Below are 230686 nucleotides of genomic sequence, written 5' to 3'. Positions count from 1 at the left end.
TTTACGGTTTGAGTAACTTGCAAATGAGTAAAGCGACAGCGAGTTATCAAACTCATAACCTAGGTTATAAAAAAGCGCGAAGTCTTCGATATCGGCTTTACCAAAACGGTGGTTATAGCGGTCAAAGTCAAATTCACGCGAATCTAAATCGCCATTCTCATCACGGCTATATTGCTCACGTGCATCAAAGCCAGAGCGATTTGTTGGCTCGTTATTACGTGACTCAATCGACACGTTAATAAAGCCATTATCGCCTAGTGCGAAACCTGCATTAGCACTTGCTGTGCGCGTAATGCCGTCGTTTACTTCACGGTCGCTGCCAGTTTCAAAGCTTAAGTTGCCTTCGCTATCTGTTGAAGTGTTTAGTAGCTGAGGAGAGCCTGCCATTTGTGTGTCGTATTCACCGTATGTGTAGCTCACACTACCGCCTTCATCGGCATCTTTTAATACAATATTGATCACACCGGCAATCGCGTCAGAACCGTATTGAGCTGCAGCGCCATCACGCAGAATTTCAACACGTTTAATCGCAGAAGTCGGAATATTATTTAAATCTACGGCCGTTGAACCACGGCCAACCGTACCATTTAAGTTTAATAATGCACCGGCATGGCGGCGTTTACCATTAATCAGCACTAATGTGTGATCAGGAGCAAGGCCACGTAAAACAGCTGGTTTTGCGTGGTCAGTACCATCAGCAATGGTGGCACTTGGGTAGTTAAAGCTTGGTAACTGTGATGCTAATACTTGGCTCATATCAAGCTGACCTGTGCTTGATAAATCGCGGCTTGTTAATAAATCGACAGGCACGGTACTTTCAGAAATACTACGAAGGCTTCGGCGAGTACCAGTAACAGAAATAACTTCAACATCTTGAGCGGCGTTGTCAGTTGTTTGCTCAGCAGCGATTGCAGTCACTGATGTAGCGAGTGTACTTGCAATTGCGAGTTGCAAAGGTACTTTTTTAAAAAATGTCATTGTTGATCCCTTCTGACGTTGATTTCGCTTCGCAGTTTATCAATAAAAAAGGAACAAACAAATAACATAAAAGTATACTATATGATTATCTAAACAAGCTATTTAGCTCACTGTGTTTACATTATATTAACTTGGTTAAGCGCTAATGCTTATTTTATTTCTACCCTCTGTTTTTGCTCGGTATAAAGCAGTATCTGCTGCACAAATTAATGCCTCTGAAGTACGATATTGATTATTAAACTCACAGGCAATTCCTTGGCTTACACTTATTCTAAAATCACTTGGTAAACCTATATCAGTAAATGGCATGTTATTTACTTTTATTTGAATATGTTTAGCAATGGCAGCGGCCGTGTCTTTTTGACAGCGGGGTAATATAATGGCAAATTCTTCACCACCATAACGCGCTGCTAAACAATCACGAGAAGGGAGTGATTCTGCGATTATAGTTGCTACTTTTTGTAAGCATTTATCGCCTTTTACATGACCGAATCGGTCATTGAATAATTTAAAGTAATCAATGTCGATTAATATAGTGCTAATAGCTTGATTAGTTTGTACGCTTTCTTGCCAATGCTCTTTTAATGATTCTTCAAGGGTTAATCTATTTGCGAGGCCGGTTAAATGGTCAGTGGTGGCCTGTTTAATTAAGCGGTTATACTGTTCTTTGTGTGATGATAAATCATGTAATACACAAATAAATAAATTTTCTGCAACGGCAATGTTTTTTGGCAGGCTCGATATACATAAATCCGCCTCAAGGGTTTTACTGTCGGCACGGTTTATTTTAACTTCGTTTGGCCCAAGACTTATCGGCGAGTCTTTATGGTCTAACCAACTGAGTAGGGTATACATGTATTTATCACGGTCGGTGTCGTGTAGGTAATGTAAAATGTTTTGCCCGATTAACGCTTCTTGGTTGTCACCTAAAAGCTGTGCCGCCATCGGGTTTGCAAATTCAAACGTGCCTTGGCCATTAATGATAAACACTCCCTCAGGAATGTTCTGAAACATTTGGGCAATCAGCGCAAGTTGCTCTGAATTGATAGACTGCGGTAGTGCGTTTTTCGCTTCTGATTTATTAGTGCTTGGTTGTTCATTTTTATTAGTAGACACGTTCGTTTCCTTTTTGCCGATGCAAACGATTTTGGTGTCTATAAAGTTACTTAAAAAAGTGCAAATTAACCTTCTGGTAATCTTCTGATTTTAAGTTGTTGTTTTTGAACTTAAAAAGACTCCTTGGTGGAGCCTTGTGTTGGTGTTATTTCTAGATTTTATACTTCTTCTTTATTTTCAAACTGTGGATCTTCGCTTTGATATTCCTCACCATTGCAGCTAACCGTGAAGATCATACATGCTGTACCGCTGTTTTCATCGGTATCTGAAATATTGATTACCGTACCAGCGTTTGTAACCTCGTAACTGAAATCTTTAGCACAGTCACCCTCATGATTACTAAAAGTAGCGGCAGAAAATAAGAACCCTCTTTTTTGAGTTTCTTCATTTAGGGTGTAAATCCCAAGACTATTTCTTTCTGTAACAACCCCACCTCCAGATACTTGCTGACCATCTTGGAAGTATGTAAATACGGCTTTTTTGTTGCTATCTAATTCAATATTCACTGTGAAATTGTATACTTTACCTTCACTCATGTTTTTTCCTTTACTTTATAGTTGAAAATTAATTATTCCCAGTTCTCTTACCGGAACAATGGTCGCTTCTATTTCGTGTGATTTATTTAGGCAGGTATATGCCTGAATTAATGGGTAAGTAAATTTTATACTTTTAGTTTTTTTACTTATTTTATTTAGAGTGGTTGCTGCGTCTTCACATAAAGAATTTTTTTCTTGTTGTGATTTAGCTAAACGAGCTTTAATTAACAAGATTCTTGTATGAAGTCGTGCATTGTCTATATCCAGTGCGCTGGATAACATGTTATTTTCATCCAGGCTTTTTAAAAGATCTAAAGCCCTTTTAATATTATTTCTATTAATGAAATATTCTATCAAGCTAATTTTTGTACCAATAACTTGTCTATTCGATGACTTGTTGGTACCTAAAAACTCTATTATTTCACTAACTCTATTATCTATATTTGGGTTATCAGAGAGAGAGAGTTGATAAGCTAGAAACTGATAGTATGTTCTTTCAATAGTTTTATTTTGAACATCTTGCAATCTCGCTTTGTTAATTGTTTCTGTTGCTTGCTTTGCTTTTTCGTAAGATTTTGATTTATCAGGGAAGTAACTTAATAAGTAGCTTTGCTGGATATGTTTATATGCTAACGATGTTAATACACTAGCATCGGCCGGATACTTAGTTAACATTTTATTTGTTTCATTTTCTGCATGTTCAAAAATCTTGAGAGCTTCATTGAAATGCCCTAAGTTTTCTTCAGTACTTGCAATCCAACTGATGGTATCTGTCTTATCGCGTAATAGATTTTTGTTATTAGGTTTTAGCTCAAGGGCTTGGTTTTTAAGTTTTAAAGATTCAGTAAAGTTCTGTTTTGCGAGAGCGTAGTCAAATTGCTTTAAGTACAATGAACCTAACGAGTTATAAGAATAAGATAACTCCATAATTGAGTTAAAATCGTTGGGTGCTAATGTGTACATTTGTTTGCTGTGCTCTTGGTAGCGTTTTATCCAAGGTTCGGCGCCTGTATAGTCACTGTTATCAAAGTTTAATTGCCCAAGCCAGAAAGCATTAGCCCCTGCAAGCATTAAAACATCAAGGTTGTTGGGTTGAATTTTTAGTAATGATTCTAGGCGCGTTCGTGCATTATCAAAGGCGGTGAAGGCCTCGTCGGTTTTGCCGCGAGAGTAGGCGACTTCGCCCATGGCCTCTAAGGTTTGAGCGTATTGAAAACGGTTATTAAACTCGGCTTGTTTATCGCTAAAGTCAAACAACGAGGCTGCTTCTTCGTCTTGATTGGTAAAATACTCAAGGGCTTTGTTGCTAATACCATCCAGTAAATCCATGCGCTTAACGCTTCTGAGTTTATCGGCAAATTCACCGACCATAAAACCCAATAAACTTTCGGCCTCTTGGCGTTTTTGTTTTGCTATTTGTTCGGCGTGATAGCTGCGCACGCTCATAAATGTGGCAATAAAGGTTAAGCACACAAGTGCAGCCGCCGTTATTTGTAACATGCGTTTTTTACGTTTCGCTTTATTGTTAGAAGCTTTAATTAACGCTTGTTCGTCACTCGATAAGCTAAACATAGGGTTACTCACAAGGCTTTGTGCTTCTTGCAGCGGTTTGCCTTGCGCTAATAAAAAGTCGCTGTGTTTATGTTCTAGCAGCCATCGCTCGGTGGCAAGTTGCACACGGCTTTGAATTGCTAAGCTTTGTTGATGCTCTTGCACCCAATCTATGGCGCGTTGCCAATGGCGCAGCAGCGCTTCGTGGGCAAGGCTAAAGCAGGCTTGCTCATTTTTAAGGTGCGACACAAACAAACGGCTGTCGACCATGGCCTGAACAAGCTTGGTCGCAGCAGGGCTGGTTAATTCGCTCCAATGTGCTGCACGGCTGGTGAGCGTTTCGCCATCTGGGTTTAAGGTGATCAGTTTAGAAAGGACTGCGGCAAGTTCAGTTTGTTGGTCTTTGGGTAATTGGCAAAATACCTGTTCGGCTTTTTGGCCGATGGCTCCTTCGATGGTGCCAAGCGCTTGGTATTCAGAAAACAATAATTCGTTGTCTGGGCTGCGCTGCAAGTAAAGCTGCTGCAAGGTGTATTGCAGCATCGGCAATGCATCAGGGTTATTGGCAGTATCGTTACAAAGTTGTTCATCAAGCGGTGTGTGATGCTCTGGGTGATGTTGCCAACTTAAGCCTGCTGCAAGTGCTGGCAAACGGATCATTTGCTTAAGCTCAGAGCGAGTTGGCGCTAATAAATCAAAGTGTGCGCCATTGGCTTTACCTGCCATTAAACTTGGTTGACTCACTACTTGCGGGTAAAAGTCATTACGACAGGCACTAAAAATGATCATGCAGCCACTTGTTGCTAAGCGCTCAATAAGAGCTAAAAGCTGGTTGCGCTCGTCATCGCTAAATAACGGCGATGACAATAGCACTTCGAGCCTGTCGATAAATAAAAATAAATAGGGCGTAGTGCACTCTTTATTTAGCGCTGCAAGTGCTGCTTTACAGCGGGAAATAACCTGTTCTGGGTCTTTTAATAACAATTCAGCCAACGCATCGGCGCTTATATCGCTAAGTACAGGTGCGTCGTTTATTTCTAAATCGAGCAAGGTTGAGGCTAAATCAAGCAGTAAGCGCTCTTTGCTGACATCGGCAAAGTCGAGTTGGCAGTAACTGTGTACTCTAATGCCATCGTAGCCATTACTCGACATTAAAGCGGGCAATACACCTGCGTTAACTAACGACGATTTACCCGAACCACTGGCTCCCAAAATTAAGCAAAATGCGCGACCAAACTCAATTTGAGCCGATACCCGCTGTAGCAAAGTGGCAATTTGTTTGTTACGACCAAAAAATACATCGGCTTGCTCTGGTGAAAATGCACTTAAGCCAACAAAGGGCGAGTCACCTTGCCAACTGGTTTGGCTGGCTTTTTGTTCTTCGTTGAGTGGAAAGTTGATTTCGGCAATTACTCGATAACCGCGTTTACGAATGGTTTCTATGTAATGCGGATCGCTTGCTTTATCGTCAAAGGCTTTACGTAATTGGGTGATCACTTTATGTAGGGGGTTGTCACCCAGCGCTACATTTGGCCAGCAATGGCTGATAATTTCTTCACTTGTTAGTAGCTCACCTTGTTTTTCGCATAGCAGCAGTAATACATCCATCGCTTTAGGTTCAAGATGCTTTGTTTGCTCACCGCGCCTGATTGAATTAGTGGCCGGAGTAACTTGCCATTCGCCAACGAAAAACAGTGCCGTATTCATAGTGTTATCTTCATTGTTATTGTTAGAAACGCAGTCCGATTGGACCGATTTTTTATAAGACTACGCGATACTTTGATTAATACAATATTATGAGATTAACAGCAAGCGCCTTGCCTTTTCTGACATTAAAAAATCATATTGATGTCGTGTATATAAAACTTTTTGTAAAGTTTGTTTGACTTTTTGTGTTGCTAGGTTAATCTTTAGTCAAGTTTACTTTACTTTTAAGGTGAGAATAATGAATCAAACAGGATTAACCTTTAAACAACGTAATAAGCAGAACACACTAAACCTCGCTAAATGGACATCAGCATGGGTGATTACTTTAGCAATTGCCTCATTTGGGCCGCATTTTTTATGGCAAGAGCAGGCTGTTTTTAGTGTTGTGGCAATCTTACTTAATGTAGTAGTTGGCATTATGATGATTTTATCGAACAAACGACAACTTCAAGGAATGGATGAGCTGCAGCAGCGTATGCACCTTAATGCAATGGCGATTACCTTGGGTGCAAGCTTAGTATTTGGTTTAGCTTATTCGGTGGTGCAATCAAGCGGTTTAATAAGCTTTAAAGAAGATATATCGCACCTCGTACTCTTTATGGGCTTAACCTATTTAGTGAGTCTTTTAATGATGAATAAGCAGTTAAACGACGAGGGCGAAGAATGAAAAACCGCTTGAAAGTGCTCCGTGCAGAGCACAACTACACCCAAGCGAAACTCGCAGAGCTTTTGGATGTGTCTAGGCAAACTATTAATGCGATTGAAAAAGGTAAATTTGACCCAAGTTTGCCATTAGCATTTAAAGCCGCGCGTTTATTCAACCTGAGTATCGAAGAGATATTTCAGGATGAGTAAGTCTGATAGCCTTCAGCCTTCAGCGATCAGACTGACAGCTGAGAGCTTAAGGCTTATAGCTTTGTCTTTTCATCTGCATCGCACTTAACGACCACATTAAAAAGCCACCTAAGAATAGTGCCGCCGAAACATAGCCTGTTTGACTAGGGAGTGCACCTTCGGCAATAGCCATGCCGCCAAGCCAAGGGCCAATCGCATTGGCTGTATTAAATGCACACTGCACCAGCGCACCAATCATGGCATGCCCTTGTGGTGACACATCCATTAATAGCGATTGGATCACGGTACCTAAACCAACACTAAAACCAATAAAGAAAATCACTGCGTATAACAGCCAAATATTATGACTTGCGCTTACATAACTGGCTGCAAATACTACAGCACCAATTAGCGCAGCCCCTGTGGTTTTCAGCGGTGAGTGGTCGGCGGCTTTACCTAATACATAGTTACCCAAAGTACAGCCAATACCAAACATGATCATAGCAATAGAGATAGTGTAAGCAGGGGTATGGGTGACTTCTAAAATAGTGTCGGCAATGTAAGTGTAAACACAAAATACGCCACCAAAACCAATAATGATGATACCCAGAATGGTCCATACGAGCTTGTTCTTTAATACACTTAACTCATCGAGAATCGATGTTGGCGCGGTATTTTTTACGTTAGGTACGTATTTCACAATCAATACCAAGGCAACTAATGCAAGTACAGCGGTACCTGCCAAACAATAACGCCAGCTAAAGTTTTGCCCCACTAGGGTAACCATGGGCACACCAACAATAGTGGCAATGGTTAAACCCATAAATACCTTTGACATAAAGCTTGCGCGTTTATCGGCAGGGGCAATGTCGGCTGCCAATAAAATAGCAGCGGCAAAGTAGGCACCGTGTGGTAAACCACTTAAAAATCGAAATAAAATAAGTTGCTCAAGCGAGTTTGCAAAAGCACTTAAGCCATTGAATAAAAACATCATACTGACAAACATCAACAGTGCATTGCGCTTACGCATGTTGGCGGTTGTGATCATAAATAGCGGTGCACCGACGACTACGCCTATCGCGTAAGCACTAATGGCATAACCACTTTGCGCTGGCGTAGACGAAAATGTTTCGCTGATCAGGGGCAACATTGGCATCATAGAAAATTCTGATAGGCCTAAAATGAATGTGCCTAAAGCCAATACTATCAGAATGGTAAACGTGCTTGCGTTGCCTTGGGAGTTGGCTACGTTAGTCATGTAATTCCTTTAAAATAAATTTAAAAACAAAATAGATTTTTGATAATTGAAAGTGCCAGCAACAAATACTTTGTTCTGGAGTAGAGATGTGTGCCCAGCACTATTGTAATACAAATTAATGGAGTTGATACAGTACTTTTTGGAACGTTCTATATTTGTTTGCTATAAGAAAATAACCTGAACTTCTTAAGTCTTTGCTGTTCAAAATAAATACAGAGAAAAAGCCAACTATACTTGGTTAATTAAATTGGTTTGAAGGAGAGTGTAATGAAAAAGATATTTGCTTGTATCGACGGTTCATGCATGACCGATGCGGTGACAGAAGCGGCTATTTGGATTTCTAAGCGCTCCAGCCATCCAATTAATTTTCTGCATGCATTAGAGCCACCTTTGCCGCAGGGCAGTGATGATTTAACCGCAATTATTGGTTTAGGTTCGCAAACCTCATTGTTAGAGCAATTGGCAAAACTTGAGCAAGAACGCAACAAAGTGGCGTCGCAGCATGGTCAATTATTGCTAGATGAAGCAATGAAAAAAGCCGAGCATGCAGGCCTAACCGAGATTGAGCAACAGCAGCTTTCAATGAGTCTTGTTGATGCTTTACTTGAACATGAAGACAATGCCCGTGTGATGATTATTGGCCGCTCTGGTAAAGGCCATTACGATGATTTTAAAGTACTGGGCTCGCATATTGAAACGCTGATCCGTCAGGTGCATACCCCGGTTGCGATTGTGCCGCCGCAATTTCATGAGCCTACAAATTTTATGCTGGCTTATGATGGCAGCGAAAGTACCGACAAAGCGATTACACAAATTATCAATGGCGGGATTTTATCCGGCTTAGATTGCCACTTGGTGATGGTTGATAAACAAGACGGTCACTGCCAAGACAAACTTGATACTGCCTCAGCAAGGCTGGCTGAAAACGGCTTTAATGTGAGAGCGCGCATGCTCGATGGCGATGTTTACCAAGCGCTGTGGCGATATAAAAGTGACCACGCTGTTGACTTAATGGTGATGGGCGCATTTGGTCACTCTAAATGGCGGCAGTTCTTTTTAGGCAGCACGACCTTAAAAATGCTTGAAGATAGCCGTATTCCTTTAGTGGTGCTGCGCTAAGTTATTCACCTGTGAGAGGGTGCGACAATATGTCACGTGTTCAGACTAATTAATGAGTTTTATAATCGGCGTCATTAATTATTTGCTTTGATTTTAAAAGAGTTATGAACACGCAATCTTCTCGCCCTGGTTTTTTATTTTCTAAAATTGCTGCAGCACTTAGCTGTGTTTTAAGTATTTCGGCCTTTGCTGATGATTCTATTGAAGTGATAGAAGTACAAGGTCATGCACAAAATAACCATCAGTTAGTTGGCTCAGCAGACGCGTTACTGAAAGATTTAGGTGTTGATTTTTCAGCGGCCGGAGGGGTGTCTAACTTGCCGGTGATGAACGGCATGATGGGCGATAGAGTTAAAGTATTAGTCGATGGTGCTGATGTCACAGCAGCGTGTGCTAATCAAATGAACCCGCCACTCTCTTATGTGTCGGCAAACCAAATTGCCTCTTACAGTGTCGTTGCTGGTGTATCACCGGTAAGCAGTGGCGGTGATAATATTGCCGGCGTTATTAGGGTAAATACGATTGCTCCTGAATTTAGTGATTCAGACTCAGTGAACTGGCACGCAGGCTATGTGACAGCAGCATACAAAAGCGTTAACGACAGCCAAGCATACGCGCTAGGTGCTAGCCTTGCGAGCAAACAGTTTAGCTTGTCTTACCAAGGCAGCTTTGAAGATTCGAACAGCTATGATGATGGGCATGGTGAGCGTGTACTTGATACCTTATATCGAGTGCAAAATCATGCCTTAACGGGCGCTGTTCGTGATGAGAAACAACAGCTTGTAGTTAAACTGACGCATCAAAAAATTCCTTACCAAGGCTTTCCAAATCAATACATGGATATGACCGATAACACCAGCTATGGTTTTGTTGCTCAGTATCAACGTGAGCTTGAAAATGGTGATTTGCAGGTGCAAGTTAATGCGCATGATGTAAAACACGAAATGGGTTTTTTCAGTAATGAGAAAACCGGCATGATGCCAATGAATACCGATGCACAAGATTACAGTTATCAAGTTCATTGGCGCACTGATTTATCAAAACAGTCATCATTAATGCTAGGGCAAGAATATTACGGTTATCGAATTGATGATTGGTGGCCGGCGGTTGCAGGGTCAATGATGATGGGCCCAAATGAGTACGTTAACATTAACGATGGCAAACGTGACCGCCTTGCGGCATTTGCTGAGTACCAAAACCAAGTAAACCAAGCATGGTGGGTGTCGGCAGGTGTTCGAGTTGAGCAAGTCACCACAGATGCTGGCGAAGTGCAGGCTTATAACGAAGGTGGCATGAGCGGTATGGCTAATATGGGCTCAATGATGGATATGTCAAAAACCGACGCCCAAGCTGCGATGGAATTTAACCAATTAGACCGTAAACGTGACGACACTTTAGTTGATATCAGCTTGCTTGCTCGCTATCAATTATCGAATAACGATGAGCTGCAATTTGGTTTAGCTCGTAAAAACCGCGCACCTAATTTATATGAGCGTTACAGCTGGGGTGTAGGTACGATGGCAACCACCATGATTGGTTGGTTTGGCGATGGTAATGGTTACATTGGTAACCCAGATTTAGAAGCCGAAACAGCTCACACATTGAGCTCTAGCTACACCAAATTAGCCAAAGACGATAGCTGGCAAGTAACCGCAAATGTTTGGTACACGCAAGTAAGTGATTATATTGATGCTGAAGTGACTAAGAGCTTTAATCGCACCGATATGGCGCATACTAAGCGTAATATTCTTACATTCACCAACCTAGATGCGACACTTTACGGTGCAAAACTGGCAGGCTTAATTGAACTTTACAACACTAAGCAAGCAGGAAAGTGGCAATTAAAAGGCTCACTAACCAGTACTCATGGCGAACGTGATGATAGCAATGAAGACTTATATCAAATTATGCCACTGCACACTGAGTTGAGCCTAGAGCACGAATACAAAGGCTGGCAAAACGCACTGAGCTGGCAATGGGTTGATAGTAAAACTCATGTTGATGAGCGCCGTATAGAAAACCAAACCGACAGCTATCAGTTACTGGCTATATCAAGTCAGAAAACGTGGCAAAATTTAACCTTTAAGTTAGCAATTACCAACTTACTTGATGAATACTACCAACAGCCGCTTGGCGGTGTAAGCATTGCTAATTATAAGCAAGACATGAGCAATGGTTTTGAACAACTTGCCGGACAGGGCCGCTCGTATAATGCCAGTATGAGTTATAGGTTTTAGAGAAAGCTATCAGCTTTCAGCTGTCAGTTTGAAGCTGAACGGTGTTGCTTACAGGCCTTTACCAAAGGCCTAGCTCGTAGGAGGTACTTTAGTGCCGAAAATATCTTCACAAAGAAAATGACGAGCTGTCAGCTTTCAGATTAAAACCAGAGTTTCTAGTTACGAGAGTAAAGCTAGCGAGTCAGGTCACGTGCTTGATACAAATGTGAAATAAGCTGTCGTAGGCGTGAAATTTATTTCGCGCGAGGGTGCTTGTATTGAGTGGTGGTTGAGACGCGCCAAGCAAGCGTGACGCCTACGGTGTAGGAGGCGTTTTAACGCCGAACAGCTTTATTTTATTCACGGCTAAAGCCGCTCCCACGTTTTTTGATGTAGGCGTGAAATTTATTTCGCGCGTTATCTTTTTATATTGCGCGATGTAAAGTCGCGCCTACAATCTTTGCCTCGAAACTCGAAACTCGAAACTCGAAACTCGAAACTCGAAACTCGAAACTCGAAACTTGCAACTCGCAATCATTTTATCGGCAAATATATATCCGTTTGCAGGTCACATTCATCAACTTCATGGATGAGGTTGAGGTAATGAAAGAAGCAAGGGAAGTCTCTGACTTCTTCGCCGCTTTGCACCAGCCATTCACGGTATAAGTAGTAAACTGTATCGCTAATGGTGTCATGAGAGCCATTATGACGAACAACGGCGCAGCGTCCTGCTGGAATTTCACCATTTCGCACACCTTGCGGGTTTTCAGTAATCGGTGAGGTGATACTGCCTGCGAAGTCAAAACGAAACGCATCGTCTTCAGTGGTGGCCGGATCGCTATACGGGATCCCATATGTGTTACTGGTTTTAACAGGTGAGAAGCCTGATTCTTTGCGCCACTCAATAAATTGTGCAGCGGTATTCATCAGGGTATTAGCAGCGCCTTGGTGGGTTAATAAAGCCACCGGCTGTGCTTTAAAATCAACAATGTTTACATTCATAGGGCAAACCTTTTTGTCAGGTAATGAAAATTCAAACTGTGTGTGCCAATTAGGCCAGTTTGGTTTGCTTCTGAATTCGCTTGGCGACTGCGTAAAGGTGCGCTTAAAAGCACGACTAAATGCTTCTGGGCTATCAAATTGCGCTTCTAATGCAACATCAATAATTTTAAGTTGATGCTCAAATGCAAGTCGAAATGAGGCACGCTTTAAGCGCGCAAGCTGCGCATATTTGGTAACGCTTAGGCCAACTCCAGCGACAAATAAACGATGAAAATGATACTTCGAACAACATGCCACCTCACTGAGTGTCTCCAGTGATAAAGGTTCATCAAGATGCTGGCTAATGTAGTCACAGACCAGCTCAATGCGTTGTTGTTGCTTCGTTTTCATGGTTACTCGTTAATGCTTTTCAGAAGTGGGGCCAGTTTGCCATGGCCCCTAAGTCGTTACCTGATTGAAATTGCGCATTTTGCTTAACATTCACGAATTGTAGCAGCTGCTTTTAAGTCAGAGAAAGTGTTCGAAGTTTCTAGAAAAAATCAGTTTGGGATAGTTAAGTAAATACTTTTTGTTTTCCTCTAAAGCGCAGCGCCTCTTATCCTCTTTGTGAAAATAAATATCTTTGACGTAGGCGTGAAATTTATTACGCGCGTAAATACCTTCACAAAGAGAAGAGAATTACGAGCCGTCAGCTTTCAGCTGTCAGTTTGAAGCTGAACGGTGCTGTTTGCAGGCCTTTACCAAAGGCCTAGCTCGTAGGAGGTACTTTAGTGCCGAAAATAGATTCACAAAGAGAACTGAATGAGAAGACAATGAGGAAGTAATAACATAACTTTGTTGTTTTCCTCTAAAGCGCAGCGCCTCATATCCTCTTTGTGCAAATAAATGTCTTTGATGAAGCGTGAAGTTAATTAGCGTATTGCGCGACATAAAATCGCGCTTTAAATTTGACCGCTGACCGCTGACCGCTGACCGCTGACCGCTGACCGCTAGGTATTTTAACTTTCCTGCTCAGCTTCTTGCTGTGCTAATTTTTCGCGTTCTGCCTTTGAGATGTAGGCCGGTTTATTGCTTTTATGCAATTTTGCATTGGCGCGCTTATCTTTTTGCTTAAGTTTAGTGAAGATCTTTTTTCTGCGGTTCATGAGTCTAACAAACGAATTAATAGGGTGAGTGGCTATTGTACCTTGTTGGTATTTTTAAGCGATCTATTTTGCTTGAATTAGAGATGTTATGTCGGCGTTATAAGCGTTACAATCAAGGCGACTTTCTAAAAACCTTCTTAAACTCTGGAGCTTATCTTGAAACATTCATTACTTGCTGCATTTTTATTAAGTGCTTTCTCTAGTCAGGCAGCTGTGTCTGAGCAAAGTGAAAAGCTGGCTAACTACGCGGTAGAGCAATATCAACAAGCGCAAATTCATACCTTAGAGAATTTAGTTTCGTACCCAACGGTAAATAAAGAAGGTCTAGCGACTCCAGATAATCCAGATTTCATTGGCTTTAAGTCGTTCTTAAAAATGAAAGCGGCGCAGTTTGGTTTTGATTATCAAGATTTAGGCTACACAGTGTTAATTGGCATGGGTAACCAAGCTGACAAAGTAACCATAGTAACCCATGGTGATGTGCAACCAGCAGACGCCAGTAAATGGCAGCAAAGTCCATTTAAAATGGATAAAACCTCTGAGCCAGGAAAGCTAATTGCACGTGGTACAGAAGATGATAAAGGTGCAATTGCGACTGCACTGCATGCGATGAAGGCGATTAAAGATAACGGTATTACATTAAATAACCGTATTGAATTAATGGTTTACCTTGCAGAAGAGTCTGACTGGGCACCACTCGAAGAGTTCATGAAAACCTATCAGCAACCAAAATACGCTGTCACTATTGATGCTTCATACCCTGTGGTTGTTGCAGAAAAAGGCTGGAGCTTAATTGCGCCGACTTTCTCAGCGACCTCTGCACAAACAGGCTTATATGTTAGTGACTTAAAAGGCGGTGCCTTTGTTAGCCAAATCCCTGAAGATGCCAGCGTGTTAGTACATAACGCTGATGCGGCAACTGTGGCTAAATTGCACGATAATGTCGCTCAGCTTAAAAACGTCAAAGTGGCGATGACAGAGCAAGACAATGGCTTGTTAGTCCAAGTGAAGGGGATTTCAGCGCATTCATCTGAGCCAGAAGCGGGTGAAAATGCTATTGCGCACCTTGCAGAAATCTTTAAAGGTATTGATCTTGAGAACAATAGCGATGGTCAAGCAATTGAGTTTATCAATCAGCTAATTGGTCTTGATTTATACGGCGCGCAATTCGGTGAAATTGGTTACAAGCATGACTTTATGGGCCCGATGACGGTTTCGCCAACCTTATTAAGCCGCGACGGTAACGACATTAAACTGTCGATTAATATGCGTCGTCCGGTAGGTAAACAAGAAGCTGTGCTTAAGCAGCAAATTAATGAAGCGCTTAGCGCTTGGCAAACCACTAATAATGTCACCTTAAAAGACACTAAAGTGGTAATTGGTACGCCAATGCTGTTAGATGGTGCGCCTCATGCAGAAGCATTACTCGATATCTTTAAGCACTTTACCGGCGATAAAGACGCGGGCTTTGTGTCAATTGGTGGTGGCACAAATGCTAAGTTATTTGATAATGCGGTGTCATTTGGTCCATCAATGCCAGGTAAAAAGTACACAGGTCACTCAGAGCATGAGTTTATTACTGAAGAGCAGTTAGCACTGAACTTAAAAATGTACACTGCAATGATGATGAAACTAGGTAATATGTAATTCTATAAACTGAAAACGCCACTTTATAGTGGCGTTTTTGTTTAAAGCTGTTGGCTCATATCAGTTTAAAACTGGGCAACAAACTTAAGGTTATAAAGTTCAGCAGAGCCGCTTTCAGTGTAATTCGCGGTTAAATAGTATTTATCATTAATAAAGTACTTGCCTTGTAAAACGAGTTCAGAATCATCCAAACCTGCGCCTATGGCATAGTGATCGCCGAAGTAGTAGCTGATCATGGCACTGCTTGCTGAATCATAAAGGCTGTCTTGGTGGCCAACATCGACGGTAATGTAATGGCTGCCGCTTAAATGATTAAAGTATCTGGCAGAGATATTCCAAACGTCGAGTTCATCATCTGTTTCTGCGCTAAAACCAAGGTAATCCTTATCGTTTATTTGGAGGTTATACTGCGCTTTTAAGCGGAAATAATCATCACCATATTCACGTACATCCCTATTTACAGAGACTTTTAAGGCATCGGCAAATAAATAGCCTACTCCTAAGGTATAGTCATCAGTATCATCAACATCGTAAATTTCACCTGTAACAAACCAGTTTTTATAAAATCCTTCACCAAACATACCGAGATAATCAGTGTAATCGCTATTAAAGTAATTCACTCGAATGTTTGAATCTGTATCTAGGTAGCCATAATCATCAAGTACCCCAGAGCTTTGCTGCTCCTCAAAGTAGTAATGGCTCACTAATTGGTAAGCATTAAAACTATATCTGTGATTCTCTATGTGCGTATAGTCGATACTATTGAACCATTGTTTACTCACCTGTTGTTCTGTTGCGATAGAGCAGTTTGAATAAGCAAGTGTTGCCAGAGCAATAGGGGCTAGTTGTTTAAACATACATATCCTTGTTGTATTTGGTTTTGTTTCATAAAGATAATACAACAAGCAGCTACTTACCTTGTAATAAAGTGTTGTGGGTCTGTTAGTTTGTGAAAAGGCCAAGCAGCGCTTGGCCTATAAAGCTTAATTAAGCGTTGTGGTGAGTGATATTTCGGCATTCATCAGTTTAGAAATAGGGCAGCCTTGCTTAGTTTGCTCACAAAGTTGCTCAAATTTTTCGCCCGAAATTTCTTTTATCTTTGCACTAACATCAAGTGCAATGTGGCTCACTTCGAAGCCGTCATCAACTTCATCAAGGCTCACTGTTGCTTTGGTGGTTATGTCGTCAGCGACAAAGCCTGCTTCAGTTAGTGCCAGCGATAGCGCCATGCTAAAACAGCTACTGTGTGCCGCTGCAACCAGCTCTTCGGGGTTAGTGCCCGGTTTATCTTCAAAGCGAGTGTTAAAGCCAAATGGTTGGCTATCAAGCGCGCCACTTTGACTAGAAATATAGCCTTTGCCAGATTTAATATCACCCGACCAACTCGTATGTGCAGATTTTTTAATCGTCATCGTCATCTCCTTTGTAAATTTTTTCGACAACCGTGAAAGGCTTTCAGGGTTTTGTGCCGAAAACTGTGAGTTAACGATATAAGTGCAACTTAAACGCCAATCTGTATGAAAAAGCTTAATAGTTGCTGAATTTTGTTGTATATATAAATGAAACTTGAATAGGTGAAGTCAATTCAGTGATAATGATTTACCTATTTAAGGGTCTTGATTGGCGCTAAATAATTATAAAAATGGAATGCAGTAATATGGAATTTTTGAACCTCGCTTTTAGTTTTCCTTCGGTTATTTTATCCGCTCTACTTTTTGTTGTAGTTATATTTTGGGCTATCACACTGCTCGGATTCGCAGATATTGATATGTTTGAGTCCGATGTCGATAGTGATGTATCACAAGCAAGTTCAGGAAGCATTTGGCATACATTAGGATTTGGTGATGCACCACTTACTGTATCGGCAAGTGTGTTGGTGATGACCAGCTGGTTAATTACCATTTATGCACACAAGTTTTTTGCAAGTGTACTTGGCAATGGCATTGTTTTTTATGTGCTTGGCGGTTTGTTGTTACTTATTAGCCTTTTGGTCGCTATCCCTATTTCTGCCCTTTTATTACGCCCATTAAGACGCTTTTTTGCGAGTAAAAGTGCATCACAAAGTTCAGATCTACTCGGCTTAGAATGTGTTGTTGCCACAGGTAAAGTGACTGACTCATTTGGTCAAGCGCGCGTTAAGTACCAAGGTACAGAGCAATTGATTGAAGTTCGTGCAGAAAATAATGAGCAATTCTCTTCTGGTGACACTGCCGTGTTGCTTGAGCACATCAAAGATAAACACTGTTACATCATTACCGCAAAGCCTTGGTGATCCTAGGCTTTAAGAAGTAATACAAAATAAAATCGATAATCACGTTAGGACATAACATGGAATATTTAGATAACTTAATACCAATATTGGTTTTTGTGGGGATAGCAATCGTCGTTATTTTCGCAATTCTATTAATCATCGGTAAGTTCTACCGAAAAGTAGAGCAAGGTCAAGCGCTTATTATCAATAAAATGAAGAACGAGCCCGATGTAACTACAACCGGTGGCATCGTTTTTCCAGTCATCCATAAAATGGAAGTAATGGACATTTCGACTAAGCGTATGGTTCTTGAGCGTAAAGATAAAGGCGGCTTAATCTGTAAAGATAACATACGTGCTGATATCGCGATTACGTTTTATATTCGTGTAAATGAAAACAAAGAAGATATTTTACGTGTAGCTAAGCAAGTGGGGTGTGCAAGGGCATCTGAGCATGAAACATTGCAAGAGTTATTTGAAGCGAAATTTTCAGAAGCGCTTAAAACAGTGGGCAAACGAATGGATTTCGTTGAGCTTTTCACTCACCGAAATGAGTTTCGCGATAATATCAAAGAAGTCATTGGCCAAGATTTATCAGGGTATACCCTTGAAGATGTGGCTATCGACTACTTAGAACAAACCTCAATAGAAAAGCTTGATCCTCAAAACATTCTCGATGCAGAAGGTATTCGCCGTATCACTGAGATGACTGCAATACAAAATGTTTCGACCAACCAATTGAAATGTGATGAACGTGCAAAAATTGAAGTTCAGAATCAAGAAGCAACTGAAAAATCATTAGAGATTGAACGTCAACGTGAAGATGCTGTTGCTCGTCAAAGACGCGAAATTGAAACAGTTAAAGCTCGCGAAGAGTCAGAAGCTGAAAAAGTTCGTCAAGAAGAACGCTTAAAAGCAGAACAAGCACGTTTACTAACCGATGAAGCAATTGGTATCAGTGAACAAAACAAACAGCGTGAGCTTGATATTGCAGAGCAAAATCGTCTTCGTGTGCTTGCTATTGAAGAAGAAAAAGTTTCACGAGCTCGTGAAATCGAGGTTATTGAGCGCGAACGAGAAACTGAAATCTTACGGATCAACAAAGAAAAAGCACTGGAAGTTGAGCGCAAAGAAATTGCCGATGTTATTCGTGACCGTGTGATTGTTGAAAAGTCAGTTGCTGAAGAAGAAGAGCGTATTAAAGACGTTAAAGTGCTTGCCGATGCGGAACGTTCAAAAGAAGCCATCATAATTCGTGCGAAAGCAGAAGCCGAAGAAGCCTTGGTGAAAGATATTGAAGCAGCAAAAGCGCAGGAGCAAGCGGCTGAGTTTAAAGCAAAAGAGCTAGAAACAATGGCCAATGCAGAGCTTCGTATTGCGAATCAACAAGCCGAGTCGAAGAAAATTCTCGCTCAAGCCCAGCAAGTTGAAGCTGCTGCGAAAGGGCTTGCTGAAGCTGATGTTATAAAAGCAAAAGCTGAAGCGAATGCACTGCAAGGTGAGGCAGACGCTAAAGTTCTTCGTCAAAAACTTGAAGCTGAAGCACAGGGTAACCGTGAAGTTGGCTTAGCACAGGCACAGGTTCAAAGTGCAATGGCTGAGGCTAATGAGAAGCAAGGTGAAGTTGAAGCAATTAACCTTGAACGTAAGATGCAAGCAGAAGCGAAAGGTCTTGAAGAGAAACTACAAGCACTTAATTCGATGAATCAAGATGCACGTGATTATGAGAGCTTCACATTACAGCTAAATCAACAAAAAGAATTAGTGTTAGCAAAACTATCAGCAAGCAAAGACATCGCAGAGCACCAAGCTCATGTAATGGCTAAAGCGTTAGGTGATGCTGATATTAATATCATGGGTGGTGATGGACAGTTCTTTAATCAGTTCATGAGTGCGATAAGTTTAGGTAAATCAATCGATGGTATCGTTGATGAAAGCAAAACGGTACAAACCATCTTTAAAGATCATTTAAATGGTGACCGCAATTTAATTGAAGATTTAAAAGGGGTGTTAGCGGGTGCAAATGGTTCGGCAGAAACACTAAAGAACTACAACATGAGTAAATTGCTTAAACAATTGAGCAATACAACAGCTGCTGAAAAAAGTCAGCTATTAAGCATGTTAGGTAATTTAGGCACCAAAGCAGAACTCGAGTCTAAAGACTAGCCCATTTTAGCCGTAGCATGCATTTGCTGCGGCTAACTTATTTTAAATATCAGGACTGATTGCATGACGGATCAAACACAACAAGCATTAGAGCAGGGCTCGTACGATTTAATTAAACGCCGTTTAAATAATTTTGGTAGTAGCTTAAAAACACAAGTCGATAACGTTAATAAACAACGAATTGTGGAGTTTGGTAGCACCGAGTTGCAAGTTAAAGGACGGGTTAGAGTTCGTACCGAACAAAACTGTACACCACGCGATATTGCGATTGTTGGCGATAAAGTCATTTTTGCTTACAACGTTTCACTTGGTCTGAAAAAAGAAACGTCTATCAGTGATGTCTTCAGTGTTCATAAGTTAATTGAGCAAGATGAACATTATGAAGTTGAACCTTATCCTGAGCAAACTCGCTTTTTAACGGATAAGCGATTTATTCGCGATTTTGAGGAACTCTATACTTATTACAAGCAAACAAGTCTTCAGCATCTTTACCAGCAGAATGGTAAGTTGTTTGCACTATTCCAAATTGGTGACAAGTTAACGGATGTAAGAGTATTTCGCTGGGAAATTCACCCAGATAACACAATTAATTACATCGATAACCGCGGCGAACGAGATATACAAAATGCCCATGACTACGATTTTGAATGGTTAAAAACAGACCGAAGTCATCACGTTGAAGGACGACACGCCCACGTTAATATCAATGATCAAGTATTCGTAGAAACGCTAGGTGGCACATTAACCATCAAAGTTGAAAACAGTACGGATACGGGAGAAGGCATCTACTTTGAGCCCGTTGATGATAAAAATCAGTCACTCGCTGATAGTGATATTGAATACGCGCAAGTCGGTGAGCTAATTTTATTAAAGATACTTCCGTATCGTGAAAAGCAATGGCGATACTTTATTTTTAACACGCGCACTCAGCAAGTGATAAGACAAGATGCAATTGGTAGTGCCTGCGTTAGTTTACCTGAAGATCATGGCATTATCTTTCCTGGCGGTTATTACTTACAGTCAGGCCAAGCTCGTTCATTTGAAGAGCAAATTAAGGACTTAGATTTTCATCGTCAAGTTAAAGCGCCCAATGGTGAAGACGTTTTATATGTGTTTTATGAACCAAGCGAAGGGCGCTATGCGCTATTTGCCTATAACATTATTGAGAAAAACCTACAAAATCCAATCTACTGTCACGGCTATGGTATCTATGGTAACGGTTTAACACTAACTTTTAAGGCTGATAAAGACGAAGCCGAACGTGTTCATCCAATTCAAATTTGGCAAAGTCCTTTTGTTTCATCGGAATTTGCAGCAAATGCACCGCCTGCAACCAGCTTATTCGGCAAAATAGGTAACCCAGAATTAGTTCGAGGTATTTCTGATTTATACAGTGTCTGTAAGTCTATAAACGAGCAGAATCCTAATGTTTATCATTATGAGGATCTTATTGCATTAAGCCGCAATATCTTCGACCGCTACCATTGGTTGAATGAAACTGATTTTGCAGACATTGCTACTTCTTTACATTCAATTTTTGAAACGGCTGAACAAGTTTTAGACGAATTTGAAAAGGTGACTGAAATTCAAAATAAGGCCAAGCAAGCCTTAGTTGAAATTAATTCGCAATTTACAGAAGTAAGCCGTGAAATTAGGCCCGATAGTTTCAAGTTAGCACCTGAATTTGTCCAAGGTATTGATGCGCTTAAGGTTCTAAAGGGACAAATAATCAGCCTTGAAGATGTTAAATACATTGATGTTGAGGCGTTGTCTCAGCTACAGCAGCAAACGGATGAAAAGCTAGAACAGCTAAGCCAAGCAACTGCTGAATTTTTACAAAAAGATACGGCTCTTGAGCCTTACCATAAAACACTGGCTGAACTTGAAGCGTTAAGTAATAAAAGTGAGAGTGTTACAGAGTTAAAATCGTATGTTGAGCAATTAGATACTCAAAGTAGCGAACTTGATTTACTTAACCACACCATGCTTGATCTTGATATCGCTGATAGTCGCGTTCGTACACAAATACTTGAAGATATCAGTGCGGTATATGCGCTAGTTAACCGTGCAAAAGCAAGTATTGAAATTCGCCAGAAGAGTTTGGGCAGTGTGGAAGCTAAAGCGGAGTTTGCGGCTCGATTTAAATTGTTCTCACAAAGCATAACGAATGCCCTAAACAATGCGAAAACGCCAGATGCGTGTGATGAACAGCTTTCTCGTTTGCTTATCCAGCTTGAAGAATTGGAATCACAATTTAGTGACTTTGATGAGTACCTTGCGGAAATTATTGCTAAGCGAGACGATGTCTACGAAAGCTTTGAGGCCCACAAGCAAAGCCTTATTGATGCAAGACAGCGACGGGCACTAAATTTAGCCAATGCGGCTGAGCGGATTTTACAAGGTGTGAATCGCCGTGCGCTGAGCTTTTCTGAGTTAGATAAACTGAATACTTATTTTGCATCAGATCCTATGATCAGCAAACTAAGAGCGTTGTGTAATGAGCTTAAAGACATTGGTGATGAAGTTCGTGCTGATGATATTCAAGCAAAACTTAAAGCGAGTAAAGATCAAGGGATACGTGCACTGCGCGATAAACAAGATATTTACAGTGACGGTGGTAGCACAGTAAGTATTGGTAAGCATGCATTTAGTGTTAATAAACAACAGTTAGATTTAACCTTGTTGCCCCGTGATGAGCAGCTGATGTTGCACTTAACTGGGACTGACTATTTTGAACCAATTAGTGATGAGCAATCACTTAACGTTTTAGCTAAAACACAGCACCTGTGGCAGCAAACGCTCGTATCTGAAAGTGATCTTGTCTATCGAGGTGAATACCTTGCTGCGCAAATGATTCTAGCCTGTGAAAACGCTGAACATCCATTGAGTTTTGATGAGCTTCAACAAGCTGAACAAAATGGCTCTTTACTTAAACTGATACAAAAGTTTGCTGAGCCTCGTTATCAAGAAGGTTATGAAAAAGGTATTCATGACCACGACGCGCATGCAATTATTAAATCACTTTTGCAGCAAAAAACATCCCTCGATTTACTTATCTATCCGGCTAGCTGTCGGGTGATGGCGCAACTATTTTGTGCGCAGTTATCAACACAGGATGTAAATACTTTTTACCATCAAGCAAGTAATGCAATGCTGATGGAGAAGCATTTTAATGCGGGACATTTTGCTGAAACCTTGATGATGCAAATAAGCCAACTTATCGATGCATTTAGTCAACAAATGTTAGGCTTTTGCCAACAATTAACGGATTTCTCATGTGAACTAAGTGCTGAGTATTTAGTTAAGCAATTAGGGCAACAACAAAGCGCAGAGCAGCTTCAATTTGTACTAACGCAGCAAGCTTTAAACTTAGCTAAACAGTTTGCAAGTGATGCAAAAGCGAAGGGGTACTTTGCCGATTTAAATCAAGCATCTGAGAATGTTAGTAATCTAAATGACCGTGCGCAGTTATTTTTTAGCTGGATAAGTGCTTACTGCCAACATCAACCGAGTATGCCATTGGCTGTGCAGTTAGAAGCCGCTAACTATTTACACTTAAGTGATAATACGCCAATCAAGCACAGGGTTTTGGATATTCAGGTTAATACAGCTGTTACGGATTTAATGGGACAACATAAGCGTGTTGTTGAGCAAGCAATGGACGTTAATTATGCGGAGTTTTATGCACGAACTCGGCACTATATAACCAGCCAAGTTCCAGCATTTGAACAGTATCACCAGTTGAGAAATACTATTTTAAATCAGCAAAAAGAGCGTCTTCAGCTAGACGAGTTTAAAGCTCGTCCATTAAGCTCATTTGTTCGAAATCAACTGATCAATAAAGTGTACTTTCCAATTATTGGCGATAATTTAGCAAAGCAAATTGGCTCTGCTGGTAAAGATAAGCGCAGTGATTTAATGGGGATGCTATTACTCATTTCGCCGCCAGGATATGGTAAAACAACCCTGATTGAATATGTTGCGAACCGTCTTGGCTTGACGTTTGTAAAAGTGAATTGCCCATCAATTGGGCACGATCAAGTATCGCTCGATCCTGCCCAAGCTATAAATGCAACCGCTGAAAAAGAAATAGCAAAAATCAATCAAAGCTTTGAAATGGGTAATAACGTCATGCTTTATCTTGATGATATTCAGCATACAAACCCTGAGTTTTTACAAAAGTTTATTTCGTTATGTGATGGTTCACGCCGAATTGATGGTGTTTGGAATGGTAAAAGTAAAACCTATGATTTAAGAGGTAAGAAGTTTGCTGTTGTGATGGCAGGTAACCCATATACAGAATCAGGTGAAAGCTTCAAAATTCCAGATATGTTAGCTAACCGTGCTGATATTTATAACTTAGGCGACACGCTAGCAGGTTGCGAGCAAGAGTTTGCCATGAGTTTTATTGAGAATGCGTTAACATCGAATGCCGTTCTTGCTCCGTTAGCAAATCGTAATATGGACGATTTGTATAAGTTGGTTCGTATCTGCCAAGGTGAAGACATAGCTTTAAATGAACTTGAGTACGGCTATTCACAAGCTGAAGCGAATGAAATAAAGGCCGTATTAACTCGCTTGATGACCGTTCGCGACACCGTATTGAAAGTGAATGCTCAGTACATCGCTTCGGCTGCACAAGACAATAACTACCGTACAGAACCGCCATTTAAACTACAGGGTAGTTATCGGAACATGAATAAAATGGCTGAAAAAGTCGTTGCAGCCATGAATGAAGAAGAGCTTGAGAATCTGATCCGAGATCATTACCGTGGTGAAGCTCAGACCTTAAGTAAGGGCTCTGAGGAGAACCTGCTTAAATTAGGAGAATTACGAGGTACATTAACTGAGCAGGAGCAGACTCGTTTTACTCAAATCAAAACAGATTTTTGTCGTCTGAATAAGTTAGATGGCGCTGGTAGTCCGGCCATGATGGCTGTCGAGCAAATGGGATTCTTAAACGAGTCTTTAGAGACCATTGCGAGCAAGTTAAGTAAGACTAATTTGAGTCATGATTATAGTGAATTACTAAGTAGCCTAGGTATCAATTTAAAAGAATTAGATACCAAACCAGCTCTACATTCATTGCAAAGTACGATTCAACAGGGCTTTGTGCAAGCGCCATATCAAGATAGTTTTGAGCAGTTAAACCAGCTGTTAGCAACAAGCAATACGACTGAGCAGCTTAATGAATTAATTGCGATATTAAAAAACCACAATTATCAACAGCCTTTAGCCGTTTTGGCTGAACAATTCGGCCAGCTTGATAACCGTAAAGAACTACAAGAGCTAATTGAAACGCTGAAGCAAACCCAGTGTCAATCACAGCTAGGAGAGTTAACGTCAGCAGTCAAAGACACCGATAATCGGGCTGTATTAAATGCAATTTTACAGCAGCTAGCCAAGCTTGATAGCCGCAATGAGTTAACGGAGTTAACCGAGGTGGTAAAACAATCAAACCCGCAGAGTCAGCTTGCTGATTTGGCTGAGCAGCTTACTAAAGCGATTAATGGAAATAACACTAAGCAAAGTTTTGCTGGGTTACAAGATGCCTTGAATTTGCATACTCAACAAGTAAGCCATCAAGACCAGTTAGCTCATATCGCGCAACTTTTAGAAGTTCATTCACCTAAAGTCGCAATTGAAGAGTTAAAAATGAGTCTATTGGCAGCGTCACAGCAACAACTTCAGCATTTCACAGCGCAATTGGAAAAGCTCATTACTGATAATCAGCAAGATGATTCGCTGCATGCAATTTTAGCTGCACTCAAAGCGTCTGCAGATAACTGCTCTCAATCGGAGTTATTAGGGCAGTTGTCTGAACAATTAGCCGCATCAAATAATCGCGATTTACTTTCGTTAATAGTCGAACAAAATAAAGTGCAGGCTGAATTTAATTCAGACTATGCTGCACGTCTTGAGGCTTTGTTGAATGAACTTAAAAATCAACCAGCCCGCGTTATTGAAAAAGAAACGGTTACAAGTTCATTGCCTAGACAAACTTTGTTGTAATAACTTCGCTTCACGCTTGCAACGCTCTGAGCAGTATTTAACATGCTGCCAGTCGCGTTGCCACTTCTTACGCCACATAAATGGCCTGTCGCAAACAGGGCAGGTTTTACTAGGTAAATTAAGCTTTTTATGAGCCATGGTGTTGCTTTTTAAGGCTTGTAACATGCTGGTGCAGCACGACCTTGGCACCTTGCTTTACATCATCACGTTCTCGAAATGACCATAATCGCTCACGTGCTTGCTTGGCTGCATGTTCAATATCGACCATGGGCTCAGGGTAGTCTTCGCCGAGTTTAAAGTTATTAAATAAGGCCTCCATTGGCGGCTGTTGCCATGGCTGGTGGAGATCTTCTATAGGTAAATTTTTAAGTTCAGGGCACCATGTTTTAATAAACATGCCATCTGCGTCTTTGTCTTCAGATTGCTTGATTGGGTTGTATAAGCGAATCGTGTTGGTTCCTGTGACCGATGCTTGCATTTGAATTTGTGGGTAATGAATTCCCGGTTCAAAATCTAAAAAATAACGCGATAAAATTAAACTAACAGGATGCCAATGAATGTTCATATGATGGGTCATAAAGCTGACTAACATAGCGCGCATTCGAAAATTAATGTAACCCGTTGCTGCGAGGCAGCGCATACACGCATCAATTAAAGGAATACCTGTTTGACCTTGTTCAAAGCGTTTTAAGTGCTCTGCAACGAGTTCATCATCGCGATAAGGATAGTGTAGGTAGCCAGCATTTTGCGGTGCAAACTCCATGCTGCACTGAGTTTCGAACTTTTGCATAAAATGACAATGCCAGTGAAGCCTAGATTCAAAAGCATGTAATGAACGACGCCAGCTTAAAGGCTGCTTAGCTAAATAGTATTTTAGGGTTTGATAAACCTGCCTAAGGCTCAGGTTACCAAAGGCTAAGTAAGGCGAAAGCCTAGAGCATGAATCTCTACTTTTTGATGGGCTTGAAATGCCACTTTGGTAGTTCATTGCTCGTTCTTCTACAAAGCTCTGTAGGCAAGCTCTGGCTGCATGAGGGCCACCATATTGAAACTGCGGGTCGTGCTCTAGAAAATCATCAACACAGGTCGCTGCTTGGTAATTATTAGGCAAAATTGCATTAAATGCTTGCCAATTTGGCGTTACAAGACGTTGGTTCATCATGCCATGCCAATAAGTTTGCCAGTCAAAGTGTTTAGGTCGCGCGCGCTTAACGCCCCCAAGTGGTGTTTCATACCATGGAATCGCTTTGTTGTTTAGCCAACTCTTCACCAACCTGTCTCGCTCAAAGGTATTGTATAGACCTATTTCTTGATGACTATAAACCCCTGCAATATCAAAATCTTCACTAAGGGTTTCTAACAAGGTAATCATTTCTTGATTATAAATGGCGATTTCAGCGTTGTATTTTTCAAGTTGTTGGTTGATGTCTTTAAGTGACTGAGCAACAAAACGCCAGTGCCTTAAGCTGTAATGGGGATCTTCGAGTAATAGTGGCTCAAAGTTATAAATCAGTATGCAGGGCAGGTCTGATGCAATCGCATTGGCAAGTGGTTGATGATCAGAGAGTCTTAGGTCACGTTTGAACCAAACAAGATTCACTTTTTGCTTTTTTGAGCCTGCCATAATCGTCGTGTTGGAAAATTGTTTTGCTCTTCATACGTAACAAGTCACAACTTCGATTAATTGCTAACGTAATCCACAAAGTTTCCACATTTGTTGCATATTGCCCACACACTTTTGGATGGTATTCAGATTATGCTTACGGTCAATTGAATGACATAAGAGGTTCGCTATGAAGCATTTATCTGCACTTTCTGTTTTAGCTATTTCGTTGTTAGCCACAGCGCCCGCTTGCTTTGCTCGCGACCATCAAGGCGGTCCACCTCCACGACCTGACTTTACGACGATTGATATTGATGGCAATGGGGTGATTGATTTTACTGAGTTTAGTGAACAGCCTATGCCTGAAGATATGCTGCAAACCATTTTTAATGACATGGATGCTGATCAAAATGGTGAAGTAACTGAAGACGAGTTCAACAACCATAAACCACCAAAACGTAAGGAAAATCAACGATGATCAACAGTGTTTCATCGGGTGCGAATTTTCAGCCCATGCAACGACCTCAAGCAGAGCCGTTAACCAGTGAACAAACAGAGTTAATGAATGAAACCTTAGCTCAGTTTGATCCTGAAAACTTAACTGCAGAAGATGCACAATCTATTATGCAAACATTTATGGACGCAGGTATTCAACCGGGTCAAGAGATGGAAGCAATTATGGCTGAAGCTGGCTTTGATGCCGCTGAAGTCGGTGAATTAGGTCGCCCTGAAGGTGAACGCCCGCCTGGTCCACCACCGCCGCCGCCAAGTGGTAACTCACTCGAGCAGGTTGATACTGAAGAAGTTGTCAGTTATTTAGATGAGTTGTTAGCGCAATATTCTGATCAACTGGGAGAAGAAGATAAAGAAGCGATTCTAGCCTCTGTGCAAGAAAAGTTTGGTTTATCTGAAGGTGATTCGCTGTTATCGGTCACAGCGTAAATCACAAAGCGGTCATGATGACCGCTTTTTTATATCTAGCTTTATTAATCACTTATTAAAGCGACGCGGTAAAAGCCTTTATTTTGTTTTGTGCTGCTTCTAAGCTTTGCTCTGCACCCGGCATCGCAAGGCCTTCTGCATAGATAAAGTTAACGTCAGTCATACCCACAAAACCAAGTACATCTTTTAAGTATTTAGTTTGTGTATCCATCTCTGTGCCTTGATACATACCGCCACGTGCAGCAAGTACCACTACTTTTTTGTCTGTAATTAAACCTACTGGGCCTTGCTCAGTGTATTTAAACGTAATACCAGCACGAGCAATACGATCAATCCAAGCTTTAAATGTTGATGGAATACCAAAGTTGTACATTGGCATGCCAATAACAATCAGGTCGTTATCGTTAAGTTCAGCAATTAAATCGTCAGAAATTGCAGCAAGTGCTTTTTGCTCATCGCTGCGCTCGTTTGCATCAGTCATCCAAGCAGCCATTTCTGTCTGCGTTAAGTGAGCAATCGCATTGTCGCTTAAATCGCGAGTTGTTACTGAAATTTGTTGGTTGTTAGCAAGCTGCTCAACAAAATGTTGGCTAAGTTTGCTTGAATTACCTTGTTCACCATTTAAAGATGAATTTAACACAAGTACTTTTTTCATCATGTCACCTAAGAAAACTGAAGTTATGCAGCCATTATAATTAGCAAAAAATAAATTAATAATGCTATTAATCGAGTGTTATGTTCGCTTTAAACGAATGAATGGTGTGCCTAAATTTGTGAACTGGTCTTTTTTTATAATTTAATGTTATTATTGCCGGTACAATAAAAATAGAAATGGACTTTATTATGAAGTACTTACTGCTTACACTTTTGGCAGTGCTCAGCTTAATGCCCCGTGCTGCTGAAAACACCCAACTCCCTGTAGAATCTTTCGCCTCTTTACGGGCTTTTAGCCAAGTAAAATTTTCGCCAAATGGTAAAAATTTATCGTTTATTCGAAATGTAAATGGTGAGTTAGTTTTAATGGTTTATAACCGTGAAACTAAACAAGCTGATTCTATTATCCGTTCAGATAACCACACTATTTTCTTCGATTGGTATGAATGGGCAAATGATGAAGTGCTACTTTTAGGTGCGCGCTATATTCAACGTCAATTTGGCGGTCCTAAATATTCATCGACTCGCATGTATGCCTACAATATTAATGATAAAGGCAAGGCGAAACTAGCCAATGAACCAAACTATAACCGTGATGAACGCCAACCTCAATTTGGCGATCAGGTCATCAGTTTTTTACCTAATGATAAAGATAAAATCTTAGTGCAAGGTGACTTTGATGTTGCCAATGCGCCTGGTGTGTATGAACTTGATTTAAATACACTTCGTAAAAAGAAAGTGCAGCGTTCACGTAACAAAGTCATTGCTTGGAAAGCAGACCGCCAAGGTAATGTACGAATTGCTCTTAAAATGGATGAAGATGAATTTGAATATATTCTTTACGATGAAGATAGAGATAATCGTAAAACGTTATTTAAATATAAAGCATTTAGCCCTGATGTCGTGACAATTTTAGGCTTTGATAAAGACCCTAATATTCTTTATTTCAAAGCACTTAAAGATGGCTATGATGCGCTTTATAAAATGGACCTAGCAACCATGAAAAAAGAGTTAGTGTTCAGCGATGACAACTATGATTTTGACGGCTCTATTTTTTATTCGCCACTTACCGGTGAGGTAGCTGGTTTTACTCATTCGCATCTAGAAGATGGCATTCGTTATTGGAACGATGACTTGAATAAATTATACACTGCATTACGTGGTGTATTACCAGCAGATAAGTTTGATATTGATATTATTGATACCAGTAAAGATCAGCGTCAATATGTGGTTTATTTGACAAGCGACGACAGCACAGGAACTTACCTGCTTGGGAATCGTGATACTAACGAGTTAACCGTATTTGCATCGGCATTCCCGGATATTGATGACACAGTTTATACTGGTAAAAAGAAAATCAGTTATAAAGCCCGTGATGGCTTAACTATTGAAGGGTATTTAACTTTACCTGTGGGTTACAAAGAAGGGGATAAATTACCCACTATTGTGTTCCCGCATGGTGGCCCTATGGCTCGTGATTATGCTGGTTTTGACTATTGGACAGCATTACTTGCCTACAATGGTTATGCAGTACTGCAACCAAACTTCCGTGGTTCGAGTGGCTATGGTCATGAATTTGAGATGGCCGCAGTTCAAGGTTTTGGTAAAGAAATGCAAGATGACTTGCAAGATGCTGCTAATTGGCTTGTTAAGGAAGGTATCGCTAATGGAGATAAAATCTGTATTGGCGGGGCAAGTTATGGTGGTTATGCTGCATTAATGGCGGTGGTTAAACACCCAGAAACATTCAAATGTGCAGCAAGCTTTGCTGGCGTTACTGATCTTGAGCGTATTGTTAGTAAGGCGCGACATTTCACTAATAAAGAAATTGTGCGTAAGCAATTTGGTACTGATAGCGATAAACTAGAAAAGGTGTCGCCTGTTAATTTTGCGAAGCAAATCAATCGCCCTGTGCTATTGGTTCATGGCTCAGATGATAACGTGGTGCCTGTTTATCATAGCCGTGAAATGGATGATGAACTCAAAGACGAAGGCAAAGATGTTACTTACATTGAGCTTGAGGATGGTGATCACTACTTATCGCATCAGCCATATAGAATTAAAACATTGAAAGCGTTTTTAGAGTTCTTCGATAAGAACCTGAAAAACTAGCAAAGAAAAGGCGACCTAGGTCGCCTTTTTTAATACTTGATTCTGCGTTAATTTTATTTATAGGCTAATTCAGCATCAATATTGCGCATTAAGTTGGTAACCCAGTTGATATATTGACGGTGGATTTTTTTGCCATTGTAATCAAGGTTTATCGAATCTTTGTAATCAATCGAGTATTCTTGTTCGTTAAACGTAATATCAACGCGTAATTGATGTTTACGAATATCAAGTTTACCTAAGATTTGACCTTCGGCGTTTGAACGACACGTCCAACCTAGTTTCATACATGCTTTTAAAATATTGGTTTTGATACTTTCAAGGTCATGTTTACCAGATGCCATTTGCGGTACAGGGTTTGCGTCAAAGTTACGAATAGGCACACTGGTGCTACAAGCAGAAAGTGTAAGTAGCGTAAGAAGTGCAAGAGCTGCCTTTTTCATAGTAAGTCCTTTTTTGGAAATAAAATCAGCAAGATTATGCGCTTTTTTTAAGGTAGGGTCTAGGTATCAGGTAAAAACCAAGCACTTATTGCACCGACTAAGCCTAAGATACTGTAGAAAAAAATTAATTCTGCCGTTGTTAAAAAACTATTCAATAAGCCAACACTACCTAGCAGTAATAAAATAACCCCGATCACCGTATTACTGACAGAGACGTAGTCAGTGCGCTTGTTTCCTTCAGCCATATCAACAAGGTAGGTTTTACGACCAAGGCGAACCCCTTGATGAGCTACGGTGAGTAAAAAATAACAGAGCGGTAATAGCCAAAACTCATTGAGCGTTTGTGGGCTAAGATAAGCTACTAAATAAACGGCGAAACCGTTGAGGGTGACGAGCATTGCAGCAAACACTAATACTTTGCGGCTCGATAAGTCACTTAATCGACCCCAGATAGGCGCAGAGACTAAGCTGGCAAGCCCAGAAAGCGCCATAAACGTAGCAAGTAGTGAAAAGTCGAAAGCCTGTTCACTGGCAAGAACGATATAAAACGGTGCGCTTAAAGCAGAGCATAACAACAATGCTCGAGTGACAATAAAATGAGCAAATTGCTTATCTTGGTAAAGCAGTTTTAATTTTGATAAAGCATGTAAAAAGCCGTTTTCAGCGCCTTCGGTTGCGCCTTTGTATTCTTGAATGCGGCTATAACTGAGTGCTGCAAACAGCCACATTAAAGCGGCCAGCATTAATGCAACATACACCCCATTTTCATAGCCAAGGCTTTGTAAATACCATAAACCAAGACCAAAAGTGAGCGTTGCAAATCCGGCAAAACTCGCAGCAAGACCGCTAATGCTACCACGCTGCTGTTTTGGAATAACCTTGCCTAATACATCTTTTGCAGCGATGGAATTAAAGCCACGGGCTAGGCTAAAGACAATTAAAATAGCGATGATAGCAAACCCAGCAGTTGCACCTTGGAGTGTTAAAGCACAAATCAGCATACCAACAATACATAAAGCCTGCACAATTGCGCCAATCACCCAAACCCACTTTCTGACTGGGAGCTTGCGAATAGCAGTGGCGATGGCCAGTTGTGGCAGCATTGAGCCTGACTCACGAATAGGCACAAGCCAAGCAATAAAGCTACTTGGTACATTAATGCTTTGTAATAGCCAAGGTAGGGTCACTTTAGGGTTTAACAAGGCATCTGCAAATTTACTGAATAGCTGACTTACTAATAGAGTAATAAAATTGCCGGGTACCACTTTACAAGCGGCTTCATCAATTGCTTTACAGGCACGGGCGTCTTCGGTGTTACTAAGGCGTTGGTAGATGTCTTCTTTACTGAGCTTTTTCATAGGGTTCAGAGGTTATGAAAAAGGGCAATTAAGCCCTTAAAAATCTTCCTTAGAGTGGCGCTCCGCTAACTGCTCAGCTTCATCACCCCATGTTTTGTTAACTCTGCGACCTCGTTTTACTGCAGGGCGGCGCTCAATTTGTTTTGCCCAGCGCATCACATGACTATATGACTCAACATCTAAGAACTCAGCTGCATCATATAAATTGCCAAGTACTAAGCTGCCATACCACGGCCAGATTGCGATATCGGCGATTGAATATTCGCTGCCAGCCATGTAGTCATGGTCGCTTAAATGACGGTTTAGTACGTCTAACTGGCGTTTTACTTCCATGGTGAAGCGGTCAATTGGGTACTGCATTTTAAATGGTGCATAACTATAAAAGTGACCGAAGCCTCCGCCTAAGTAGGGGGCAGAGCCCATTTGCCAAAATAGCCAATTACGACATTCTGTTTTACTGGCGTGATCGCTTGGGATCAGCGCATCAAATTTCTCAGCCAAGTATTGTAAAATTGCACCTGACTCAAACACGCGAGTAACGGGCGTTGTACTGTGATCCATTAAGGCTGGGATTTTTGAATTAGGATTAACACTTACAAACCCTGAAGAGAACTGGTCACCATCGCCAATTTTAATTAAAAATGCATCGTAGTCAGCTTCATCAATACCAAGCTCTAATAGTTCTTCGAGCATGATAGTCACTTTTTGGCCGTTTGGTGTCGCAAGCGAGTAGAGTTGAAGATCGTGTTTACCAACGGGCAAGTCTTGCTCGTGGGTTGCACCTGAGACCGGGCGATTTGTCTTCGCCCATTCACCACCGTTTTCTGCATCCCATTGCCACACTTTAGGTGGTGTATAACTGTCGGTATTACTCATTGAAACTCCTAAATTGTGCTTTAATGAATGTCATTACGAAACTACCATCCTAGTTGATCAGATAAAGCAAGGGAAGTACAGTTATTAATTATGAATAACAAGGAGGATGACATGAAAAAGCATGGTTTAGCCATTGGCCTTGAGCGCACTGGCACGACTTTTTATCTCACAATTAAAGTAGTCGGAAAGCTTACCCACGAGGATTATAAAACTCTTACCCCTCTTATAGATAATGCAGTAGCGGCAGTTCCGAGTGCAAAAATAAGAGCCTATGTTGATATTACTGAGTTAGAAGGCTGGGAGTTACAAGCCGCATGGGATGATTTTAAGCTAGGCCTTAAACACAACAAAGAGTTTTGCCGTATAGCAGTAGTTGGTAACAAACACTGGCAACAAGTGGCAAGCAAAGTGGGTAACTGGTTTATCAGTGGCGAAGTGAAATACTTTGAAGACCCGATTATTGCCACTGAGTGGTTGCACGAATAAGGAATTAAGTGATAGAAAACAGCCAATTAAAGGTGGCGACATTTAATTTATATAATTATTTAGCGCCACCTGACGCATTTTATGATTTTCAGCGCATTTATAGCGCTGAGCAATGGGCCAAAAAGCAGCGCTGGTTGGCCGATTATCTTAAAAATCAGCAGCCAGACATTATTGGCTTTCAAGAAGTGTTCAGTATCAATGAACTGAAACAACAAGTTAACGCAGAGGGTTACCTCTATTTTGCAGTCGTTGATGAGCCAACGGTGATTGATGACTTTATTTATCGCGATCCGGTTGTGGCCATTGCCTCACGCTATAAAATTGTTGATGTCAGTCAGGTTGAGGCAGAGCAAGATGATATTTTAGCGATGGGCTTGAGCGATAATTTTAACTTTAGCCGCAGTATTATTCGCGCGACACTTGAAGTACCTCACTTAGGACACGTCGATTGCTATGTAGTGCACTTTAAATCAAAACGTAGCATGCTCTATCACCAAGATGATGAAAGCCACAGCGAACAGCAAAACTTAGTTATGCAGTTAAAATCGCAAGCCCTTGGGCGCTGGGCATCAAGCATACAACGTGGCAGTGAAGCAGCACTGTTACTCGTTGAATTTATTAAACGCAGAGCGCATAGCAATAACCCTGTGATTGTGATGGGGGACTTTAATAATGAGTTACACGATGGCGTTCTTAACCATTTAATCGCTGATCATCTTCGCTTTAGCGGTCATAGGAAAAATAGCTTATCTCGTTCAGAGTTCAAACTACAAGATAGTTGGCAACTCTATCAGCGCCATGTTGTCACCGAGAACGACAGAGAAGCCACCCACTATTTTGGTAGTAGCAGCTCAGTATTTGATTATATTTTGTTATCCCGTGAGTTTGATGCCGGGTTTCAGGGTAGCTTTTTTGAGGTGGTTGATTATCACACCTATGATCAGCACTTGATCAACCCCCAGTTTGCCTATGATGATCAAAGTACCGACCATGGCGTTGTGATGGTGACAATGAAGTTAAGGAGTTGAAACTGACCACTTTCTGCTGCTAGTGTTGAACTATAAGCTATAAGGGAGCAAGCTTTGATGGTTAAACTCAAATGGAAGTTAGTAGCGGGTATTCTAGGTGGAGTAGTCCTACTTTTATTCGTAATAAAGTACACATCTGTTATTGTTCAAATGAAAGGTAACATTACTACGTCTTTATTTTACGTATTATTTTTACTTACAGTAGTAGCACTATTATTGTTATTTAGGTTTTTTATGAGCCTATATAAACAATTGAAATACAGCTCTAAACGTGGGAGTTAACTTATTAATTTTTTATCCAGCCGATACTTAAAATATATCGGCTGCCAGACGTTACCCGCGTTACCTGATGTTCGCAGATATCAGGACGGAATAATTTGATTCGTGAGTTTTCATAGAGTGGGGCAGTGCAGATAAACTTCCCACCTGCACGCGCTTTTTTGAGTACAATATTAAGCCTGAAATGTTTACCACTAGCGACTTTATCGGTGTGAGCCGCTATTTCACTGCCCTCAGGAAAACGCAAAATATACATATCAAATTTAATTGGCCAGCGGGCTGTGCAAATTAGCATTTTATCGTAGCCTGACAGTTGCCTGCCTTTTTCAAAACGAAAGAGCTTCTTAAATAGTGTAGGTGTGGTCATTATTATTTAAAAGCTGTCAGTTTAAAGCTTAGGGCTCTTTTGCTTATCACGCTTTGCCATAATATAGCCGATTAGTGCGCCGCTAATTGCGCCGAATAAATGGCTTTCGAATGAAATATGAATGCGCTGCGGGAAGACACCCCAAATCAGGCCGCTGTATAACACAACAACCGCAATACTGATTAAAATGGCTTTGAATGAGCGGTGCATAATGCCGTAGCTAATTAAATAGCCCCATAAACCGTAGATAACACCACTGAGCCCTACATGAATATTGCTGCGGCCAAATAGCCATACTAGTAATCCACCAATGAGCGCAGTGCCTGCAAACACCAGCCAAAAGCGTTTTACGCTAAATTGGCAAACTAGCCAGCTGAGAATAGCAAATGGCACTAGGTTACTAAAAAGGTGTGCCCAGCCACCATGTAAAAATGGCGCAAAAAACACCCCTGATAAACCAGACATTTGCCTTGGCAAAATACCTAAACCGTTTAAGTTTATGCCGGGTAGGGTATTAATTATTTGCAGTACCAAGCACATCAGCATAATGCCTAAAATTGCGAATCGCTTACTACTGATAGGAGGAATTTTGACAGCTTTTTTTTCAGTCATGATGAGAAGCTCTTAAATCAATGTGACCGAATGAGTATAACTTATTAAAAGTGAAGGTAAACACCTTGATATGCAAGGTGTTTACTAAAGGTCTAGGTCATGTTGACCTAGTTTAACCTAATTTGGTTAATAGTTTTTTCGCAGCAAGTTCAGAACTTGCAGGGTTTTGCCCTGTGATTAGTAGGCCATCTTCAATCGCAAGCTCGCCCCAATCATCGGTTTTTTGATAATGACCACCTTGTTTGATTAGCTCATCTTCAACAAGTAATGGCACGACATTGGTAAGTTGTACGGCATCTTCTTCTGAGTTACTAAAGCCGGTTACTTTTTTATCAAATACCACAGACTTACCAGCTGCATTTTTCGCATTCAGTAATACGGCACTGGCGTGACATACTGCACCCACTGGTTTCTCTGAGTTAAGAAATTGCTCTATCAAGCTAATTGAATCTTGGTTATCAACTAAGTCCCATAACGGACCATGGCCGCCAGGGTAAAATACCGCATCAAAATCATCGGCTTTAACTTCAGCCAGAGGTTTAGTATTAGCCATTAAAGTTTTTGCTGCGCTGTCTTGCTCAAAACGTTTTGTGGCATCGGTTGCTGCATCAGGGGCTGCACTATTTGGATCAACCGGAGGTTGGCCACCTTTAACAGAAGCTAACGTTACCTCTGCACCAGCATCAATAAAGGCGTAGTAGGGCGCCGCAAATTCTTCGACCCAAAAGCCTGTTTTATGGCCGGTATCGCCAAGTTCATCGTGTGAAGTGAGTACCATTAAAATTTTCTTAGCTGACATAGTGAATCCCTTTTTGTGTATTAAACATCGTTGATAACACTATAGGGGTGAAAACCGAGTTAAACAACGCAGATAAATTTGACTTCATTGGTTTAATAATTGATACAATTATTCAGGTTAGATTAGGAGTTTGTATGAAAGTATCGTTTGAGCAATTAAAAAGTATGGTGGTGTTTGCCCACATTGTGCAGCAAGGCAGCTTAACTAAAGCGGCTCAACAACTTGGTTTATCAAGGGCTGTAGTTAGTTATCACTTAAAGAAATTAGAACAGCAATTAAAGCTCACGTTACTTAACCGCTCAACGCGTACCATGACCCTTACCGAAGCTGGTATGGCTTATTATGAACGTTGTCAGGCTATCACCGAGCACGCTGAAGCTGCTAATTTACACCTTGAGAACTTAAAGAGTGAACCGGTTGGGGTTATTAAATTGAGTTGTCCGGTGAATGTAGGCTTGCAACTTGTGGTGCCGGCACTTGCTCAGTTTAAGCGTTTGTATCCGAAAATTGATATTGATTTACAGCTTAGTGATGATGTGGTTGATATCATCAAAGAAGGCTACGACTTAGCGATTAGAGGCGTGGCCCTTGAAAGCTCAAACTTACAAGCGACTAAACTTGCAAGTATGGCGACTTGCTTATGTGGTTCAGTCGATTACTTTACAAAATACCCTATACCTAAGAGCATCGCCGATTTAGCGGAGCATACATGGGTGGTGTATCAACTAAGTAGTGCTGTTGTCACGCTCGAAAAAGACAAACGCCGCTTTGAGGTGGCAGTTAGTGGTGGCATAAGTACTAATAATGCTGCTGCTCGAACTGCCTTTGTTGAAGCTGGGCATGGTTTAGCGAAAATCCCTGTTTATGATGCACTACCCAGGATCAAAGCGGGATTGTTACGCACAATATTAGATGATTACAAAACTGCCGATATTGAACTTTATGGCGTATTCCCGCCAGGGGCGGCGGGAAGTAAAAAACTGCGGGTTTTACTTGATTACTTGAAGGATTATTTTACTAATCAAGTAGCCACTATGACGATTTAAACAAGCGTGCGATTAAATAAAGCAACGGCTTGTTGGTACATGCTGATGGCAAGCACTGGGTCATATCGGTCGCCTTCGTCGCGCATAAACGCATGTTGGGCGTTCACTTCTTGCCACTGGTAATTAATGCCTGTTGCCACCGCTTGTTGGTAAATTTTAAGGCGGCCTTCCTTTGGTACATGGGGGTCTTGTTTACCCCAAACAAAGTGGATCTCACCTTTAATATCTGCCATGCGCTCAAATGAGTTATTACCCGCTTGCGCTGGTAAGGTATCGCTGTGTATATCTGTCGCGTATAAACAAAAAGCGGCTTTGATACTTGGGTTTAATGCAGCACGGTATGCAAGGTGACCACCAATACATACGCCCATGGCACCGACATTTCCTGTGCAGTAATCTTGCTGACGTGCAAATGCAATTAAAGCGTCAGTGTCTGAGTCATGGCTCTCAAGCGGTTTTGCCCATTTGTCGGCATTGCCTTTGTCTTTTCCAGCATCATCATAAGCAAGTACCGTCCCAATAGGATTTAACTCATGAAAAACTTCTGGCACTAACACAACAAAACCATGACCAGCAAGTATTGCCGCAGAGCGTGCAATAGGGGCTGTTTCTTGGAAAATTTCAGAATAGAAAATAACACACGGGTATTTACCTTCTTCTACAGGGCGATAAATACTGGTGCGCATTGTGCCTGTGTTGGTCGCTATGTCGTGGCTATGGTGCTGAATAATCATGTTAATCCTTGTAAAAAACGGTTTAGCTAATAATACCTCAGCCCCACCTTTTGGACGAGTCAAAGCCCTTGAAATTTATTGATGCTCAGCTATTTTATTGAGGCAGGGTACTGCATACAGCTTGCGTAATAGGTAAGAGTAGCAGGCCAGTCAGAGAAAATAGCCATCACACCCACTTGCTTAGCAAGGACGTCTACCACATTCATCATTTGCCCATCTTGTTTAATCACGCTGGCAATCGACTGGTAATAATAACCACCGCCCTTAGTTAATGGACCAGAGCGCTCTAAACTCCAAGTAATGATGTTCAGCCCTGCTTGTTTAGCTTTAATAGCATAAAGCGATGGCACGATTTTACCTGACTCATCAAGGCTTAAAAGCATCCATATTGGCGGTGCGATAATGCGTACTCCATCGTCATACAGAGCCTGCATTGATGGCTGCCAGGTGGTGTCATCCATGGCATCAAAGTCTGCTTGCTCATCTCGGCCATCAAGATAAATACTGTTGCTTGCAAATTCAGGGTGATTGTTCAGCCAATACTTCACATCTTCAAGATTAAATGATTGCGGATACACATCATCGCTATTCACACCTAAATCCCGATACTCATCAAGCATTTTTTGCGCATAATCTTGCTGGCTAAAACCGTTAAATGGCATGCTAACTTCTGGGCTTTTTAGCTCGGGTGTCATTTTTACACCCAGTGATTTGAATAACTTAATGCTTTGCTGGTGGGTCATAACAGTGCCACTGTTTGCGTATAAATCAGTGCGCCAGCTTGGTGTGCCTTGCATATACTCTGCGACGGTTTTGGCGTTTGGGTTGGCGCCATCCATTTTAGCTTTTAGGGTTAAAAACTCAGCTTGGGTGATATCGCTGGTGCAGCATTTAGCCTGAGCTGGTTGACCGTCTTTGGCCGGGGTAAAAGGTTGGCTGCATTTTGCAGCCAACTCAGGAATCGCTAAAATGTTGGTAGTGGTGTGTAAATCGCACTGTGAATGGCGACACACGAGTTGTTTGTCTTTAGTAAAGGCAACGTCACATTCAAGTACGCCAGCGCCCATTCTTACAGCAGCCAAATATGACTCTTTGCTGTGCTCAGGAAACTGCATAGGGGCACCGCGATGACCAATTACAAAATCAGTTTTATAGAAAGGGCCATTACCGCATGCCGCAAGTTGCTGCTTTAAAGGCCCATCAGTCATCTTGTCGATTAAATAGTAAGGCCTAGCACCCACTTGCACTGCCTGCTCCTTGGGCAGACTCTTACAGCCTTGAATAACGAAAACTAAACAACATAAAACCAGTGCGCGCATAACAGCATTCCTCTAATCTAATAGAGTTTAGCCTATCATTGCTCCATGGCAGTTTTATTAAGTTTCTGATTTATAATAAGTGCTAATAAGATAATCGCTGCGCCGATGGCAAGCTTGATGATATCGGCATCACGATTCCATATCACAATGTTAACGATGATCCCGGCTGGGATCAGGAGGTTATTCATGACAGCCAAGGCACCTACATTGACGATGGTCGCGCCCTTATTCCAAGCAAAATAACCAAGCCCTGAAGCAATTGTGCCTAAGTAAATTAGCACGCCCCATTGTGTTGTTGTGGTGGGTAGCTTACTGGTATCACCAAATAAACCGTAACAAATCAGTGCGACTATTAAAGCACCAATAAAGAACCAAGCAAACACCCGAGAGTGGGGGAGTTGCTCATCTTGCATTAAACGTTTGTAGGTGACTTGCCCAGTGGCAAAGCAAATATTAGCAGCCTGCACCATTAACATACCAATGAGATAGTTTTCATCGACGCCTTCATAGCGAATAGCAACGGCGCCTAAAATAGCCAGTAATGCGGCGAATAAAAACTTGGCATTAAAACGCTTTTCAAGCAAATCGTTTAACAAAGTGATGTAAAGTGGCGTCATTACCGTGAATAGCAGTACCTCGGGCACGCTAAGGTACAAAAACGAATGGTAATAGAAGCTGTACATCACACCAAGTTGTACTGCGCCTATCGCCATGAGCTTTAGTGCTAAGGCTTTAGGGGTTTTACGCCAGTGTAAAAAGGGCAAAAACACGCAAGTTGCCAAGCCAATGCGCATTAACACACTAAACCATGCATCCACTTGGCCTGCTAAATAAACACCAATAAGACTAAACGAAAAGGCCCAAAGCAGGGTTACAGCAAATAAGTAGGTCATGTTATTCGAGTTATGTGCAAAAAATGGCAGTGTATATGAGATGGCTGAAAATTAAAATTGCCCATGACGGATAATACGCGGTCATGGGCAATGGGGGGGTTAGGGTTGGCTGGCAACAAAGGCTTTTGCTTGTTGCTTTAATCGCTCAAGTGCGTTGCTATCGTAAAACGTGCTGTGCGAGACAACACCCTTTAGTGTTTGTGTGTTACGAATATCAATAAGCGGGTTTTTTGAAAGCAAAATGAGATCGGCTACTTTGCCTTCACTAAGTGCACCGTATTGCTGTTGTTTATTTAAAAATTTAGGTCCCGCGAGTGTTGCAGCTTGCAGCGTTTGCAGTGGTGTTAGGCCATATTCAGTAAAAATACTCAGTTCTTGGTGTAAAGAAAGCCCCGGATAAATATACGAATTTAAAAAACCTGCATCTGTGCCTGCAATAATGCTCACACCTGCTTGTTGGGCGATAGGGAGTAACTGTGCGGTTTTAATAAAACGCTCTTTGCGCTGTTTGATTTGTGCAGGGGTGTCTTTGTTCGCTCTATCAACTCGCCATTGATACGTCGCTTTTAAACCCTTACCTAAATAATCTAAATAGGCATCGTCTTGATGATTGTCTTCATCAATGTAAGCCGTTATTTTGCCACCGATCAAGGTTGGCACCACGGCGGTGTCGTTGTTAGCAAGAACCGTAAACTTCTCAATGGCTGTTGGTTCATCAAACTGCGCGGTGATAATGGGCAGCGCAGTGCGATAGCTCAGCTCTTTTGAGGCAACCTTTGCGGAAATATCCGCTTCGTTTTTAGCCGCAGCTTTAAGCATATAGGTCATATGCTCAATAGCATCAAGCCCCGCCTTGGAGACATCAGTCACAGACAATGAAAATGGAATATGACCCGAAATTTGGTAACCCCGTTTTTTAACCTCTTTTACTGCCTTTAGATAAAGCTCAGGCGTTAAAGCGCTGTCGGTAATTTTGATAAAATCAACGTCCATGCTGTCTAACAGATCCATTGCAGCATGCATTTCTTCAGTCGTTTCTACTTCTAAATCACCAGGCCAAATAGACCCTTTACCTTCTAATTTCGGGCCTGAGGTGAAAATAGTTGGGCCCACTAACTGACCTTGTTTTACTTGTTCTCGCCAGCTAAGTACAGATTCACTTAAATCAGCCGCAGCATCACGAACGGTCGTTACGCCGTAAGCTAAATATAGTGGCAAGAGCTGTTTATTCTCTTCAATAAGTTCATCACCACCGCCAAAATGAACATGCATATCCCATAGACCAGGCATTACATACTGACCTTTTGCATCAATCAATGTTGAGCTTTGATAGTGGTTACTTAAAGGTTTATCGCTACGTTTGATGATAATTCCATCGCGAATGGCAAGAGATTGCTTTGCTGCGATAGCCCCAGTTTGCATATCAATAATTTGGGCGTTTTCTATCACGATGTCAGCGCGCTGATCTGGGGGTGATGAACATGCAGCTAAAGCTGAGCAAAGTCCTAAAAGTAAAGCGTTTTTCATGTGTGAACTCGTGTTTTTCTTTGAGATTAGCAAAAACGAGTTAACTGACAATGGCTTTGAGGTGAATAGGAATAAAAGTGGGGTGAAAATTTAATTGATACTTAAAAAGTATGAGGGTTACCCCTCATACTCTAAACAACAGTGTGATTATTCAACTAAACCACGACGCTTTAATAGTGCGTCTGTTGTTGGTTTTTGACCACGGAACTCAATGTAACTTTGCATTAAGTCGCGGCTGTTACCTTTTGATAAAATCTCTTTGCGGAAATTATCACCGTTTTCACGTGTTAAACCACCTTCTTCAGTCATATGTGCAAACGCATCTGCTGCGAAAACTTCAGTCCAAAGGTAAGCGTAATAACCCGCTGAGTAACCACCGGCAAAGGTATGGCTGAAGTAGCAAGACTTATAACGCGGTGGTACTGGGTAATATGCAATACCATGCTTGTCTAATGCATCATGTTCAAACTTTTGTACGTCAGTGATATCAGCATCAACACCAAATGAATGCCATTCCATATCAAGCAGTGCCGCCGCTAAGTACTCAGTTGTATCGAAGCCTTGGTTGAACTTTTGTGACTCAAGTACTTTCGCAAGTAACGCTTTTGGAATTGGTTCACCTGTTTTGTAGTGCTTGGCGTAGTTTGCAAGTACTGTCGGTTCAATATTCCAGTCTTCGTTTGCTTGTGAAGGAAATTCAACAAAGTCACGAGCAGTGGCTGTACCTGCTAAGCTTGGGTATTTAACATCAGAGAATAAACCGTGCGCAGCATGACCAAATTCATGGAACATCGTTGTTACTTCAGAGAAAGTCATGAGTGTTGGTTGACCTTCAGCTGGCTTAGGAATGTTCTGTGCATTGTAGATCACAGGCATCGTGTCTTTTAGACCGCTTTGGCTAACATAGGCACTCATCCACGCACCACCACGTTTACCTTCACGTGCATAAGGGTCCATGTAGAATAGGCCGATAGCGCTACCGTCTTCGTTAAATACTTCAAATACCATGACATCTTCGTGATAAACCGGTAGGTCTTTACGCTCTTTAAACGTAATACCGTAAAGTTTATTCATCGCAAAGAATAGGCCGTCGTGGATCACTGATTGCATTTCAAAGTAAGGCTTAACTAAAGCAGGGTCTAAGTCGTACTTTTCTTGACGAACTTTTTCAGCGTAAAACGCCCAGTCCCAAGGTTGAAGCGCAAATGTTTTACCTGATTTTTTGATTACTTGTTGAATTTGCTCTGCTTCTGCTTCTGCTTTAGCAACCGCTTTCGGCGCTAAGTCATCAAGAATACCGTAAACGTTATCAGTTGTTTGCGCCATACGTGTCGTCATTACATATGAAGCCCAATCTTTGTAGCCAAGTAATGCTGCTTTTTCTGCACGTAACTTGGTTTCTTTGATGATGATAGGGCCGTTTGTTGCTTGTGCACGCGTTGCCGATGTCGTCCAAATTTTTTCACGTAACTTGCGGTTTTCAAGGCTTTGTAAGATAGGTTGGCGAGTCGTGTTCACGAGAGTGATCATGTAACCTTCTTTACCTGCTTTTTCAGCAGCTGCCGCAAGGCTTGCGATTTCGCCTTCAGATAAACCCGCTAGCTCGCTTTTATCTTTAACTAAAATCACATCTTCTTTGAATGACTTTAAGATGTTTTGTGAAAACATCGTTGAAAGCTTGGCAAGCTCTGCGTTGATTTCACGCATTTTTGCTTTTTCAGCTTCAGTTAGTTTTGCACCCGCATTAACAAACTTTTTGTAGTAATAATCAACAAGGCGTTGATCTTCAGCATTTAATGACGCTTTGTTGTCGTAAATGCTTTGTACGCGAGCAAATAATGCTTTGTTTAAGTAAATATCATCTGTGTGAGCAGACATAACGGGTGCCATTTTTGCGGCGATACGTTGGTACTCACTGTCAGAGATTAAACCCGATAAATTAAAAAATGCTGCAGAAGTACGGTCTAGTAACTCACCCGATAATTCCATTGCAACAAGGGTATTTTCGAATGTTGCTGGTTCTGGGTTGTTTGCAATCTTTGCAATTTCAGCTTTTTGCTGAGCGATCCCTGCTTCAAACGCTGGCTCGTAGTCTTTGGTCGAAATTTTATCAAACTCAGGAGCCATATATTGTAAAGGGCTTGGCTTGAAAAGAACGTTTTCAACATTGGCTGTTTGTGTTTCAGCGGCAGTTTCAACTTGAGTTTGAGTGTCGGCTTGTTGCGAACTACAAGCAGATAATAAAAGCACACTAGCAATTGTAGTTGCTACTAAGGTCTTACGCATGAGAGCTCCAAAAAAGTGGATAAATCTTTTTTAACTTACCAAATTTTTGGCTAGAAACAATCAAGTTTGTCGTCTGAATGGGGAATTTTAACGCAAATAAAGCTGTTGAGGGATAAAAGTGTGTAAAAAGCCATCAATTGTGTATCAATGGCTTGCTTAGTAATAAAGTGGCGCACACAGCCAATTTAAATCCTGCTGGTAATAAATCACCATAGGTTAGTTATAACCCAATACAAATTTTTTCTCTGAGCCAAAGTTTTCTGGCATGGCGTTACCAAACTCTTTGTTAATTAAAGTCAGTGAGTGCTCTTGCTCAGCAAGTAAATTTAGGATTCGGTTACGATACTCTAAGCTTGATTCAAATAAGTTAAGATCAACCAAAGGTTGTAAAGTTGCAAGTTTTTGTGTGAGTGTCATTTGTGACATTGTGTTCTCCTCGTGCTATTCAAAGCCTGTGAAACCTCAAGCTCTCTCTATGTATATAGCAGTTATGGTCTAAAACAGTTAATAATTAGCGCATATTGCGCATAAAGAACTTAGTATTTACCAAGTTTTCACCTATTATGCCGTGCTAAACTTAGTCACAACTGAATCAAACTCATTTTTTACTAGGAATGTTAATTTATGACCCTTGCTGATCTGCAATCTGCATTATCGTTTGTATTGTTCACCTATAACGATGTGCAAATTACCGTACTTAAAGTAATTCAAGTGCCTTTGGTGCTGTTTTTAATGTGGTTTGTGGTCACCTGGATTGGTCGATTAATAAAAAAAGCATTACTGGCAAAAAACCTAGGCCCTGATACGGTTCATCTATTCACGCGTATTTACCTTGTTGTGACCATCGCTGTGCTTGTGTTTACTTCGCTTGAGGTACTCAACATTCCGCTAACAGCGTTTGCATTTGTCTCAGGTGCCATTGCAATCGGTGTTGGTTTTGGTGCGCAAAACATTATCAATAACTTTATTAGTGGTTGGATACTAATGTGGGAGCGTCCAATTCGAATTGGTGACTTTTTAGAAGTAGGTACAGCTAAAGGGGTGGTTGAGACAATTAATACCCGTTCAACGCGTATCCGTCGTAACGATGGTGTGCATATGCTGGTACCAAATAGCCAATTATTAGAAAATACCGTCACTAACTGGACCTTAATTGACCGTAATGCCCGCTCGTTTGTAAATGTTGGTGTTGCGTATGGCTCAGACGTTGTGCTTGTTGAGAAGCTGATGAAGCAAATTCTAGATGAGCATCCTGCTATTTTAAAAACACCTGCATCATCTGTGTTATTTGATGACTTTGCTGATAGCTCTTTAACTTTTAGCGCTATTTTCTGGGTGTGTGCTGAATCAGAAGCACCGCTTCGTCAAGTACGCAGTGAGCTGCGCTTTAGCATTTATAAGGTATTTGCCGAAAATAACATTACTATTGCATTCCCGCAGCGCGATATTCATATCGATGGTGAGATAGCTTTAACAAGGCGTAACAGCCAAAAATAAAAAAAGCGGCATTAGCCGCTTTTTTATGCTTGTTCATTGAGCTTTTTCAGCTTTAAGGCAAGCAACACCATCATTATGCCAAATACGATGGCATAGGTTGCAACCAGCCACAGTAGGGTAATGATACCCGCGCCAGGGTTAAATATCAGATAACCACCAAAAATAATCGATATAATACCGCTGCCAATCAATAGCCACTCATTCGTGATTTCTTTTCGTAGTTTACTGGCAATAACAATCTCAATAACCCCAATAGCAATGGCCCATGCGGCTATAAAGTAAAGCATTAATATGGCCGTTACATTTGGGGCGAATAGCGTTACAAAGGCTACGGCAATCGAGATTAAACCACCCACTAATAGCATCCACCAAAGTGGATTTTCGTTTTTTGAAGCAATAGCTAACCAAGTTCTAATGGCACCATCGACAAAAAAGTAAGCGGCAAATATAAACATCAGAATCGCTAATGAGGCTTCAGGGGCGAACCAACCACACAAGCCAAAAATGATGGCGATGGCACCGTGGATCATTAATGATGACCAATGGGGGATCAGTGAACTTGAGATTTGCATAATAGTATCCTTTGCTTAAGTCTCTCTATAACTAACATTTCAGCGCTTACTTGCAAAGATTTTTAATTATTTTTTGTACAGTTACACAAACCATGCTCTAATTTAATTAGATGATTTTTTCAGCGTTAAAAAGTTTTTGCGGACAAGGAATTAAGTGTGAACAGTGGTACGACTAAGTTTTCATTGCAATTTAGCACGTTAGTAGTGTGTTTTTTACTGTTGTTTAATGCGCCTTTATGGGCAACAACCACCCCAGAAGTGACCGTTAAATCCTTAATTGATAAAGACAACAAGGAAGAGCAAGCCGAACAAAAGCCGGCCAAGCAAGAGCCTGAAGCGAATACACCTGCTACAACGGAAAAGGTGCAGGAGCCTCTTGAAGATGACTTACCCTATGATGCCTTTGATCGAACTACGCCTCGCAGCTCCATGCAAGGCTACTTAAAAGCAACCCGCGCTCGCGATTTTGAACGTGCTAGCCAATATCTTGATTACCGTAACTTACCGAAAGAAGTTGAGGCGCTTGGCAAAATTCAGCTTGCAGAAAACTTATCGGTGGTGCTGGATCGTACCTTATGGGTTGATGTTGATAGCTTGAGTAACAAGCCTAAAGGTAAACAAAAAGAAAGCGTACCTAGTTATCGTGATCTGGTTGGAGAAATCAGTACATCACAAGGCAAGGTGCAAATTTTATTGCAAATAGTGCCGGATGATAAAACAGGTAATCGGATCTGGAAGATATCGAATGCAACGGTGAGTCAAATTCCTCTGCTCACTAAAGAGTATGGCTATAACCGAGTCGGTGAGTGGTTGTACGATAATCTGCCTGATATTGAGTTTTTAGGTGTGATGCTTTGGCAGTGGATATATTTTGCCTTCTCTTTTGTGTTGTTTTTGGCAATCGCGATTATTATTACCCGTTTAATTACGTTTATTCTTGCACACTTAAAAGTACCTGTAGAAAAAGATGTCATTGGTTTCATTAATGGCCCGATCAGCCTGTTGCTTGCAGTACTTATGGCGCGCTCACTGAACGACCAATCTAATGTCACCATAGCAGTGATGGCGCTATTTCATGGTGCAACTGTATTATTAATTGCATGGGGTTGGATTTGTTTAAGGGCTGTCGATCTCGCCAAGCACAGGTTAAGTCAGCGTTTTATCAAGCAAGACAAGCCACAAGCGGTATTCTTATTACGACCAATTAGTAATGTAGCTAAAACACTGATTGTTATTTCGTTGTTATTTATGTGGTTTGAAAACTTAGGGTTTAATGCCACTACATTATTAGCGGGGTTAGGGATTGGTGGCCTTGCTATCGCCCTTGCTGCGCAAAAAACAGTTGAGAATATCATTGCTGCAATCACACTTTATATTTCTGCACCGGTGAAAATAGGCAGCTTATGTAAGTTTGGCAGCCACCTGGGCACCGTTGAAGAAATAGGCTTAAGGGCTACGCGAATTCGAACCCTTGATCGCTCGGTTATCTATGTGGCGAATGCAAAGTTTGTAGATATGCAGCTTGAGAACGTCTCTGAAAGAGAGCGTATTTCTTATCGACCAAAATTGATGCTCAACGCCAATACCAAACAACAAAACTTAATCTCGTTTATGCAAGCTGTAAGAGAGCTTTTGGAGCAACATAAACATATTGCCTTTGAACCATGTCGTGTTCGCTTTAAAGGCTTCACACCTTGGGCTTTACAAGTGGATGTACTAAGCTACGTAGAGACCGTCGACTTTGCTTTTTATATGGAAGTAATTGAAGAGTTAAATTTAGCAATCTTAGGCTTATTGAATGAGCACGAATGTGAATTAGCTAATCCAGAATTCGCACGTGTGACTGATTAGTTGCTAAAAAAGGGGTAAATGAAAGGGACTCTCATTTGTACATAATGTCTACACATTGTTGCATGTGGATGAACAGGACATATGTCCGCTCAAGTGAAAAATAATTGCATAAAATCTTCTAAATGCGGCGATGTTGCCGCTAATTGTTGTAAAAAATTTGTATATTTCTAATTTTTAATGCAGTAAAAGTGTCATAAAGTGTTATAATCGTCAGCGTTCGTTCAGCCTCTTTATCTCGTTTTGCACTCTCGAACTAGAGGTCCGCGCAGCTTATTACAAGGCGCGAAAAATTGGCCGAGCCCGTCAAATGAATTGACGCAACATCATCACCGTTGAATAAGAGTGCATAAAAAAGGTTAAAACCCGACATGAAAGCAATGAAAAGATCTACGTTAGCAACACTTATCAATGCAACGTTGTTCTCTGCCGTAGCAGGTACTTCATTTTCAACTCTTGCTGCAGACGAAGCGCCAGCAGCAAAAAGCAACCAACTAGAAGTTATTCAAATCACCGCTCGTAAACGTGTAGAAAACGCACAGGAAGTACCTGTAGCTGTATCTGCATTACAAGGTGACAGCTTAGATGCTTACAGCTCAGCTGGTATGGATATTCGTTTCATGAACGCGAAAATCCCTAGCTTATCAATCGAATCTTCGTTTGGTCGTTCTTTCCCACGCTTTTATGTTCGTGGTCTAGGTAACACTGACTTTGACCTAAATGCTTCTCAACCAGTTTCGCTAGTTGTAGACGAAGTTGTTCAAGAGAACGCAATCTTAAAAGGTTTCCCTGTATTTGACGTTGCACGTGTAGAAGTTCTACGTGGTCCACAAGGTACTTTATTCGGTCGTAACACACCAGCTGGCCTTGTTAAATTTGATACAGTAAAACCATCACAAGAATTTGAAGGCTATGGTTCAGTATCTTACGGTAGCCGTGGCGCAGTTGATTTTGAAGGTGCTGTTGGCGGTGGCTTAACAGACCGTTTATCAACGCGTGTTTCTGTACTTTGGCAAGAAAAAGACGATTACATCGATAACCGTGCTCCTGGTTTTGAACAAGATGACGTATTAGGTGGTTACACTGAAAAAGCGGCACGTGTTCAGTTCTTATATGAAGGTGACGATTTCACAGGTCTTTTCAACTATCACGTACGTGATATGGACGGTACGCCAATCGCATTCCGTGGTAACGCTATCAAAGCAGGCACAAACGATTTAGCTGATAACTATGAGCACGATGTGGTTTACCACGATGCTGCTTCTCGTGCGACACAGCAAGTTGAATCTCAAGGCGCAAGCTTAAAGCTTGAGTGGGATATCAACGATTTAACTCTTACCTCAATCTCTGCATGGGAAAGTGCTGAAATCTATTCTCGCGCTGACATTGACGGTGGTTACGGTGCAAGCTACTTACCAGATATGGGCCCAGGTTTTATCCCGTTCTACTCTGAAAGTGCTGACGGTATTCCAGATCAAGACCAATACACGCAAGAACTTCGTTTATCTAGCAACTATGCTGGCGACGTTAACTTCCAAGTAGGTGTTTTCTACTTTGACGAAGCGCTAACAATCGAAAACTTCAGCTACGACACTTATGGTTCAACGCCAGGTGAGTTAAACGGCTATGTTATCCAGCAACAAGATACTAAAGCGTGGGCGGTATTCGGTTCATTAGATTACACAATCACTGATGATCTAAAAATCACTGCGGGTCTTCGTTACTCAGATGATGAGAAAGAGTTCTCAGCAGACCGTACTTTAAGCCCAATTGGTGGTAGTGCGTTATACCTTACAGAAAACCCAAGTGACGACCACGTTAGCTGGGATTTATCTGCTAACTACAAGATCAACGATGACGTAAACTGGTACGCACGTGTTGCTAACAGCTTCCGTGCACCAAGTATTCAAGGTCGTATCTTATTCGGTGACGAAGTAACTGTTGCTGAGTCTGAAACTGTGACGTCATTCGAAACAGGTATCAAATCAGACGTACTTGACGGCCAAGGTCGTGTAAATGCAACTGTGTTCTACTACACAATGGATGACCAACAATTAACAGCTGTAGGTGGTGGTGCAAACTTCAACCGTTTAGTTAATGCTGATAAGACAACTGGTTACGGTTTTGAGTTAGACACTGAGTGGGTATTAACTGACAACCTAAACGCTACATTTAACTTAAGCTACAACAACACTGAGCTTAAAGATAAAGACTTAGCCGTTGACGTATGTGCACAGTGTACTGTTACAAACTCATTAAACAGCGCAGGTCAAGCTGTTCTTGATGGTAACAGCCTACCGCACGCACCTGAGTGGATCTCAAACTTAACTTTACGTTATAGCCGCGAAGTTGCTGACGGTGAATTCTTCACTTACGCTGACGTGTCTTATCGTAGCGAAATCAACTACTTCTTATATGAGTCAGTTGAGTTTGAAGGCAAGCCATTAACTGAAGTTGGTCTACGTGCAGGTTATGCTTGGGCAGAAGGCGACTACGAATATGAAGTGTCAGCATTCGTACGTAACATGTTCGACGAGCAGCAATCAATCGGTGCTATCGACTTCAATAACAACACAGCTATGGTGAACGAAGAGCGTTACATCGGTGCTGAGTTCAAAGTAAGCTTCTTCTAAGCTGAAAGATAAGTACTATTAAAACCCGCTGTATAGCGGGTTTTTTCGTTTATAATCGCGTTGGTAACTGCTAAAGTGGCAGGATTAATTTAAGAGAAAGAGAATAGCTATGGCTGGATTTTGGAACTACCGTGTAATTTTTTGTGAAGCAACAAAAGATGAAGCAGCACAATATCAAATTCACGAAGTTGAATATAACTTAAATGGTAAAGTGACTAATTGGTCAGAAACCGGTGCTGCACCATTTGGTAATACAGTCGAAGAACTTGAAGCAGATGCAGATCGTTTAAAAACAGCGTTTTCTAAGCCGATTTTAAAAGTGGTAAGAAAGCAACGTGGCTACGAGCTGGTTGATGTTGAAACCGGCGAAGAAGCATTTGCTGAGCCACCTGCGGGTTTAACAGAATAATCATAATTAAAGGTGCCTTTGGCACCTTTTTACTTTGAAGGAATGAGGATGACTTTAAAAGCAGTATTGTTTGATATGGATGGCACCTTGGTGGATTCTGAAAGTGTGCATTTTAATATTTGGAATGATTTATTAGCCCCTTTTGGCGTGCAATATGATGAAGCCACGTTTTGCCAACGCTTTTCTGGTAGACCCACCCTTGAAGCCGCTAAAGAGGTCGTTACAAATTATGGGCTTACTATCAGCCCAGAGCAGTTAACGGATGAAAAGTACGCTGCGTTTGGGCGTTTTGTTAGCAGTAATTTACCCACTTACATGCCTCACGCAAAAGCAGTGCTAGAGCAAGTAAAAGCCAGTGGTTTAAAAATGGCATTAGTAACAGGCAGTGCAAAAGATGAAGCCTATCCTATTTTAAAGGGCTATGGCATTTTTGATTGGTTTGATTGTGTCGTTACCAAAGATGATGTTAACAATCCCAAACCTGCTGGCGATCCATACCAATTAGCGCTTGATACATTAAATATCATGGCCAATGAAGCCGTCGCAGTCGAAGATACTTTCACCGGCGTCACTGCTGCGAGTAATGCTGGAGTTGCTGTGTATGCGGTGCCGAATCATTTCACGTTAGAGCATGATTTTAGTAAAGCCGCGGGTGTGTTTGCTGATTTGAGCGAGTTTTTCAAATGGCTACAAACTAAACTATAATTAAGTGGCAATTCTAAGCAGCTATTATTAAGTAGCTATTTTTAACTAGTAATAGCCAACTAATACTCACACATTTGCAAGGAAGCAATGATGGTTATACTCACTCGCGCGCTGCTGTGCGCAATCACGTTATTTATCGGCATTTCAGCCGAAGCACAACAAGCTCCTTCAGTCCTCTTAGCGAACGTTTATGGAGCCGAAAAGGTTAATGTAAGCGATTATTTAGTTAGTGAAAAATATGATGGTGTTCGGGCCATTTGGACGGGGAGTCAATTAGTAACCCGGAACGGTAACCCAATTTATGCTCCCAAGTGGTTTACTGCGCCGCTGCCAGATGTTTGGCTTGATGGAGAGCTTTGGACTAAGCGTCAAGACTTTGCCAACCTAAGCGGTATCGTTCGCAAAGTCACACCTGTAGAGTCTGAATGGCAAACCGTCAGTTATATGATATTTGATATGCCGGATGCGACAACGCCATTTAGTCAGCGCTTTGAAAATTACGCACGGTTAGTCAGTCAGCTGAACAGCGAGCATATTAAAGCTGTTGAGCAAAAGCACTTTAACGAGAACACGCAACTGAGCTTATTTATGGATGAGCTAATCGCACAAGGTGCTGAGGGTGTGATGCTGCATCTAGCCAGTGCTAAGCATAGTGCAGGGCGCAGTGATGCTCTTTTAAAATTAAAGCCCTACCTTGATGCCGAAGCGGTTGTGGTAGGTTACATCGCAGGAAAAGGAAAGTACAAAAATATGCTTGGTGCACTCAAAGTTCGAAACAGTGACGGGCTAGAATTTAAAATTGGTTCGGGATTTACCGATCAGCAAAGAACATCACCTCCCGCAATTGGAAGTACCATTACCTATAAATATCATGGTTTTACTAAAAATGGTTTGCCACGCTTTGCAAGCTTTTTACATGAAAGGCCATAGTGTCATTCAAAAATGGCTGCGACTGTGGTAAATTTCGCGGCCTTTTTATTGATGTATAGGTGTTAGAATGTTTGCAGGCTTTGATTACGGTAGCTCAAATTGTGCAATTGGTGTAATGGATAATGAGCAACAAGTGTCTTTAGTGCCCCTTGAGCAAGGCAAACAATATTTACCATCAACACTCTATACTCATCACAGTGCTTTAGTGGTTGATTTTGTAGCAAAACACCTTGCTGGCAGCCCATTTGAGCAGGATTTTAAAACTGAGCGTCAAGCGCTTTTAAATACCATCCCTCGCATTAAATCCGATTTAGATATTCAAGCTGGTGATGACACCTTATTTATTGGGCGAGAAGCGATCAGTGAATACGTGCAATTTCCTGAAGAAGGTTACTTTGTAAAATCACCTAAATCATTTTTTGGCGCCGTGGGCTTAAAGCAAGGACAAATTAACTTCTTTGAAGACATTGCTACGGCGATGATCTTAAAAATAAAACAACGCGCCGAGCAATCACTGCAAGAGTCATTAACCGAAACGGTCATTGGGCGACCGGTAAACTTTCAATCAGTTGGTGGTGAAGAGTCTAATCAACAAGCGCTCGGCATATTAGAGCGAGCGGCAAAACGTGCAGGCTTTAAAGAGGTCTCATTTTTGTATGAGCCATTAGCTGCGGGAATTGATTATGAAACCTCATTACAGCAAGACCAAAAAGTGTTAGTTGTCGATATTGGCGGGGGTACTAGCGATTGCTCATTTGTACAAATGGGGCCGAGCTTCCGTGCAAATCAGTGCCGTGACAATGACTTTTTAGCCCACAGTGGTAAGCGTGTGGGGGGGAATGATTTAGATATTGCGCTGAGCTTTCATGGTTTAATGCCATTGCTTGGTTTAGGCACAGAGTTTAAATCGGGTCTTCCGCTTCCGAATCAACCGTTTTGGCAAGCGTGTAAAATCAATGATGTGAACCTACAAAGCCAGTTTTATAGTGATGCTCATCATCGAGAGTTATTGACCCAGCTGCGTGAAGTTAAAGAGCCAGGACTATTTAAACGCTTAATTCAATTGCAGCAAAATAAGCAAGGTCACCAATTAGTGCAGCAAGGTGAAGCGGCAAAAATTGCATTGTCGTCAGCGAATGAATTTACTACTGATTTGCATTTCTTAGATTCAGAACTAACACAGTGTTTAACGTTGAAAGATTTAGCCTTAGCTGTTGATGACTCGATAAGCCAGATAGTGGGCTTAGCGAAACAAGCGATCAAAGAGGCAGGCACAACGCCTGATGTCATTTACTTAACGGGTGGTAGTGCGCAATCACCGCTTATCAAGGCTGCGTTACAGGCCCATTTAGGTGACATTACTATGCTGAACGGGGACCACTTTGGAAGTGTAACTGCTGGCTTAACTAAGTGGGCGCATAAGCTTTATAGCTAATCGCCCCCACTTTGAGATATCGACTTTAAGAATTAAAGAGTCACTTGGCGCGTTGCGAGATATTTTTCATAATCTGGTAACGTGCGGCACAGCTCAGTTTCCATCATAGGTGAGCTTAATAGCATATCAGCACTGACTTCATTACAAGCAACAGGAATATTCCAAACCGCAGCTAAACGTAGTAATGCCTTTACATCAGGGTCGTGTGGCTGCGATGCAAGTGGATCCCAGAAAAACACTAACATGTGCACTTCATGTTCAGCAATTTTAGCACCGAGTTGCTGATCGCCACCCATAGGGCCGCTTAGCAGCTTAATCACTTCAAGCCCTGTAGTACGCTCGATTAAATGACCGGTTGTACCCGTACCATACAGCGTGTGCTTGCTTAAAATAGCTTGATGCTTTTCACACCACGCCTGAAGAGCTGCTTTTTTGCCATCATGGGCTACGAGGGCAATATTCTTTTTGGCTGGTAAGGCTTGTTGTTTTTGTTCCATAAGTGCTCTTATATCAATAGGTTAATTGCTAATGCAATAAACACCAGTCCCGTGATCCGATCAATCCAAATTTGGGTTTGTGGGTGATCACGAAAATAACTGGCTATCTTATCGCCGAAATAAATATACGTGCAGTCGATTGGAAAAGCAAAAAGCGGGTAAAGTAAGCCAAAAAAAGCGAGTTGAAAGGTCGTTGAAGACAAGCTCGGATCGACGAACTGCGGAATAAATGCAATAAAGAATAGCGCGACTTTTGGATTAAGTACCTCGGTCATCATTGCTTGAAACATCACATTTTGCTTTTTACTGGTACTTACATGAGGCTTTTCATCACAGTCAGGTTCAGGCTGTGTGAAGGTGTCTTTTAAGGTCATTATGCCTAAATAGCACAGGTACGCTGCACCTAAATACTGAACTGTGGTATACGCGACTGTAGATGCTTTTAAAATAGCAGTTAAACCCACCACCGCAAAAAAAGTATGGACCACACCACCTAGGGCAAAACCGAATGCACTTTGCATTCCTGCTTTACGGCCATTGGCAAAGGTTTGTGCCATTAAAAATGCATTTGAAGGGCCGGGAGCCACGGCAATTAAAAAACTGGCGCCTAAAAACGACAGTAACGATTCTGGATTGATCATCGGCACAAAGATAAAAAGCTAGGTAATTGATTTTAACAAGCTTCTAGAAAAAGAAAAAGCGGGCAATCAATGCCCGCTGATTTGGGTTGGGGAAAGTATTAGAATGTCACTGAGCTGTTGTTTGAACAAACAGTTGTGCTTTGTGCTTCACATACTTGGTAAGTGTAAGTGCCGCCACCTTTCGTTGTAATAGTGTCAGTATAGCTGTTAGTGTTTGCCACTGAGCCTACTTTGCTACCATTACGGTACACATCAACAGTGCTTGTAGCAGCACCACTCCAGCTTAAATCAACATACGCAGTGCCTTTTGATTTATAACCTGAAGTAGAAAGGCTAATGTCATCGCTACCCGGTGTTGTGCCGCCGCCATTATCGCCACCACCTGCACAGCCATTGGCTGTTAGGTATGCATCTGCATCAGCTGCTTTAACAATACCGTGACCGAAGTAAACATCGTGACCAGAAGCACCTTGGTCTTGTGCTGTCGCTTTTAACGCATCACGAATTTCTGTACCTGTACACTCAGGATGGTTTGACCAAACTAGCGCTGCGATACCTGAAACAGCAGGCGTTGCCATTGATGTACCGCTCATGAAACCATAATCACTGGTACCAATTGCGATATCAATTGTTGTACTTGAAAGTAGAGCTGAGCGGTCTTCAAGTGCCGCACCGACAGCAGGAATTGTTGTATCGTTAGTATCGCCTAATGTAGCGTATAGCATACCTGCTTCGTTATTGATGATAACAGCGCCGATACCGCCTGAGTTCTCGCAGTTATTTACTTTGTCGTAGAACGAGATATTACCACGGTCAATCATACAAATTTTGCCCGCTGCGCCAGAGTCAACACTTTCAGCAGTACCCATGTAATACGCCGTGCCTGATGCATTACCCGCGTTTTCCATTGATGAAGTAGCAAAACCTGCGCCATCAGCTGCTAAGCTAGCCGACGTTGCCATACCTGCTGGGTAAGTCGAAAGTGTATCAACACCGCCTGCTGTTACTTCAACACAGATAGTTTCATCGGTAGTTACACGTTTACCACGACCCGTTGTACAGCTAGGGAATTGCGAAAAATCTGCAATTTGGTTGTTCGCATCATTTGCACCAACCATCATGACTGAAGAATAACCTGCAGGGTATGAGCGCACGCTGTTACCATCGTTACCCGCTGCAGCAACCACTAAACCGCCGGCGTTAGTAAAATTAGCAAACGCGTTAGATTCGGTGCTATTTGAACCACCGCCACCAAGGCTCATGCTGATAATATTTGCACCAGCTTGAGAACATAAGTCCGCTGCGTGTGCTAAATCTGAAGAATAACCCCAGCCTTCAGCATTAAATACTTTGATGATGTGCATTGCTACACCCGGTGCCATACCAACCACACCAACATTGTTGTCTGCCGCAGCAATTGTACCTGCTACGTGAGTACCGTGTGGGCCACCATTATCGTACCAGTTGCCAGTGCCACTGTCGTTATCACCTGTGATATTACCCCAAACGAAATCAGGGTTTGTTGCATCTAGACCTGAGTCAATTACACAGACTTTCATGCCAGCGTTCGCATCGAAGGTAACTTGATCAGCTTGTGATTGATAAACTGCATACGGCGTTAATTGTTGCTGCATTGCATTACCGGCGTCATCGTTATACAGCGCCATGGGTACACGCTTTTGATCTTCTTCAATTAGTTTAATATGAGGGTTGTTCAGTAAGCCTTTTACACTTGCAAGATCATGACCTGTAAATTGCGCTGCAATAAAGCCATTACCATCAACTTTAATATCACCACCGAGCTTTTTAGCGAGTGCTTTAACTACGCCTTTATTGTTGTTGTCTACTTGGATGATGTAACGATCGTTTGCTGCATTTGCAGTTCCTGCAGCACATAGTCCACTGATGATAAGTGCTAATGCTAATTTATTCTTTTTCATAATTCGTATCCCAAACATGTTGTTGAGTTAACTAAATGTTAACGTGAGTAAACAATAGTTTAATGGCGCTATAGGTACAAGCAAAATAATCCACAAAACTGGAACAAATTATTCTAGAAAGATACTTTTTATAACGGTAGGAAATAACAGGATGTCTAAACGGGTAAATAGAGTATAACGATTCTCATTTACCCGTCATGACGAAAAGTATGATAAAACTTTTTTATGACAAGTGCTTATGCTTGAACAATAAGTAGGTAAATGGAATGAGCATTAAAAAGTGCACGCCAATTAATACCGGGGTAGTCAAATTTAAGAATTGCGTTATAAACACTAATAAGCTTGCACCACTCATTTGCATCAAACCAATAAGTGCGGAAGCGGTGCCTGCTTGTTTAGGAAATAAACTTAATGCACGGCCTGCTGATGAGCCAAGTGTCAGTGCAAAACCAAACGCAGCAATAAACATCGGAAACATCAACGCAAGCGCAGTACGTTGTTGGCTAAAGGCCAACATTAAGGCACCTGCGATTACAAGTAACAAGAGTCCTGCTTTTAACGCGCGTTTTGGTTGGCGCTTGATGTACAGTGGCATAATAAAGCTAGCAACAATGCTCAATACTGCATTACAGGTAAACCAGAAAGTAAAGTCGGTCACACTGCCACCTAATTCAGTAATAAGCCAGCCTGGTGCTAGCGTAACGAAGACTAAAATAGCCGACATAGTTACCAAGCAAATTAAGCTATGGAATAAAAACAATGGCGTGCTGATGATTGGCATAAAACGGCGTAGGTCAAGAATATGACCACTATAGACGCTATCGGCAGGGCGGGTTTCTTTGTACATTAACAAGGTTATGAATAAACCGATAAGTGCAAATGCTGCCATGAATAAAAAGTTCATGCGCCAACCAAACTGCACTGTGAGCCAAGCACCTAAAATTGGCGCTAGGGCAGGGATAAAGCAGACGATACCATTGAGATAAGTAATGATTTGACCGCTTCGTTCACTACCAAATCGATCTCTTACAATCGCAAACGCCACGACAAACGTGGCACAGGCGCCCAAACCTTGCAGTGCTCTTGCCATCATCAGGCTTGCAAAATCAGGTGCTAAATACGCCCCAAAAGCCGCTGAACCATAAATTGTCACACCGGTAATTGCCACAGGCTTACGACCAAACTTATCTGCTAATGGCCCTGCAATGAGCTGTCCAAGCCCAACGGTAAGCATAAAAATAGCGACGGTTTGCTGAATTTGCTTTTCTGAAGCGTTAAATTGTTCTGCAATGGTCGGAAATGCGGGTAAGTAAATATCAATTGCTAACGGGCTAAAAATAACCAGAAGGCCAAGAATAAATAGTAAGCTGAGGTTTTTGTGCTGGCGTGACTGCATTCGCTCTCCTTTAAAACGGTATTTTATGTGCCCCTAAAGGAAAAGAAAAGCGTTCACTTGGCTAAAAGTGTAATACATACGTAATCATTAAAACTGCTTACAAAAACTTTCCATTTCGCTATCTGGTCTGATGTGTTAGTTTTTTATCTCACATCATAAAAATAATGGATAAACGTCGTGAGCTCACCATCATCATTATTAAAAATTTGGACGAAATGTCAGTCACTGCCAAAGGGTAACTGGTTGTTTAGTAAAGCCGTGTGTTTTAAAGCCCCTTACTTTGGGTCAATAAAGCCATTGATCACACATTTAACTGCTGGGCATTGCAGTGCAACCGTTAAAAATCGCCGAGCAATCCATAATCATATAGGGACTATTCATGCAATTGCACAGTGTAATGTTGCTGAGTTATGTGCAGGTTTAATGGTTGATGCCACTGTGCCGGCAAAAACGCACCGTTGGATCCCAAAAGGCATGACCGTGAGTTATTTAGCGAAAATTGACACAGATATGCGTGCTGTTGCAGAAATAGAAGTGCCGAGTGAGTGGTTAGAAAAGCAGGACTTGCTAGTACCCGTGAAGGTTTATAATAGCCGCGATGAACTCGTTTTCACCGCGGATATCACAATGTATGTAACCGCTAAAAAACGTTAAGACTTATCAGCGGCTTGTTTGTTAACAAACGACAAGTCGTTGTCGTCATCAGCCAATAATGAAGAACTTGTTTGTTCTTCAGGCTTGATTGGCGCCACATTATCTTCTTCGTGACGATGTTTTAAACTACCTTCAATGATTGCGCCGGCTTCGATGCTCAGTGTGTCATGAAAAACATCACCATGAACTTGTGCTGTGCTTTCAATCGTCACTTTGTTGGCAATCAGTGAACCGATAATTTTACCTTTGACGATAACACTATCAGCCTCAATGACACCTTCAATCATGCCAGTGTGACCAATCACTAAATGTTTAACACGTAAATCGCCTTCGATGCGTCCATCAAGCTGAACTTCACCTTGGCTGCTGAGGCCGCCAGTTAAACGAACGTCTTCAGAAATAATAGAAGGAGTGTGGTTGGTTCTTTTTAAAGATGAGCCAGACGAGCTAGCTGCTGATTGTTTTTTTTTACCGAACACGAGAAAGCGCCTTTGTTATTTTAACCGGGTTGACATGTTTGCCATTCACTAAAACTTCGTAATGTAGGTGAGTGCTGGTACTACGGCCAGTACTACCCATTAAACCAATGACATCGTCTTTAGTCACTGTTTGGCCTTTTTTAACCTTAATTTTATTAAGGTGACCAAAGCGAGTAACGAAGCCATTTTTGTGTTGTAGTTCGATAAAGTTGCCATAGCCGCCATTACGACCAGCACGTAAAACGGTGCCATCAGCGGGAGCAAAAATCTCGGTTTTATGCCAACCTGCTAAATCAACGCCTTTGTGAAAAGCACGGCGGCCATTCATAGGATCTTTTCGAAGACCATAACTACTTGAAATGTAGTAATCGGCAGCAGGAAGTGTTTGTGGTAATTCGCTGAGTAAGTTTTCAAGGTTATTTAATGCCAGCAATTTGTCGGCAATCGCTAAAAACTCAGCGGGAATTTTTGATTCGTCAAATAAATCTAATGGACCACCTTGTGCCGTTTCGCTACCGTCTAAAACAGAACCGTCAGCAAGGCTACTATCAAGGCCTGCACCTTCTAACATGGCAACAATTTCTTGGTGACGAAGCTTAATTTGCTCATCTAATACAATAAAACTGCTGTTATAAGCAGCATCAAGACGCGCTAAGCGCTCAGAAATACTCTCTAAGCGTTTTACTTGTTTAGGTTGCTGTTCATCTTCTAAAGGCGCGTGAAACTCTTCAGCGTGCTCCTGAACAGGCAAAAGTAATGGCTCTGCGTCGGTTGGCAGTGCAGGTTTGTTCATTGATTCTGGAAGCGATTCAATCATGCTTTGCAATAGCGCTTGTTTTTGTTCAAGGACTGCCAATTGCTCTAGCTGTTTTTCATAAACAGCTTGTTGCTGATAATGCTGTTTTTGCCATTCTTGTTGTTTTGTTAGCTGAGTTTGTTCGATGCTAGTGATCTTGTCAGCTTGAGAAATGATTTGCAGTGTTGAAATACTTAACCAAACAAGAGCGGTTAAAATGACTAGTAAGGTCGTTAATTGCACCCAAGGAGCTAATACTAAGTGTTTTACCTCGCCATTTTGACGGATCAACAGCTGACGAGCTGGAAAAAACGTGCGATAAAAAGACTTAAGTTTAACTAACATGGCGTACAAAATTTGACTAATAACCGAGCTAAGATAGCAATCTCATTTAAAAAAGCCAGCAAAAAATTGTAACTCAACTGAAAAAAATGCAAAAAAAAGGGCAAAAATTGCCCTTAATCGTTGTTCTGGAAATAAAAATGGCGTGTTATTTTTATTTAGCAGGTAGTACTGTACCTTCGACTGAACCAAAACCAATGCGTGCAAAACCGTCTTTTTCACACCAACCACGCATGATTACGTTGTCGCCGTCTTCTAAGAAAGTACGTTGTTCGCCATTAGCTAGCGTGATTTTTTCTTTACCACCGCGAGAAAGCTCTAACAATGAACCCGCTTCTTCGTGCTCAGGGCCCGATTGCGTACCCGAACCTAACATATCGCCTGGTTGGAAGTTACAGCCATTTACAGTGTGGTGAGTGACCATTTGCGCAACGGTCCAGTAAGAGTGCTTGAAGCTTGATTTAGATACTTGTGTTGGTGCTTCGCCAGCTGCACGCATCTTTTCTGTTTCGATTTGTACATCCATTTTGATATCGAATGCACCAAACTCACGGTTATGAGCTGACTCTAAATAGTCCATTGGTTGTGGATCGTTTTCGTCACGTGTCCAGTTTGTTCTAAATGGTGCCAGAGCTTCTGTTGTAACAATCCAAGGAGATACAGTCGAAGCGAAGTTCTTCGCAAGGAATGGACCAAGCGGTTGGTATTCCCATGCTTGTAAGTCACGTGCAGACCAGTCATTAAATACACAGAAACCAAATACGTGGTTTTCAGCATTTTCAATGGCAATCGCATCGCCTAATTCATTCCCTTTACCAAGGTAAATACCTAACTCAAGTTCGTAGTCTAGGCGTTTACAAGGGCCGAATGAAGGGACTTCTGCATCTGGCGCTTTAGTTTGACCGTTAGGGCGGTGGAACGTTTGACCAGAAACATCAATTGACGATGAGCGGCCGTGATAACCGATTGGTACCCATTTGTAGTTAGGTAGAAGTGGGTTATCAGGGCGGAACAAACTACCTACCGCTGTTGCGTGGTAAATAGAAGTATAAAAGTCAGTGTAATCACCAATGCGACATGGCAGCGCAAATTCGATGTCTGCTTGAGCGATAAGCGCTTCGCTTAATTGTGCTTGCTCACTGGCACCTTCACGGAGTGCTTTTGATAGAGCAAGACGAAGTGCAGACCAATACTGCTGACCAAGACCCATAAATTCATTGAGTGTAGCTTGGCTTGCGGCTTTAACGGCAACCTGTGCATCACCAGAGAATAAACCAAGCTCATTTACTTTTGCTAAATCGATAACTTGATCACCAATTGCGACAGCGCCACGGAACGCTTCGTCTGAATTTTTACGACGTACTTCTGCAAAAGGAAGGTTTTGAATTGGGAAGTCACAGTTCGCTTCGTTAGCAGATGCAACCCAGCTTTTTAGATTAATATCGTGGGTTTCGTTAATTAGGCTCATACTCTTTCCTTATTTGTTCGCGCTGATTTATTAGTTATCTATATGGAGGCAATCAACGCAATTTAAACAGTTAGTTTAAAACAGAATTTAAAACGACAAAAAGCAGCGTGTGAATTTACCCAAACCACACGCTGCTTTTTATTCATCATGATGAACTAGATTACACCACGACGCTCTTGATCACGTTCGATTGACTCGAAAAGGGCTTGGAAGTTACCTTCACCGAAACCGCCGTCATCTACACGTTGGATCATCTCGATGAAGATAGGACCAAATAGGTTCTTCGAGAAGATTTGCAGTAAGTAACAGTTTTCGCTTTGGCTATCTACAAGGATTTGATGCTTACGGATCTTCTCTTTGTCTTCTTTAACCCAAGGTACACGGTCGAAAATGGTGTCGTAGTACTCAGGGATGATATCAAGCGTGGCAATCGTTGATTGGTCAAGCTTATCAAGTGAGCTTACTAGGTCATTCGTTAGGAATGCTAAATGCTGTACACCCGGACCATTGTACTCGTTTAAGTACTCATCGATTTGGTTGTTGTTATTATCTTTACCTTCGTTGATTGGAATCGAGAAAGTACCGCACGGAGATTTAAGTGCGTAAGATAATAACGCTGTTTTTTGACCTTTAATGTCGAAGTAACGAACTTCAGTAAAACCAAATACGTCTTTATAGAAGTTAGCCCATGTTTCCATCGTGCCTTTATAAACGTTATTGGTTAAATGGTCGATACGGATGAAGCCTTTGTCTTCAACAATGTGTTGCTCGCTTAAATCTTCAAAATCTGACTCATAGATAGAACCTTTGTCGCCAAATTGCTCGATGAAATAGATTAAGCTGTCGCCAATACCGTAAATAGCTGGGTAAGGTAAATCTTTATGTGTTGAATCTGTCGCAGGTTTTGCACCGCGCTCAACAGCAACCTCGAATGCTTTTTGCGCATTCTCTACACGCCAACCCATAGAACAAATTGCTGGGCCGTGGCTTTTAGCAAATTCAGCAGAGAAACCATCACGCTCATTGTTTAGTAAAAAATGAATGTCATGTTGGTTATAGTAAACGATGTCTTTACCTTTGAATTTTTTTAGCTTTGAGAAGCCAAAATCAGTAAACACTTTGTCCATGTAATCTGCATCTGGTGTTGCGTATTCAGTGAATTCAATGCCCACTAGGCCTAACGGATTATTTACTTCGCTCATTGTCATTACTCCCGCAATTATAAGCACTGCGCTAAAAAAGAATTATTGTTCTGCAATGAGCGGATGATTAACCAGAATCTCAATAAGGGGAAGATCCCCGCATTATTTAGCCAAAGCCTCTTTTGTAAATTAAATGGGACAATGATTTTAATTTCAGCAATTGCACTATCAAAGGCAGTGAGTAAGCCACTATATTGACTAACAGAGGGTATCCTTTTTTATATCTATCCATATGTATTTAATGGTAAATTTTTGTATTTTTCAGGCAGTAAAAAAGGCCTTGCACGGCCTTTTTTATTAAGTCGCTTGTATTGATTAGTTTACAGTTTGACGTGCTTTGTTAAAAAACTTGCTGCGCTGTTGTAACCAAGGGTTATCTAAAACTTGTGGTGCTGCTTGATAATGGCGTTCAACCACTTGGTTTAGGGTACGGGTTGATTGCGTAAAACTAAGTTGCTGCTGTGCAGCACCCATATTGGCAATCTCGGCATCAGTCATCGCACGACCAGCAAATAACAAGGCGTTTAAGTATCCCGGCTTAGTTTCGTAGTCATTATCGGTTAAAAGTAAGGCCGCATTGTTGATTGCCCAGCGCTCATTGATTTCACCTTCGTCTTTAATACCAATCAGCTTACCATCAAGATAAATTTTCAGTGCGCCATTGTTTGGAGCAGCGTAAAACACAAAGGCAATACGATGCCAGCTGTTTGCCAAAAGCTCGCCAAAGTAACCACTGTCACTGGTGGCAATACCAATGGCGTTATCTCGGCTAACGTACAAGTCTGCGTCATCACTGTTAGTGATATCGGTTTGTAGTAGTGAGCGCCACTCATTGGTGCTTTGTTCTGGCCACATAATATCCATCACTAAGGTGTAATCAGCGATAAGGCCTTCTGTTTGGTAATCACCGTTTGCGGCACTATTAGCCGTTAAGGTTAAGCCTTGCGTTGGGCTATGGCGAGCAAAGGCGAGCACGCCTGAGGCACCCGTTGGTAAATCAGCAATTTCAAGCTCTGTAGTGGTGGCAAATTGACTATCTTCTGGCCCCCAGTTTTTGTCTTCAGGGTCGAAAAAGCTGAGTGTTGCAGGGCCAACGTCACTGCTAAAGCCTTGCTCAGGATTGTTAAAATTCCATACCGTGACTGCATCATCTGTTTTACACGCATTCAGTGTGTTATCGGTATCAAGATATAAACATTGGCTGGTGCGTGCTCGCGCGTAATTATCAAGTAGCCACCAACTTTCTGCGACCAATTGGGCTTCTAAGCTTGGCAGAGCAGGGAAGAACAACCCGCTATTTAGTGCTGGGCCTTTAAATAAAGCAACCTGGTAAGTGCTTGCGTCATCAAGGTTATCTGGCACTAACGAGACCCATTCAGGCTGGCTTTCGCGCATGCTTTTCAACTGGCTGCCAGTCACCTCAACTTGATAAATTGAATTAAAGCCTGGGGTGTTTGATGGTTGGCGTTCAACCTTAAATGCGGCATGGAAGTCTTCTTGGGTTAACGTACCCGGTAGCCAGCGATCTTGTACTTGGCTTGCATCAAGCAAGGCAGCATCAATCTCGGGGAACTGCTGCATAGCAGCTTTGGCAGTAATCGTCGTGAGCTCTTCTGCAGAAGGGTAATTTTCTGAAACCGCAATTTCGGTGTTTGCATCTGGGGCATAGCGACCCATGATTTCATCGATGGCGTTTTTAGTGCTTTCATCTTGGGTCGTAATGCTGGTGGTTGCGACGGTATTGTAATCAACATCCGCAAGTGTTTTGTCTTCAAGGTTAAAAGTTAAGGTAAGATCAGTCAGACCTTGTGCAAAAAAGTTTGGCTGAATAACAATACTGCCGTTATCTAAGGTTTGATAACTTTCACCGCCATGAGTATGCCCACCAAGCACTAAATCAATTCCCGCCACATTTTGTGCAATGCGGGTGTCAGTGCCTTCACCTAAGTGACTGACCATGACCATGTAATCAACATCTTGACGGTATTGGTTTACAATCTGCTCAGCCACGTCTTGCCACTGCCAATTCATTTTAAAATTAGCGATAAAATCAGGAATTGGCTCGTCTTCAACTGGTTCATCAAGTTCATTCCAAGGCACTGAAGTCATGCCAAAAAAGCCGATACGAAGGCAACCAACTTGGACAACAGAAAAATCGACACCGGCAAACGACGTCTCGCTGCTACCATCATATTCGGTGTTACTTGAAAGTACGATGGCATTATCGTCATCGGCAAAGTCCAGCAATTGCTCAGGTCCCCATGCATAATCGTGGTTACCTATGACACGTACGTCAAAGGCCATGGCTTTTATAGCTTCGACAGTGGCTAACCCTTGTGATGTTTGTTCCGCTACGGTGCCTTTTTCATAATCGTCACCACCATTGGTGAATAAAGTATTAGGGTTTTCAACTTTAGCCTTGTCGTAGTAACTGCGAATACGGCTGAATAACTGCTCTTTAAAGCCAAAGCGCGCGTGTAAATCTGCAACATGAATAAAGCGTACCGTTTGGTTACTGGCTGTGTCATTACATTGCTCGCCAATTGTTTTACTGGCCGCAGGAACGGTGCGAGACATTAAAGCAAAACTACCAAATTCTGTAATAGCACTGACAGCAAATCCATCATCGCTTTGTTCAGTACTGAGAGTTTGCCACTGCTCATCAACTAACTGCACTATGCTAAAGGCAAGGTTGGTTTGTTCATCTGGTAACTTAATCGCTAAACTTAATGGCTCAGCAAATATCAGGTTATTTGGGCGAAAGGTATGAATACTCGATACAATACCTTGCTCGATATCCGTGCTTGAAGCGCTTGTCTCTGTATAAGTAAATGTGGTGTCTGTCGTAACTGTGTTACTTATTGCATTAAGTATGACATCGCCCTGTGCAAATTCAGCTGATAAGCCATTTTCGACAGAAATAATCAAACCAGACTGATCAGGAGCTGTTGCGACTTCTTTTGTTGTTTTATCGCCACCGCATGCTGTCAGTAATAAGCTAGTCAGAATAATGACCAGTAGTTGAGTGTTAAAGCGCACTTACTCAGTTCCTTTGCCAAACCAAATTAATATCAGAATATAGTATCAGTTTTAAGGACGCAGAGGGAATAGGGGAGAGAGAAATTCCCCGCAGCGGGCGCTACGGGGAATAAGTATTATTGCTTTTCAGCAGACACTTCTAGCTCTTCAGCTAGGATGTGTTCAGTCGTTTGTGGCTCGTGTTGGCCTTCAGCACCGTGCATCCAAGCGACTAGTTTGTCGCTTAGTAAGTACATGATCACTGCAGAAAGAACCGCAGTTGCGCCTAAGCCAATGAAGATACCCATCGCGTTGTCTAACGCTTCTTCACCTTCACCTAGGAATGAACCTACGAAACCTGCAATTTTGTTTGCAACCGCTGTACATAGGAACCAGATACCCATAAGCATTGAAGCTAAACGTAGAGGTGCAAGTTTACTCACCATAGATAAACCAATCGGCGATAAACATAACTCACCTAATGTGTGGAATAAGTAGAATAAAACTAACCACATCATGCTGATTTGTAGGTGCTCACCTTGACCTTGTGTCATTAGCGCTAGGATCATCGTGATGAAACCAAGTGCTAAGAAAATAAGTGCAATAGCAAACTTAACCGGAGAGTTTGGTTCACGTTTATCAAGTTTCAACCAAATGATGGCAACTAAAGGTGCAAATACAATGATGAAAATTGAGTTTAAAGATTGGAACCAAGAAGCAGGTACTTCAAAGTTAAATAGCATACGGTCAGTGTAATCGTTAGCGAAAAGGTTCATTAAACCGCCCGCTTGTTCAAAGCCCATCCAGAAGATGATACTGAATACACTCATAGTGAAAATAACTTTAATACGGTCAGTTTCAACTTTCGTTAAAGGCTCTTTAGTATTTGATTCAGATTGTGCTTGAGAAAGCTTAGCCGAAGGAACAACACCGATTTCGCCTAAGTATTTATTACTTAGTGCAAGTTGAAGAAGAACTGAGATCACCATACCTACACCAGCTACGATGAAACCCCATTGCCAGCCCATTGCTGCAGCAGCATAACCCGCAACTAGAGGACCTAATGCACCACCTAGGTTGATACCCATGTAGAAGATAGTGAACGCACCATCACGACGTTGGTCACCTTCTTTATAAAGGTCACCTACCATGGTTGAGATATTTGGTTTAAATAAACCGTTACCTAAACAAAGTAGTGTTAAGCCAATATAGAAAACGTTTTCTTCTTGGCCAGCTAAATAGCTGTGAGGAACACCCATAGTGAAATGGCCTGCAGCCATTAATAAACCACCAAGTATAATCGCTTTACGTTGTCCTAAGACGTTATCGGCTAACCAACCACCGAATAGTGGTGTGATATATACAGCCATAGTGAAGGTACCATAAAGGCTTAATGCGTCTGCATTTGACCAACCAAAACCACCTTCTTGTACAAGCGCTACTAAATATAAAACTAAAATGGCGCGCATGCCGTAGTAACCGAATCGTTCCCACATTTCTGTGCCGAACAACAGGAATAACCCTTTAGGATGCCCTAAAAAGTCACCTGCTTTAGGTAATGAACTCATATTTACTTCCTAACTCTAAGTTTTTATTTGAGGCCTTATTGTTTTTGCTTTGGTCGTTCTATGTATTTATTTAGTGAACGGGCGGCCATGTTTATTGATGCAGCTAAGATAATGGTTTGTTGCTCAAGTTTTATACTTGAAGGTAAGAGACACACCCTTATCCTAGCTACAAGTGCGCTACAGTATACATAGACCTTATGGTGAGGGGAAGATCTTGCGACACTTGCTCCTTGTGATGCGATGGTTAGTAGCTTGCATAAGGCACAACAGGTTTACCCGGGAATGCCAGCTCGCTATACACCGGATTAAAGTAATAACGGAAGTACAGCTGAGCGTAATTCGGTTCATAAAAATCGGCTCTATCTAGGTTGAAGTAACCACCAAAGAACCAATGAGGCGTGAATCGATACTCAAAACTTGCCCCTAAGTTATACGATAAGCCACTGCTGGTATCGCCCTCAAAGTAAGGCACAACACCCGTTACAGCTGTTTGAGCTTCTGCTTGGCCTTGCAAAATAGGGTCGTTCGGGAAAAATGCGATGTCGTCAGTGGTGGTGGTAGACCAAGACACCCCAGCCCGAAGCCTATATACAAAATTATGACCAATTCGTTTATCAAAAATCACAGGTAAAGACGCGCCCAAGTAGTTTTGTGGGCTGTAATAGCCACCATGCCCCCAGGTTTCTTCACTTAAATTATACTTATATGACCAGTGTAATAAGTTAAGACCTAGGCTTAATTCGGTGTTTCTTTCGCGAATATAGCGATAGTAACTCCCCCCCATTAGGCTGTAGCTTTGGTTGTCTTTGACATTTTTACCTTGCAAGAGTTGATAGTTGGTACTGCCCCAAAACCCCCAATCTAGGCCTAGGTCATGAGATAGATTAAGTTGTAATTGCGTAGCTCTAACACCGCCCCATACTTGGTTGGTAAAGACATCTTCAAGTCCGGCGTAAGATAATACAGAGCTAGTGACTGGGCGTTTATTAAACGTGACGCCATAACCAAAGTCGCCTAAATCACCTTTGTAATTAACGCCCCACACGATATCTTCGACTAAAAAGCCAAGTGGAGTGGTACCAACATCAATGCGCCATTGCTCGTTTTGCCAAGCAAGGCCAATATCCATACCTTGTTGCTTTGGTTTTATGCTTAAAAGTGGGCAGTCAAAAATACAGAGGGCCCCTTGACCATAGCGGCTACCTGCAAAGGTTTCATCAAAGCGGGTTTCTTGGCTCGATATCGTCATTGGGTCTAATTTCACAATCCCAGTGCCACCCCACAGTGGAAAACCGGCTTCGATAGGCGTTGCACCAGCGCCGAGGGTTGACTCATTTTGCGTGCTTGTTTGGCTACTTAAGTTGATAGCGGCTGTGATATAGGCTTGTTCATCGCGCTCGATGCTTTGTAATTGGCGCTTGGCATTATTGACATACCATGCTTCATTTTCATCAAGGGCATACAGCTCATAGTGCTGCTCATCGCTTAAGTTGCTCGTTGCCGTATCTGGATCAACTGCCGCGCGGTACCAGTTTTGAGCAAGCGTAGTTTGTTGCTTAGCTTGTGCAACCGCTGCCGCTTGATAATAAAGTTCTTGGTTATTGTTTGATTTAGCCAGCAATATTTCAGCTAGATTAATGGCACTTTGTGTATCTTCAAATTGTTCAAGTGCGGTCATTAATTGCTGCTGACGATAGCTTTGTTCACTTGAAACCTGATTAATTTGTCCAGCAATGATGCGATTAGCTAAATCATCTCTTTGCTGCTGACGAGCGAGTGTCGCAATAGCTAAAGCAGTATCCGTTGAGACAGTTTGCCCATTTGCGATGTGTTGCTCATAGCGGCTAATAGCTTCTTTACTATTGCCTTGCTCGATATGAGCATTGATCAGCGCCTCTGACAGTTCTGGGTTATCAGGGTAGCGTGTTGCAAGCTCTGAGAGCTTAGTAACTCTAAGATTACTATCACTAAAGCGATTAACGTAATTAACTTGAAGTGCTAACCATTGTGATTGCTCTGCATCGGTTGCGTTACTCGGCAGGTGATAGTCTGCAAACCAGCTATCAGCAGTGTTTTTATCGTTGCTTTCAATTAGCCAATTAGCATAAGTCATATGCCAATAAGGGCTCAAGCTTGGGTCACGATTGAGGGCTTTTTTCAGTTGTCTAATCGCATACTGCTGCTCATTAATTTGTTGCCATTGGCTGGCAAGCTCAGCTTGCATTAAAGGTGTTAATGGCTGTGCTTCTAACTCGGTAAGCTTATAAATCACCGTGGCTTTATTGCTAGCTGTGTTGTTGGCAGACAGTCTTTCTAGCTTAGTATTAATACTCAATTGTTCTGTGAGTACATTGATTTGTTCGGTGCGTGCGTTATTAGGAATGTAATCTAAGGTTGCCAATGCTCCTTGATAGTCATTCAACGAACGTAAAAATAGGGCATGGCTATAACGTAAATCTGCATCTAGAGGAAATTGCCACAAGGTTTTTTTATACAGCGCTTTCGCATGATCAACTAAACCCTGTTGCTGGTATAAATTTGCAAGGTCGTAATATAGCCAGCTTTGACGAGGGCTTTGTTTAATTGCCATAAGTAGCACATCAACCGCTTCATCAAGCTTACCTTGTGAAGTTAGTTCGTCTGCTCGAGCTCGCAGTTGCTGTGTTTGTAATAGGGTGTAATCTTCGGTCAGTAGCGCTTGTTGCTGACGAGTTAAGCTATTATAAAATTGATGACTACGAGCATAATTGCCATCTGAGGCCGTTAATTCGAGCATGGCACGCAAAGTAGGCTGTTGCAGAGGATCGTCTTTTAGCACTTGCTTATAGAGATTCATCGCGTTTTGGTATTGCCCAGCTTGTTTGGCAAGTTCAGCGCGGTAAAACAACACGGTATTAGGGTCTTCATTTAACGTATCTGCTAAATCAAGCTTAAGTGCAGCCTGTTTTAACTCATTGCTACTAATGGCCGATTTAGCTTCATCAATGTATTGCCAAAAACGTGCGGTATTGGCGAGACCTTTTAATACCGTTATGCGGTTTGCATCTATGCTGTATTGTTGTGCTTTTTTAAAGTACTGGTAGGCATTGGCATTCCTGCCTTGTCTTAAGTTTAATAAACCTAGGCTATTGTATATTTCAGGATCTTGAGGACGCCCTCGCAGAGCTTTATTGAAGAGCTTTTCTGCCGTATCAAAGTGACGTTTTTCAAGTTCGACACTGCCTTTGAGCCATGCCTGATAAGCAGGATCCGCTTGCTTTTTTTGTTCAGCCAAATGTGCTTTTTTAAAGTCACTAAATTGCAGCTGACCTTTACTGCTTTTAGGGTAGGCAGCAAAGTAGTCTTGATAAGCAAGCTTAGTGTGTTTATTAAGCGGCATGTTTTCAAGCGCTGCAAGCCAAGCAAATTCGGCTTCTACACCATATTGATTGCTGTGTGCATAGTGGCTAAGTAGCTTAATGGCTTCTTTATTCGTTGGGTTCTGTTTTAATAGATGCCTTGCATAGGCAAGCTCAAAACGGCCACTATGAGGGTAGCGTTTCATTAAAGAACGATAACCGCGCAGTGCTTGTTGATACTGACTTGAATCTTGAGCAAGCCAGTTGATGTGCTCAAGCTCATATTCAATATTCGGGTAAGCAGATTTAAATAGGCGGTTGTATATTTGCACTGCTTCGCTGTACTGACCAGCTCTGGCACGAAGCCTGGCTTGTTGAACCACTTCTTTGTCTTGATTATTGACTCGTGCGAGCATAGTTAAGCTTGTTATACACGGATGCGACATCTTACTGAGCTCTGCTAAACGTGCATTGGCTTTATCGACTTCTTTTAGGCTATATAAAACACGCACCTCTGCGCATTGCACTTGGGTGTTTTTAGGTGCAATGCTTTGCAGCTTTTCTAAGCTGTCGCTCATCAATTGATTATCACGCTCAATTTCACCTAGTTGCACTTGGCTAATTAACCAATCAATTGATTGACTATCAAGGTCCTTGTTAACTGCTGCGGATGCACTGGAGCTTGCTAAAACTGCAGCAAGTAGCCACTTTATCGGCATTCATTGCTCCAGTTAGTTGTTAAGGCGCCGTTTTTATCAATACTAAAGCGTTTGTTCAATGCGCTATTACCAAATAAATACAACACGCTGTCGTAATAGCGGCTGGTGGTAAAGCGGGTGTCCATCATAATTTGCTGCTGTAACGCAGTGACAGCTTGTGATGCACTCTCTTCAGCAAGCAGTGGTAATAAAGCAGCAACAAAACCACTTGGGGCATTGCCAGCTGTACTGCCCGTGACGGCATTGGTTTCTAATGGCACTTTGCCTGAAGAGACTATGCTATCAATAAAGGGTTTAAACTGCTTAGCAAGGGCATTTTTATAAGGTGCATCTTCTGCCATCATGCTGGCCCAAAGATAAACGCGGATTGCATTGTAACTACCTGTGGCTGGCGTGCTTTTATCATGATAAAAGCCTTTTTCAACGCTGTAATTAACCCAGTCAGGGCTCATGCCTTTTGGTGCTGTATCTATTAATAACTGCGCCGAGTTATCGTGTAATGTTTGCCAAGGCGAGTGAGGGTATAAATGTGCAAATTGCGCAAAAATAAATAGCGGCGCATAACTTGGATTTAATTTCCAGCTACTGTCTTTTTCAAAGCCTGATGGCCCAGGTAACAAGGTCAGGCCAAGGTTTGGTATCTGCGCGGTTTCTTCACGAATAATGCGCTCAGCAAGCACTGAGCTGAGCACTGCGTAGCGTCTTTCATTCCATAAAATAGCCGCTTGTGACAGGGTATAAGCAATCCATAAATCTGAATCAGAAGCTGGATTAGAATCAATAATTTGCCCTTGGCTTTGTTTAATGCCCCATTGCCATGCTGGTAAACGGGTACTTAAATCACCTTCAGAAAGGTGTACTTCAGTCCATTCAAGTAACTTATCGAAGCTGGCTTTATCATTGGCAAGTAATGCAAAGAATAACGCATAAGATTGCCCTTCTGAGGTGGTGATGTCGTATTCACTGCCTAAATCAATTACACGTCCTTCTGGTGTAATGAAGTGAGTTTTAAAGTTATTCCACTGCGGCCAAGCGCTACAGCTTAATTGGGCTAAGGCACTACTTGAAAAAACAAAAACGAATAGTAAAGAAGCGATAGTTTTCATTATGCCTGATCTCCTTCAGATAAACGTTTTTTGGTCAGTAGCGCAAGCACTCGCCACAACATAAATGAAATAAGTAGTAGTGTAAGTAGCGACAGAATCGCTAACAGGACTGGGCGGTCTGAAAAGTGGAACCAAATAAGTGTATGAATAGGCACATGACCAACAAAATACTGCTCATCGGTTTTAATCGTTTTGATGCCTTGGCTATTGATAATGGCGGAGCTTCCCATTATTTGAGCAGTTTTATCTTCATTTAATAAGGCATCAGTGAGTAGCGCATATGCACTTTCATTACTGGCAATTAAAGATACCACTGAACGGTCTGAATCGAATGGTGACTGAAATCCTGACATCACAGCTAAACGACCAATGCTGCTGATGTTTACTTTAATTTTTTCAGCGCCTTTTGTGTCGTATGCACCATTGTAGATAGCTTGATCAACAATGCGTTGGTTGTTGTTGATAAGCACACTTAGGGCGCTATCTTTGGCAAGGGATGTTAAGAATGAATCAGCCTTACCAATGATAATAATGTCCTTATCGTTTAGCGCTAATTGGTTACTTGGGAATTGAATTTCTAAACGGTGCGCAGGGTAGCCGGTAATAGCGCCTAAATGACCCGCAAAATTAAGCAATAAGCTAATCGCGTTAACTGAGGCGTTAGCTTCCATCACCAAAGTACTTTGGTGTAAATCGGCATATTTGGTAAATGGAAAACCACCACTTGCAAAGGCACGTAAGTTTGGCATGGCAATATAGTGATGGAAGTCACTCACATCAATCGTAGAGCTGCCGTCAATAGCGCCAAATTCACCACCGGCTGGAATGGCACTACATTCACCGGTTTTCACAACAGCAAAGTTAAAGTCATAAGTCAGCTGGTTATTTGTTGTTAAATCTAACCCCGTTAATTCAAAGTCTTGACGAGTTTGAGTTGGATTAAAATCTGATAGAAGCGGCAACAACGTATTGGTTGTTATTGTTTTACCGCCTTCGTTATCAAGAATAAAACCATCCACAAACTTACCGTTGATCAGCATGTTCAAACGCGACAACATGTTTTGTTCAACAGGTGTGTTGCGATAATTCAATGTAATCGGAATACCATTTTCACGCCAAGTAAATAAATCGGGTGCAAAGCGTAAATCTAAACGAACTGGCAGACCGCGATAACCTTCTGACTGCAGTTGAGTAGGGTATTCAATAAACTCATCAAAGCTCACTGGGCGATCAGAGCGCACCCACAGTGGGGCATCGTAGGCTTTTCTAAGTGGTAAATTGCTAATTGCATCAATGGTTGCGCTGCGACCTGTCATCACTTTATAACCAAAGACTAAACCAACAACGGCTTCTTTTAATTGCGCCGTGTCTTTACCTAAAACAAGCAGTACCTTGGCGTAACGGTGAGTTGGGCTGCTGATTATTTCGACTGTTGGTTTATCAACATTAGGGTAATTTAATAAAAAGTCAGGCTTGTTGTCATTGGTGGCAAAAACCACACTATGCTCTGTTGGGGTGGCATTGATTTGCACTGGGAACTGCGCTTTGCGCCATTTTGCTTGCGCGCCAAAAAAGCTTGATAAGGTTGTGGCAGCTTCTAACGTATTTTCATCGGGTTGTGATGCAAAAACGAATGGCAAAGTGACCTTATTGTAGTCGCGAGAGTCAAAAAATGGTGCAGGGAAATACTCTAACAAGCTTTCAAGTGCCAGTGCTTGACGGTCAATAGAAATACGGCTGCTTTTACTCAGCTCAGCCCAAATTGTATTACTATAATCATCCTGACAAACCATGTCGTAATAACCCACTAACTCAAAACGAATTTGGTTAAAGTCTTTAATTAATTTAGGATTAAGCACGATGCTACGCTCAGCGACAGTGCCGATAGGCGTGTTCTTATCATCGATAGGCAACACAGTAACAAGATTTTCATTTAAGAAAATTTTTAAATGTGACACACGACCTATCAGGGATGGTGACGTTGTATATGAAAAATCGAGGGTTAGTTTTTTACCTAACTTATCAAGACGGTTCGTAAAATCAACGCGGGTACTATTGCTCACACCATCAAGTTTAAACTTGCTTAATCCAAGCTTTTCAAAGCTTAGCGTCATGCTTTCAATTGGCGCTTGTTCAGGATAACCATGATCAAAAATCGCTTTATTAGAAAGAGGCTCAGCACTTATCGCCCAGCCAGATAAGCTGAGTGTGATAACAGCGAATAACAAGGTTAAAAAAGTTCTTATCATGATGTTTTTAGTACTTTTGTTGGTTTTTTGGGTAATAACGACGCCACAAAGTACAAGACTCTTGATGCAAACGCAATCGCGGGTCTTAATTCATTTGGGGCATGGAAAATCAAGTTCTTAAAGCCTTTAATACTGGTATAAAAAACGTGAGAAAAGCTATACGAAGGCTTGTCGTGTTTAAAGTTTTCTTGCCAATCAAGCCAAGCATCAGCACGTGAGAAAGTGCATTGAATAAAGGCTGTTTGTTTTTCTAAATCTAAATCTCTGAGGGTCAGACCCAACTGCTTATCGCGGGTGTTACAAATATAGGTCGGGAATGAAAACTGTTTCAAGCCACGACTCATTAGCAGCTCTACCTTATCATTTACACGGCACAGATGATTGTGTTCAGTTTCAAGACCAACGCCATTATTTGAGTAGTCCGTAATTTTCACTTTAATGGTGCGGCCATTGGCTAGGCGAATAGCCGCAGGGAAATTTGCTTTGATACGGTGTGAGCTACGTACTTGTTTCGCTTCAGCGGCAACAGCCACAGCAGCACCCAAAATTATCACGTTATAGCTTGCCCACAGCATGCTAATGACGAGTACGCCTATTTGTGAACTATCGCCGAAAAGCAATCTAAATACGCCGTAGGTCATACCTAACACGTTAACCAGTAACAAGATTATATAAGGCTTCGAAATCGTCCAGTCGTAGTGATCTTGCTTGTTTAAGCCACCTTTTTCGGTCACGTTAAACTTGCCCTTATTCGGGTTGATAAGCGCAACTGTAGTGGGTTTTAAAATATACCAAGCAAGTACTGATTCATAAACTTCGCCCCAAAATGAATAGCGGTACTTTCCTTGAATTCGGGAATTGGTGATTTTTACCTGTAACAGCGTTGGCACAATATAAAGAAAGATAGCAACAAACGGTGCATAGATAATTTGCGCATTGAAATAAATTAATGCCAGCGGCGCGGTTAAAAACACAATGCGCGGGATACCCGATAAAAAGTGCAACATAGCGTTTAAGTAACACAGTCGCTGTGCAATATTTAAGCCCTTACCAAACAGTGGGTTATCTAATCGGAATATTTGCGCCATGCCGCGTGCCCAACGAATACGCTGGCCAACGTGGGCAGATAAGCTGTCAGTGGCAAGGCCTGCAGCTTGCGGAATATTAATGTACGTTGTTTTGTAGCCTGCGCGCTGCATTCTAAGCGCGGTATGGGCGTCTTCTGTGACGGTTTCTACCGCAAAACCACCAATTTCTTCAAGGGCACTACGCCTTAACACAGCACACGAACCACAGAAGAAGGTTGCATCCCACATATCATTACCATCTTGGATTAAACCATAAAACAGCATGTTTTCATTAGGGATTTTTCGATGGTTCTTTAGATTGCGCTCAAATGGATCGGCAGAGAAAAAGTGGTGAGGTGTTTGTACTAAACACACTTTACTATCATTGATGAACTGCCCCATTGTCATCTGTAAAAATGAGCGAGCAGGGATGTGATCACAGTCAAAAATAGCAATGTAGTCGCCATTCGTTACTTTCATCGCATGATTCATATTACCGGCTTTGGCATGTTTGTTATCAGGACGAGTTAAATAACCAACACCAATTTGCTTTGCAAATTCTGCAAATTCAGGGCGCTTACCATCATCTAAAATATAAATATTTAGCTTATCTGCAGGCCAATCAATACTTTGCGCAGCAATCGTGGTGGGTTTTACTACCTCTAATGGCTCATTATAAGTCGGAATATAAATATCAACTGTTGGCCAGTTTGCTGTGTCTTTTCCTAATGCAATGGGCTTGCGGTGCAGTGGATTGATGGTTTGGAAGAAACCTAAGATCAGAACTAACCAAGCGTAACTTTCAGCAAGCAATAAACCAATCCCGAGTGCAAGGGCTAACGGGTCCCCCCAGTTCAGGGTATCTGTGTAGCGCCACCATAGATAACGTGTTGACGTTGTCACAGATAGGGTGATCATCACAATGGTTGCTATTTGTCCTTCAACACGTCTGAGTGAATAAGCAACCACCAAAATTAAACTAATGAACACTGCTTGTGCTTCAATACTAAATGGTACGGTGATAAAAACAGCTACAGCAAAAATAAGTAGGGTTAAAAACGCGACTTTTAAGGTGCTATTTTGCCAAATGGATGAGCGACTCACCGCTTTATATGATTTAGTTTTGGTTTGTTTTTTTGCGACTAACCAAAGTACTTTAAATGAGCGTACAAGCTTGCTGTCTGCCAGTCTTAATAAGCGTGCAGAGCGTGTTATTTTGCGCCAAGTTTTACGCTGTTCAATGGTTATGTGCTGCTGTGAGGTTGTGGTGGTGTTGAATAGCGCAAGATAAATACTTTGCAATACAATTCGAACACAGTTACTCGGTGTCAAAATAGGTTGAGATACATGGGGGTATAAACGCTGTAATTTATGTTTAATTTCTCGTTTTTTGTTGTTATCTAATTTAATAAATAATGACAAAAAAAGCACAAAGAAAGGCAGTAAAAATGCACCCAACAAGCTCATTTTATGTTGATTGTAATAACCATGAAACTTAATGAATACAAACCGTACAAGCGGCTTGGTTAAAACTAAGCTTAATAGCACTTTTAATAAGCGTTGCGATACACTTACAGAACTTATTTTATTGCTCATTCTGACTCGCACGGCTTACAAGCCAACCTGCTAGCGTTTCAAAATCGTCATTAGCAACGCTATACGGTGCACAGTTAATCGCCACATTGCGAAACGCGGTGGCTTCTTTGATCACTTCATCTTTGTTGATATATAAAGGCGCAATTAACGGCAGTTCACTTTGCCAAAGCTGCAATAGATCTGATTCAAGCTCAGAGGCAGAGTTATATTTATTAGTTAAAAAGTAATGCTGCCATGATGACTCTGCCTGTTTAAGTGTGTTTAAACGCTTGAAAGCAAAGCTGTGACAAATAGCATCACAATTAATAATCTCAAGGAATATATCGTCTTCATTTAGCGGGTAGCGATGCACATCGACATGGGCAGGGCAGTCAAATAAAAACCAGCTGTCATCGCTGTCATTAAGTTGCTGACAGCTCTCGATAATGCTCGAAAAGTCTAAGCCTAAGTTCGAGCGGCTACCATAAGGTAAGAACCTTACACCATCGTTATCTTGGTGGAACTGCTCACATGCTGAAGCGAAGTCTGGGTAATCGCTCCAGCCAAGCAGATGCTCCCAGGCAAGTCCAAGGTGTAGGCCTAAGTCGCCTTTAGGGTCTAAATCGATGGCATACACAGGCACATTTGATTTTCTTAAGGCGCAAGCAAGATTGGCCACAATCGATGTTGTACCTGTCCCGCCTTTAATTCCTTTTAAAAAAATTCGCTTCATTTATGAGTCTTTATTGCGCTTTTGTTAATTTTTTTAGTGCTCTGTGTTTGTGTCGTTGCTAATGCAATATCGTTAAGCAAAGGGTATTTTTCAATCGTTTTGCGATTTTTTTCGACATCAACAATTTCAACATAATCTGTTTCCTTGCCACCAAATTGACGTAACAACTTCTCAATATCATATTGAGTTAAGGTGTGTGAATTTTTTACTGCAAAGTCATTCATCTAAAAAACCGTAATGCGAAAAATTAGCTTAAAAATGTTCACGATCCATGGACATAATTTGCATTATATATAGAATAGCGTTTAAAACTAGTACTAAAGTATCTTTTTTAAGGGTTTGTTAGTGCCTCATTTAAATATTACAGGACTAAACGGAGCTTTCTCTGAGCTTAAGCGAAGCGCAAACTATGCTTTACTTGCCCCGTTAGACAATCAGCTATTAGAGTTAACAAGGCACCTTTTAACCAATCATAAAGACTCGGTTTTTTTGCTTTCAGAACAAGTCGAGTTGTTCTTTGAAGGAGAAGGTAACGAGTTATTGTTCACTTTGTTCGAACAAGGGGTACTACGTCCTTTCCATTTACATCATAATGAAAATGTATCAAAAAGTTTGCATTTTTCCCGTGGTGTTATTAACGAAATAAAACAGTATGAGCAACTGAAAAACAGTACCGTTATCGTGCATGTCGATTCAGAGCAGTTAGTTTCCTTGAATGAGCAACAGCTTGGTGAAAAACTCAAGCTTTATCTGGCTTTGTCACAGTCAAAAAATGTCACTTTAGTGTTTTTAATGTCAGGAGCCCATGTCAGTGAATTGAGGCGCCAGTTGTTAGCTTTAAACCGTTTCTTTGACGGCTTAATTTACATGACTCAAGAAGCATCTATCCGCACCCTTGAGTATGATTATTGGTGCCATAAAGAAGGTGTTATTGCTGGACGCTCAGTCAATTTGCAGCTTCATGATGGTCAGCTTGCATTAATAGAAGAAGAGCAAGAAGCCGATGAAAAGTCGCAGCCAACGGCTCAAGATTTTGATGAAGACGAGGTATGGCTAACTCGCAGTGCTGTGCCTGAGGGGACAAAGCTCCCTGTTTTTTATAAAATTATTGATGACAATGATGCTCTTTTTTCTAAAGGGCTAACTAAAAAGTCAGCGACCTTAGTATTTGCCGTTAGCCGCTACACTGATTTAAAAGTATTAGCCAAAGATTGCTTCTCTCTTCGTAAAAAATGTGGTCGTCGGTTGAAATTGGTTATTCAAAATGTTGATGGCATTATTCGCCATCAAGATGAGTGCCTATTTTTAACCTTAGGGGTTAATCTTATTTTATATAGTTATTCTGAGCCTTCGCGATTACTGTCACAAATTCAGTCAATTCAAGGGTTTCAGTTTTCAAGACCCCTACCAAAATCGATTGATGATGTTCTAAAATACAGTGAAAATGTATTGGCCAAAGGGTATTTACCTCCTGTTAAATTCGCAGAGCAGGTTGCGAAGCATAGTGATTCTGCTGCCAACCTTGGCGTAAGCGGCGTACTTGTTTTGATGCAGCTTTTGCCACGTATTGATGCGATACACCCATTGCATTTATTCCATGTAAAGCGCGAAGGGGATATTTTTAGTTTTGCTGATGGTTCGGTTTATCTTTACCTACATGCTTGTCGAGAACACGATGTTGAAAGCGCAATTAAGCATTTATTTAAATTACAGGTGAGTGACTTCTTTATGTCAAAAAATGTCATTGCTGATCATTTTTATATTCAGCAAGAATGTCGCCGCATGCAACGTCATTTTGCTAATACTGAAATAACAGACTTTACTCAGCAATTACAAGAAAATGTAAGCTATATTTTTGACGCAAAAGCATCAGATATAGCAAGTTTAAACACTGAAACACCGGAATTTAAAAAAGTGATTCGACCTATATCCGAGCCAGTAAAAGTGACCTTAAAAGGTGAACTATCATGAGCTTAAATCAGTTTTTTATAACTTTTATCATCGCAATGTTAATCGGCATTCTGCTGAGTAATACAGGTAAGTTATTGTTTAAAAAAGCAGTCGTGCTATACCGAAAACTAACATTTAGGCATGTATTATTAACGCCTTATACGCCAAGACGACTCAAAAAGGATAACAAGTGAGGCTTTCAGGATTAGGTTTTTGGAATTTATATTTTTTAGTTAAGTTTGTTCTGTATAGCCGAGGTGATATTTCGTTTGATTTATTTGCAAACTTAGCTTTTTTTGCATTTCTTGCTATCTCTTTTCAACATATTTGGTTGGCTCGCATTAAACAGATTCTGAGTGTGGTAATTGGTGTTGCCTTGTTGTATCACGATTCATGGTTGCCCCCGATTTCTCGGCTCACCAAGCAAGCTGGCAATGTACAAGATTTTAGCATCGGCTATTTTTTTGAGATCACGTCGCGCGTTATTAGTTTTGATTTGATTTTTGCGCTTTTCGCTTTGGTGGTTTTTTATTGGTTTACTGTAAAGTGGTTACGTTATACCAGTATTTCTATTATTGGTTTTCTTTATGCGTATTGGCTCGGTGGGTCAGCTGCAGATAATGAGGTTCCACCTCAGGTTGCAACCAATAGCCACGTTGTACAAAAACAAGTTCCCGTTTTAGTCTCTGACACTGCAGCGCAAAAGACGCCAGATCAACAGTTACAAGACTTTTACCAGCAGCAAAATTTATTACAAAGTCAGTTCCCAAATGCATTTAATGGCCAACCATTTGATGTCGTTGTATTGAATATTTGCTCTTTAGCGACAGCAGATTTAAACGCCATCGGTGTCGAACCCCGTAATCTGTTTGCTGATTTTGATATTTTGTTTAGCCAATTTAACTCAGCAACGTCGTACAGTGGTCCTGCTGCAATTCGTTTATTACGAGCAAGTTGTGGGCAGACAAGTCAAGAGCAACTATTCAAACCGGTTGACGAGCAATGCCAACTATTTACTAATCTTGCTGAACTTGGCTATAAAACCAGTGTGGCGCTAAACCACGATGGTCATTTTGATGACTTTATAGGTTTGATCAGGCAGTACGGCGGTGTGTCTGTGCCTAAACTGGATTTTAGTCAATTTAGTGCTGCGCAATATGGTTTTGACGGCAAACCGATTTATTCTGATGCAGATATCCTTACTAATTGGTTGAAAAAGCAAGGTTCTAGTGAGCAACCTAGAGCTCTTTATTACAACACCATTAGCTTACACGATGGCAATCAAATTGCGGGTCGCGAACGGATGAATAGCTTGGCAAGTTATCCGCTTAGACAGCAGCGCTTATTTAGCGATATTGATAAGTTTATAACTGAGTTAGAAGCACAAGGTCGCAACGTGCTGTTGGTGGTTGTGCCAGAGCATGGTGCGGCACTGCAAGGCGATAAACTACAATTTTCTGGATTACGTGAAATCCCGAGTCCATCGATAGTGTCGGTGCCTACGGCAGTAAAATTCATCGGGCCTGACATTAAACATAATGGGCTTAATGTTGTTGATGAGACAATGAGCTATTTTTCTCTTTCAGAATTAATCAATAACACGATGAAGCTCGATTTGTTCACAGGGACGGTACCCATTAATCGCGTGCTTGATAATTTACCGACCTCAGCCAAGGTCGCCGAGAATCAAGATACGGTTATGATGTACATAAAAGGGCAGCCTTACATTCAGTTGGATGGGGGAGAGTGGACCAAGTATCCGACTAATTAAGTTCTTTTGTCCAAAATTGTTTACAATAGACTACCCAGTTGCAGGGAGTTAGCGTATTATTCTCATACTATAGGTTCCCGTTTTTTGAGGATGTAATGCGTTTAGATATCCACTGTGCTGACCGAATTGGTATCGCACAAGAGATTCTCAATATCTTGGTGAGTTACCAGGTTGATTTAAAAGGCATCGAGGTAGATTCGGTTAATTGTCGAATGTACGTCAGCTTTCCGCCTATTGAATTTGAACAATTCCAAAAAATCATGCCATCTATCCGTTTGATAGATGGTGTGAAAGACGTTCGTACGACTGCATTCTTACCTTCTGAGCGAGAGCATAATGAGTTAAATACATTACTGCGTGCCTTACCTGATGGTGTTATATCTATCGATGCTAAGGGCTGGGTGCGTTTATGTAATGATGCTGCGTGTCGTGATCTGCAATTATCTGAAAGCGAAGTGATTGGCGCTAACATCAATAACTTGCTTAAAGGTTTTAACTTTACGCGTTGGCTTGAAGGCAAAGAAGTTCTTGGTCAAACTACCCGAGTTGAAGTCGCAGGTGAGGACTTTATTGCCGATATTCTGCCTATTTCAGTACCACAAGGTGCTGAAGGGGATGTGTTAGCCGGCGCTGTAATCAACATCAAATCACAAAGTCGCCTAGGTCAACAAGTTAGTGCGTTTCGTCGTTATGGCCAAGAAAGCTTTGCAACCATCCATAATTTTAGTACTGCAATGCGCCGTGTGGTTCGTGAAGCGCGTAAAATGGCACAGCTTGAAGCACCAATCCTGATTACTGGCGAAACCGGTACTGGTAAAGAGTTACTTGCTCGTGCTTGTCATTACGCCTCAAACCGCTCAGTAAAACCATTTATCGCTCTGTCGTGTGCTTCATTGCCTGATGATGTCGCTGAGTCTGAGTTATTTGGTTATGCAGGCTATGAAGAAAACGCGGCACCAAAACGTGGCGTTTTAGAGCAAGCTGATGGTGGCACTGTGTTTTTAGACGAAGTTGGTGAAATGTCGACTCAGTTGCAAACTAAGTTACTGCGTTTTTTACAAGACGGTACCTTCCGAAAAGTGGGTGATGAAAACGAAGTAAAAGTAAATGTGCGTATCGTAGCTGCAACACAAAAAGACTTACCCGCAATGGTGCAAGAGGGGACATTTAGAGAAGATCTCTATTACCGAATTAATGTTTTAACCTTAGAGATTGCGCCATTACGTGATAGAAAAGCTGATATTGGTCCGTTAGCAGAGCACTTTATTCAAAAGTATGCCCAGCAAAATGGTCATTCTGTGCCAGTGATGTCTGAAGATTGTTTACGCTTTTTACAAGACTATCCATGGCCGGGTAACGTGCGCCAATTAGAAAACGCGATTTACCGTGCGGTATCCTTGCTAGATGATAATGAATTGCGTATTGAGCACTTGCAGTTACCAACGTTTACCCATGATTTAGGTTATCTTGAGTCTGACTTTGAAGGAACCTTAGACCAAGCGGTAAAACGTTTTGAGGCGACATTACTTCGCAAGCTTTACCCCGCTTATCCAAGCTCTCGTCAATTAGCGAAAAGGTTAGGTTTGAGCCACACCGCAGTGGCAAATAAGCTGCGCGATTACGGTATTAACCGTAAGACAGTGAAGGTTTAATTATATAGCTTAATTAAGCAAAAAAGGCTTAGGTAAAACCTAAGCCTTTTTCTTTTCGATTAAAAACTATTGCTTGGTACCCATGTCTTTGGTAACACCATCAATGGCGATACTTTTTATACCTTCATCGTCGAACTTAATAACAACACTGATGTTATTGCGGGCAAAAAAGTAGTCTCGATTATCAAGGCTGATAACATAATCACCTTTGACTGAATCGCTGAATTTGCGCTTTTCGAGTTTAAGGGTGTGATCAGCAATCTGCCAGTTGAAGCCTTCAATAAAGCCATTATTAAATTCCTGAACCCATACCTGTTGCTCGTCTTTGCTGAGTGTAATCGCCACTGAGTATGACTCAGGTAATGACATATCATAACTTTTATCACCAATAGTGAACTTCTCAGCATCTTGTTGCCAAGCAAAGCCAAATTTAAAGGCTTTTTCAACACCCGTTGGGTATTTTAAAGTACCGTCACCTGGAAAGTTGAAGTCAGCAAATGCTGAGCTGGTGAAAAAACTTGCAGTGAACAAAGTTACCAAACTAAATAATTTCATTAGGTTATTCTTTTTTTATACTAATATATGCACAGATTAGAGCAGAAAATTCGCCTTAGCAATATGCTGTGATACACTTTGTTCATTATCAACTGGTTAGACCTTTACTGTGAACCTCTATTTTCGACTAATACTGCTGTTTTTTAAAATTAAACGTAATCGTGATTATCAACAATTATTAGACACGATTGATATTGAATTCAAAGCGTTACCGACCGATTGCGATATTAACTTTCATCTGACCAATTCTCGCTACTTAGCAATGATGGATCTTGCCCGTACTTGGATGACTGAGAGAGTGGGCTTGCTAAAGCACATTATGAAGCGCCGCTGGTTCCCAATCGTTAACGCGACAGCTATTACCTACATTCGTGATATTAAACCAATGCAAAAGTACACCGTTAGTACACGCTTGGTTGGTTGGGATCATAAATACTTTTACATTGAGCAAAAGTTTCACTCTGAACGAGGCTTACATGCGATTGCTTATGTGCGCGGTGTATTTAAACGTAAACAAGGTGTTGTCAGCGTTGAAGAGATGCTTGAAGTTGCAGGTTTTAGTGGCGTAGCACCTATTTTGCCCGCAGAAGTGATGCACTGGAAAGAGATGTTAGAACAGAAGAAACTCACGAATAAGTGATACCTCAGGTTAGTTAAAAAAATGCCAGCTAAGCTGGCATTTTATGGCTTTATAAACAGTTTACTCTGCTGCGCAAACTGCTTCACTAACAAACGTTAAGTCGTTTACGTGTGCTGGGCCATCCATTACGAATGTCGCTTCAGCGGTATTTTGATCTAAGGTATAAATTTTCGCGTTTTCGCCGTTTTCTCTACCTGATATGTAAATTGTACCGTCATCTGCAATCGCAATGCCTGACGCCCAGTTTACACCGTGCTCACCGATTTGAGTTAACTCAAGGCTGCCTTCATCTAATGTGTAAAGTGCTTTACCAGTTAATACGTAAAGTACGTTGTAGTCACTTGAATAAGCGATGTCGCCATCAGAGAATGAGTCGCCTTCATACGAAAGCTTACCTAATACCGTTTTCTCGCCTGTAGTTAGGTCAAAATCATACATGTATGTCTTGCTTGTCGCACGTAAAGACAGACCGTCTGCGGTCACTGTTGAGCGGTAAATTGGGAATGATGTCGCATCTGCAACCTCAGCTTGCGTGTCGGTAGCTAAATCTAAGCTATAGATTTTTGACGCTTTGCTGCTGCTATCAAGCTGCTCCATGAAGTACAGCATACCGTCTTTGCTAGCAATATTTGATGCTGTATTGTTTAGACCAGCAACAACCGTTACAGCGCTTGATTCTGGGTTAAAGTGATACACATAGCCTTCAGTCTCAGAACCAAAGTTATTAATACCATATAAACCGGTTACAACTGCACATGGTTCAGGTACCTCAGTTACTACGACGTTATCGATGAATGCACCTACTGAATCAGATGTACCCGCGCCTGCAAAGCTCAACACTGAGCTTGCGCTGTCAGCTTCAACTGTAAAGCTGTATTTAGTCCAGCCTTTTGTGCTGCTGTTGACAACGGCTAATGATTCACCATTCCATAAAACTTCCGCTTTGTTTGTTTCTTCATTACCTACTACACGCGCAGAGTAATAAAAGCTCAATTCGTACTTTTTACCAGCTGCTGTCGCAAGAGCTTGTGTGATGCTGTAGTTAGATCTTGAATCTAGCTCAATGTGCTGCTCACCATCTTGTGCTGGAATAATCCCAAGTTTATTCGTTTGAATTTCAAATCTAGCGTTAGCGCTTCGAGTCCAACCAGGAATTGCATCAAATAACTGCCATTGACCATTGTGATCGGTCACTGTATCTGTATTTTCAAATGATCCGTTTTCTACTAAATTTGTGCCTGCCATTGCAATACCTGACGCAATAGCTAAAGGTAATAATGCTAGTTTAGTAACCAAGCTTTTCATGACACTCTCCGTTATGTGATTAACATAAAATTAATATTGAATAGTATAATTTTACTGCTTTAAAAGGCTTTTGTTCAATTAAGGAACAAGCCGTATTTGCGGTGATTTTACGTTTAATCGGTTAACTTTATGATTTGTAAAAGCTTGTTTTTTGATCGGAAATTTCTGATTTTTCAAGATTTTTTTACAGCTCAAAAAAACCAAACCCTTAAGTGTTAGGGTTTGGTTTTGGCTCTAATTCTAAAGTTAGTCCTGGTTTGACTTGTTCGCGAACCATCCAGACTTTTGATTGCGACTGAGTTTACCTAGTAGCTTAATCGCTCTTTCTAAAGTGATGCGTTGATCTGCAATATCACGATAAATTTGATTTGCGCGCTTTTTGCGTTTTACGGCAGCGCCAGCATCTAAAAATGATTCGATTAGTTGATTAAAGTATTTAACAGGTAATGATTGCTGTTGTTCCTGTTGTTCCTGTTGTTGACTAGATTCATCTTCTTCTAGCTTTTCTAATAGGCTTGATATTTCTGCTTGGCAAAACTCATTTTGCGCAAGATGAGTTTTCTTTAAAACGGCTAACTGTTGTTTCATGTAGTCTATATCTATGAAATTGAAAGCAACAATCATGTTTAGCGTGGTAAGTGCTGTACGAAACTCTTTTGCTGAGCAGCGTTCATCAAATAAATGGCGTATGATTTGATGTATTTTCTGCCATTGTTGCCACGCATACACGTAGTTTAAACCCGCACCTTTAATGTTTTGCATGCCTACAATAACTTGATGCGTATTTGGCAGACCTAATTCGGCGATTGAAGTCGTTAGTTCATCAGCAGATAAATTACTGTTTTCATGCACTGTTAGTTTAGATTTAGTTATAGCTAATAAGCGCTCTTTTATTTCATTCGCATTACCAGCCATATTTTCTTGCAAAGTAGCCAATGCGTTTCGTTGAAACAGGTGACGGAAATTACACAAAATAACACTTATTTGTGAGTCTGAAATATCACCCAAAATTTCTTTTACACACGCTTTATTTAGTGTCCCTTCACTCAACGACATTAATTTATCAGCATTAGCGTGCCCAAAAGCATGTGCAAAACGAGCCTGGACTTGCTCTGTTGTGAGCAAGTTAAGTTGCACCTTCAGGCTTTCGAGATCTTCAATATCATTGTTTTCAATAAGCTTATCAATTCGTTCTGTTAGGGCATGAATAAAATAACTATAAAAGCCATCAACGTTGCTGCCTATCACTACAATTCGGTCAAAACGTAAATCATGGCTCAAAATATTCGCGAATACCTTCGAACGTGCAACACGGTCATTACGATTATTAATCAATGCAATGACTTGTGTTTTGGGGCAATCATTAAGCCTATAAAGGTCAAGTCTTCGCCAATTTTCGAGCGTTGCTAAACGTTCATTAGCAGACATACTATTTACAAAAGACTGCTCTAAATTGTTTATAGGGGCGCGAGGAAAGTGTTGTAATACGCCGATGTCAGGAATAATTCGCGCAGAGGTCTCTTTAAAAACATAGTCTTTACTGAGGCCAATGTGTTTGGCCATTTTGCATACTAAAGCAATATTTGCTGGATGCTCTTGGTATGGATAAAGCGCCCGAATATCATCAGTAATTTGTAAACCATCAGCCCAGTGTACTTGAATTAGGTTAGAATTTTTCTGTTTTGCATTAGTATCAAGTAGCGGCGCCATATTCTGTTCGCTAGTGAATACTAAACTTTTTTCCCCAATGAAATGGCTTGTTTCATTGGCAACATCAATACCTGTTGGCCCTAATATATCTTCATGATCTGGGTATGCATTGGTGATAGTTGAAAAGTTGTCTTGCATCCAATTGCGTAAAATTCTCACATAGCGTGGGGTTAAGCCCATGCATTCCCATAGAAAAACATCAGCTTGTACATTTTTTGCAAAATGTAAAACATCACTTTGCTCCCAAATACTGGCTTTATCAAAAGGTCTAAACAGGGGAATTTCGAATTGTTCACCACTTGCTCTGGCATAGATCATAGTTGCCTCGCAACCCGTCGTTTTACTAACGACTTTTAATGTGAGGCTACTAAATAACGCTGCTTTTAAACGCTCAGTTCCTGATTTTCCTCGTGTACCCCAACCCCCAATTGAAACAGGAATTTGAGCTCTATCAGACTTTATTTGGCGGCTTATCTTCACATGTCTTGCCCAAAAGTAGGCAATAAAGCTAAGCACAAAGAATATAAGCTGGCCTATGCTATTTTGGTAAATCGAATACGCATACTCTTTAAAGCTAGACCAAATATTAAACAGAAAAGGTGTAATTGCGAGCTTGTTGTATAAATGACTGATACTTGCTTCAACGGGGAAGGTGACATCTAGCACGCTGCCATATTGCTGAAATTCCAGCTTAAATCCTTTCTTTTGTAGTATTTCTAAAAAGTGTCTTTGCTCAACTTCAGAGCCATTACGCAACTCGTTTAATTTTTCAAAGTTAAACGATATCCAGCTATAACAGTAAAGTCGTTTAAAAAGGCGCTTTGGAGGCGTGACTATTAGAATACCATCGGGGGTGTAAGTTTTTGCCGACGTTTTTATGTGGTCTTGAGAAAGGCTACTTAATAGAAAGTCGAGTAATGGTAAGTGTTCACGAGCGCTAAATTGTTGTTCATCAAAGCGTGGTTCGCCAGGAACTTCCGTTTGACTAATTTCAGCCACTGTACTGCTAGGCACATGCATAAATGCACTCGGTTTTCTTGCTTGTAAGTGATTGTAGCTTTGGCGTTTATCAGTACTGGGTGTTTTGAATTCATGCCATAGTCGCCAAAAACGAAAGCCACGCTTGTAGCCATGCTGCACTTGCCATGATTTGTTATGCGCATTGACATTGTAGGCTTCGAAATTTTGTGCCTGATTGCTTAATAGCCGACCAAGAAGTTGTTCATCCCAATCGGCTAAATTTAGATTATTTTGGGCGCTTAAGTCGACTTCCAACTGAGCCACTTGCTGCTGGTGCATAAAGCTGACAAGTTGTTCCCGTACTCGGCTGATAATTCGACGAACAGCGAGGCTCGGTTCATTTTCTAGGCGCTGATTTAAAAATTCCACAAACGATTTAAATAGGCTATTCGTTTGCTGCTCTGTCTGACAATCCACTTGCAGATTAAACATGATGCGAGGGCTTAATTCGAGTAACAAACGCTTTTCAGCAAAGCTAACTGTTGCTTTTAATTGTTGCTGCCAAATTTGCAATCCTTGTCGGTGTTCACTAAACCGTGGATCGGCTAATTGTTTAATAAGCGTTAATCGTACAGCTTGCTGTGTTTCATATTGTAAACCCTCTAAGACAAGCTGTTGTGAGCATGACCAAGGTAACACTGCACATTGCTCGTAGACACTTTGTCTTACTCTTGGATATGGATGTTTTGCAAGTAAAAATAATAGTTTAACGTTAACCTCACTGAGGTTAAGTTGTTTGCTTATAATGCTAGCAAAGGCACTGAGTAAAAATAATTGCCTGCGGTCAATTTGCGCGCTGTCAGGTAGCTCCAAATCGATATGAGAGCGCATAAAGTAGCGTGTGAATGTTGGCCTTAAATTAATTAAGATTTCTAAAATATCGACCTTTGCTGCATGCGGTGTGGTAGGCTTTTCAAGAGAATGCAGCAGGTTTTCAACTAAATCTGCATTAAAGTCAGGATCATCCACATATTCACTGAGTAGTTGCACTTGATTAGCCAAAGCGCGAAAAATTGAATTGCGAATTGCTTCATTGTCCGTTTTTTCTAATAACGATAGGAAGAAGCTTTCTAAATTCAGGTTCAGCCATGACTGTGCAATTTCGTCAGCATGAATGCGCAAATATCGATTTGCTAAATCGCCGAGTTTCCCGATTAAAAATTTCAGTGATTGTTCAAGTTCGGAGGTTTTATCTTGGTAGCGATTAATCATTGCACCTTCATCAAACCAGCGCTGAAAAGCCTCTTGATCTTTTTTGAGCTGTATACGGTCTGCACCTAAAATATATGCGTAATCAAGAATGTGAAACTCACGCTCGGCCTTTAACTCGGCATGGCTTAAGCGCTCTACAAAACGGCGATGATCGGTATCAAGTTTAAGCAGCTGATTCTGTAAAGTGTCAATTTTGTGTGTCAAAAAGGCAATTGCTTGCAGCAAAAGCCAATCATCTTCATCGTCGTCATCAGGTTGGTTTTGTATCAGCTCCCATTGGCTTAATTCATCAACCAGCTCACGATATTTTTGACGGTATAAATCTAACCAAAAACTGGCAATATCCGCAAAAAGCAATGTTTCTAGACGTTGTTTAAGTTGTTTACTGCTCATAATCACTGTGCTCTAGCAAATGGTTAAGTTGAAGTGCAGGGAAAATAATTTCATCATGAGCAAAAGGTGCAAAGCCGGTGTGCTGGTTATTACCTGATGAAAACTCGACACTAATATTATGATTGTTCCAGACCCAGTCTTGCTGCCAACTAAGTTTCAGCCAGCCATTTGTTAAACTGCCTAAATTAACTTGTTTTTGCCATGCAAAGCGAGTGATGTATTGCCACGTCGCAGTGGCTCTATGATCGTCAGCAAAGCGATAGTAGCTATCTAGGCCAACTTGAAAAATGTGGCCATGATAATATTGATTCCAACTTGAGTTGAATTTTAAGTAATCGAGACTTAACCAATCATCATTAGAGCCAGAAGAGACGCCAAAATTAAGGTAGTTATCAACCCAAGGTTGATAACGGTACTGGTAATAACTCAACCAGCCAGATGCATGATTTTCACGGTAGAAGTTGAAAATGCTCGAGTTGAGTTGCTCATCTGCTAGGTAATCATCTAAATCTGCGCTGCTATAGCGAATATAAGGGGTTACTTGCCATTGGTGACGGTGCACGGTATCGCGCTGCCAGGACTGACCAATACTGATACTTGCATCTAATGCATACTGAAGATCAAAGCTGTCATGACTAGGTTGCCAACGTGAGTTGATTTGTGTGTCGATATACCATGGGCTGTTTTCATCTTGCCAAGAGTGGTATCCATTTATGGCAAAAATATCAGCTTGGGTATCGCTCAGTGAGTAATAGCCTTCTAATTGATACCAGTGGTTATCATCATTGACTCGTAAGCGGGCACCTATATCTATTTCTTCACGGGCAGGAATATCTTCGGCACTTTGGAAAATTGTTTGCTGATCGTAGCGAATAAATCCCTGCCAATTTAATTCATCACTATGCAAGTTTACCTGCTCATTGATGATAGATGGCTGCTCTGGGGCTTGATAAGTGATCAGTTCAGGCAACAAGGTTTTTGCTTGTGAATAAGGCGAAATTTTATTGCTTTGCTCACTCAGCTGCCAGCTATATAGGCGTACGTACTGCAACTTATCAGCAGTAACTTCAACCTTCCCCGCAGGGTGGAAGAACCGCCTTTCTGTGCGCTTAAATTCATTCATTTCTTCTAACTTAATGAGTCTGTCAGCAGGTAACTTGGCCATTAAAGGCGTATCAGGTGTCACAGTGTAAAAGAGTAACGTTGTTGGCAGTGCTAAGTGTTGCCAGCGACCTGCAATATATTGCTCAGCTTCGATTGTTAGATGCTGCGATAGATAGGGGTTCAACCACCTGAGCGAAATGATATTGTTATCCAATTCACGTTTGTTAAATGTGAAAGGAATGCTTTGCTGTTCAGTGACTGACCAAATCTTTTGAACACTTGCTAATTGCAATGACAGGTTAGCAACATTTGCACGCGCCAACTCAGCAGTAGAGAAGTTAAATTTAAAACGGATCTGTTGCCCTTCAGTTTGTGCTAAATCAATGTTTAATGTGTGGAATGGGCGCAGTAGAATGCCTTCATTGGAACCTGCCTGTGTATTAAGCAGTGTAAAACGATCGGCAAAACTGCTTTGCGCAGTACTTTGCATATCAAATAATCGCGTACCAGCAAAGTCGAGCAAACTATCTAATGGCTGCCATTGACCATAACTTTCTATTCTGTTTTGTAAAAAGGTTGACTTAGCATCCGCATCTAAGGTTTCTAAGCGCTGTAGAAGTTGTGTGTATTGGTTATTGGTAAGGCGTTTTTTACTGAGTAAATAAAGCCCATTTAGTAGCAGGTCTGCTTGTGTTGCGTCAGCCGAGTAAATGAGCGACATAATATCGTTTGATGTAGATTTATTTGCTGCATCAGATACATAATCGAACTGGCTAAATAAAGACTCAGGAATGAAACTGACATCAAGATAACTCGTATGGTCAGCTGTTATTGTAAGCGCTTCTCCAGCTTGAAGGCGTACTACCAGAGTGGCTGCCACTGACGCTGCTTGTTGGTTTTTAACAAACAAGGTAGTCGCCGGTATATCGCTAAAAATTGGCATAAGTTTATGCTGATATTGGCTCTGTGCCATAAGCCAAGCCGTTTGATACTCACCGTTTTGCTTGGCTGCTGTGCGTGCCTTAATAACTAAATTAATAGGCGTTTGGGCAGTAAAAAACCACGGCATTGCTTCTGTGATGACGGTATTTTGTAATTTACCTTGGCTGTTAATGAAGGTTTCTTGCGAGCCCGCTTTTAGCTGATACCGAGCTTCATCAATAAAGGGGTGTGCACTTAAAGTCTGATAGTTTAGGGCTTTAAAGCTTTCAGAGACTTTAGTTGGCACAGTTGATGAGTAAGCAAGCCACGCAGCCAAACGATGCTTTTGCTGTTTCACAGCTAAATTAATCAAGATAGGCTGGCACTCTTTTATGGTTGTTAAGTTACCTGCACACAGTGCAAATAGTTTAATATCTTGACGTTCTGTTTGATAACTATCAATCAAGGCTCTTGCTGCAAATTGCTTCAGCTCTAATTGCTGTGTACTTTTGTATAACCCTTCTAAATAACTATTTGCTAAATGAAATTGCTGTTGTTCACGTAAAATTGCCACTCGAAGTTGCCAAGCCTGTTCTGCAATTGCTGTATCAGCATTTTGTGTCAGAGGCTTTAAAAATGCTAAGGCATCGAGTGGTGCGCTCGATGCTAAGTCTTTGGCTGTGAGTAATGATTGTTCTGCATTAAAGGCCGTGACGTTTTTACGTGCTGGCGCATAGGGCTCGATGGCCGCTAAATAATCGGCATGTTGTTTGTGTAGGTCATCTGCAATCAATTTTGATATCGCTGGGCGTAGATTCTTAGTACTGACTGCTTGTTGATATATCACTTCATCACTAGGCAGATCGGTCAGTGTTCTTGCATAGAGCGCAAATTCAATTTGATTCGACTGACTACTTAAGCTTTGAATAGTCAAAGACTGGCTGTTAAGCGGCACTGAAATTATTAATGATTGAAAGTCTTCTGTTGCTTTTAGGTTTACTAACCAGCTATTTTCACCTGAAGACAGCTTTAACTGGCTATCTTTAGTGCTTTTAGCAATTAAGGTTAGCCAAGGTGTTGCACGTTTTTTGCTTGATAAATCAAATAGCTGTGCTGACTGATTTAAAGTGGAAATGAGGCGAAGCTGTTGATTTATACGTGGATAAAACTGATCGTCAACTAAGCGTTGTTCAACGAGTTCTGAAACCATACGACTTTTAGTCTCCACTGCGCTAAAAGTGCGGTAACTACCCCAAAGTTGAGATTGCCCAGTCATCATTGATAGCAAGCTATTGTGACGTTTAGTGGCAAGAGGGTTATTTGCTGTAAATACATCATCACTAAGTACGTGTAATGAGTGGTCGTTATAAACCGCTGAAATGGCATCATTTGCGACTTGGTACCAATAAGGAAGCAAGTGTTTTTCTTGTTCTTTTTCAGCAACATTATCATCATAAATCGCACGATGACTTTGCTCTAGTTTGATAAAAGCATCGGTTTTACTTTTTATCGTTAAGTATTGCCCCGCAGCAATTGCTAGGTACTCAGTATTTTCAAGGCCTAGCGACTGTTCTTTATATTCTAAGGCTTGACTATTAATGGTATTTATTTTGGCGACCAATTGTTTATCGACATACGCATAAACAACACCTTTTTCATCAGGTTGTTGCATATTTTGACGAACAGATAATTTAAGTTTTTTCGCCGCAGAGAAAAACAAGGTAACTTCGTCATCTTTGTTTAGTCGATAATAACGCTCACTACCTCGGCGATTTTTAGTTACAACGGAGGGCTTAGCAAGCGATAAAGCACGTCTAAAGCTATCTACATTTTGTGGTATATGACCAACCATGGCTGTGAATGTAGTATCTTCATCCAGATGATTTTGGATGGCGACAATTCGGTTATGGCCCATAGCTGGCAGCTGGCAACGTTTCGTATCGCAAAGTAAGTCACGATGCACTTGCAGTCGTTGTTGTATGTATTGTGTATTCCCCGCACTAATAATAAATTTATTAAGGTGATCAGGGGCAATGTCTAGCCAATGTCCTTTAGGAAGCCAAAGGTAGTGATGCTGTTTGGCATTAAAGCGCATATCTTGGCTGGTGGTAAAGGGTGCGAGCTTAGGCGAAGTTTGCAGCCAGATTGCAGGCTCAAGAACACCTCTATTTATATCAACAGCGTATGTAGGCTGCATTGAAAGCAGCAGTAAAATGATAGCAATTATGAAATAAGGCATTGGTTAAACAACTTTAATAGCTGGTTATTAGAAACTAATCGCTCACGCAACTGGCGACTTAACTCGATATGAAAAAATTGGCTGTTCTTTGGGGCCAGTGATGCAAGAATATTTGTCGTACCTCCGAGTTCTTTAACATCCAGGCCGTAAACCATCGCAGTGATCTTTAGCTGCTCGTTTAGACAGGCAGTTATTGCAATCGTCCGTGTACTAGGTATTACATGACCATTACTGATAATGGCATCTGCCTTTTTACCCTCAGGCGTTTTTCTGTTTTCTTTAGCAAAACCATGTAGTTGATAAATAGAGAATGATTCAACATGTTCAGCGTAGGCAAGAATAAAGGCATTACTCGCGCTTTGTTTATACTTTCCAAAGTCAATAAGTTCTCCATGTTCATCACGGGTGTTACGGTGTTTTGTGTTGCTTAAAAAAACTTGGCAGTGATTAAATAGTGCCTTTGCAATAGTATGAGTATGTTTGTCATAGAAGCGATGAGGTGCATAAGCAATACATTGTTCACCTTGCTGTCTATAATGAATTTCGCCGCCCGAATTTAAAGATTCATTAGCAACTAGTGCACCTTGTTTGGTAGTGAAGTGCGCAAGAGGATATCGCTGATCAGCAAGCCATAACTTTAAGTTCAAGGTTAGTTCATTCAAACTAGGTGTTGCGTGGCATGCGGATACAAACAACCACACTGTAATCAGCATCATTTTAGTTTTCATGGTTCCACCACCTTACCTTTTGCTCTTGCAGAGGGTATTCCTCAAGTACAGAAATCCACACTGTGTCAGTTGCTTGTAGTGTTAGTGAATGTAATTCAGCAATGTCATTAGTGATTGTTTGAGTAATACTCGGATAACTTGTTAATTGGCTATTTTTTGGGTGAATTAAAAATGCATCGAGTAATGCAGATTGGTGTAGCATAAAACGTTGCTTGGCGATGCTGTATTCACTGGTGAGCCCTGACTTGTAGTCAGCATTTTGTGTGAGCGATAACTCAACCGGTTCGCTGCTATTTGCACGAAAGACTTTAAATACGACGCTCATAGGGCGCTGTTGTGCTGTAAACTCAAGTGTCAAAGGCGCACTTTTATCAAGCTGGTAAATACGTTGCTTAATCCAAGGGCGTTCTCCATACCAGTTTTGATAGATCGTTTTGGCCTGTGATTGCAATTGCTGCAATGTCTCCACCGATAACTCAGACACTGTGACTTCTTTACTGCTGTTGTTAGATAAGCGATAAACTAAGTTGTTGTCCTCAGAATCGTTATAAGGAGAGTAGTTATTTTTTTTGTATAAACCATAGTTAAAGACTTGTGGTGGCAACTTGGGCATAAAGTAGCGATCAGGGCTTAATACTAAAGCGACATTTGACAGAGGCAGTTTGTCAAATAGCTCTTTAGATTGATAAAAAGTTGTCACTAACTCCGGCTCTTTTGGCGGAGTAAAAGTACGAATATTAGTAAAGTGTGCTAACTGCGTTAACTCATAATGATTTGCAGCTCGTTGCTCATACCAAGCGGCAATATCGTAAAAGCCATTTATCGGTTCAGGTAAATATTGATGAGAAATTGCTCGTTGATAATTAAAATCAGCAAATCGAGATTTTAATCGAACGTAGACATCTTTCTCGGCACTAATTTTCAGGTGATGCGCATTATCAGGGGTACGTAAATAGTAGCTGTTGAGCATACCAACACGCTGCCTTTGTGTATTATCGGTGATCACGCGATCAAAATCGGATACGTCGCCTTTTAAAGTGACACTATAGTGCTCAATCGCCTGGTTATGTTCATCATAAATGATCACGCTGAGCTGATTCGTTTGTAAGGCACGAACATCAATATTGAGATTGCTACTTGGCTCTATATCAAAATTTACACTGGCAAATTCATTCACCAAATAGCTGCCTGCATAACTTGTTAAAATTGCGGCGCCTGATGCGGTTCGCCAACTAGTTAGTAATGGCTCTTCACTGCAAATAGTGACTAGCCCAGCATCAATCAGTTCTGTTTTATAATTATTGTTGTTATCAGTTACCGCGAAACTAATCGGTGTTGGTGCTTTAAATTGATGCTTATCGTGCCAAGTTAGCGATGGTAAATACTGATTTGAATTGACTGTGAAATTAAGGCTATCAGTGACATCTAGGCTAATGCTGGCGCATAGACCAAGTTCCGTGTAATAGGCACCTAAGTCGTGCTGCTGCATACTAAAGTCATAGGTCGTGACATTGTATGGCAGAGTTTCATATAAAATGTCGGATTTAAAGTCGATCCCAGGGATCCCTTGAGGTGCAATTTTTTGCCACCAAAATGCCATTGCATTACTAATTTCGGCGTTGGTAAGTGTGTTTTCGCCCATAGTAAGATAATCAGTGGCGCGTCTTCTTCTTTCTAAAGGGCGTTTAAGCCAGCTATTGAGAGGATCGATACTTTGTTCAGGCGTTTTAGCATGGACACGAACAACCACACCTTGTAGTGATTTTTCTTCTGGGATTAATGTTAAATCTAAAGTTTTTGCATTGGGGTAATGAGTAATTGGCAGATAAAAAGATTGTCCAGAAGCAACATTAAGCGATTGCTTATTCTCAATAATTTGTTTGATCTGTTGCTCTTCACTATTGTTAACTAGCTTTGAAGCGTGATGGTAAATTTTATCTAAAATCACATTACCTTTATCGTCATAAAGAACGTATTTAATTGCGTAATTTACCGGTAATTCAAGAAACACGGATTGGTCAAACACGGCATTCGATAGAATTCGTAATGAATGAGTACGCTGGTTAGAAAATGTAAAACGCAGTGGTTTTTCGCTGCTTAACCACTGTACATTAGAACGTGTTTCCGTATTGCTACGCGCATCCACGGGTTCCGCTGAGTCTAACCACACTAAAAAGCTACGCCCTGCAAACAGCACCGTGAAAAGTAATAACAAAATAAGCATTAGGGCGAATAAACGTTTAATTAAATACACGTTGACCTCCTCCCATTAGCTGATTAAATGCATGAACATCAATTAGTTGATTATTCGTCGGGTTGTAGATGGCAAGAATGCTATTGTTTTGCTTTATCATTAGCGCGAATTTATCAAGGTGTTCCAGTTTGATGGTTTGTAAACTACACGCGGTTATTTGGTGACAAAGATCTCGCAATGATGTGAGGCGTTGATTAGCGACATAGTTATTTACAAGTGTTTGTAGCTGTTGGTTTTTATTATCATCCAATGGTTGCCAGTTATAAGGCGATAAAGTAGCAAGGTTGATTACCTTGACCTTAGAGTTACTAGATATGGCTAATAAACGCTGCAACACGCTACTTTGATCCATCGAAAACTGTTGTTTAAAATCAGAAGCAAGCCACAAGGTTGCCAGCTCACTGTTAGCATTAAATTGCTGATAGCCAGATTGCGGTGAACTGCCAATTTCAAGGCCTCGTGTGGCTTGTTGTCCCATGACTGTTTGATAATTGACACCTAAAGCGATGAGCTCATTATCAAGCTGCTTCATTAAAGGAATCGCAGTATCACTTATTTGTGTTGTTGAGAATGCAATTGCATTTGGGCGTATCCATGAAGGTGCACTATGACTGCGAATTTGAATATTCAAACTAGGCTGATTTTGAGTAAAACGTAAGAAGCTTTGGTGAATGATATTGAATAAAGAGTCAACATTATCTGCAGCTAACACATTTGCTTGTGGATGAGCATAAGGGTGAGCACCTGCGACGAGTAAGTTTGCAGCATTCGCTCTGGCAAATAACTCACTAGCAAAGCTTAACGTATTACTTTCAAACAAAGGTCTAGGGACACTTAAGGTAATTGCTTCGTGCTCGGTTAAATTAAACAAGAAAATCCCTTGGCCTTGTTGTAATGCTACAGGAGTATCTAGCGGGCTCAATAGTAAATAACGTCCACTGTTGTTTTTCACAAGCCTCAATTGATAGCTTAAAAGCTGTGCGGTGCCATTAATTTGTTTTAGCTGATTTAGCATATCTTCATTCAGCGCATCATTTCCGATGCGATCAATCAGCTTATAAAGTGGTGTTAAGACCTCGAACTCCCAAAGCGCTACCTGACTTTTAGAAAGTGGTTGATAGTCAAAACTGCCTTTTTTGCTTATATGGGCAGAAAATTCATCTACTATTTGATTGATTTCTTCATTTAATTCATTGAGTTGTAGGTTGCTGTAATGGAAATTCTCACGGTAAATACTGGCCAAAATGTTGGTGTAATTATCGCCATCTAGAAACATTTCAAACATTGAGCCAGAAAAATTTGAAGAAGGCAGGCTGCTACTGGTTGCCGTACCAAAGAAGGTTGTTTCACTACCTACAAAGTCGTGTAGCTCGCGCTGACTAACGGAATGAGGTAATTGGTTGTAAATCCAATATTGACTGCTTGCTTGTGTGGCAGCATCTGAAAACAACGCTGAGGTATGGCGGTTAGCCTCTCTAATTTGTAGTATTTCCGTACCTTCTAATGCAGAAATAAAAGCCTGATAAAATGGGCTTTGTTGGTTTTCTTTTGCTAAGGTTTTTAGTGGTGTTTTACTTGTGCCGAATACCAAGGCCTTACTTTGCAGTTGTTCGAAAATAAGACCAGCAGAGTCACTGGCTAAACTTTCAGTAATGGGAAATGGCACGGTGACCAATAAAGGGGTTTTAGGATGTTTGTTTAAAACAAACAGTCCTCGCTGCCTATCTTCAATTGTATCAATCAGATAAATATAGTTTTCGTCACTTTGTAGTAAAAAGCCTATGCTTGTAAATAGAGGCGTGAGATCAGCAATACCTTGCTGCTCAATGATGGCCTGATCAAGTTTATACACAGCATATTTAAACTCAGAAACCGTTTGATTCGCTTTATAGCTACTGACGCTTACTTTATTACTTCGGCTTGTATATAGGTAACTTTTGTATTGGCTAACTTGCTGATTTAGCGTAATGACATGCATCTGTTCAGTTTCTGGTTTAAGACTCGGCGCAGAGAGCATCGAGGGTAGAAGCATAACGATAAAACCAACAATAATTGCAAGTAACCCACCCACGATAGAGGTTTGCAATGTTGCTCTGACAACAAGACCTAACGCATTCTTTTGATAGATCTTTAATGCCAGTAACGTTGCTAACATATAGCCAAACGCAAAGGTATCAGTCACTTTTATGGTAGGAAAATACCAAACCACAATGTAGTTAAGGATTAGTTTATAAATAAAGCCGATAGTGAAGAACAGCATTAATAATCTGGCACCTTCAATATTGGCGTGTTTAAGTCTGGTAAAGTGAATAAGCGAGCCACCGATTGCTAAAATTATGGCGGTTTCAGCAAATGAAGTCAGTAATTTACTAGGTTGGGTTAATTGCAGTGCCAACAGAGCTGGCAACATGATTCCGTTAAACTCCCAGCCATATTTAATATTTGCGCGAGAGGCTAGAAAAGCAGTAATGACAAGAATGATATAGGCTTTTGGGGCTGCAATGATGGACGCAGCGACTGCTTCGTACATAATACCCAAATTAGCAATACTAAAGTTTGTAAAAGGCATGAGTACAAAACGTACGAGAATAAATGTAATAAGTAACTGAATAAAGGTTACTTTTAAGCCATATTTAAAGCCTCCGTTCCACATTACATTTGCTGTTAAGGCGATAATGATAAGACCAAGCGAATAGAGCTGTGAAGCATAATCAAAGGTGATATCCCAGCGACTCAACTGATTAGCAATCACTGGCCAGAATAAGGTGTCCATACACACACGGACTAGAATACTTAACAATATGATGGCAAAAAAACGGTCACGACCAAACATTTGGCTGTAGCCAAATTTTTCCATCATATAGTGTGCACTGAATCGCATTAAGGCATAGACAACGATAGCTTCAATGATAATAACTGCTGCAGAGGTCGGGCTAATGATAAGCAAAGGGACTATATAACCTGGTACAACAAGACCCGTTAATGGAAAACCGAAGCGCAAGTTAAGCAAGCATACTACTGCGGTACCTACCCAAACTGTTGTGATAACAGATTGACCAAGGCCACTACCCGCAGGGAAGAGTGCTAACACAAAGTCCATTAAACTTGTCCCTCATTGCGAGCTACATGGTTTTCGATAAACTCGAATAATATACCTGACACTTGGAAAGGCTCACCGGAAGCTGCTTGTGAACCATCAGTATGAAGGGCTTTAATATTCAAGGTGTAACTTTGTTCTCCCAACTTTGCGGGTAAGGCTACTTCTGCTTTGTTCAGAGTGATATAACGTAATTTGCCCTTAGCAATTTCAGCGTCTAAGTCGCAGCTTTTGCAAAGTAAATCCAGTGCAGTCATTTCAAAAATGGCGAGTTGGTGCTGTTTGGCAAATTGCTCAAGGGATGCGTTTGTTTGAATCACTTGACCAAACAAATTAAATAGCACGGTTGCAGAGCGGGTGTGATTAAAGACCATTTCTAAGGTTGTTAGCTTTTGCTCCATTTCATTAATAGATTGTTTAACCTGCTCACTAATCGGCTCATGAAGCTTTAAGGTTAGCAACTGATTTAATAGGCTATTGTTACTCGCTTGAGTCGTTTTAAATATATGATAATGGAAAAGCAATTCAGCAACTTGCGCAGCGAATTTATTGACGTTTTTTTCAAACGCTTGCTGGTTGAAGTATTGGTTGGGGATAACAGATAATGCCCAAAAGCCACGGACGTCACCGGCATAAACCAAGGGCGCCATAAATTCGATTTCACCTTCTTTAATATGTGTAAAGAAGGGGCGGGTAATTTGTACAACCCCTAATGATTTTAGAGCTTTGCTGTAAGGTGTGCGCTTGTAATCACGGCGCATTTCTTGAATATCATCTAAATTACAATTAATTGCACGAATTTCAACAACACGATGATCATCTTCTTTTCGAGCAAGGAAAATTGATTTTTCTAAGTCTAATTGTTGGCTAATTAATTGAATGATTGGGTCCCATGGCGAAGCTTGCTCAATAAAGCTTTGTGGGATAAAACGACCCATCATTTTTTGTTGAATATTGTTTACAACGGTGTTCAGTTCATTATCTTCAGACATCTTTCTAACAATAATCACCCAAAATAAGGTGATAAAGGTCAGTACAATATATTGCCCGATAGGGATGAAAAGTTGGTTCATCTCAATGAATACATAACCTATTAAGCACCATAGCAGCACGCTGTTTAAGGCAATAATAAAAGAGTAAATAAGCGACAGCTTTTGAAAGCTAAAAAGCAGTACAAGAACAAGCGCAAGCTCAACGAAAATAGTCAGTAAGCTATTTAACTGTTTTACAGTCGTTTGTTTATCAATACTGTCAGCGAGGTAGGCTATCAGTAATAAAGGATCATTTAGGCCGTCGAGTTTTGGGGCATGAATGAAAACATTAAAAGCGGCCGTTTTTTGGCCAACGATAATGATTTTATTTTCAAGCTGCTCACTCATTACGTCTACATCGAGCACCCGTTCAGCACTAAACTTTGGTAGCGCAGTGACAGCTAAATCAAAGTCGATAAGTTGTACGTGTTCTGCATCGTAATTAAATATCTGCTGCCAAATACTTTTGCATTCAAGCTCATTTGATTGCGGAATGCGCATTTGATAAGTAGCCCAATTATCAATTTTTGGTACGCAAAATTCGTTCCCTGCGTAAGGGTAATAAACATTTTTTTGTTGTACTGCAACTAAAGGTTCATCAGCAAGCACTACAATCGCTCGCGGTTTATATTCAACTAATTTTTCAACGAGTTGCTGGTGATTTTCAGTTAAACTTGCGCTGCTGATCAGGACTACATTGGTTTGCTGAGTGTGACTTAGTGACTCTAAATTTTGATAGAAAAAAGCATTGCTAGCCTGAAAAAGGTTGAACACATTGCTTAACAAGACCACACAAAATAAGCTTAAGGTAAGCCAAAAAGCGCGCACGTTTTTTAAACGCAACAATTGTTGAACAGCAGACACATCTCCTCCTTAATCAAGTATTGTGAATGTAAGTTTTACATTCGTATCATTACTTGCTGAGATCTTTAAAAAGTCAAAACCGTGCATTTTCTCGGTTTGCCATAGTCCATTATCTAAGCTGATAGCATCTTGCCAGCTAATTAGTGCAACATTATCTAAGCGAGAGATTGCTTCACCTGTACTTGGTGCGTAATGCCTAAATTGTAGTTTTACGCCCCTTGGTGGAAGTTCTTTTGGTCCTAAAGTGAATTCATCTGACGGTAAACTAAAGTCATGGCTAAAAGCGTGCCATGCTTGATCACCCCCTTCACTTACATCAATTTTATGCTGTGAAAAAGTAAGGTCGTCAATTTCGGTTGTATAACTCAAAAGCGCATCAATTTTTCCACCGTTTTCTGCTTGTAAATAACCATAAAAAGAGAAGTCTTTACTCAGTAGTGGATCGCCATTTTCATCTGTGAGTTCCATCACTCGCATTGTGTGTCTAAACGGTATTATCGATGGCGTATTATCGAACTCATCTCTACTAGAGCACAGCGCTTGTATGCCTGCATAAGGTTTATCTGTACATGGAAATACACTGTCACTGGTATGATCCCAGCGGCTCACTTCAAATGCTTCGCTGTCGTTATCCCAATCTTCAAAATCGCCAAACACCATTATATCGCGTCCAAATACCGCACTGCTGAGCTCGCCGCTGGTTACTTCTATTGATGATAAAAATGCCGCCGATGAAGGACTGTATTGTCGTAAGTCAATAATGTCGCTGCTGCCATCTACCTCAATCGTAACGTCAGTTGTACTCTGTGTTGCTTGGTTTTGGCTGAAATAGACTTCACCATAATTATCACGAGGAATTAAAGTGATATTGTCATCAGAAAACTCAGCAAGGCGTCTTAATAAGTAGTGAGTTAGAAATCCTGTTGTGAACCGTGGTTTATAATCTTCAACAAAAATAGGATAAGCAAAAGCCCGGTTGACGGTTTGCGTATTGGTATTTAAATCGATCATTACTGCAACACCGAGTAAGGTATCAAGGCGTGGTTGATCAAAGACAAAGTTACCCAACCCCAGCACTGCTGGAATATCGTTATAAACAGCAAAACCTTGTGCCACATGAGGGTGATGAGCAATAAGGAGATCTGTATTTTGTTTTGATAATGCTTCAAAGCGGCTGCCAATATAGCTTGAAGGAGAGTAGGTGTATTCATCTCCACCATGCATTTGGGCAATGATAAATTGCGAAGAATCCTGTTCTTCTAATGATGATTTAACGGTATCCGAGTTGGTTAAATTTGCGGCCCCGCCTTTTGTTAAATCAGCAATATAACTATATTCATGTTCTTCACCAGTAATTGAGGTAGCGGCAAATAACACCAGAGTTACATTATCGAGCGTTTTACTGACGGTAGTCATTGCTTGACTCTCATCAAGACCTGCACCGCTATGAAGTAAACCTGCATTGCTTACTTCAATGAGGGTATCTTCTAAGCCGGATTGCAAGTAATCGTAGATATGGTTATTACCAAGACCAACATAATCTATGCCTATCTCAGTGAGCCCTAGCAGTGAGTCTGGTAGACTAAAAAAGCTAAACTCTTTGGTTGGATGGACGGTTGCAGGATTAGTCGTCACTGGCGACTCTAAATTTACAGACGCAAAGTCAGCATTTTGAAATAACGCTGCGACATCCGCAGTAATTGCAATGCTGTCTGCTCCTGCGGTATCTGGGTGGATCAAGGCATCAGTTACATCGGGAATAGACGTGCCCATGGTTTTTAAATTGGGATCTAAATAACGACGGCCAAACATAGTATCGCCAGCAAATAAAAGGCTTTTACTGCTCGATGCTTTAGTTTGGAGTTGAACTGTCTTTGTTGATGAGTCAGGTTGATTTACGACAATACTTGCTCGCGGAAAATATCCCGCTTGCTCAACCATAATCGCATGATTGCCATAAGCAAGGTTACTAATACTTATTGTACCATCGCTATCAGACTGATAGGTTTGCCCTGCTAAGGTAACACTGATATTGCTAAGAGGTGTTTGATTTTCATCGGTGATCGTAAAAGAAATATTTGCACTACCCGCAAGCAGCTTTTCGCGATCGCTGATTGCGACCTGCGTTTGCTCATCTGGTTTATCTTCGTTCGGGTCTTTTACCTTACATGCTGTTAAATTAAGACACGTAAGCAGAACTAAAGAATTAAAAAATATTTTCAACTAACGCCCCTCGTTATCACGCAATTTACATTCTATACGTCAAAATTATTATGGTTATTTTATAATTGCTGGCTAATAGGGACAACAATTGACCAGCTCTGAAAATTCAGATATTGCCTGCTCTTTGGCATTGTTTCGACGATATTTTATACTGGCGACTTAATAACCAATAATAAAGGTGTAGCTTAGTAAGTAAGTGTAGTTCAATTTTATTGGTTGGAGGAATTTGTCTTAGAATTTAGATAAATAGCAATTTGGTATTAGGAAGCGAGCGAAAATAAAAAAGGCCAATAAATGGCCTTTTTGTGCGTATGGGCTTTCACAAAATGAAAGTTAGAATTTGTATTTCACACCGAACATAGCAACAACTGGGTCAATTTTTACTGTTGAAGTTAGCGCTTTTGCACCGTCTGCATAAACAGTTGCGTCAGTTTCGATATCAATAAGTGAAACCATGCCATGCAGACCCCAGTTTTCACTCATCATGTAGTTAAAACCTGCTTGAGCTGCAATGCCGAAAGAGTCATCTAGTTTAACTTCTACATCGTCAGTACCTAGTGTTGCTTTTAAAGCCGCAGAAGGTTGCTCATCAAAGAAAGTTGTATAGTTAAGACCTACACCCACAAATGGACGGAACTTATACGTTGAGTCTAAAAAGTGGTATTGCGCTAAAAGTGTTGGTGGTAAATGCTTGATAGTCGCGATTTTGTTACCAGCTAAACCACCTGCGCCTTGAACATCATGACTAAATGGTGTTGCTGCTACTAATTCAATTACCCAGTTGTCATCAAGCGCGTAATCTACAGTAATACCTAGCTGAGTATCATCATCCGCACTTAGGCCTAACGTTGGCGCTTCATTGATTTTTGAGCTGTCGTTATCAGGGTTTACATTAATTGCACCTACGTTCACGCTTAAGTTTGCGTTTGCAACAGGAGAGAGTGCTAATAGTGAAGTAAGTAATGCAATGCTTAATTTAGTTTTCATGTTGTTCTCCGCGAACTACTTGTCTGATTTGGTTGAGGCTATTATTACCAAGTTGCAGCGGACAAAACCTGTTCTAGATCAAAGTTTCAAAAATGTTTGAACACAGTGAAGTCATTTATTGATTTAGATTAAGTTTTTAAACAGGTACGGCGAAAAAAAGATTGACTGTTATTGACTCTATATTCAGCTACGGCTGTTAAACTAAGGGTGTTGTTTGCTTATTAGGTGTTTTTCATGGCTGATCCTCAGCATTTATTTCTTCATGGCTCGATTTCAAAAGCGTTACTTAAATTAGGTATCCCGATCATCTTAATCAATATTTTGCAGTCTGCTTATCAATTAACAGATGCATTTTGGGTAGGGCGCTTAGGGGCGGAGCAAGTAGCTGCCGTTTCTGTCAGTATGCCTGTTACTTTTTTAGTGATTGCAATTGGTTCAGGTTTAGCGATGGCGGGGGCTATTTTATCTGCTCAGTACATGGGAGCTGGCCTGCAAGATAAGGTTAATCATGTTGCTGCGCAAACCATGTTGATGGTGACGCTTACGGCTTCGATGCTTGGTTTAGCAGGTTATGTGTTATCGCCATACTTTTTGACTTTGTTAGGCGTTGAAGAGCAAGTGTTTGGTGATGCCCTTAAATTTATGCATGTATCCTTTATTGGTGTTGTGTTTGTGTTTATTTATGCCATGTTCCAAGCCTTAATGCGTGGTATCGGGCAAACCAAAGTGCCACTGTATATAGTAAGCGGTACTGTATTACTCAATTTTGTACTCGACCCTTTACTGATTTTTGGGTTTGGTAATTTCTCTGGGTTTGGTGTAATGGGCGCTGCATTAGCCACACTTATCACGCAAAGCTTAGCGGCTGCAATTGGAGTATGGGTATTTTTGCGGGGGCGTCATGGAATTCAACTTAAACTCTCAAGCTTTAAACCTGACTGGCAATATATGAAGCAAGCCTTCTTTTTAGGGGCACCAGGCTCGGTTGAGCTTTCAGCGAGAGCATTTGGTTTAATCATAATGTCGTTTTTGGTTGCCAGCTTTGGTACGCACACCATTGCTTCTTATGGTGTTGGCTCTAATATTTTGCAAATGGTGATGATCCCTGCAATGGGCCTTTCAATGGCTGTTTCGACCTTGGTGGGTCAAAACATGGGAGCAGGAAACCCGCAGCGTGCGGCACAAATAACACGCTTAGCCTCGCTTTGGGGGTTACTAGGCCTGACATCCGTGGGCGTGATTGCTTATTTGTTTGCTGAATACTTGGTGGCTTTTTTCATTCCTGATGATGAGTCTGTGATTGCTGGTGGTGCAGAGTTTATTCGTGTCATGTGCTTAACTTGGGGCGGGATAGGCGTGCAGCTTTGCGTAGTCGCTGCATTTAGGGCTTCAGGAAACATGCTAAATGCGATGGTAGTGTCACTGCTTTCGCAATGTGTTATTCAATTTCCTGCCGCGTATATTTTGTCTAAGCATACTTCACTGGGACCACAGGGCATATGGTATTCCTTTGCTATCACCAATGTACTTGTGGCAATCATTACTTATCTTTGGTTCGCAGCAGGTCGTTGGCAACGAACACAATTAACCAAAGAAGATAAAGACATAGCCAAGGTGACCCAAGAAACACTTATTGAAGAAGGAAATCATTAATTTAAGTTTCACACTGCGGTCATAAACTCTCGTTGTAATAACCCTAGCTTTCTAACTGACTAGGGTTATTATGAGTTTGATATCAAATGCAGAGTTAGTAACGCACCTGTCGGTGCAATCTGAGGTGGTTGAAACATTACAAACCTTGCTCCGATTTAAATCGGTCACACCTGCTCAAGCGGGGGCAATTGATTGGCTTGAAAGTAATTTAAGCCAGCTCGGCTTTGATTGTGAGGTATTTAGCTTTAATCATGTTACTAATTTAATTGCTAAAATCACCTTTGGTGAAGGCCCTATCGTTGCTTTTTCTGGTCATATTGATGTGGTACCCGCTGCGCAGGGTGATTGGCGAGTTGATCCTTTTAGTGGCGAGATAGTCGATGGCAGTGTCTATGGCCGTGGCGCAGCAGATATGAAAGGCGGTGTTGCTGCTATGCTTTGCGCAACAAAGCGTTTTTTAGCGCAAAAGAGCAATAAACGCGGCACATTCTACTGGTTAATTACCTCAGATGAAGAAGGTGAGGCTGAATACGGCTCCTTATTGATTGCCGAGCGTCTAGCTAAACAAGGTGTTGTGCTTGATGGTTGCCTAGTTGGCGAACCGACGAGTCATTTGCATGTGGGTGATACCATTAAAAATGGCAGACGGGGGGCGTTGTCGGCTCGATTATCTATTCAAGGTAAAGCTGGGCATGTTGCTTATCCTGAAAACACCATAAACGCAGCACATTTAAGTGCAGAGGTTGTAAAGCGCTTAACGGCAATTAGCTGGCACAAAGATGAAGCCGGTTCGGCAACAACACTACAAGTAACTGGCATTAATATAGCCAATGTGGTGGATAATCTTGTTCCTGCTCAGTGTGAGCTAACGTTTAACGTGCGTTATAGTCATGGCTACAAAAGTAAAGACGTTAAAGAAGAAATTCAGTTTGCGTTGGCAGATTTAGCATCCCAGCTAACGCTTGTTTGGGAGCGCCCGTGCGAATCATTTTATACCTTGCATCAAGCCAGCAATTGCTTGTTGCAGCAGCTTGAACAAGCCGTGCATGAAATCACTGGCAGCTTTCCGATGCTTAGTACTAGTGGTGGCACATCTGATGGCCGCTTTTTTGCTAATGAGCATACTCAGGTGATTGAATGTGGCGTGAGAAACCATACCATTCATCAAGTTAATGAGCATGTCCCAATCGCAGACTTAATCACCATTGAGCAAATATATTCAGCTGCGCTTAGAAATATATTTAGTTAAAAATGAAAAAGTCGGCGAATATGCCGACTTTTTCCTTTTAGTTATTTTATAACGACTATTCTCGTGCCTGTCCTAAGTACCGTTTGGCCTTACTCGCTTTTACTTTATCTAAGTCGACAAGCACTAATCCATCAATGCAGTTATTAAACTCAGGGTCGATGCTAAAACTTAAAAACTGTACGCCACCAGGTTCGCAAAGCTCCGTGTATTGTTTGAATAAGGTAGGGACTTGCGCGCCAATATTGGCAAGTACATGCTTAAGTTCAACAAAGTCTTCTTTAATGTCATCCCCAGCAAATAACTGAGCACATTGTTCTTTTTGTGATTCGGTATGGCGATATTCATTATTGGGGATAGCTAACACTTGTTTAGCACCATAATAATGTTGGTAATAATGAACGAGGAGTGATTTTGCTTGCTCAGGGAGTGCGTTAGACACGCTGACTGCGCCAAACAAATAGCGGTATTGCGGGTATCGGTTCACAAATGCGCCGATGCCAAACCATAAATAATCTAGGCTTTTTCTACCCCAGTATTTGGGTTGCACGAAGCTGCGACCAAGCTCAATGCCTTTTTCAAAATACGGCGTCATAGCATCGCTGTAGCTAAATAGGCTATCGGTGTATAAACCTTTGCGGCCATGTTTTTTTATAATGTCTTGTGCGCAGGCAAGTCGGTATGCGCCAACTAGTTCAAGTTGTTTAGCATCCCAAAGTACAAGGTGTTGATAATCCATGTCGTATTTATCTATATCACGGCGTTTACCACTGCCTTCACCGACTGCACGAAACGCAATTTCACGAAGTCGTCCTAGCTCACGGAAAATCGGTGAGCTACCACAGTATTGGTATAAGTAAATTTTCATACCATCAGAGGTTTCACCTAATAATTCACACTCTTCAATGGCTTTTTTAAGGTCTTTCGTTGCTTCTGGGCTAGCAATGGGAGTTTGCGTTTTTAACGGCAGAGGTTTTTTAGTGATAAGTCGATACAACTGTTTTCTTATCAGCTGAGCTATCTCTTTATCTTTTAAATTCTCGATTAAATATGACTCAGGTGGGATAGATGCGCCAATTTCAAACTCTAATGATTTTTGTCGTTGTTTAAACATCTCTTTGACTAATAGCAAACTGGCTAATGGTTTATAGATCATTGAGGTGCCGTAAAATAACGGGCTGTTTTTCGCTTTGATGTAAATAGGCAAAATAGGTGCGTTGGCTTTTTTTGCCATACGTAAAAAGCCACTGTTCCATTTACAGTCTTTAATTCCCGTTGGACTTAAGCGCGATACCTCACCTGCTGGGAAAATTAATAACGCACCGTCTGATTTTAAGTGCTGTTGGATATTAGCCAGCTCTTTCTTTTTACTCGTTCCTGATAGGTTATCTACGGGAAGGAGTAACGAGTGCATGGGAGTGATAGACATCAGCATGCGGTTTGCAACGACTTTTAAATCAGGGCGCACACTTGATAATACTTTTATCAGCGCTAATGCATCGAGTGAACCAATAGGGTGGTTAGCCACGATGACGATATTGCCTTCACTAGGAATATGTTCCATTTGCTTTGGCTTGTAGCGCGTGTCAAAGTCAAGCTCATCAAGTACTTGCTCTACAAATTCAAGTCCTTGTAAGTGTGGGTATGCATCACCAAAGGCAACAAACTCTTGCTCATGTAATAAATAACCCAGGCCTTTCTTTACTAAGCCTTTTACTTTTGGTGAATTTTCTAACTGTGGTAAATTTGCTTCTATTACTTTATCAACACTGATCATACAAACCTCAAACATAAACGCATTCAGCGATGAGGTTAGGGTAAGAGTTCGCTGTGACAGTTAGGTTGCAGTTGTGTGACTTTTTAAAGAGCGCTTCGAGTACGAGGCAAAATGGAGAAGACAATGATTTTACTTGTAGCTGTAACAGGTCGAGATTGCAGCCAATTAATTGCTCGATTACAAGCGTTACTACCAGAGGTTGACGTGCAGCTTTGGTCTGAGTGCACTGATTATGAAGCTGTTGAGTTTGTACTTGCTTGGAATGCCCCCGCTGATTTATGGCCTAAGTTGGTAAATTTAAAAGCGGTTTCTTCATTTGGTGCAGGCGTTGATAGCATCGACTTAACGAAGGTAGCAGCGCATGTTCCCGTTGTTAGAATTGTTGATGATAACCTTGCTAATGATATGGCAGAGTATGTGTTGAGCCATGTATTAGCACACAAGCTTAGACTTAAAGAATATTATTTAAAACAATCAGCCTGCATGTGGAAGCCAAAGCGAGCGTATTCACATCAACATGTGGGTATCTTAGGTTATGGCGAACTAGGTAAAGCCTGTGCAAAGCGTTTACTCGCGAATGGCTTTAAAGTGAGTGCTTGGTCTAAAAGTGAAAAACACGACGCTGAAGTAAATACCTATTATACACAGCAGGGATTAGATGACATGCTTGGTCAAATTGATTATCTCGTGTGCTTGTTGCCACTTAACCAACACACTCAGGGTATCATTAACAAATCACTGCTAAGTAAATTGCAAAATCATGCGGTGCTTATTAATGTTGCCAGAGGCAAGCATGTTGTCGATGAAGATTTGCTCGAGGCACTTGATAGTGAGCAATTACGTGGCGCTACCCTTGATGTGTTCAGCGAAGAGCCTTTACCTAAGGTGCATCCTTATTGGTTTCATGAAAAGGTGACCTTAACACCTCACTGTGCTGCATTGTCAGATTTAGAGACTGTGACGCTGCAAATCGCGGGTAATGTCAAAAGGTTAATTGAAGGTGAAAGTCTAATAAATCAGGTTGATAGAACAAAAGGTTATTGACACATTACAAATTAGTTTAATATACACCTTGTTAACATCTGTAACTTTGCTATGCTGTTGTTGCTCAATAAAAAAACAATAATAAAAAAGAGGCGTTATGAAATCTAATCAAGGTGGAGCTAAATTTAGTCTAGTCGTAGTGTCAGTAATTGTTCTTGGTGTTTCAGCATGGTTTAATCAAGCGAATGCATCAGATCAGCCAGCTCAGGTTATTGAAGTTAGCCAATCATAACCAACCAATCACAATTAGTATGTGCAGCATGTATTGATGCTGCACTTTAATCCTTTATTCTCTTAACTTCTTTTTGAATGGATTTCTCTGTTCTCGTGTTTCTTCTCGTCTGACTTTTTAATCATCACATACGTTGCACCGCTACCACCATGATGCTTAAGGGCGCTATGAAAGGCTAAAACCGCTGGAATTTCTTGCAGCCACTTATTGGTGTAGCTCTTTAATATGCCCGGTTGAGATTTGTTTTTGATGCCAATCCCATGACGAATAAGCACGACACGAATATTTCGTTTGTGGCAGTCATCTATAAAATTAAATAACGTACTGCGAGCTCGATTGAGAGGTTGGCCATGCAAATCAAGTGTGGCATCGAGTTGATACTTAGCTAAACGAAGGTTTTTGTATACTTGGCCTTGTACGCCATCTTTTTTGAATGCCAGTATTGCATGGGGATCTAATAGCTCAACGAATTCACTGCGTAAATAATTCTCGTCAATTGCTAAATCACACTCAGCTGCTTTGCGTTTTTCTTGCTGAGCTAAAGAAGGGCCTAGTTTTGTAGAATCAAATTGAACAGTGTCATGTTTGAGAGGTTTTACGTCTTCCATTGATGAAAGAAATAAGTCGAAGTCGTTTAATGACATAATGTACCCCAAAATTTTCTATACCCAAACCATCTCAAGGTGCGAGTTTCAGTTGGAATTAAAAGCGATTTAGGCAAGGCATTGATTGCAAATAATAGTGGTTCTATTGTTAAAATCAATAACGCAGTATAAATCCCTTTTAAACCAACCCTCCGGGCGTTTCACAGGCACTCACTCTCATCGTTGTTACTTCTTAAAAGGGACTACCATTCTTGCAAAGTAACGCCTTGATATTAAGCACCTGTGAAACGCTGAATTCTGCATCTTGAGGTGGCTTGGGTATATATACGCCGTTTATGGTATCTCAGTTCAATTATTTTGTAAGTAAAAAAAAGCCCAAGCAGAGGGCTGCTCGGGCATAAAAGCTGATAGATGGGATAGCCTATTCTATCAATTTATCTTAGGAGAAGATTAACCTTGATTGATATTCAACTGGCCAAATGTGTAGACCTTGAATAAATAAAATGTATTGATCAACACCAAGCTCATATTTGAGATAACGCTCGATGACATGAGATCTAAACTAAACGATAAAAATAATAAACTACACGCGCTAATCGCCGCAAAACGCAGTAATGTAAGCTGGTTAATAAAAAATGCACCTAATCCTAGTGCAAGTAACGTTAAGTTTAAAAGCCAATCTAGCTCGTTTAGCATGGTCGTATCTGATCGTGTCTGTGTTGAAAAAGGAGCGCCATTATGGTGATCTTTTACACAGCTTTCAACCAAGTAATTTTTAATTTTCGGATTAGATTTTTTAATCCATTATTAGTTTTTTCATGGCAGCAAAAAATCCACTTTGTTCTGTCACACGATACTTCTGACAGGTGTCTGGGTTACGCTTATCTTGGCATAGGTAAATAACGTTGCGGCTAAGGTCTGCGCGGGGGCTCAGGGTTGAATCAAATAAGTTTGCACCATAGCCAAATACGCCAGGCCAAAATACACTTTGTGAGACCATGCCAAGCTTTTCATAAGTGATTAGCACGGGCTTTGGCGTAATTAGTAGAATTAATACAACCGCGGCAAGTGTATACCAACGTGTTTTGCTTTTTTTAAGTTCGACTTCAGGTGCGGCTTGTTGCCCAGCTTGTGCGCGCGCTTGTTGTTGATTTAAGGGTCTTTGGCGTTTTGCTTGCGTTGGTTTCTTTCGTGCAGGTGCTTTACCAAGTAAAGATTGTTTTTTTATTTTGTTAGACATAAAGCTTATCTGGCCTTTTAAACATAGGTCTCTATAATGAGATTATAACGAAGTTTTTGATATAATAGTCAAATTCAAATCACTTATAGCTTAAATGCGTTACACTCTTCAGTGCAATGAGTGTTTATCTTCATAGTTTAAGAGGAATAGTATGGATACGCAGCTTTCAATTCTTATTGTGGACGACGTAGGCACAGTTCGCAGTTTTTTAAATCAAACATTGATGCACCTAGGTATCGATAATGTGCGTGAGGCTTCTACGGCCGCGCAGTGTTTAAGCGCATGTAAAGAAAAAGAGTTCAATATTATCTTCTTAGATATTGAATTACCCGATGGTGACGGCAAAGAGATTATCTCGCAAATCAACGAAATTTCGCCTGAAGCGAATGTTGTGATGGTTTCGGCTCATTCAACGGTCGAAAACGTTAAAGAAGCGATTGAGAAGGGCGCTAAAGGGTTTGTAGTAAAACCTTTCACACCTAAGAAAATTGCCGCCATGCTGAAAAAGTTTTACCCAGAACTCGAAATTGTCTAGCTAACTGGTTTAATGAGGCATAGTGAAAACGTGCCTTGTTAAATTACAGATAAAAAAAACCGGCATAAGCCGGTTTTTTTATATTCATCAAAAACAAATTATAGCGCTTTGATTTTAGCTGCTAAACGGCTCTTATGACGAGCTGCTTTGTTCTTGTGGATAAGACCTTTAGTTGCGTAACGGTCTAGGATAGGTGTTGCAACAGCGAATGCTGCTTGTGCAGCTTCTTTGTCGCCCGCTTCAATTGCAGCAACTACTTTTTTGAAGTAAGTGCGCATCATTGAACGACGGCTTGCGTTATGTTGACGATTTTTTTCGCTCGTAATAGCGCGTTTTTTTGCAGACTTGATGTTAGCCAAGGTTTGCTCCTAACAATCTTAAAATAAGCTTAATTTAAAGGCCGTGGAATATGCCTGTTTTTATCATGAATGTCAACGAAAATTTGACATCTCAAGAAAAACTGCTCCTTATAACGAACATCAATTTGCCGCTTTAGCAGTTAATATCGCCATTGTAACAAAGGGTCGGGTTCGAGCCTAGTGCTTTAAAGATATTTTAGGCATAATCGCCCATCTTAAAGGTTTTTTGATAATGGGTTTAAGGTGGCAAAAGGATTATTTCGTTCTGGAATGATTGTTAGTGCAATGACAATGATTTCACGTGTTTTAGGGTTAGTACGAGATGCTGTTGTGGCTAATCTGCTTGGGGCCAGTGCCGCAGCCGATGTGTTTTTATTTGCCAATCGAATTCCTAACTTTTTAAGACGTTTGTTTGCTGAAGGAGCTTTTGCCCAAGCTTTTGTACCGGTTTTATCTGAGATAAAAGAGCAACAAGGTGACGATAAGGTGAGGTTGTTTGTGGCTCAAGCAGCCGGCACCTTAGGCACCATTTTATTGATTGTCACCCTGTTTGGGGTGGTTGCCTCTCCAGTCATCGCAGCATTATTTGGTACCGGTTGGTTTATCGATTGGTGGCAAGGAGGCGAAAATGCCGAAAAGTTCGTACTGGCCAGTGCGCTGCTAAAGCTGACTTTCCCTTATTTGTTTTTTGTGAGTCTGGTTGCCCTGAGCGGTGCGGTTATGAACGTCTATAATCGCTTTGCTGTGGCTGCATTTACGCCTGTGCTGTTGAATGTATCAATTATCACGTGTGCTGTTTTTCTACACGATAAATTTTCGGTAGGGGCATACGCACTTGCCATTGGCGTGTTTGTGGGGGGCTTAGTACAGTTACTGTTTCAGTTGCCATTTTTGTACCGTGCCCGTATGTTGAGCCGCCCTAAATGGGGCTGGCAAGATGAAAACGTTAAGAAAGTTCGAAAGCTCATGCTACCTGCCTTGTTTGGTGTTTCGATAAGCCAAATAAACTTGTTACTCGACACCATGATTGCCTCGATGTTGATGACCGGCTCTATCGCGTGGCTTTACTACTCAGACCGTTTAATTGAGTTTCCTCTTGGCTTATTTGGTATTGGTATCGCGACAGTCATTTTGCCCGCATTATCTAAGTTACATAGCACTAATAGCACAAAAGATTTCCAGCTAACCCTTGATTGGGGTGTGCGCTTTGTTATTTTCTTAGGCTTGCCTGCCATGTTTGGTTTAATGGTGATTAGCCCGCTCATTATTACGGTTTTATTTGACCATGGCGCGTTTCAGGATGGTGAAGTTGATCATGTAAAAGCGGTTAGTTATGGAGTGATGGCCTACTCGGTAGGATTGGTTAGCTTTATGCTAATCAAGGTGTTAGCACCGGGTTTTTATTCACGTCAAGATACTAAAACCCCTGTAAAAATAGGTATTAAAACACTGGTGTTAAATATGGTGTTTAACATTATGTTGGCCCCCTTTATTGGCTATTTGGGGTTAGCGTTAGCAACCGCGATGTCGGCCAGTTGTAATGCCTATTTGTTGTATCATCAATTACGTAAAGATGGCGTCTATCAGTTTTCTGCGATGAGCCTTAGCTTTACCTTTAAGTGTTTGTTTTCAAGTTTATTAATGGCTGCTTCAGTGTGGTATGTTGGCCAGCAATTTGCGTGGAAAACATGGCACTTTAGTGAGCAGGTAGTGCTATTGACGGGGTTATTGGCACTTGCTGCTTTTGTGTACTTTGTAGCCTTGTTCATTTTAGGTGTGCGACTAAATACGATAAAAAGTGTTGCAACTACTGAATCAAACTAAAAAAAAGATTATAATCGGCGCTTCAAGCCCGATATCAATGTTTTGGGCTCGCTGATAAAGGCAAAAAGGTGGCATGGAGTTAATTAGAGGTATTCACAATATTCGCGCGCAGCATTATGGCTGTGTGTTGACCATTGGTAATTTTGATGGCGTGCACTTAGGTCATGCAGAAGTGATTAAAGGCTTGCTGCAAGACGCAGAAAAGCATCAATTGCCAAGTACCGTGATGTTATTTGAGCCTCAGCCACAAGAGTTTTTTGCTAAAGATAATGCACCTGCGCGTTTAACTCGACTACGTGATAAGCTCAGCTTACTAGCAAAGCTAGGTGTTGAGCGGGTGATTTGCATTAGCTTCAATCAGCAATTTGCCAATATGGAAGCAGAGCAGTTTGTCAGCCAAGTTTTGGTTGAAAAGTTAGGCGTTAAAGCGCTGACAGTAGGCGATGACTTTTGCTTTGGGAAACGTCGTCGTGGTGATTTTGCGCTATTAAAAACCATGGGCGCTGAGCTAAATATGGATGTGAAAAGTACTGCAAGTTTTCGTAGACTCAATGATAGAGTGAGCAGTACCCTTATTCGCCATGCGCTTGCTGCAGGGCAATTAGAAGATGCAAAAACCATGTTAGGCCATGGTTATGCAATTTCTGGACGTGTTATTCATGGCTGGGAAAAAGGTCGTGAGTTGGGGTTCAGAACCGCCAATATTGCGTTGAAGCGCCAAGTATGTCCTGTAAATGGTGTATTTGCAGTGCGAGCAACCGTTGGTGAAAAAGAATTATTTGGGGTTGCAAATATTGGCAACAAACCCACATTTAATGGAACACGCGCATTGTTAGAGGTTCATCTTTTCGACTTTGCGAAAGATATTTATGGACAATTTATGCACGTGGAGCTAATCAAGAAGCTTCGCGATGAGAAAAAATTCGAGACATTAACACAATTGACGGCGCAGATTGCAGATGATGTAACCGCCGCTAAACAGTGTTTTGGTTTAAATTAGGTAGCCGATACGGAAAGTAGGATTAATGAGCGACTACAAACATACTTTGAATTTACCGGAAACAGCGTTTCCAATGCGCGGCAATTTGGCACAACGTGAGCCAAACATGCTTAAAACATGGTATGAAGACGATCTTTACGGTCAAATTCGCAGCGCTAAAAAAGGTAAAAAAACCTTCATTTTGCATGACGGCCCTCCGTATGCAAACGGTGATATCCATTTAGGCCACTCGGTAAACAAAATTCTTAAAGATATTATTGTTAAGTCAAAAACCCTGTCTGACTTCGATGCACCTTACGTGCCGGGTTGGGATTGTCATGGTTTACCAATTGAATTAATGGTTGAAAAGAAAGTAGGCAAGCCGGGCGTGAAAGTGTCTGCTGCTGAGTTCCGTGAAAAGTGTCGTGAATACGCTAAAAAGCAAGTTGAAGGTCAAAAAACAGACTTTAAACGTCTAGGTGTATTTGGTGATTGGGACAAGCCTTACTTAACAATGAACTTTGACTTTGAAGCGAATGCGATTCGTGTTCTTGGTCGTATCATTAAAAATGGTCACTTACACAAAGGTGCTAAGCCTGTTCACTGGTGTACAGATTGTGGTTCAGCACTTGCTGAAGCGGAAGTTGAATATCAAGATAAACAGTCTCCAGCAATCGATGTACGCTTCGAATTTGCTGATCAAGATGCTGTAATCAATGCGTTTGAACTAGCTGAAGGCCATACAGGTACTGGTGCAGTGAGTACTGTTATCTGGACGACAACACCTTGGACACTACCTGCTAACCGTGCAGTAGCAGTTCACGAAAAGCTTGAATATGCCCTTGTTCAAATTGACGATGAAGGTGCACAGCAGCGTTTAATCTTAGGTTCTGAGCTAGTTAAAGATGCTATGGACCGTTATGGCTTTAAGCATTACCACGTACTAGGTTATGTGAAAGGTGCGGCACTTGAGAACTTACAGGTTGCTCACCCATTCTATGACTTCACAGTGCCTGTGATTGTTGCTGATCACGTTACAACTGATTCTGGTACTGGTGTTGTTCATACTGCACCTGGTCACGGTCAAGAGGATTTCGCGGCCGGTCTTGCTTATGGTTTAGAAGTGGCTAACCCAGTTGGTGCTAACGGTGTTTACTTACCTGACACACCAATGTTTGCTGGTCAGCACGTATTTAAAGCAAATGCGAGCGTTATTGACGTATTAACTGAAAACAATGCGTTATTACATCACCATGCGCTTACACATAGTTACCCACATTGTTGGCGTCACAAAACGCCAATTATCTTCCGTGCGACGCCACAGTGGTTCGTAAGTATGGACCAAGCTAACCTTCGTCAAGATTCATTAAGAGAAATCAAAAAGACTGAGTGGTTACCTGAGTGGGGCGAAAGCCGCATTGCAAACATGGTTGAAGGTCGTCCTGATTGGTGTATTTCACGTCAACGTACATGGGGTGTGCCAATTGCATTATTCGTTGATAAAGACACGGGTGCACTTCATCCGAATACACAAGAGCTTATCGAAGAAGCTGCAAAACTGGTTGAAAAATCAGGTATTCAAGCGTGGTATGACTTAGAGCCAGCAACTTTACTTGGCGATGATGCTGAGCAGTACATGAAAGTACAAGATACGTTGGATGTATGGTTTGACTCAGGTGTGACACACGCATGTGTGGTTGATGCACGTGAAGATTTAACCGGTCCTGCTGATCTTTACTTAGAAGGTTCTGATCAACACCGTGGTTGGTTTATGTCGTCAATGATGACATCGGTTGCTATCAATGGTCATGCGCCATATAAGCAAGTGCTAACACATGGTTTCACCGTTGATGAAAATGGCCGCAAGATGTCTAAATCATTAGGCAACGTAATTTCGCCACAAAACGTGATGAACAAACTAGGTGCTGACATCTTACGTTTATGGGTTGCATCAACTGATTTTACAGCTGAAATGACTGTATCTGATGAAATCTTTAAACGTTCAGCAGACCGTTATCGTCGTATTCGTAACACGAGCCGTTACTTACTTGCGAATTTAAATGGTTTTGATCCTAAAACGGATCAAGTTGCTATTGAAGACATGGTTGAGCTTGACCGTTGGATTGTGGGCCGCGCAGCTGAGCTTCAAGATGAAATCTTAGCGGCTTATGACAAGTATCAAATGCTACTTGTAACGCAAAAGCTAATGAACTTCTGTACTGGTGAGCTTGGTTCTTTCTACCTAGACGTTATTAAAGACCGTCAATACACAGCGAAAAGCGACAGTCATGCGCGTCGTTCATGTCAAACTGCGCTTTATCACATTGCCGAAGCAATGACGCGTTGGATGGCACCGATCTTAAGCTTCACCGCGCAAGAAATTTGGGAAGCATTACCAGGTGAGCGTGACAAGTTTGTATTCACTTCAGTATGGTACGATGGCTTGCAAGCCTCTTCACAAGGTAAATTCAGCAACGATGATTGGTTAACAATCCTAAACGTGCGTGATGAAGTAAACCGTGTGCTAGAAGCCGCTCGTAAAGAAGAAGTTATTGGTGCAACTCTACAAGCAAACGTAAACATTTATGCAGGTGAAGAGCTAAGCGCGAAATTAGCTGCATTAGGTGATGAACTGCGCTTTGTACTATTAACGTCAGGTGTGACAGTTGAAACTGTGACAGCACAGCCTGAAGGTACTCAAGTGACTGAGATTGATGGTTTATTCATTAAAGTTGCAGCAACAACCGCTGAAAAGTGTGAGCGTTGTTGGCACTACTGTGATGATGTAGGTGCTGATCCTGCACACCCTGAAATCTGTGGCCGTTGTGTAAGCAATGTTGACGGCGATGGTGAACAGCGTCAGTTCGCATAGGAGTTGTTTGTGAGCAAACTAGCCGGAAAAAGTGGCTTGGTTTGGTTATGGCTGAGTCTACTACTTTTAGTAGTAGACCATGCGACAAAAACACTTGTCGTTAGTACCATGGCCTACGAAGAGTCGATTGATATTCTGCCGTTTTTTAATTTCACTTATGTACATAACTATGGTGCGGCCTTTAGCTTTTTAAGTGATTCAGGTGGCTGGCAGCGCTGGTTCTTTAGTTTGATTGCAGTGTCGATCAGTGTGCTTTTAGTGTGGTGGCTGAAACGCTTGCCAGCGTCTAACAAAGTATTATGTTCTGCGTATGCGTTAGTATTAGCCGGTGCGATTGGCAACTTATACGACCGCATCGCTTATGGCTATGTCATTGACTTCCTGCATGTATATTACGAAAACTGGCACTTTCCTGTTTTTAATATTGCCGATTGTGCAATTTGTATCGGTGCCGCATTACTTTTATTTGATGCCTTCACAGGCGAAAGTCCTAAGGAGCAACGAGCATGAGCCAAGCTGTAATTGGTGAAAACTCTGAAGTGATCTTTCATTTCTCAATTAAGTTAGAAGATGGCTCAGCAGCCGATTCAACGAAGGTGCATAATAAACCTGCAAAATTGCGAATGGGTGATGGTAGCCTGACAGAAAATTTTGAAAAGTGTTTACTCGGTTTAATGGCTGGTGACAGCAAGTCATTTGCATTAGAGCCTGAAGATGCATTTGGTCAACCAAATCCAGATAACATTTATTATGTAGACCGCAGCAAGTTTGGTGCTGAGACCCCAGCTGAAGTTGGTAATATTATTGCCTTTACTCAACCTGATGGCACAGAGTTACCAGGTCTTGTTCGTGAAGTTCAAGGTGACTCAGTCACGATTGACTTTAACCACCCACTTGCCGGGCAGCGCTTAACCTTTGAAGTTGATATTTTAGAGGTAACAGGTTAATGGATATTTTATTAGCGAATCCACGCGGCTTTTGTGCTGGCGTTGACCGTGCAATTAGTATTGTGGAGCGCGCACTCGATATCTTTGAAAAGCCAATCTATGTGCGCCATGAAGTCGTTCACAATCGATATGTTGTTGATGGCTTAAAAAATCGTGGTGCTGTGTTTGTTGAAGAGCTAGATCAGGTTCCTGACGACAGCATTGTTATATTCAGTGCGCATGGTGTATCGCAAGCTGTTCGTAGTGAAGCAAAGCGTCGCGACCTTAAAGTGTTCGATGCCACGTGCCCACTGGTAACAAAAGTGCATATGGAAGTAACACGCGCAAGTCGTAAAGGCACTGAGTGCGTGTTAATTGGTCACCATGGTCATCCTGAAGTAGAAGGCACAATGGGGCAGTACGACAACGAAGCGGGTGGTATTTACTTAGTAGAAACCCCTGAAGATGTTGCTGGCCTAACGGTTAAAAACCCTGAAAACCTGTTTTACTGTAGCCAAACGACGTTATCTGTAGATGATACGGCAGATGTGATTGATGCACTTCGTACTAAGTTTCCGGCAATTGATGGCCCGCGTAAAGATGACATTTGTTATGCTACGCAGAACCGTCAAGATGCAGTCCGTGACTTAGCAGATAAAGTGGATGTGCTGCTTGTAGTAGGGGCTAAAAATAGCTCTAACTCAAATCGTTTACGTGAACTTGCTGACAAAATGGGCACCACTGCTTATTTAATTGATGATGCGAGTAATGTTGAAGCGGATTGGTTCAACAGTGTCAATGCAGTGGGTGTGACTGCAGGTGCATCTGCACCAGAAGTTTTAGTTCAACAGGTTATTACTCGTTTAAAAGAACTAGGTGGCAATCAAGTTGTTGAAAATCCTGGTGAAGAAGAGAACATAGTATTTGCCGTTCCTGTTGAGCTACGCTAATCTAAGCAAATAGTAGTCAACAGTTAAAAGAGGAGCCCATGAGCAAACAGCCAAATTCAAACGGCTTGCTGATTGCGGCTCTTTTTCAATCCCGAGGTGTCCTTGCCACCCTGATCGTCAGCCAAGTCATTGCTATTTTGCTTGCCTTCTCACCCATGAGTTTAGGTGATGTTTGGTTACGCCTTGCTATATTTAGCTGCTTTTTACATCTAATCTTTCTTTCTAGCTTGTCGATACTGTATGTGTGCCGAGCCTTACTTACAGAGCTGTCACATTCAAAGCAGCTATTTATTCTGATATTCACATTACTGGCATCAACGTATGTTTTTAGTTGGCTGTTTTTGTCAGTGTTTTCAGATGTGTTCGCTATGGAGTCGAGGGCTAACTTTATTGTCAGCAATTTACTGATCATATTTTTGGTAACGGCGCTATTCAGCCAATTTTTACTTATTCATAATCAAAAAGAGCAGCAAACTAAAGCGTTAGCGCAGGCTGAGCTTGATGCCTTACAAGCCAGAATACGCCCCCACTTTTTGTTTAATAGTTTAAACACAGCTGCTGAGCTGACACATTATGATGCTGAGGCGGCTGAACAAGCAATTTTAGCGCTGGCGGCGCTGTCACAGGCTGCTATGCGCAGTGGTAAAGCCATAAAGCTTGTTGACGAAATTACTTTGTGCCAACAGTATGTAGCCCTTGAACGTTGGCGCTATGGCGAACGCCTAGCATTAAGCTGGCAATTACCTGGCGAGTTGCCAGACATTGATATTCCGTGTTTAACAATACAGCCAATTATTGAAAATGCGGTATTTTATGGCGTCGAGCCAGCAGAACAAGGCAATATTTCTGTTGAAATGCATCAATCGGATAAAGCTTATACCTTTATTATAACGAATCCTGTAGCTGCAGAAGTGAATAACTCACGAACAGGAAATGGGATGGCACTGGATAATATCCGCCAACGTTTGGCGCTTTTCTATCAACAAAAAGCACAGCTGACGACCACAATTCGTGATGATGTATTTAGAGTGAAGCTGGTAATACCAAAGCAGAGGGATGCATGATAAAAGTTTTGATTGCCGATGATGAACCACTAGCAAGGGCACGTATAAAACGTTTATTAGCTGCGTATGAGGGTTGCACTATTGTTGGTGAAGCAAGTAATGGTGAGCAAGCAATTGAACTTTGTAAGCAACTACAGCCCGATTTAGTGATGCTTGATATTAATATGCCTAAGCAGTCTGGCCTTGAAGTGGCCGCAGAGCTAAAACAGTTTTCGATCCCGCCTGCAGTTATGTTTTTAACGGCCCATTCAGAACATGCTCTAACTGCATTTGAGCTCGCTGTTGATGGCTATTTAGTTAAACCTGTTTCTGAGCAAGCATTAGCTAAAGCAATGGCACAACTGAGTAAATTAAACCGTACTCAAGTAACTGCCCCCGAAAATAACTACATTAGTTATCAACTTGCAGGTGTAATACGACGAGTTAATGTAGATGATGTGGTTTGCTGTATCGCAGAGCAAAAATATACTCGAGTAGTGTTTTTTGAAGGTGAGGCACTTGTTGAGCAAAGTTTAAAGCAACTAGAGCAAACCTATCCGCTGCAGCTACTTAGAGTTCACCGTAATACACTTGTGAATAAGCAACATATTGTTAGCCTTAATAGCCCATCTTCAGGTGGGCATACAGTTACGATGAAGCAGTATGAAGAGCCTTTGACAGTTAGTCGCCGAGAGCTTAAAAATGTTAAAGCTGTAATGGGTAAATAATAACAATCTTCATTGCAGCATCTTATCTTCAATAATTACTTTCTTATTAGTCACTATCTAACTTTGAGCAAAGTTTAAGTACCGTTTATCGCGCATTTTGACCGCTCGTCCATATACAGATTGTTATTTATTTTTGCCGTAATATTCTTACGGTATGTAAAAGTATCTATTAACTTCATCATGATTAAACATTCTGAGCAGCAAGGCGTTACGCTTATTGAAGTACTTATTGCCTTTGTTATTTTAAGTTTTGGTTTGTTAGGTGCCGTGGCCCTGCAAGCAAAAGCGAAGCAGGCAAGCTTTGATTCTATGCAGCGTGCAGCTGCTGTAGCACTTGGTAATGACATTATCCAGCGTATGCGAGCGAACGACTCACCTGGCTTTGCAGCGTTATATAATGGCACTTTCGATAGTAATACAGCTCTAAACACAAGTTTGAGTTGCTATAACTCAGCATGTAGTGCTCAACAATTGGCAGAATTAGATAAACAACAATGGGTGCGTGCAATTCAGGCTCGTGAAAACACCGGTGCTTTAGACGATGCAACTGTGTGTATAAATAGCACCCCAGTAGCGGCAGGCAATGCGAGTGAATTTAATATTGAGGTTGTGATCAGTTGGCAAGGCCGTCAAGAGCTTAGTGCTAATAAAGATACCGCTGCAATTGATTGTGGTTCTAAAGGCGATAAGCGACGTTTGATTGTTCTACAAAGCTATATTTATTTAAGGTCTTGATATGAAAAAGCATAATGGATTTACTCTCGTCGAGATGATGGTTGCTTTATTCATCGGAGGTGTGGTGCTCGGCGGGGTGATGTTTACCTATATAAGCATGAAGTCAACGACTCGTGACACGATGACAATTGGAGAGCTACAAGAAACTGGCAGACTGGCTATGAATATCATGCAACGTGATATTGAACAGATTGGTTTTTGGGGCACGTTTTATGAAGACTCTTTCTCAGATGCAAATACAAACAGTTTAGGAAATCCCGGTAATGATTGTTCAGAAGGCCTTAATAATGGCAGCTTTCCAGATACAGCTGCAACCAGTAACTTTCGCTCCGTTTATGCAGTGCAAACAACCGGTAACTCAGCCCTTGGATGTATAAACAATGTTGAGAAAAATACAGATGTACTGCAAATTAAGTTTTTAGAAGGCTTACAAATTCAACCTGCCAATACTAGCGATAACTATTATTATTTCATCGCCGAGCAAGAGCTTGCAGAATTTCAGCGCGGCCCAATCGCGGCAGCGGCTGTAAATGGCAATGCCACGATTTGGCGCTATCGACATCATGTTTATTACATCGCCAAGCAAACTTACACCATTAATGACCAAAGAGTGTCTGTTCCTCTACTTCGACGTAAACGCTTAACTCCGGATGGGGGCATGACAACTGAAACGGTTATGGAAGGGGTAGAAAATATGCACTTTGTGTTTGGTCTTGATACTACAAATAACAGTCGTGTTGATACATATAAAAGTATCAGCCAGATGACCAACACTGATTGGGAAAATCGCCGTGGTATTTTGACAGTGCAAGTATTCTTACTTGTGAGATCGCTTTTACCAGATTCAAACCTTAAGTTGAAAAATCAAACTTATACATTGGGTGAAGACGCAAATAGCCGCGTTCTTACATTTGACGATAACTACCGACGCGCACTATTTACGACCACTATCCGCTTGAACAATGTTGGGGCAAACTTATGGCGCATTTAACTATGATGCATAAGCAACAAGGTGTTGTATTAATCGTTGCTTTGATCATGGTTATTGCGATAACCGGTATTGCTGTGACTTTGATGAGCAGCAGTAGTGTAGATATTAAAATCACAAATGCCGCTCAAGAGAGAGAAGCGGCAGAGAATGAATTAATTGGTGATGTACAAAACGTCATTGCTAATGAAGCAAAAAAATTAGGTAACAGCCGGTTTTTCTTTAGTAGAGGGCAAGTTCCTGAAACAGGCCTAGATCTAGGTAATACAAATGACACATCTAATACCATGTTTAACAAAAATGAAGGCCCTATGGCTTTAAGGTGCCCAAGACGTTTTGATGATACTGCAGGCTTAAGATGCAATATGGTTGAGATTAATTCAGTGATTGAATATGGCTCTAAAAGTAAGCATAACCTCACTATTACAACAGGGATTGCTCAAGAAATGCTGAGCTTAAATAGTGGAAATTAATGGAGTAAGGCGAGTATGAAAATGAAGTTAAACAGCCTATTTTTTATTTTTGCATGTGTATTTTGCCAAAACCTTTATGCTGAAGATATAGATCTATATGTAAATTATGACGTAGCGGAAGACGAAAAATTACGGGTCTTACTTGTTTTTGATACATCAAATAGCATGGCATTCTCTATAGAAACGGGCAAAGCCTGTAGAGATAAAGGAAAACTAATACTATGCCCTGAAGGAAGTCGTTTAGAAGTCGCACAGGAGGCGATGATTAAATTAATCAATGACAATACTGATATTGAGTTTGGTTTAATGCGGCTTATTAAAGGTACTGGTGGTTATATTGTCCATGGGATTGGAACAAATCATAATGCGATTAAAAATACTCTCAGAAATTGGGACATCACTGATCTAGAATTAGGGACCCCATTAGTTGAAACTATTACTGAAACATGGCGATACTTAATAGGAGATGACCTTTTTTTCGCGAATCTGGTTGAACCAGCTAAAAGAGATAGTTCAACAGAATCAAATGGTAAGTATATTTCTCCTTTCAAGCAGAACTTAGGTGATCCAGTACGATGCGATAATAGCGTAAATATTATATTGATGACAGACGGTGAACCTTACTATGATGTCGGTCAGGATAAATATATAGAAAACTTATATAAAAGTATTTATGGCACTTCACCTAAAAAAGTGGGTAATAGTCATTTACCCTCAATGGCAACAATTCTTCATGGTAAAGAGAATGAAAATAGGGATATATACCCTGAAACAAGTGTTGTAGATGGCGCAAATGTTTACACGATTGGTTTTGGTAAAGGCTTAGTTAAAAACGCAGGAGACATTTTACAGGCGACTGCTGATAATGGTGGCGGTAGTTATATTTTCGCAGAATCTGCAAAAGCGCTAAGTGATGCATTTGATAATGTTCTTACCGAGATTAGAGAGGTCAACTCAACTTTTTCTTCACCATCGGTAGCATCAAATAATTCAGATAAATTATCACATCGTGATGCAGTTTATTTTCCTATGTTTTTACCTTCAAACGATGCTCGGTGGCGAGGGAACCTTAAAAAGCTAAAAGTGTCTGGTGGTGTCGTAGTTGATGCCAACCTTGACTCCGCTCTTGGTAATGACGGGGCGATTTTATCAACAGCAAAAACATACTGGCAATCTAATAGCAATCTCATTGCTGATGGTGGATACGTTGAGAAAGGAGGCGTAAATGCTTATTTAGCTGAACAATCGAGTATCCCAAATAATGGCCGAAAAGTAATCACAAATTTATCGGGCGGTCGAATGCTCAATTTTACGGCTTACAGAGTCATAATCCATTATGGAAATCGATTTAAGGCTGCCGTTGATTTTGATTCAGATCCGGATGAAGTCTTTGATCTTATAAATTGGTCTCGTGGACTTGATGTTGATGATGAAGATCAGGACGGTTTAACAGACGATTCTCGTCATGATATTTTTGGTGATGTTCTGCACTCTAAGCCTGTGACGGTAGATTATGGCAACAATGATGTTCGTATTCTTATTGGGACTAATGCCGGTTATTTACATATGTTTCAGGACAAGAACGATGTTTTAAGTGAAAGCTGGGCATTTATGCCTGCGGAACTGTACTCAATTATTAAGCCATTACGCGATAAAAAGTTACACACAAAAGTGTATGGAGTGGATGGCCCAATAACCGTTTATTTTGATGACAAAAATGAAGACGGCATCGTTAATAATGATGACAGGGTATGGGCATTTTTCGGGTTACGTCGAGGTGGTAGTAGCTATTACGGTTTAGATATAACTAACCCTAATTCACCTTCTCTGATGTGGGGAGGGCCATTAAAAAGTAGTGATGGAAAATTTTTAGAACTGGCACAAACATGGTCTAAACCTCAAATTACATTTATCAACCTTAAAGGCTATGAAGATAGACCGCTATTGGTATTTGGTGCCGGCTACGACACGAATAAAGATAATTCAATCTCAGCAGATTCTAAAGGGCGAGGCTTATACATTGTCGATGCAGAAACAGGTAAACAAGTATGGGCGTTAACAAATTCAGAAGGTGGCTTTAAAGGTGAGCATAGTATAGCGTCTGACATACATTTACTCGATTCAGATTACGACGGCTACACTGACAGACTGTATGCAAGTGATACTGGCGGTGGGATCTGGCGAGTTGACTTAGCGACAAACAACCTAAAAAATTGGACGCACTTTCAACTTGCAAAATTAGGCAATAATAACCGCCGCTTTTTTTATGAGCCATATGTTTCAAGAACGTTGTTCAGTAAAGTAACAGAAACAACAATTGACGGTGAAAAAACTTACTCAAGAATTGATACTCCTTTTGATGCGGTATTGATTGGTAGTGGTGATCGTACAGATCCATTGAATTTAAAAGTCAGTGATAAGCTCTATATGATTCGAGATGTAAACACGGTAACTCGAAGCTTTGAAGAGGATGAAATTCCAGATTTAATTTGGCAATCAGATTTAATGAATGTAGATAGTGACCCGTTTGCCAAAGTGACCGACAGTTTGAAAGACTTTGTTGAATTAGAAGCTGATTTAGCTGAAAAAGATGGTTGGTTTTATAATTTAGGGTGGGGTGAAAAGGCAACTTCGAAAGCTACCGTGTTAGGGGGCGTTGCTTACTTTACTACCTATAAACCAGATACCAGTTCTTTATCGGATTCTCAGTGCTCAATTGCAGAAGGTCAAGGTTATCTTTATGCATTTCATCTTCACTATGGGACCAAAGTGTATGATTGGTTAAGAACCCCAACAGCGGCAGAACTACCAGATACACCAACTATGTATGTTGAAGATGGTGATGTGTATATATTTCCATTACCAAATAAAGACCCAAATTGTACTGAAAACTGTGAGAAAATTGAGGCTAAAGTAGTTAATGGGCCTACTCCTAGCGTTGACGAAAATGGCAATGTTCAGCTTTATGATGAGGAGCCACTTAAATTAGAAGTTCATCAAAGTTATATTTATAAGCAAGAACAAAATGATAATAGCCAGTGATTAACTGATTTGTTATTTTATTTTAATTTTAACTGAATCCTTCTTTTTCAACCCAGTTCTTCTGGGTTGATATTTTTATTTGTTTTTACTGTGCGCTGCCTTTATTTATATATTTTTTATAATGTTGTCTTGAAATATTTACAATTAACTTATTGTATATAAATCGCTTTTTACGCCTCTCTTTCCCCTGCTGTTAATTATTTGATTTTTAATGGCTTTTATTTCTTTATTCTTATCTGGTTTCTTGTTTTTAATTGGTAAATATTTTAATAAATAAGTGGAATGATATTGTATATTTATTATAATACTTATTGGTTAGCCTGAATTGGTTGTATGTTTTAAATTTAAAAACACTTTTTACCTGTCTTTTTATGCTGACTTAAATTATTACTAGGCGAAATGTAGATGAAATATCACGCGAAGGTTTGCTATGGAAAACTATCAAATTAATCAAAATGTAAAACACAGTGTTTCAAGTATGCACAAACAAAAAGGTGTTGTTTTGATTATTGCACTAATAATGGTTGTTGCGGTGACTGGTATTGCAGTGACCTTAATGAACAGCAGCAGTGTAGATATTAAAATAACGAACTCAGCGCAAGAGCGTGAAACGGCAGAAAATAGCTTAATTGGTACGGTGCAAAAAGTTATCGCTAATGAAGCTGCAGCAGGTGGCAACAGTGCTTTTTTAATGAAAGCATCTGAAATACCTGAAGGCGGTTATGGCATGGGGGATATGGATGGCGCATCTAACACTATGACAAATTTAAATAATGGTGCGCTAGATTTACCTTGCCCACGTAAATTTAACTTCACTGCTGGTGTGTCTTGTAACATGGTCCAAGTCGATACAACGATTACTTATGGCACTAAGAGTAAACATACCTTAACGATCAGCACAGGTGTTGCCCAAGAAATGGCTAGCCTAAATACGGGCGGTTAGTGGAGAAAGTGATGAATATAGAAAAAATTACTCAACGAATACTGCTATCTTCATTAGCAGTCATTAGTTTTTTGGGCCACGCCGAAGATATTGAGTTATATGTAAACCACAATGTTAACTTGGACGAAAAACCCCGAGTTCTTATAGTTTTCGATACCTCAGGTAGTATGGCATTTTCAACCAGCTCTGGTAACAGCTGTGGCTTCTCAAATGGTTTATATATCCCATGTTCAGATAGTCGCCTAGGGGTTGCACAAGACGCTATTACTAAATTGGTTGATGGTAACGATGACATCGATTTTGGCTTAATGCGTTTTAATAGCACTAATGGTGGCTATGTGCTAGCTGGCATTGGTTCACAAATATCGGCCTTGAAAACCACAATTGCGGGTCTTCCTGCCGATGGCGGGACACCACTGACCGAAACGCTATGGGAAGCTTATCTTTATATAACAGGGCAAAGTCTCTTCTACGGCGAAAAGGTTAATGCTGCTCTTCGTGATACTACAATAGAAAGAGGCACGCCTTATACAACATCAGTGCGAGTCTGCTCTGGTAAAGGTTGGAGTAAAGTTTGTTGGTACGAGCCACGTATTGAGTATACCTATTCCTATATTTCACCATTTGATAATTCAGAAGAAGTAAAACGCTGTGATAATTCAGTAAATATTATCTATATGACTGATGGTGACCCGTCGGCTGGCTCTGATAATGAACAGGACTCTAATATTAGTGCATTACACAAGTCGTACTTTGGTAGCTATTTAAGTGATGATGATAAAATTGCTGGTGTGTATTTACATAAGCTCGCAAAAGTTATTCACGGTACTGATGATGTTGAGGTGGATTTAAGGCCAACGACGACTGATATTCACGAAACAGGACGAGTTTATACCATAGGTTTTGGTAGTGGTATGAGTGATAATGGTAAGCGCTTACTATCTGAAACGGCAGCAGAAGGTGGTGGTAAGTACCTTCATGCTAATACTGCAGAACAACTTTCTGAGGCCCTTAAAAATACCATTACTCAAATTCGAGAAGTGAACGATACGTTCACGGCACCATCAATTGCAAGTAACAATGTTGACCAAACTCGTAGTCGCGAATCGATTTATTATGCGATGTTTTACCCTAAAACAGGTGCTCGTTGGCGTGGAAATCTGAAAAAGCTAAAAGTATCTGGCGACCAAATTACCGATAGAGATGGTAAGCAAGCTCTCAATGAAGATGGTTTAATTGATAAAGATGCAAAAACTTTTTGGCTGCCTAGCGGTGAGAGCGCTGATGGTAATTCAGTTGAGTTAGGTGGTGTAAACCTGTATTTATCTAACTCTTCGAGCGTGCCAAATGAAGGACGCAAAGTACTAACAAATGTCAACGGCCGCATGCTTAACTTTACCCGTTATCGGGTAGTGTTCCATTACGGAACTATAGCCAAGGCTGCCGTTGATTTTGAAGCTGATCCGGATGAAGTTGAAGACCTTATTAACTGGTCAAGAGGCCTAGATATTGATGATGAAGACAAAGATGGATCGACAACGGATTCGCGTAAAGACATCTTCGGTGATCCACTACATTCAAAACCTGTAACAATTGACTATGGTAATGATGATATCCGAGTTTTAATTGGTACTAATGCAGGATACTTGCATATGTTCCAAGATAAAAACGATGTACTGAGCGAAAGCTGGGCGTTTATCCCTCGAAGCTTGTATAAAATAATAAAGCCACTTCGTGATAACCAAGCAGATACCAAGGTTTATGGTGTTGACGGGCCAATCTCTGTATTTTTTGATGATAAAAATAGTGATGGCATTGTAAATGGATCAGACCGTGTTTGGGCATTCTTTGGCCTAAGACGCGGTGGTAATTACTACTACGGACTCGATATAACTAACCCAGACTCACCAAGTCTGCTGTGGGATCAGCCAATTGTAGGTGGCACAGGTGACTTTAAAGAATTAGGGCAAACCTGGTCTAAACCTTCAGTTACTTATGTGAATCTAGATGGTTATAAAGACAGACCTGTGCTTATTTTTGGTGCTGGTTACGATACTAACAAAGACAATGTTATTCGTACTGATGATTCTCATGGTAGAGGTATTTTTATTGTTGATGCGCAAACAGGCAAAAAAGTGTGGGCATTAACGCCGAGTGAGAATGGCTTTTTAGGAAAACATAGTATCGCGTCAGATATCAGTATCTTAGATTCTGACTATGATGGTTACATTGATAGGCTATATGCAACGGATACGGGCGGTGATGTGTGGCGTGTTGATATGCCTTCTGATAGCCCAACAGATTCAGAAAACCCATGGACACATTTTAAATTAGCAAGTTTAGGGAGTGCGCTTTCAACGCAAGATCGCCGTTTCTTCTATAAGCCTTTGATTGCTAGAACCATGTTTAGCAAAGTTTCAGAAACAACGGTTGATGGGAAGGCAGTAACTACCCGTATTGATACACCATTTGATGCTGTGCTGATAGGCAGTGGTAACCGTTCTAAACCAACCGGTACAGTCACTAATGATCAGCTGTTCATGATCCGTGATATCAATACAGTTACTCAGCCTTTTTTAGGTAATGATGTACCAGCAACCATTACACAAGCTGACTTGATGAATATGGATTCTGATCCATTTGGCAATGCACTGGACGACGTGGATAAATTTACCGATTTAGAAATTGAGTTAGGTGAGTATCATGGTTGGTATTACAACTTATCTTCTGCTGGTGAAAAATCCCTTGCAGCAAGCACTGTGATTGGCGGTGTTGCTTATTTCACCACGTATACGCCTGCTTCAGCGACAGAAACGGCTAATCAGTGCTCACTGACGGGCGGCTCAGGAAGTTTATATGCTTTCCACTTACATTACGGTACAAAGGTGTATGACAGCTTAAAATTTACCACCTCGAATGATGTGCCAGATACGCCTCAACTTTATTTTGGTGTAGGTGACAGCTGTGTAGATGGTAATAGCGATGGTTATTGTGATGACAACACCGATGAAAAGGTTAAAGAACAAAGCCAGTTTTTAACTATAGGTCCAGGTATTAAAGGTGAGCAAAACCCACTGAAAGTACAAGAGATCCAAGGCCCTGGTTTAGTCATCGAAGACGGTAAAATTAAACTAGTTAGTGATGCAGTGCCAATTGGCTTTGGTTTTAAAACACAGCAAACCTTCATCTATAAGCAAGAGATAAACGATAATAGCCAATAATGGATTAAGCGACTGCTCTGCCTTACATGTTAAGGCAGAGCATGTACTGCTATTTGAATACCCGGCTTAATTGCATAATTATTGTTAGGCATCTATGATGAGAACAATGAGAGGTAACTCCTCTAAAAACAACTATATAGGTTTTTAAACTATGAACTTTATAAGAACAAAGGATCATAATGGTTTTACGCTAATCGAGCTGATGATTACCGTAGCTATATTAGGGATTATCGCGAGCATTGCTATTCCTAGTTATTTTGAGCACGTAAAACGTACAGCGCGAACAGAGGCAATTACTTCGTTATTAGATGCAGCTAATAAACAAGAGCAATACTTTGTCGATAATCGTGAATATACAAGCGCAATTGCTGATTTAGGTGTTTCTAGTTCTACAGAAAGTAACTTTTATACGATCACTGTAGAAGTAGACAATAGTGCGGGTACATTTGCATTTAAAGCAACACCTAAATCAGGCCCACCGTTACAAGATACCGAGTGTAAAACATTATCTATATCTGATACGGGTTTAAAAACATCAACAGGGTCTGCTGATTCAAGCACATGTTGGGGTAAATAAGCTTTATCAATTATCAGTTTGGCATTTATCAGTATCAATTAACCTGACCCGTCCAATTGGACTAACGCTTATAGCAAGCCCTTTGAGGCGTGCTTTACTATATTCTGGACAATAGATAAATTTCCCGTTACCTAGCCCCATCGGCATACCTGATGGGCTAAATGTGACTGAATGACGTGGATAAGTCAGCATATCAAATTTATTAATCGCTTCGATTTCCATTAATTTGGAATCACCACTTTCAAATACACCAAGCTCACCTTTATCAACAAAAACAGTTAAAGATTTATGCCATACTTCCTTGTTGCAACGATTGTTTTTTAACGCGCAAAAGGTGACATGGGCATCATTTGTTTGCGCTTTGAGGCGAGTAAATTGAAGCGCTCTTTTTACCGTATGCATGTTGCTATCTAAACGGTTTTTGGCCAGAAGTGGCTTATATTCAAATAAGGCGAAATGCAGCAGGAGTGATAAAATTGATAACACTATTAGGCTTTCAATTAACGTCGCTCCGTTGAGGCTGCGCAGAGTTGTAAGTGCCTTCATCCTTGAAGACTCCAAAATAGCGACTGTTTATTTAACTATAATTCGAGAGTGTGGGCTGTCAATTTACAAAGCTTAATTACATACATCTGTCGTAGTGCCAATATATAAAGCAGTCCCTGAGGTAAATACTTCTAGTTGTTTGTTATTATCGTTATCGGCTTTTGAAGGGCAGTAAGTAAACGTTCCTTGACTTGACGAGAGCATACCGCTGGTATCAAAAATAATAGAATTATCACCAGTGAAATTTAACTGACTATTCTCTGGAACTTCTTCCATGACTCTTAAAATGACATCGCCTACGTTGGGGTTGTAAACACCATTTTGGTTTGAATCAAAGAACACAAAAACGCTGCCATTATCCCAATTTAATAAACAACGAGTGCGTATGTTGGTTTCAATACTGTTGGTGTTACCACTGCAAACAACAATAATTGCATCACTACTTGTTGCTTTTGCGCGTGCAAAACTGAGTGTGCGTTTTAACTCTAATAAATAGCTTTCGGCGCGGTCACTTTCTAGCATGTCAGAGCTATCCCAAAGAGCGATAACGGCAACTATACCAACAATGGCAAGCGTGACCATCAGTTCCAATAATGTAAAACCTCGTTGTAATGATTTCATTGTTGTCTCTATTTTGAATCACTTTGTTTAATAATATCATGATTGCTGATTTAATCACCGTAATTCATAGCTTTGTTTGCCATCAGCAATGGGATTGTCTAAAATCGAGGCAATCGAGAAATAATAAGTAACCCGAAAATGAAAAAAATCGAAGCAATTATTAAACCATTTAAGCTTGATGATGTACGCGAAGCATTATCGGACGTGGGCATCACAGGGATGACGGTAAGCGAAGTAAAAGGCTTTGGCCGTCAAAAAGGGCACACTGAGCTTTATCGTGGTGCTGAGTACATGGTGGACTTTTTACCTAAGGTAAAATTAGATATCGTGTTAAGCGATGAAGATGTTGACCGTGCTATCGATGTTATCGTTAAAACATCGCAAACAGGTAAAATTGGTGACGGTAAAATCTTTGTTACTGACGTTGAACGTGTTGTACGTATTCGTACTGCAGAAGAAGATGAAGACGCGATTTAATACTAATCCACAAACATTAAAAAAGGCGCCTCAGGCGCCTTTTTGCTTTTAGTCTATTTTAACGCTTATTAGCTTCACGTGTTGCTTTAGCGTGTTCACTTAGCTCAGGTAAACCAAGCTTGTTGTAGCTTTTTTCCATGATCTCAAGTGCTTGATCAAGGTAGCTACTTTGTGAGTAGTGCTCAACCACGTATTTACCACGGTTTGCTGCAGCAAGGTATGCCTCACGCTCATAGTAGTATTCAGCAACTTTTAACTCATAGCGAGCCATTTTATTCAGTAGCCACACTAAACGTTTTTTCGCTTCTGGTGCGTAGGCACTGTTAGGAAAACGTTTTAATAGCGTTGATAAGTCTGTAAATGCGACACGAGTACGGTTTGCATCTCTGTCAGCACGGTCTACTCCAAAATATTCTTGGAATGCGTTTTCATCCGCTTTGATGTTTACCAAGCCACGCATGTAGTACATGTAGTCTAAGTCTTTATGGTTTGGGTTTAAGCGAATAAAACGGTCGATTGTTGCGAGTGCTTGCTCAGTATTACCTGCTTGATAATGCGCATACACTAAGTCCATTTGTACTTGTTTTGATAAAGGACCAAAAGGGTAGCGAGAATCAATAGCGCTTAATAGCTCAATTGCACGGGCATATAAGCCAGAATCTAATGTTTGTTTTGCATCTTCATATAAAGCTTGCGCAGATTTATTAGGAACGCGTTGGATATCTTCTTGATCGGGTGCTGATGAACAGGCACCTAAACCAAGTACAGATACTGAAAAAACTATGGCGAACGCACGTTTCCCTATTTTATTTATCATTTTATTTCTTACCTTCGATGTCTTCGGCTAGGCCAAGTGAGGAAAACCGAGTAAACTATACGTATTATATTAAAGCGATTCTAACCCAGTCGAGCACAGCTTGCACTGGTAAATTGGGTAAAGTTACTAATGTCAGAGCAAATTTCTCTCCAAGCCGAGGTTCCAATTGACCTTGGCGGTAAACGTCTAGACCAAGTATTAGCGCAATTGTTCCCTGATTATTCTCGATCACGTATAAAAACGTGGATTTTGGATGATAAAATCACTGTAAACGGTGAAATATTAAACACACCGCGCGAAAAACTACTCGGTGGCGAAATGGTGAGTGTAGAAACAACCATCGAAGCCCCTCGTGAATATGAGGCACAAAATATCAAATTAAACATCGTTTATGAAGACGATGATATTTTGGTAATTAATAAACCAATGGGATTAGTCGTTCATCCAGGTGCGGGTAACCCAGATGGCACGGTATTAAATGCTTTACTGCACCATTATCCTGATATTATTAATGTACCTCGTGCGGGTATTGTGCATCGTCTAGATAAAGACACCACTGGTTTAATGGTGGTGGCGAAAACAATTCCGGCACAAACACATTTAGTGTCTGCGCTACAAAAGCGTGAAAACTTCACCCGTGAATACGAAGCAATTTGTAATGGCACAATGACTGCTGGTGGCATGGTTGAAAAACCAATTGGTCGTCATGCAACAAAGCGTACTCACATGGCCGTGCATGAAATGGGCAAACCAGCGGTTACGCATTATCGTGTTGCAGAAAAATTCCGTGCACATACACGCTTACGTTTACGTCTAGAAACAGGCCGTACTCACCAAATCCGTGTACACATGGCTTATTTAAACCACCCATTAGTTGGCGATCAACTGTATGGTGGTCGCCCACGTCCGCCTAAAGGCGCGACGCCAGAGCTGTTTCAAATGCTACGCGACTTTAAACGCCAAGCATTGCATGCTGTAAAACTATCAATTGCACACCCAATTACGGGTGAGTTAATGACCTGGCAAGCCCCTATTCCAGATGATATGGCAGCTATGACAGAAGCATTACGCGCTGATACTAAAGCAAACCCAAATATCGAGTTTTAAGCGTTATGATCACACCAGCATGGACTGCCCCAAACACTGTTAGTGCACTGAGTACGACCCGAAAGGGCGGTGTATCAGTTGCACCCTTTGATAGTTTTAATGTGGGTTTACATGTTGGTGATGATGAGCAAGCCGTGCTTGCAAATCGCGCGTTACTTACAAATCAGCTGCCAAACCCTGCTGTGTGGTTAAACCAAACACATAGCAGCGATGTAGTCGTGATTGATGAAGAGTCTGATTTAAGTCTCGTGCGCTCTGCTGATGCACTCTACACCCGTTTAGTAAAGCAGCCGCTTGCTATAATGACTGCAGACTGTTTGCCGGTACTACTTTGTTCGAGTGTAGGCGATGAAGTCGCCGCTGTACATGGTGGCTGGCGTGGTTTAGCACAAGGTATAGTGGCAAACACAGTTTCGCATTTTCAAGCGCCAGCGAGCGATATTATTGCTTGGTTAGGCCCTGCTATTGGTCCTTCGCAATTTGAAGTCGGGCAAGAAGTAAAAGACTGTTTTTGTTCGCAAAACCCACTGCATCAACAAGCCTTTACAGCTAAACATGAAAAATACTTGGCTGATATCTACTTACTAGCACGCCAGCAATTGGCACAATTAGGCGTGGTCAAAATACACGGTGGTGAGCACTGTACCGTCACTGATAAATCAAAGTTTTTCTCTTATCGACGCGATGGACAAACAGGCCGTATGGCGAGCTTGATCTGGCGCAATTAATACGCCTTTTTTTCGATTAAATTTTCTTCTTTTACTTGAACAAATCACTAAGCATACCCATTAATTAAGCAATTAGATTTTTTAATAGGTAAACCCTTATGCGTTTAGATAGATTTACAAGTAAATTTCAATCTGCGCTTTCAGATGCGCAGTCATTAGCACTTGGGCGCGATCATCAATTTATTGAGCCTGTGCATTTAATGTATTCATTGCTTCAGCAAAATGGTTCAAGTGTGCGTGCACTACTTGCACAAGCCGGTGTGAGTGCTGATGAGTTAAACACCAAGTTATCCCAAGAAATCGAAAAACTGTTTAAAGTTGAAGGTATTGGTGGTGATGTTCAGCTGTCAAATAACCTGATTTCGTTAATTAACTTGTGTGATAAGTATGCTCAAAAGCGAAAAGATAAATTCATTTCGAGTGAGTTATTTGTCCTTGCAGCGTGTGACGATAAAGGTCCATTAGGCGATATTTTTAAAGCGCTGAATATTACTTCTAGCAAAATTGAAGCGGCTATTGAGGCTATTCGTGGTGGTCAGAAGGTTGACGACCCAAATGCTGAAGAAACCCGTCAGGCATTAAAAAAATTCACCATCGATTTAACTGAACGAGCAGAGCAAGGTAAGCTTGACCCTGTTATTGGCCGTGATGACGAAATTCGTCGTACGATCCAAGTATTACAACGCCGTACTAAAAATAATCCGGTATTAATTGGTGAGCCGGGCGTAGGTAAAACAGCCATTGCCGAAGGCCTTGCGCAGCGAATTATCAATGGTGAAGTACCTGAGGGCTTAAAAAACAAGCGAGTATTATCGCTCGATTTAGGTGCGTTGGTTGCCGGTGCTAAATACCGTGGTGAATTTGAAGAGCGTTTAAAATCAGTTTTGAATGAACTTGCTAAAGAAGAAGGCCAAGTCATCCTCTTTATTGATGAAATCCATACCATGGTAGGCGCTGGTAAAACAGATGGCGCAATGGATGCGGGTAATATGTTAAAGCCTGCACTTGCTCGTGGTGAGTTACATTGCGTGGGTGCCACAACACTTGATGAGTATCGTCAATACATTGAAAAAGATGCGGCACTTGAGCGTCGCTTCCAAAAGGTGTTTGTTGATGAACCATCGGTTGAAGACACCATTGCGATTTTACGTGGCCTAAAAGAGCGTTACGAGCTACATCACTCAGTTGATATTACCGATCCGGCTATTGTTGCCGCGGCGCAGTTGTCGCACCGTTACATTAGCGATCGCCAATTACCAGACAAGGCAATTGATTTAATTGATGAAGCGGGTTCTTCAATTCGTTTGCAAATCGACTCAAAACCAGAGTCTTTAGACAAGCTTGAGCGTCGTATTATTCAGTTAAAACTGGAAGACAATGCATTGGCGAAAGAAAAAGACGAAGCGAGTCAAAAGCGCCGCACCGAAATGCAAGAACTGATCACTGAACTTGAAGCGCAATACCGCGAGCTAGACGAAGTGTGGAATGCCGAGAAGGCCTCATTGCAAGGCACGCAAGTAATTAAAGCTGAGCTTGAACAGGCGCGTCTTGATTTGGAGGTGGCACGTCGTGCCAGCGACTTACAACGTATGTCTGAGCTGCAATATGGTCGTATCCCTGAACTTGAGCGCAAACTTGACCTTGCTTCACAAGCTGAAATGCAAGAAATGAGTTTGCTTAAAAACCAAGTAGGTGAAGACGAAATAGCGGAAATTCTATCGCGCTGGACAGGTATCCCGGTATCGAAAATGCTGCAAGGTGAGCGTGAAAAGTTACTGCAAATGGAAGATCAATTACACCACAAAGTGATTGGTCAAGATGAAGCCGTTGTGGCTGTTGCGAATGCAATACGTCGCTCTCGCGCAGGACTTGCTGATCCTAATCGTCCAATCGGTTCATTCTTATTTTTAGGCCCGACAGGGGTGGGTAAAACTGAGCTGACAAAAGCATTAGCCAGCTTTATGTTTGACACCGAAGATGCCATGGTGCGCATTGATATGTCGGAGTTTATGGAGAAACACTCAGTGGCACGTTTAGTGGGTGCGCCTCCGGGTTATGTTGGCTATGAAGAAGGTGGCTATTTAACTGAAGCTGTACGCCGTCGTCCATATTCAGTCATTTTATTGGATGAAGTCGAAAAAGCGCATCCTGATGTATTTAACATCTTACTGCAAGTTCTCGATGATGGCCGTTTAACGGATGGGCAGGGGCGTACCGTTGATTTTAAAAATACGGTGATCATTATGACCTCTAACTTGGGTTCAGATATTATCCAAGAGCAAGCGGGTTCAAATGATTATGCTGGGTTAAAAGAAAAAGTGATGGGTGTATTGGTGAGCCAGTTCCGCCCTGAGTTTATTAACCGTATCGACGAAACCGTGGTATTCCATCCGCTTGCTAATGAGCACATTAAAGAAATTGCTGATATTCAGTTAAGTAAGTTACGTGAGCGATTAACGGAAAAAGGCTACATTCTTGAAGTAACGGATGCAGCGCTAAATCGCATCGCTGAAAGTGGTTTTGATCCAGTCTATGGGGCAAGGCCTTTAAAACGTGCTATTCAACATACCATTGAAAACCCATTAGCACAGCGCTTACTTGGTGGGGATTATCAACCGGGTGCTATCATCCATATTGATGCTGACGAGAATGGTCTCGTTTTCTCTAGTCGATAATTAGTATTAAAAACAAAAAGCCGCATCGGTAATGATGCGGCTTTTTTGTATTAATCAGCTTTAAACTTTAAAGGTTAATAGCATATCGTTTACTTTGCGTGAGCCTTCAACAAGTCCCGCTGCATCTTTCGCTACGTTGTAACTATGCTTTAAGTTTTCTTCGCTATGACCTCTGATACTTTCAACATTTTCACGAATATCGGCGCTGACAACTTGTTGTTCCTCAGCAGCTGTTGATATCTCAGTGGCAAGACCTGATATTTCATTGATCTGTGCAAAAATGCTCGCAAGCTCAGTTTGTGTATGGGCGGTGGTATCAACACACGAGTCTGCTTGCTCTTTTGTTGATTGCATAACTTTAGACCAGCTAAATAATGTATCTTGAATCTCTTTAATCGAGCTATGAATTTGTGCTGTCGCATTTTGAGTGCGTGAAGAAAGTGCACGTACTTCATCTGCTACAACCGCAAAGCCTCGGCCATGTTCACCTGCACGTGCTGCTTCAATGGCGGCATTCAGTGCTAATAAGTTTGTTTGTTCGGCAATGCCTTCAATCTCACTCATTACTTGGCCAATTTTGTCTGCTTCGCTAGCAAGAGAATTCGCGGTGCTTGCTGCTTGTTCAACTTGGTTAGCCAGATCAGACACCATACTGCTGTTATCTTCAATATGCAGTTTGATATCGTTACAGCTTTGATAAGTTGTTTTAACCTTATCAGCAGTGTGATGTGTATTTGCAGAAATCTCACCAATAGTCGCACTCATTTGTGTCATTGCTGTAGCAATGTCACTCAACCGTTGTCCTTGTGCCGCAATACCTTGTTCTGTCAATGACGATTGTTTGTCTAAGTTAGTGGCGATATCTTTAAACGAGTACGTAGAGTCTTTCACACGACCTAATACAGTTCTGAGCTTAGCAAACAGCATTTGCTGATTGTAGGCAGCAATACTGAAAGGGTGTGAACCGCAATAGACGTAACGTGAGACAGAATCAAATTCAGCACGTTGCTGCTTTAAATGGTTTGGTGTAACAACGAGTTCGTCATAATTTAAAGCAAAAAGCAGGACGACAAGGGCGCAGCTAGCTAAGGTAACCATCCACGAGGTAGTTAGCGCTAATCCAACCACGCCAGCAACCAATAAAATCGCAGACAATAATTGTCTGAGCGAAATATTCTCACGAAATGATGAGATAGATTTTCCATCATTAATTTTAGTGTACAGTGCCATCGCACGGGTTTTTAATTGCTCAGATGGTTTGGTACGTACTGATTGATAGCCAACTAATTGGCCATGTTCATAAATAGGCGTAACGAACGCATCGACCCAATAGTAGCGACCATCTTTACAGAGATTTTTTACCATGCCACGCCATGAGTGACCCTGCTTTAATTTATCCCACATCTCTTTAAATGCCGCTTTAGGCATATCTGGATGGCGTACAATATTATGATTTTTTCCGAGTAACTCTTCTTCGGTATAACCCGCAATAGTACAAAATTCCTTATTTACGTATGTGATTACACCGCGTAAATCTGTGGTAGAGACCAACTCCTGTTTTTCGGAGTATGTCACTTCTTGATTGATGATTTCTTGCCCACGACGCATATGAGTCCTCGAAATATACTTTTTTATGGTGTGCGGATTATAGTCTCAGAAAAATGTAAGGGAAGGGGGAACATATGGTTAACGGTGAAACTTTTAATAATTTCATCTTCCCTTTGATCTAAAACAATATCTTGCCTGAATTATTATGTTTAGCCTCAGTCTTTTATATTAGTTAAAAGGTCTAATATCCTCAAGAAATAAGCCTAAATTGTATTTTTCATGATTTTAGCATCAATGAAGTGCCACCAAAGCAATTGTATAATAGCATCCACAATGGCAAGATTGAGCTTCAAGTGTATAGGTACTGAATGAAACTGATTTTTCGCTCTTGAGTAATTATTTTTTGCCCCCATACACTTAGGATTACAGCCACGCGGCTCGAGGAAGCATTTTTGATAAAACATGATTTAAATAAAACGCTAGAAGCGTTAACGGCACAATTTCCTAACGCAATTAATGGGATTAAACGTGGTATCGAGCGAGAAGCTTTAAGGATCAAACCAAGTGGTGTTATTTCACAACAAGGCCATCCACAAGGCGTGGGTAGTGCTTTAACAAATGATCACGTCACCACCGATTTTTCTGAATCGCTTTTAGAATTTATTACACCGGTTAGTACCTCAGCAGAGCAAACCCTCGCTCAGCTTAAAGACCTGCAAAAGTTCACGCTTTCTCATATGGGCGATGAGCTGCTATGGCCTATCAGTATGCCATGCTTTATTGAACACCAAGATGATATTGTATTGGCGCAATTTGGTGATTCAAATATCGGCCGCATGAAAACACTTTACCGTGAGGGTTTGAAAAATCGCTATGGCAGCATGATGCAAGCGATTGCCGGTGTGCATTTTAATATTTCATTTCCTGAGAGCTTATGGCAAAGCCTGTATAGCTTAAATGGCAGTGAAGGAACACTCGCTGATTCTATTTCAAGTGGCTATTTGGGTCTTATCCGCAACTTTAAGCGCGAACTTTGGTTGATCAGCTTTTTGTTTGGTGCATCGCCAGCATTGTGTAACTCTTTCTTGCAAGGCCGTGAAACTGACTTACCTTTTAAAAAGCTAGGTAAAGGCACGCTTTATTTAGAAGTAGGGACTGCACTTCGTCTTGGTAATTTAGGCTATACCAACAGCGCACAATCGTCTCTACGTGTTATGTATAATTCATTAGAAGAATACGTAGCAGGTTTAAAAGAAGCGATTCATACCTCATCTGATATCTACAGCCATATTGACGATTACACGAGCGCAGAGCCAAAACAGTTAAACAAAAATATTCTGCAAATCGAAAACGAATTTTATTCTCCAATTCGTCCTAAACGAAATGCTGCATCGGGCGAAACCCCGACAGATGCATTACTGCGTGGCGGTATAGAGTACATTGAAGTTCGTGCGCTTGATGTAAACCCATTCAGTGAAACCGGTATCGATTTACAGCAAATTCGCTTCTTAGACGTATTCTTAACATATTGCTTATTGAACGACTCTCCAGAAATGGATTGGCAAGAACAAAAGTTAAGCACAACTAACCTTGATGCCGTTGTTAATGAAGGTCGAAATCCAGAGTTAACCCTCAACAAACAAGGCAACAAGGTTCGTTTGACGGACTGGGCTGGGGCAATTTTTAATGATTTAACAGCCGTTGCGCGTTACATGGATAGTGCATACGGCGTGAGCTATTACAGCGAAACCATTGCTGAGCTTGCAACCTGGGTAAACAGCCCTAGTAAAACTTTCTCTGGCAGATATGTCGGAGCACTGGCAAGTAAAAATCAAGATAATGGGCATTTCGCGTTAGCACTTGCAGAGCAATATAAACAAAATCATCTTGATGCTGAATATCAATTTTATGATCATGCTTTTTTAACCAAACAGGCATCTGACTCTGTACTTAAAGAACGTGAAGTGAAAGCGGCTGACAGTGTGTCTTTTACTGCATTTTTAGATGACTATTTTGCTAAAGCTTAGTAAGGTGAGGCATAAAAAAACGCAGCCTAAGGAGGCTGCGTCAAAGATTCTTCAGGGATGAAACAATGCTATACTGCTGCATTCATAAGTTCAGACTGACCTGATAAGAAAAAGTTCAGCGAGATCCATAAAAAAATGAAAAAAAGTATAATTATTTTATCGCTGGCCGCATCACTGGCTGGTTGTGCAACCGCTCCGCCAGAGCAACCTCATGATATATGTAAGATTTTTGAAGAAAAGCCTGATTGGTATTACGATGCACGTGATGCACAAGAAAAGTGGGGCTCACCTAAACATGTGCTTATGAGCATGATGTATCAAGAAAGCTCATTTCGTCATGATGCAGCGCCGCCAATGGAATATTTCTTATGGGTTATCCCAATCGGTCGTGCAAGCTCTGCCTATGGTTATTCACAAGCAAAAACACCAACGTGGTCAGATTACATCCGTGAAACTGGTAACAGTGGTGCAGATAGGGACGATTTTGACGATGCTATCGACTTTATGGCGTGGTTTGTTTACAAAACACATAAAGTAAATGGGGTATCTAAATGGGATGCCTACGCTCAGTACCTAAACTACCATGAAGGGTGGGGTGGCTATAAACGGGGCACCTATAAAAGCAAAAAATGGCTGATGAATGTGGCAAATAAAGTAAAGCATCGAGCTAGTCGTTATGGTGCACAACTTAAAAAGTGTGAAGCCGATTTAGATAAAAACTGGTTCCAACGTTTATTTAGTTAATGACTAAATAGAAAGCCCGCTTCAATTAGCGGGCTTTTTACTAGCTATTTACCAGGAAACTGGTGAATATGGACATCCCTTTGCGGGAATGGAATCGTGATATCAGCGGCGTCAAAGGCAATTTTAACGCGTTCGTATAAGCCAAAATACACCGGCCAGTAGTTATCTGACTCAACCCACGCCCATACCAACATACCAATATGGCTTTCACCATGTTGACTAACATGGACTGTCGGTTTTTTATCTTCAATGTCTTTTAATACCAAATCATAATCATCAAGCACGCTCATTAGCACGTCACGGGCTTTATGCACATCATCGCCGTAACTGATACCAAATTCGATAGCAACGCGGTGAGTTGGCTCTGCAAACTTATTTTTAACGCAGCCATTTGATAGCGTGCCATTTGGGATAATAATTTTTTCGTTGTCGTAGGTGAGTAAAACAGTGACAAAAATTTGTATCTCAACCACTTTACCCATGTAGCCTTGTGCTTCGATAACATCGCCGACTTTAAAAGGCTTAAAGAACAAGATAAGCACGCCACCTGCAAAGTTAGCTAAGCTGCCTTGAAGAGCCATGCCCACTGCTAGGCCTGCTGCACCCAGCATAGCTATAAACGAGGTTGTTTCTATACCAATCATCGACGCGACAGATATCAGTAACAGTACTTTTAGAATGACTGAGATAAAGGAAACTAAAAAGTGCGTAAGGCCAACTTCGAACTTGACCTTATTCATTGATTTTTCGGCCATATTGGCAATTCTACCAATTAACCACCAACCTATAATTAAAACTAGGATTGCGAGGATAAACTTTGGCCCGTAAAGCATCAGCAATTCGATAGCTTGGTTATAGATTTTTTCGATTGATATTTCGTCCATTTTCATTCCTTGTTATATCAATGTATATGCAAAAGAAATAATAGTAGACGAATAAGGCTGTTGTGTGTGGCTTGCGTGGAGAAATACGAATTTTCAGATATTTTCGATTTGTCAGTAACAAAAAAGGAGTAGCTAGCTACTCCTTTTTCTAATTTAATGCCGGAACTGTTAACGGTTATTCTGTACGTTTACTTGGAATAACTTTAACCAGTTTCACCATGTTTTCTTTTATTTCTAACACTTCGATTGGGTAACCCGCAATTCGTAAACTTAAGTTGGTATCTGGAATATCTTCCAAGTACTCAACGATTAAGCCACTGAGGGTTTTTGGACCATCGATTGGTAATTCCCAACCCATTTCTTTGTTTAGGTCGCGAATGTTTGCACCCCCATCGACAAGCACTGAACCATCATCTTGCTCTGTCACTTCTTCACTTGGTGTGCGTGATTGTGTTGTCGTAAAGTCACCAACAACTTCTTCAAGGATATCTTCAAGCGTTACTAGACCTTGAATATCACCATATTCATCAACCACTAAGCCAATGCGTTCTTTCGATTGCTGGAACTTAAGTAATTGCGTGTTCAATGATGTACCTTCAGGAATGAAGTAAATTTCACGTACAGCACGCAGTAGTGATGGTTTATCGAACTGCTCTTTCGTTAATAGGCGTAATGCATCACGTGAGTGAATAAAGCCAACAGCATCATCTATTTGGTCACGATACAATAGTACGCGAGTATGTTGTGCATGTGTAAGCTGGCGACTAATAAGTTTCCAATCATCATTGATATCAATAGCAACAATTTCGTTACGCGGGATCATGATATCTTCAACGGTAACTTGTTCTAAATCTAAAATTGAAGTCAGCATGCTTTGGTGGCGAGCAGGTAATAGTGCACCTGATTCATTTACCACTGTTTTTAATTCTTCTTTACTTAAGCTGTGCTCTTCAATTTGTGCTGTTGTGATACCAAATAAGCGTAACATGCCGTTGGTCATCCAGTTTACGACAAGCACAAATGGGAAAAGAATTTTCAAAAGGCCTTTTAATACAATTGAGCTTGGGAAAGCGACCTTTTCTGGATAAAGCGCTGCCAGTGTCTTTGGCGTTACTTCGGCAAAGATTAAAACCACTAAGGTAAGTGCGCCGGTTGCAATGGCAATACCGAGATCACCATATAGGCGAATACCAATAATCGTCGCAACCTGTGCTGCAGCGATATTAACTAAGTTGTTACCAATCAAGATCAGACCAATGAGTCTGTCAGGGCGACTTAAAAGTTTGCTGACACGTTTCGCGGCACGATGATCTTCTTTAGCAAGATGGCGCAAGCGAATACGGTTAATTGACATAATTCCAGTTTCAGAACCAGAAAAATAAGCAGAAATAAGTATCAATAATCCCAGTATAATAAACAGGGAACTAGTCGATATGTCGTCCAACGATGGATCCTTTTTTTATAAATCAGTGCATATTAAGCTAGAGACAGCTTGCTGAGTCAAGTTAAAACTTATTTAGAATCACTTCTTGGATGAAACGGCTGCCAAAATAAGCAAGTGATAAGATAAAAGCGGCTATCATGATCGAAAACACCACAGGCTTACCACGCCAGCCTTGACGCAAATGTCCCACAGTAACAACCGTGAAAATCAGCCATGCAATTAACGATAAAACAGTCTTATGAATAAATTCACTCGCAAACATACCTTCTAAAAAGATAAATCCAGAAAGAAGTGCAAAAGTGAGCAAGATAGTGCCGAGTGTGAGTAATTGATAAAGCTGACGCTCAACCACCATTAAAGGAGGTAAGTGGCTGTGTACAATTGCCAAGTCTTTGCGTTTTAAACGCTTATCAATAAAGTAGAACTGCACGGCGTAGAGTGTTGATATGATCAATACACAATAGGCCAACAGCGATAACGAAATATGAGTGACTAAGCCAAGTTCGACATCGATTGAATGTAAAATCACATGATGCGGTATAAATAAACTGGCTAAAGTTAGTATGGCTGCAAAGCCATAAACTACGGGCAATAATAATGTAGCAGGGAATTTAAGGGATACTGCCGTCACGGAGACCACAATGACCCAACAGGTTAATAGTGCAACGTTGACGATACTCAAATCTTGTCCGTCAGCACGAAATACAGAATTAACCAGCAATAACATATGAGCAAGGATAGCCACAGTGCTGAGTATCACCGTGAGTTTTTGGCTTGGACCTTGTTTGTGGAAAAGACGTGAAAGCACATGCGACGTTGCTAACACATAAAACAAACTAGCAATAATAGTTAAACTAATAATCATCGTGTTTTGGCCACTTAATTTATATCGATAAATCCTTGTCTCTTTGATGCCATTGTATTTTATAGCAAGGAAAAAGCATAGAGTTTGTAAAAAGAAACTCAAACAGCGCACTTGAACACTGTATTGTCGACCACCATTTACGGTATACTGCTAGGAATTAAATTTTAATATTGCCTGTATGGTCGTCAAACTTGTCTGTTTTATGTACATTGCAGGTGAAACACGTTTTATCGGAACCTTTACATGTTTGAGAATCTCCAAGAACGCTTAGGTAAAACCTTAAAAAATATCAGTGGCCGCGGACGCCTAACTGAAGACAATATAAAAGATACATTACGCGAAGTCCGCATGGCATTTTTGGAAGCGGACGTTGCCTTACCTGTTGTTCGTGAGTTTGTTAAGCAAGTTAAAGAGCGCGCAGTTGGTGTTGAAGTAACGAAAAGCTTAAGCCCAGGTCAAGTCTTTATTAAGATTGTTCGTGAAGAACTTGAAAAGGCCATGGGTGAAGCAAATGAAGAACTGAGCCTTAATGCACAGCCGCCAGCGGTAGTGATGATGGCGGGTTTACAAGGTGCGGGTAAAACCACCAGTGTTGGTAAATTAGCTAAATTCTTAAAAGAGCGTAAAAAGAAATCTGTATTAGTTGTGAGTGCCGACGTTTACCGTCCTGCGGCAATTAAACAGCTAGAAACACTTGCGAGTGAAGTGGGTGTTGAGTTCTTCCCAAGTGACATCTCACAAAAGCCAGTCGATATTGCGACGAATGCTATTTCACATGCGAAGAAGAAATTTATTGATGTGGTGCTAGTCGATACCGCAGGTCGTCTACACGTTGATAGCGACATGATGGATGAAATTAAAGCACTACATAGTGCAATTAATCCAATCGAAACTTTATTCGTCGTTGATGCGATGACAGGTCAAGATGCTGCAAACACCGCAAAAGCATTTGACGAAGCGCTGCCGCTAAGTGGTGTGATCTTAACCAAGACTGATGGTGACGCCCGTGGTGGTGCTGCATTATCAATTCGTCACATTACTGGTAAGCCAATTAAATTTATGGGTGTGGGTGAGCGCACTGATGCACTTGAACCATTCCATCCAGACCGTATCGCTTCGCGGATCCTAGGCATGGGTGACGTACTTTCATTAATCGAAGAAGTCGAAATGAAAGTCGATAAAGAGAAAGCGGCTAAAGTTGCAGAGAAAGTATTTAAAGGTGATGGTTTTACATTAGAAGATTTTGCTGAGCAACTTCGTCAGATGAAAAACATGGGCGGTATGATGTCGATGCTTGATAAGTTACCGGGCATGCAAAACCTTCCTGATGCTGTTAAAGGCCAAATGAGTGATAAAACTTTTGTACAAATGGAAGCAATCATTAGCTCTATGACACCAAAAGAGCGTGCTCGCCCTGAAATCATCAAAGGTTCTCGTAAAAAACGTATTGCTGCAGGTTCTGGTACACAGGTGCAAGAAATCAATAAACTGCTTAAACAGTTTACGCAAATGCAGAAGATGATGAAGAAGATGAAAGGTAAAGGCGGCATGATGAAAATGATGCGCGGCATGAAAGGAATGCTTCCGCCGGGAATGCTAGGCGGCGGTCCTAAGTTCTAAGCATTCATGCTTTCATTAAAAAAGGAGCAAGTCGCTCCTTTTTTAATGGATAAATTATGCATAATTGTTACGCTGATGTAATATCTAACGCTCAGATCAGTGTTTAATCAACTTAACTTACATTTTGCCGCAGTTCTTACTTGCAATATTACAAAAAACTCGTACAATTCCCCGGCTTCCCATATTGGGGAGTAAATCTTATTAATGAAAACAGTCAATCTATGTAGAGGACGGTATGGTAACTATTCGTTTGCAACGTGGTGGCGCTAAAAAACGCCCTTTCTATCAAATTGTGGTTGCGGATAGCCGTTTCTCGCGTGACGGTCGCTTCATCGAGAAAGTAGGTTTCTTTAACCCTATCGCTGCAGGTCAGGAAGAAAAAGTACGTTTAGATTTATCTCGTGTTGATCACTGGGTAGGTCAAGGCGCATCTCTTACAGATCGCGTAGCTAAGTTAGTTAAAGACGCTCGTAAAGCGGCTTAATAGGCGTAAGTGTAACCATGAGTCAAGAGAACACCTCGATTATTACAGTAGGAAAGCTCGGTGCCCCATATGGTATAAAGGGCTGGCTTAAGGTGCATTCATTTACTGATGATCCCGAAGGGATCTTCGATTTCAGCCCATGGTTGATAGGGCAACAAGGTAAATGGCAGACCTTAGAAGTGGTCGACTGGCGTCGCCACAACAAAGGCTTTATCGCTAAAGTTGCGCAAGTAAACGACCGAGACGAAGCAATGGCTTTGACCAATGTAGAAATCTCAGTAGATGCAGCGCAGCTACCAGAATTACCGCAAGGTGAATTCTATTGGCGAGATCTCATCGGCATGTCTGTTGTAACCGATAAAGGTTATGACTTAGGTATTGTTGATGACCTAATGGAGACAGGGTCAAATGACGTTTTGGTTGTGAAAGCAAACAAAAAAGATGCATTTGGCCAAGCAGAACGTTTAATTCCTTTCTTAACAGATTCTGTTATCAAAGAAGTTAAGCATGATGCGAGAGAAATTACCGTAGACTGGGACCCAGGGTTTTAATGTCACAAACGAGTTCACTATGGGTTGGGGTTATTAGCCTTTTCCCGGACATGTTTGATGCGATTACCACCCAAGGTGTTACTGGTCGCGCAGTTAAAAATGGTCTAATCGACTTTAACTGCTGGAATCCACGTGACTATGCGACTGATAAGCATAGAACTGTGGACGATCGTCCTTACGGGGGCGGTCCTGGCATGTTAATGATGGTTGAACCATTGAAACAAGCTATCCTTGACGCTAAAAAGGCGGCAGGTGATGGCGCTAAAGTAATTTATATGTCCCCGCAAGGGCGCAAATTAGATCAGCAAGGTGCAACTGAGCTTGCACAATCAGAAAAGTTGATTCTAATTGCCGGTCGCTATGAAGGTATAGATGAGAGAATCATAGAATCATACGTTGACGAAGAATGGTCAATTGGAGATTTTATTCTGAGTGGTGGTGAATTACCCGCTATGACGCTAATTGATGCAGTAGCACGATTAGTTCCAGGTGTGTTAGGTCACAATCAGTCAGCAGAGCAAGATTCATTTTCGGATGGATTGCTTGATTGTCCACACTATACACGGCCAGAGACATTGGATGATAAACAGGTGCCTGCTGTATTACTCAGTGGAAACCACCAAGAAATCGCTAAGTGGCGCTTAAAGCAATCACTTGGTCGAACTTGGCTTCGTCGTCCTGACTTGTTGCATAACCTAGCTCTGACTGAGGAGCAAGCGGCACTACTTGCAGAATTCAAGCAAGAGTACCAACAAGCTTGTGGCTAGAAGACAGTTACACCTAGGAAAGTGAGAAATATAATGGCAAAAGTAAACCAAAACATTATTAAAGCGCTTGAAGAAGAGCAGCTTAAATCAGACGTACCAGCATTCGGCGCTGGTGATACAGTAGTTGTACAGGTACGTGTTAAAGAAGGCGAGAAAGAGCGTCTACAGGCCTTTGAAGGTGTTGTAATCGCTAAGCGTAATCGTGGTCTTCACTCAGCATTCACAGTTCGTAAAATTTCGAGCGGTGAAGGTGTTGAGCGTGTATTCCAAACGCACAGCCCTCTTATCGATAGTATCTCAGTTAAACGTCGCGGTGCTGTTCGCCGTGCGAAACTTTACTATCTACGTGAGCGTTCTGGTAAATCTGCACGTATTAAAGAGAAACTTAACTAATACGCGCGTTTTTACTACGCAAAATAAAACGGGTTGCAGCCTCTGGTTGCAACCCGTTTTGGTTTTTAAAGCGAAAATTTCTCATCACTCCCTTCTCTATAGCATCTCTGTAAACACTTCGTCTTTGCAGCATTCTATATAATACCAATCCGCAATAATACTTAATCATTTTGAGGGATTAAACCTGTCGCTACCTGCGTTAAAAATTTCTGATTTAGAACAACTAAATAACGAAATTTTTGCCTTGTTATCAACGAGGTTTTATTGCCTCAAAATAGACCACTTTATTAAGCGAATTGGTATAAATCATTTTGTTATTGATTAGCAGCCGGTACATTAGTGTTGTATCTTGCTAGCCCTTTGTACTTCAGTCTTTATCCTGTTACTATAATTCGTATTGAAAGCTTTACTTTTTCGTATATATAAATTTACGTTTTTAGGGTTTGAGGTGTAATAACGTGGTAACAGTGAATGATCTAGCTGATTTAAGAGCTGGAATAGATGAATGTGATGCGCAATTGGTGGCATTACTGGCTAAACGTAATGGTATAACAGAAAAAATTGGGGCAATTAAACAACAAATTGGCGCACCATTACATGCACCTGATCGTGAGGCAGATTTACTTGCTGCTCGTCGACAAGAAGCTGTCGCTCAAGGGGTTAATCCTGAGTTAGTGGAAGATATACTTCGCCGTATGATGCGTGAAGCATATCAAAATCAGCAAGGTAGCCTTGCTTGTGCTGCACCTCAGTTATCGCCGATAGTGATTGTTGGTGGTGAAGGGGCAATGGGCCAGTTATTTGCTCAGCAGTTTAAGCGTTCTGGTTATGAAGTTCGTATTTTAGATAAAGCACAACAAGCACAAAGTGAAGCGATATTAAAAGGGGCTAAATTAGTTCTTGTTAGTGTGCCAATTAATGCGCTTGAGCAAGTTGTTGCCGCATTACCGACGCTTGATGATGATTGTTTGTTAGTTGATATTACCTCGGTTAAACAAAAGCCTTTAAAAGCACTTATGGCAGCTCATAGCGGTCCTGTCGTGGGATTACACCCCATGTTTGGTCCAGATATTTCGCATTGGGTTAAGCAAACGGTCGTTGTCTGTGAGGGACGCAATCATGAAGTAGCGCAAGGTTTATTGGCACAATTACAGGTGTGGGGCTGTCAAGTTGTTGAAATGGATGCTAAAAAACATGATGAAGCAATGCAGATCATTCAGGTAATGCGCCACTTAACGACTTTTGTATACGGGCAGTTTCTTGCAAAGCAAAGTCATACACTCGCAGAGCTTCGTAGCTGTTCATCACCTATATATCAGCTCGAGTTAATGATGGTAGGGCGCTTATTTGCCCAGTCACCTGAGCTTTACTCTGACATTATGCTGGCACAATTCGATGATGTAGAGTCACTACTGGCTAATTACCAAGAAACCTTTGCTGAAACGCTCGAAAAGCTTAAAGCAGGGGATAAAGCATCATTGATTGCAGCCTTTGCTGATGCGAAAGAATACTTCTCAGATGCGACAGCACATTTCTTAACGCAAAGCCGCAGCTTACTCAACAAAGCAAATGACGCAAAGGTACTCGATTAAATAGTGCTAATCGATAAAAAAGCCCGCAACTAAGCGGGCTTTTTATTATTTCAAATTCTCTTGAGTCTCACCAATCTAGTGTCCACTTACTGAGCCGGGTAACGCACCTGTGTGGTGGTTAATTAAGCCCCATTGATACAGCAAGTCCGTCATGTCTGAAAGGCTGAATAAAGTCATACTTAAACCGACAATCGTCAACACGATGGTATAAGGTAGCGCCATGTAAACCATGCGGCCATAAGATAGCCTTAACACAGGGGCTAACGTTGATGTAAGCAAGAATAAGAACGCAGCTTGTCCATTTGGGGTGGCAACACTTGGCAGGTTGGTACCGGTATTGATTGCTACAGCTAACAAATCAAACTGATCACGAGTAATTTGACCTGCCTGTAATGCAGCAGCTACTTCATTGATATACACAGTGCCGACGAAAACGTTATCGCTGACCATCGACAGAATACCGTTGGCTATAAAGAACATCACCAGTTGTAGCTGACCCTCAAAGGTCAGAACCCAAGATATTACAGGCGTGAATAAATGTTGGTCGATAATCACCGCAACAATCGAGAAGAATACGCACAGTAAGGCTGTGAATGGCAAGGCTTCTTCAAATGCTTTACCAAGCTGATGCTCTTCAATGATACCGGCACTGGCTGTTGCAAAAATAATTACAGATAAACCAATTAAACCAACTGTTGCCAAGTGAAGGGCCAGACCAATGATCAACCAAACAGCAATAAAAGCTTGAATAGCTAAGTTCACTTTATCGCGTGTAGTGCGTTTTTTCTCAAGCTTTTTAGCGTGATCAGCTAAAATCGTGTGAATTGGTGCAGGTAGTTTTGCACCATAACCAAATGCTTTAGTCTTTTCGAGTAAAAAGGTTGTAGCAATACCGGCAATCATCACAGGCAATGTGATTGGCAGCATACGGAAGAAAAATTCGCCGAATAACCAGCCAGCACGCTCAGCAATGATTAAATTTTGTGGCTCACCCACCATAGTACATACACCACCTAAAGCTGTACCGATTGATGCATGCATTAATAAGTTACGTAGAAAAGCACGGAACTCTTCAAGTTCTTGACGGTTTACTGGGCGCACTTGGTTGTCATCATTAATATCATGCTCACTGTTTGAGTCTTTACCAGATGCCACCTTATGATAAATGCTGTAAAAACCCATTGCGACCGCAATGACCACAGCCATTACCGTTAACGCATCTAAGAAAGCAGATAAAAATGCGGCTGAAATGGTGAACGACAGTGATAACACGGTTTTACTACGCACCGAGACAACAAGCTTTGTAAAGATATACAAGAGTAAATCTTTCATAAAGTAAATGCCTGCAACCATAAAGATAAGTAGCAGAATTACATCGATATTTTGAACTATTTCATGTTCAACTTGGCCGGCGGTCGTCATCCCAATAAACAACGCCTCTATTGCTAACAAGCCTCCTGGTTGCAGAGGGTAGCATTTCAGTGCCATTGCTAATGTGAATATAAACTCTAAAACTAGCACCCAGCCAGCAACATAGGGATTAAGTTGAAATAAAATAGGGTTAATCAGTAAAAAAGCAACAATGGTGTATTTATACCATTGTGGCGCTGTACCCAAAAAATTCTTAAATATTGCTGTCAAAATGCTTTGTTGCATTGATGTACCCCAAGGTTGAGCTTTATTATTAATGCTAAATTAATGCAGATGTTTCTAGCTGTAAATAGATACTGTTTAATATTTTAGTATATCTAAAGTATTGTTGTTTGGTGCGCTTTTAAGCCAAAAGGTCATTTATTTACCTAGATCTTCTAGATTTTTATGCACACCAGAGTTAGTTTACTTGTTAGTTGCTGATCATCTGGTACAATCAGTGGGTTGATCGCCAAAGGCGGTAAAAGTAGTTGCTAACTCAAGTGGAAATTGAATGAGAATTTTTAAAGCGAAAAGCCCAGCAGGTTTTGCTGAAGAATACATTGTTGAATCTATTTGGAATGGTGACTTTCCGCCTGGCTCAATTCTTCCTGCTGAACGTGAATTGTCAGAACTGATTGGTGTCACACGTACAACGTTACGTGAAGTACTTCAGCGTCTAGCCCGTGACGGTTGGTTAACAATCCAACATGGTAAACCAACTCGGGTAAATAACTTCTGGGAAACTTCAGGTCTTAATATTCTAGAAACGCTAGCACGTCTAGATGAAGACAAAATGCCAGAGCTAACTGATCAATTACTTTCGGCACGTACGAATATCAGCGCGATTTACACTCGTGCAGCAATCAAGCTAGCGCCAGAGCGCGTTATTGAAATTTTATCGCAAAGTGAAGAGCTTGAAGACAGTGCTCAAGCATTTGCTGATTACGATTATAAAGTTCATCACGAATTGGCTGTCGCAGGTAATAACCGCATTTACGTGCTTATCTTAAATGGCTTTAAAGGCTTCTATTCAAAAATTGGCTGCCATTACTTCTCTGATTCACGTACACGTGAATTAGCACGTCAGTTTTATAAAGATTTAACTGAATTGGCAGAGCGCCGTGAACATGACGGTGCGATTTCTATGATGCGTAAATACGGTCATCAAACAGGTGAAATCTGGCAGCAGATCCGTGGTGACATGCCGGAAGATATCATGGACTAAGTGTCTAATATTGATCTATTATTTTAAGAACCCAGCGAAAGCTGGGTTTTTTGTTTTAGTTATTTTTAAGCACCGGAAGCACTTCAGCGCTTTCATCATCAAGCATCGCTAAAACACTGTTAAAATCATGTTTGGGGTACCAGCCTAGTTGCTGCTGCGCTTTAGTTGAATCGTATACTCGGTCCAAACTAGTTGGTAATGGCCAGCCTCGCTGCTTGAAAGCACCTGCTAAAGTAGGGATCCGTTCTGCAATGAGTTTATCTGCTTGCCTATATATTTGCTGGCAATCTTCTTTTGAATAGGGCGTAACGCCGGAAATGATGAAGCGATTAAAACCATTGAGTTTTTTCTCAATCGCACATAAATGTGCATGAGCAACATCACGCGCGTCTATACCTCTACTATTGCGAAATAGCGCCATAATATCGGCAGGTTCAGGAAAGCAGCGAGACATTTGTAAAACCGTGATAGGCAATGTGTGCTTTATTGAAATCGCCTCAAGTTTGGCTTCTGCGGCAATTTTAGTTTTATGATAAATAGATTTTGGCTTTGGTATAACTTGTTCGGTTATCCAGCCAGTTTTACCTAATGGTGTGGATGCTGAACCATAAAGCGCTGTGGTGCTGGTAAAAATAAACTGTTTTACACCAGCTTCTATTCCTAACAGTGCAAGTTGTTCGGTCGCGTCCACATTTATAGTGTAAAAATTATCATCAGAGTGCAAGCCAACATGTGGGGCATGTAAAGCAGCTGTGTGTATTATCACATCTACGCCATCTAGCGCTTGTTTAATTAAATCATGATCACGTATATCCCCCACATAATCAGCAGTGGAGCAGGGGGTTTTATCTAAACCAACCACATCATAACTTGTCATTAATTTAATATAGATTGCACGTCCAACACGACCTGCTGAACCAGTGATCAGGACTTTCATTTTTCTACCTAGTGATTCGCGTCATGCATATTTTATCAGATTTTAGCCGCTGATTTTGCAGCTATTGGCTACTGTTCTATTTTGGGAATCGCTCAATATGGTTACGAATCAATTTTTCCGATTGAGCATATCGCTTTTTTCGATTGTTCATTTGTCTGTAACCTCATTAAACTATCTTGCAAATTATCAATGCTTACTCTTGGTTTTTGCTATTTAGTAACCATATCTAAGTGAGTATTGCATAGGCAATTGGAAATAAACTCAAATATTTGGAGATAAAAATGGGTGTATTAGTTGGCCGTCAGGCACCAGACTTTACTGCAGCAGCTGTTCTTGGTAACGGTGAAATCGTTGAAAACTTCAACCTAAAAGAAACTATCAAAGGTAAAAAAGCAGTTATCTTCTTTTACCCGTTAGACTTCACTTTCGTATGTCCTTCTGAGCTAATCGCTTTCGACAAACGTTTTGAAGAGTTCCAAAAGCGTGGCGTTGAAGTAATCGGTGTTTCTATCGATTCACAATTCTCACACAATGCATGGCGTAACACTGCCGTTGCTGACGGTGGTATTGGTCAAGTTAAATATGCACTAGTTGCAGACGTTAAACACGAAATCTGTCAAGCATACGACGTTGAGCACCCAGAAGCTGGTGTTGCTTTCCGTGGTTCTTTCCTAATCGACGAAGAAGGTAACGTACGTCACCAAGTAGTTAACGACCTTCCTCTAGGCCGTAACATCGACGAAATGCTTCGCATGGTTGATGCACTAGCGTTCCACAGCGAGCACGGTGAAGTATGTCCAGCTGGTTGGACTGAAGGTAAAAAAGGTATGGACGCAAGCCCTGCAGGTGTTGCTAAATTCCTTTCTGAAAACGAAGGCGACCTATAATTTAGGCCTAAGTTAAAGAATTAAAAAACCCGCCAATTGGCGGGTTTTTGTTTTAAGCTCAACGAGGTTAATTAAAACGCATTGTTAGTTTAGTATAGAAATAACGACCACGTGGGTTATGTACGCTTGATACATAGCCATATAAATCGCTATCACCATCACCGATTGCAAACGGAGGATCTTCATCAAATACGTTGTTAATACCAACAGATAACTTTAACTTCTCAGAAAAGTTATACGCAGTTTGGAAGTCCACCAATGTTTGTGAGTCGACAGTTCGAGATGTATTGCTATCAAAATCTAGATTACCATCGAAATCAATGTCAGGAGTGTCTTCAAACTCACCAATGTAACTTACATTAATGTTTGTATTGAAATCACCCATTTCCCAGTTTGTTGAGAAAATCCAACGGTTTTCAGGATAACGATACTCGCCAGTGTAATCACGGCCATCTTTCTTAAATTCGTTTTGGTAAGCCCACTCTAAGTTGAATTTTAAGAAGCCGTAATCGTTCATTGCATGTGTATAGTTTGCTGATACATCGACACCAGACACTTCTTGTGATGATACGTTCTCGAAGGTACTGTAAACCTTTTGAATTACACCTAAACTTAAACCATTTTGCGGCGCTAAACGCACACAAACAGTGCTGTTTTGATCGTTACAGTTTTCATCATAGATTGGGCCAAACTCTTGTTCGTCGATCTTGTTGTCTTGCGTTATGCTCCATACATCGATACCGAAGCCAAATTCAGCAGTTGGTGCCCAAATGAATCCCACATTCCAAGACTCTGATTCTTCAGCTTCAAGGTTCGGGTTACCCGCAAATTGGATATTGTAATCTAGGGCGTTACAGTCAAGTCCAGTTGCCTGACAGCGGTAAGTATCTACAAAGAACTGACTTTCTTCCGACGGACCTAAACCAATTTGTGCCAGTGAAGGCGCGCGGAAACCTTGAGCCCACGAACCACGAACAGTGATCGAATCTGTTGGTGCCCAACGAACAGCCACTTTAGGGTTTGTTGTTGAGCCAAAATCGCTGTAGTCATCGTATCGACCTGCTAATTGAAGCTCTAGGTTATCAGCTAACGGAATTGAAAACTCAATATAAGCTGCGTATTGGTCGCGTTCAGCAGCGGCTGATACAGACTCAGTACCAAAGATTAAACCACGTTGGAATTGATCGTCTGGAATATCGCTTACATCTTCTTCACGGTATTCAATACCAGCAGCCATCATTACTACATCATCGCCAAAGCTAAATGCTTCGCCACTGATATTTGCATCAAATGAGGTCATATGAGACTCACCACGGCGTACTAAGCTTGTAGTAATACGGTCAATAACTGCTTGGTCATTATAGGTGCCACCAAATGGGTTATAGTTACCTGCATCGATTTCTTGTTGCAAGAAATCAGTGCGCACCCAACCTTGGCTTCTGTCACCCGTTTGCATTGATTTACTGCGACCTTTTTGAACTGCAGCTTCCCAGCTCCAATCACTGATCTCACCTTTTAAGCCTGCAACAAAACGCAGCGTATCTGATTCAATATCCCATTGACGAGGGCCGGCGTCTACGGTTCTATAACGACCAATTTCGATATCTTGGCCAAATGGGTTATTTGGATGACTTGCTGGTACGGTTAAACCGGCATCTTCATCAAGAGGCGTCGGTGCACCTGCAGCTTGCGAACTATTGTGTTGTACTGCAACCTCTAAGAATGCCGATATGCCATTATCAAAGTTATATTCAAACTGTGAAATAGCACCAACACGTTCAGATGCAGGGGTTACGTAACCATACGGGCCGTAGTCAAATAAGCAGCTGCCACTTGCAGTTGCATTTTCTGCCGGACAGGCCGGATCAATGGTTTTTTCGCCATCTACATAAAAGTAGCCCGGGAAACCACGCGATGAGCGAAAATCCATACCACCGTATGGTTCTTGATTTGCTGTGCCCAGACGACCCATTTCATCAGAAGAGAGTGCGGTGTTGTTGAAGTAATCAATAATAATTGATGCGCTGCTTTTCTCTGTACTGGTACCCCAAACTAGGCTTGCTGTTTTTTCTTCATAACTCGGTCCATCAGTGCCACCATATCCAAGGTTAACCTCTAGACCGTTAATATCTTTCTTTAAGATAATATTAACTACACCTGCAACTGCATCAGAACCATAAATAGCTGATGCGCCATCCTTTAAAATATCGATACGCTCAATCGCAGAGACAGGGATTGAGTTGATATCAACAAATGAATTAGTAATGCTTTCAGCAAAAGCGCTAATAGATACACGACGGCCATTAATAAGTACCAATGTTGCGTCTGAGCCTAAGCCCCGAAGGCTGACAGCAGCAGCACCATTAGCTGTAGAGTCTTGGTTATTACCGCGAGTAGAGAAAGTACCATTACCGGCAACAGGCATACGCTCTAATAGTTGTTGTAGGTTGTCGTAGCCCATGTTATCGATGTCTGCACGACTGATTGATTGAACCGGTGATGGCCCTTCAATATCAGAGCGCTTAATGCGAGAACCTGTAACTTCAATACGTTCGACCTTTTCAGCTCCGTCTGACTCTGCAGCAGCAGACATAAAACTTGTGCCTGCTAATGCTGCAACTGTAAATGCATAGAGAGGTCGTTGTATAAAGCGATGAGTGTTCTTCATATATTTCAATCCTTGTATAATTGTGAAAGTATTGTGAATTAATTACAGTAAAGATTGATATCATGTAAATGTAGGTGATTGAAATAGCAAAAAAGTATGGGTTTATTAAAGGGGTAGGGTTCTTAAGTAGGGAAAGTCAGGACTGGTAAGGGGTACGAGCCTACCAAAAAGGTTAGGCTCATTTCATATATTAAGCTTTATGCTTCATTAGGCGTTCTTTTTCACGTGCCCAATCTTTATTTTTTCCGTCTTCACGTTTGTCGTGCATCTTTTTACCTTTAGCAAGGTGGAACTCCAACTTCACCCAGCATTTTTTCCAGTACATTGCAGTAGCGATTAATGAAAATCCGTCGCGTTCTGTTGCACCGATTAGACGATCGATTTCACGCTTATTTAAAAGTAACTTACGATAACGAAGTGGATCGCAGATTACATGAGTAGAAGCACTGTTGAGAGGCTGAATTTGACTGCCAAGTAAAAATGCTTCGCCGTTTTTAATGTGAATATAAGTCTCAGAGATGTTTACTTTACCAGCTCGGATACTTTTTACTTCCCAGCCCTGTAGTTCAACCCCTGCTTCGAACTTATCGTGTAAAAAATACTCATGACGCGCTTTTTTGTTAAGCGCGATGGTATTACTTGTCGATTTAGATGATTTTTTCTTAGCCATAGTGGCTCATATTATACGTAAAAACAGCGTTTTTACATCGCTTTTTTAAGGCTTTGCAGAAATTTTCGCATCACTAAAATTTGGGGAAATAGCTAAAGCTTGCTAAAATTCGCCGACAAAGTTGGGAGTGAATATGCCGCAGATAGAAAAAAGTGCGCTGGTAATGTATAGCAGCAAAGAAATGTTTGATTTAGTGAATGATGTTGATGCTTATCCTGAGTTTTTACCACATTGTTCAGATGCAAAAATCATTACTCAGCAAGCCAGTGGCATGACGGCCAGTTTGGAGATCTCAAAAGCGGGTTTAAAAAAGTGGTTCACGACTGAAAATACTTTTATTGACGAACAAACGGTTGCCCTTCGCTTAGTTGATGGCCCTTTTAAAAAGTTGCAGGGTAAATGGCACTTTTTACCGCTGGACGATAAAGCATGTAAAGTGCAGCTTCACCTAGAATTTGAATTTGCCAGTAAACTCATTGAGCTTGCGTTTGGCAAAGTGTTTAACGAAGTGGCTAAGAACATGGTTAATGCATTTACACAACGCGCTAAAACGGTATACGGAGTTCGCCCATGATAACGGTAGAAGTGGTGTTTGCTTTACCAACAACAGCAACCAGTTTATTAGTAGAAGTGCCAGTAGGTACTACTGCTGAGCAGGCGGTTATTAAATCTGGTATTATCGAGAAGTGCCCTGAAATTGATGCAAATGATTTAACTCTGGGTATTTGGAATCGCACATGTAAGCTTAATCAAGAAGTGAAGCAAGGGGATCGTATTGAGATTTATCGACCTCTTATTGCGGATCCGAAGGATGCACGTAGACGCCGAGCTGAAAAAGCCAAAGAAGAAGGCCGAGCTAATAAAATTACAGGCGGGCGCCCACTTAATAAGGCATAAAAAAGGGTAGCTTAGGCTACCCTTAATTAATTCGAATTAATATTACTCTTGTTCTAACGGTGTATTAAATTCGCTAGGTTGCTCATAATCACCCGATAATGAAACAAGCTTATCATTTTCAAAGTTAATAACGAGCGATTTACGCTGTTCGTTACTACGGTCGATATTAAATACATACAGGTAATGCCAAGTATTGTTATCGAAAGAGTCTTCAGCGACAGGCTTTCCTAGTACGTAAAGAACTTGCTCGCGAGTCATATTAACACGTAGCTTATCTACATCTGATTGCTCTAAGAAGTTACCTTGTGGAATATTGATACGGTAAACCCAGCTTGAACACCCTGCTGTAGCACTTAAAGTAAGGGTAAGTACTAACCAAAAAGAAAAAGTTTTAAACGACTGCATTATTTGTTTGAATCCTTATTTTTTATACACTGCATGATACCGATTAGTCACAGAAGGTAAAACCCTTTTCAGTAATTGTTTTTACTGAAATGCGATTAACAATCACGAGGCACAGATTTGACCACAACAAACCCAGAAAGTTTACAGCAGCCTATAAAAAACAACGATAATTCAGAGACTCTGTGGCATTTGTATATAGTGCAAACACGTTTAGGTCATTGGTACACTGGGATCAGCACCAATGTTGAAAAGCGTTTTATGCAGCATCAAGCAGGGAAAGGAGCTAAAAATCTAAAGGGAAAAGGGCCTTTAACACTTGTCTATCAACAACAAGTGGGCAACCGAAGTGAAGCTACTAGATTAGAAATTAACGTAAAAAAACTCAATAAAGCGCAAAAGAAGCAGTTCGTCTTAACATCTGAACTACCGAAGTAACTAGCTAGGTAGCTTTTCGACAAATTCAGCTATTTTTTTCATCGCAGATTCAAATAGAGTAAAGTCGATGTGCGCCGTTGTGTCGGTACTTTGGTGATGGTGTTTGTCATGCCCTATGCCAAAGTAAATGTAAGGGATCCCCGCCTTAGCGAATGAATAATGATCGCTTGCTCTGCGCCAATCGACATTGAGGTCAAATAACCGATTTAGTCTTGCAGATGAACTTGTTGCCATAAAGGTTATTTGTTTATCCGATAGGGTTTTAATGTCAGTTTGATATTGTGCTAATGATTGATTATCTAAAAACGCATAGATACGTGGCTTTCTTGGGTTCACAACGAGCATATCTAAATTGATATTAAGTTTTATCTCGTCTTTATTAAGCGTTGATACTAAATATTCGCTACCGTGCAGGCCATTTTCTTCTGCGTCGGTTGCTACAAAAACTAACTGATATTGTTTAGGCTTTTCTGCAAAGTAACTGGCTAAATACAATAAAGCAGCAACACCGCTGGCATTGTCATTGGCGCCCGGGTAAAGCCGACTTCCTTTTTGCCCTAAGTGATCATAATGGGCTGTAAAAATGATTTTTTCACACTTCTCGCAATGACTACTTTTGGTCGCAACAACGTTCCGCCCAAAAGCCTTGCCAAAGAGCCCTGACTGATAAGCAAATGTTTGCTCATCAACAGTGTAACCAAGTGAAATAAAACGCTCAGAAATAAACTCAGCGGCTAACTGAGCGCCTTGAGTCGCCGTTTTTCGCCCTGTAAATTGAGCTGATGTTAGCGTGACGACGTCTTGCTCTAAGTTTGTATTGGCAAAAGCTTGCCCGCAGTGAAGCAGCAGGGCACTACTGGTAATGAGTAAGCTTAGCTGTATGCGAGCGAAGCGCTTGTAATTTACCTTCATAACGCTGTTTATCATGATCAAAGTCTGCTTTGTCGTTTGCTAATGTTAAGTGCTTTTTAGCAAGCTTTAGGTCACCTAATTGGTAATAGGTACGTGCTAAACCAAAATCAGTATCATGCAGAGTGGGGTTTAAGTCACGGGCTTTTTTGTAGTGCTTAATGGCATCTTGATAACGGGCTGTTGTATAGGCGTCATTACCTAAAGAAATATGATAATAGGGGTTTGCTTGGCGCTTTTTATCAAGCTTGGCTAATATTGCTTGGCCGAGGTCTTGGCGATCAGTGAGGTTATAGAGCCTTGCTAAATTACCCAATGCGGTGTTGTTATCTGGATCTAAACTAATCGCGTATTGGTAGGCCGTTTCAGCATTTTCATAATCATTTGTTAATCTGAATAACACCCCGAGGTTGCCCCAAGCGCCTGAATAGTTGCTATCAATATCCACAGCCGCTTTGTAATAGCTAAAAGCAATATCATAATCATGCTTTAACATCGCTGCTGCGCCTTTATTGTTATAAAACATCGCTGTGATGCGGGCTTTATTAATGTTACTGGTTTTAAATGCTTCTTGGCGGCTATTTGGGTCAAAATCTATGATTAAAGAGCGTTCTTCTGGATAAATGACTTTACGATTTACCACTTGTTTCTCAGACTCTCTTACTTTTAAGTTGATATGACCGGTAAGTAAATTAAAGCCATTATCAAGTGCCCAATACTCTGGAATGTGTACTTTTTGAAATTGCCCATCAAGGCCAAGGTATTCCGCAAGGCTATACGCTAAAATCGATAACGATAAACAGTTGGCGTTTAAATTTGAATAGGCTTGAGTGGCCGTTAAGGTAGCGCCAGATTGATAGGACAACGAAGCATCACCATTTTGCAACAAAAATTTGAGTAAACGCTTAGTGCTTTGCAGTGACCGACTGTCTTTTGGAAAGGCACTATCAAGTTGTGTCCGAACATGTTCGCTCAGAGCAAAGATCTCTTCTTGAGTTTCAACCTCAATGGGACTGAATTCAGTACTTTGCGTTAAAGCTAGTGGGGGAGGTGCTGATTTATTTTCTGTGCTACTACACGCGGTTAATAAGCAAAAGCTTGATACTAAAACGATGGTAAATGATTTCATCTGACCCTCTTAATTCTTGGCCTAATACCATTTAAGTATAGGCCGTGAATGAAAAAGGGTCAGTGTTAACTGTTACAAAACGTGTCAGCGTTTATCGAAGGTAGCAACAAGGTCGTCAAGGGTTTGCGCACTGTTCGCTAAGTCTTTGATTGCTTGCTCACTGTCGATTTGTTCACGCATAACATTGTCACTAATATCACTTATTTGCTCAATGTTACGGCCCACATCTGCCACTACGTTACTTTGCTCTTCGGTCGCAGTTGCTATTAATGTCGCCATATCGTTTATTTCATTAGCAGCATCGTTGATGGCATTGAGTAATTCAACTGAACTTTGCATTGCATCAACACTCAATTGAGCTTGCGATTTCGAGTGGTTGATGTGATTAACCACTAAATCAGACGTGTTCGTTAGCTCACTGATCATGGTTTGAATTTCAGTTGTTGACTGTGACGTGCGATTTGCAAGTGCTCTTACTTCATCTGCGACAACAGCAAAGCCTCGACCATGCTCACCAGCACGAGCAGACTCAATCGCCGCATTAAGTGCTAATAGATTAGTTTGCTCAGAAATCCCTCTGATAGAGTCAACGATACTAGCAATAGCTTGCGTTTTGTTTGCCAGCTCGTTTACTTGCTCGGTGATATTATCGATATCACATGCCAGCTCAATAATTGCTTCTTTACTTTGCGTTACCTGAGTATGGCTTTGTTCAGTGTTCTGCTTACTATTCTCAGTGAGTTTAGCCGTGTTCGCTGCGCTTGAGGCAATTTCTTGCACTGTCGCCCCCATTTCATTAATCGCTGCAGCAACCGAGATAGTTTGCTCTTTTTGATTATCAAGCGCTTCAGAGTTCTTCTGTGCTTGTTTAAATACATGCGCAGCACTTTGTCGGATTTCACTACTTTCTTGGGCAACTTGGCTGATTGCAGTTTCAATCTTAGAGATAAATTGGTTAAAGCCTGCAGATAAGTTAGCAAGTTCTGGCTGCTCGGAAGCAGGTAAACGATAAGCTAAGTTTGCATCACCTGAACCTAAACGCGTAAATAACTCAGCCATTTTCGACAGTGGCGATGAAAGCGTACGAGCAAGCACTAAACCGGCAAAGCTTGCGATCAGCGCAATGACGATTGCAAAGCTAATAATTTGCCATTGTAAAACTTGGATACTCGAAAACACTTCATGCTTAGGTACTTGGGCAATAACAAATAAATCAGTGTTTTGAATTGGGCTTGCCGCCACTAAGGTTGCTTCACCATTAAGGTCAATTTCTTGTAAATTGAAGTCGCTTTGCGTTAGCAGTGTACGCGTGATGCCCGTTTTATAAACGTCATCCAATTTAGCTTTAGCGACTTTGTTCTCGTCTTTATGAAGTTGAATTAGCCCGTTTTTGTCTGCAACAAATACAAAGCCTGTTTTTTCAATTTGAAAGCGTTTTAGCATGGCCTGCATATCGTCAATGCTTTTAGCAAGACCAGCTAAACCAATGCCGTTAGTTTGCTGGTGGTTAACAAACATTTTCACATCAGTGGGTGATTCTTGATAAATACTGATAGAAAAAGGCTGCGCAGTTTTGGTAAACGCAAAAAACCAGCCATCTTGCTCTTGCGTTAAAACACGTAAGAAGCCGTCTTGGTTCCAATATTGTGCCGTTTCACGATTAGCCCACGAAGCAGTTGCTAAATCGTATTGCTTAACAAGTCGGTTAAGCTCTTTTAGCAGTGTTTTATCATCAGTATTGCCTGAACGCGCCCACTCTAATACAAATTCGTTACTAGAGAGTTGCTCAGCGGCACTGATCATTTGATTTATATCGTGAGTAATATAGTTATCAATAGCTTGAAGTTTGCTAGGTAGCTCAGATTCAATCATTCGTTGTTCGATGATTTGTTTTGCACTGTATATCGCTGTTGCGCCGATTAACGCAGCAACAATGAGCGCAATTGAACTGCCAAGCAGTGTAATTTTTTTAGTAATGGTGAGTTGATTTAACGCCATGAAAGTGTCTTAGTTTACAACATTTAAGTCAGTAATTTTAGCATACACTTTATAGATGACGAATCAATGTAGGGACAAAAAAAAAGCCCAAAGCATATAAGCAATTGGGCTTGGTTTCTAACAAGCGAAACTTACTTTCCAGGGTTAAACAATTTTCTTCATTGCTGACATGTAACCACGTAGCTTGCTACCAATGATTTCAACCGGGTGCTCGCGTAGTGCTTTATTTACGGCAATCAAGGTTTGGTTATCAACTTGGTTGCTAGCACTATCAAGACCTTTACCAATCACATCAGTGTCGATGTCTTTCATAAAGTCTTGTAGAAGCGGTAAACACGCGTGGTTGTATAAGTAACAGCCATACTCTGCAGTATCTGAAATAGTTCGGTTCATTTCGAAAAGCTTCTTACGCGCAATAGTGTTTGCGATAAGCGGCGTTTCGTGTAGTGATTCATAGTAAGCAGATTCAGCGATGATACCTGCTGCAGTCATGGTTTCGAAGGCAAGTTCAACACCTGCTTTAACCATGGCAACCATTAAAATACCTTGGTCGAAGAATGCTTGCTCGCTGATTTCTTGGTCAGTATTTTGTTGCTTTTCGAATGCAGTTTCAGCTGTTTCTGCGCGCCATGCTAGTAATTTTGCGTCATCTTCAGCCCAGTCAGCCATCATACCGCGTGAGAATTCGCCGCTGATGATATCGTCCATATGCTTGTTATAAAGTGGGCGCATTATTGTTTTAAGCTCTTCACTTAATTCAAATGCTTTCACTTTTGCTGGGTTAGATAAACGGTCAAGCATGTTAGTCACACCACCGTACTTAAGTGCTTCAGTGATCACTTCCCAACCATATTGGATTAGTTTTGATGCGTAACTTGCATCAATGCCTTTTTCGACCATTTTATCGAAGCAAAGTAGTGAGCCTGTTTGTAACATGCCACATAGAATCGTTTGCTCACCCATTAAGTCAGATTTAACTTCTGCAATAAATGATGATTTTAGTACACCCGCACGATGGCCACCGGTACCTGCTGCATATGCTTTCGCTTGCGCTAAACCATGACCTTGAGGGTCGTTTTCTGGGTGAACAGCAATTAATGTTGGTACACCAAAGCCACGTTTGTATTCTTCACGTACTTCTGAACCAGGGCACTTAGGTGCAACCATGATCACTGTTAAGTCTTCACGGATCTGCATGCCTTCTTCAACAATGTTGAAACCGTGTGAATAAGCAAGTGTTGCGCCTTGTTTCATTAACGGCATGATGGCATTAACAACAGCCGTATGTTGTTTATCAGGTGTTAGGTTTAATACTACATCTGCTGTTGGGATAAGCTCTTCATAAGTACCTACGGTAAAACCATTTTCAGATGCGTTTAAGAAAGATTGACGACGCTCAGCAATCGCTGATTCACGTAATGTGTAAGAAACATCTAAGCCCGAGTCACGTAAATTTAAACCTTGGTTAAGGCCTTGTGCGCCACAACCGACAATAACGAGTTTTTTCCCTTTTAAAGCATCTACGCCATCAGCAAATTCTGATGGGTCCATGAATTCACATTGCGCTAATTGCGCTAACTGCTCTCTTAAAGGAAGAGTATTAAAATAATTCGCCATTGTTAGTGTCCTATAAATACAAGTTTGTTAGAAAATCAAAGAACCGACGTAGTGTTCTTTGTATGTGTTAACACTATGCAATTTTTAACCTTGCGTAAAATGATATATTTGAATTAAAGTATTTCATAAAATGAAATGGTGACCGTATGGATCATAAACATCTTAATTATTTTTTAGCTTTAGCTAAGACGCTGCACTTTGCCAGAGCGAGTGAGCTTTGCCATATCAGTGCGCCAACCTTGAGCCGTAACATCAAACAACTCGAAGAAGAGGTTGGGGTGGTATTGTTCAATCGGGATAATCGTACGGTTAAATTAACCCGCGAGGGAGAGTCATTTATTGAATACGCCAATGCGACGCTCGCTAACTGGCATCGTTTCAAAGCAAATGTACAAGAGCCGCAACAACATATTTATGGCAATGTCAGTATTTATTGTTCCGTGACAGCCTCATATAGCTTTTTGCATCAAATACTCGAGCAACTGCGAATGCAACACCCACATATAGAGATAACTCTCAATACCGGTGATCCCGCTCTTGCCATAAACCGCGTATTAGATGGTCATGAAGCGATGGCGATTGCCGCTAAACCAACAAAGTTGCCAGGGCAAATAGCGTTCACCAGTATTGGCTATTCGCCTTTGGTTTTGATTGCACCCAAAATTGCTTGTCCAATTAGCGATAAGCTTTCAGCAAGTGAGCCAATTGATTGGTCAGATTTAGAATTTATTGTTGCAGAGCAAGGTTTATCAAGGCAGCGGCTTGAGCAATGGTGGCGTAAAAAAAATATTCACGGTCGAATTTACGCGCAGGTTGCAGGCCATGAAGCCATGGTTTCTATGGTGAGTTTGGGATTAGGTATAGCCATGGTGCCAAAAATTGTACTGGATAACAGCCCGCTAAAAGATAAAGTACAAATAGTGAGTGATGCAGAGCAGACAATTACGGGTTTTGAAATTGGCCTCGCTGTTTTGAATAAAGAGCGCCACGATCCCGCACTCAATGCAATTTGGAGTATTGCTCAATCGCTTACTCAGCAAGCGATTTAACTTACTTTCTCGCAACTACTACTTTATTGTGAACAATATTATATTGATACAAATATCCTAATTATGCTTAGGTATTTAGTATTGGTTTTTGTAAAAAAAGTTCGTGGTTTTTGCTGGTTTTGCGTTTGCAAAATCCTTTTTCATTGATTTTTTTAAAGGGGTTGATACCGTATTTTAAAATAATAAAATTTTCATGGCGTAGACTCATGATACTCACAGCGCAAGCCGACCATTCTTTAAGCTACTCTAGCCACTGTTTGAAGTTAGCTATCCCGTTTATGGTGAAATATAAAATGCCAATTACGCCACTCAATTACGCGCTTTGGTATTGCTACGTGAGTGAAAAGAATCAAGATTTAAACAAAGAACTTGATAGTATTATTAAAAAATATAAAACCTGTGATCATGAGCAAGCGAAGCGACTCTTCAATAAATACCTTTCTAAAGACGATCTAAGTCTGTTTTATCAGCTCTCCACTGGTTTTAATAATGTCGTTGGCAAAGTGCACCAAGACATCAATGAGGCATTGACTTATTCCGCTGAATTTAATCTGGCTCTACAAGAGTGCCGTGAAACGTTAAATAAAGCAGACATCAGCCAAGAGAGTGGTTTTGATGATGTGCTGGATTGTGTTGAACGCTTAAGCGATGAATCAGCGGCACTGCAAAGCCGAGCTCAAGATTTTCAAAATCAGCTTGCGATGGCTTACTCTGAAATTACAGAACTAAAACAAGAGCTTGTTAGGTCACGAAGTAAGGCAGAAAAAGACCCTCTGACTGGGCTTTATAACCGCGGTAAATTTGATGAAGATATCGCGCGGTTTTGCCAAACCAATGACTTAGCAGAAGTCGCTGTCCTTACTATGGTTGATATCGATCATTTTAAACAGTTTAACGATACATTTGGTCATCAAAAAGGAGACCAAGTTTTGCGTGCAGTGTCTGCAAAACTCCTTAAGCATGTTTCGAGTGTCGGTCAAGCTTATCGTTATGGGGGGGAAGAGTTTTGCTTCACCGCGCAGTTTGCAAGCATCAGTGATATGACCAATTTCACTCAACAACTACGTCAAGCTGTAACCAAATTACAAATCAAAGACCCTAACTCTAACAAGGTGTTAAGCCAAGTAACCGCTAGTTTTGGTATTGCGATAAAAGCTAAAAATAGTAACCCAGAACAATTTATAGCAAAAGCTGATAAAGCGCTCTATTTAGCCAAAGAGCATGGCCGAAATCGTATCGAAATCGTCGAAGAGTAACAAACTTAACCGATATATGTATCAAATTTGTGAATAGTTGTAACCTTGCAACGACAGTTTGTTCACATCTTGGTATTATGTTCTTATTGCAGAAATCTCTTTGGTCGTACAATAACAATGAAATCTCAAACGATCAGGATGTGCGCAGTGGTGTATGCCTTGTTTGGCATGCTATTGAGTCAAGCAAGCGCTGATGATTCAACGCGCACTGAACGTGAAAGCCGTGTGGCAAATCAACAGATTGATACCCAGCAGTGGCACCTAAGTATTAATACCGGAGCAGGGGTGATCACGAATCCCCTTCATGGTGGTGATAACTTACCTTTAATCGTATTGCCTGAAATCGCTTTTTATGGTGAAAAATGGTTCTTTGATAATGGCCGTTTAGGTTATTCATTCCAAGAAAGCGATACTCATGTTGTTAATTTCGTTACTGAGTTCAACCCTGAGACTCGTTTCTTTATTGATTTTCATCCAAGCAATGTTTTTGCACTGCAAACATCGAATAGCTTTATTGTTGAATCGACCACCAGTAATGAACTGGCAGAAAAGTCGGTATCGACGAACGATATTAAAAAAAGACGTTGGGCCTTAGATGCCGGTATTAGTTATCACTATATACACAGTAATCATGTGATTTCTTTACAAGCACTTGCTGATGTCTCTGGTGTTTATAAAGGTCTGCGTAGTGCCTTGCAATGGCAATCACATCACCGGATAGGGAATTTATCAGTCGCACCTAGCCTGGGCGTTTGGTACAAATCAGCCAGACTAAATGATTATTTTTATGGTTTATCGGCTAAAGAGTCCTCATATGGGGAAATAGATGTTGGCAGTAGCTGGCAACCTTATGCTAAAATCGACGCCCGTTGGCCCCTGAGTGAGGCCAACTCTCTTCGTTTTCATTTAGCATATTATGACTACTCAGCCGTGGATGACAGTCCGCTTTTTGAACACACGTACTCGATGACTGCATTTATAGGATTCAATCATATTTTTTAATATGAAGTATTTTGTTTTTAGTCTGTGTGTGTTTGCTGCTGTTATTTGGGCTACCCCAAGCCATGCGCAAGCGACTCAGTTTGATATCACGCCAAAAGTGTGTGTTGTATTACAACAGCACGAATTTTGTGATCTTGAGTTAAAAGTTAGCTGGCAAACAGCACAACCTCAAGATCTGTGTCTGTTTCAAAATAATCAGCAAATTCAATGCTGGAACGACAGTAACAAAGGGCTGTACAGCCATAAAGCGCGGGTTCAGGTTGAAACAATATACTCCTTAGTCAATCCGCACACGGGGAGCAAAATAGCGACCGCAAAAGTCGAAGTGCAAAGCACCGAAGCAAAAACAACGAGGCGTAGATTACGCTCACCGTGGAGCTTTTTTTAATTCAGGAGCAACCAATGGCAAAGATTTTACTTGTTGAAGATGATCTCGGCTTACAGCAGTTAACACGTGATTACCTTCAGCATAATGGGTTGGATGTTGCGGTCCTTGAACGCGGCGACGAAGTATTTGAATACCTAGAAAACAACCCCGTTGATTTAATGATTTTAGATGTGATGTTACCGGGTAAAGACGGGTTTAGTGTGTGCCGCCAGGTACGTGATAAATTTAGCTTACCTATCTTAATGCTGACTGCAAAAGGTGAGGACTTTGACCAAGTGATTGGCCTAGAACTCGGCGCAGATGATTATGTTATTAAGCCTGCTGAACCACGCGTTTTATTAGCGCGCATTAATGCGCTGTTACGCCGTGGACAAGCTAGCACTAAAGCACCTGAAGAGCTGAGCTTTGGTGATTTAAGCATTGATAAAACCAGCCGCATTGTTACACTTAAAGGCAATGAAATTACACTTACATCTCATGAGTTTGAGTTGCTTTGGTTACTGGCGTCAAACGCAGGTGAAGTGTTAAGTCGTGAACACGTGCATCAACATATGATTGGTCGTCAATATGATGGTTTAGACCGTACAGTTGACGTACGCGTGTCACGTATCCGTAAGAAACTAGGTGATAATAGTGATAAACCATACCGAATTAAAACAGTTTGGGGGCAAGGTTACCTCTTCGTATCTGATGCATGGGATATGTAATCATTAATGGGGAAACTATTTGCTAGCTTATATCTTTATATAATAGTTTCTCTGTTTCTCGTTAGTGGGGTCATAGAACAGTTATGGCCCTACGAAGAAACTCAACAACAAATTGCCCTTGACCAAGAGTTTGGTAAATCCCTTTGGTTATTAAGCCAAACTGATAATGGCTTAGCAAAACTTCAGCAAGAATTTGCAAGTGAGGTCATAAATCTCACTGATCTAGCACTCCCTGATGACCTAAAAACACAGCTCAACAATGACCATTACCTGTATTTGTTTAATCAAGAACAAAAAGTGGTTTGGTATATAGCCCTTAATGACACACAGCTTTTACATGTAGGCCCTTTGTCTGTATCCAATCCTAATTTTAGCTCTGTTTGGCCCTACTTTTTATTATTGACCGTGATTGGCGTGCCAATAGGGCTATGGAGCCTATTGCTGTGGCGCGATTTTAATAAACTTACTCTTGCTTGTGAGGCAGTAGGAGGGGCACAAGACTTTGAACTTCACGATGCCTCTAAATCATTTTTTCTGCCGATTACGGATACACTCAACGCGATGCAAGAGCGCATTCAATACCTTCTGGCAGCGCAGCAAGAGCTGACTTCTTCCGTTTCGCATGAATTTAGAACCCCCCTTGCGCGGTTAAAGTTCGCTGTTGCGATGCTTGAAGAGCAAATCGAGAATGAAAAATCCTACACTTACATTGATAACATGCAGGCAGATATTGCAGAGCTTGAAGCACTGGTGTCAGAAATGCTTGAATACGCGCGACTTGATTCACACCAACCAAGCTTAAAGCCCCGTTCCTGTGACCTGACAGCGCTTATTAACAGTGTGGTGAATAAGCTTGAGTTTGCTACTGATATAGAGGTCGCAGTGAGTGCTCCTAAGCTGCTCTACTACGAGTGTGACGAGCATTTTATGGCGCGTTGTATTCAAAACCTATTAGGTAATGCACAAAAATACGCAAATCATAAAATTCATGTCAGCCTTGAAGAGTTGGGTGATTCGATACAAATAAGTGTTGAAGACGATGGTCCTGGGATCGCTAAATCTGAATGGCAAAGTATTTTTAAGCCATTTACTCGTTTAGATAAAAGTCGTGATAAGAAAACCGGCGGCTTTGGATTAGGGCTTGCCATTGTCGCTAAAATTGTTAGTTGGCATCAAGGGCAGTCTGAGGTGTGTGATTCACCATTAGGTGGAGCTAAATTTACGATTCATTTGTTTAAAAGTAACTCGCTTTAAATTACAGGCATAAAAAAAGCGCCTAGGGCGCTTTTTAAAGATTAAAACCAAAAATAAACAAGTAGCAAAGTAATAGACCGCGGCTATTTATAAAAGTTCGAAAAAATATTTAATTATTTTTCATCTAATAATGGCATTAGCATTTTTTCGAGGCCATTGAGCTTCACTTCATACATCATCGCCAGTTGTGCACCTAACTGAGAGTCTGGAAATCCTTGTTGTTTAAACCACACTAAATACGGTTCAGGGAGCAACAATAAAGGGCGACCAGCATATTTTCCAAATGGCATCTTGGTATTTATGGCGCGTTTGAGTTGAGCTGTATCCATCTTTATCTCAAAGAAATTTTAAAGTCAGATAATACGGTAAAAAGGGGAGAGAAAATAGGCTGTGACGGGCAAGAAACAGCCTATTTAGTGAGGGATGTAGGCCCTCTAAATTACAACCACTAAATCGATTACAGCAGTTTAGTGTAGTTGGTAACGACGCTTTTTCGTAAAGCCAAGCTGTTTTAGCTTAACGACGATAGTCGGGTCGTCAATTCGCTCAGGTGTTTCACTGTCACGAAGAAAATGATCACTTGGTACTTGATATACATCGAGCATCTTGTTGAACAGCACCGTTCTGATATCCATTGCAGTCATGCCATTCTTTTGTAACTCATCAAGTTGCTGCTGAATATCTGAAAGTTTCCCGGTACGTGCATCATCCGTGTTTGCTAAAAACTCGTTGGTAAACTTATTTTTCATTTAAACAACCTCAATCCATCTAACAAGTGCTGTGAAATAAACAGCGGTACAACAACACTGTTAAACTTTTTTGTGTTAAAAATAGATACTTAGCTAAGCATCTTGAAATTAATTCTACTCTTTTTTTTAGCCTGATTGCTAATCTGGATGTAAAGCTTTGTAAATAAGCTTGACCCAATAGGGGGACTGATTTGATTTGCTAAGAAAACTAGTTAGCCAACTAACTGAATACAGTGAAAATAATTCTCAGTACCATGAAAAGGTACCGAGAATATTTTTTTACATTAAGAGAAAAGTTTTTGTTTTACATGCTCAGCGAAGCCGCTACCAGCTTCTAAATAGAAGTTATATGTGGAATCAACCCCCATATCTTCTAGTTCTTTTTGCTGATCTGGGTAGTTTGCAATGGCTGTCACCTGACCTTGATAGCCTGAAGCTCGAAGTTGTTCCAACGCAAATATATTTTGCATATGCTTTGGCATTGCAAGCATCACCATACCCACATGGGAGTGATTCACTCGCTGCCAAAAGTCTGGGTCAGTTGCATCGGCTAGTAACACTCGGCGGCCACGTTTAATGTGTTTTTCAACCACATCAGGCTTGATATCAATGCCCGCAACGAGATTTGGGTGTGTTTGACTGATTGTTTCATAGGCACCCGTACCAATGCGGCCCATTCCAAATATAACGATTTTAGTGTCATTTAGATTTACCGGCAGCTCTTCTGCAAGGCGGCTGTTACTTTCAAATTTAAGCAACCAATGTTCAATTTTTACATACACTTCATTCGAGCGTTTATTTAAAGGCGATGCGAGTATAAAGGTGATTGACACAGCGATAGCCATAACGGCGAGCCATTCAGACGTGATTAGATTGCTAGTGGCTGCAACAGCGCAGACAATCAAGCCAAATTCACTGTAATTAGCTAAGCTAAACGCGCTTAATAGTGAAGTACGGGCACGTAATTTGAAAGCGTTTGTCAGCACATAATAAAGTGCAACTTTTAATGGCAAGACTAAAATTACGATGAGTGCAACAATCACTGCGTTGCTGGTCAGCTCTGCATTCAAACCAATATTTAAGAAAAAACCAACCAGTAATACGTCTTTTAAATTAAGCAGTGATTTTGATAGCTCACCAGCTTTTTTATGAGACGCGAACATCATACCGATGATCAACGCACCTAAATCACCTTTAAGGCCTGCAAACTCGAAGGCTTGATAACCAATAATCAGCGCAAAGAAAAAGCCAAACAGGGGCAATAACTCACCGTGTTTTGAGCGATTTAATACCCAGAACATCACAGGGCGTAAAATAGGTAAACCAACCAATAATGCCAAAGCCCAAATGTTCGGGGCCTTACCAGTACTGATGGCTAAGAATATGACGGCAAAGATATCTTGCATAACTAAGATACCAATGGCGATTTTACCATGGAGGCTTGCCATTTCACCGCGTTCTTCAAGTACTTTTACTGCAAAAACGGTGCTTGAGAAGCTAAAAGCAAAACCGACTAACAATGCACTTTGCCAAGTAAGTTCGTTAAATAAAGGTAGTGCAAGGGCTCCTAGCAACAACATAAAACCACTGAAGAGCGTACTGCTTAAAACAATATGCATTGAGGCGGGCGCCCAAACTTGTGGTTTCATTAAGTTTGATACTTTGAGCTTAAGACCGATGCTAAACAATAACAAAGTAACACCCAAGCTTGCCAATGTATTCAGCAGCTCGGTTGTCTTATATCCATATAGGTTGAGTGCAAAACCCGCTAATAAAAAGCCGATAAGAGGAGGCAGCTTTAGCTGGTAAACAGCAAAGCCACAAACGAACGCGGTAGCAAAGTAAATTAGTTCCATAGTTTTTCTTTTGACTTCATTTGTTAGAAGTGTAGCGAAATATTTGTTGTTGGAAAACAATATCAGACAGTAAGAGTTCAAAAAATAAGCACTTATACATGATTTATTGATTAATCCGCCAAAAGCATCATTTTTTCGCTGACATTAGCTTTTAATTGTGGTTAAGATGCATTAACAAAGGAATTTAAGCCATAGGTTAGAAGCTGGCTTAAGGAGAAAAGATGTTTAAGAAAATCCTTGCATCAGTAGGTATTGGTGCAGCAAAAGTTGACACTGTACTTGAGACAGAGCATTTACAACCGGGTCAAAAATTTAATGCCGTTATTGTTATTAAAGGCGGCGATGTTGATCAAGACATATCGGGTTTAGACTTAGCTCTGATGACGCGTGTTAAAGTCGAAGGTGAAGATGGTGAGTACTTTACAAACCATGTGATTGAAAAGTGGCGAATTACAGATATCGGCACGATAGCAGCAGGTGCTGAAAAACATATTCCATTTGAAGCACGCCTGCATTCAGAAACACCGATCACCGAAATTAACGCTGGTTATAACCAATCACATGTGTGGCTTGAAACAGGCCTAGATATTGATTTAGCCCTTGATCCCACTGATCGTGATGCACTTCACATTTATCCTAATGATGCGGTGAGCACGTTAATGGAAGCGATGGATAGACTTGGCTTTAGTTTAGTCAAAGCGGATGTTGAAAAAGGCTTCTTAAGAGCGCCGACATTCCAGTCACATTCGGGTTGTTATCAAGAGCTTGAGTATCGTCCAAATAGCCGAAGCCTGTTTGGCTTACAAGAGATTGAGTTGTCGTTTGTGCCTGAAGCACATAAAACCCATGTACTCATTGAGCTTGATCGTGCCTTTAGAGGGGATGGTTATGTCGATTTAACGATTGAGCATGATCATGTAAATCTATCGCAGCTGTGTGATCAGCTAGAACGATTATTTGCTTAAAGACTAACGACTGAATAGCGAGTTAAAACCCAGCTACGGCTGGGTTTTTTGTCTTCATAAAGGAGCATTATGTTTTCTATTAAAAGTTATAACGAACTCAGTAAAGATGAGTTATTTGCCATTTTACGAGTGCGGGTTGATGTATTTGTGGTAGAGCAAACTTGCCCTTACCCAGAAATTGACGAAGTGGATAACAATGCGCAGACCCAACACGTGTTCTTGTTTAAAGGTCAGCAGGTGGCAGCCTATGCACGATGTTATAAAAAGAATGAGCAATTTAGCGCATTTGGTCGAGTGCTGGTTGCAGAGCAATTTCGTGGTGAAGGACTCGCAACCAAGCTGGTGCAAACCGCGATAGATACATGTAAAGAGCATTGGCCTGATAAAGCGATTATGATTGGTGCTCAGTGTTACTTAACAGCGTTTTATCAGCAATTTGGTTTTGAGAATGTGGGGGATGATTACTTAGAAGATGGTATTCCACATCAAGATATGTGTTTGAAGTAGCCTAATGGCCACTTCAAACATAAACATTGATTAGCTCAACAGTGAGTTAGCAAATACCAGTGCAATGGCAAGTGGGCAAATAAACTTGATGTACCATGGCCATACTTTCCAGAAGAAACTATTTGCAGCTTCCGGGCATCCTTGTTGAATTTCTTTTAGTAACGACGCGCGATGCCAAATCCAACCAACGAAAATACAGCACATTAAGCCAAGAACAGGTTGTCCAATCTTCGTGGTTAAGGTGATCACAAAACCAAATAGCGTGCCTAAGTTAAAGACAATTGTAAAACTAATCAGGGCAATAATACCGCCAATGATCCAAGTTGCTTGTACACGCTTTAGCGCAAAACGCTCAACAGCATAAGAAACGGGTGCTTCTAGCATCGAAATTGATGAGGTTAACGCTGCAATACTCATTAACGCAAAAAAAGCAAAACCAACAAAAATACCAACATTGCCCATACTAGTGAAAAGTGCCGGTAGTACTTGGAATACAAGCGTATCTTCAGAAAGTAGTGCACCTTCTGCTGAGAAAATCTCAACGCCCTGCGCCTGTGCTACATACATTGCAGGAATAATAAGTAAACCGGCTACAAAGGCAATAAACACATCGATTAAAGTCACATAAGCGCCTAACGATACTAGGTTTTCTTTTTTGCTGATGTATGAGCCGTAGATGATCATTACGCTAGTACCAAGCGACAATGAGAAAAATGCTTGTCCTAACGCATTCACTAATAACTCAGGGTTTAAAATCGATGAAAAGTCTGGCACTAAATACGCTTTTAAGCCTTCCATTGCGCCATCTTGAGTCATTACATAGATGATTAGTATAAACAAAATACCTAACAGGGCAGGCATTAAGCGCTTAGACCATTTTTCAATGCCGTTTTCGACGCCTTTAGAGATAATCGCAACGGTTAAAATAATAAATGCGGCAGTAAATATAAGGTTTCTTGATAGTGACTGCTCACTAAGCCAAGCGCCAGCGTGCTCTTGACCCGCTAATTGTGCAACAGGTTCAAGTGTTGCACTTAGCATCCAACCTGCCACGATAGCATAGAAGCTAAGGATGAGACCGGCACAAATAATACCGCCAAAGCCCACCATGAAGGCGAACTTCTTTTGCCATGCTTGATTCGTTACTTTTCGAAGTGAAGTGACGGCATTAGCTTGACCGTGACGACCAATCACTAACTCAGCCATTAAAGCAGGGTAAGCAAGGCAAAATGCTAATATTAAATAAGCCACTAAAAATGCGGCACCGCCATTACTTGCAGTTTGCGTTGGGAAACCCCAAATATTTCCTAAGCCAACAGCAGAGCCTGCTGCAGCCATAATAAATCCAAAGCGGGAGCTGAACTCCCCACGTGATGCGCTCATATTATTGTTACTTCTCTATTTGTGACGGCGCTGACAATCTACTTGAATTAACGCTAAATAAAAAGGGTTAATCATCCGCATTTTCGTTGTTCTTGGTTATGTGCGAGTTGTCAGCTTAGATTTCGTGCAATTGCGCATTACAATACGAAACAATTAACACAATTGAAACCGCTTTAGTGGCTTTTATTTTGAATTGAAAGAGTAAAACACGCGCCACCTAGCTGCTTACTTTTTGATACTTCGACCGTACCATGATGCCAATCAACAACTTTTGCAACGATAGCAAGCCCGAGCCCGTAGCTTTCGCCATCTCTATTGCGATGCGTTTGTTCTTGGAAAAATGGACTAAATACTTTTTGCCAGTTCTCTTCGCTGACACCCGGGCCGTCATCTTCAATTTTAATCATAACGGACCCACTGGTACTCGTAGCACTGAGTAAAATTTCTGATTCAGCAAAGTCGCAAGCATTACTTAATAAGTTAACAATGGCGCGAGCTAACCAGTGTAAGTCAGCACAAATATCACCGCCTTCAACGTGGTGATTAATACGCAAGCCCTGTTGCTCAAGCTTAGGCTCAATCTGATGGATTAAAGTCAGAATATAGGTTTCTAGATCAGAATGATTAAAGGTCAGTTGATTCGCTTTTTGCTCAAGGGTTGCAAATGCTAGATAGCTTTTTAGCATTGACTCCATTTGATCTAAGTCGTTTTCCATTCGTGCAAGATACTCAAGGCGCTTTTCGTCATTACTACAATCTTGCGCTGCCTCTAGGCCAAACCGTAAACAAGCGATAGGTGTGCGGATATCGTGAGATAAACTCGATGCCATCAACTTATTCTCATCAAGAAGTTTTTCAATTTGACTCGCCATGCGGTTAAATGTCAGCTCAACATCTTTGATATAGGTAAAGTGAGATACGTGAATACGACTTTTTAAATCACCTTTAGCAAAGCGCTTTGCTGCTTCATTCAAAACGGTTAAACGCTTGGCGAGTGGCGCAATAATAAAGCCCATAAATATGCATAACCCTGCATAGAACAACAAGGTCAGTAATACATCGTTGCCTTGCTCATGCGTTAAATCTTTATCTAAACGCATTTTTAGATGATGCGTATTAAGTGCTGCATCACTGTAAAGTAAATAATAGCCTTGTTGATCTTCGAGGATAAGGCCGCTCGGTTGGGTTATTTGTGATAATAGTGAATGGGGAAGTGCAAGCGATTGTGTCGGACGATATTCAAGTTGCACTGCAAAGTCTTGATTAATATCCGTGATAGCTTGCTCGCGCTGTTTAGCGTCAAGCTTAGCGAGTTGCTTTGCAAACCCTTTAATCATTTGTGTTTCGCTAGAAAACACATCTTGGGGTGTTTGGGTTTGTTGGCTAAAAGCATCAATTAGCCAACCCAAAACAATGATTGAAAGTAAGGCGCTACCGAGTAGCGAAATATAAAACTTTTTCACAGGCGCGAGTCGTTATTGCCAAGCGGTGGCAACGAGTAAATAGCCTTTGCCCCAAATAGTTTTAATTTTTTCAGGGTGCTGTGGATCATCATTAAACTTTTTACGTAATGATGAAATTAGCACATCAACACTTCTGTCCAAGCCATCATATTCACGCCCTTTCGTTGCCTTAAATACCGCATCACGAGAAACCACTTGGCCTGCATTACTTGCTAAATAGTGGAGTAAAAGGTACTCAGCGCTTGAAATATGGACCTCTTCGTCTGCTAGGTAAACTGTGCGTGACTCCGTATTGATTGATAACTTACCTACATTGATAAGCTCAGAGTTTGTGCTTGATTCGTGTGTATCTGACTTAGAGCGAAGAGCCGCTTTTATGCGTGCTAGTAAAGCGCGAGGGCGAACGGGCTTCATCATGTAATCAGTCGCACCTACTTCAAGGCCAATCACTTCATCCATTTCATCATCACGCGCTGTTAGCATGATAATCGGGGCCTGATAAAACTGACGTAAATCACGGCATACACTAATACCATCTTGGCCTGGTAGCATAATATCTAACAACACTAAATCTGGATTTGTTTTGCGGACTTGCTCAACGACTTGGTCGCCACGCTGGCATAGTGTCGTTTTGTAGCCTTGTTCAACTAAATATTCTGCAACCCAATTGGCGAGAGAGATATCATCTTCAACTAATAAGATAGTTCCGTAATGTTCCATTATTTACTCCTGCTTAGAACAGTCGCCAACGACGTTTCTTCTGACGATTTTTATAGACCCACTGTAATTGTATTTCAGTGCTTGCGACAACCTTACCGTTATCACTACTTATAAGTTCAAAACCAATGGTTTCTGCTGAATCAAATTGGTATCTAAATAAGCCTTTTTGTTGCATCAACCAACATTGCATTATGTGCTTGCTCTGTGCGTTGCGTAAGCAATAATTGCCAATTTGTTGCTGATGCCAAGTTATATCAACCTCAGCATAGCAATTTCTGCCCTCTCGTAGTGCAACGCACGTATCGGGCAGGGCAATGAGTGCATCTTCAACTTTTTTCTCACCTTCTGGCTGTTGCTCGGCCAGCAATGGCCCTGACAGTAATAAGGTAAAGCACAAGTAATACTTAGAAAACATAACGCACGCCTACCTTGGCTTTATGCTGATACTCTTGAGAGATAATAGGGCTTTGGTGAATATCGTTTGAAAACCAAGTCGATAACCAACCAGTTAAAAACACCCAATGTCTGTTAATTGGGTATTCTGCATGAAATTCAAAAATAAGACTGTAAGAGGTATCTGGGCTATATACAGGGCGAGTTGCCAAGGCTTCAGAGTCTGAAATTCCGAAGTAGTAATTTGTAAAGTCTTCTGAGTAGGCACTTAAACCAACGCCAGAGCGAAACTCCCAATTCCGCCAAGGGATAATCTGGCTAAAAAACGAATTCATTACCCAGCCATTGTGTGCTCCCGACACGTCATGTAAGTACTCAAATGAAATTTGCGAGTTTTCAAAGCGGCGCGATAAACGAAGACCTACATCAAAATCGTAGTCGCGCGTTCTAATACCTTCGAGCTCTTTAATGACGTCATTGCCGTAAATGTTTAAGCCTGTTTCATCAAAGCCTGATTGAATATTAGTACCGACAATATCTAAGCCCCATTCAAATTTATCGATAACGCTGTAACCTAAGGTTAAACCACCACTGAGTTGGCTTTGATCGTAATCGAGGTAAAAGCTGTCGTAAGAAACGGCGAGGTGAACATCTGGCTCTATGCCATCATTGTAAGAATCCATGCCTACAAGGTAAGAATCTTCAATGTAGTACCCTAAACCTATGCCCCAGTCCCATGCAAAGCCTTGGCTTGGTTCTAAAGTATTGTCTGCATAATAGCGGTTACTTGCTTGGCTTGTAGCGCTAAGCAAGGTTAAACACGTCAATAATAGGGCACTGTAAACTCGCAACGTTGCATCCTTGTCTGTGAGAAAGGGTAATAGCTTATAGTATATTGTTAAGGAGTTCCTGTAATCTGTAAAAAAATGTAGTAGCAGAAATTGGAAGTGTAAGAAAGTGTTACGAATTCAAAGAGGGGTGCTGCTTGCCTATGGGCAGACAAACAGCGTATTCAAATTACTGCACTTTTATTTTATCGATTAAAATGCTGCTCAAGTAATACTGCATCATAGGTGTAAGTGCACTAATTTCTGTTCGGTTACAGGGACCTTGCTCTTTTTTAAAGGCGTTCATTCGTGTAATCGTTTGGTAAGCTGGAATCGTTACGTCTTGATTAACACGCGCCATACGAGCTTGTTCAGAGTTTTGCTCGTGCACAAAACTCGCAACTTCTAATTCATTCTTTATTAGTTGCTGTTGTTCAAAGCTATAAATTAGCGGTTCACGGTGAAAGCTTGCGCTATCTATTGATGATTTTGCAAACCAAACAACGTCACCGGTTTTTTTGTGGGTAAGGCGCATACTTACCTGACCTAAAATCGTTGCACATTGCTGAACAGGGAACTGTTTTGCTACTTCTTCGAATAAAGGCAGTGGTTTTTCGGGTTTCACCAATTTATATTCTGTGTCTTCAATGAGCTCAAGGTCTAACTGATGAATTGATAGGGTATAGTCAGCTTGTGCGCCTTCAGCGACAACCTTTAATTGCTTTGCTGTCAGTGCTTCAGTGATTTGCGAATAAAGTGTATCTGTTACACTGGTTTTATCAGCAACGATGCTCACCGTTTGGTTTTTACTTACAGCATGTGCAGGTAATTGTACTGATTTTACTTTAGGCGCCGCATGCCCTGTTTGATACTCAACTTGAAAACGTTGGCTCTGTAAGCTAGGTTTTTTTGGCATAGCAAGTAATGGTGCAGGTTCAGGTTTTAAAGCGCAACCGGCTGAAATTAAAGTAAAAAACAAAACTACAAGTAAGCGCATAAAGATTAATCTACCCATAAATATTTAAGATTAAGCGTATTGTACGTTAGTCGAGACAAAAGTTCATGATAATATGTGATCAGAAACTTCCTAATCAGACTTAAAAAAATAAATAATGAAGTACAGCTTATCCTTAATACCTTTTTTCCTTTGTTCTTTATTACTGCTCTCAATGAGTAGTGAAGCTGCTTCGAGTGATAAACAATGGCAAACTTTCGTTGCTGATTACAATAAACACCTTACCCGTAAACTACGCAGTAAAGGAATTCCGGGCGGATCTCTGGCAATTGTTAATATTGGTCAGGATGATTTTATTCGTGGCATCGGGCGAACAAAAATTGAAAATGGTCGTAATGTTGATAAGCATACCCGGTTTCGTTTAGCGTCAGTTTCAAAAACCTTTGCGGGTTCTTTAACTGCAAAGCTGGCTGCACAAGGGGAATTTAATATTGATGATCCTATTAGTAAGTTTATTCCCGCTTTTGCTAACACTGCTTATAAAGATGATTTAAAAATTTACCATATACTCAGTCATTCTAGTGGCTTGGTGCCTAATGCGTACGATAACTTAATCGAATCGCGGATGAGTTACCCCGATATCGTTGCGCAACTATTAACCGTTGAGCCTATCTGTAAACCGAGCGAATGCTATGGGTATCAAAATGTGATGTTCAGTTTGATTGACTCTGTCATTTTTCGATCAACTCAGATGGATTACTCACATTGGATTTCTGAATATATTTTTGCGCCATTGAAAATGGTCGATGCCAGTGTAGGCTTTGATGAGATGGTGAAAGACGATAACTATGCACATCCTCATGTACGCGGCCGAAAACGTTGGTATACATCACGATTAAAGAAGAACTATTACAAAGTCCCCGCAGCTGCGGGAGTGAATGCCAGCGCAAATGATATGGCTATCTGGTTGAATGCGCAGCTAGGGCAGTACCCAGATGTATTACCGCTAGAAGCATTAATAAAACAAACGCGTCCTTATACTCACACCAAAAAAGAGACTCGTCGTAGAGTTTGGCGCGAACATGTTAAAGATGCTTATTACGGGCTAGGCTGGCGTGTATATAACTATGATGATGAAGTGCTGTATTACCATAGTGGTTGGGTACAGGGGTATCGCAGCGATATTGTGGTATTTCCGCATCTGAATATAGGTTTTAGCTTAGTGCTAAATGCAGAAACGGGTTTGATCAATGAATTAACTACCGAGTTTATCAACCGGGTACTTAAGTACACCCGAGAACAAAAATAGTGCGAGTCAAAATGTTTAGTTACAAATTCGTGAAAAATTATTTTTGCCAATAAAAAAGCCAGCATTTTAGCTGGCTTTTTTATGATTAGAGATTACTCAGGCGAAAGTTAACCGCGTGGTAATTGAATCTTTTTCTCTTCGCTTTGGCGATACAATACAATTGTGTGACCAATTGTTTGTAATTTAGTTGCGCCAGTTTCGCGAACAATCGCATCAAAAATCAATGCTTTAGTTTCGCGCTCGTCAGTAGGTACTTTTACTTTGATTAGCTCGTGGATATTTAACGCGATTTCAATTTCAACTAAAACGCCTTCTGTTAAACCGTTTGCACCAAGTAAAACAACAGGTTTTAAACTGTGTGCTTGACCTTTTAAAAACTGCTTTTGTTTGTTCGATAATTTCATGATGTTACAAATTTTGCTGAATATGGCTTGAATTAAGGGTATTCTAACGCCATCTAGAGAATATTACTAATTAGTTACGTATTAATTTTATGGCAAATAAAAAACATTCAGCCAGTTCTAAGCGTTGGCTGAAGGAACATTTCGACGATCCTTATGTTCACGAAGCGCAAAAGAAAGGTTGGCGTTCTCGTGCGGTATTCAAATTAGACGAAATTCAAAACAAAGATAAATTAATCAAACCATCGATGACAGTGGTTGATTTAGGTGCTGCGCCGGGAAGTTGGTCACAGTATTTAGCTGAAAAGGTTGGTGATAAAGGCCAAGTTATTGCTTGTGATATTTTACCTATGGACTCACTCGCAGGTGTTGATTTCTTACAAGGTGACTTTCGTGAAGAAGCTGTGCTTGATGCACTTTTAACTCGCATCGATGGGAAAAATGTTGATGTAGTTTTTTCTGATATGGCACCGAATATGAGCGGTAATACATCGGTAGACCAAGCGGGTAGCATGTATTTAGTTGAATTGGCATTAGACATGTGCCACCAAGTTTTAAAGAAAAATGGTGCATTTTGTGTCAAAGTCTTCCAAGGCGAAGGATTTGATCAATACTTACAAGAAGTACGTAATAGCTTTAAAGCGGTCAAAATTAGAAAGCCTGACGCATCGCGTGCCCGTTCTCGCGAAGTTTATATAGTGGCGACAGGCTACAAACTGTAGTACAGTTGTGCTGCGTGAAGTAGAATTTAAATTAATTGGATACAAGAGGTTAACTCCTTGAGCGATATGGCGAAAAATCTAATACTCTGGCTGGTCATTGCAGTAGTGCTAATGTCAGTGTTTCAGAGCTTTAACGGTGGTGATCAAGCTGATCGCCAAACAAGTTACACTCAATTTGTTAGCGACGCTCGTAGTGGCGCTATTCAAGAAGTTTCTATTGAGAGCACCACAGGTACGATTACGGGTACCAAAACAAATGGTGAGCGCTTTCAAACTATCATGCCAATGTATGACAAAGACATCTTGAATGATCTTTTAAAAAGCAATGTAAATGTTAAAGGTGTTAAGCCTGAAGAGCAGTCTTTCCTTGCCAGCATTTTAATCTCTTGGTTCCCAATGTTACTGCTTATTGGTGTATGGATTTTCTTCATGCGTCAAATGCAAGGTGGTGGTGGTAAAGGTGCGATGTCTTTCGGTAAGAGTAAAGCGCGCCTGATGAGCGAAGACCAAGTTAAAACAACGTTTGCTGATGTAGCGGGTTGTGATGAAGCGAAAGAAGATGTAACTGAACTGGTTGACTTCTTACGTGACCCATCTAAGTTCCAGAAACTGGGTGGTAGCATTCCGAAAGGCGTGTTAATGGTAGGTCCTCCTGGTACCGGTAAAACCTTGCTTGCTAAAGCGGTAGCTGGTGAAGCAAAAGTGCCGTTTTTCACAATCTCTGGTTCAGATTTCGTAGAAATGTTCGTTGGTGTCGGTGCATCACGCGTACGTGACATGTTCGAGCAAGCGAAAAAAGCAGCACCTTGTATCATCTTTATTGATGAAATTGATGCCGTAGGCCGCAAACGTGGCGCAGGCATGGGTGGTGGTCATGATGAGCGTGAGCAAACACTTAACCAAATGCTTGTTGAAATGGACGGTTTTGAAGGTAATGAAGGTATTATCGTAATTGCTGCAACGAACCGCCCAGATGTATTAGACCCTGCGTTATTACGACCAGGTCGTTTTGACCGTCAAGTTGTTGTTGGTCTTCCTGATATCCGTGGTCGTGAACAAATTCTTAAAGTTCACATGCGTAAAGTGCCGTTAGGCGACAATGTAGAAGCTGCGGTAATTGCACGTGGTACGCCAGGTTTCTCTGGTGCTGATCTTGCAAACTTAGTAAACGAAGCCGCTTTGTACGCAGCACGTGGTAACAAACGCGTTGTAAGCATGGCTGAGTTTGATGCTGCAAAAGATAAAATCATGATGGGCGCAGAGCGCAAGACCATGGTGATGAGTGAGCAAGAAAAAGAAATGACTGCTTACCATGAAGCAGGTCACGCGATTGTTGGTCGCATGGTGCCTGAACATGATCCAGTGTACAAAGTGTCTATCATTCCTCGTGGTCGTGCACTTGGTGTAACTATGTACTTGCCTGAGCAAGACCGTGTGAGCCACTCTAAAGAGCTTTTAGAGTCAATGATTTCTAGCCTTTACGGTGGTCGTATTGCAGAAGCGCTAATCTATGGTGATGATAAAGTTACCACAGGTGCTAGTAACGATATTGAACGTGCGACTGACATTGCTCGTAAAATGGTTACTCAGTGGGGTCTAAGTGAAAAATTAGGTCCATTACTTTACGCTGAAGATCAAAACGAAATGTACATGGGTGGCGGCGGTAGCCGTGCTATGAGCATGTCTGATGAAACAGCAAAAGTGATCGATAGTGAAGTTCGTTTATTCTCAGACCGTAACTATCAACGTGCAGAGCAAATCCTTAAAGATAACATTGATATCTTACATGCGATGAAAGATGCACTAATGAAGTACGAGACGATTGATGCGGGTCAAATTGATGACTTAATGGCACGTCAGCCTGTACGCGAGCCGCGTGATGTTCATGATCGTCGCTCTGATGATAAAAAGCCAACCACATCTACTTCTAAAGTAGTGGAAAGTGAGGCAAAAGAGTCAGAACAAACGTCAGAAACAAAAACAAATGTTGATGACAAAGCCGAATAGTCGGTACAATTAGACACAGAAAGGCCCCGCTAGTCGGGGCTTTTTTATTACAAAAAAATGCGCAATTTTCAAACTGTTATCTAGAATAATAAATGCGCAATTGACGCTAATTAATAGCATAGGTGTTCAATGACCGTTCTTAACTTACCTCGAGGTCGTACATTACACCTCGACTCCCCAGTCGTGATGGGGATTTTAAATGTCACTCCAGACTCTTTTTCTGATGGTGGTAGTTACTGTCAGCTAGACAGCGCTGTCAAACAAGCTCAAACGTTATTAAATCAAGGCGCAAAAATAATTGATATAGGTGGTGAGTCAACCCGCCCTGGAGCACCTGATGTATCTCTTGAAGATGAGCTCGAACGCGTTATTCCATTAGTTAAAGCCCTTAGAGCAACCAGCGATTGTATTATTTCCATTGATACCAGCAAAAGCGAAGTGATGCGCCAAGCGATTATTGCAGGAGCTGATATCATCAATGATGTCAGAGCACTGCAAGAGGCAGGTGCGATTGAGGTATTGGCCCAATACCCAGAAGTAGCAATTTGCTTAATGCATATGCAAGGTCAGCCTCGTACGATGCAAAGTAACCCACACTATAATGATTTATTAGCTGATATTAACGAATTCTTTGCAGAGCGTTTAGCCGCATGTGAGCAAGCGGGCATTCAGCAACAACGTATTATTTTAGATCCAGGTTTTGGTTTTGGTAAAACTTTGGCTCATAATTATCAAATGCTTAAAGAATTTAATCTATTTAATAAGTTCAATTTACCAGTTTTAGCAGGTCTTTCTCGTAAATCAATGATCGGTAATTTATTAAATAGAGACACGAATGAACGCTTAGCAGGAAGCCTTGCTGGTGCACTGATTGCAGCACAAAACGGTGCAAAAATCATTCGTGTTCATGACGTACAAGAAACAGCTGACGTGCTAGCGGTTTGGCAAGCATGTGAACGAGGAATTTCAAATGAGTAACACAAGAAAGTATTTTGGCACAGATGGTGTGCGTGGCATGGTGGGTGAGTTTCCAATCACTCCTGAATTTGCGCTAAAGCTAGGTTGGGCTGCAGGCCGCGTTTTATCAAAAATTGGTACCAAAAAAGTCATTATTGGTAAAGATACTCGTATCTCTGGCTATATGCTCGAAACATCACTTGAAGCCGGTTTAATCGCTGCGGGTATTGATGTTGTATTATTAGGCCCTATGCCGACACCGGCAGTGGCTTACCTTACGCAAACGTTCCGTGCTGAAGCTGGCATTGTTATCAGTGCATCTCATAATCCTTATCATGATAATGGCATCAAGTTTTTTAGTGGTCGAGGTTTAAAGCTTGCAGATGAAGTCGAGCTTGAAATTGAAGCCATGATGGATGAACCGATGACTTGTGTGGCTTCTGATAAGCTTGGTAAAGCTCGTCGATTAGAGACAGCAGATGGCCGCTACATTGAGTTTTGTAAAAGCCAGTTCCCACAAGGCTTATCGCTTGAGGGCTTAAAAATTGTGCTCGATTGCGCAAATGGTGCCACTTATAACATCGCACCTTCTGTAATGCGTGAGCTTGGCGCAGATGTTATCTGTCATGCCTGTGAGCCAAACGGGGTAAATATTAACCTTGAGTGTGGCGCAACCCACGTTGAAACCCTTAAGCGTAAGGTATTAGAACACAATGCGGATGTCGGTATTGCTTATGACGGTGATGGTGACCGCGTAATGATGGTTGACCATAATGGCCGTGTATTTGATGGTGATGACATTGTTTATATCATTGCTTGCCAAGCTGCAAATGACGATATGTTAGGGGGTGGTGTCGTTGGTACGGTAATGTCAAACATGGGCCTTGAAAATGCCTTAAAAGCCCGAGGAATTGAATTTGCTCGTAGTAAGGTCGGTGACCGCTACGTGATGGAGCTACTGCAAGAAAAAGGCTGGAAAATCGGTGGTGAGAGCTCAGGTCACGTGTTAAACCTTGATTTGATCAGCACCGGTGATGGCATTATCTCAAGCTTACAAGTGTTAGCTGCGATGGTTGCACAAAATAAAACGTTGCAAGACCTCGGGGCTGGTTTTACAAAGTACCCAATGAAAATGATTAATGTGCGCTACCCTCAAGGGACTGATCCGACACAAGATCAATCTGTAATCGATATGGTTGCACAGGTCGAAGAAAAATTAGGTGATACAGGGCGTGTATTACTTCGAAAATCAGGAACGGAACCTGTTGTGCGAGTAATGGTAGAAGCTGAACAGGAAAAAGTTGTTCTTGATAGCGCACGTAAAATAGCCGCAGTTGTCGAAACTGTGAGCAAACAAACCGTGGTATAACAATAACCTCTTGTAACTTTGGGCAAGTCGAGTTAGTATCTTGCCCGCTTTCTAATGTGGAGTGGAATAATGGCAACACGTAAGCCGATGGTCGCAGGTAATTGGAAAATGAACGGCTCTTTAGAGCTTGTTGAACAGTTATCAAATGCTATCAAAAATGTTCAATCGGATGAACTGGATATAGTGGTGTTCCCACCATTCCCATTGTTGAGTTCTTTGCAGCAGCAAAACGTTACGTTTGGTTCGCAAACAGTCTCTGAAAACCAAGCAGGTGCATTTACGGGTGAAGTAGATGCTCAGTTAGTAAAAGACTTAGGCGCAACTTATACGTTAGTGGGACATTCTGAACGTCGTAGCATTTACGGTGAATCAGATGAGGTTGTTGCAGATAAATTTGCTCGAGCGCAGCAAGTTGGCTTAACTCCTATTCTTTGTGTGGGTGAAAGTGAACAGCAACGTGAAGCAAATGAAACTGAATTAGTGGTTGCAGCACAAATTGATGCTGTAATTAGCAAATTAGGTGTAGCAGCACTGAAGAATTCTGTGGTAGCATACGAGCCCGTTTGGGCCATTGGCACAGGTAAGACTGCCTCTCCTGAGCAAGCGCAAGCTGTACATAAGTTTATCCGTGAGAAAATTGCTTCTGTGGATAGCGATATAGCACAGCAACTAACCATCTTATATGGTGGTAGCGTGAATGAAAAAAATAGCGAATTATTATTTGCACAACCAGATATAGACGGCGGCCTCATTGGTGGCGCAAGTCTTAAAGCAGATTCATTTACTGCTATCTGTGAAAGTGCAAAAGGGACCGTATAAGATGTACGAAATTTTATTAGTAGTTTATTTAATCGTTGCTTTAGCATTAGTTGGTATGGTTTTAATCCAACAAGGTAAAGGCGCAGATATGGGTTCATCATTTGGTGCAGGTGCTTCTGCAACAGTGTTTGGCTCATCGGGTGCTGGTAACTTCATGACTAAAACAACAACAATCTTAGCAACGATCTTCTTCGTACTAAGTATTGTTCTAGGTAACCTTACAGCAGGTCAAATTAAAAAGACTGATGAGTGGGAAAACCTAGAAGCTGCGCCAGCTGTTGAATCTGTAACGCCAGCACAAACTGATGTGCCTGCAACAGAAGAAAAAGCGTCTGACGTACCTAACTAATTAGCTTTGCTAATTACTGTTAAGCAGTTTTCACTCCTCAGGTAAACGATAAGCTTAACAACATACAGAATTGTATGCGGATGTGGTGGAATTGGTAGACACGCCATCTTGAGGGGGTGGTGGCTTCGGCCGTGGGGGTTCAAGTCCCCCCATCCGCACCAAAATTAAAAAGCCGTAACTCAGTGAGTTACGGCTTTTTTCGTTTTAGTGACATATAAAATGCAATACGCACCTTTATAGTGCTTTTATTCTAATTTTATTTGCCTGCCTGAATTCAAGTTGTTGATTTATATTGAAAATCAAACTTGGAGTCTTCCTTGCTTAACTTGAGTTGGTATCCCATTAATTTAAGGAAGCAAAATGGCCAGAATGAGTTATTTAAGTGCTATAGAACGCTATGAAGAGCAACAAGTGCTTATTCATAATTTACTGCTTTCTATACTCGCCAGTGTTCAAGCGTCTTTAACTAATAAGCAAGAATATCAACAGTTAGTCAATCAATATCCATTTTTAGAATTACAATATTGTTTAAACGAACAAGGTATTCAACAAGGGGATAATGTTTGCTTTAAACGTCAATATAAAAAGAAGCTCAGTCATATTGGTGCAGGGCAGGACTTAAGCGCTCGACCTTATTTTTTACTCGCTTCTGCTACGCCGGAACCGCACTTTACATCGCCGTATATTTCCACGGCGACAAAGCACCTGTGTATTTCTGTTATTAAAACAATTCCTGCAGGTAATAATTTGCAGCAGTTCTTAGTCATCGATGTGTGTTTAACTGAACTGATTGAATTTATTATGGGGGATATAAAGCGAGCACGAATGACACCCTACTTTAAGGTGGGTTATGGCTTGATTGTTGGTTGCTTGTTCTGTTTGGTGTTCTACCTGCTATATAAAGTATTTGCCGGCATGGTGGACTTAGTCTTAAGCGAAGACACCCAGTCAGACCCGCTCAAACCATTTACCATTATAATCTTTGTTACGTTAGCGTTGGCCATTTTCGATTTAGGCAAAACTATTCTAGAAGAAGAAATTCTCATGCATAAGGATATTTTTCGCCACAGCTCAACGAGACGTACGATCACACGCTTTATCTCAACAATTTTGATAGCAGTATCGATAGAAGCCTTACTAACCATGTTTAAAGCAGCGCTCGGGCAAACTGAATATGTAATTCCTGCAGTGCTTATGATGTTTGCTGTTGTTGGTTTATTAGTTGCTCTTGCAATCTATGTATACTTAGGTGCCAAGGCTGAAGATGTGCTGACTCAGGTACAGCGCTTAAAAGTAAAACACTAATGACTAGGGCGCTTTGTTTAAAACCCAGCGCCCTGAAATTGATTAAAGTGTACCGCCAATGCCAATACTTGGGTTAACGTACACAGGGCCTACTTTAAACGGCGCATTAATATCTAGGCTTGCATAGGGGGTGCAGGCATTTAAAGCTAACATTGCTGCTGCAAGAGCCGCTAAGCGAATCATTTTTTTATTCATTACATTTGCTCCTGAATTACAATACCAGCGCCTGCTGGATCACGAATAATTGCGACGCTGCCACTTCGTACTTTGTCATTTGGTGCCATTAGAACTATGCCGCCTGCTGCGGTTACTTTTAATAGGGTCGCGTCAACATCGGCTACTTTAATGTAATTCACCCATGTGTTGCCTATCTCGGCATCTGGTTTTTTTACAAAGCCAATCGCAGGTGTGCCATTTAAGGCTAAGTAACTGTAATTGCCATTATTAAGCGGTTTATTTTGTGCTGAATAATTACCAAGTGATTGGTAAAAGGCTTTGCTCTGCTCTGGATTATCACTCCATACTTCTTGCCAAATCCAGCCGTTATCAGTTTGCTGAGCTTCAGGGTCACCATTTACTGTATTGATCAGCGAAAACACAGCCCCTTGAGGATCTTCTAATACAGCAATAGTGCCACGGCCTTTAATTTCGGTACTGCTTACTAAGACTTTACCTCCGGCTTTGATCGTTTTTTCGCTGACGGCAGCGATATCTTTGCTACTGATAAGGCTCAGCCAATGGCTGGCATTTTGCTTATTATCAAGTTCTGCCATTCCAGCAATTAATTTTCCGTCTAATGATGCCAGCGTGTAGCTGTCGTTAACGGCTTGAAATTGCCAACCAAACACGCTGCTATAAAATGCTTGAGATTGTGCCAAATTAGGTGTGATCAAATCATGCCATACAACGTGCCCTGAGTTTTTTGTTCCCGAATCACTGATTGCAGGTAGTTCACTTGAAGTAAGTTGGCAACCAGTCAATGAGACAGCTGTGACTGCTATTAAAATTGCAGCACGTAAGGGGGTGAGTACTTTCAAAGTTTGCTCCTTGCAAAATGGGGTCAAATAAAAGCATAGACCATTATTTGTTTGTTATTCAATCAAAAAGAGGTTGTTTAATGATCTAAAACCATAATTGAGCCTGTTTTAGTTGTTCGGTGTTTAATTAGGTTTATCAACTGCTTTTGAATTAATTAGCGAAAAATCATCAAGTAAATCTTTTCAGCATTAAATCCAAGTCAATTTTAGTATTAAAAGCAATGAGTTAATTATTAACCTTGTGAAAGAAACATTATAGCGTTTAATTTTCATTCACTTATTCACGCTGTGTAATCAACGGCTTAAACGCATCTAAGCAAAATTCAACAATGTTAAAATCTTAATTCACATAATCTAAGACCGTTAACGAGATGATTCATATGGAAGTGAAGTGGCTAAACGATGAAGTTATTCCCGGTCTTATTAGTAGGTTGTGTGATAAATCCCTGTTTTGCATTTGATGATGTGAGTTTGACGCTAACTGGAGAGGTTAGTGCAAAGTGTGGGTTTGAAGCACAATCGGCGGAACTGCAGTTTTCAGAGAGTGGCATAGTTAACACGGTTTTGGTAATTAACTGCAATACACCGATGAAGGTGTCTATACACTCTCAAAATGGTGGATTACGTCATCAGCAAAGCAGTGTGATTAACAACTACAGAATGAGCTTGTCAATTGTGAGTACAGCGCTGAAAAAGTCTTACATGGCAGAGCAGCTTCACAACAAGCAAGTATTCTCAGTGAGTGATATTTTGTTTGAGCGGGTGATGGATGTTCAGTTTCAGCTTACCGAACCACTTATATATGCGGGTGAATACAAGGATATCTTGCGCATAGAAATGACCCCAACCATTGCCTCTGGTGGTGTTTGGTAGTCGCTAATAATTTTATAAGGAATAGTGGAATGAAAAAGCTAATAGCACTATCTGCAATTGCAATGCTCTCGTCAGGCGCTGCACTTGCTGAAAACATTAATATCAGCGGTTCTGTCGCTTCGGTTTGTGAGGTAAGTAATTTAGATACATCGACTTACTTTCCAAGTATTGCTAAAGATCAAACGACGACACTGGATTTTGAATTGCAATGCAATGACTCAGATGGTGCCACACTGACATTAACAACGTCTGAAGGGCACTTACAAAACGCTGATGACGAGGATGATGGTGTCGGTTATACCGCCGCGTTAACTGCAGCGCCATTTGCTTTTACGCTTATTGCTGATGATGGTGATAACGATGAAAGCGCTGAACAAAGTCAACCTGGTTCTGCTGCTTTGGCAGTAGGGGGTATTCCTGGCACGATTGTACTGACTATTACAGAAGACCCAATATATTCTGGAACGTACTCAGACACTTTAATGCTAACTGTTACAGCTAATTAAGTTATTTTAGGCAGCCTAGGCTGCCTTATCATCAAAGGAGAGATGATGCTCAGACTTATCTATTTATTCTCACTTCTTCTTTCATTTCACAGTGTCGCATTTCAAGTTCAGCCTATGGTTGCTGAATTAGCGCCAAGTGGCTCTAATGCACAACAAACAATTCGTGTAATGAACAATTCATCAGCTTCGCTCGCTATTGAATTAACAGCATTTGACTTAAAAATTACACCCTCGGGTGAGGAGCAGCTGACCACAAACGATGCAGATTTTTTCATACTGCCAATGACAACCATTATTGCACCTGGAAAGTCTCAATCAATTTTAATTCGCTATGTGGGCGATCCTATTTTAACAGCCTCTAAATCATACCGGATTGGCGTTGACCAAGTAATGATTGATACAGGTGAATCGAACCAATCGGGTGTTGGCATTGCGACTAGCTTTCGTACCTTATTTACTGTGGTACCCGAAGGGGCTACAGCAAAACTTGTAATTGAACAAAAGCAGCAACAGCAAGAAGGGCTTTGGAAAGTACGGTTAAAAAATGAAGGCAATAAATTACTGCGTTTATCTAAATCAACTTGGTTTATTGAACAGCATGATGACACTATGAACTTAGCTGGCGATGAGTTAAGTCGTGCATTATCAGGCAAGCTTTTATTGCCACACTCTTCTCGTGAGGTCTTACTAAAAGTACCTAAGCAGTTTAAAGCCGAGCAAAGTCAGTTAAAGGTACAATTTTAATGCGTATCTTTGCAGTATTAATTTTATTTAATTCGCTGTTCTGCACTGCTGTGGAAGTAAGCCCAATGGTACTAAGCTTGGATCCAACCAAGCCACAGCAAGTAACCTACAGTACGATACATAATGTATTTAACCGTGAAGTCGCTTTTGATATAGAAATATTTGAGGTTGATTTTTCTGGCCCGGAGCCAATGTTTCGTTATCAAGAAAATAGCCCTGTTTGGGTGTTTCCTCCAACATTGTTATTGCACCGTGGTGAAAGTCAACGAATCCAAATGCGCTGGGTAAGTGAAGCCCCGAGCCTAGATAAAACCTATCAAATTAGTTTAGTTGAGCAACCACTTTTAAACTCTGCAAATGCGTCTGAGCCACAACTGACGATGTTGCTTAATGTGAATTTAATTGTTCATGTACATCAAGAGAGCTTTTTACCTGAACTTGTTGTCGAAAAGAGCTTATGTAGTAATTACAGCTGTGAAATAACGGTAGCAAATAATGGTAAGGGGGCTGCCCGCCTGAGCGAATATGATCTTGCTATACATTTGTCTCATCAACAAATCGCTTCATTTAAAAAACAACAACTAAAAGCATCGGGTTATGACGTGTTCTTTGCGCCACAAAGCAAACAGCAAGTGCTTATTCCGTTGAAGGATAGTGTTAATGCAGAAGTTATCTCGCCAGACGTTGCGCTATCTCAGTAGTCTGCTTTTTTGCTTTGTGTGTATGTCTTGGTTTAATGCAGGTTTAGCCTATGCAAAAATAAATACCACTTTAAAAGAGCTTGAACTCACTGTTAGCTGCTACTTAAACAAGCAACCTCAAGCAAACATTTCATTACTAGTAACTCCGGATGATTCATTGCTATTAAAGCATTCAGAATTGATGGAGTTTTTAAGACCAATAGCAAATACCCAAACGCTTGAACACATAGAAATGCTTGTTGATGAAAGAGGCTTAGTAAATATTGAAGAGCTTCAAACATTGGGCATTGGTACTGTGTTCGAACTGCTTGATTTTAGCTTAAAGATAACCTTGCCAATGAGCATGATCAAAGAGAAAAGTATTACCGCAGTGTCAAAGCGAAACCAACAACAAGCAATAAAAAGCGCAAACTACAGTGGCTACATTAATGTGTATTCGAGCTATGTGTATCAATCAAATCAAGCACAAGATTATGAACAAAAGCAGCTAACAGTAAGGCCTGAAGCGGTTTTAAATCTAAAAAATTGGGTGATTGAAAACGAAGCCCAGTTTGTAAATACACCAAGTAACCATGACTTTAAGCGTTTAGGCACGAGAGTAATCCATGATTTACCCATTCATGGAATGCGTTTTTCATTGGGCGATAATTACAGTGCGGGTAGTTATTTTCAATCAACAACTCGCATCCTTGGGCTGTCGCTTGCCCATGATTTTACTCTTGTTTCTGACAGAACAATTCGACCAAGTGCATCGCAGCGCTTTACGCTAGATAGCCCATCTTCTGTTGAAGTATATATTGATGATCGCTTATTTAGACGCCTGAACTTGCCTGCTGGTATTTATTCACTGGACGATATTCCGTTAATAGAGGGCAATAATCATATTGTTTTAAAGATCACGGATAATGCGGGTGTTACAAAAGAGGTCAACTTTACACTTACCACAGGCCTCGATTTGTTCTCTGAAGGGCAGCTTGAATACGAACTTCACTTTGGTTACCCAGCACAATTAGCAGATAAATTAGCCTACAATTATGATCAGCCTTTATTTTCAGGCTTTATTGACTACGGTATCTCAACAAGTTGGACTGCTGGTTTTTCAGCCCAAGGGAATGAAGAAACACAGCAACTCGGCTTTAAGCAAATATTTGCGACCCCAATAGGGCAGTTATCATTTGAAAATGCAATTAATCTTGATGCAACGAATGGCTATGCATATCGATTTGCCTATAGCTCATTTAGACAACCATCTCAGACTGGAACCGATTTCAGCATTGGCTACGAATACAGTAACCCTGACTTTTATCAGATAGCTTTTAATGATGAATTGAGCTCGCTTGCTAATTCTAGACAGCACTTTATACAAGCAAATCTCAACTTTATGAGTGACTCATCAGTGCAAACGTCGCTTTTTGCAAATGTTTCTAGACGTCATGAGCAAACGCGGTTTGAAAAATCAACGGGGGTGACTGTTTCAGGCAATATAAACACTCACCAGTGGTATTATTCACTTGGTGGGCAGTGGCAAGAAACAGAGCATCAACAACAGTGGAGTTTTAATTTCTCGCTGAGTTATCAGTTTTCGCACAGGCAAAGATTAAAGTTATCGCACCAATCTAAATACGATAAATCCAGATTGGAGTTTGCTCAAAATGAAGATCAGCGCTTTGTTGGTGCACTAAATTTACGTGCAGGGTTAGAAAAAAACAACAATAACGAAGCCGTATTTGATCTCAACAGCCAATACAATACAAATCGATTATCGATGAGTTTTGACCACGGCACTTACTATCAGCATTTAAACGGCAATGTGCTGCATCATCAAAGCCGTGTTAGTGCTGCCGCAAGTATTGCATTCGCTGACTCTCAATGGGGGGTGGGTAAGCCTATCCAAAATAGCTTTGCTTTGATCAGCGCGCACCCAAGTTTAGCTGAGAAAACAATTAACCTAGGATCACAAGGGGCGGATTATTTAGCCACTAATTCAGACCTACCAACCCTCTTACTCGCTAATATAAATGCCTATGACAGAACCACCGTTGCGGTTGATGTTGAAAACTTAGCGCCTGGATATGACTTAGGAGCTGGTAGCATCAGTTTTTATCCTTCTTATAAAAGTGGCCATGATGTTGTAATTGGTTCACAGAACAATATTTCCATGCTGGGAACGTTAAAAAATAGCGAAAACGACCCGTTAGCACTTCAAGTTGGTGAGGCGCGTTGCATTGAGGAGCAAGCAGCAGAGCCTTACTTATTTTTTACAAGTAAAACAGGGCGCTTTGCACTGACTGGTCTAAAACCATGCCAATATCAAATTGTGCTAAAAAATGTCATCCATGAGCCCTTAATTATCGATATAGATACACAGCAACAGCTGCATAATAAAGGAGTGATTTATGTACATTAAGCGGTTTCTATTTTCAGCACTTTTAATTAATGCGCTATTTTATACATCGGCGTGTTTTGGCCAGTGTTCTGCAAAAATACAAAGAATTGAGCATCTATTCGATAACTTACAGGATTACCGAACACTACAAAATCAAGATGCTGAAAAGCAGATTAAAGTAATCATAGAGGGCGACACAAGTTGTTCATACTATTTGCAAGTCTCGAGTGAAAATAACCAACAATTGCGTGGTCAGTATCAACACATCCCTTATTTCATTGGAAACTCAAGTTCGATTTTTAATAATTCATCGGTCAATAACCTTGCTATTTCTGACAATACAACAGATTTACGGTTTGTGGTTGCAAAAGGTAGCATTGCACGTGCAGGTCAGTATCAAGATACCGTTAAACTCGTACTTAAAAGTCAATTTCATGAAGTGGTTGATGAGTTAGATTATGATTTAGATGTATCAATCCCTACTCATGTTGCACTGTCTTTTTTAGGTTATAACAGTGCTAACACAAGTATTGATTTAGGGGAGCTTATACCTCAAAAAGAATATAGCTTGCTGCCTAGTTTACAGGTTGTTGCAAATACAGATATCACAATGACTATTTGGTCAGAGCATAATGGTAAACTGATTCATGAGCTTTACCAAAGCAGCTATGCAATTAACTATTCACTGGCGCTTACTGGGGACTATGTCGAGCTAAATCACGCAATGAAAAGAAGGTTCTTGTTTACCAAGCAGACAGATTTTTTAATTCCTTTAAAAATAAAGTTAGCTGCATTTAGTAACCAAGCTGCAGGTCAGTATCAAGATACCATTCGCTTCCAAGTTAGCCCGCAAGCTTATTGATTTTATTTATGTTCCTTTCGCACCACTGTAAGGCTTTTTGTTTGTTTTTGACATTGATCTTTTGGTAAATCTTATGCAAATGAACTCGCACAGTTGCTTCGCTAATAAATAAAGTATCAGCGATTTGAGGGCAGGTCGCACCAGAAGAAAGCAAGTGCAGCACTTTAGATTCTTTAAACGTTAAGTTGTTTGATTGAATTTGATTTTTTTGCTCAGTTTCGAGCATTTCTCTCATCCATTTGTCGCTCACTGTTCTTGGAAACCACAGGGATCCCTTTTTAATTTCTTGCAGCCCTTGTTCAAAAATATCTGTTTTGGTGTTTTTAAAAAATAACCCTTTTAGTTTTGGCCAGTCTTTTAATGGCAGCACATCCGCTCTATGAGGCATATTAAAAATAACGAGATGATGATAACCATGGGTTTTCATAAACTCACTTATTAATTCACGATTTGTCAGTGTGTCTAAAGAGTCGTAATTGAGCAACAATGTTCTCTCATCGTTCGCAATACAGTAAGGAAGAATCGAAGCTGATGACACAGAATCAGCTGCGTTTTTATTAAAAAGAAAATCCATATTCACGCCAAAAACTATCTGTAAATGATAATACCAATCCGCATTAGCAGTTAATTAAGCGAATTAGTAGAGCAAGTAATTGTGTTGCTGATTATTACGTTTAAAAAATGAAATTCCAACAGAGGAAAACGCTGCGCAAATTAATGTTTAGTTAGCTTTTGCTAACTTGGCAGCACTGTATTAAACATTACCTGAGTTGGGTACTCTTTGGGAACTGAGAAATTTCTGAAATTGGCTTGTACCGCTATGAAAAATAACATAAAACACGTTCATTTTTTGTTCATTGACATTATGTTAATTGGCAAGCTAATTGCGATAATGTAGAACTAAACATTTATTTTTATTTACTATTTCGCAAATAGTTTAGTGACTTATAATTCGAATAGAGAATGATAATGTGGTTTATTTATACAGTTTTTGATAAAAATCAAAAAAATTATACATATTTTCACAAAACTGACATATAATGCCCCTCCAGAGGAAAGATGCTTATACCTAAGCGTCTTTTTTTATGCCTGAAATTTACGGGTAAAAATACACACACACGGTATCCTTTGGAGTTTTAATTGAAATTACGTCATCTCTCACAGTTAACTGTAGCTATTGTTGCTGCATTATCTACTTCAGCCTTTGCTGAGCAAGAAAAAACCTCTGCTAAACAAGATGCTTTCGAAAAAATCGAAGTAACAGCGCGTAAGCGTACAGAAAGCATTTTTGAGTCGCCAACAGCGGTGACATCAATCGGTGAAAACTTGATTGATAAAGCAAACATGAGCAACCTAGAAGACATCGGTAAATACGTACCTAACCTAAACATCACCCGTTATGGTGTAGGTAATGCGGCTCATGCATCAGTGTTTATTCGTGGTATTGGTTTACAAGACCATGTGATCACAACTGATCCGGGTGTAGGTGTTTACTTAGACGGTGTATACCTTGGTCGTCAAATGGGCTCAAACTTATCATTACCAAATGTTGAGCGTGTAGAGGTGTTACGTGGTCCACAAGGTACCTTGTATGGTCGTAACACGTTAGGTGGTGCAGTAAATATTATTACTAAGCAACCTGGTGACGAAGGCATTGTAACGACAACGGCAAAAGTAGGTAGCCGTGGTCGTTTAGCTAGTGACGTTTACTTTAATAACAGCCTTACCGACACTGTAAGCATGTCTGCAAGCGTGTCTTATAAGCAACGCGATGGTGTAGGTGAAGCGATTAACCTTGCTAATCCAGAAAAAGAAATTGGTGAAGAGCAAGAGTTAAGCGGTCGTATGGCGCTTAAATGGCAAGCAAGTAGCGATTTATCTTTTGTGTTTTCAATTGATGGTGTTGATAACGAATCAGGCCAATCACCCTACACAATTGAACTAACAACGCCACTTGACCCAAATGACCCATTCAATGGTGATTTCCCATTACTTACAGAAGACATGTTACCAAGCGATCCTGATGATTTAGCATCAACAGTAGAGGGTATTGAATCGACGGCTTACTCAGGCTGGGGCACGTCTTTAACCGCTGATTGGGATATTAATAACACCTATACAGCTAAGTTCATCACAAGCTACCGTAGCTCAGAATACGAAGGGGGTCTTGATGATGACGCTGTTGCCCTTAACTTATCTGAATTCCCAGAAGAAGGTGGTGCAGATCAATATTCATTCGAAATCCAGTTAAATGGTAGCTTCGATAACATGGACTTTGTGTCTGGCTTATACTTCTTTAATGAAGATGGCTTCACAAGTTCAGGTCCGTTTGTATTTAGCCCATTCAACACACCAGATGGCCTTTTGAATGACGGTACTACTGCGTCATTTGGTGATTACGGTTACTTTGATATCAACCAAGAGACTAACTCATACGCAGCTTATATCAATGCAAGCTATGACCTAAGCGACGATTTAACAGTGGGCGGTGGTCTGCGTTATTCGAAAGATAAAAAAGAAGCCGATGCCTTATTCCCAACGTTTGCAACACGCAAATACGTAAGTGCTGATTTTGATGCAGTAACATGGGATTTAAATGCGTCGTACCAGCTAAGCAATAACATGAACGTGTATGGCCAAATCCAAAAAGGTTATCAAACAGGTGGTTTCCCACCGCGTCCATTTGGTGGTCCTGATCAATTTGTTTCTTTCGATGAAACAAAAGCTATTAACTATGAGCTTGGCCTAAAAGGTCAGGTACATGAAGATGTATCTATGATGCTTGCGGTGTTTGTTACTGACTACACAGACCTTGCATTACCATTCTCAGATCCAACTGCAGGTGGTGGTTTCGTTACTATCGTAGAAAATGCAGGTGAGTCTAAAGCACAAGGTATCGAGCTTGAGACAACGATTGCGTTTACAGATGACTTTACGCTACGTAGCGCAATTGGTTATTTAGATTCAGAAATCACAGAAGTAGATGACGGTGTATTAGGTATTGGTAAAGGTGATTCACCAGCACTAACACCACGTTGGACTGTGATGGTCGCACCTTCTTATTTCATTGATTTAAGTAACGGTGGCACAGTGGCAGTAAACGCTAACTACTCATACCGCAGCGATATGCAAGGTCAATCAGTTTACAACCAAAGTGAACACATTGACTCTCGTGAATTAGTGGGTTTCAACATCTCTTACTTAAACCCGAACGGTGACTTTGAAGTGACTCTTTACGGTGAGAATGTGTTAAACGAAGTATACGATGTTGGTCGTTTACAACAATCTGGTTTTGTTGGCGTAATGCGCAGCAATGACCGCAGTGAATTTGGCTTAAAATTCAAAAAAGAATTTGAGCTTTAATCACTAACAAAAAAGGGCAAGTAAATACTTGCCCTTTCTTTTTAATTATTTTTCTCTTGCTCGCGTTTTTCGCGCGCTTCTCTTAATTCTTCAGCCAGTTCTTTTGCTTTTTGCTTGGTTTTCTCAGACAGTTCACCAGCCGCTTCTTTACTCTCAATCCATGCATCTAAGGCAATTTCTTTACCGTCGTCATACATGCTTAAGCCCATCTTTTTACTTTCTTCGAGTAACTCTTGCAGTGAGTCGTCGTTAAACTCATTGGTGGCGTCTTTTACGTCGCTCCAAGCATCACTTAGCGCTTGCTTTACTTCCTCTTTTGCTTCGCTGGCATCTTTCTTGGCTTGCTCTGCATCTTCACAACCTGTTAAGGCAATACAGCCTAATAAAACTAAGCTTGCTAATTTGTTCATATTTTTCTCTAATGGTTAATCAACTATTAAGCAGTATAAGCAATAAAAAATGAATATAGCTAGAACAGCACGATTAAGTTTTCGGTTAATGGATGAAAATGATGCCGAGCTACTTTATGAGCTCGATAACGACCCTGAGGTAATGAAACATCTCACTCGCGGCAAAGTATCCAGTATGCAGAGCATTAAAGAGGTGTTTATTCCACGCTTGAATGCCTATAAAAATGAGCAAAAAGGGTGGGGGCTTTGGCAAGTAAATATTATCGAGAGCAATACTTTTATAGGCTGGGTATTAGTCAGGCCTATGGGCTTTTTTGAACAGCCTGATTTTAGTGATTTAGAAATTGGCTGGCGCTTTAAACAAATGAGCTGGGGTAAAGGTTATGCGTCAGAGGCCGCACTTGCCATTGCCAAAGCAGTTAGCGAGCCAGAGGAAGTAAAGTCGCTCAGTGCCACAGCACTAAAAGATAACCTGGGCTCAATAAAGGTGATGGAAAAACTAGGCCTCAAGTTTGTAAAAAACTACAACCATAAAGATGAACATGGTGAATTACCTGCAGTACTTTATACATGTCCTAAAGAGCAGCTCAGCTAAGTTAATCGTAACTAATTGACCTTAAGGGTTTCACATGTCTAAATGGTCAAAATAACATCAAGAAAAAGGAAGTACCATGGCAAATTTAGTCAAATACGCGGCACATCTGTTGATCGTAACCGCAATATTCTTTCATCCGGCAAGCTTTGCAAAACAAGCGGCCGTCGCTATGCCAGATAGTTACAGCAGTGATACGGCACGGGCTATTTTAGAGCAAGGCGGTAACGCCGTTGATGCGGCAATTGCAGCACAGTTTGTATTAGCGGTTACTTTACCAGAAGCCGGAAACATCGGTGGTGGTGGCTTTATGCTGATCCAAAAAGATGGCAAAGGTGATTTTATAGATTACCGCGAAACGGCGCCAACAGCAGCTCATCGCGATATGTACCTTGATGATAAAGGCGATGTTATTGATAACATGTCAGTGTACGGTATTCACGCAAGTGGTGTTCCGGGCAGTGTTGCTGGAATGTGGCTTGCCCATCAAAAGCACGGCAGCTTAGAGTGGAAAACTCTGCTAGAGCCTGCGGTTAAATTAGCAGAGCAGGGCTTTATTGTGCATCCTAAGCTAGCTGCGAGTATCGAGCGTTATAGTGCGCGAATGGCCAAAAAGTCGGTAAACATTAACTTTGCTGATTACTTTGCCGATGCTAAAGCAAATAAGCTATTTAAACAGCCGGAACTTGCCGCCACACTAAAACGTATTCGTGATCAAGGTAAAGCTGGTTTCTACGAGGGTGAGACAGCAAAGATCATAGCGTCATTTATGAAGCAGCACGGCGGCATTATTACTGAGCAAGACTTAAAAGCTTATCAAGCTAAGTCACGTACACCAATTAAGGGTAACTGGCGCGGTTACGAAGTGCTCACATCGCCACCGCCAAGTTCAGGTGGTATTGCTATTTTGCAGTGGCTAAAAATGTACGACTTGGCAAAGCCAGAAGGAAAGCTTGAGCACAACTCGACCACCTATGTCCATATTTTGGCTGAAGTAGGTAAACGCGTATTTGCCGACAGAGCAGAATATTTAGGTGACCCAGATTTTTATGAGGTGCCAAAAACAGCTCTACTTGCAGATGATTATCTTAGCAATCGTGCAAGTACAATTCGCCCAGATGCCATTTCGACAACTGAGAACATCAAACCGGGTTTACACGAAAGTGAGCAAACAACGCATTTTTCTATCCTAGATAAGTGGGGTAATGCCGTTGCTAATACCACGACCATCAACTTAAGCTTTGGCAGTGGCGTGGTTGTATCGGGCGCAGGATTTATTTTGAATGATGAAATGGATGACTTTAGTGCCAAGCCAGGTGTGATGAATGTATTTGGTGCTATTGGTGGTAAAGCTAATGAAATCCAACCCCATAAACGCATGTTGAGCTCAATGACACCGACCATTCTGCTTCAGGATAACAAAGTTAAAATGGTAACTGGCTCTCCGGGTGGTACCACGATTATTAGCTCTGTGTATGAGTCAATTTTAAATGCGGTTGAATTTGATATGACAGCAGAGCAAGTGGTAGACAGCCCACGCTTTCATCACCAGTTATGGCCTAAAAATGTGATTAGATACCACACTGGTCTTGAACCAAAGGTTGTTAAAGCGCTTGAGAAAATGGGTTATACACTCGATGAACGCCATTTTGGTGATATGCATGTGATCATCAATAAAGACGGTAAATTAGATGCGGCATCTGAAGCATCTGGCCGTGGTAAGGCGATGGTATTTTAATTAAATCTTAAATCAGACACAAAAAAAGCACCCTCGGGTGCTTTTTTTGATGAGCTGTTTAACCAATCGCTGGAATAAGCCCCGCCATTTGTAAACCTTGAGCACTAATAATAAGCACACCAAACAGGGCGGCCAGTGCTAAGCCAATATTACCGCCTTTAACTTGATAACCCGCATCAGGTTTGCTGCTTCGTTGCTTATAGACCATAGCAACCGGTAAAAACACCGCTAAAATAACCAGCGCAATGGCGGCGTAGCCAAGTGCCATAATAAACCCTTGTGGATAGAATAGCGCAAAGCCTAGCGGTGGAATAAAGGTGATCAAGGCTGTTTTGATGCGATCTTTACTACCATCACCTTTTTTAAATGCATCAGCAAAAAAGTCGAACAAACCTAAACTCACCCCCAAGAAAGACGTGGCTAATGCTAAATCAGCAAAGATGTTCACAGCGGTGGCAACGTGTGGGCTGTGAGCAATGCTAGCAACACTGCTTACAAAACCGGGTAACCCTTGGCTTTGTAGTAAGTCACTTTGACTCATCATACCTTGGCTAAGTAATTGCCAAAAAATGTAAATGACTAAAGGCAATGCGGCACCTGCCACCATTACTTTACGAAGTGTTTTGATATCTAAACCCACGTATTTCACAATCGATGGAATAGAGCCATGAAAGCCAAACGAGGTAAACACCACCGGGATTGCAGATAAAATCAGACCTTGTTCAATAGGCATTTCAAGTAAGTGTTGGCCATGAACATAAGGTGTCAGCATATAAAATAAGCTGGCTAGTACGCATACTTTAATAGTGAACAGTACGCGGTTAAGCTTATCGACTTTGCTGGTACCGAGTGTCACCACAGTACCAATCACAATAGCCAGAATAACTGAGCCAACTTGCGGCGCTAAAGAAAGCGATAAACCATTGTTGAGCTTTTCTTGTAATTGCGCACCACCACCTGCGATATACGCAGCGCATAATGCGTAAAACAAAAACATCACTGAAAAGTTAGCGACCCATTGCCCACGTTTACCCAACCATGACTTAGCTAACGTATTGAGGGTTGCATCTCTGTCGGCATATTGATGCAGCTCTAGCATCAGCAATGCTGTGTAGGTCATTAAAACCCAAGTTAAAAAGATTAGTGATAACGCTGTTGTGAAACCAAGCCCTGCGGAGGCGATAGGCAATGCCAGCATCCCTGCACCTATGGTGGTGCCAGCAACAATTAACATGCTACCTATTGTTTTATTTTTAAGCACTTTTTGCCCCTTAAACTTCGTGAGAGGCAAGCAAGATATAACTTGTTTAACAAAACTTAAATAGTTTTGTTATAAATCAAAGAAATTAAATGTAACCTATGATTTACATGTGCAAACAGGCTGTTGAAATCAGCAAAAAACTTTTTGCCAAATAGCATGAGTATTCGTGTTGACAAAATCACCATTTAGGCGGATTCTTAAGCTTCTTCAACTTACTTTATTAAATACCATGATGCAGCTAAACCAACGACCAACAAACAATTGTATGCGCCTGACCTCATCAGTCGTATGGTCTGTTATTTGCTGCGGTTAATTAAGTAAGTTTTACTAACCGCGTTCTAAGCGGTTGGTTATTTCCCTTTTAAATTTTCTTCCGCTTTTTTCGCCTTTTTAAAGGAATAAGCTTGTGCCTGTTAAAGCCTCATATTTTTTAATGGTGGTGATTTGGTCAACAACACCACTGGGTATTGTTTGGAGTAGTGAAACGGTAGCACCAACCCTAGCTGTGTTTTTACGGATGCTGGTGGGACTGGTGTTGGCTTCGTTTGTCGTTGCTGTTGCCAATATCCGAGTGCCCTGGCATCGCCGTGCTTTATTCCTTTATGGCTATTCAAGCATAGGTATTTTTGGCGGCATGTTATTAAGCTACATGGCCGCTAAAACAGTGCCTTCTGGGTTAATATCATTGATGTTTGGTCTTGCGCCAATTTTATCGGGCTTACTTGCGCAAAAGATCTTGAACGAACCTAAGTTTAGCGCCATTAAGCTTGCCGCACTTGGCTGTGCCTTAATTGGTTTATTTTTAGTAAGCCAGCGCCATATTCAAGGGGGAGTAGAGCAGCTTAGTGGCCTGTTATATGTATTTATGGCAGTGTGCTTTTTTAGTTTGAGCGGTGTGATGATCAAACGGGTAAGAATTGCTATTCATCCAATGGCCACCACATTTGGTGCGTTGGTTTTTGTAACGCCTCTGTTTTTTATTACTTGGTTGCTGGTAGATGGCCGACTTAATAGCCAGATATGGAGTGCAAAATCACTGTACTCAATTGTTTACTTAGGCGTGTTTGGTTCATTAATTGGTGCGCTGGCGTATTTTCATGTATTGCAAAAGTTGAACGCCAGCACGGTCGCATTAACAACCTTGATCACACCAAGTTTTGCAATTGCTTTAGGTGGTTTGCTTAATGATGAGCCCATTGACCAAGCTCTGATTGTTGGCGCGACCATCATTATGATTAGCCTCGCGTTTTTTCAGTTCGGCGATAAGTGGCTAAAGCGCTTTAAGCGCGTGAAGTCAATAGAAATGAGTTAAAGCTAGTAGCCGCTTCGGCGGCTACATTTTTGCAATTTGAATGACTAAACGACGGTTTTTGTTTCGGTCTAAAATGTTGTCGTTGCTAGCAACATGGCGCTTTTCACCGTAACCATCGGTATCTACTTTGCTTTCATCAACCCCTAAGCTAACAATGTAATCTTTAATCGCTTTAGCACGTTTTTTTGATAATTCGAGGTTGTTCCAGCGACCACCGTAACTGTCGGTGTAAGAAGATATTGAAATAGATTCAATGTTGGTGTCGTACTTTAAGTATTCGCCAATTTTATCTAAGCGTTTTTGTGATGATTTAGTCAGTTTGCTGGTATTAGGCTCATAGTTCATCACTGTGAACGAAATATCTTCAAAGCTGTATGGAAGCATCGCATCTCGGCACTGTAAAAACGCCCAATAAGCTTGCTTAAAGTTGACACTCGATAAACCAACGGCAATTTTATCGGCACTGTTTTGCCAGTCTTGGTAATAAAATGTCGGTTGGTAGCCTTTTTCAAGTTCGGTGAGCATTTCCCAAGCGGTTTTGTTGCCAAGCTCGCCGTCAAACTTACGTAATAGCTTCATATTCGCTAAGTCGCGAGCGGGCATACCAGCACGCCAACTAGGTGGTACGGCTTTTAGACCAGCAATACTGTAGTTGTCTGGGCGTACAACCATATCAAGGTTAAAGTTTACGTCTTTATTTTTACTGGCAGTGGTACTGAAAATTGCTTCACCATAATAAGGAACTTCATGATTTAATTGGCATTCTAAGCGAGATGTTTTTACCATTTGCCAGTTCGACATATCAGCATTAGCGGTATACTCACGCATGGCTGCATGCGCATTTATACTTGCAACTGAGGTTAATAGGCCTAGGCTTAAAGGAAGTAATGAAAGCTTCATCACGGTAATTCTCCAACAAATCATCAATGCCAAATAATTGGCAATTTTTGTGTTTAATTGCATCAGCACACTAAACACAGGGCTAGCTGATTAATATAAAGCAAGTAATGTGCCTAAAAACTCAGTAAGAATCTGCGATTTCACACTATTTACTCTAGCAGAGTAGCCGTGGTTTTTGACATAATAGCCAGCTTACACTGGCAAACCAAGAAGACTATGGAAAATACTGAACAAACTCTTTTCGCAAAACGCTTTCGTGGCTTTTTTCCTGTTGTGATTGATGTTGAAACCGCAGGTTTTAATAAAGAGACCGATGCGTTATTAGAAATTGCTGCATCTGTCCTTAAAATGGATGACGACGGCGTGTTAAGTATTGATCATACAGTGCATTTTCATGTTGAGCCATTTGAAGGCGCGAATATCGAACAAGCGGCCATTGAGTTTAATGGTATTGATCCTTTTTCTGCGCTGCGTGGTGCAGTGCCTGAGGAAGAAGCGATTAAAGAAATCTGTAAAGTCGTGCGCAAGGCACAAAAAGCAGCAGGTTGTCAGCGTGCAGTGGTTGTAGCACATAACGCCGCGTTTGATCACGGCTTTTTAAATGCCGCCATTGAGCGTTGTAAAATTAAACGCACGCCATTTCATCCATTTGTTAGCTTTGATACCACATCACTAGCGGGTCTTGCACTAGGACAAACAGTGCTAGCGAAAGCATGTAGAACAGCCGGTATTGAGTTTGACAATAAGCAGGCTCACTCAGCATTATATGATACCGAGCGTACTGCAGAATTGTTCTGTTTAATCGTTAATCGCTGGCAACAACTTGGCGGTTGGCCATTGCCTGAAACTGAAGCAAGTGAAGAAGAGCAAGACTCAGCCACTAAAACGACTGAGTGATCTTACCTTCAAAAAAACGCACCATGTTAGGAGGGTAAATACGTGAAAACTGTTTACTCTCTTGCGCTATCTTAAGCTCCACCCCTGGATGCATTAATTCATTCACTTTTAAGCGGCTTGTTGCTAATAAGCGCGCAATCTTAATTTTCACTAAGTGTTTCTTTTTCTTCGTGCTGGCTGTTTTAATTTTGATCTGCTGCTCACTGGCAGTGATCTTTTTAATATAATGCGCACGTTGAGCTGGGTCGGGTATTTTATTAGCCTTTTTGCGTGCTTGCTGTAAGGCAGCTGCTTTTGTCGCTAATAACTTTTCAAAGTCATTAATTTGTTGCTGCTTTTGGCGTAAATCATGCCAGTACTGAGCAATGAAAACCCGTGTTTTAGTGCCTGATGGCGCACCAAGCTCGCCGGTTTCTATTCGCATCGCATCTAAAATATTGCCACCAATAATTTTGCCTCGCGGATTATTGGCTTTGCCGACTCGAATAAGGCGGCGAGCGCTTAAATCACAATGTAAAGCTTGGCGTTCAATGAATAAATCTTGCTCTGTTTTTATATGGCAGTACTGAGCATAACCCACTGAGATAGTGCGCGAAGCCGTGATGTTACAGGTAAAGTTTTCGACGTTTTCACGTTTTCTGCCAACAGCCCCAAGCATGACGGTGACTTCACTTTTACTTTCAATTGTGGCTGATTCAACAAAGCCTAATACAGTGATATCACCCGTGGCTTTGACGCGCATACCATCTTTTACATCACCACTAATAATAACACTGCCATCAAATTCGACATGGCCCGTACTTACATCAACATGATGAAAGCACAATACGTCGTCTACGCGCATACCGCGGGGTAGGGCAACAGGCACGCCCTTCGCATCGGCAATCAACATATCACTATTGTTTGGATCGATGCGCGTTCCTTCGAATGGCTCAAGGGGTAAGTCTTTACCAGGTTTTGCAGGCATCACATCCCCAAACACTGTAAAGCCATCTTCACCGGGGGTTGCAGGGACTCGTTGCATTAATGGCGTGCCAGGTTTAACGGTAATAATGGCACCTAAATTACGCATGTCGACTTTACCGCCAGAGGTCGCTTGCGGGCTAAGAACGCGGTCTTGTGCTGTTGAGCATAAGCGCACGAATTTAGCATCGGTGCCTTCTTTAGGCATTCGGCCATGGGCAACAATCGCGGTGTAATGGGCGCCAGGTGGTTGCTTAAATTGTTGGCCTAAGAAGGTATCGAGAGCACGTAAACTAATGCCTTTAATCACGCCCGCCTCTGCAAGCACCTCTTGCGCCATATCCATGCTGACAATTTTACCGCCACGGGCTGTTGTTAGGCTTGCTTCAACCACCATGTTTTTAGCATCAACTTTCACTTCAAGGTGAGCATCAACCGCTTTAGCAACCACTAACGATTGGTTTTGATATTGGCTGCTAGGTATAAACAACTTGCCTATATTGGCATCAATATATTCGTAATTTGCATAAGGCGACTGCTCAAGTAATTCAATTAATTGAGAACTCGTAGTAGGAAAACCTGCATCTCGAGGATGCTCACACAAAGAGACATAGCCACTTTGTTCATCGAATGAAAACATCGACATCTGAAAAGCCCTGTAAAAAACTGCCTGTTGTTATAGTTATGTGTTGTTACAGGTTATTTTGAAGAAGGGTAACAACGTTTCTTATTTCAGCACAACTTTTGTACTATGTTAAGAATTTGTATGATTAAAATGTGAAAATATGTATAAAAACTGATTTTTCCTGCCTGAAAATTCAGCATTCAAAGGCACTTAGCAAAAATTTCCTGATTAATGCCTTGAGTCTGAATAGGCTACTCAGTTATACTGCATGAACACTCTGAATGAGATACCAAATTCAGGGGCTGATTAGGATTCGACGGAATTCAAGACGCCCGAGGTGCATGTCGAGGTGCGGTTGGCCTCGTAAAAAAGCCGCAATTTAAAGTAATCGCAAACGACGATAACTACGCTCTAGCGGCATAATAGCCCGCTAGCACTTCTCCGGTGTATGTCTGTGGACCCGGTTCTGAAGTGTCACCCTACACGGACTCGCTACGGAAACCCTGGCCGGGGTTGAAGGGCTAAAACTAAGCGGCCTCGCCTTTGCAGATCGTGTTCGTCCGAGCTGTATAAGGTTAACTAAAAGACGATACTAAGCATGTAGTACCAAAGGTCGAGGCTTTTCGGACGGGGGTTCAAATCCCCCCAGCTCCACCAATATAGTGTTCGGTTACCACCGAAGACGACCTGAAACCCCTTAAATCTTCTAGGTTTGAGGGGTTTTTTGTATCTGTACTGTTCGACGTTGTTTTGCACTTTTCGGGTTACGATGTACCATAGAGTGGCCCACCAAATTGATAGGCTAAAAGCCATGGGCCATAAATTCAAAGTGACCACATTCAGCAGGTGCAGACAATGCCTAAAGTAGCAACTCGATTAAATGATACTCAAATAAAAAGAGCTAAAGCATCAGATAAAAATTATGAGTTATCAGATGGCGAAGGTTTAATTTTAAGAGTTCTTACATCAGGAACTAAATCTTGGATCTTTCGATATAGTCCTCCCTATACCAAAAAAAGAACAAATATTAGCTTTGGTACTTACCCACTAATTACTTTAAAAGAAGCTAGGCAATTAAGAGAAGAAGCTCGTACATTGCTCGCAAAAAACATTGATCCAAAAGAGCACAAAAAACAGGCTGAGGCATTTGAAATAAGCGAAGCTCAAAACACTTTTAGGCTGGTGGCTCAAAAGTGGTTCGAAATAAAAAAGACTACTGTGACAGAAGGCTATGCTGAGGATTTATGGAGTTCTTTAGAAAACCACTTATTTCCTAGACTAGGAGATAGAGCAATAAGAGACTTAACAGCGCCTTTAGTTATTGAAGTCATGCAGCCTTTAGCTGCGCGAGGCGTGTACGAGCAAATTAGACGTCTTTGCCAACGTGTAAATGAGATCATGACGTATGCTGTTAATACGGGAATTATCCATGCTAATCCATTAGCTGGAATTAAGAGTGCCTTTCAGTCTCCTAAACGTAATCACATGAATACCATTGAACCAGAAAGGTTACCTGAATTATTAGAACGACTAAATCGTGCAAGTATAAAATATACAACGCGTTGCTTAATTGAGTGGCAACTACATACATTATGCAGACCATCAGAAGCAGCTTGTGCTAAATGGTCTGAAATAGATTTTGAAAATGCAATTTGGACTATTCCTGCAGAAAGAATGAAAGCAAGGAAGGAGCATAAAATTCCTTTAACTAAGCAATCACTACACTTGCTTGAGCTTATGAAACCAATAAGTGCACATTTAGAATATATCTTTCCTGCAGACCGAAATCCAAGAACTCATACGAATCCACAAACGGCAAATGCTGCATTAAAAAGAATGGGCTTTCAAAACATTCTAGTAGCTCATGGCTTAAGAGCTTTAGGTAGTACAATTCTTAATGAAAAGGGCTTCGACCCTGATTTAATTGAAAGCGCACTGGCCCACACTGATAAAAATGAGGTTAGACGAGCATATAACCGAGCTCAATATCTAGCTCGTAGACGGGAGATGATGGAGTGGTGGAGTGAGCATTTAGTGAAAAAGTTAAATAATTAAGAATATGTAAGGAGTTTTTTTGTTAAGTTTTATAGCTATATTGATATCTATTTTTGTAATTATAATTTTATTGACGAGATGTTATATAAAATTTCAAGTATCTAAAAATATTAAAAAACTCAAAAGTGTTCAACGAACTAGAAATATAAAACGCCGATATTACAAGAAGCTGGAATTAAGCTTTCAAGGCATTATTGATAAAACAGCTCAAAGTAATGTGTCCCTTGCAATTTACAGGATGGATTCAATATTTACAATTGTTGGAAGTTCAGGAAAAGAACTTTTTCAAGTGAAGTATGATTACCCAACTGATGATTTTAAGATCACTTTAGTTCCACTCAAAGCTACTAACTTGAGAAAAGGTGATGTGATTAGCCGAACTGTTGTAGAGGAGAATATAAGACAGGTTATCCTTGATAGATATGGTCGGTCTACTAGCGTTTGCCTTGGTGAGTATTTAGAAAATTGATTTTTTAATTACCTATAGAATTAGCTCCAACATAAACCGCTTTTCAAAATTAGTGTAAAACCCTTTTTAGCTGTTTGTGAACGCAAGTAAAGAGCTCAATCTATTGGTGTTTCTTCATTTTAAATATGCTTTGCTGTACAGTACGCGGAGTTTGGATTAAAAAATTTGTAGGGTTAGGAAATGACAAAACAACTAAAGTCAGTGCTAATAACAGACATTGATAATACTTTGTTCGATTGGTTCAGTATATGGTTTGCAACTTTTAATCCATTACTAGAGAAGACATCTGAAATAACTGGTGTAAGTAAAGATATTCTTAAAGCAGAAATTAGAACTATACATCAAAAGCATGGAACAGCTGAGTATGCTTTTGTCCTGGAAGAATTACCTTCTTTACAGGCTATCTATAAGGATAAAGACGAGCTACTAAGAACTTTAAACCCAGCTATCCATGCCTCTAGGAGTAACCGGTTAAGTCATTTAAAGCTCTACAAAGGGGTGTACGATACTCTTTCTGAACTTCGTAGTAAAAGAGTTAAAGTGATTGCTTATACTGAATCCAAAGAGTGGTATACAAAATTTAGGTTAAAAAGATTAGGTTTAGAATACTTCATTGATACTGTGTATTCGCCAGGAGATCATAAAAAATTACCAATCAGTGATGATTGCAGAACTCCAATTGTTTTTGAAAACACTAAGTTTAAGCAAACTCCAGAAGGTGAACTGAAACCGAACCCTAAAATTCTGCTTGAAATAATAAAAGAAATTGGTGCAGATGTTTCTCAGTGTGTTTACATAGGTGATTCTGAAATCAAAGATATAGATATGGCCTATGATGCAAATGTTACCTCAGTTTATGCTAAGTATGGGAATATCCATTTTGAGGATAGAAAATCTGATTATGATTTATTAAGAGAAGTGACTCATTGGACTGATGAGGATGTTGAGCGGGAAAAGCAAATCAAAGAAAATGCTCAGAAACATAATGCTGATTATGAAGTAAATAATTTTTGTGAAATACTAGAGTTATTTGAATTTGAAAGGTTTACGGGAAAGTAGGTAATTAAAATGTTGAGAAACCAGGGAAGAGTTAGACGCGTAAATAGAGGTTTGTCTGAAGAATCAAGAAGTACATTGTTGCTGGAGTACTGGAAACAGTCAACCTTAGTTCAACAACATTTTAATGATGTTTCAATGAAAGTAAGAAACTTTGCGGTCTTAGTCTTCTCTGGTTTTTTAACTGGTGTTGGTGTTTCGTTACACAATGATATTTATGTAACCCTATTAGGGGTTAAGATTTCGGCTGCGATAATGTTTGCATTATTAGGAGCGGTAGTTACCCAGCTCATTCATTTCATGGATACTTATTGGTATCATGTTTTCTTAAAATCTGCAGTTTCTAGTACTTTAAATATTGAGAGAGAATTACAAAAAATTTTTAACTTAGATACTCTAGCTGATGGAATTAGTAAAGGTAGCCAAAGTGTTCAAATATATTCTTTCTTTGGTCATTTAGATTTACCAAAAGGTGTTCACAATAAAAGTTTCTCAGTCCTTAGAGGAAGAGTGAAAGGTTTTAAAAAAGCAAAACTTTATTTTTTATATAAAAACGTATTCTTAAAGTTTTTTTCTATCTTTTTTAAAAAGAAGGTTGTTGATAGCTCGCTTAGACATAAAGTTTTCTATAGATGGTTAATAGGAATTATTTTATTTACAGGAGTTATAAGTTTTTATGTTGAACCTAAAAGTGGAAAAGAAAAAGATATTAATTTTAATGAAGTTAAAAGTTTTGTTAGTGGAACTAAAGTACATTTACGTGATTTGCCTTCTTTTGAAGGGCAGATCATTGCAACATTAGATTTAGCGCAACCTATCACAATAATCAAAGATCAAAATAAAACTTGGGTTTTTGTATCAGCTAAGTATATGGGGAGCCCTAAAGTTGGCTTCATACATCGTGATTATATTTTGTACAAAAACTCGATTAATAAAAATTAAAGTAATTATCAAATTTAAATACTAATTATCCGTTATTTGTGCAATAGAATGAGAGTAAGTGTATTGAATTTTAGAAGCTGAAGGCGTTAGTGTAATAATTAAAAGTGACAATATACAAGGTTATTGATAAGTTAACTTAAAGTTAAACATACTACATAAAAGGGAATTGTGTGTATGGATCAATTTAGCCCTAGTGATTTAAAAGCAATATTGCATTCAAAACGCGCCAATCTTTACTATCTCGAATATTGCCGGCTGATGCAAAAAGATGGTCGAGTTCTTTACCTGACTGAAGCCACCAAAGAAAATCTCTACTACAATATCCCAATTGCTAACACCACAGTGATTTTGTTGGGTAATGGTACTTCAATTACCCAAGCTGCAATGCGTATGCTCGCACAAGCAGGCGTATTAGTTGGTTTTAGTGGTGGCGGTGGCATGCCGCTTTACATGGGCAATGAAATAGAATGGTTCACCCCACAAAACGAATATCGCCCAACTGAATACCTACAAGGTTGGATGGCCTTTTGGTTTGATGATGACAAACGTTTAGCCGCTGCAAAAATCTTCCAGAGTGCTCGCATCGATTTTTTAAAACAAGTTTGGCAAAAAGATCGAGATTTAAAAGGAGAGGGCTTTAACTTTGAAGATAAAGCCATTCAAGGTGCACTAGACACTTTTTTTACTCGAACAGAAAAAGCCACAAACTCACAAGAACTGCTTCTCACTGAAGCTCAGCTTACAAAAGTGCTGTATAAATATGCTGCAAATACAACACAAGCAGATGGTTTTAAGCGTCAGCATCAATCAACAAGCAAAGTTGATATAGGCAAAGCGAATGACTTTTTAAATCATGGTAATTACTTAGCGTATGGCCTAGCTGCATCCACGCTTTGGGTGCTTGGCATTCCTCATGGTTTTGCTGTTATGCATGGTAAAACACGGCGCGGTGCTTTAGTTTTTGATATTGCTGATTTAATCAAAGATGCATTGGTACTGCCTTGGGCATTTATTTGTGCCAAAGAAAATGCCACCGTTCAAGAGTTTCGCCAGCAAATTTTGCAAGCTTTTACCGACCACAAAGCACTCGATTATATGTTCGATACTCTCAAAGCAGTCGTCTTAAGCGAAGAGCAAATGGCGGTGATTGACGCAAGTCAACAGGGTGATCCCTTATGATGGTCACGTTTGTCAGTCAATGTGAAAAAAACGCCATTAAAAAGACAAGGCGCGTGCTTGATGCCTTTGCCAACCGTATTGGTGACAACACGTGGCAAACCGTGATCACTCAAGAAGGCCTCGATACGGTTAAAAAAATGCTACGCAAAACCGCCAGCCGAAGTACTGCCGTAAGTTGCCATTGGATCCGAAGCCGCGCCCGAAGCCAATTTTTATGGGTAGTTGGCAATAAAAATAAGTTTAATTTGGAAGGCGTAGTGCCAGTGAATTATACCACTGTAAATGATACTAAAATGGATGAGACAAAAATAATGTCAGAAATCGTTTATGCAAATACTCAAAAGCAGTTACTTTCAAAACATCTATATGGTGTAGGCATCGTAGCAGCGTTGTTAGTTGAAAAGTTATTCGGTAGCGAACAAACAGGTTTAAAGCAAGCAGCTTTTGTAAGTGGTTGTTTACATGATATTGGTAAATTAGACCCAGAATATAGAGCTTGGCTTGAGAAAGCGATTACTAAAAACAAAAAGCAGATAATAGAACAAGAAGAAGATGGCCTGCATATTGATAAAGCAAAATTTTCTTTTGAAAAACATCCGCGCCACAATGAAGTCTCATTATGGTTATGTCAGTTTATAGAGTTAGAAGCCGTGCTTCCTAACAAAAAGTTAATATCATTAATTAAGCATACCGTTTATTGGCATCATGCTAAGCCAGTACGTAAAGATGAATATGTAAAGATCAACGATGTGCATCGTAAACTGAATGCGATATACAAAGACAAAGGGCTGCACGAGCTAGTTGAGCATACTGAGTTATTACTTCATGAAATCGCAAAAATCCAAAATAGTTATGCTCAACCTAGTTTAAGTGCTGACTTCACTAAATGTACTATTAAGTATGACGAAGACTTAACTTCTGAATTTCGTAACACTGATTTACCACACTACAAGCAATACCAATTGGAAGAGTCGTTTAAACCCTACATTAATGACATTAACTTGAATGCCAAAGCTGATATTTTAAGAGCCTGTGTGATAAGTGCTGATCGCCAAGTTTCTGCATTAAGTTCAGAAGAACTGAGTAATTATATCGGAACAGGTACGTTGGATTTATTGGTTGAAAAAACACTTCAACAACAAAGTGATATAACACAGCAAATACATGACTGTTTATCGGGATTTGAGGAAAAATACCCGAATAGTGAGCGGAATATCGAGCAAACAGCTACTGCAAAGTCGTTATTGGATATTGAACATGTTGCTGTACTCAATGGCCCTGCTGGTTGTGGTAAAACTAAAATTGCCTTGGAATGGGCAAAACTTAGCGAAGCCAATAAAATCATCTGGATCTGCCCGAGAGTTCAAGTGTGTGAAGGTCTTTACCAAGACCTAACTAGTGATGAATACCTATCATCAAGCAAAATTGAAATATGTACTGGGGAACTTAAATTCATCAATAACCAAGGCGAACAAGAAATGACGTCGCAAGGGCAAGAGTTTTCTGGTGATATTGTATTAACGACGATTGATCAAGTAATTAATAGTATTACGACACATTCTAATGTGACTGCTTTTACCGACTTCTTAAATAGCCATGTTGTCTTTGATGAATTTCATGAATATATCCCTATGTCTGCTTTTAATTTATTGTTTGCTGAGTTAGTTCAAGCGAAAAAATTGATGGGTAGAAATGCTAATACATTACTTGTTTCAGCAACACCTAATTATTGCTTTATCGAGAGCGTTTTAGAAATCGACAAACAAGACATTAAATCAATCCAAAGTTTTAACCCGAGTCACTATCAAATCAATTTTGAGCTATTTGATGAGTCTCAATCAAACGAAACAAATCCATTATTTAAACTCCAGCCCAAAAACACCATAGTTATTAGTAATACGGCTACTCTTGCTCAACAAGCATTTATACAAAACCAAGAGACAGAAAATGCCATTTTGTTTCATGGCAAGTTTAAAGCAAAAGATAAACTTGTCATTTTTAACAAAGTCTATGAAAGCTTCAAAGTGGATGGTACGCAAGCATTTGATGTATTGCGAAGTGGTCCGATAGTCCAAGCTGCGCTTAATATTACATGCTCGCAAATGACCAGTGAGTTTACTTTGGCAGAGAATTTTTTGCAGCGGCTAGGGCGGTTAGACCGATTTGGAAATAGCCAAAATGTTAATCAATATACGGTGGCTGTGCCAAGCGTTATTCCTGAGTCTAACGGTAAAATTACGTGTAATTGTGCTCGCTTCTTAAATGGAAATAACAGTTACCGGAGTGCGTATGCATGGTACGAGTTTTTACAAAATAACTTAACAGAACAGCCTTTAACTATTAATGAGATTTACCAGCTTTATGGAGCCTTTTATCAATCTACCCAAGGGCAAGAAGCCGTTGAACAAGACTTAATTGCCGCATTAAAAGAAAGTGTTAAAGTCATTGCTGCTAAAGTACACGACCCAATTCGTTTTATCAAAAAACAAAAAGCCAGTGATAAAAAGAAATTGAAAAAATCATCGCTACGGGGGGATAGTCGTTTTGTGCAGATGGTTGTGATGAATATTGAAAGCTTTGAAAATTTTACCATCACCAATGAATATGCGGTTGATTGGCAAGAAACGGATAACGATTTTTCAAATTGTTACACCGAGTCACTCAACTTGCTGCGTAATACAGGCATTATTGATTACGTAGCGAAAAAGCACCACCAGATAGATGAAACTAGTCCAAGCAAGGGGATTACTTCTAAAAATATTGGACTGCGTAAGCAGGTATTGGAAGGGGCTGCAGTAGAGCCTCAGTTTCCAATTTACTTAAGTTATACACCATCAGATTTACTAACAAAGTTAGGTGAAAACGTTGGTGACGAAGCTGCAATATATTACTTAAAGGGCACCAATCAAGTAATTGGGGCAATGTCAATTAATAAGATTGTTAAACCATAAATTTAGAAAGGAAAAATACATGGAAAAAGTAACAGGAATTAAAAGTGTCGATTTTAAAATTGTCGCGTTAGGTCACGGCGTAGTGAACTGGAATGGACCGACAACACTTACGGGCGATGATGGTAAAACTGTGGACAATCATACATTACCCAAATTGCGTGGTTACTCCAATTTGACTGGTAGAATAAAACAAGAAACAGGGTATAAATATAAAAAGCAGGCAACAGATATCGATTTTAAAGAAACGCCTCTTTACATTAGTCAAAACTGTATACGCCACCACTTATTTAGATCGCAAGCATTTGATATTCACTATGCCAACAAAGCGAAGCTGGATAATTTAACTAAAGTGTTGTCATCTGTAACAGGTTTAGTGCGTGGCTATGTTGTACCAAATAGCCAAAACAAACGCACAAGCCCGTTACTAATAGAAGACTTTGTTGATCAATTAGGTAATGGTAATTTTGAACAGTTTGGTCAAGCAGGTGAACGTGATAACTCATCATTCTTTTCAAAAACCACTTTTGGAGATACTAAATACATTTCATATGGTTCAATAAGTATTGAGCAATTACAGTTTATTTCCCTAGATAAAAAATTTGACCGAGAGGCAATGCAAATTAAAGAAGGGCAAGGAGAAGAAGTTGCTAAATCAGTTGAAGAGTTTATCCAAAAATTGGACCCTGAATTGTCTCCCAAAGCCATTTTTCACACTAATTATGTGCGTAGAGGTACTATTTTCGATGAAGGAGAAAATGGAATTTTACTTAACCAAGATGCAATAAAAGCACTCGTCCAATTTACTGTAAACCTCATCGCTGAATTATCTATACGCCAAGCAAAATCATATATGTATGTTGATGAGATGGTCATTGATTATAACGATAGTAATAAAATGATGCGTATTAAGCGTGACGAGAGTGAAATAAGCTCGAAGCCACAAACAGATTTTGCAATTTACTTTGAAGCTAAATAAGGGACGGTTATGAAAATAACCATTGAATATGAATCAAGTTGGCGAAATTCGTTTCTGGAAGGGTGTAACAATGAACCACCGCCTAAAACGGGGCGTAAATTTATTGGTTCTATGACGAGTTTGAGTAAGCCAGAAAACTTTATTAAACGAGAAGTAACCATTGATACCGTAATGGGGGTGTTAAATCGTTTAATTGGCGATCAGCGAAAGCTATATCAATCAAGGAATAGTGAGAACTATTTTTTTAAAGAGATAGAGCCCCTTATTACTTTCAATGATAAGCCTAATGTTGTAAATACTGAAATGACGTATATCAGAAACGTGACAGGCAGCACCGATCAAAATTCATTTACTGGCATGATCAAAGTAAATGATCCTATTTTTACTTCCGATTACACCGCGCATTTGTGGAGCATATTATCGTTAGATATGTCTGAATTAATAATGTTTGTCTTAGAACAGGATGTAGCCTTAACTTCAATTTCAGCTGATCCGTTGACATTAGTAGCAAGACTTGAAGAACTAAATAAGCAAAAGCCGTTAGAAAAAACTGGAGAACTTGCTCAAGCTTACCAATATCTAGCAGATAAATTTGAAAAATTTAAAGGTGTTAACAGTAAGGGACTTGTTCTACCAATAAGTATGTATTGTTCAGCACTTTATTTGCAGCTTGAACGACTTAGTAATAAGTACGATATGAGCACGGCTAAAACTAAAGCGGGTGGTATCGGTGGTATCTCTAATAATGGCTTCACTAAAAAAGACTTTATGGGGCGCTACACGACTGGTGAAAAGAAAAAAATATGGGGAAACCCATATATGAGAGAGGAGTTGGTCAAAGGTGTTGGTAAATCTAAGCACTTAATGACCAAAGCATCTGGTCAATTAGCCATCAAAATTGATATTTCACGTGAAAAAGCTAAAGAACTCTCTCAACTTATCGAGAATGCTGGTGTTTCTTCATTTTACTTAGGTAAAAAAGGACTCGCGTACGTCAGCAACATACGGATATAGGAGGTAAAAGTGGATAGTTATATTGAAATCACCATAAAACCGGATGCAGAAATGCGTGAAAATGTTTTGTTAAATAAAGTGTATACAAAACTGCATAAAGCTTTGTTCACGTTGAAATCTGACAGCATTGGTGTCAGTTTTCCAAACTATCAAGAAAAGCTAGGCCGTGTAATGCGCATACACAGTAATGTTGCCATGCTTCATGACTTATCAGGATTAAATTGGTTAGGGGGCTTAGTGGGTTACTGTGATGTTAGTGATATTAAAGAGGTGCCGAGTTGCAGTGAATATCGAACTATCTCGCGTATTCAAAGTACAATGACACCGTCAAAATTAAAGCGCTTAATAAAGCGAGGCTCCATTAGTGATGAACAGGTGAAAATCTATAAAGCCAAAATGTTTTTAAAAGGGCTTGATAACCCATATTTTGAGCTTGAAAGTAGCTCAAATGGGTATAAACATCGTCGTTACCTGCAATTTGGTGAAGTAAAAAAAGTACCTGTGCAAGGTTGTTTTGATCAATTCGGTTTAAGTAAAACTGCAACTATTCCATGGTTTTAATAAAATAATAGAGGGTAATTTTCCCCTTTATTTTTGCTCTTTAAAAATAGGTAACAAATACAATAAGTTGCAATTAGCTATTTTTAGTAAGGTAAAATTAGTTTTTTTACCTTAATAGCTTGTTGCAACTTATCTTTTTGCATTTATTTTATACTTTACTGCCGCACAGGCAGCTTAGAAACAAGTGCGCTTATGTGTGCGACAGCGATTGCACTTTACTGCCGCACAGGCAGCTTAGAAATGACTTAATTGGTGAGCCTTTAGAATATTACCCTTTACTGCCGCACAGGCAGCTTAGAAAATAACTGCTTGGCGCTCACCTATAGGCAACTTCTTTACTGCCGCACAGGCAGCTTAGAAAAAAAAAGTATTTGGTTTTCGGTTGTATCAAGTCTTTACTGCCGCACAGGCAGCTTAGAAAAAATTTTATCCGGTTTGAAAATAACAAAAATACTTTACTGCCGCACAGGCAGCTTAGAAATCTTCGATGTAACCACAAAACATGCGTGTATTCTTTACTGCCGCACAGGCAGCTTAGAAATGCTATTAATTCAGCTTATAGAGCGGCTAGATCTTCACTGCCGAACAGGCAGCTTAGAAAGCTTAAGCGCAACAAGAACGGCGTCTATCACACTTCACTGCCGAACAGGCAGCTTAGAAAATTCTGTTTTGGGCTGCAAGTGCTAAAGCTCTCTTCACTGCCGAACAGGCAGCTTAGAAATCGAAATAGCCGTTTACATTAATGTCGTATCTCTTCACTGCCGAACAGGCAGCTTAGAAAATTATTAAACACGGTATAGTTTTCAGTATTATCTTCACTGCCGAACAGGCAGCTTAGAAATATTATCTCAATCGTCAACAGACATTTACTTACTTCACTGCCGAACAGGCAGCTTAGAAAATTCCGAAAGTGACTCTATAGCCAAGTCCTCGCTTCACTGCCGAACAGGCAGCTTAGAAATGACAATTGCACTGGTTTAACTTTCAACAAACCTTCACTGCCGAACAGGCAGCTTAGAAAAGAGGTAAGGCAGCCCAGCTAAAGCTCGCTTTCTTCACTGCCGAACAGGCAGCTTAGAAATACAGTTAAGTGTAAGGCTATTATAGCGTTTACTTCACTGCCGAACTGGCAGCTTAGAAACGAAAGGGGCTTTTTAATGCTTGCAATTTATACTTCACTGCCGAACAGGCAGCTTAGAAAAAAAGCTCAAAGCGGGTGATTAGGTAAAAGTCTTCACTGCCGAACAGGCAGCTTAGAAATTGCACCTTTGCCTCTCGGTATCCTTCTTCGCCTTCACTGCCGATCAGGCAGCTTACAACTGTATAATTTTTATCAAAGGTATTTAGGTATTCAAGCCAAATTATTATATCTCTATCATGCCATGCTAATTTTTACTGTTTTCAATTAAAACCAAGTATGACGACAAGGTTATGACAATTTCATTTAATGTCGCACATATGTCATATGTTCCACGGAATTGGTGAATTTTAAGTTATTGTTTTGTATGTTTTTAAAGTTTGGTGGGCGAGTTTTTGAATATTTTTAGATATTTAAAATAGTTATGTAAAACCTCTCAATTGATGACGTCAAGATAGGTTTTTGTAGCACTTTTGCTGCTTATTAATTGAACACTTTTGGCTGGATTCAGTAAATTTAGAAAATGTCTTTACCTATTATTTTCTCAAATAGCAGCCAAGCCCTTTAAATATAAACTATTGGTAAGTCATGAGTTTTCTTCTGGTCTATCGAGAATCTAGCAAAATTGAAGACTATATTTTTTGTCAAATTTGTAAAGATTTAAGCTTATTTTGAAAGATTTTAAAGTCGAGAATGTAATATGTTTTTTTACATAGAAATCTCATCAGTCACATTTTTTGGGTAGGGTGGTGTGCCTTAATGAAGTTCCCCAAACCTACCAGCTTTTATAAAAGAAATAATTATAATTGCTTATCTGACCAAACTTAGGTGTAATGAATTCATAAAAAGCGCTGAGCAATGCAGGGAAAGCTTACATAACACTCGCTAAGCTGATTAAATTAGCTAGGAAAGTGAGAGCCACCAAAAAGCAAATTCCCATAGCATAAACAACACCAACTCTGACACACCGAGCAGGTAGCGGCTCAGTCCAACAAGCGATTATGCAACACAGACTGCGTGTCGCATAAATACTAAAATGTTAGGCGACTAGGTTAACTCTTGAACTTGGGGATATAATGGAAAACGATAAAAAAGAAAGTGATGAAAATGTTGTAAATATAGGTAGAGAAGATTCTGAAAGTGAAGAACAATCTAAAACTGAAGACAAAACATTTCTTATAACCCGAAAAAAAGAGATATATCGTTTAGCGATTTTTTCATATTTGTTGTTAGGTATAGGTGCTGCTCTTATCTACACTGCCCGACTCAATCCTGAAATATTCACATTACACGATGATACACTGCTGGTGATCACTGATGCTTATAATGTGATTGTGTTACTGCTTGTTCCTTTGCTGTTTGGTGCATTAGGAGCGTCATCAAGAGTTATGCTATCTGGCTTGAAAGTAGGCGAAAATTTAAAGCTGGTATTTTCTTCTGGATTAATTGCCGCATTTTCCTGGTTAGGCATTAAAAGTAAAGTTTTTCTTGCACTGGTAACTCCATACATTTCAAACTCTCAGATACAAAACCCACAAGAAACAAGCACTTTAATTTCTGAAACTGGTAGCGAGATTTATTCAATGATCTTAGTTGCTGTTATTGTTGGTATGTTTTCTTCAAACATATATATTTTTATTAATCAAAGGGTGGAACAGCTAACAGGTAAGGTTCAGTCATCGCCTAACAAGAAAATAAACAAGGACACGTAACAGTTGGCTACGGTTCGCTTCGCTACACAATTTTAGCCAACCATTACTTAGCCTGTTATTTAGGCGTTACCAATGTCCGAAAATGGCACACAGCTGTCCCTCGTCTCTAACGCGTTTCTGTCCATTGGCGAGTTATCTGCTGACTCGCTTTTGTCGGATAGACGACACCTGTTACCAAGTGTCGCCCTCCTAAGAACCGTACGTGCAACTTTCACTGCATACGGCTCAAGCCTTCACGAAGGCACCTAATTGGTACCCAGCAACTTATAAAGCAGCGAGATTAGGTTCATTCCAAGAGTTGCGGCATTGCCTCTTTGCTTTTCTCTTTGCCAAGTATTCTTGGTATAAAGGATCAAAAGGCGTAGCTTCACTCCTGATTTTCACATGTCTCTCTATTGGCACCTTAGCTATTTGAAATAGATTAAACTGACAATCCATGTTCATGCTCTTCAGCCAACCGTGAAATTGCCATTGGCCTCGACGGTTGATAAAGTACTTCATGGCGATCCAAGTTTTTGATTTTGTTGGATGACGCCTTTTAGCCCAATGCCATAACGCTAGAAATAGTTTGTGACTCACATATCCGAATATTTGTTTAGCAACGCAGTGACGATAGTAGTTCGACCATCCCCTGAGTTTCGGATTTATCAACTTGATTAGATCATTAACGGGGGTGGTTGCGTGCTTTTTGATGAGTTCGCGCAAGTTACTCAGAAATATTAACGTGTTAGATTTGCTCGGTTTAATGAGCAGTTTTCCTTTGTACTTCCTATGGTTAAAGCCTAGGAAGTCAAAACCACGGCTAATGTGAGTAATGTGCGTTTTCTCTTCGGAGAGCGTTAAGCCTCTGTGTGCTAAGAAGTCAGCAATCAACGGTTTGATATCGTTCTCCAGCACGTCCTTTGAAGTGCAAGTGACGACGAAATCATCAGCGTATCCTATAAAGTTGGCTCTCGCCCCATTTTTAAGTGCGGTGGACTTTATGCGTTGCTCAAGACCTGCAAGAGTCATCAGCATCAAGGTTGGAGATATGATCCCGCCTTGTGGTGTTCCCTCGTCAGTGCGATAGAACAGCCCTTTGTCCATAAAACCAGACTTTAACCATTGTTCCAATATTCGTTTATCTACAGCTATATTATTCATAAGCCATTGATGCCCAATCTTGTCGAAACAGGCTTTAATATCTCCCTCAAGAACCCATTGTGCGGATTGCTTTTTACTCAAACAGAGAAAACACTGAGCAATAGCATCAGCAGTACTTCTGTTGCGCCGAAAGCCGTAACTATTTGGGTCAGCAAGTGTTTCTGACACAGGCTCTAGTGCGAGAAGGTGAAGCGCTTGTAGCGCTCTATCGACCATGCACGGGATACCTAAAGGTCTGAGCTTGCCGTTTTTCTTAGGGATGTAGATACGCTTGAGCGGTTTGGCTTGATAAGCTTTTCTGCTCAATTGATTGACTGCTTTCATGCGGCGCGTATCCGTATTCCAGATGACGCCGTCTATTCCGGGCGTTTTACTGCCTTTGTTTTGTGATACTCGCTTAACAGCAAGAAGTTTTGCCGAATGCGAGTGAGTCAGTATCCACTGCAACGCTTTCGCTTTGCCGTGTTTACTTTCTCTTGTTGCTTTTGCAATACGCATCTGAAGCTTTAAAACGTGTGACTCAACAGTTTTCCAATTTATGGATTGCCATTGAGCACTGTCAGGAGAGGCACTAATCTCTTTTGAAATCATCATTTGCGTTTCTCCTTGAATAAAGTTCTTCAAATTCTCTTGCAAAGGAAGACCAGTCGGAAGTCAGCTCACTTTCGTGCCAGACAGACGTCTGTATCTGCATCATTACAATCCAGCCTTTGCTTTCTCCAACATCCTCTACCTGCACCACTATCGGCTATATAAGCTTTCCCAAAGGGAGTGATACAGGCTTACCGTGTTCCGTATGTTGCGCAATGTCAGGTTAGATGCCCGCTATAGTGCGGAGAGTACAGTGACCACGAAAGAGCATGGGGCAATCTCTTTCCGACTCTCGCGCCTTTTGGCTACAGCGTATTAACCACTTCCGCTGTTTCATCATATAACGCACCTTACGCGGATTCACTTATGTTCATCATACTGACTGCCTAGCACTCACCCGATTTGTGGTTATCAGGAGGATCGTCCTCTCACGATTAAGATCCCGATTGGCGCATACCAACCTTCGTTACATTGTCAGAGCCGCTACTTTATTCAGGCTCCTAGGATCATCTGGTGATACAGATGGTTCACTCATTAAGCGGTGAACAGCGCTTCATACGACTTCACGTCGCAC

At 40.9% G+C, this 230686-nt stretch carries 190 protein-coding genes, 1 tRNA gene, 1 other RNA gene and 1 CRISPR repeat array (1 of these 193 cut by a window edge); of the genes, 102 read left to right on the top strand and 90 right to left on the bottom strand.

The genetic code is table 11. The features are described from left to right. From NH153_RS01655 to NH153_RS01640, 4 genes are all read right to left on the bottom strand, one after another. Nucleotides 1-978 carry the beginning of a TonB-dependent receptor plug domain-containing protein gene (locus NH153_RS01655; RefSeq protein WP_063700339.1) on the bottom strand. 1542 nt of this gene lie to the left of the window's left edge, so only the first 978 of its 2520 coding nucleotides appear in the window; the start codon lies at nt 976-978; its stop codon lies off the left edge, out of view. Between the two features lie 135 nt (nt 979-1113). Beyond that, a complete protein-coding gene (locus NH153_RS01650) occupies nt 1114-2094 on the bottom strand; it encodes a GGDEF domain-containing protein (RefSeq protein WP_233999214.1) in 981 nt (326 codons plus the stop codon). Between the two features lie 158 nt (nt 2095-2252). Beyond that, entirely contained in the window at nt 2253-2630 is a 378-nt protein-coding gene (locus NH153_RS01645; RefSeq protein WP_063700337.1) for a DP-EP family protein, read from the bottom strand. A gap of 15 nt (nt 2631-2645) precedes the next feature. Further along, nucleotides 2646-5888, bottom strand: a complete 3243-nt coding sequence (locus NH153_RS01640; protein ID WP_063700335.1) for an nSTAND1 domain-containing NTPase — start codon at nt 5886-5888, stop codon at nt 2646-2648. A gap of 238 nt (nt 5889-6126) precedes the next feature. On the opposite strand from NH153_RS01640, the gene NH153_RS01635 reads away from it, so the two are divergent. Then, nucleotides 6127-6555, top strand: a complete 429-nt coding sequence (locus tag NH153_RS01635; protein ID WP_063700333.1) for a hypothetical protein — start codon at nt 6127-6129, stop codon at nt 6553-6555. Continuing rightward, nucleotides 6552-6743 carry a helix-turn-helix transcriptional regulator gene (locus NH153_RS01630; RefSeq protein ID WP_054551820.1) on the top strand — a complete coding sequence of 64 codons (192 nt, stop codon included), beginning with the start codon at nt 6552-6554 and terminating at the stop codon, nt 6741-6743. Before NH153_RS01635 ends, NH153_RS01630 begins: the two co-directional genes overlap by 4 nt. Before the next feature lie 46 nt (nt 6744-6789). Here NH153_RS01630 and NH153_RS01625 read toward each other — a convergent pair whose 3' ends face one another. Then, nucleotides 6790-7980, bottom strand: a complete 1191-nt coding sequence (locus NH153_RS01625) for an MFS transporter (RefSeq protein WP_063528937.1) — start codon at nt 7978-7980, stop codon at nt 6790-6792. Between the two features lie 267 nt (nt 7981-8247). On the opposite strand from NH153_RS01625, the gene NH153_RS01620 reads away from it, so the two are divergent. Further along, nucleotides 8248-9099 carry a universal stress protein gene (locus tag NH153_RS01620; protein ID WP_062565077.1) on the top strand — a complete coding sequence of 284 codons (852 nt, stop codon included), beginning with the start codon at nt 8248-8250 and terminating at the stop codon, nt 9097-9099. Between the two features lie 104 nt (nt 9100-9203). Next, the gene (locus tag NH153_RS01615; RefSeq protein ID WP_063700331.1) at nt 9204-11336 is read left to right on the top strand and encodes a TonB-dependent receptor; all 2133 of its coding nucleotides are present in this window, start codon (nt 9204-9206) and stop codon (nt 11334-11336) included. 513 nt (nt 11337-11849) lie between these two features. Here NH153_RS01615 and NH153_RS01610 read toward each other — a convergent pair. Continuing rightward, nucleotides 11850-12707, bottom strand: coding sequence for an AraC family transcriptional regulator (locus NH153_RS01610; RefSeq protein WP_063700329.1), 858 nt, complete (start codon nt 12705-12707; stop codon nt 11850-11852). Nucleotides 12708-13315: 608 nt separating this feature from the next. Beyond that, a complete protein-coding gene (locus NH153_RS21505; RefSeq protein ID WP_064971746.1) occupies nt 13316-13462 on the bottom strand; it encodes a DUF2986 domain-containing protein in 147 nt (48 codons plus the stop codon). 156 nt (nt 13463-13618) lie between these two features. Here NH153_RS21505 and NH153_RS01605 point away from each other — a divergent pair, with 156 nt between their 5' ends. Continuing rightward, nucleotides 13619-15109 carry a dipeptidase gene (locus tag NH153_RS01605; protein ID WP_063700327.1) on the top strand — a complete coding sequence of 497 codons (1491 nt, stop codon included), beginning with the start codon at nt 13619-13621 and terminating at the stop codon, nt 15107-15109. 65 nt (nt 15110-15174) lie between these two features. Here NH153_RS01605 and NH153_RS01600 read toward each other — a convergent pair whose 3' ends face one another. Continuing rightward, nucleotides 15175-15966, bottom strand: a complete 792-nt coding sequence (locus tag NH153_RS01600; RefSeq protein WP_063700326.1) for a putative porin — start codon at nt 15964-15966, stop codon at nt 15175-15177. A 126-nt stretch (nt 15967-16092) separates the two neighbouring features. Next, entirely contained in the window at nt 16093-16521 is a 429-nt protein-coding gene (locus NH153_RS01595; RefSeq protein WP_063700322.1) for an OsmC family protein, read from the bottom strand. 245 nt (nt 16522-16766) lie between these two features. On the opposite strand from NH153_RS01595, the gene NH153_RS01590 reads away from it, so the two are divergent. The 3 genes from NH153_RS01590 to NH153_RS01580 all read left to right on the top strand — a co-directional run bounded on the left by NH153_RS01590 (nt 16767) and on the right by NH153_RS01580 (nt 25537). Further along, on the top strand, nt 16767-17381 hold the full coding sequence (locus NH153_RS01590) for a hypothetical protein (protein ID WP_063700321.1): 615 nt from the start codon (nt 16767-16769) through the stop codon (nt 17379-17381). A 56-nt stretch (nt 17382-17437) separates the two neighbouring features. Next, entirely contained in the window at nt 17438-19525 is a 2088-nt protein-coding gene (locus NH153_RS01585; RefSeq protein WP_063700320.1) for an SPFH domain-containing protein, read from the top strand. 63 nt (nt 19526-19588) lie between these two features. Then, entirely contained in the window at nt 19589-25537 is a 5949-nt protein-coding gene (locus NH153_RS01580) for a DNA repair ATPase (protein WP_082873956.1), read from the top strand. Here the strand turns inward: NH153_RS01580 and NH153_RS21520 are convergent. Both NH153_RS21520 and NH153_RS01575 read right to left on the bottom strand, forming a co-directional pair. Next, nucleotides 25511-25675, bottom strand: coding sequence for a DUF2256 domain-containing protein (locus NH153_RS21520; RefSeq protein ID WP_082873955.1), 165 nt, complete (start codon nt 25673-25675; stop codon nt 25511-25513). The two genes, NH153_RS01580 and NH153_RS21520, sit on opposite strands and share 27 nt — an antisense overlap. Continuing rightward, the gene (locus tag NH153_RS01575; RefSeq protein ID WP_063700319.1) at nt 25665-27161 is read right to left on the bottom strand and encodes a cryptochrome/deoxyribodipyrimidine photo-lyase family protein; all 1497 of its coding nucleotides are present in this window, start codon (nt 27159-27161) and stop codon (nt 25665-25667) included. The genes NH153_RS21520 and NH153_RS01575 overlap by 11 nt, the downstream gene beginning before the upstream one ends. A gap of 169 nt (nt 27162-27330) precedes the next feature. Between NH153_RS01575 and NH153_RS01570 the strand changes: the two genes are divergently transcribed. Together NH153_RS01570 and NH153_RS01565 are read left to right on the top strand one after the other, a co-directional pair. Continuing rightward, the gene (locus tag NH153_RS01570; protein ID WP_063700317.1) at nt 27331-27618 is read left to right on the top strand and encodes an EF-hand domain-containing protein; all 288 of its coding nucleotides are present in this window, start codon (nt 27331-27333) and stop codon (nt 27616-27618) included. Further along, complete coding sequence (locus tag NH153_RS01565; protein ID WP_063700315.1) at nt 27615-28082, top strand: hypothetical protein; 468 nt, start codon at nt 27615-27617, stop codon at nt 28080-28082. The genes NH153_RS01570 and NH153_RS01565 overlap by 4 nt, the downstream gene beginning before the upstream one ends. A 55-nt stretch (nt 28083-28137) precedes the next feature. Here the strand turns inward: NH153_RS01565 and NH153_RS01560 are convergent, their stop codons facing one another. Next, a complete protein-coding gene (locus NH153_RS01560; RefSeq protein WP_063700313.1) occupies nt 28138-28737 on the bottom strand; it encodes an FMN-dependent NADH-azoreductase in 600 nt (199 codons plus the stop codon). A gap of 188 nt (nt 28738-28925) precedes the next feature. Between NH153_RS01560 and NH153_RS01555 the strand changes: the two genes are divergently transcribed. Next, nucleotides 28926-30848, top strand: a complete 1923-nt coding sequence (locus NH153_RS01555; RefSeq protein ID WP_063700311.1) for an alpha/beta hydrolase family protein — start codon at nt 28926-28928, stop codon at nt 30846-30848. Nucleotides 30849-30901: 53 nt separating this feature from the next. Here the strand turns inward: NH153_RS01555 and NH153_RS01550 are convergent, their stop codons facing one another. The 3 genes from NH153_RS01550 to yghU are packed head-to-tail and all read right to left on the bottom strand — an operon-like array spanning nt 30902 to nt 33522. Continuing rightward, complete coding sequence (locus NH153_RS01550) at nt 30902-31288, bottom strand: ApeA family protein (RefSeq protein WP_063700309.1); 387 nt, start codon at nt 31286-31288, stop codon at nt 30902-30904. Between the two features lie 59 nt (nt 31289-31347). Beyond that, a complete protein-coding gene (locus NH153_RS01545) occupies nt 31348-32646 on the bottom strand; it encodes an MFS transporter (RefSeq protein ID WP_063700307.1) in 1299 nt (432 codons plus the stop codon). Nucleotides 32647-32682: 36 nt separating this feature from the next. Next, nucleotides 32683-33522 (bottom strand): glutathione-dependent disulfide-bond oxidoreductase, encoded by an 840-nt coding sequence (gene yghU / locus NH153_RS01540; protein WP_055021453.1) that lies wholly within the window; start codon nt 33520-33522, stop codon nt 32683-32685. Between the two features lie 111 nt (nt 33523-33633). On the opposite strand from yghU, the gene NH153_RS01535 reads away from it, so the two are divergent. Continuing rightward, on the top strand, nt 33634-34008 hold the full coding sequence (locus NH153_RS01535) for a SpoIIAA family protein (RefSeq protein WP_063700305.1): 375 nt from the start codon (nt 33634-33636) through the stop codon (nt 34006-34008). Between the two features lie 8 nt (nt 34009-34016). Next, complete coding sequence (locus NH153_RS01530; RefSeq protein WP_063700303.1) at nt 34017-35036, top strand: endonuclease/exonuclease/phosphatase family protein; 1020 nt, start codon at nt 34017-34019, stop codon at nt 35034-35036. Between the two features lie 286 nt (nt 35037-35322). Here the strand turns inward: NH153_RS01530 and NH153_RS01520 are convergent, their stop codons facing one another. The 3 genes from NH153_RS01520 to NH153_RS01510 form a co-directional block, all read right to left on the bottom strand. After that, a complete protein-coding gene (locus tag NH153_RS01520; protein WP_063700299.1) occupies nt 35323-35682 on the bottom strand; it encodes a 2OG-Fe(II) oxygenase family protein in 360 nt (119 codons plus the stop codon). Between the two features lie 21 nt (nt 35683-35703). Continuing rightward, a complete protein-coding gene (locus NH153_RS01515; protein WP_063700297.1) occupies nt 35704-36294 on the bottom strand; it encodes a rhomboid family intramembrane serine protease in 591 nt (196 codons plus the stop codon). A 112-nt stretch (nt 36295-36406) separates the two neighbouring features. After that, nucleotides 36407-37093 (bottom strand): type 1 glutamine amidotransferase domain-containing protein, encoded by a 687-nt coding sequence (locus tag NH153_RS01510; protein ID WP_063700295.1) that lies wholly within the window; start codon nt 37091-37093, stop codon nt 36407-36409. Between the two features lie 134 nt (nt 37094-37227). On the opposite strand from NH153_RS01510, the gene NH153_RS01505 reads away from it, so the two are divergent. Further along, nucleotides 37228-38139, top strand: a complete 912-nt coding sequence (locus NH153_RS01505) for a LysR family transcriptional regulator (RefSeq protein ID WP_063700294.1) — start codon at nt 37228-37230, stop codon at nt 38137-38139. Here NH153_RS01505 and NH153_RS01500 read toward each other — a convergent pair. The 6 genes from NH153_RS01500 to NH153_RS01475 all read right to left on the bottom strand — a co-directional run bounded on the left by NH153_RS01500 (nt 38136) and on the right by NH153_RS01475 (nt 45324). Beyond that, complete coding sequence (locus NH153_RS01500; RefSeq protein WP_063700291.1) at nt 38136-38873, bottom strand: dienelactone hydrolase family protein; 738 nt, start codon at nt 38871-38873, stop codon at nt 38136-38138. The two genes, NH153_RS01505 and NH153_RS01500, sit on opposite strands and share 4 nt — an antisense overlap. Nucleotides 38874-38962: 89 nt before the next feature. Then, complete coding sequence (locus tag NH153_RS01495; RefSeq protein WP_063700290.1) at nt 38963-40192, bottom strand: glycerophosphodiester phosphodiesterase family protein; 1230 nt, start codon at nt 40190-40192, stop codon at nt 38963-38965. A 35-nt stretch (nt 40193-40227) separates the two neighbouring features. Continuing rightward, nucleotides 40228-41085: a carboxylate/amino acid/amine transporter gene (locus NH153_RS01490; protein ID WP_063700288.1), complete on the bottom strand. Its 858-nt coding sequence runs from the start codon at nt 41083-41085 to the stop codon at nt 40228-40230. 99 nt (nt 41086-41184) lie between these two features. Beyond that, nucleotides 41185-42612, bottom strand: coding sequence for an amidohydrolase family protein (locus NH153_RS01485; RefSeq protein WP_063700286.1), 1428 nt, complete (start codon nt 42610-42612; stop codon nt 41185-41187). A 147-nt stretch (nt 42613-42759) separates the two neighbouring features. After that, nucleotides 42760-44898, bottom strand: coding sequence for a M3 family metallopeptidase (locus NH153_RS01480; RefSeq protein WP_063700285.1), 2139 nt, complete (start codon nt 44896-44898; stop codon nt 42760-42762). Between the two features lie 216 nt (nt 44899-45114). Beyond that, nucleotides 45115-45324 (bottom strand): hypothetical protein, encoded by a 210-nt coding sequence (locus NH153_RS01475; RefSeq protein ID WP_063700283.1) that lies wholly within the window; start codon nt 45322-45324, stop codon nt 45115-45117. Between the two features lie 198 nt (nt 45325-45522). Here NH153_RS01475 and NH153_RS01470 point away from each other — a divergent pair, with 198 nt between their 5' ends. Beyond that, entirely contained in the window at nt 45523-46395 is an 873-nt protein-coding gene (locus NH153_RS01470) for a mechanosensitive ion channel family protein (protein WP_063700282.1), read from the top strand. Nucleotides 46396-46418: 23 nt separating this feature from the next. Here the strand turns inward: NH153_RS01470 and NH153_RS01465 are convergent, their stop codons facing one another. After that, entirely contained in the window at nt 46419-46967 is a 549-nt protein-coding gene (locus tag NH153_RS01465) for an HdeD family acid-resistance protein (RefSeq protein WP_063700281.1), read from the bottom strand. A gap of 156 nt (nt 46968-47123) precedes the next feature. On the opposite strand from NH153_RS01465, the gene NH153_RS01460 reads away from it, so the two are divergent. The 6 genes from NH153_RS01460 to yegD all read left to right on the top strand — a co-directional run bounded on the left by NH153_RS01460 (nt 47124) and on the right by yegD (nt 54927). Then, entirely contained in the window at nt 47124-48818 is a 1695-nt protein-coding gene (locus NH153_RS01460; RefSeq protein ID WP_234003567.1) for a mechanosensitive ion channel family protein, read from the top strand. Nucleotides 48819-49186: 368 nt separating this feature from the next. Continuing rightward, nucleotides 49187-51448, top strand: a complete 2262-nt coding sequence (locus NH153_RS01455; RefSeq protein ID WP_063700278.1) for a TonB-dependent receptor — start codon at nt 49187-49189, stop codon at nt 51446-51448. Nucleotides 51449-51557: 109 nt separating this feature from the next. Further along, nucleotides 51558-51857, top strand: coding sequence for a hypothetical protein (locus NH153_RS01450; RefSeq protein WP_054551791.1), 300 nt, complete (start codon nt 51558-51560; stop codon nt 51855-51857). A 48-nt stretch (nt 51858-51905) separates the two neighbouring features. Next, nucleotides 51906-52562: an HAD family hydrolase gene (locus tag NH153_RS01445; protein ID WP_063700276.1), complete on the top strand. Its 657-nt coding sequence runs from the start codon at nt 51906-51908 to the stop codon at nt 52560-52562. Between the two features lie 90 nt (nt 52563-52652). Next, nucleotides 52653-53492 (top strand): DNA ligase, encoded by an 840-nt coding sequence (locus NH153_RS01440; RefSeq protein ID WP_063700274.1) that lies wholly within the window; start codon nt 52653-52655, stop codon nt 53490-53492. A gap of 67 nt (nt 53493-53559) precedes the next feature. Further along, entirely contained in the window at nt 53560-54927 is a 1368-nt protein-coding gene (yegD, locus tag NH153_RS01435) for a molecular chaperone (RefSeq protein ID WP_063700273.1), read from the top strand. A 32-nt stretch (nt 54928-54959) separates the two neighbouring features. Here the strand turns inward: yegD and NH153_RS01430 are convergent, their stop codons facing one another. The 4 genes from NH153_RS01430 to NH153_RS01415 form a co-directional block, all read right to left on the bottom strand. Then, nucleotides 54960-55424: a methylglyoxal synthase gene (locus NH153_RS01430; RefSeq protein WP_063700272.1), complete on the bottom strand. Its 465-nt coding sequence runs from the start codon at nt 55422-55424 to the stop codon at nt 54960-54962. Between the two features lie 8 nt (nt 55425-55432). Beyond that, nucleotides 55433-56065 carry a LysE family translocator gene (locus NH153_RS01425; protein ID WP_063700271.1) on the bottom strand — a complete coding sequence of 211 codons (633 nt, stop codon included), beginning with the start codon at nt 56063-56065 and terminating at the stop codon, nt 55433-55435. A gap of 98 nt (nt 56066-56163) precedes the next feature. Beyond that, nucleotides 56164-58005 carry a S8 family serine peptidase gene (locus NH153_RS01420; RefSeq protein WP_063700269.1) on the bottom strand — a complete coding sequence of 614 codons (1842 nt, stop codon included), beginning with the start codon at nt 58003-58005 and terminating at the stop codon, nt 56164-56166. 223 nt (nt 58006-58228) lie between these two features. Further along, the gene (locus NH153_RS01415; protein ID WP_063700267.1) at nt 58229-59401 is read right to left on the bottom strand and encodes a multidrug effflux MFS transporter; all 1173 of its coding nucleotides are present in this window, start codon (nt 59399-59401) and stop codon (nt 58229-58231) included. Between the two features lie 177 nt (nt 59402-59578). Here NH153_RS01415 and NH153_RS01410 point away from each other — a divergent pair, with 177 nt between their 5' ends. Then, nucleotides 59579-60055 (top strand): hotdog fold domain-containing protein, encoded by a 477-nt coding sequence (locus tag NH153_RS01410; RefSeq protein WP_063700265.1) that lies wholly within the window; start codon nt 59579-59581, stop codon nt 60053-60055. Here the strand turns inward: NH153_RS01410 and NH153_RS01405 are convergent. The 12 genes from NH153_RS01405 to bcsR all read right to left on the bottom strand — a co-directional run bounded on the left by NH153_RS01405 (nt 60052) and on the right by bcsR (nt 79939). Next, nucleotides 60052-60534, bottom strand: a complete 483-nt coding sequence (locus NH153_RS01405; RefSeq protein ID WP_063700263.1) for a bactofilin family protein — start codon at nt 60532-60534, stop codon at nt 60052-60054. The genes NH153_RS01410 and NH153_RS01405 overlap by 4 nt on opposite strands. After that, entirely contained in the window at nt 60524-61675 is a 1152-nt protein-coding gene (locus tag NH153_RS01400) for a M23 family metallopeptidase (RefSeq protein ID WP_063700262.1), read from the bottom strand. Before NH153_RS01400 ends, NH153_RS01405 begins: the two co-directional genes overlap by 11 nt. 151 nt (nt 61676-61826) lie before the next feature. Further along, nucleotides 61827-63140 carry a fumarylacetoacetase gene (fahA, locus tag NH153_RS01395; protein ID WP_063700260.1) on the bottom strand — a complete coding sequence of 438 codons (1314 nt, stop codon included), beginning with the start codon at nt 63138-63140 and terminating at the stop codon, nt 61827-61829. Between the two features lie 155 nt (nt 63141-63295). After that, nucleotides 63296-64342, bottom strand: coding sequence for a 4-hydroxyphenylpyruvate dioxygenase (gene hppD / locus NH153_RS01390; RefSeq protein WP_063700542.1), 1047 nt, complete (start codon nt 64340-64342; stop codon nt 63296-63298). A 315-nt stretch (nt 64343-64657) separates the two neighbouring features. Then, entirely contained in the window at nt 64658-67381 is a 2724-nt protein-coding gene (locus NH153_RS01385) for a metallophosphoesterase (RefSeq protein WP_063700258.1), read from the bottom strand. Between the two features lie 116 nt (nt 67382-67497). Continuing rightward, a complete protein-coding gene (locus tag NH153_RS01380; RefSeq protein ID WP_063700256.1) occupies nt 67498-68928 on the bottom strand; it encodes a peptide MFS transporter in 1431 nt (476 codons plus the stop codon). A 244-nt stretch (nt 68929-69172) separates the two neighbouring features. Further along, complete coding sequence (locus NH153_RS01375; protein WP_063700254.1) at nt 69173-72985, bottom strand: cellulose synthase subunit BcsC-related outer membrane protein; 3813 nt, start codon at nt 72983-72985, stop codon at nt 69173-69175. Continuing rightward, nucleotides 72976-74091 carry a cellulose synthase complex periplasmic endoglucanase BcsZ gene (bcsZ, locus tag NH153_RS01370; RefSeq protein WP_063700252.1) on the bottom strand — a complete coding sequence of 372 codons (1116 nt, stop codon included), beginning with the start codon at nt 74089-74091 and terminating at the stop codon, nt 72976-72978. The genes NH153_RS01375 and bcsZ overlap by 10 nt, the downstream gene beginning before the upstream one ends. Next, nucleotides 74091-76340, bottom strand: coding sequence for a cellulose biosynthesis cyclic di-GMP-binding regulatory protein BcsB (gene bcsB / locus NH153_RS01365; RefSeq protein ID WP_063700250.1), 2250 nt, complete (start codon nt 76338-76340; stop codon nt 74091-74093). Before bcsB ends, bcsZ begins: the two co-directional genes overlap by 1 nt. Continuing rightward, nucleotides 76337-79003, bottom strand: coding sequence for a UDP-forming cellulose synthase catalytic subunit (gene bcsA / locus NH153_RS01360; RefSeq protein ID WP_063700248.1), 2667 nt, complete (start codon nt 79001-79003; stop codon nt 76337-76339). Before bcsA ends, bcsB begins: the two co-directional genes overlap by 4 nt. Beyond that, the gene (gene bcsQ / locus NH153_RS01355) at nt 78993-79715 is read right to left on the bottom strand and encodes a cellulose biosynthesis protein BcsQ (protein ID WP_063700246.1); all 723 of its coding nucleotides are present in this window, start codon (nt 79713-79715) and stop codon (nt 78993-78995) included. The genes bcsA and bcsQ overlap by 11 nt, the downstream gene beginning before the upstream one ends. Then, on the bottom strand, nt 79712-79939 hold the full coding sequence (gene bcsR / locus NH153_RS01350; protein ID WP_063700244.1) for a BcsR/BcsP family cellulose biosynthesis protein: 228 nt from the start codon (nt 79937-79939) through the stop codon (nt 79712-79714). The genes bcsQ and bcsR overlap by 4 nt, the downstream gene beginning before the upstream one ends. 121 nt (nt 79940-80060) lie before the next feature. Between bcsR and bcsE the strand changes: the two genes are divergently transcribed. From bcsE to tyrR, 3 genes are all read left to right on the top strand, one after another. Continuing rightward, nucleotides 80061-81686: a cellulose biosynthesis protein BcsE gene (gene bcsE / locus NH153_RS01345; RefSeq protein WP_063700242.1), complete on the top strand. Its 1626-nt coding sequence runs from the start codon at nt 80061-80063 to the stop codon at nt 81684-81686. Between the two features lie 169 nt (nt 81687-81855). Continuing rightward, complete coding sequence (gene bcsG / locus NH153_RS01340) at nt 81856-83436, top strand: cellulose biosynthesis protein BcsG (RefSeq protein WP_063700240.1); 1581 nt, start codon at nt 81856-81858, stop codon at nt 83434-83436. A gap of 95 nt (nt 83437-83531) precedes the next feature. Continuing rightward, a complete protein-coding gene (tyrR, locus tag NH153_RS01335; protein WP_054561931.1) occupies nt 83532-85088 on the top strand; it encodes a transcriptional regulator TyrR in 1557 nt (518 codons plus the stop codon). Between the two features lie 66 nt (nt 85089-85154). Here the strand turns inward: tyrR and NH153_RS01330 are convergent, their stop codons facing one another. Continuing rightward, nucleotides 85155-85643: a hypothetical protein gene (locus tag NH153_RS01330; protein ID WP_063700238.1), complete on the bottom strand. Its 489-nt coding sequence runs from the start codon at nt 85641-85643 to the stop codon at nt 85155-85157. Between the two features lie 109 nt (nt 85644-85752). Here NH153_RS01330 and NH153_RS01325 point away from each other — a divergent pair, with 109 nt between their 5' ends. After that, nucleotides 85753-86283 carry a thioesterase family protein gene (locus NH153_RS01325; protein ID WP_063700236.1) on the top strand — a complete coding sequence of 177 codons (531 nt, stop codon included), beginning with the start codon at nt 85753-85755 and terminating at the stop codon, nt 86281-86283. A 60-nt stretch (nt 86284-86343) separates the two neighbouring features. Here NH153_RS01325 and NH153_RS01320 read toward each other — a convergent pair whose 3' ends face one another. The 9 genes from NH153_RS01320 to NH153_RS01280 form a co-directional block, all read right to left on the bottom strand. After that, nucleotides 86344-87588: a DUF642 domain-containing protein gene (locus NH153_RS01320; protein ID WP_063700234.1), complete on the bottom strand. Its 1245-nt coding sequence runs from the start codon at nt 87586-87588 to the stop codon at nt 86344-86346. A gap of 246 nt (nt 87589-87834) precedes the next feature. Further along, nucleotides 87835-91923: a hypothetical protein gene (locus NH153_RS01315; RefSeq protein WP_063700232.1), complete on the bottom strand. Its 4089-nt coding sequence runs from the start codon at nt 91921-91923 to the stop codon at nt 87835-87837. Next, complete coding sequence (locus tag NH153_RS01310) at nt 91913-96145, bottom strand: hypothetical protein (protein WP_156503604.1); 4233 nt, start codon at nt 96143-96145, stop codon at nt 91913-91915. The genes NH153_RS01315 and NH153_RS01310 overlap by 11 nt, the downstream gene beginning before the upstream one ends. Before the next feature lie 26 nt (nt 96146-96171). Further along, nucleotides 96172-96915 carry a hypothetical protein gene (locus NH153_RS01305; RefSeq protein ID WP_063700222.1) on the bottom strand — a complete coding sequence of 248 codons (744 nt, stop codon included), beginning with the start codon at nt 96913-96915 and terminating at the stop codon, nt 96172-96174. Then, the gene (locus NH153_RS01300) at nt 96905-99169 is read right to left on the bottom strand and encodes a hypothetical protein (protein ID WP_063700220.1); all 2265 of its coding nucleotides are present in this window, start codon (nt 99167-99169) and stop codon (nt 96905-96907) included. The genes NH153_RS01305 and NH153_RS01300 overlap by 11 nt, the downstream gene beginning before the upstream one ends. Continuing rightward, entirely contained in the window at nt 99156-102269 is a 3114-nt protein-coding gene (locus NH153_RS01295) for a poly-gamma-glutamate biosynthesis protein PgsC/CapC (protein ID WP_063700219.1), read from the bottom strand. The genes NH153_RS01300 and NH153_RS01295 overlap by 14 nt, the downstream gene beginning before the upstream one ends. Beyond that, a complete protein-coding gene (locus NH153_RS01290) occupies nt 102269-104161 on the bottom strand; it encodes a hypothetical protein (protein WP_063700216.1) in 1893 nt (630 codons plus the stop codon). Before NH153_RS01290 ends, NH153_RS01295 begins: the two co-directional genes overlap by 1 nt. A gap of 9 nt (nt 104162-104170) precedes the next feature. After that, nucleotides 104171-106384, bottom strand: a complete 2214-nt coding sequence (locus tag NH153_RS01285) for a CapA family protein (RefSeq protein WP_082873954.1) — start codon at nt 106382-106384, stop codon at nt 104171-104173. Nucleotides 106385-106717: 333 nt separating this feature from the next. Then, entirely contained in the window at nt 106718-107371 is a 654-nt protein-coding gene (locus tag NH153_RS01280) for an OmpW/AlkL family protein (protein ID WP_063700214.1), read from the bottom strand. Between the two features lie 234 nt (nt 107372-107605). On the opposite strand from NH153_RS01280, the gene NH153_RS01275 reads away from it, so the two are divergent. Both NH153_RS01275 and dapE read left to right on the top strand, forming a co-directional pair. After that, nucleotides 107606-109024, top strand: a complete 1419-nt coding sequence (locus tag NH153_RS01275; protein WP_063700212.1) for an MATE family efflux transporter — start codon at nt 107606-107608, stop codon at nt 109022-109024. 70 nt (nt 109025-109094) lie between these two features. Further along, nucleotides 109095-110273 carry a succinyl-diaminopimelate desuccinylase gene (gene dapE / locus NH153_RS01270; RefSeq protein WP_063700209.1) on the top strand — a complete coding sequence of 393 codons (1179 nt, stop codon included), beginning with the start codon at nt 109095-109097 and terminating at the stop codon, nt 110271-110273. Nucleotides 110274-110328: 55 nt separating this feature from the next. Here dapE and olsF read toward each other — a convergent pair whose 3' ends face one another. After that, nucleotides 110329-112047: a bifunctional ornithine lipid synthase OlsF gene (gene olsF / locus NH153_RS01265; protein ID WP_063700207.1), complete on the bottom strand. Its 1719-nt coding sequence runs from the start codon at nt 112045-112047 to the stop codon at nt 110329-110331. Nucleotides 112048-112170: 123 nt separating this feature from the next. Between olsF and NH153_RS01260 the strand changes: the two genes are divergently transcribed. Together NH153_RS01260 and NH153_RS21990 are read left to right on the top strand one after the other, a co-directional pair. Further along, nucleotides 112171-113091 carry a 2-hydroxyacid dehydrogenase gene (locus NH153_RS01260; protein ID WP_063700204.1) on the top strand — a complete coding sequence of 307 codons (921 nt, stop codon included), beginning with the start codon at nt 112171-112173 and terminating at the stop codon, nt 113089-113091. Nucleotides 113092-113188: 97 nt separating this feature from the next. Further along, the gene (locus NH153_RS21990; protein WP_267894573.1) at nt 113189-113323 is read left to right on the top strand and encodes a hypothetical protein; all 135 of its coding nucleotides are present in this window, start codon (nt 113189-113191) and stop codon (nt 113321-113323) included. A 62-nt stretch (nt 113324-113385) separates the two neighbouring features. Here the strand turns inward: NH153_RS21990 and smrA are convergent, their stop codons facing one another. The 3 genes from smrA to NH153_RS01245 form a co-directional block, all read right to left on the bottom strand. Continuing rightward, the gene (gene smrA / locus NH153_RS01255) at nt 113386-113967 is read right to left on the bottom strand and encodes a DNA endonuclease SmrA (protein WP_063700202.1); all 582 of its coding nucleotides are present in this window, start codon (nt 113965-113967) and stop codon (nt 113386-113388) included. Nucleotides 113968-114378: 411 nt separating this feature from the next. Continuing rightward, complete coding sequence (locus NH153_RS01250; RefSeq protein ID WP_054551958.1) at nt 114379-114624, bottom strand: hypothetical protein; 246 nt, start codon at nt 114622-114624, stop codon at nt 114379-114381. Nucleotides 114625-114724: 100 nt separating this feature from the next. Next, a complete protein-coding gene (locus NH153_RS01245) occupies nt 114725-115168 on the bottom strand; it encodes a hypothetical protein (protein ID WP_063700200.1) in 444 nt (147 codons plus the stop codon). Nucleotides 115169-115319: 151 nt separating this feature from the next. Here NH153_RS01245 and NH153_RS01240 point away from each other — a divergent pair, with 151 nt between their 5' ends. Beyond that, a complete protein-coding gene (locus tag NH153_RS01240) occupies nt 115320-115703 on the top strand; it encodes a response regulator (protein ID WP_054561914.1) in 384 nt (127 codons plus the stop codon). Nucleotides 115704-115801: 98 nt separating this feature from the next. Here NH153_RS01240 and rpsT read toward each other — a convergent pair whose 3' ends face one another. After that, entirely contained in the window at nt 115802-116062 is a 261-nt protein-coding gene (rpsT, locus tag NH153_RS01235) for a 30S ribosomal protein S20 (RefSeq protein ID WP_036967030.1), read from the bottom strand. Nucleotides 116063-116305: 243 nt separating this feature from the next. On the opposite strand from rpsT, the gene murJ reads away from it, so the two are divergent. From murJ to NH153_RS01160, 15 genes are all read left to right on the top strand, one after another. Continuing rightward, the gene (gene murJ, locus NH153_RS01230) at nt 116306-117886 is read left to right on the top strand and encodes a murein biosynthesis integral membrane protein MurJ (RefSeq protein WP_267894572.1); all 1581 of its coding nucleotides are present in this window, start codon (nt 116306-116308) and stop codon (nt 117884-117886) included. Nucleotides 117887-117959: 73 nt separating this feature from the next. After that, entirely contained in the window at nt 117960-118886 is a 927-nt protein-coding gene (ribF, locus tag NH153_RS01225) for a bifunctional riboflavin kinase/FAD synthetase (RefSeq protein ID WP_063700198.1), read from the top strand. Nucleotides 118887-118911: 25 nt separating this feature from the next. After that, complete coding sequence (gene ileS, locus NH153_RS01220) at nt 118912-121737, top strand: isoleucine--tRNA ligase (protein WP_063700195.1); 2826 nt, start codon at nt 118912-118914, stop codon at nt 121735-121737. Between the two features lie 9 nt (nt 121738-121746). Further along, a complete protein-coding gene (lspA, locus tag NH153_RS01215; protein ID WP_063700192.1) occupies nt 121747-122247 on the top strand; it encodes a signal peptidase II in 501 nt (166 codons plus the stop codon). Further along, on the top strand, nt 122244-122684 hold the full coding sequence (gene fkpB, locus NH153_RS01210) for an FKBP-type peptidyl-prolyl cis-trans isomerase (protein ID WP_063700190.1): 441 nt from the start codon (nt 122244-122246) through the stop codon (nt 122682-122684). The genes lspA and fkpB overlap by 4 nt, the downstream gene beginning before the upstream one ends. After that, entirely contained in the window at nt 122684-123613 is a 930-nt protein-coding gene (gene ispH, locus NH153_RS01205; protein WP_063700188.1) for a 4-hydroxy-3-methylbut-2-enyl diphosphate reductase, read from the top strand. Before fkpB ends, ispH begins: the two co-directional genes overlap by 1 nt. Nucleotides 123614-123651: 38 nt before the next feature. Next, a complete protein-coding gene (locus NH153_RS01200; RefSeq protein ID WP_063700186.1) occupies nt 123652-124677 on the top strand; it encodes a sensor histidine kinase in 1026 nt (341 codons plus the stop codon). Further along, nucleotides 124674-125384, top strand: a complete 711-nt coding sequence (locus NH153_RS01195; RefSeq protein ID WP_325051034.1) for a LytR/AlgR family response regulator transcription factor — start codon at nt 124674-124676, stop codon at nt 125382-125384. Before NH153_RS01200 ends, NH153_RS01195 begins: the two co-directional genes overlap by 4 nt. A 180-nt stretch (nt 125385-125564) precedes the next feature. Continuing rightward, the gene (gene pilV, locus NH153_RS01190; protein WP_063700184.1) at nt 125565-126119 is read left to right on the top strand and encodes a type IV pilus modification protein PilV; all 555 of its coding nucleotides are present in this window, start codon (nt 125565-125567) and stop codon (nt 126117-126119) included. Nucleotide 126120: 1 nt separating this feature from the next. After that, nucleotides 126121-127110, top strand: coding sequence for a PilW family protein (locus tag NH153_RS01185; RefSeq protein ID WP_063700182.1), 990 nt, complete (start codon nt 126121-126123; stop codon nt 127108-127110). Further along, nucleotides 127098-127580, top strand: coding sequence for a pilus assembly PilX family protein (locus NH153_RS01180; protein ID WP_058585470.1), 483 nt, complete (start codon nt 127098-127100; stop codon nt 127578-127580). The genes NH153_RS01185 and NH153_RS01180 overlap by 13 nt, the downstream gene beginning before the upstream one ends. Nucleotides 127581-127595: 15 nt before the next feature. After that, on the top strand, nt 127596-130622 hold the full coding sequence (locus tag NH153_RS01175) for a PilC/PilY family type IV pilus protein (protein WP_063700180.1): 3027 nt from the start codon (nt 127596-127598) through the stop codon (nt 130620-130622). A 430-nt stretch (nt 130623-131052) separates the two neighbouring features. Beyond that, a complete protein-coding gene (locus NH153_RS01170) occupies nt 131053-131565 on the top strand; it encodes a pilus assembly PilX family protein (protein ID WP_233999198.1) in 513 nt (170 codons plus the stop codon). A gap of 11 nt (nt 131566-131576) precedes the next feature. Beyond that, on the top strand, nt 131577-134786 hold the full coding sequence (locus NH153_RS01165; protein ID WP_063700177.1) for a pilus assembly protein: 3210 nt from the start codon (nt 131577-131579) through the stop codon (nt 134784-134786). A 151-nt stretch (nt 134787-134937) separates the two neighbouring features. Then, nucleotides 134938-135363, top strand: a complete 426-nt coding sequence (locus NH153_RS01160) for a type IV pilin protein (RefSeq protein WP_063700174.1) — start codon at nt 134938-134940, stop codon at nt 135361-135363. A gap of 6 nt (nt 135364-135369) precedes the next feature. Here NH153_RS01160 and NH153_RS01155 read toward each other — a convergent pair whose 3' ends face one another. Together NH153_RS01155 and NH153_RS01150 are read right to left on the bottom strand one after the other, a co-directional pair. Beyond that, nucleotides 135370-135909 carry a GspH/FimT family protein gene (locus NH153_RS01155; RefSeq protein ID WP_063700172.1) on the bottom strand — a complete coding sequence of 180 codons (540 nt, stop codon included), beginning with the start codon at nt 135907-135909 and terminating at the stop codon, nt 135370-135372. A 72-nt stretch (nt 135910-135981) separates the two neighbouring features. Continuing rightward, the gene (locus NH153_RS01150; protein ID WP_063700169.1) at nt 135982-136530 is read right to left on the bottom strand and encodes a GspH/FimT family pseudopilin; all 549 of its coding nucleotides are present in this window, start codon (nt 136528-136530) and stop codon (nt 135982-135984) included. A 138-nt stretch (nt 136531-136668) separates the two neighbouring features. On the opposite strand from NH153_RS01150, the gene NH153_RS01145 reads away from it, so the two are divergent. Continuing rightward, a complete protein-coding gene (locus tag NH153_RS01145; RefSeq protein WP_054551748.1) occupies nt 136669-137007 on the top strand; it encodes a P-II family nitrogen regulator in 339 nt (112 codons plus the stop codon). Between the two features lie 58 nt (nt 137008-137065). Here NH153_RS01145 and NH153_RS01140 read toward each other — a convergent pair whose 3' ends face one another. Then, on the bottom strand, nt 137066-137824 hold the full coding sequence (locus NH153_RS01140) for an outer membrane protein assembly factor BamD (protein ID WP_054551747.1): 759 nt from the start codon (nt 137822-137824) through the stop codon (nt 137066-137068). A 129-nt stretch (nt 137825-137953) separates the two neighbouring features. Here NH153_RS01140 and rluD point away from each other — a divergent pair, with 129 nt between their 5' ends. From rluD to clpB, 3 genes are all read left to right on the top strand, one after another. Beyond that, nucleotides 137954-138931: a 23S rRNA pseudouridine(1911/1915/1917) synthase RluD gene (gene rluD, locus NH153_RS01135; protein ID WP_054551746.1), complete on the top strand. Its 978-nt coding sequence runs from the start codon at nt 137954-137956 to the stop codon at nt 138929-138931. Nucleotides 138932-138936: 5 nt separating this feature from the next. After that, nucleotides 138937-139659: a peptidoglycan editing factor PgeF gene (gene pgeF, locus NH153_RS01130; protein WP_063700167.1), complete on the top strand. Its 723-nt coding sequence runs from the start codon at nt 138937-138939 to the stop codon at nt 139657-139659. A 98-nt stretch (nt 139660-139757) separates the two neighbouring features. Further along, nucleotides 139758-142334 carry an ATP-dependent chaperone ClpB gene (clpB, locus tag NH153_RS01125; RefSeq protein WP_063700164.1) on the top strand — a complete coding sequence of 859 codons (2577 nt, stop codon included), beginning with the start codon at nt 139758-139760 and terminating at the stop codon, nt 142332-142334. Nucleotides 142335-142394: 60 nt separating this feature from the next. Here clpB and NH153_RS01120 read toward each other — a convergent pair whose 3' ends face one another. Next, nucleotides 142395-143942: a methyl-accepting chemotaxis protein gene (locus NH153_RS01120; RefSeq protein ID WP_063700162.1), complete on the bottom strand. Its 1548-nt coding sequence runs from the start codon at nt 143940-143942 to the stop codon at nt 142395-142397. 392 nt (nt 143943-144334) lie between these two features. On the opposite strand from NH153_RS01120, the gene gshA reads away from it, so the two are divergent. Together gshA and NH153_RS01105 are read left to right on the top strand one after the other, a co-directional pair. Then, nucleotides 144335-145909, top strand: a complete 1575-nt coding sequence (gshA, locus tag NH153_RS01110; protein WP_063700157.1) for a glutamate--cysteine ligase — start codon at nt 144335-144337, stop codon at nt 145907-145909. Between the two features lie 135 nt (nt 145910-146044). After that, the gene (locus NH153_RS01105; protein ID WP_063700155.1) at nt 146045-146653 is read left to right on the top strand and encodes a transglycosylase SLT domain-containing protein; all 609 of its coding nucleotides are present in this window, start codon (nt 146045-146047) and stop codon (nt 146651-146653) included. Nucleotides 146654-146697: 44 nt separating this feature from the next. On the opposite strand, the gene NH153_RS01100 is transcribed toward NH153_RS01105, so the two are convergent. From NH153_RS01100 to NH153_RS01090, 3 genes are all read right to left on the bottom strand, one after another. Continuing rightward, nucleotides 146698-147537, bottom strand: a complete 840-nt coding sequence (locus NH153_RS01100; RefSeq protein ID WP_063700152.1) for a mechanosensitive ion channel family protein — start codon at nt 147535-147537, stop codon at nt 146698-146700. A 175-nt stretch (nt 147538-147712) separates the two neighbouring features. Continuing rightward, nucleotides 147713-148981 (bottom strand): HlyC/CorC family transporter, encoded by a 1269-nt coding sequence (locus NH153_RS01095; protein ID WP_138625242.1) that lies wholly within the window; start codon nt 148979-148981, stop codon nt 147713-147715. A gap of 61 nt (nt 148982-149042) precedes the next feature. Further along, a complete protein-coding gene (locus NH153_RS01090) occupies nt 149043-149846 on the bottom strand; it encodes a cytochrome C assembly family protein (protein WP_063700149.1) in 804 nt (267 codons plus the stop codon). Between the two features lie 243 nt (nt 149847-150089). Here NH153_RS01090 and ffh point away from each other — a divergent pair, with 243 nt between their 5' ends. The 6 genes from ffh to tyrA all read left to right on the top strand — a co-directional run bounded on the left by ffh (nt 150090) and on the right by tyrA (nt 155253). Next, on the top strand, nt 150090-151466 hold the full coding sequence (ffh, locus tag NH153_RS01085; RefSeq protein WP_063700147.1) for a signal recognition particle protein: 1377 nt from the start codon (nt 150090-150092) through the stop codon (nt 151464-151466). 235 nt (nt 151467-151701) lie between these two features. After that, nucleotides 151702-151950, top strand: a complete 249-nt coding sequence (gene rpsP, locus NH153_RS01080; protein WP_063700145.1) for a 30S ribosomal protein S16 — start codon at nt 151702-151704, stop codon at nt 151948-151950. 17 nt (nt 151951-151967) lie between these two features. Then, a complete protein-coding gene (gene rimM / locus NH153_RS01075) occupies nt 151968-152501 on the top strand; it encodes a ribosome maturation factor RimM (protein WP_063700143.1) in 534 nt (177 codons plus the stop codon). Further along, the gene (trmD, locus tag NH153_RS01070) at nt 152501-153268 is read left to right on the top strand and encodes a tRNA (guanosine(37)-N1)-methyltransferase TrmD (protein WP_063700141.1); all 768 of its coding nucleotides are present in this window, start codon (nt 152501-152503) and stop codon (nt 153266-153268) included. The genes rimM and trmD overlap by 1 nt, the downstream gene beginning before the upstream one ends. Before the next feature lie 33 nt (nt 153269-153301). Beyond that, on the top strand, nt 153302-153661 hold the full coding sequence (rplS, locus tag NH153_RS01065; protein ID WP_063700138.1) for a 50S ribosomal protein L19: 360 nt from the start codon (nt 153302-153304) through the stop codon (nt 153659-153661). A gap of 458 nt (nt 153662-154119) precedes the next feature. Next, nucleotides 154120-155253, top strand: coding sequence for a bifunctional chorismate mutase/prephenate dehydrogenase (tyrA, locus tag NH153_RS01060; protein WP_063700136.1), 1134 nt, complete (start codon nt 154120-154122; stop codon nt 155251-155253). A 75-nt stretch (nt 155254-155328) separates the two neighbouring features. On the opposite strand, the gene nhaB is transcribed toward tyrA, so the two are convergent. Further along, on the bottom strand, nt 155329-156909 hold the full coding sequence (gene nhaB, locus NH153_RS01055) for a sodium/proton antiporter NhaB (RefSeq protein WP_063700133.1): 1581 nt from the start codon (nt 156907-156909) through the stop codon (nt 155329-155331). A gap of 268 nt (nt 156910-157177) precedes the next feature. Here nhaB and fadR point away from each other — a divergent pair, with 268 nt between their 5' ends. After that, complete coding sequence (gene fadR / locus NH153_RS01050; RefSeq protein WP_054561887.1) at nt 157178-157891, top strand: fatty acid metabolism transcriptional regulator FadR; 714 nt, start codon at nt 157178-157180, stop codon at nt 157889-157891. Between the two features lie 55 nt (nt 157892-157946). On the opposite strand, the gene NH153_RS01045 is transcribed toward fadR, so the two are convergent. After that, nucleotides 157947-158828 carry an NAD-dependent epimerase/dehydratase family protein gene (locus tag NH153_RS01045; protein ID WP_063700131.1) on the bottom strand — a complete coding sequence of 294 codons (882 nt, stop codon included), beginning with the start codon at nt 158826-158828 and terminating at the stop codon, nt 157947-157949. A 281-nt stretch (nt 158829-159109) separates the two neighbouring features. Between NH153_RS01045 and NH153_RS01040 the strand changes: the two genes are divergently transcribed. After that, a complete protein-coding gene (locus NH153_RS01040; protein WP_063700129.1) occupies nt 159110-159715 on the top strand; it encodes a peroxiredoxin C in 606 nt (201 codons plus the stop codon). A 67-nt stretch (nt 159716-159782) separates the two neighbouring features. On the opposite strand, the gene NH153_RS01035 is transcribed toward NH153_RS01040, so the two are convergent. Beyond that, on the bottom strand, nt 159783-162308 hold the full coding sequence (locus tag NH153_RS01035; RefSeq protein WP_240494345.1) for a TonB-dependent receptor: 2526 nt from the start codon (nt 162306-162308) through the stop codon (nt 159783-159785). A gap of 265 nt (nt 162309-162573) precedes the next feature. Further along, nucleotides 162574-163053, bottom strand: a complete 480-nt coding sequence (gene smpB, locus NH153_RS01030; RefSeq protein WP_063700124.1) for an SsrA-binding protein SmpB — start codon at nt 163051-163053, stop codon at nt 162574-162576. 133 nt (nt 163054-163186) lie between these two features. Here smpB and NH153_RS01025 point away from each other — a divergent pair, with 133 nt between their 5' ends. Beyond that, a complete protein-coding gene (locus NH153_RS01025; RefSeq protein ID WP_054551726.1) occupies nt 163187-163627 on the top strand; it encodes a type II toxin-antitoxin system RatA family toxin in 441 nt (146 codons plus the stop codon). Beyond that, on the top strand, nt 163624-163950 hold the full coding sequence (locus NH153_RS01020) for an RnfH family protein (RefSeq protein ID WP_063700122.1): 327 nt from the start codon (nt 163624-163626) through the stop codon (nt 163948-163950). Before NH153_RS01025 ends, NH153_RS01020 begins: the two co-directional genes overlap by 4 nt. Before the next feature lie 42 nt (nt 163951-163992). On the opposite strand, the gene NH153_RS01015 is transcribed toward NH153_RS01020, so the two are convergent. Further along, the gene (locus tag NH153_RS01015; protein ID WP_063700119.1) at nt 163993-164355 is read right to left on the bottom strand and encodes an outer membrane protein assembly factor BamE; all 363 of its coding nucleotides are present in this window, start codon (nt 164353-164355) and stop codon (nt 163993-163995) included. Between the two features lie 117 nt (nt 164356-164472). On the opposite strand from NH153_RS01015, the gene NH153_RS01010 reads away from it, so the two are divergent. Next, nucleotides 164473-164790 carry a GIY-YIG nuclease family protein gene (locus NH153_RS01010; protein ID WP_063700117.1) on the top strand — a complete coding sequence of 106 codons (318 nt, stop codon included), beginning with the start codon at nt 164473-164475 and terminating at the stop codon, nt 164788-164790. Here NH153_RS01010 and NH153_RS01005 read toward each other — a convergent pair whose 3' ends face one another. The 4 genes from NH153_RS01005 to ilvC form a co-directional block, all read right to left on the bottom strand. Beyond that, nucleotides 164791-165702: a M20/M25/M40 family metallo-hydrolase gene (locus NH153_RS01005; protein WP_063700115.1), complete on the bottom strand. Its 912-nt coding sequence runs from the start codon at nt 165700-165702 to the stop codon at nt 164791-164793. It lies immediately after the preceding gene. Continuing rightward, entirely contained in the window at nt 165644-166828 is a 1185-nt protein-coding gene (locus NH153_RS01000) for a tetratricopeptide repeat protein (protein ID WP_063700113.1), read from the bottom strand. Before NH153_RS01000 ends, NH153_RS01005 begins: the two co-directional genes overlap by 59 nt. A gap of 84 nt (nt 166829-166912) precedes the next feature. Next, nucleotides 166913-168826, bottom strand: coding sequence for a methyl-accepting chemotaxis protein (locus NH153_RS00995; RefSeq protein WP_063700111.1), 1914 nt, complete (start codon nt 168824-168826; stop codon nt 166913-166915). Nucleotides 168827-168970: 144 nt separating this feature from the next. After that, nucleotides 168971-170443 carry a ketol-acid reductoisomerase gene (ilvC, locus tag NH153_RS00990; protein WP_063700109.1) on the bottom strand — a complete coding sequence of 491 codons (1473 nt, stop codon included), beginning with the start codon at nt 170441-170443 and terminating at the stop codon, nt 168971-168973. A 146-nt stretch (nt 170444-170589) separates the two neighbouring features. On the opposite strand from ilvC, the gene ilvY reads away from it, so the two are divergent. The 6 genes from ilvY (at nt 170590) to NH153_RS00960 (ending at nt 176099) form a co-directional block, all read left to right on the top strand. Next, nucleotides 170590-171492, top strand: coding sequence for an HTH-type transcriptional activator IlvY (ilvY, locus tag NH153_RS00985; protein ID WP_063700108.1), 903 nt, complete (start codon nt 170590-170592; stop codon nt 171490-171492). Nucleotides 171493-171698: 206 nt separating this feature from the next. Beyond that, nucleotides 171699-172748 carry a GGDEF domain-containing protein gene (locus NH153_RS00980; RefSeq protein WP_063700106.1) on the top strand — a complete coding sequence of 350 codons (1050 nt, stop codon included), beginning with the start codon at nt 171699-171701 and terminating at the stop codon, nt 172746-172748. 117 nt (nt 172749-172865) lie between these two features. Then, nucleotides 172866-173750 (top strand): MipA/OmpV family protein, encoded by an 885-nt coding sequence (locus NH153_RS00975; RefSeq protein WP_476704243.1) that lies wholly within the window; start codon nt 172866-172868, stop codon nt 173748-173750. A gap of 1 nt (nt 173751) precedes the next feature. Further along, nucleotides 173752-174138, top strand: a complete 387-nt coding sequence (locus NH153_RS00970; protein ID WP_063700104.1) for a DUF3019 domain-containing protein — start codon at nt 173752-173754, stop codon at nt 174136-174138. A 14-nt stretch (nt 174139-174152) separates the two neighbouring features. After that, entirely contained in the window at nt 174153-174845 is a 693-nt protein-coding gene (locus tag NH153_RS00965) for a response regulator (RefSeq protein ID WP_063700102.1), read from the top strand. Nucleotides 174846-174851: 6 nt separating this feature from the next. Further along, nucleotides 174852-176099, top strand: coding sequence for an ATP-binding protein (locus NH153_RS00960; RefSeq protein WP_063700099.1), 1248 nt, complete (start codon nt 174852-174854; stop codon nt 176097-176099). 113 nt (nt 176100-176212) lie between these two features. Here the strand turns inward: NH153_RS00960 and NH153_RS00955 are convergent, their stop codons facing one another. From NH153_RS00955 to NH153_RS00945, 3 genes are all read right to left on the bottom strand, one after another. Next, on the bottom strand, nt 176213-176428 hold the full coding sequence (locus tag NH153_RS00955; protein ID WP_062564309.1) for a DUF3820 family protein: 216 nt from the start codon (nt 176426-176428) through the stop codon (nt 176213-176215). Between the two features lie 138 nt (nt 176429-176566). After that, entirely contained in the window at nt 176567-176848 is a 282-nt protein-coding gene (locus NH153_RS00950) for a hypothetical protein (RefSeq protein ID WP_063700098.1), read from the bottom strand. 284 nt (nt 176849-177132) lie between these two features. Further along, nucleotides 177133-178704 carry a cation:proton antiporter domain-containing protein gene (locus tag NH153_RS00945; protein ID WP_063700096.1) on the bottom strand — a complete coding sequence of 524 codons (1572 nt, stop codon included), beginning with the start codon at nt 178702-178704 and terminating at the stop codon, nt 177133-177135. 221 nt (nt 178705-178925) lie between these two features. Between NH153_RS00945 and NH153_RS00940 the strand changes: the two genes are divergently transcribed. Together NH153_RS00940 and NH153_RS00935 are read left to right on the top strand one after the other, a co-directional pair. Then, a complete protein-coding gene (locus NH153_RS00940; protein WP_054561870.1) occupies nt 178926-179669 on the top strand; it encodes a sporulation protein in 744 nt (247 codons plus the stop codon). A 66-nt stretch (nt 179670-179735) separates the two neighbouring features. Next, complete coding sequence (locus tag NH153_RS00935) at nt 179736-180176, top strand: GNAT family N-acetyltransferase (RefSeq protein WP_063700094.1); 441 nt, start codon at nt 179736-179738, stop codon at nt 180174-180176. Between the two features lie 30 nt (nt 180177-180206). Here NH153_RS00935 and NH153_RS00930 read toward each other — a convergent pair whose 3' ends face one another. From NH153_RS00930 to NH153_RS00905, 6 genes are all read right to left on the bottom strand, one after another. Further along, entirely contained in the window at nt 180207-181559 is a 1353-nt protein-coding gene (locus tag NH153_RS00930; protein ID WP_063700092.1) for a sodium-dependent transporter, read from the bottom strand. Nucleotides 181560-181732: 173 nt separating this feature from the next. Further along, the gene (locus NH153_RS00925; protein WP_063700090.1) at nt 181733-183022 is read right to left on the bottom strand and encodes a sensor histidine kinase; all 1290 of its coding nucleotides are present in this window, start codon (nt 183020-183022) and stop codon (nt 181733-181735) included. Between the two features lie 12 nt (nt 183023-183034). Then, on the bottom strand, nt 183035-183742 hold the full coding sequence (locus NH153_RS00920) for a response regulator (protein ID WP_063700088.1): 708 nt from the start codon (nt 183740-183742) through the stop codon (nt 183035-183037). 13 nt (nt 183743-183755) lie between these two features. After that, nucleotides 183756-184157 (bottom strand): DUF3019 domain-containing protein, encoded by a 402-nt coding sequence (locus tag NH153_RS00915; RefSeq protein ID WP_063700086.1) that lies wholly within the window; start codon nt 184155-184157, stop codon nt 183756-183758. Then, a complete protein-coding gene (locus NH153_RS00910) occupies nt 184147-184986 on the bottom strand; it encodes a MipA/OmpV family protein (protein WP_063700084.1) in 840 nt (279 codons plus the stop codon). Before NH153_RS00910 ends, NH153_RS00915 begins: the two co-directional genes overlap by 11 nt. 166 nt (nt 184987-185152) lie before the next feature. Beyond that, a complete protein-coding gene (locus tag NH153_RS00905; protein ID WP_063700082.1) occupies nt 185153-185959 on the bottom strand; it encodes a hypothetical protein in 807 nt (268 codons plus the stop codon). A 115-nt stretch (nt 185960-186074) separates the two neighbouring features. Between NH153_RS00905 and NH153_RS00900 the strand changes: the two genes are divergently transcribed. Beyond that, complete coding sequence (locus NH153_RS00900) at nt 186075-187226, top strand: serine hydrolase domain-containing protein (RefSeq protein WP_063700080.1); 1152 nt, start codon at nt 186075-186077, stop codon at nt 187224-187226. A gap of 107 nt (nt 187227-187333) precedes the next feature. On the opposite strand, the gene yhbY is transcribed toward NH153_RS00900, so the two are convergent. Beyond that, nucleotides 187334-187630, bottom strand: coding sequence for a ribosome assembly RNA-binding protein YhbY (yhbY, locus tag NH153_RS00895; protein WP_063700078.1), 297 nt, complete (start codon nt 187628-187630; stop codon nt 187334-187336). A gap of 89 nt (nt 187631-187719) precedes the next feature. Here yhbY and rlmE point away from each other — a divergent pair, with 89 nt between their 5' ends. The 8 genes from rlmE (at nt 187720) to NH153_RS00855 (ending at nt 195155) form a co-directional block, all read left to right on the top strand. Beyond that, a complete protein-coding gene (rlmE, locus tag NH153_RS00890) occupies nt 187720-188349 on the top strand; it encodes a 23S rRNA (uridine(2552)-2'-O)-methyltransferase RlmE (RefSeq protein WP_054551703.1) in 630 nt (209 codons plus the stop codon). Nucleotides 188350-188415: 66 nt separating this feature from the next. Continuing rightward, nucleotides 188416-190356, top strand: coding sequence for an ATP-dependent zinc metalloprotease FtsH (ftsH, locus tag NH153_RS00885; protein WP_063700076.1), 1941 nt, complete (start codon nt 188416-188418; stop codon nt 190354-190356). A gap of 129 nt (nt 190357-190485) precedes the next feature. Continuing rightward, the gene (folP, locus tag NH153_RS00880; RefSeq protein WP_063700074.1) at nt 190486-191334 is read left to right on the top strand and encodes a dihydropteroate synthase; all 849 of its coding nucleotides are present in this window, start codon (nt 190486-190488) and stop codon (nt 191332-191334) included. Next, nucleotides 191327-192682 carry a phosphoglucosamine mutase gene (glmM, locus tag NH153_RS00875; RefSeq protein ID WP_063700072.1) on the top strand — a complete coding sequence of 452 codons (1356 nt, stop codon included), beginning with the start codon at nt 191327-191329 and terminating at the stop codon, nt 192680-192682. Before folP ends, glmM begins: the two co-directional genes overlap by 8 nt. A gap of 69 nt (nt 192683-192751) precedes the next feature. Continuing rightward, nucleotides 192752-193501, top strand: coding sequence for a triose-phosphate isomerase (gene tpiA / locus NH153_RS00870; RefSeq protein ID WP_063700070.1), 750 nt, complete (start codon nt 192752-192754; stop codon nt 193499-193501). A gap of 1 nt (nt 193502) precedes the next feature. Continuing rightward, nucleotides 193503-193850 (top strand): preprotein translocase subunit SecG, encoded by a 348-nt coding sequence (gene secG, locus NH153_RS00865; protein ID WP_063700068.1) that lies wholly within the window; start codon nt 193503-193505, stop codon nt 193848-193850. A 76-nt stretch (nt 193851-193926) separates the two neighbouring features. Beyond that, nucleotides 193927-194011 (top strand) — tRNA-Leu (locus tag NH153_RS00860). A gap of 199 nt (nt 194012-194210) precedes the next feature. Next, nucleotides 194211-195155: a hypothetical protein gene (locus NH153_RS00855; RefSeq protein WP_063700066.1), complete on the top strand. Its 945-nt coding sequence runs from the start codon at nt 194211-194213 to the stop codon at nt 195153-195155. 42 nt (nt 195156-195197) lie between these two features. Here the strand turns inward: NH153_RS00855 and NH153_RS21820 are convergent, their stop codons facing one another. Further along, nucleotides 195198-195350, bottom strand: coding sequence for a hypothetical protein (locus NH153_RS21820; protein ID WP_167350228.1), 153 nt, complete (start codon nt 195348-195350; stop codon nt 195198-195200). Then, the gene (locus NH153_RS00850) at nt 195350-196192 is read right to left on the bottom strand and encodes a VOC family protein (protein WP_063700064.1); all 843 of its coding nucleotides are present in this window, start codon (nt 196190-196192) and stop codon (nt 195350-195352) included. The genes NH153_RS21820 and NH153_RS00850 overlap by 1 nt, the downstream gene beginning before the upstream one ends. A gap of 435 nt (nt 196193-196627) precedes the next feature. Here NH153_RS00850 and NH153_RS00845 point away from each other — a divergent pair, with 435 nt between their 5' ends. From NH153_RS00845 to NH153_RS00820, 6 genes are read left to right on the top strand one after another with little or no spacing between them, the layout of a single operon-like run. Next, a complete protein-coding gene (locus NH153_RS00845) occupies nt 196628-197065 on the top strand; it encodes a hypothetical protein (protein ID WP_233999196.1) in 438 nt (145 codons plus the stop codon). 29 nt (nt 197066-197094) lie between these two features. Further along, nucleotides 197095-197571: a hypothetical protein gene (locus NH153_RS00840; RefSeq protein WP_063700060.1), complete on the top strand. Its 477-nt coding sequence runs from the start codon at nt 197095-197097 to the stop codon at nt 197569-197571. A gap of 42 nt (nt 197572-197613) precedes the next feature. Next, the gene (locus tag NH153_RS00835; RefSeq protein WP_240494342.1) at nt 197614-198315 is read left to right on the top strand and encodes a fimbrial biogenesis chaperone; all 702 of its coding nucleotides are present in this window, start codon (nt 197614-197616) and stop codon (nt 198313-198315) included. Continuing rightward, nucleotides 198315-199016 carry a hypothetical protein gene (locus tag NH153_RS00830; protein WP_082873950.1) on the top strand — a complete coding sequence of 234 codons (702 nt, stop codon included), beginning with the start codon at nt 198315-198317 and terminating at the stop codon, nt 199014-199016. The genes NH153_RS00835 and NH153_RS00830 overlap by 1 nt, the downstream gene beginning before the upstream one ends. A gap of 22 nt (nt 199017-199038) precedes the next feature. Then, a complete protein-coding gene (locus NH153_RS00825; RefSeq protein WP_063700055.1) occupies nt 199039-201423 on the top strand; it encodes a fimbria/pilus outer membrane usher protein in 2385 nt (794 codons plus the stop codon). Further along, nucleotides 201413-202264: a hypothetical protein gene (locus tag NH153_RS00820; protein ID WP_063700053.1), complete on the top strand. Its 852-nt coding sequence runs from the start codon at nt 201413-201415 to the stop codon at nt 202262-202264. Before NH153_RS00825 ends, NH153_RS00820 begins: the two co-directional genes overlap by 11 nt. Here NH153_RS00820 and NH153_RS00815 read toward each other — a convergent pair. Then, a complete protein-coding gene (locus tag NH153_RS00815; RefSeq protein WP_205630224.1) occupies nt 202245-202838 on the bottom strand; it encodes a helix-turn-helix transcriptional regulator in 594 nt (197 codons plus the stop codon). The genes NH153_RS00820 and NH153_RS00815 overlap by 20 nt on opposite strands. Nucleotides 202839-203404: 566 nt before the next feature. On the opposite strand from NH153_RS00815, the gene NH153_RS00810 reads away from it, so the two are divergent. Next, a complete protein-coding gene (locus NH153_RS00810) occupies nt 203405-205627 on the top strand; it encodes a TonB-dependent receptor (protein WP_063700051.1) in 2223 nt (740 codons plus the stop codon). A 41-nt stretch (nt 205628-205668) separates the two neighbouring features. Here the strand turns inward: NH153_RS00810 and NH153_RS00805 are convergent, their stop codons facing one another. Further along, a complete protein-coding gene (locus tag NH153_RS00805; protein WP_063700049.1) occupies nt 205669-206037 on the bottom strand; it encodes a hypothetical protein in 369 nt (122 codons plus the stop codon). Nucleotides 206038-206086: 49 nt separating this feature from the next. On the opposite strand from NH153_RS00805, the gene NH153_RS00800 reads away from it, so the two are divergent. Both NH153_RS00800 and ggt read left to right on the top strand, forming a co-directional pair. Continuing rightward, nucleotides 206087-206632 carry a GNAT family N-acetyltransferase gene (locus NH153_RS00800; protein WP_063700046.1) on the top strand — a complete coding sequence of 182 codons (546 nt, stop codon included), beginning with the start codon at nt 206087-206089 and terminating at the stop codon, nt 206630-206632. 76 nt (nt 206633-206708) lie between these two features. Beyond that, the gene (gene ggt, locus NH153_RS00795; RefSeq protein ID WP_063700043.1) at nt 206709-208367 is read left to right on the top strand and encodes a gamma-glutamyltransferase; all 1659 of its coding nucleotides are present in this window, start codon (nt 206709-206711) and stop codon (nt 208365-208367) included. Between the two features lie 58 nt (nt 208368-208425). On the opposite strand, the gene NH153_RS00790 is transcribed toward ggt, so the two are convergent. Next, nucleotides 208426-209628, bottom strand: a complete 1203-nt coding sequence (locus NH153_RS00790) for an aromatic amino acid transport family protein (protein WP_082873949.1) — start codon at nt 209626-209628, stop codon at nt 208426-208428. Nucleotides 209629-210034: 406 nt separating this feature from the next. Here NH153_RS00790 and NH153_RS00785 point away from each other — a divergent pair, with 406 nt between their 5' ends. Then, on the top strand, nt 210035-210940 hold the full coding sequence (locus NH153_RS00785) for a DMT family transporter (RefSeq protein WP_063700041.1): 906 nt from the start codon (nt 210035-210037) through the stop codon (nt 210938-210940). 21 nt (nt 210941-210961) lie between these two features. Here the strand turns inward: NH153_RS00785 and NH153_RS00780 are convergent, their stop codons facing one another. Further along, nucleotides 210962-211840 carry a flagellar protein MotY gene (locus NH153_RS00780; protein WP_054561850.1) on the bottom strand — a complete coding sequence of 293 codons (879 nt, stop codon included), beginning with the start codon at nt 211838-211840 and terminating at the stop codon, nt 210962-210964. Between the two features lie 216 nt (nt 211841-212056). On the opposite strand from NH153_RS00780, the gene rnt reads away from it, so the two are divergent. Next, nucleotides 212057-212737 carry a ribonuclease T gene (gene rnt, locus NH153_RS00775; RefSeq protein ID WP_063700039.1) on the top strand — a complete coding sequence of 227 codons (681 nt, stop codon included), beginning with the start codon at nt 212057-212059 and terminating at the stop codon, nt 212735-212737. Here the strand turns inward: rnt and NH153_RS00770 are convergent. After that, entirely contained in the window at nt 212721-214346 is a 1626-nt protein-coding gene (locus NH153_RS00770) for a FapA family protein (protein WP_063700037.1), read from the bottom strand. The genes rnt and NH153_RS00770 overlap by 17 nt on opposite strands. 277 nt (nt 214347-214623) lie before the next feature. On the opposite strand from NH153_RS00770, the gene ssrA reads away from it, so the two are divergent. The 11 genes from ssrA to NH153_RS00715 all read left to right on the top strand — a co-directional run bounded on the left by ssrA (nt 214624) and on the right by NH153_RS00715 (nt 228378). Further along, nucleotides 214624-214982, top strand: a transfer-messenger RNA (tmRNA) gene (gene ssrA / locus NH153_RS00765). A 198-nt stretch (nt 214983-215180) separates the two neighbouring features. Next, the gene (locus tag NH153_RS00760) at nt 215181-216380 is read left to right on the top strand and encodes an integrase domain-containing protein (protein WP_063700035.1); all 1200 of its coding nucleotides are present in this window, start codon (nt 215181-215183) and stop codon (nt 216378-216380) included. Between the two features lie 19 nt (nt 216381-216399). Beyond that, nucleotides 216400-216849, top strand: a complete 450-nt coding sequence (locus NH153_RS00755) for a hypothetical protein (protein WP_063700033.1) — start codon at nt 216400-216402, stop codon at nt 216847-216849. 180 nt (nt 216850-217029) lie between these two features. Beyond that, nucleotides 217030-217908 carry a N6-methyl-deoxyadenosine monophosphate phosphatase MisB gene (locus NH153_RS00750; protein WP_063700031.1) on the top strand — a complete coding sequence of 293 codons (879 nt, stop codon included), beginning with the start codon at nt 217030-217032 and terminating at the stop codon, nt 217906-217908. Nucleotides 217909-217917: 9 nt separating this feature from the next. Continuing rightward, nucleotides 217918-218847, top strand: coding sequence for an SH3 domain-containing protein (locus tag NH153_RS00745; RefSeq protein WP_063700029.1), 930 nt, complete (start codon nt 217918-217920; stop codon nt 218845-218847). Between the two features lie 174 nt (nt 218848-219021). After that, nucleotides 219022-220026, top strand: a complete 1005-nt coding sequence (gene cas1f, locus NH153_RS00740; protein WP_063700027.1) for a type I-F CRISPR-associated endonuclease Cas1f — start codon at nt 219022-219024, stop codon at nt 220024-220026. Continuing rightward, complete coding sequence (locus NH153_RS00735; protein ID WP_063700025.1) at nt 220023-222977, top strand: CRISPR-associated endonuclease Cas3''; 2955 nt, start codon at nt 220023-220025, stop codon at nt 222975-222977. Before cas1f ends, NH153_RS00735 begins: the two co-directional genes overlap by 4 nt. 19 nt (nt 222978-222996) lie before the next feature. Beyond that, nucleotides 222997-223953 carry a type I-Fv CRISPR-associated protein Cas7fv gene (cas7fv, locus tag NH153_RS00730; protein ID WP_063700023.1) on the top strand — a complete coding sequence of 319 codons (957 nt, stop codon included), beginning with the start codon at nt 222997-222999 and terminating at the stop codon, nt 223951-223953. Nucleotides 223954-223962: 9 nt separating this feature from the next. Continuing rightward, nucleotides 223963-224967, top strand: coding sequence for a type I-Fv CRISPR-associated protein Cas5fv (gene cas5fv / locus NH153_RS00725; RefSeq protein WP_063700021.1), 1005 nt, complete (start codon nt 223963-223965; stop codon nt 224965-224967). A 9-nt stretch (nt 224968-224976) separates the two neighbouring features. Continuing rightward, the gene (cas6f, locus tag NH153_RS00720; RefSeq protein ID WP_063700019.1) at nt 224977-225528 is read left to right on the top strand and encodes a type I-F CRISPR-associated endoribonuclease Cas6/Csy4; all 552 of its coding nucleotides are present in this window, start codon (nt 224977-224979) and stop codon (nt 225526-225528) included. A 153-nt stretch (nt 225529-225681) separates the two neighbouring features. Then, nucleotides 225682-226848: a CRISPR direct-repeat array (repeat unit 28 nt; unit sequence CTTCACTGCCGAACAGGCAGCTTAGAAA). 894 nt (nt 226849-227742) lie between these two features. Beyond that, nucleotides 227743-228378, top strand: a complete 636-nt coding sequence (locus tag NH153_RS00715) for a hypothetical protein (protein ID WP_063700017.1) — start codon at nt 227743-227745, stop codon at nt 228376-228378. A 264-nt stretch (nt 228379-228642) separates the two neighbouring features. Here the strand turns inward: NH153_RS00715 and ltrA are convergent, their stop codons facing one another. Continuing rightward, nucleotides 228643-230115 (bottom strand): group II intron reverse transcriptase/maturase, encoded by a 1473-nt coding sequence (gene ltrA, locus NH153_RS00710; RefSeq protein WP_063700015.1) that lies wholly within the window; start codon nt 230113-230115, stop codon nt 228643-228645. Nucleotides 230116-230686: the final 571 nt, after the last annotated feature.

The organism is Pseudoalteromonas gelatinilytica, from assembly GCF_001641615.1.
GTDB lineage: Bacteria > Pseudomonadota > Gammaproteobacteria > Enterobacterales > Alteromonadaceae > Pseudoalteromonas > Pseudoalteromonas gelatinilytica.
Note: the sequence above shows the minus strand (reverse complement) of the source record. Positions and strands in the feature narration are given on the sequence as shown.

Excerpts from the sequence above, each read along its gene's own strand:
- NH153_RS01645 (WP_063700337.1), bottom strand. The coding sequence starts at position 2,630 with ATGAGTGAAGGTAAAGTATACAATTTCACAGTGAATATTGAATTAGAT.
- NH153_RS01640 (WP_063700335.1), bottom strand. The coding sequence starts at position 5,888 with ATGAATACGGCACTGTTTTTCGTTGGCGAATGGCAAGTTACTCCGGCC.
- NH153_RS01635 (WP_063700333.1), top strand. The coding sequence starts at position 6,127 with ATGAATCAAACAGGATTAACCTTTAAACAACGTAATAAGCAGAACACA.
- NH153_RS01630 (WP_054551820.1), top strand. The coding sequence starts at position 6,552 with ATGAAAAACCGCTTGAAAGTGCTCCGTGCAGAGCACAACTACACCCAA.
- NH153_RS01625 (WP_063528937.1), bottom strand. The coding sequence starts at position 7,980 with ATGACTAACGTAGCCAACTCCCAAGGCAACGCAAGCACGTTTACCATT.
- NH153_RS01620 (WP_062565077.1), top strand. The coding sequence starts at position 8,248 with ATGAAAAAGATATTTGCTTGTATCGACGGTTCATGCATGACCGATGCG.
- NH153_RS01615 (WP_063700331.1), top strand. The coding sequence starts at position 9,204 with ATGAACACGCAATCTTCTCGCCCTGGTTTTTTATTTTCTAAAATTGCT.
- NH153_RS01610 (WP_063700329.1), bottom strand. The coding sequence starts at position 12,707 with ATGAAAACGAAGCAACAACAACGCATTGAGCTGGTCTGTGACTACATT.
- NH153_RS21505 (WP_064971746.1), bottom strand. The coding sequence starts at position 13,462 with ATGAACCGCAGAAAAAAGATCTTCACTAAACTTAAGCAAAAAGATAAG.
- NH153_RS01600 (WP_063700326.1), bottom strand. The coding sequence starts at position 15,966 with ATGTTTAAACAACTAGCCCCTATTGCTCTGGCAACACTTGCTTATTCA.
- NH153_RS01595 (WP_063700322.1), bottom strand. The coding sequence starts at position 16,521 with ATGACGATTAAAAAATCTGCACATACGAGTTGGTCGGGTGATATTAAA.
- NH153_RS01590 (WP_063700321.1), top strand. The coding sequence starts at position 16,767 with ATGGAATTTTTGAACCTCGCTTTTAGTTTTCCTTCGGTTATTTTATCC.
- NH153_RS01585 (WP_063700320.1), top strand. The coding sequence starts at position 17,438 with ATGGAATATTTAGATAACTTAATACCAATATTGGTTTTTGTGGGGATA.
- NH153_RS01580 (WP_082873956.1), top strand. The coding sequence starts at position 19,589 with ATGACGGATCAAACACAACAAGCATTAGAGCAGGGCTCGTACGATTTA.
- NH153_RS21520 (WP_082873955.1), bottom strand. The coding sequence starts at position 25,675 with ATGGCTCATAAAAAGCTTAATTTACCTAGTAAAACCTGCCCTGTTTGC.
- NH153_RS01575 (WP_063700319.1), bottom strand. The coding sequence starts at position 27,161 with ATGGCAGGCTCAAAAAAGCAAAAAGTGAATCTTGTTTGGTTCAAACGT.
- NH153_RS01570 (WP_063700317.1), top strand. The coding sequence starts at position 27,331 with ATGAAGCATTTATCTGCACTTTCTGTTTTAGCTATTTCGTTGTTAGCC.
- NH153_RS01565 (WP_063700315.1), top strand. The coding sequence starts at position 27,615 with ATGATCAACAGTGTTTCATCGGGTGCGAATTTTCAGCCCATGCAACGA.
- NH153_RS01560 (WP_063700313.1), bottom strand. The coding sequence starts at position 28,737 with ATGAAAAAAGTACTTGTGTTAAATTCATCTTTAAATGGTGAACAAGGT.
- NH153_RS01555 (WP_063700311.1), top strand. The coding sequence starts at position 28,926 with ATGAAGTACTTACTGCTTACACTTTTGGCAGTGCTCAGCTTAATGCCC.
- NH153_RS01550 (WP_063700309.1), bottom strand. The coding sequence starts at position 31,288 with ATGAAAAAGGCAGCTCTTGCACTTCTTACGCTACTTACACTTTCTGCT.
- NH153_RS01545 (WP_063700307.1), bottom strand. The coding sequence starts at position 32,646 with ATGAAAAAGCTCAGTAAAGAAGACATCTACCAACGCCTTAGTAACACC.
- yghU (WP_055021453.1), bottom strand. The coding sequence starts at position 33,522 with ATGAGTAATACCGACAGTTATACACCACCTAAAGTGTGGCAATGGGAT.
- NH153_RS01535 (WP_063700305.1), top strand. The coding sequence starts at position 33,634 with ATGAAAAAGCATGGTTTAGCCATTGGCCTTGAGCGCACTGGCACGACT.
- NH153_RS01520 (WP_063700299.1), bottom strand. The coding sequence starts at position 35,682 with ATGACCACACCTACACTATTTAAGAAGCTCTTTCGTTTTGAAAAAGGC.
- NH153_RS01515 (WP_063700297.1), bottom strand. The coding sequence starts at position 36,294 with ATGACTGAAAAAAAAGCTGTCAAAATTCCTCCTATCAGTAGTAAGCGA.
- NH153_RS01510 (WP_063700295.1), bottom strand. The coding sequence starts at position 37,093 with ATGTCAGCTAAGAAAATTTTAATGGTACTCACTTCACACGATGAACTT.
- NH153_RS01505 (WP_063700294.1), top strand. The coding sequence starts at position 37,228 with ATGAAAGTATCGTTTGAGCAATTAAAAAGTATGGTGGTGTTTGCCCAC.
- NH153_RS01500 (WP_063700291.1), bottom strand. The coding sequence starts at position 38,873 with ATGATTATTCAGCACCATAGCCACGACATAGCGACCAACACAGGCACA.
- NH153_RS01495 (WP_063700290.1), bottom strand. The coding sequence starts at position 40,192 with ATGCGCGCACTGGTTTTATGTTGTTTAGTTTTCGTTATTCAAGGCTGT.
- NH153_RS01490 (WP_063700288.1), bottom strand. The coding sequence starts at position 41,085 with ATGACCTACTTATTTGCTGTAACCCTGCTTTGGGCCTTTTCGTTTAGT.
- NH153_RS01485 (WP_063700286.1), bottom strand. The coding sequence starts at position 42,612 with ATGAAAAACGCTTTACTTTTAGGACTTTGCTCAGCTTTAGCTGCATGT.
- NH153_RS01480 (WP_063700285.1), bottom strand. The coding sequence starts at position 44,898 with ATGCGTAAGACCTTAGTAGCAACTACAATTGCTAGTGTGCTTTTATTA.
- NH153_RS01475 (WP_063700283.1), bottom strand. The coding sequence starts at position 45,324 with ATGTCACAAATGACACTCACACAAAAACTTGCAACTTTACAACCTTTG.
- NH153_RS01470 (WP_063700282.1), top strand. The coding sequence starts at position 45,523 with ATGACCCTTGCTGATCTGCAATCTGCATTATCGTTTGTATTGTTCACC.
- NH153_RS01465 (WP_063700281.1), bottom strand. The coding sequence starts at position 46,967 with ATGCAAATCTCAAGTTCACTGATCCCCCATTGGTCATCATTAATGATC.
- NH153_RS01455 (WP_063700278.1), top strand. The coding sequence starts at position 49,187 with ATGAAAGCAATGAAAAGATCTACGTTAGCAACACTTATCAATGCAACG.
- NH153_RS01450 (WP_054551791.1), top strand. The coding sequence starts at position 51,558 with ATGGCTGGATTTTGGAACTACCGTGTAATTTTTTGTGAAGCAACAAAA.
- NH153_RS01445 (WP_063700276.1), top strand. The coding sequence starts at position 51,906 with ATGACTTTAAAAGCAGTATTGTTTGATATGGATGGCACCTTGGTGGAT.
- NH153_RS01440 (WP_063700274.1), top strand. The coding sequence starts at position 52,653 with ATGGTTATACTCACTCGCGCGCTGCTGTGCGCAATCACGTTATTTATC.
- yegD (WP_063700273.1), top strand. The coding sequence starts at position 53,560 with ATGTTTGCAGGCTTTGATTACGGTAGCTCAAATTGTGCAATTGGTGTA.
- NH153_RS01430 (WP_063700272.1), bottom strand. The coding sequence starts at position 55,424 with ATGGAACAAAAACAACAAGCCTTACCAGCCAAAAAGAATATTGCCCTC.
- NH153_RS01425 (WP_063700271.1), bottom strand. The coding sequence starts at position 56,065 with ATGATCAATCCAGAATCGTTACTGTCGTTTTTAGGCGCCAGTTTTTTA.
- NH153_RS01420 (WP_063700269.1), bottom strand. The coding sequence starts at position 58,005 with ATGAAAAAGAATAAATTAGCATTAGCACTTATCATCAGTGGACTATGT.
- NH153_RS01415 (WP_063700267.1), bottom strand. The coding sequence starts at position 59,401 with ATGCAGTCACGCCAGCACAAAAACCTCAGCTTACTATTTATTCTTGGC.
- NH153_RS01400 (WP_063700262.1), bottom strand. The coding sequence starts at position 61,675 with ATGTTAGTTAAACTTAAGTCTTTTTATCGCACGTTTTTTCCAGCTCGT.
- fahA (WP_063700260.1), bottom strand. The coding sequence starts at position 63,140 with ATGAGCCTAATTAACGAAACCCACGATATTAATCTAAAAAGCTGGGTT.
- hppD (WP_063700542.1), bottom strand. The coding sequence starts at position 64,342 with ATGAGCGAAGTAAATAATCCGTTAGGCCTAGTGGGCATTGAATTCACT.
- NH153_RS01380 (WP_063700256.1), bottom strand. The coding sequence starts at position 68,928 with ATGAGTTCATTACCTAAAGCAGGTGACTTTTTAGGGCATCCTAAAGGG.
- NH153_RS01375 (WP_063700254.1), bottom strand. The coding sequence starts at position 72,985 with ATGCCGATAAAGTGGCTACTTGCTGCAGTTTTAGCAAGCTCCAGTGCA.
- bcsZ (WP_063700252.1), bottom strand. The coding sequence starts at position 74,091 with ATGAAAACTATCGCTTCTTTACTATTCGTTTTTGTTTTTTCAAGTAGT.
- bcsB (WP_063700250.1), bottom strand. The coding sequence starts at position 76,340 with ATGATAAGAACTTTTTTAACCTTGTTATTCGCTGTTATCACACTCAGC.
- bcsA (WP_063700248.1), bottom strand. The coding sequence starts at position 79,003 with ATGAGCAATAAAATAAGTTCTGTAAGTGTATCGCAACGCTTATTAAAA.
- bcsQ (WP_063700246.1), bottom strand. The coding sequence starts at position 79,715 with ATGAAGCGAATTTTTTTAAAAGGAATTAAAGGCGGGACAGGTACAACA.
- bcsR (WP_063700244.1), bottom strand. The coding sequence starts at position 79,939 with ATGAATGACTTTGCAGTAAAAAATTCACACACCTTAACTCAATATGAT.
- tyrR (WP_054561931.1), top strand. The coding sequence starts at position 83,532 with ATGCGTTTAGATATCCACTGTGCTGACCGAATTGGTATCGCACAAGAG.
- NH153_RS01330 (WP_063700238.1), bottom strand. The coding sequence starts at position 85,643 with ATGAAATTATTTAGTTTGGTAACTTTGTTCACTGCAAGTTTTTTCACC.
- NH153_RS01320 (WP_063700234.1), bottom strand. The coding sequence starts at position 87,588 with ATGAAAAGCTTGGTTACTAAACTAGCATTATTACCTTTAGCTATTGCG.
- NH153_RS01315 (WP_063700232.1), bottom strand. The coding sequence starts at position 91,923 with ATGAGCAGTAAACAACTTAAACAACGTCTAGAAACATTGCTTTTTGCG.
- NH153_RS01310 (WP_156503604.1), bottom strand. The coding sequence starts at position 96,145 with ATGCAGCCTACATACGCTGTTGATATAAATAGAGGTGTTCTTGAGCCT.
- NH153_RS01305 (WP_063700222.1), bottom strand. The coding sequence starts at position 96,915 with ATGAAAACTAAAATGATGCTGATTACAGTGTGGTTGTTTGTATCCGCA.
- NH153_RS01295 (WP_063700219.1), bottom strand. The coding sequence starts at position 102,269 with ATGGACTTTGTGTTAGCACTCTTCCCTGCGGGTAGTGGCCTTGGTCAA.
- NH153_RS01280 (WP_063700214.1), bottom strand. The coding sequence starts at position 107,371 with ATGAAAACTAAATTAAGCATTGCATTACTTACTTCACTATTAGCACTC.
- NH153_RS01275 (WP_063700212.1), top strand. The coding sequence starts at position 107,606 with ATGGCTGATCCTCAGCATTTATTTCTTCATGGCTCGATTTCAAAAGCG.
- dapE (WP_063700209.1), top strand. The coding sequence starts at position 109,095 with ATGAGTTTGATATCAAATGCAGAGTTAGTAACGCACCTGTCGGTGCAA.
- olsF (WP_063700207.1), bottom strand. The coding sequence starts at position 112,047 with ATGATCAGTGTTGATAAAGTAATAGAAGCAAATTTACCACAGTTAGAA.
- NH153_RS01260 (WP_063700204.1), top strand. The coding sequence starts at position 112,171 with ATGATTTTACTTGTAGCTGTAACAGGTCGAGATTGCAGCCAATTAATT.
- NH153_RS21990 (WP_267894573.1), top strand. The coding sequence starts at position 113,189 with ATGAAATCTAATCAAGGTGGAGCTAAATTTAGTCTAGTCGTAGTGTCA.
- smrA (WP_063700202.1), bottom strand. The coding sequence starts at position 113,967 with ATGTCATTAAACGACTTCGACTTATTTCTTTCATCAATGGAAGACGTA.
- NH153_RS01250 (WP_054551958.1), bottom strand. The coding sequence starts at position 114,624 with ATGCTAAACGAGCTAGATTGGCTTTTAAACTTAACGTTACTTGCACTA.
- NH153_RS01245 (WP_063700200.1), bottom strand. The coding sequence starts at position 115,168 with ATGTCTAACAAAATAAAAAAACAATCTTTACTTGGTAAAGCACCTGCA.
- NH153_RS01240 (WP_054561914.1), top strand. The coding sequence starts at position 115,320 with ATGGATACGCAGCTTTCAATTCTTATTGTGGACGACGTAGGCACAGTT.
- ribF (WP_063700198.1), top strand. The coding sequence starts at position 117,960 with ATGGAGTTAATTAGAGGTATTCACAATATTCGCGCGCAGCATTATGGC.
- ileS (WP_063700195.1), top strand. The coding sequence starts at position 118,912 with ATGAGCGACTACAAACATACTTTGAATTTACCGGAAACAGCGTTTCCA.
- fkpB (WP_063700190.1), top strand. The coding sequence starts at position 122,244 with ATGAGCCAAGCTGTAATTGGTGAAAACTCTGAAGTGATCTTTCATTTC.
- ispH (WP_063700188.1), top strand. The coding sequence starts at position 122,684 with ATGGATATTTTATTAGCGAATCCACGCGGCTTTTGTGCTGGCGTTGAC.
- NH153_RS01200 (WP_063700186.1), top strand. The coding sequence starts at position 123,652 with ATGAGCAAACAGCCAAATTCAAACGGCTTGCTGATTGCGGCTCTTTTT.
- NH153_RS01195 (WP_325051034.1), top strand. The coding sequence starts at position 124,674 with ATGATAAAAGTTTTGATTGCCGATGATGAACCACTAGCAAGGGCACGT.
- pilV (WP_063700184.1), top strand. The coding sequence starts at position 125,565 with ATGATTAAACATTCTGAGCAGCAAGGCGTTACGCTTATTGAAGTACTT.
- NH153_RS01185 (WP_063700182.1), top strand. The coding sequence starts at position 126,121 with ATGAAAAAGCATAATGGATTTACTCTCGTCGAGATGATGGTTGCTTTA.
- NH153_RS01180 (WP_058585470.1), top strand. The coding sequence starts at position 127,098 with ATGGCGCATTTAACTATGATGCATAAGCAACAAGGTGTTGTATTAATC.
- NH153_RS01175 (WP_063700180.1), top strand. The coding sequence starts at position 127,596 with ATGAAAATGAAGTTAAACAGCCTATTTTTTATTTTTGCATGTGTATTT.
- NH153_RS01170 (WP_233999198.1), top strand. The coding sequence starts at position 131,053 with ATGGAAAACTATCAAATTAATCAAAATGTAAAACACAGTGTTTCAAGT.
- NH153_RS01165 (WP_063700177.1), top strand. The coding sequence starts at position 131,577 with ATGAATATAGAAAAAATTACTCAACGAATACTGCTATCTTCATTAGCA.
- NH153_RS01160 (WP_063700174.1), top strand. The coding sequence starts at position 134,938 with ATGAACTTTATAAGAACAAAGGATCATAATGGTTTTACGCTAATCGAG.
- NH153_RS01155 (WP_063700172.1), bottom strand. The coding sequence starts at position 135,909 with ATGAAGGCACTTACAACTCTGCGCAGCCTCAACGGAGCGACGTTAATT.
- NH153_RS01150 (WP_063700169.1), bottom strand. The coding sequence starts at position 136,530 with ATGAAATCATTACAACGAGGTTTTACATTATTGGAACTGATGGTCACG.
- NH153_RS01145 (WP_054551748.1), top strand. The coding sequence starts at position 136,669 with ATGAAAAAAATCGAAGCAATTATTAAACCATTTAAGCTTGATGATGTA.
- NH153_RS01140 (WP_054551747.1), bottom strand. The coding sequence starts at position 137,824 with ATGATAAATAAAATAGGGAAACGTGCGTTCGCCATAGTTTTTTCAGTA.
- rluD (WP_054551746.1), top strand. The coding sequence starts at position 137,954 with ATGTCAGAGCAAATTTCTCTCCAAGCCGAGGTTCCAATTGACCTTGGC.
- pgeF (WP_063700167.1), top strand. The coding sequence starts at position 138,937 with ATGATCACACCAGCATGGACTGCCCCAAACACTGTTAGTGCACTGAGT.
- clpB (WP_063700164.1), top strand. The coding sequence starts at position 139,758 with ATGCGTTTAGATAGATTTACAAGTAAATTTCAATCTGCGCTTTCAGAT.
- NH153_RS01120 (WP_063700162.1), bottom strand. The coding sequence starts at position 143,942 with ATGCGTCGTGGGCAAGAAATCATCAATCAAGAAGTGACATACTCCGAA.
- NH153_RS01105 (WP_063700155.1), top strand. The coding sequence starts at position 146,045 with ATGAAAAAAAGTATAATTATTTTATCGCTGGCCGCATCACTGGCTGGT.
- NH153_RS01100 (WP_063700152.1), bottom strand. The coding sequence starts at position 147,537 with ATGGACGAAATATCAATCGAAAAAATCTATAACCAAGCTATCGAATTG.
- NH153_RS01090 (WP_063700149.1), bottom strand. The coding sequence starts at position 149,846 with ATGATTATTAGTTTAACTATTATTGCTAGTTTGTTTTATGTGTTAGCA.
- ffh (WP_063700147.1), top strand. The coding sequence starts at position 150,090 with ATGTTTGAGAATCTCCAAGAACGCTTAGGTAAAACCTTAAAAAATATC.
- rpsP (WP_063700145.1), top strand. The coding sequence starts at position 151,702 with ATGGTAACTATTCGTTTGCAACGTGGTGGCGCTAAAAAACGCCCTTTC.
- rimM (WP_063700143.1), top strand. The coding sequence starts at position 151,968 with ATGAGTCAAGAGAACACCTCGATTATTACAGTAGGAAAGCTCGGTGCC.
- trmD (WP_063700141.1), top strand. The coding sequence starts at position 152,501 with ATGTCACAAACGAGTTCACTATGGGTTGGGGTTATTAGCCTTTTCCCG.
- rplS (WP_063700138.1), top strand. The coding sequence starts at position 153,302 with ATGGCAAAAGTAAACCAAAACATTATTAAAGCGCTTGAAGAAGAGCAG.
- nhaB (WP_063700133.1), bottom strand. The coding sequence starts at position 156,909 with ATGCAACAAAGCATTTTGACAGCAATATTTAAGAATTTTTTGGGTACA.
- fadR (WP_054561887.1), top strand. The coding sequence starts at position 157,178 with ATGAGAATTTTTAAAGCGAAAAGCCCAGCAGGTTTTGCTGAAGAATAC.
- NH153_RS01045 (WP_063700131.1), bottom strand. The coding sequence starts at position 158,828 with ATGAAAGTCCTGATCACTGGTTCAGCAGGTCGTGTTGGACGTGCAATC.
- NH153_RS01040 (WP_063700129.1), top strand. The coding sequence starts at position 159,110 with ATGGGTGTATTAGTTGGCCGTCAGGCACCAGACTTTACTGCAGCAGCT.
- NH153_RS01035 (WP_240494345.1), bottom strand. The coding sequence starts at position 162,308 with ATGTCTGCTGCTGCAGAGTCAGACGGAGCTGAAAAGGTCGAACGTATT.
- smpB (WP_063700124.1), bottom strand. The coding sequence starts at position 163,053 with ATGGCTAAGAAAAAATCATCTAAATCGACAAGTAATACCATCGCGCTT.
- NH153_RS01025 (WP_054551726.1), top strand. The coding sequence starts at position 163,187 with ATGCCGCAGATAGAAAAAAGTGCGCTGGTAATGTATAGCAGCAAAGAA.
- NH153_RS01020 (WP_063700122.1), top strand. The coding sequence starts at position 163,624 with ATGATAACGGTAGAAGTGGTGTTTGCTTTACCAACAACAGCAACCAGT.
- NH153_RS01015 (WP_063700119.1), bottom strand. The coding sequence starts at position 164,355 with ATGCAGTCGTTTAAAACTTTTTCTTTTTGGTTAGTACTTACCCTTACT.
- NH153_RS01005 (WP_063700115.1), bottom strand. The coding sequence starts at position 165,702 with ATGAAGGTAAATTACAAGCGCTTCGCTCGCATACAGCTAAGCTTACTC.
- NH153_RS01000 (WP_063700113.1), bottom strand. The coding sequence starts at position 166,828 with ATGAAATCATTTACCATCGTTTTAGTATCAAGCTTTTGCTTATTAACC.
- NH153_RS00995 (WP_063700111.1), bottom strand. The coding sequence starts at position 168,826 with ATGGCGTTAAATCAACTCACCATTACTAAAAAAATTACACTGCTTGGC.
- ilvC (WP_063700109.1), bottom strand. The coding sequence starts at position 170,443 with ATGGCGAATTATTTTAATACTCTTCCTTTAAGAGAGCAGTTAGCGCAA.
- ilvY (WP_063700108.1), top strand. The coding sequence starts at position 170,590 with ATGGATCATAAACATCTTAATTATTTTTTAGCTTTAGCTAAGACGCTG.
- NH153_RS00980 (WP_063700106.1), top strand. The coding sequence starts at position 171,699 with ATGATACTCACAGCGCAAGCCGACCATTCTTTAAGCTACTCTAGCCAC.
- NH153_RS00975 (WP_476704243.1), top strand. The coding sequence starts at position 172,866 with ATGAAATCTCAAACGATCAGGATGTGCGCAGTGGTGTATGCCTTGTTT.
- NH153_RS00970 (WP_063700104.1), top strand. The coding sequence starts at position 173,752 with ATGAAGTATTTTGTTTTTAGTCTGTGTGTGTTTGCTGCTGTTATTTGG.
- NH153_RS00965 (WP_063700102.1), top strand. The coding sequence starts at position 174,153 with ATGGCAAAGATTTTACTTGTTGAAGATGATCTCGGCTTACAGCAGTTA.
- NH153_RS00960 (WP_063700099.1), top strand. The coding sequence starts at position 174,852 with ATGGGGAAACTATTTGCTAGCTTATATCTTTATATAATAGTTTCTCTG.
- NH153_RS00955 (WP_062564309.1), bottom strand. The coding sequence starts at position 176,428 with ATGGATACAGCTCAACTCAAACGCGCCATAAATACCAAGATGCCATTT.
- NH153_RS00950 (WP_063700098.1), bottom strand. The coding sequence starts at position 176,848 with ATGAAAAATAAGTTTACCAACGAGTTTTTAGCAAACACGGATGATGCA.
- NH153_RS00945 (WP_063700096.1), bottom strand. The coding sequence starts at position 178,704 with ATGGAACTAATTTACTTTGCTACCGCGTTCGTTTGTGGCTTTGCTGTT.
- NH153_RS00940 (WP_054561870.1), top strand. The coding sequence starts at position 178,926 with ATGTTTAAGAAAATCCTTGCATCAGTAGGTATTGGTGCAGCAAAAGTT.
- NH153_RS00930 (WP_063700092.1), bottom strand. The coding sequence starts at position 181,559 with ATGAGCGCATCACGTGGGGAGTTCAGCTCCCGCTTTGGATTTATTATG.
- NH153_RS00920 (WP_063700088.1), bottom strand. The coding sequence starts at position 183,742 with ATGGAACATTACGGAACTATCTTATTAGTTGAAGATGATATCTCTCTC.
- NH153_RS00915 (WP_063700086.1), bottom strand. The coding sequence starts at position 184,157 with ATGTTTTCTAAGTATTACTTGTGCTTTACCTTATTACTGTCAGGGCCA.
- NH153_RS00905 (WP_063700082.1), bottom strand. The coding sequence starts at position 185,959 with ATGCGCTTACTTGTAGTTTTGTTTTTTACTTTAATTTCAGCCGGTTGC.
- NH153_RS00900 (WP_063700080.1), top strand. The coding sequence starts at position 186,075 with ATGAAGTACAGCTTATCCTTAATACCTTTTTTCCTTTGTTCTTTATTA.
- yhbY (WP_063700078.1), bottom strand. The coding sequence starts at position 187,630 with ATGAAATTATCGAACAAACAAAAGCAGTTTTTAAAAGGTCAAGCACAC.
- rlmE (WP_054551703.1), top strand. The coding sequence starts at position 187,720 with ATGGCAAATAAAAAACATTCAGCCAGTTCTAAGCGTTGGCTGAAGGAA.
- ftsH (WP_063700076.1), top strand. The coding sequence starts at position 188,416 with ATGGCGAAAAATCTAATACTCTGGCTGGTCATTGCAGTAGTGCTAATG.
- folP (WP_063700074.1), top strand. The coding sequence starts at position 190,486 with ATGACCGTTCTTAACTTACCTCGAGGTCGTACATTACACCTCGACTCC.
- glmM (WP_063700072.1), top strand. The coding sequence starts at position 191,327 with ATGAGTAACACAAGAAAGTATTTTGGCACAGATGGTGTGCGTGGCATG.
- tpiA (WP_063700070.1), top strand. The coding sequence starts at position 192,752 with ATGGCAACACGTAAGCCGATGGTCGCAGGTAATTGGAAAATGAACGGC.
- secG (WP_063700068.1), top strand. The coding sequence starts at position 193,503 with ATGTACGAAATTTTATTAGTAGTTTATTTAATCGTTGCTTTAGCATTA.
- NH153_RS00855 (WP_063700066.1), top strand. The coding sequence starts at position 194,211 with ATGGCCAGAATGAGTTATTTAAGTGCTATAGAACGCTATGAAGAGCAA.
- NH153_RS21820 (WP_167350228.1), bottom strand. The coding sequence starts at position 195,350 with ATGAATAAAAAAATGATTCGCTTAGCGGCTCTTGCAGCAGCAATGTTA.
- NH153_RS00840 (WP_063700060.1), top strand. The coding sequence starts at position 197,095 with ATGAAAAAGCTAATAGCACTATCTGCAATTGCAATGCTCTCGTCAGGC.
- NH153_RS00835 (WP_240494342.1), top strand. The coding sequence starts at position 197,614 with ATGATGCTCAGACTTATCTATTTATTCTCACTTCTTCTTTCATTTCAC.
- NH153_RS00830 (WP_082873950.1), top strand. The coding sequence starts at position 198,315 with ATGCGTATCTTTGCAGTATTAATTTTATTTAATTCGCTGTTCTGCACT.
- NH153_RS00825 (WP_063700055.1), top strand. The coding sequence starts at position 199,039 with ATGTCTTGGTTTAATGCAGGTTTAGCCTATGCAAAAATAAATACCACT.
- NH153_RS00820 (WP_063700053.1), top strand. The coding sequence starts at position 201,413 with ATGTACATTAAGCGGTTTCTATTTTCAGCACTTTTAATTAATGCGCTA.
- NH153_RS00815 (WP_205630224.1), bottom strand. The coding sequence starts at position 202,838 with ATGGATTTTCTTTTTAATAAAAACGCAGCTGATTCTGTGTCATCAGCT.
- NH153_RS00805 (WP_063700049.1), bottom strand. The coding sequence starts at position 206,037 with ATGAACAAATTAGCAAGCTTAGTTTTATTAGGCTGTATTGCCTTAACA.
- NH153_RS00800 (WP_063700046.1), top strand. The coding sequence starts at position 206,087 with ATGAATATAGCTAGAACAGCACGATTAAGTTTTCGGTTAATGGATGAA.
- ggt (WP_063700043.1), top strand. The coding sequence starts at position 206,709 with ATGGCAAATTTAGTCAAATACGCGGCACATCTGTTGATCGTAACCGCA.
- NH153_RS00780 (WP_054561850.1), bottom strand. The coding sequence starts at position 211,840 with ATGAAGCTTTCATTACTTCCTTTAAGCCTAGGCCTATTAACCTCAGTT.
- rnt (WP_063700039.1), top strand. The coding sequence starts at position 212,057 with ATGGAAAATACTGAACAAACTCTTTTCGCAAAACGCTTTCGTGGCTTT.
- NH153_RS00770 (WP_063700037.1), bottom strand. The coding sequence starts at position 214,346 with ATGTCGATGTTTTCATTCGATGAACAAAGTGGCTATGTCTCTTTGTGT.
- NH153_RS00760 (WP_063700035.1), top strand. The coding sequence starts at position 215,181 with ATGCCTAAAGTAGCAACTCGATTAAATGATACTCAAATAAAAAGAGCT.
- NH153_RS00750 (WP_063700031.1), top strand. The coding sequence starts at position 217,030 with ATGACAAAACAACTAAAGTCAGTGCTAATAACAGACATTGATAATACT.
- NH153_RS00745 (WP_063700029.1), top strand. The coding sequence starts at position 217,918 with ATGTTGAGAAACCAGGGAAGAGTTAGACGCGTAAATAGAGGTTTGTCT.
- cas1f (WP_063700027.1), top strand. The coding sequence starts at position 219,022 with ATGGATCAATTTAGCCCTAGTGATTTAAAAGCAATATTGCATTCAAAA.
- NH153_RS00735 (WP_063700025.1), top strand. The coding sequence starts at position 220,023 with ATGATGGTCACGTTTGTCAGTCAATGTGAAAAAAACGCCATTAAAAAG.
- cas7fv (WP_063700023.1), top strand. The coding sequence starts at position 222,997 with ATGGAAAAAGTAACAGGAATTAAAAGTGTCGATTTTAAAATTGTCGCG.
- cas5fv (WP_063700021.1), top strand. The coding sequence starts at position 223,963 with ATGAAAATAACCATTGAATATGAATCAAGTTGGCGAAATTCGTTTCTG.
- NH153_RS00715 (WP_063700017.1), top strand. The coding sequence starts at position 227,743 with ATGGAAAACGATAAAAAAGAAAGTGATGAAAATGTTGTAAATATAGGT.
- ltrA (WP_063700015.1), bottom strand. The coding sequence starts at position 230,115 with ATGATGATTTCAAAAGAGATTAGTGCCTCTCCTGACAGTGCTCAATGG.